This window comes from Rathayibacter sp. VKM Ac-2759 (genome assembly GCF_009834225.1).
In the GTDB taxonomy this organism is placed as follows: Bacteria; Actinomycetota; Actinomycetes; order Actinomycetales; family Microbacteriaceae; genus Rathayibacter.
On record NZ_CP047176.1, the window covers coordinates 112507 to 339046 of the forward strand.

The following is a 226540-nucleotide window of genomic DNA, read 5'->3' on the forward strand; positions in this document are numbered from 1 at the left end:
CGAGGCGGTCGAGCACGCGGAGGATCTGCTTCTGCACCGTGACGTCGAGCGCCGAGGTCGGCTCGTCGGCCACCAGGAGCGACGGGTTCAGGCCGAACGCGATCGCGATCAGGATGCGCTGCTTCAGCCCGCCCGAGAGCTCGTGCGGGAACTGCGACAGGCGGTCGGCGGCGCGCGACACCTCCGCGATCTCGAGCAGCTCGATCGAGCGCGCGCGACGCTCCGCCCGGCCGAGGCGCTCGCCGCGGATCGCGAAGATCTCGGCCACCTGGGCGCCGATCGTGAGCACCGGCGTGAGGCTGGCGCCCGGGTCCTGCGGGATCAGGCCGACCTTGCGACCGCGGATCCGGCTCCAGCGCCGCTCCGACAGCCGCGTGACCTCGGTGCCGTCGACCACGATGCGGCCGGAGGCGACGCTCGCGTCGGTCGGCAGCAGACCGGTCGCGGCGTTGGCGATCGTCGACTTGCCCGACCCGGACTCGCCGACCAGCGCGACGATCTCGCCGCGGGCGACCGAGAACGAGACGTCGTCGAGCGCGCGCACCGAGCGCCGGCCGAGCCGGTAGTCGAGCGAGAGGCCCTCGAGCGCGAGGGCGGGAGTGTCAGGCACGGGCGGCCTTTCCGAGCGAGCGGCTGAGCACGCCGAGCGCCACGACGACGACGAGGACGAAGGTGCCCGGCAGCGCCGTCATCCACCACGCGTTGGCGAGGTAGTTGCGGCCCTCGGCGATGATGAGCCCCCACTCGGGAGTGGGCGGCGGGGTGCCGAAGCCGAGGAAGCCGAGCGCCGAGACGGCGAGCACGGCGGCCCCGAAGTCGACGACGGCCAGGGCCAGCAGCGCACCGGCGATCGCGGGCAGCACGTGGCCGACCAGCTGGCGCAGGTAGCCCGCTCCGGCCAGCAGGCTCGCCTCGAGGTAGTCGAGCGACCGCACCCGCAGCACCTCGGCACGGGTCACGCGGGCGAAGAGCACGACCGAGCCGATGCCGACTCCGATGCCCAGCGAGATCGGGCCGGCGCCGTAGGCCGAGACCACGAACAGCGCGATCATGAACGCCGGCAGCGCGATCAGGGCGTCGATCACGCGCATGCTGATCGACTCCGCCCACGGACCCAGCGTCGAGGAGACGATGCCGACGAGGGTGCCGAGCACGAGGCCGACGACGACGGCGAGGCCGGCGGTGAGCGCCGTCTGCGATGTGCCGTAGATCATCCGGGCGAGCACGTCGCGGCCGAGGTGATCGGTGCCGAAGAGGTGCGCGGGGCTCGGCGGGAGGAACACCTGCGCGGAGTCGCCGGTCAGCGGGTCGGAGGAGGTGAACAGCCCCGGCGCGATCAGCCAGAGCAGGACGACGAGGATCAGGACGGCGGAGAGGGCCGTCGCGACACCCGGCACGGGCAGGGTGCGGCGGGGCGTCCGCGTGAGCTCAAGCGCCAAGGCGCACCAGGCCTTTCTGTCCGCGCGTGCGCAGGATGCGCGGGTCGAGGATCGGCGCGATCAGATCGAGGACGAGGGTGGTCGCGACCACGACGAGGGTCGTCAGCAGCACCAGCCCCTGCACGAGCGGCACGTCCTGCGCGATCACGGCCTTCAGCAGCACGGAGCCGAGGCCCGGACGGGCGAAGACGGTCTCCGTGATCACGGAGCCGGCCAGCAGGATCCCGAGGGTCGTCCCGATCACCGCCGTGGTCGCACCGAGCGACGACCGCAGCACGTGGCGCCAGAAGACGCGCAGCGGGCGGGCGCCCTTGGCCCGCGCGGTCTTGACGAACGCGAGCTCCGACGCCTGCTCGACTCCGCTCAGCAGCACCTGGGCGATCGGGGCCGACACCGGGATCGCGAGGACCAGCGCTGGGATGAGGAGCGAGAGCAGCGACCCGTCGGGGAACAGCGACAGGATGCGCAGCTGGAACGAGAAGACCTGCAGCACCACTATCCCGAGCCAGAACACGGGGACCGAGCTGAACAGCGACGGGACGGCGACGACGAGCGCCTTCAGGCGCGGGGCGTCGATCAGGAACGCGGCGGCACTCACGCCGACCGCGATCACGACGCTGAGCAGCAGCCCCGTCGACGCCAGCGCGATCGTGCTGCCGACGACGTCGCCGATGCGGGTGAGCACCGGCTGGCCCGACGAGAGGGAGAAGCCGAACTCGCCGCGCAGCAGGTTGAGCAGCTGCAGCGCGTACTGCTCGTACCAGGGCCTGTCGTAGCCGTAGAGCGCGCTGACCTGGTCGATCAGGGCGGGGTCGGCTCCGGAGTCGCTGGCGAGGAAGATCGTCACGGGGTCGGACGGGAGCAGCTGCACGACGACGAAGACGATCGTGTAGGTGAGCCAGAGGACGAGGAGCGCCTGCCCCGCCCGCCCCGCGAGATACCGGAGCATTACTCCTGGATCCACGCTTCCTGGAGGAGGGGCGCGGTGCCGCCGTCGAACGTCACGTGGACGCCCTGGCCGACCGCGTGCACCTGCACCTCGTCCCACAGCGGGACGAGCAGGTTGGTGCCGAGCACGAGGCGCTCCTGGATGTCGGCGAGCACCGCGTCGCGCGCCGCGGGGTCGGTGGCCGCCCGCTCGGTGGCGAAGAGGGTGTTCAGCTCGTCGTCCGACACGTAGGTGTTGGTGTTGCCGGCGGCGCTGAACAGCGGGCCGAGGCCGCCGAGGTAGAACTGGCGCGAGCCGATGGCCGGGTAGGTCGGGTCGCCGAGCGCGGTCGCGAGGATCGCGCTGTCGCCGGCGTTGTTGACGAGCTCGACGCCGATCTTGCGCCACTCCGACTCGATGAACTCGAACGCCGGCTTGATGACGACGCTGCGGGGGCTCGCCGCGACCGAGAGGGTGAGGCGCTGGCCGTCCTTCTCGCGGATCCCGTCGGAGCCGACGGTCCAGCCGGCGTCCTCGAGCAGCTTCTCGGCCTCGTCGGGGTCGTAGGCGAGCTGGTCGCTGAGGTCCACGAAGCCCGGAGCGGAGCGGTTGAGGACCGAGCCGGACAGCGGGTAGCTGTCGCTGAGCACGGTCGACTTGAGGGCGTCGCGGTCGAAGCCGATCTGCAGCGCGCGGCGCACGTCCTGGTCCGAGACGACGGGTGCCTCGCCGCGGAAGGCGGCCCAGTTCGCGGTCAGCTCGGGCGCCTGCGCGACCGCGAGCTCGATGCCGGAGGCGGTCGCCGCGGCCTCGTCGCTCGGCTGGATGCCGCGGGCGACGTCGGCCTGACCCGACGAGACGGCGCCGACGCGCAGCCCGACCTCGGGGATCGCGCGGAACACGACCTCGTCGAGGTGCGCGGCTCCGGTGTTCGTCGAGATCGACGAGGGCCAGGCGTAGTCGTCGCGCTTCGTGAAGCGGATCTCCTGGTCGGGCACCTGCGACTCGAAGACGAACGGGCCGGAGGCGACGATCTTCGAGATGTCGGCCTGTCCCGCGTAGTCGAGCGCGAGCGTCGAGGTCGAGACGAGGCTCGCGGTGGAGGCGGCGGTCGCCTTGAGGAAGTCGGCGTTCGGCTCCGAGAGGCGCACCACGACGGTGTCGTCGCCGGTGACCTCGGAGGAGGCGTAGCCGATGAAGTCGCGGTTCTTGACGATCTTCTTCGCCTCGTCGCCGAGACCCAGCTGGTCGAGGTTGGCCTTGACCGCCGCGGCGTCGAGCGGCGTGCCGTCCGAGAAGGTGACGCCCGGGCGGATGGTGAAGGTGAACTCGGTGTTGTCGCTGTTGATCGTCCACTCGGAGGCGATCCACGGCACCACCTCGCCGGACTCGGGGTCGAACGCGGTCAGGCGGTCGGCGATGTTCCGGAAGACGTTGGACTGCGTGTAGTTGAAGCCCTTCTGCACCTGGAAGTCGGTCTGCAGCTCGATGTCGGCGAACACGAGCGAGCCGCCCTCGACGGGGGTGCCGGAGGTGGACGCCGGCTGGTTCGCCGCCTGCGCGGTGCAGCCCGCGAGCAGGCCGGCCATCAGGAGTGCGCCGGCGGTCACGGCGAAGCGGGATCGGGACGAGAACATGCGGACTCCTTGAACGACAGACGGCGGGCGGCCTCGGCCAACCTACGAGCCCGCTCAGGCCGCTGCCATCCGGCGCGTAACACGGCGCCACGCGGCGTCACGCACGGTAGTGACGGAACCCCGGACCGTCGAGGCCGCCCGTGGGGGCGGGCTCTCTCGACGGTCGGGGGTTCCCTCGAGGGCTCGCCTCACGCCTTCGGATCGCACACGCGCCCGCCTCCGCTGCTGGGGGATCGGGGCCGCACCCACCGGCTGCGTGCGGCAGGCTGGAGCGATGCAGTTCAGAGTGTTCACCGAACCCCAGCAGGGCGCGAGCTACGACGACCTCCTCGCCATCGCGCAGGCGACCGAGTCGCTCGGCTACGACGGCTTCTTCCGCTCCGACCACTACCTCCGGATGGGCGACGGCGACGCGGGCTACGGCCCGACCGACGCCTGGACGAGCCTCGCGGGCCTCGCGCGCGAGACCGAGCGGATCGCGCTCGGCACCCTCGTCTCCTCCGTCACCTACCGCCCGCCGGGGATCCTCGCGATCCAGGTCGCGCAGGTCGACGCGATGTCGGGCGGGCGCGTCGAGCTCGGCCTCGGCACCGGATGGTTCGAGGAGGAGCACGCCGCCTACGGCATCCCCTTCCCGTCTCGCCGGTTCGACCTGCTCGAGGAGCAGCTCGAGATCGTCACGGGACTCTGGTCGACCCCGGTCGGCGAGCGCTACTCGTTCGCGGGCGAGCACTACACGCTCACCAACTCGCCGGCGCTGCCGAAGCCCGCGCGACTCCCGCTGCCGGTGATCGTCGGCGGAGGCGGCCCCAAGCGCACCCCGGCGCTCGCCGCCCGCTTCGCCAGCGAGTTCAACCTGCCGTTCCCCGAGTTCGACGCGATCCCCGGCGCGTTCGAGCGCGTCGACGCCGCGTGCCGCGCGATCGGGCGCGAGCCCTCCTCGCTCGTGCACTCGGTGGCGCTCATCGCGGTCGGTGGAGGCACGGAGGCCGAGTTCGCGCGCCGCGCGGCCGCCATCGGCCGCGAGGGAGCCGAGCTGCGCGAGCACGGCATCGCGGGCGGCGTGGACGAGGCGGTCGACCGCCTCGAGTCGCTCCGCGAGGCCGGCGCGGAGCGGGTGTACCTGCAGTTCATGGACCTGCGCGACCTCGACCACGTCGACTTCTTCGCCCGCGAGGTGCTGCCGCGCCTGTCGGCCTGACGCGGCTGCTCTCGGAGCGGCTCCCGCGAGTGTCCAAGAGTTGTCGCACTCGACGCCCAGTGCGACAACTCTTGGACACTCACCGACGCCGACCGGGCCGCGCCCGCGGCGAGACTCCAGGAGTTGTCGTACTCGACTGCCCAGTACGACAACTCTTGGACACTCGCGGCCGCCGCTCGGGCCGCGCCCGCGTCGAGACTCTTGGATTCTCGGGACGGCCGCGAGCCTCGCGCCGGGCAGACCTAGGCTGGACGGATGCCTGACACGATCGAGCGCCCCGACGAGCGGCTGACGACCCGCTCCGCCGCCGACGTGCCGTGGATCCTGCTGGTCTGGGACGACCCGGTCAACCTGATGTCGTACGTGTCGTACGTCTTCCGCAGCTACTTCGGCTTCGGCCGTGCCGAGGCCGAGCGCCTCATGCTGCAGGTGCACACGGAGGGTCGCGCCGTCGTCGCGACCGGCAACCGCGAAGAGATGGAGCGGCACGTGGAGGCGATGCACGGCTACGGCCTGTGGGCGACGCTCCAGAAGGCCGACGCGTGAGCGGGGCGGGCTGATGCGCGCGTTCCGCCGCGACTCCTCCGGTGCGGCCGTCGCCCGCTTCGACCGCGAGGAGGCGGGGATCCTCCGCCATCTCGCCGGCGAGATGCTCGAGCTGCTCGACCGCGGCGCCACGTCGGAGGAGGCGCGCTCCGACCCCGCGCTCGCCCGCCTCCTGCCCGACGCCTACCGCGACGACGCCGAGGCGGCGGCGGAGTTCCGCCGCTTCACCGGCGCCGATCTGGCCGGCCGCAAGATGGACGACGCCCGCGCGATCACCGCGGCGCTCGACGCCGGCGACGGCTCCGGTCACGGGCGGGTCTTCGCCGGCCTCGGCGAGGTCTCGGTGCGGCTCGAGCCTCCGCAGGCCCTGTCCTGGCTCCGCGCGCTGACCGACATGCGGCTCGCCCTGGCGGTGCGACTGGGCATCGTCGACACCGACGACGTCGAGCCGGAGGGCGAGAACGGCGCGGCGATCCGGAGCGTCTACGACTGGCTCGGCAGTGTGCAGGACGGGCTGGTCCGCGCGGTCGACGTGTGAGGAGTCCACAGCACTCCACAGGTGTGGATAACCCTGTGGAGAGGTGTGGACAACCCATCGGGAGCCGACGGGCAGCGGACCGCGCACCCGCTTGACCGGGCCGATGGGCCGGTGCAAGGGGGCTGTGCGCGCATGTGGAAACGACTACCGTCCAGGCTGTGAATACTCAGGCGGGAACCCAGGCCAAGCGCACGGCGAACGAGGCGCAGGATTCGACGGCGGTGCGCACGCTGGCGCGCTTCGGCTTCGCTGCGAACGGACTCGTGCACCTCCTCATCGGGGGCATCGCCCTCGGTGTCGCGGGCGGCGGCGGAGGCGAGGCCGACCAGACCGGCGCCCTCGGCGCCCTCGCGGCTCAGCCGGGCGGCGTGTTCGTGCTGTGGGTCTGCGCGGTCGGCCTCCTCGGCCTGGCGCTGTGGGGCGTTCTCGAGGTGTTCCTCGTCACTCCGGGCGACAGCACCGCCGAGACCTGGGGCAAGCGGGCGAAGGAGGCGGCGAAGGCGGTCGTCTACGCCGCGCTCGGCGTGACCACCCTCCGCTTCGCGCTCGGCGGCAGCTCCAGCTCGTCGCAGTCGTCCGAGAGTGCGAGCGCGCAGGTCCTGCAGGCACCGGGCGGGGTGGTGCTCCTCGTGATCGCGGGCCTCGCCGTCCTCGCCGTGGGCGGCGTGTTCGTGTACCGCGGAGTGAGCAAGAAGTTCCAGAAGAACATCGCGACGCCCGGCGGCACGGCCGGCACTGTCGTCACCTGGCTCGGCATCGTCGGCTACGCGGCCAAGGGAGTCGTCCTCGCCGTCCTCGGCGTGCTGATCATCGTCGCCGCGGTGACGCACGACCCCTCGCAGGCGGGCGGGCTCGACGAGGCGCTGAAGACCCTGGTCGAGCTGCCGTTCGGTGTCGCTCTGCTGGGCGTGGTGGCGGCCGGCCTCATCGCGTACGGCGCCTTCTGCTTCGCGCGGGCCCGCTGGCCGCGCCTCTGACGGCGCCCACCGTCCGAGGAGGAGACGGGTCTGAACCAGCCGCGACCGTGACCCCTGATCAGGGGCAATACTCCTGATGACGCCCTGGGGCAAGTGGTGCCGCTGTCCTTTCTCCGGTGACACGCTGATCCCCATGAGCGAAGACGACGCGGGGCGGAGCCGGCCGGCGCTGGCCGAGGCCGCGTCTCGCCTCCTGCACCGTGTCGCCTCCGGTGACCGGGCCGCGTTCGCCGAGCTCTTCGACCACTTCAGCGCGCTCTTCACCGCCTCCGTCTCGACCGTGCACGCCGAGCACGCCCTGCGGGACCGGATCTGCACCGAGGCCTTCACCGAGGTCTGGCGCCGGGCCGGCGAGGGCGCCCGAGCGACCGAGCCCGTGCTCTGGCTGCTCGAGGTGCTCTGCGAGACGCTCCACTCGAGTGCCGGGTCGGCCCGCCGCCCGCTCGGCGACGGACTGCTCGCGCTGAGCTGCCCCGACCGCGAGCTCCTCCTCCTGGCCTCCGCGGGCCGCTACTCCCAGCCCGAGATCGCCGCACTGACGGGCGTCGGCGAGCCTCGACTCCGCACGATCCTCCGCGATGCGCTCCGCACCCTCCGCGGCGGGGAGCTCCTCACGGCCTGATCTTCCGGGAAACAGCCCGGAATGCTCTTGGCAGAGCTAAAGTTGAGTCAGTCGAACTCAACTTTCGAGCTCACGGGAGGAGACCACGATGCAGGCCGGTCAGCAGGACGAGCAGTCCGCACTGGAGCAGTACGGCGTCGACCTCACCGCGATCGCGGCGAGCGGCAAGCTCGACCCGGTCATCGGTCGGGACGCCGAGATCAGGCGCGTCAGCCAGGTGCTCACGCGCCGGACCAAGAACAACCCCGTCCTCATCGGTGAGCCCGGTGTGGGCAAGACCGCCGTGGTCGAGGGGCTCGCCCAGCGGATCGTCGCGGGCGACGTCGCCGACAGCCTGAAGGACAAGCGGCTCGTCAGCCTCGACCTCTCGGCGCTGATCGCCGGAGCGAAGTACCGCGGCGAGTTCGAGGAGCGGCTGAAGGCGGTCCTGAAGGAGATCAACGACTCCGACGGGCGCATCATCACCTTCATCGACGAGCTGCACACCCTGATGGGCGCGGGCGGTGGCGACGGCTCCGTCGCGGCGGCGAACATGCTCAAGCCGATGCTGGCCCGCGGCGAGCTCCGGATGATCGGGGCGACCACGCTCGACGAGTACCGCCAGTACATCGAGAAGGACGCGGCCCTCGAGCGCCGGTTCCAGCAGGTGTTCGTCGGCGAGCCGACCGTCGAGGACACGGTCGCGATCCTCCGCGGGCTCAAGGAGCGCTACGAGGCGCACCACAAGGTCGCGATCGCCGACGCCGCCCTCGTCGCCGCCGCGTCGCTCTCCAACCGCTACATCACCGCCCGCCAGCTGCCCGACAAGGCCATCGACCTCATCGACGAGGCCGCGTCGCGCCTGCGGATGGAGATCGACTCCGCGCCCGTCGAGATCGACGAGCTGCGCCGCTCCGTCGACCGGCTGAAGCTCGAGGAGCTCGCGCTGAAGAAGGAGAAGGACGAGGCCTCGAAGGCGCGGCTCGAGAAGCTGCGCGAGGATCTCGCCCGCCGCGGCGCCCAGCTCGCCGAGCTGCAGCAGCGCTGGGAGCGCGAGCGCGCCTCCCTCAACCGCGTCGGCGACCTCAAGAACAAGCTCGACGCCCTGCGGGTCGAAGCCGAGCGCGCCCAGCGCGAGGGCAGGCTCGAGCGCGCCTCCCGCCTCCTCTACGGCGACATCCCGGTGATCGAGCGCGAGCTCGCGGCCGCGGAGAAGGAGGAGGAGCCCGCCGAGGGGCGCATGGTCAACGAGCAGGTGACGGCCGACGACATCGCCGCCGTCATCGCCGCGTGGACGGGGATCCCCGTCGGCCGGCTCCTGCAGGGCGAGACCGAGAAGCTGCTGCATCTCGAGACCGAGCTGCACCGCCGCCTCATCGGGCAGGACGAGGCCGTGTCCGCGGTGTCGGACGCGGTCCGCCGCACCCGCGCGGGCATCTCCGACCCCGACCGGCCCACCGGCTCCTTCCTCTTCCTCGGGCCGACCGGCGTCGGCAAGACCGAGCTGGCGAAGGCGCTCGCCGACCACCTGTTCGACGACGAGAAGGCGATGGTGCGCATCGACATGTCGGAGTACGGCGAGAAGTTCGCCGTCTCGCGGCTCGTCGGCGCCCCTCCCGGCTACATCGGCTACGAGCAGGGCGGTCAGCTGACGGAGGCCGTGCGCCGCCGCCCGTACTCGGTGGTGCTGCTCGACGAGGTCGAGAAGGCGCACCCCGAGGTGTTCGACATCCTGCTGCAGGTGCTCGACGACGGCCGGCTGACGGACGGGCAGGGGCGGACGGTCGACTTCCGCAACACGATCCTGATCCTCACCTCGAACCTCGGCTCGCAGTTCCTGATCGACCCGACGCTCTCGCGGTCGCAGAAGGAGGAGGCGGTGCAGCAGATGGTGCGCCAGGCCTTCAAGCCCGAGTTCGTGAACCGCCTCGACGACATCGTGATCTTCCAGGCGCTCGATCGCACCGAGCTCGGCGAGATCGTGTCGCTCTACGTCGACCGGCTCTCGCGGCGGCTGGGGGAGCGGCGGCTCGAGCTCGCGGTGACGCCCGCGGCGCGGGGCTGGCTGGCCGATCGCGGCTACGACCCGCAGTACGGCGCGCGGCCGCTGCGACGCCTGATGCAGCACGAGATCGACGACCGGCTGGCGACGGCGCTGCTCGACGGCTCGATCCGCGACGGCGACGTGGTGCTGGTCGAGGTCGCCGACGACGGCGACTCGCTGACGGTGTCGGCCGGGCTGCCCGCGGCGGTCTAGCCCCGGACGTCCGGCGAGACGCCAGGAGTTGTCGTACTCGAGTGCCGAGTACGACAACTCCTGCGGTGTCGACGAGCGCGACTTCTGCCGAGTGGCCGCACCCCGCGCGAGCGCATGGCGAGACGCGAGGAGTTGTCGTACTCGAGTGCCGAGTACGACAACTCCTGCGGTCTCGAGGAGGCGGGGCTCCTCCACAGGATGGGGGAGGGGCCGATCCGTCCACAGGTGCGGAGATCGGAGGGCCGGGGCCGGGCGCGGGCCGATAGCGTCGCGCCCATGCTTCCCCTCCCCGAGCCGCCCGCGGGCCTCCGCATGGCCGATCTCGCGCCCGAGCAGCGCCCGCGCGAGCGGCTGCGCGCCCTCGGCGCCGAGTCGCTGACCGACGCCGAGACCCTCGCGATCCTCATCGGCGCCGGCGTCCGGGGCGCCAACGCGACCGTCGTCGCCCAGCAGCTGCTCGCGCGCTTCGGAGGCATCGACGCCCTCTCGCGGGCGGGAGTCGCCGACCTCGTCCGCCACCGCGGCATCGGCGAGGTCGCCGCCTGCCGCATCGTCGCCTCCTTCGAGCTGCGGCGGAGGATGAACCGCGCCTCGCGCACCGCCCGCGTCCTCGACGCCGCGGCCCTCGCCGCCCTCGTGACGCCCCTGCTCGCCGCGCGTCCCGCCGAGACGGTCCTCGCCGTCGCGCTCACCGACGCGGGCGCGGTGCGCGACGTGCTCACCCTCGCCGACGGGCCCCCCGCGCACGCCGATCTGCCCGTCTCCGGCGTCCTCGCCGAGGTCCTCGCCCGTGGTGCGGCCACCGTCGCCCTCGCGCACTCGCACTCCGGAGAGGCGCGGGTGCTCCCGTCCGACCGCGCGGCGACCCGCGCCCTGATCGAGGGAGCGGAGGCGTGCGGCCTGCGGTTCCTCGCGCACGTCGTGGTCGGGAGCGACGGCTGGGAGGAGGCGCCCCCGTGAGCGCCCGCCCGTCGAGCCCGCCCGGCGGTCCCGTCCCGCCGGGAGGTCCCTCCGCAAGTCCCTGTCAGACCCTCTCACCCCCTCGGCCCCCGGCGTAGCGTGGGAGCCACCCCACCCGTTCCTCCCGACCAGGAGCCCTCATGCGAGCAACACTCATCCACGGCGAGCGCGACATCCGACTCGAGGAGGTGCCCGACCCGGTGCTCTCGACCGGGCGCGACGCGATCGTCCGTGTCACCGCGGCGTGCGTCTGCGGCTCCGATCTGTGGCCCTACCGCGGCGTGACCCCGACGAAGGAGGCGCACCGCATCGGCCACGAGTTCGTCGGAGTCGTCGAGTCGGTCGGCGACGACGTGCGCGATGTCGCCCCGGGCGACTTCGTCATCGCCCCGTTCTACGTCTGCGACGGCACCTGCGCCAACTGCGCCAACGGCGTCTCGACCTCGTGCCTGACCGGCGGCTGGTGGGGCGCCGAGGTCGGCGAGGAGGGCTTCGCCGACGGCGCCCAGGGCGAGAAGGTGCGCGTCCCGCTCGCCGACGGCACGCTCTTCCGCGTCGACCCCGACCCCGACCCGGCCCTCATCCCGAGCCTGCTCACGCTCGCCGACGTGATGGGCACCGGCCACCACGCCGCCGTCTCGGCCGGAGTCACCGCCGGCTCGACCGTCGCGGTCGTCGGCGACGGAGCGGTCGGCCTCTGCGCCGTGCTCGCGGCCCAGCGCCTCGGAGCGACCACGATCATCGCGATGTCGCGGCACGCCTCCCGCCAGGCCCTGGCGACGCGCTTCGGCGCGACGCACATCGTCGACACCCGCGGCGACGAGGGTGTGGCCGCCGTCCGCGAGCTCACCGGCGGCATCGGTGCCGACTGCGTGCTCGAGTGCGTCGGCACCAAGGAGTCGATGCAGCAGGCCCTCGACTCCGCCCGTCCCGGCGGCATGGTCGGCTACGTCGGCGTCCCCAACGGCGGGCCCGAGCTGCCCGTGCGCCAGATGTTCGGCTCGAACGTCGGCGTCAACGGCGGCGTCGCGCCCGTCCGCGGCTACATGGCCGAGCTCCTCCCCGACGTGCTGAGCGGCGCGATCGAGCCGGGCCTCGTCTTCGACCTCGAGCTGCCGCTCGACGAGATCGCGGAGGCGTACGCCGCGATGGACGAGCGCCGCGCGATCAAGACCCTGGTGCGCCCCTGACCTGACGCCGAGGGAACCCCGGATCGTCGACGGAGCCCGCCCTCGCGGGCGGCCTCGACGGTCCGGGGTTCCCTCGCGGGACATCCGCCAGGGGCGCGTCATCAGAACGTGCGCCCGAGGAAACGCGGCGGAAACAGGCGCTCACTACCGTCGGACACGACCCGGCTGCGGCCGGGTTCTTCTCGAGGCACTTCCGCTACAACATCGCATAACTCCGCCGACCGCGTGGACCGCGTGCGACCCCTCCACCATCTTCCGCTACGGAGTAGCACAACACCTGGAGCCCCCATGAAGCGCACCGCACCGCCCGCCCGCTCCCGCCTCCTCCTCACCGGCGGAGTCCTCGCCGTCACGGCCCTCGCCCTCGCCGGCTGCGGCCGGGGCACCGACACCGGCGCCGCCGCCTCCGCCGACCTCACCGTCGACGACTCCGCAGCCACCGGCACCGTCACCCTCTGGGCCCCCGACGGCGACGCCCAGCAGCTCGACACCGTCCTCGCCGACTACGAGGCCGAGAACCCCGACCTCGACCTCGAGGTCACGCTCGTCCCCTCCGACGAGTACAACACCAAGCTGCAGACCGCGGTCGCGGCCGGCACCGCTCCCGACATCGCCTTCCTCTACACCGAGGCGCAGACCCAGTTCCTCGCGTCCGACGCCTTCGCGCCCGTCCCCGACGACCTGGTCGACTCCGACAGCTTCTTCGAGGGCTCCTGGGACGCCGGCCAGTACGACGGCACCACCTACTCCGTGCCCTGGTACGCCTACACGCGCGTGCTGATCTACCGCTCCGACTTCGCCGAGGCGGGCGGCGTCACCGCCCCGGCCACCTGGGACGAGACGATCCCGTTCTTCGAGGGCCTCGAGGCAGGCGGCGCCGAGTCGGGCTACGGCGCCGACGTCGGCTGGGACACCTACAACGGCCAGACGCTCGCGACCTTCGCGCACCAGGCCGGTGCCGACCTCCTCAGCGACGACGGCTCCGCGTGGCAGCTCGACAGCCCCGAGATGGTCCAGGCGGCCGAGTTCAACGCCTCCTTCTTCTCCTCCGGAGTCTCCTCGCCCGACACCCCGCAGTTCCTCGACGCGCAGCCGTACCTCGTCTCGGGGCAGACCGGCTCGATGATCAGCGGTCCGTGGGTCGTCGCGACGCTCGACCAGACCGCCGGCGAGGAGGGCTGGACCGCCTCCCACATCGCCACCGCCGTGCTGCCCGCCGGCCCCGACAACGGGTCGGGCCAGCTCGCGGGCGGCAGCTGGGGTGTGACCGCCGCCTCCGACAACGCGAGTTCGGCCTGGAAGGTCGTGCGCGAGATGGCGCAGGAGGACACCCAGGTCGCGCAGTACGCCGCCGCCGGCAGCATGCCCGCCGTCGTCGACGCGTGGAGCGACCCCTCGATCGCCGACCAGCCCCTCCTCTCGGCCTTCTTCACCCAGCTCCAGGACGTCGAGCCCCTGCCCGCCGTGACCACCTGGACCCAGGTCTCCACGATCCTCGGCCAGGAGATGGAGAAGGTCGCCCGCGGCAAGGAGACGGCCGCCGACGCGATGGCCGCCGCCCAGCAGCAGGCAGCCTCGATCGGCACGGAGTGACCGCGTGGCTGTGATCGCCCTCGCCGGCCGGCCCGCCGCGCGGCAGCGGCGCGGGAGGCACACCGGCATCGCCTGGCTCTTCCTCGCGCCGTTCGCGGTGATCTTCGGAGTGTTCACGGCGATCCCGGTGGTCGCCTCCCTGGCGATGAGCCTCACCGACATCCGCGGCGCCGATCTGCAGCAGCCCTTCGGGGTCGACTTCACGGGCCTCGAGAACTACGCGGTCCTGCTGGGCGACGCCGCGTTCCTCCGCTCGGTGGCGAACACGCTCTACTTCGTCGTCATCGGGGTTCCGCTCACGATGGCCGTCGGCTTCGTGCTGGCCCTGGCGCTCAACACGGGTATCCGGAGGCTCCGCGGCGTCTTCCGGGCCCTGTTCTACGCTCCCGTGGTCACCAACATCGTCTCGGTGGCGCTGATCTGGCAGTACGCGTTCAACCAGAACGGAACGATCAACGAGTTCCTCGGGGCCATCGGGTTCGCCGGCCCCAACTGGCTCGGCGACGAGAACCTCGCGATGCCGGTCGTCATCCTGCTCGGGATCTGGCGCAACTTCGGCACGGCGATGCTGCTCTTCCTCGCCGGCCTGCAGTCGGTGCCCGAGGACGTGCACGAGGCGGCCTCGCTCGACGGAGCGGGGCCGTGGCGCCGGCTGGTCTCGATCACCGTGCCGCTGCTGATGCCCACGACGCTGCTCGTCTCGGTGCTGCTGTCGGTGTTCTTCCTCCAGGTGTTCGACGAGCCCTACCTGCTCACCGGCGGCGGGCCGCTCGGCTCCACGGAGTCGATGGCGCTGTACACCTACCACCAGTTCGGCTTCGGCAACATCGGCGTCTCGTCGGCCGCGTCGTTCCTCCTCCTGCTCATCGTCGCGCTCGTCAGCGTGCTGCAGTTCCGTCTGCTGAGGTCCCGCTCATGACCGTCACCGCCCCTCCGATCGTCCCCGTCCCGCCGGCCCCGACCCGGCAGGAGCCGGAGCGCCCGCCGCGCACCCGCGCCTCGTCGGAGCGCCTGCGCCGGGCCGTGCTCTACCCGGCGCTGACGGTGCTCGCCGTGATCACCCTCCTGCCCTTCGTCTGGGTCTTCTCGGGGTCGCTGCGCACCACGGCCGACATCAGCGCGAACCCGGGAGCCTGGCTCCCGGCCGAGGCGACGCTCGAGAACTTCGGGCGCCTCTTCTCGCAGGCCGGCTTCAGCGGGTATCTCGGCAACAGCCTCGTCGTCGCGGGGGTCGTGGTGGCGGGCAACGTGCTCGCCGCGGCGGCCGCGGGCTACGCGCTCGCCAAGCTCGACTTCGCGGGCAGGCGCGCCGCGACGATCGCGGTGCTGATCGCGCTGATGATGCCGTTCTCGGCCGTCTTCGTGCCGCAGTTCGTGGTCACGGTGCGGCTGGGGCTGGTCAACACGCTGGCGGGCATCGCCCTGCCCTCGCTCGTGCTGCCGATCTCGATCTTCATCGTGCGGCAGTTCGCCGAGAGCATCCCGGAGGAGCTGCTCGAGGCCGCCCGGATCGACGGGGCGAGCGAGCTGCGGATCTTCGCGCAGGTGTTCCTGCCGCTGGCCGGCCCCGCGCTCGCGACGGTCACGATCATGTCGTTCCTCGCGGCCTGGAACAACTTCATCTGGCCGCTCCTCGTGGCGCAGAACGCGTCGACCTACACGCTCCCGGTGGGGCTCGCGGCGACGAGCCAGGCCTCGCAGAACGTCACCGACTACGGGCTCGTGCTCGCCGGTGCGGTGGTGGTGATGCTGCCGGTGCTGGTGCTCTTCCTGCTCCTGCAGCGCTACTTCGTGCAGGGTATCGTCGCGACGGGCCTCAAGTGATCGGCACTGGACCGAGGGGCTCGGGAGCGAGCGGGGCAGAGACCATGGACATCTCGGTGGAGGCGCCCTGCGGCGCGGTGGTCGGTCGCGTCGACGGAGGGGTCGCCCGGTTCCTCGGGGTGCCGTTCGCCGAGGCGCCGACCGGTGAGCGGCGGTTCCGCGCCCCCGAGCCGCGCGCCCGCTTCGCCGAGCCGTTCGACGCCTCCGCGAACGGCGCCACACCGCAGCGCGGGCGCCCGTTCGAGTTCACGACGATCCCCGAGCACTCGATCCCGGGCGACCACACGCTGAACCTCAACGTCTTCGCGCCCGCCGACGCCGATGCGCTGCCCGTCCTCGTCTACGTGCACGGCGGCGGCTACGTCACCGGAGCCGCGTCGAGCGACTGGCACGAGGGCTCGGCCTTCGCGCGCGACGGCGTGGTCGTCGTCACGGTCGCCTACCGGCTCGGCGTCGACGGCTTCGCGGTGCTCGAGGGCGACGCGAACCGGGGCGTCCGCGACTGGCTCGCCGCTCTGCGCTGGGTGCAGGCGAACATCGCGGCGTTCGGAGGCGATCCCACGCAGGTGTGCGTCGCCGGCCAGTCCGCGGGCGGCGGCGCCGTGCTCACGCTGCTCGGCTGCGTCGAGGCGCAGCCGCTGTTCGCCCGCGCGGTGGCGATCTCGCCCACCGACCGGAGCGTCCCCCTCGTGGAGGCGAGGGCGCAGGTCGCGGCCTTCGCCGACGGCCTCGGCGTCCGTCCCGACCGCGCGGGCTTCGCCTCCCTCGACCCCGACGAGCTCTCCGAGACGGCCGCGCGCACGATGATGCCCGGCGCGTCGATCGTGTTCGCGCCGGTGTCGGGCGACGACCTACTGCCCGAGCCCGTCGCCACGGCCACCGCTCGGGTCGGGCGCGACAAGCCCCTCCTGATCGGCGCCACCGCCGACGAGTTCGACACCCCGCGCTTCGAGCGCGCCGCCGACGCGCCGCCCCGCGCGACCGACCTGCTGTTCCGCCGCACGGTCCTCCAGGTCGCCCGCAACCGCGCCGACGGCCCCGCGCCGACCTGGCTCTACGCGTTCGACTGGGCCTCGCCCGCGATCGGCGGCGCCGGGCACTGCCTCGACCTCCCCTTCTTCTTCGACCACCTCGATGCCGAGGCCACCGCCCGCGTCCTCGGCGAGGAGCCTCCCGCGGCGCTCGCCGCCACCATGCACGCCGAGCTGGTCGCCTTCGTGCGCGGCGAGGATCCGGCCTGGCCGGCCGCGCGGGGCGAGGCCGGCGACTCCGCCCGCGTCTACGACGACGAGCCGTCGGTGCTCACCGGCCGCTACGACGACGTGCTGCCCCTGCTCGCCGAGGCGCGCCGATGAGGGCCGGAGTCGCGCCCAGCACGCTGCGCCGGCTCAACTCGAGCGTGGTGCTGCGGGCGCTGGCCGAGCACGACGAGCCGGTGACGATGGCGGTGCTGGTGCGCGAGGTCGCCCTCTCGCGGCGCACGGTCGAGCTGATCCTGGCGCGCCTCTGCGACGAGGGCTGGGTCGACGAGACCGCCCCCGACCCGGCGAAGGCCGATGTCGGGCGCCCGCCGCGCACCTTCCGCTTCCGGGCCGACCGCGCGCTCGTCGCCGCGGTGCGGATCGACACCGACTTCGCCGCCGCGGTGGTGTGCGACATCCGCGGCCGGATCCTCGGGCGCGCGCTGCGCCCGCTCCGCGACTACCTCTCGCCCGAGACCGCCGTCGACGACGCGGTCCTCGCGGTGGAGGAGGCGGTCGCGCAGTCGGGGCTTCCCCGCGAGCGGATCCACGCCGGCGCGGTCGCCGCCGGTGGCGCGATCGACGAGGACGGCGTCGTCCAGCGCCTCGTCAACTCGCCGCGCTGGAACGGCTTCGCGCTCGCCGACTCCCTGTCGGAGCGCCTGGGCGTCCCCGTCTTCGCCGACAACGACGCGAACCTCGCGGCCCTCGCCGAGCGCTGGCGCGGGGTCGCGGCCGACTCCGCCACCTTCGCGTGGTGCATCCTCGGGAACCGCACCGGTGTCGGCCTGGTGATCGGCGGCGCCGTGCACCGCGGCTTCCGCGGCGCCGCGGGCGAGCTCGTCGAGGCGGGCGCTCTGGCGACCGGGCGGATGGAGAACACGCCCTTCGGCCTGCTGACCTCGCCGCTGCGCTCCGAGCGCGAGAGCGCGATGCGCTCGGTCGAGGCCGCTCGCGCCGGCGACGCCGACGCGCTGCGCGAGCTCGACGCCTTCGTCGCCCACCTCGCCGAGCTCCTGTCGACCCTGGCCTGGACGGTCGCGCCCGACCTCTTCGTCCTCGGCGGCGGTCTCGAGGAGGCGGACGACCTCCTCCTCCCGCGGGTGACCGCCTCGATGCGCGGCCTCGGCACCCTCGACGTCGCCGTGCGCTCGACCGTGCTGGGCACCGACGCCCCGCTGATCGGAGCGGTGAAGTTCGTGCTCGACCGCATGGACGTCGCCTTCTTCGGCCCCACTCTCGCCGTGACGCCCACCCGGCCGCGCGTCGCCCTCTGACCCCCGCCCCTCTCGAGGAGAACCATGCCCGAATCCACCGACGTCCTCATCATCGGCAGCGGCATCATGGGCGCCGCCGTCGCCCGGGGCCTCCGCGACGCCGACCCGACCGTCTCGATCCTGATGATCGACGGCGGGCCGGCGGCCGGCTCCGTCCCCGGGCTGCACCTGCACGACAGCGAGGAGCCGGAGATCTGGAGCCGCTACAACCAGCGGGTGGCGACCGGGGTGCAGGGCCTGTACACCGGCGCCGACGTCACCCCCGACATCACCGACGAGCTCCGCAGCGTCGTGCCCGGCATGTACAACCTGTCGGCCATGGGAGGCGACGCCCGAGCGATGCCCGCGAGCGCGGTCGCGTGGAACGTCGGCGGCATGGGCGTGCACTGGACGGCGGCCACTCCCCGGCCCGTCGGCGACGAGGTCTTCGACGGCGGGGACCCGGCGCAGTGGGCCGCCGATCTCGCGCGCGCCGAGCAGCTGCTCGACGTGCACGACTCGCCGCTCGGGCCGACGGGCCCCGGGCGGGTGGTCCTCGAGGTGCTCGAGGACGTCTTCGGGCCGGTGAGCGCCGACGGCCGTCATCCCCAGCCGATGCCGATGGCCGTCGCCGGCAACCCGACCGGCCCGCTCCTCCGCACCGGCCCGAACCGCGTGTTCCCGCCGATCTCGAGCGGAGGCGACGACGCGTTCGAGCTGCGCGCCGGCACGCTCGCGGTGGCCGTCCGCCACGACGACGGGCGGGCCGTCGGCGCGCGGGTGCGCGAGATCGCGACCGGTCGCGAGTACGACATCGAGGCGCGCGCGACGATCGTCTGCGCCGACGTCGTCCGCACCCCGCAGCTGCTCTTCGCATCGGGCATCCGGCCGGAGGCGCTCGGCCGCTTCCTCAACGAGCACGCGTTCGTGACGGCGCGCGTGATCATGGACCTCGAGCGCTTCGGTCTCGACGCGGCCGGGCTGCCGATGCTGCGCGAGGGCGAGTTCGCGACCGACTCCCTCTGGCTGCCGCAGAACGGCGAGGCGCAGCCGTTCCACGGTCAGATCATGAACACGGTGTTCCTCGACGAGGACCGCGCGCCGTTCGCCTACTCCGTCGGCCTCTCGTTCTACACACCGGTGGAGTCGCGGCCCGAGAACCGGCTGGTGTTCTCGGAGCACGAGACCGACGTCACGGGCCTGCCGCGCCTCCGCGTGGAGTTCGACTACACCGAGCGCGACCTCGCCCTGATCGAGGAGGCCCGCGAGCGGATCCGCACCGTCGCCGAGCGCTTCGGCGCGTTCGACCCGGCGACCGAGTGCGTCGTGCTCGCGCCGGGCTCGTCCCTGCACCTGACGGGCACCGTCCGCTCGGGCGCGGTCGACGACGGCACCAGCGTCTGCGACCCGTCGGGCCGGGTGTGGGGGGTCGAGGGGCTCTACCTCGCGGGCACCGGCGTCATCCCGACTCCTGTGGTCTGCAACGCCACCCTGACCGGCACGATCACCGCCGTGCGGGCGACCCGCGCGGTGCTGGCCGCGCTCGAGGGCGCGCGCGTATGACCGGCGCACGTGCGCTCTGCAGGCGACGGTGCGCTCTGCCGGCTCTCGTACGATCTGCAGGAGCCGGTGCGCTCTGCAGGTGATCCGCCCCTTCCCGCGCATCCGACGCGGTAGAACCGCCCTTCCGCCCGCGATCTCCTGCAGATCGCACCCGAACCCCACCCGCCCAGGAGGCCACCCGTGAACATCGACCAGCTCGCCACCCGCTACGAGATCGCCCTGCCCGCCTGGATCGAGGACGCCGTCCGCGACGTCCCCGAGTTCCTCCCCGAGCGCGAGGACCGGATGGCCCTCGTGCACGCGCTCGCCGACCGCAACTTCCGGGAGGGCAACGGCGGCCCGTTCGCCGCGATCGTCGTCGAGCGCGACTCCGGCCGCCTGGTGTCGGTGGGCGTGAACGTGGTCCTCGCGAGCGGAGTCTCGTCGGGGCACGCGGAGGTGACCGCGCTCGGTCTCGCGCAGACCGCGCTCGGCGGCTGGGACCTCGGCGGCGAGGGCATCCCCGCGCACGAGCTCGTCGTCAACTGGCGTCCGTGCGTCCAGTGCTACGGAGCCACGCTGTGGTCGGGGGTCCGCCGCCTCGTCGTCGCCGGCTCCGGCCCCGAGCTCGAGGAGATCACGACCTTCGACGAGGGCCCCATGCGCGACGACTGGGCCGCCGCCTTCGAGGCCCGCGGCATCGAGGTCGTCGACGGCGTGCTGCGCGACGAGGCGCTCGCCGTGTTCCACGCCTACCGCGCGCACGTCGACGCCGGCTCGGTCCTCGTCTACAACGCCCGCGCCGCCTCCGCCTGACCTCCGCCCCTCCCTCGAGAAAGCAGCCCCGCATGCTCCGTCGCTCGCAGTTCGCCCTCAACGCCATCCAGTGGATCAACGTGAAGGCCGATCCGGCCGACCCGACCAGCGAGTCGCTCTGGCGCTTCGCCGACCCCGCCTTCCGCGCGGAGTACCCGGAGGTGCTGCGCGAGATCCGCGACGCCGGCTTCGGCGCCACGATGCTCGAGGTCCTCGCGACGCAGACCCTCCAGGACTACGCCCGCATGATCGAGGAGTCGGGTCTCGCGCTCGCGCCGGGCTACGCCTCCGTCGCGCTGCCCGAGGACAAGGGCCGCGCCGTCGAGCGCGGCAGCGCCGAGTGGGTGCACTGGTTCGACGGCGTCCGCCGCAAGGCCGAGGAGACCAACTACGTCGGACTCGACACCGTCTTCCTCGCCCCCGAGGTGAGCTTCGAGCCGGGCGTGGTCCGCACCCGCGAGGCGGTCGCGGTGGGCGCGGCGTTCGACGAGGGCCGGCTCGACCGCGTGATCGAGATCCTCGCCGAGGCCGCCGAGGTGCTCCGGGCCGAGGGGGTCCAGGCCGGCCTGCACAACCACGTCGGCACCTGGGTCGAGACCGAGCACGAGATCGACCGCGTGCTCGGCGCGATCGACCCGGCGCTGCTCGGCGCCTCCTTCGACATCGGACACCTGGTCTGGGCGGGAATCGACCCGGTCGCGATGGTCGAGCGCTACTCCGACCGCCTGCTCGATCTGCACGTGAAGGATCTGCACCTGGGCATCGCGGAGGCGAGCCGTGCGGTGCCGACGCCGTACGACCGGGCGACCGACAGCGGACTGTTCCTCGAGCCGGGCCTCGGCGGCATCGACCTCGACGGCGTGCTCGCGGCGCTGCCCGACGACTTCGGCGGCTGGATCATCGTCGAGGTCGACCGCGCGAGCATGCCGCCCGCCGACAGCGCCCGCGTCAGCGGCGCGTGGCTCGACCGGGTCGCGACCGCCTGACGCACGCCCGTCGAGCGGAGTGCGCGCACGACGTCAGCTGAGACGGCTCGCCGGGCACCATCAGCCGCGAGGCCTGCCCGTTGTACGCGCGAGCGGTCAGCGCCACCAGCCGTCGAACATCGACAGCGGCACCTGCCGCTTGTGCTCGGTCGCGGCGTAGCGCGCCTCGATCGCCTCGGCGACCTCGGGGTCGACGTCGCCGCCCTCGAGGTAGGTGTCGAGGTCGGCGTAGACCAGGCCGAGGTTCGACTCGTCGGTCTGGCCGGGGTTGTCGTCGAGCAGGTCGGCGGTCGGCGCCTTCTCGTAGAGGCGGGCCGGTGCGTCGAGGTGCTCGAGCAGCGAGCGGCCCTGGCGCTTGGTGAGCCCGGTCAGCGGGAGCACGTCGGCGCCGCCGTCGCCGAACTTCGTGAAGAAGCCGGTGACCGCCTCGGCCGCGTGGTCGGTGCCGACGACGAGCATCCCCTCCTGCCCGGCGATCGCGTACTGCGCGACCATGCGGGCCCGGGCCTTGGTGTTGCCCTTGACGAAGTCCGAGATCGGCTCGCCGACCGCGTCCTGGAACGCCGCGGCGATGCCGTCGACGCCCTGCTGGATGTCGAAGGCGACCTGGCGGTCGGGGCGGATGAACGTCAGCGCGAGCTGCGCGTCGGCCTCGTCGGCCTGGACGCGGTAGGGCAGGCGGACCGCGATGAAGGAGGCGTCGCCTCCGCTCGCGCGCACCTGCTCGACCGCGAGCTGGCAGAGCCGGCCCGCGAGGCTCGAGTCCTGCCCGCCGCTGATGCCGAGGACGAGGCCCTTGGCCCCGGTGTGACGGAGGTAGTCGGCGAGGAAGCCGCTGCGTCGCTCGACCTCGGCGGCCGGATCGACGGTGGGGGAGACGTGGAGCTCGGAGATGATTCGCTGCTGGACGTCGCGCATCCTTCCACGGTACTCCGGATGCCCCTGCACCGGAGCGCTGTCGGGCGTACCCGCAGGCACCGTCGAGCCCGTCAGCGGCGTCCCGCGACGATCCGCGCGATCCGCTCGGGCACGGTGTCGTCCTGGAGGCTCGTCACGTCTCCGAGCGCCCGTCCGTCGCGGATGTCGCCGAGCAGGCGCCGCATGATCTTGCCCGAGCGGGTCTTGGGGAGGTCGGGCACGAGCACCACGTCGCGGGGCTTGGCGATCGGGCCGATCGCCGTCGCGACGTGCTCGCGGAGCGACGCCGACAGCGAGTCGGAGAGCTCGTTCCAGTAGGCGGGGTCGTCCCGGGCGCGGTCGACCGCCTCGTCGGAGGGGATCACGAAGGCCGCGACGGCCTGTCCCGTCACGGGGTCGGTCACTCCGACCACTCCCGCCTCGCCGACCGACGGGTGCGCGACGAGCGCCGACTCGATCTCGATCGTCGACAGGCGGTGCCCGGAGACGTTGATCACGTCGTCCACGCGCCCGAGCACCCAGATGTCGCCGTCGGCGTCGTACTTGGCGCCGTCGCCCGAGAAGAAATACCCCTGCTCGGCGAAGCGCGCCCAGTAGGAGTCGCGGTACCGCTCGGCGTCGCCCCAGACGGTGCGCGCGAGGGCCGGGCCCGTCCCGTCGACGACCAGGTAGCCTCCCGAGCCGTTCGGCACCCGCCGGCCCTCGTCGTCGACGACGAGAGTGCTGAGCCCCGGCAGGGCCCCGAGGGACGAGCCGGGCTTGAGCGTCGAGACGCCCGGCAGCGGGCACATGACCGCCGCGCCCGTCTCGGACTGCCACCAGGTGTCGACGATCGGGCAGCGCCCGGCGCCGATGCTCTCGTGGAACCACACCCACGCCTCGGGGTTGATCGACTCGCCGACCGTGCCGAGCAGGCGCAGGCTCGAGAGGTCGTGCTCGGCGGGGACCCCGTCGGGGAACCACGTCATCAGCGTGCGGATCAGGGTCGGCGCCGTGTAGTAGACCGTGACCCCGTAGCGCTCGATGATCTCGAAGTGCCGCGCGGTGTGCGGGGTGTTCGGCGTGCCCTCGTAGATCACCTGCGTGAGCCCGTTCGAGAGCGGCCCGTAGATCTCGTAGGTGTGCGCGGTGACCCAGGCGAGGTCGGCGGTGCACCAGTGGACGTCGTCGGGCTTCGCGTCGAAGACGGCCCAGTGGGTCCAGGAGGCCTGCGTCAGGTACCCGCCGCTGGTGTGGACGAGGCCCTTGGGCTTCCCGGTGGTCCCCGAGGTGTAGATGATGAACAGCGGCGTCTCGGCATCGAACGCCTCGGCCTCGTGCACGTCGCTCTGGGCGTCGACGACGTCGTGCCACCACACGTCGCGGCCCGGGGTCCAGGGGATGTCGGGGGTCTCGTCGCCGGTCCGGCGGACGACGAGGACGTGCTCGATCGAGTTCTCGCCCGAGACGGCGTGGTCGGCGTTCTCCTTCACCGGCACGGCCCTGCCGCGGCGGAACTGCCCGTCGGTGGTGACCAGCAGCTTCGCTCCGGTGTCCTCGACGCGGAAGCGCACCGCCTCCGCGGAGAAGCCGCCGAAGACCAGGGAGTGGATCGCTCCGATGCGCGCGATCGCCAGCGTGATGACGACGGTCTCGGGGATCACCGGCAGGTAGACCACGACGCGGTCGCCCTTCCCGATGCCGAGCGCCGTCAGCGCGTGGGCCGCCCGGGCGACGTCGCGCTGCAGCTCGGCGTACGTGATCGAGCGCCGGTCGCCGCGCTCGCCCTCGAAGTGCAGGGCGACCTTGCCGCCCCGGCCCGCGTCGACGTGACGGTCGACGCAGTTGACGGCGACGTTGAGGCGGCCGCCCTCGAACCAGGTCGCGCGGGGGACCGAGAGGGTGCCGTCCTCCTGGGGCACCGCGGGCTCCCAGCGGTGCGCGGTGTGCCAGGGCTCCGCCCAGTCGAGCCGCCGGGCCGCCTCCTCCCAGAACGCGACGGGGTCGGCGGCCGCCCGGGCGTACGCCTCTGCTCCGACGTTGGCTCCCGCGGCGAACGCGGGCGGCGCGGGGAAGCGGCGCGTCTCGTCGAGCAGGTTCGCGATCGTCTCGGTCATCGTGCGGGTCCTTCGAGGAGTCGAGTGGAGGTCATGCTCACGCCCACTTCTTCACGGCGTAGCGCTGGAAGACGCCGACCACCGCGTCGGTGAGCTTGCCGAGCACGGCGAGCAGGATGATCGCGAGGAACACCCGGTCGATGCGCCCGTTGTTCTGGCTGTCGATGAGTCGGAAGCCGAGGCCCATCGACGAGGCGATCAGCTCGGAGGCGACGAGGAACAGCCACGACTGCGCGAGCGCCAGCCGCAGTCCGGCGATCACCGACGGCACCACGGCCGGGAGCTGCACCGTGGTGAACAGCCGCACCCCCGAGAGCCCGAATGCGCGGCCGGCCTCGACGAGCTGGCGGTCGACGTGACCGAGCGCGGTCGCGACGGTGGTGAAGACGGGGAAGAAGGCGCCGATCGTGATCAGCGTGATCTTCGACTCCTCGCCGATGCCCAGCCAGAGCAGCAGCAGCGGCACCCACGCCAGCGACGGCACCGCGCGGATCGCGCCGAGGGTCGGTCCGAGGACGACCTCCCACACCCGCGAGAGCCCGAAGAGGGCGCCGACGACGAGGCCCAGGGCCGAGCCGATGCCGAAGCCGATCAGCACGCGCTGGGTCGAGATCGCGACGTCCTGGCCGAGGTCGCCGCGCTGCGCGAGGTCGATCCCGGCGGCCCAGACCATGGCGGGGGAGGGGAAGACGGACACGGACACGAGCCCCGCGGTCGTCGCGTACTGCCAGGCCGCGAGCAGCACGATCGGGAGGATCGCTCCGCCGACGAGCACGAACCAGCGTCGCGACGAGAGGGGCCGGGCCCGGGTGCCCTCGTCGTCGCGGAGCCGCTTCTGCGACGCGCGGACGCTGGGGCCCACGATCGCCGCGCCGGTCGCGCCCGGTGCCTGCATCAGTCCGCCGCCTCCGCGCACGAGGTCGGCGTCGGTCACGGTCTCGTCGTCTCGGAGCGCCATGGTCGTGTCCTCGGGATCGTGATCGGGGGTCGGAGTCGGGGTGGGGGCGTCGGACCCGGGAGCCGGGCCGCGGGGCTCAGGCGCCGATGGCGTCGGGGTCGGCCGCCTTCGCGTACGTGTCGTCGAGCAGCGTGTCGAGCGCGTCGTCGACCTGGCTCTGCGCCGCGACGTCGCCGTTCTCGACGAAGATCGGCCCGATCACCGCGAGTACATCGGTCTGCGCCGAGCCGGGCACGTTGTCGACATCGAGGTTGCTGCGCTGGGTGATCACGGTCGACGCGACGGCCGGATCGATGCCCGCGACGGCCGCGAGGATCGACGCGGTCTCCTCCTGGTTCTCGAGCGCCCAGGCGCGGGCGTGCTCGTAGGCGTTCACGACGGTCTGCGCGAGGTCCGGCTTCTCGGCCAGGAAGCTCTCGGTCGCGTTCAGCAGCCCGTAGGAGTTGAAGTCGACGTTGCGGTAGAGCAGGGTCGCGCCGGCCGCCTCGGCGCCGGCCATGATCGGGTCGAGCCCGGCCCAGGCGTCGACCGAGCCGTTCTGCAGTGCCGCCCAGCCGTCGGCGTGCTGGAGGTTCTGCACGGTGACGTCGCCGATCCCGAGCCCGGCCGCCTCGAGCGCCTGCACGAGGAAGAAGTACGGGTCGGTGCCCTTGGTCGCGGCGATCTGCTTGCCGGCGAGCTGCTCGACGCTGGTGATGCTGGAGCCGGCGGGGACGACGAGGGCCGCCCACTCCGGCTGCGAGAAGATGTCGATCGTCTTGATCGGCGAGCCGTTCGAGCGGGCCAGGAGCGCCGCGGAACCTGCGGTCGAGCCGACGTCGATCGCCCCGGCGCGGAGGGCCTCGTTCGCCTTGTTGGAGCCGGCGGACTGCACCCAGGTGACCGTGACGTCCTGTTCGGCCAGCGCCGCCTCGAGCCAGCCCTTCTCCTTGATGACGAGGCTCAGCGGGTTGTAGGTCGCGAAGTCGAGGGTCAGCGTGCCGCCCTCGGTGAGCGCGCCGGAGGAGGCGGGAGCGGCGGCGGCCCCTCCGGAGCCCTCGCCCTGCACGCAGCCGGCGAGGAGCGGCACGGCCGCCGCGGTGAGCAGGCCGGCGAGCGCGGTGCGGCGCGTGAGCGGAGTGGCGGTGAACGACATGAGGGCCTCGACTTCGGTACGGGTGCTGATGGGGACGAGTGTGGGGGAGCAGGAGGGGGCGCGGGCGGGGACCGGGCCGGATCGGTGGACGAGCGGGGGGATCGCCGCCTGGGGAGGAGTCAGTGCCGCTCGATGCCGAGGCCGGCCAGCAGGTCGGCGCGCCGCTCGGCGAGCTCGGCCGATCCGCGGTCGCGGGGCCGCGCGCCGGGGACCGTCATGATCCGCGCGACCCGGGACACGCCTCCGGACTCGTCGCGGCCGAGCAGCACGATGCGATCGGCCAGCTGCAGGGCCTCGTCGACGTCGTGCGTCACCAGCAGGATCGTGGCGGGAGCGGCCGCGTGCACGTCGAGCAGCAGGTCCTGCATGCGGAGGCGCGTCAGCGCATCGAGCGCGCCGAACGGCTCGTCGAGCAGCAGCACACCGGGATTGCGAGCCAGGGCGCGGGCGAGCGAGGCGCGCTGGGCCATGCCTCCCGAGACCTCGCGGGGCCGCGAGCGGGCGTGCGCCGTCAGGCCGACCAGCGCGAGGAGCTCGTCGACCGCGGCGCGCGCGGCCTCGCGGGGCGTGCCGCGGGGGAGCCCGAGCGCCACGTTCGCCTCGATCGTGCGCCAGGGCAGCAGTCGCGGCTCCTGGAACGCCACGGCGCAGCGCGGGTCGATGCCCGACACCGGCCGGTCGTCGATGAGCACGGTGCCGGCGGACGCCGTGTCCAGGCCCGCGGCGATCCGGAGCAGCGTCGACTTGCCGCATCCGCTCGGCCCGAGGATCGCGATGACCTCGCCCGCGGCCACGTCGAGATCGACGTCGGCCAGCACGGGAGCGCCGGGGGTGAAGGTGCGGCCGACGCCGGCGAAGCGCACCGGGAACGCCGACTGACCGAGCTCGGCGTCGAAGGCCAGGCTCGTGCGGGCGGGCGTGTCGGGCATGGGGCTCCGGGGCGGCGTGCGGGCGGGCGGACCGTCCCGATCGTACGGACGCGCCCCGACTCCTCCGATTCCGGGTGACACGCGGAGTAACAGAACGGCCCGGCCCGCGACGATGCGCGGACCGCGCCGGTCGGGGGAGGCGGGCGATCAGGCCTGGACGAGCACGATCTCGTCGAGGGCGAGGCGCGTGCGGGGAGCGATCTCGCGCTCGCGCAGGACGTCGTTCGAGAGCGCCTCCGGGCCGGCGAGCACGCCGACGGCCGCGACGGTCACCGGGTCGAAGCGCTCGTCGACGCCGAACGCGGCGCGGAGGCCGTCCTTGTCGAAGCCGGCCATCTGGTGCACGTGCAGGCCCTCGTGGTGCGCCTGGACGCTGAGGTGCGCGACCGCCTGACCGAGGTCGTAGACGGCCCACGGGCGCGCCGTGCCCTCGGCGTCGACGGTCTCGGCGAGTGCCACGATCAGAGCCGCCGCGGAGCCGGCCCAGGCGGCGTTGAAGCCCACCAGGGTCTCGACGATCCGGTCGAACTCGGGAGTGCCCCGGCGGGCGACGATGAAGCGCCACGGCTGGGTGTTGCTGGCCGAGGGCGACCAGCGGGCGGCCTCGAGCAGCGAGGTCAGCGTCTCGGTCGGGATCTCGGCGGAGGAGTCGTACGAGCGGGGGCTCCAGCGCTCGGCGAGGACGTCGAGGATGGGGGCGCTGGTCTGCGCGGTGCGCGGGGCGGTGAGGGTCATCAGGAGCTTCTTCCCAGAGAGTCGGATCGAGGAGTGCGAGGGCTCCGTTGCCCGTTCCCCTCCAACCACGGTGACCGCCGCGGCATTCCCGGGCGCCGCGTTCGCCGTCGGAGGACCCGGGGGTCACGGAGCCCCGAAACGGTACGGTGGTAGACGGCGTGGTTCCCCGCGCTCCCACGATCACGAATCTGATGGAGGATCATCCATGGCCCAGCACTTCGACGTCGTCGTCCTGGGGGCGGGCCCCGGCGGCTACGTGGCCGCGATCCGCGCCGCGCAGCTCGGCAAGACGGTCGCCGTCATCGAGAAGCAGTACTGGGGCGGAGTCTGCCTCAACGTCGGCTGCATCCCGTCGAAGGCGCTGCTGCGCAACGCCGAGCTCGCCCACATCTTCCACTCGCAGGCCAAGCAGTTCGGCATCTCGGGTGACGTCTCGTTCGACTTCGGAGCGGCGTTCGACCGCAGCCGCAGCGTCGCCGAGGGCCGCGTCAAGGGCGTCCACTTCCTGATGAAGAAGAACAAGATCACCGAGTTCGACGGCACCGGCTCCTTCACCGGCCCGAAGGGCATCGACGTGGAGCTCAGCAAGGGCGGCACGGAGTCGATCACCTTCGACGACGCGATCATCGCGACCGGTGCGAGCGTCCGCCTCCTGCCGGGTGTCGAGCTGAGCGAGAACGTCGTCACCTACGAGACGCAGATCATGACGCGCGAGCTGCCCGACACGATGGCGATCGTCGGAGCCGGCGCGATCGGCATGGAGTTCGCCTACGTCCTCAAGAACTACGGAGTCGACGTCACGATCATCGAGTTCATGGACCGCGCCCTCCCCAACGAGGACCCGGACGTGTCCAAGGAGATCCAGAAGCAGTACAAGAAGCTCGGAGTCGAGATCCTCACCTCGACGAAGGTCGAGTCGGTCGTCGACAAGGACGGCTACGTCACCGTCACCTACACCGCCAAGGACGGCACGCAGTCGACCCTCGAGGTCGACAAGGTCCTCATGTCGATCGGCTGGGTCCCGCGCGTCGAGGGCTTCGGTCTCGAGAAGACGGGCGTCGAGCTCACCGAGCGCGGCGCGATCGCGATCGACGACCACATGCGCACCAACGTCCCCGGCATCTACGCCATCGGCGACGTCACCGCGAAGCTCCAGCTCGCGCACGTCGCGGAGGCGCAGGGCGTCGTCGCCGCCGAGACCCTCGCCGGTGCCGAGACCCAGACGCTGGGCGACTACCGGATGATGCCGCGCGCGACCTTCTGCCAGCCGCAGATCGCCTCCTTCGGCCTCACCGAGAAGCAGGCGACCGACGAGGGCCACGAGATCACCGTCTCCACGTTCCCGTTCATGGCGAACGGCAAGGCGCACGGCCTCGGCGAGCCCACCGGCTTCGTGAAGCTCATCGCGAGCAAGCAGTACGGCGAGCTCCTCGGCGGCCACATGATCGGACCGGACGTCTCCGAGCTGCTGCCCGAGCTCACGCTCGCGCAGAAGTGGGACCTCACGGCCACCGAGCTGGCGCGCAACGTGCACACCCACCCGACGCTGTCGGAGGCGCTCCAGGAGGGCTTCCACGGCCTCAAGGGGCACATGATCAACCTGTAGGCCCCGCCTGCGGCCGCGTTCGGCTCGCGGGATCCGGTTCGGCTCGTCCGATCCGCCGGATCCCGCGAGCCGAACGTGTTTCCGCGAGCCGAACGTCGTCGGGTGGCATGTTCGGCTCGCGGGATCCGGTCCGGCTCGTCGAATCTGCTGGTTCCTGCGAGCCGGACGTGTTTCTACGAGCCGGACGTCGTCGGGTGCCCCCTTCGGCTCGCGGGATCCGGTCTGGCTCGTCGAATCTGCTGGTTCCTGCGAGCCGGACGTGTTTCTGCGAGCCGAACGTCGTCGGGTGGCATGTTCGGCTCGCGGGATCCGGTCCGGCTCGTCCGATCCCTGCGAGCCGGACGTGTTTCTGCGAGCCAGACGTGCCCGTCTAGCGTGGTCGGATGGATCCGCGCCTGCTCGACCACCTCGCCGCCGCCGCCTGGCCGCCGCTCGAGCGCCGCGACCTCGGCGGCTGGCAGCTGCGCGCCGCCTCCGGAGTCACCAAGCGCGCCAACTCGGTGCTCACCTCGGGCCCCGTGGCCGATGCCGCGCGGGCGATCGGCACCGCGGAGGTGTTCGCCGCCGAGCGCGGCATCCCTCCGCTCTTCCAGCTCGGTCCCGCCAGCGAGCCGGCCGGCCTGCCAGGTCTGCTCGCCGCCCGCGGCTACGAGCCGCACGACCGCACGCTGATCCTCACCGGCGCGGTGGACCGGGCGCTCGCCGCGCTCCCCGGGTCGTCGGCCCGCACGACCGCGGCCCCCGACGAGGAGTGGCTGTCGCTCTGGTGGTCGGTCGACGGCCGCGGAGGCGACCCCGAGCGCGACGTCGCCCGCCGGATCCTCGAGGGCTGCGACTCTTCCTACGCCCTGCTGCGCGACGAGCGCGGCGCCGCCGCCTGCGGCAGGCTCGCCCATGTCGTGGCCCCCGACGGCGAGCGGTGGAGCGGGCTCTTCGCCCTCGCGACGCGACCGGATGCGCGGCGCCGCGGGCACGCCTCCGCCGTCGTGCGCACCCTGCTCGAGCAGGCGCGGGGCGAGCGCTTCTGGCTGCAGGTGCTCGAGGGCAACGCCGGCGCCCGCCGCCTCTACGCGTCGCTCGGCTGCCGCGAGGCGTCCTGGTACGAGTACTGGCGCCCCGTGGCCTGACCGGCGGCTCAGCCGGCGATCAGCGCCCGCGCGACCGCATCGGCGCGCGCGGCGTCGCCCGTGACCTGCACGCGCCACCAGACGGAGCCGGCGAGCACGTCGACCTCGCACGAGCCGCCGCCGCAGCCCGAGAGCGCTCGGTCGCCGAGCCCGTCGAGCGGCACCAGCGGGATCGCGAGGCCCGAGGTCAGCGACAGGTTCCGCCAGCCCTCCTCGCCGTTCGGCAGCACGTCGACGCTGAGCCCCGAGTAGGTGCTGGTGCTCGGGTCCGTCCACGTGCACGAGGCGTAGCCCGCCCGGGCGGCCGCCGCCGCCTGCGCCGTGGCGGGCGCCGCGCTCTCGGTGCCCGCGCCGGGCACCGCCTGGGCGAGCCCCGCGACGGACGTCAGCTCCTCGGCGCTCAGCAGGTCGGCGCAGATCGGCGCCTCGGCGGTGACGGGCTCGTCCAGGGTCCCGGTGGCGGCGTCGGCCGTCTCGGAGACGAGCGTCGCGAGATCGGCGCCGGCCGGCGCGTCCGCCAGCTCGATCGTGACCCAGGTCGCCCCGGAGAGCAGGTCGATGTCGCACAGGGCGTCGGCGCACGAGCTGTACGCCTCCGCCTCCGTCGCGAGCCGGGTGCCCGAGCGGCCCGCGGCAGCGAACGCGTCGGCCGCGTCCTCGGCGGCCGACGCGGTGATCGACGCCGTCCCGTCCTCCTGGTACCACGAGCACGACAGCAGGCCGCCGTTCTCCTGCGCCGACTCGCGGATCAGCTCGGACGAGCCCCGCACGGCGACGTCGCGGGTCCCCTCCAGGTCGCGCGTGGGCACTCCGAGGGCGGCCGAGGCGCGGCCGACGGGCAGCAGGGCGTCGCAGTCGAGCTCCGCGGGCGACGCGGTCGGAGACGGGGTGGGGGTCGCCGTCGCGGTCGCCGACGTCTCGGCGGGCTGGGCCGCCGTGCAGCCCGCGAGCGCGATCAGCACGCCGAGCGCCGCGGCGGCCACCCGCGTCCTCATGCGGCCAGCTCGCGCTCGATCGCCGCCGTGAACGCGTCGATGTCGTCAGCGGTGGTGTCGAAGGAGCAGACCCAGCGCACCTCGCCCGTCGCGGGATTCCAATCGTAGAAGCGGTACCCCTCGCGGAGCCGGTCGGCCACGCCCGCGGGCAGGGTCGCGAACACCGCGTTGGCCTGGGTCGGCTGCGTGAAGGCCAGGCCGCGGATGCGCCCCGCCGACACCGCGTCGTCGAGCTGCGAGCGCAGGCGCGCGGCCATCGCGTTCGCGTGCCGCGCCGAGCGCAGCCAGAGCGGCTCGCCGGAGCCGTCGCCCAGCATCGCGAGGAACTGCGCCGAGATGAAGCGCATCTTCGACGACAGCTGCATGTTGGTCTTGCGGAGGAACGTCAGCCCGCTCGACGCCTCGGGGTCGAGCACCACGATCGCCTCGCCGAGCAGCATGCCGTTCTTCGTGCCGCCGAACGAGAGCACATCGACTCCGGCGTCGGTCGTGAACGAGCGGAGGGAGCCGCCGAGGGCCGCGGCCCCGTTCGCGATCCGCGCGCCGTCCATGTGCAGCCGCATCCCGCGGGAGTGGGCGTGGTCGGCGAGCGCCCGCACCTCCTCGGGCGTGTAGACGGTGCCGAGCTCGGTCGACTGCGTGATCGAGACGACCAGCGGCTGCGCGCGGTGCTCGTCGCCGAAGCCCCAGGCCTGCTCGTCGACGAGGGCCGGGGTGAGCTTGCCGTCGGGGGTGTCGACGGTGAGGATCTTGATGCCGCCGACCTTCTCGGGCGCGCCGCCCTCGTCGGAGTTGATGTGCGCCGTCCCCGCCGACACCACGGCGCCCCAGCGGGGCAGCATCGACTGCAGACCGGTGACGTTGGCTCCCGTGCCGTTGAAGACGGGGAACGCCTGCGCCTGCTCGCCGAACTCGCGGCGGAACGCGTCCTGGAGCCGCTCCGTGTACACGTCCTCGCCGTACGCGATCTGGTGCGCTCCGTTCGCGGCCGCGATCGCCGCGAGGACCTCGTCGTGCACCCCGGAGTAGTTGTCGGAGGCGAAGCCGCGGAGGTCCGGATCGTGCAGAATGCTCATCCCCCCATCTTCGCAGCCCCCCGCCGAGCACTCCGCTGGCACGTCCCGCAGGGTCGTCGTCGTGTTTCCACTGTGTGAACGGCACACGACCCGAGAGCCGATTGCCGTCAAGAAGTTGGTATCGGCTGGGCGGCAGGCCACTCTTGTCCTATGCGCATGGACACTTCGGGGGCCGTTCGCGACATGCCCGCCCCTCCCGGGGTGGACGAGATCGCGGCTCGCTTCGGCGACCCGGTCGTCGCGTTCGCTCCCCAGCCGCGTCTCGAGGAGTTCGCGGCGGCTCAGACCATGGCGCTCGGGCGGTTCGTCGAGATCTCCCTCTCGTACTCGTTCTTCCGGAATCCGCGCAATCGCGCCGATCCCGTCAACCAGGTACCGCTGACCCCCGAGCAGAAGCGCGCGATCGAGCGCGCCGAGAACGACCACCTCCCGCCGTGGATGGTGGACCAGGTCACCCGCATGCGGTACCCGGTGCTCTGGGAGGCGGTGCGCACCTCCGTGCCCATCCCCGCCGAGCGCAGCCGCCCCCTCGAGTCGCGGCTCGCCGCGCACATGGGCGACGTGCTCCGCAACACCTTCCCGGGCCGGGTGCGCACCCGTCGCGGTGGCATGCCCGTGGTGGCCGCCGCCCTGCGCGACGAGGACGTCGTGCGCGGCGTCCCGGTCGTCGTCGACGGGGAGGCGCTGCGCGGCTACCGGGTCGACACCGACCCCGACGTGGTCGCCATCGGCGCCCGGGTCGACGGCCGCTACATGACGGTCGTCCTCGACCGGAAGATCGTCCCCGAGATCCGCATGGAGTTCGTCCGCCGCGTCCCGCAGCGCGCGCCGGCGCCCCGCCGCTAGGACGTCCCCGCCGCTACGGCCGCCCCGGCACCGCGATCCCGTGCTCGTAGGCGAAGACGACGGCCTGGATGCGGTCGCGGACCCGCAGCTTCATCAGGATCTTCGAGACGTGCGTCTTCACCGTCGCCTCGCCGACGAACAGCTCGGCGGCGATCTCGGCGTTCGACGAGCCGCGCGCCAGGTGCACCAGGACCTCGCGCTCGCGGTCGGTCAGCTCGGCGATGCCCGGATGATCGGGGGTCTGCCGCGCGGGATCCGCGGCGAAGCGCTCGAGCACCCGGCGCGTCACGTCAGGCGCCAGCATCGCGTCGCCCCGTGCCACGACCTGGACGGCCTCGACCAGATCCTCCGGTGACGCGTTCTTGAGGAGGAACCCGCTCGCTCCCGCCGAGAGCGCGTCGAAGAGGTAGTCGTCGCGGTCGAAGGTCGTGAGGATCAGCACGCTCGAGCACAGGCGCGGATCCTCGACGATCACGCGGGTCGCGGCGAGCCCGTCCATGCCCGGCATCTGGACGTCCATGCAGATGACGTCGGGGCAGAGCTCGGCGGCCCGCTCGATCGCCTCGTGGCCGGTGCGCGCCTCTCCGACGATGACGATGCCCGGCTCCGACTCGAGGATGATGCGGAAGCCTGCGCGGACGAGCTCCTGGTCGTCCACCAGCAGGACACGGATGTCGTCGGTCATGCGCGGCCCCCGCTCGCTCGATCAGGGCGCCCCCAGGACGCCCCGGACGACGCTACCGGCTCGGCCGCGTCCTCAGGACCGCCGTCGCGGACCGGGGCCAGCGGCACGTGCGCGCGCACGAGGTAGCCGCCGTCGCGGGGGCCGGTCTCGACCCAGCCGCCGACGGCCGCGGCGCGCTCGCGCATGCCGGTCTGCCCGAGTCCGCACGAGGCGGGGGCGGTCGGATGAGGTCCCGTGCCGCCGTCGTCGGCCACCTCGAGCACGACCGCGTCGGGGAGGTAGCGCAGGCGCACCTCGGCGTGCGCGCCGGGGCCGGCGTGCTTGCGGACGTTCGTCAGCGACTCCTGCGCGATCCGGTACAGGCTCAGACCCGCCGTCGCCGGGATCTCGCGCGCCTCGCCCGACTCCTGGAACACCGTGGGCAGCCCGGAGCCGGTGGAGGCGGCGACGAGGTCCTCGAGCTGCGCGACGCCCCGGGTCGAGGCGGAGTCGGTCAGCGGGTGCGCGGTGACCTCCTCGGCGCGCAGGGCCACGAGGATGCGGTGCAGCTCGTCGATCGCCGAGCGCGCGTCGTTCTCGATCGCGCTGAGCGAGCGCGCGGCCTTCTCGGGGTCGCGCGCCAGTACGCGGCGGGCGGCGCCGGCCTGCACGCCCATCACGCTGACGTGGTGGGCGACGACGTCGTGCAGCTCGCGCGCGATGCGCAGCCGCTCCGAGGTCACGGCCTGCCGCGAGGAGCGCTCCCGCTCGTCGTCGAGCTCGGCCGTGCGCGACTCGAGGGCTTCGAGCCGCCGCGCCGACTGCCAGGACGCCTCGCCGAAGACGTAGGCGCTGCCGAAGTAGAGCAGGTTCACCAGCAGCGCCAGCGCCGACTCCGCCATGTACGGCGAGAGCAGGCCGGCGGAGTCGGTCGAGGGGAGGGCGCGCCCCATCCAGTCGCCGGTCACGAGCGAGGTGACCAGCCAGCCGAGCATCGCCACCGCGATGAGCACCCGCACCAGCAGGGCGACGCGACGGTCGCGCCCCCAGGCGCCCACGGTGTAGATCGCGAGGAACAGGCAGATCTGGTTGAACAGCGACTCCGGCACCTGCAGCACGAGCCCCAGGGTGTAGACGACGGCGAGCAGGAGCGCGACGGTCGCCGGGAACCGCCTCCGCAGCGCCAGCGGCAGCGTCATCGCGACGCTCCACAGGCCACTGACCAGGGGGTGCGCGGCGTCCGGGAAGCCGGCCGAGGTGTACAGGGCGACGGAGGCGAGGGTCGCCACGAGCAGGACGCCCGCGCCGATCGCATCGCGCACGTGGTTCGTCCGCGACGGCGGACGCCGCGCCCAGCCCGCGGCGAACGGGTCGACGACGGCTTGACGGGACATGGTGTCCACGCTATCCGACGTCCGTCGGCGTGCCCTCGGCGGTCGTCGTGGGGCGTAACCCGGCCGCAGGCCGCTCCTTCGACCGGCTGCCCGGACCTCAGTCGCGCCCGGTGATCCCCGCCGTCGACGCGATGGCGTCGGTCATCTTCCTGCCGAGCGCCTCGTAGAACATCGACAGCGGGAACTCGTCGTCGAGCACCGCGTCCGTCAGCCCGCGCGGCGGTCCGAGCAGCACCTCGTCGGGCAGTCCGCGCGCCCAGGCCGACGCCGGGTGCGGGGTCAGCACGGAGGCGATCAGGGCGTGCGCCGCCAGCCAGTGCGCCGTCTTCGGCCGGTCGATCGACCGCCAGTACAGCTCGTCGATCGCGTCCGAGAGGGCGACGACCACATCGGCCACTCCGTCCCACTCGAAGGCGAGGCGGGTGTCGGTCCAGTGCAGCACGCGGTGCTGGTGCAGCCAGGCGAAGAGCAGCTGACCGCCGAGGCCGTCGTAGTTGCGCACGCGCGACCCCGTGAGCGGGAACCGGAAGAGGCGGTCGAAGAGGATCGCGTACTGCACGAAGCGCGAGCGCTCGGCGAGCGCCTCCTCCTCCGCACTGGGCCCCTCGATCCGCGCGAGTCTCCGCTCGATCGCGACCGCCTCGCGGAACGCCGTCAGGTCGCAGCGCAGCTCCTCGAGCGAGTAGAGGAAGAACGGCATCCGCTGCTTGATCATGAACGGGTCGAACGGCAGATCGCCGCGCATGTGGGTGCGGTCGTGGATGAGGTCCCACATCACGAACGACTCCTCGGCGAGGCGCTGGTCGGCGAGGAGGCGCTGGGCGTCCTCGGGCAGCTCGAGACGGGTGATGCCCGCGGCAGCGGTGACGACGCGGCGGAACCGCGCGGCCTCGCGGTCGGCGAAGATCGCGCCCCACGTGAAGGTGGGGACGGCGCGCATCGCGACCGTCTCGGGGAAGAGCACCGCGCTGTCGGTGTCGTAGCCGGCGGTGAAGTCGACGAAGCGCACCGGCACGAACAGGGCGTTCGAGTAGTCGCCGGCCTCGAGCTCGGCCACGAACCGGGGCCAGACGACCTCGACGAGGACCGCCTCGACGTGCCGGTCGCGGCTGCCGTTCTGCGTGTACATCGGGAAGACGACGAGGTGGCGCCGGCCGTCGACACGGTCGAGCTGGGGCTGGAACGCCTGCAGCGAGTCGAGGAAGTCGGGGATCCCGACGCCGTCGCGGCTCCAGCGCTCGAGGTCGACGACGAGGGCGGCGAGGTAGGCGGAGTCGTGCGGGAACGCGGGAGCGAGGGTCTCGACGGCTCGGACGATCCGCTCGATCCCGGCGCGCGCCTCCGGCAGGCGCTCGGGGTCGGCCAGCGAGCCGTCCTGCGCCTGCAGCTCCTGCAGCGCGGTGGCCGCGGCCTTGAGGTCCTGCCAGGCGGAGGAGGTCTCGATGCGGTCCTCGACGACCTCGGGTTCTCCGACGACGGTGCTCTGCACGAATTGCGACATGGTGATCCTCCTCACGGTCCCATTGCCCAGTGGAACGGGTCGGATACGACCCGACTCCGAGCGTAGGGCGGCCTGCACGCGCTTTTCTTGCGTCCGACCGGAGCGATGCGGCGCGCTCGGCCTCGAACACGCAGTACATCGCGCAGCCAGGGCTTTCGCAGCTACGTACCCCCCTTCCGGGGCTACATTCGTCAAAGCCCTCGGCGGCCCGCGGTGACGGGACGAGGATGGGGCGACATCGAGGCCGCATCCCGAGTGCGGCCGACCGATCGACCGGCCCCTCCGGATCACCTGGCGGAGCGGACCGGGCGACGAGCCATCCTGAGAGAGAGGATCGGAGCGCGTGACGGGACCCGAACCCGGAAGCGACCACAGAACAGTCAGCATCGATCAGCAGTCCGAGACCCTCCACCTCCTGCCCTGGCCGCAGGTGGACAGCACTGCACTGCGCGGCATGGCCGCGGGACTCGAGACGGACGGCGACCTCCTCCTCCAGCACGACCGCTACCTGCGCGGTTGGGCGGAGGGGACGGAGTTCTTCTACGCGATCATGCTCGGCGGACGGTGCGTCGGCTCCCTCGGCTATTGGTACGGCCACTCTCGCGGCGTACTCGCCTACGAGACCGCCTGGACGCTCGCCCCCGCGGCGAGAGAGCGCGGAGTCGCGGCGCGAGCGCTGCGACTGCTGCTCGCCGAGGCGGCGGCGTTCCCCGTGCCCCGCTTCGTGCACGCCTACGTCCGCACCGAGGACGCTCTCGACAGCGCGCTCTGCGTCGAGGTGGGCTTCGACCGCGTCGATGTGATCGAGCAGGGCGAGCCTCCTCACCTCTACGCCGACTGGGCGTTCGATCTGGCGGCGGTGGCCTAGGAGCCGCCCTCCCCTCCGGATGCCGCGGTGCGAGCGGATGCCTCGCGCCACGGCCGATCCGGCTGCCGGTCCGCTCCTACCATCTGTGTATGGGTTCCGGACGGTGGGAGCCCGCAGGGCGGGGTGCGGCACCGACCAGTGCGGGGAGGCTGCGCGCATCGACGACCGCTGCGGGGAGGCCCCGCCGTCGCGTCGGGGACGCGCGCCGGGCCCGGGTCCGTCGCGGTCCGGGCCAGGTGGCCTGCGCCGTGATCGGTCTCGCCCTGGCGGTCCTCCTGGGCCGCTGCGGCGGGGTGGGCCCGCTCCCGTCGACGGTCGAGGGGAGCGTCCACGGCCCGTGGTCGTCGGAGGTGCTCACCGCCTGCGTCGCCGAGGGCACGGCACCGCCCGATCGCCGCACGGCCGGCCGGCCGGAGCCGAGCGGCGAGCGGCTCCTCCGCCGGTCCGGGACCTGCTGAGTCCGGGATCAGAGCCCGTGCTCGGCCAGCCACGGCCGCAGCACGGCGAGGAACTCCGCGGGCAGCTCGACGCTCGGGAGGTGCGCCGCCGTGCGGAAGATCGTGCTGTCGGCTCCCGGGATCGCCGTCGCGAGGTACTCGTGGACGGGGAACGACTCCGAGACGTCGTACGCCCCCACCACGACGAGCGTCGGCACCGCGATGTCGACGACGCGGTCGTACGCGGGCGGGTCGAGGTCGATCGTCGTCGGCTTCTCGTGCTCGTGACCGCGGCTGCCCGTCGCGAGCTCGCGCACGGTCTCGACGAAGGCCGGATCGAGCGACTCGGCCGACCGCTCCGGCCCGAAGGCCCACAGCTCCGCCTCCATCCGCGCCACGCGCTCGTGATCGCCGGTCCTCAGGACCCGGTCGATCTCGTCGAAGCGGCGGTCCTCCTCCTCCGTCGGATCGGGGTAGGGGAAGCCGTCGACGCCGGGCGCGATCGCGACGAGGCCCGAGACCCGATCGGGGTGCGCGATCGTCAGGTCGAGCGCCAGGGAGCCGCCGCGCGAGCAGCCGATGACGGTCGCGCGCTCGACACCGAGGTGATCGAGGACCGCGAGGGCGTCGGCCCGCGCGTCGAACTCCACGCTCTCGCTCGTGGTGCCGCCGAAGCCGCGGGAGTCGTAGCGGATGACCTGGTGGTCCTCGGCGAGGGAGGGGACGAGCGGATCCCACATCCGCAGATCGGCGATGCCCGCGTGCACGAGCAGCAGGGCGGGCGCGGAGGCGTGGCCGTCCGCCTCCCAGTGGAGGCTCGCGCCGGGGACCTCGAGATGCGGCATGGGGTCACGGTAGGCCCGGTCTCCGGTGGGTGCAACGGCGGACCCTAGGCTGGTCACCGCCGGATCGACCGAGGAGGACGCCCTGGAAGGAGTGCTCACCGGTTTCTCGATCATCGGGGTGGTCATCGCGGTCGGCTACCTGATCGCCCGGTTCGGCCTCGTGCCTCCGGAGGGGCGCGCCGTGCTGTCGCGCATCGCCTTCTTCGTCACCACCCCGGCCCTGCTCTTCACGGTGCTCGCGAAGGCCGACGTGTCGGTGCTGTTCTCCTCCTTCCTCCTGGTCTCGCTCTGCTCGGTCGCGCTCGTCGCCGCGCTCTACGTGCTCGCCTCGCGGCTGTTCTTCCGTCGGCCGGTGCCGGAGACCGTGATCGGCACCGCCTCCTCGGCCTACGTCAACGCCAACAACATCGGCCTGCCCGTCGCGATCTACGTCCTCGGCGATCCGCAGTGGGTCGCGCCGACCCTGCTCCTGCAGCTGCTCGTGCTGGCGCCGACGGTCCTCACGGTGCTCGACATCTCGACGAGCGGGCGGACCTCGGTGGGCTCGATCCTGACCCAGCCACTCCGGAACCCGATGATCATCGCCTCCGCGCTGGGGCTGCTGGTCGCGGTGACCGGGGTGCAGCTGCCCGCGCCGGTGCTCGAGCCGTTCTCGATCATCGGCAACGCGTCGATCCCCCTGGTGCTGATGGCGTTCGGGATGTCGCTGCGCGGCCAGCGCCCGCTGGAGGCGGGACCGGCGAGGATCGAGGTCGTCGTCGCCTCGACGCTCAAGGCGCTGGTCATGCCGGCGGCCGCGTTCCTGCTGGGGCGGTTCGCCTTCCAGCTCGACGCCGAGCACCTCTTCGCGGTCACCGTGACGGCCGCTCTGCCGACGGCGCAGAACATCTTCAACTTCGCCTCCCGCTACGACCGGGGCATCGCCGTCGCCCGCGACACAGCCCTGGTGACCACGATCGCGGCCGTGCCGGTGCTGATCGCGGTGTCGCTCCTCCTGGGGTGACGGCCGCGGCGCCGGGACCGCGCCACCGCGGGGCTGGTCGCTTAGGCTCTCTCGAATGAGCACCACGACGACCTCCTCTCGCCGCGCCTCCGGATCGCCCCGCCGACGCCGCCGGGGCCTCTGGATCACGCTGACGATCCTGCTGGTCCTCGTGATCGGCGCGATCGTCGCGGTGTTCCTCGCCGTCCAGACCTACGACAAGGCGATGACGGTGCGCGCGAAGCTCACCTCGGCGATCCCGCTCGTCTCGCAGGTCGCCGATCAGCTCACGGGCTTCGACACGGCCGGAGCCGAGTCGACGGCCGGTCAGATCGCGCGCCTCACCGGCGAGGCGCGCGACCAGACCGACGACCCGGTGTGGCGCGTCATGGAGATCGTGCCGGTGCTCGGCCCGAACCTCTCGGCCGTCCGCGCCGCGACCGAGATCGCCGACGACGTCTCGGGCAAGATCGTCACCCCGCTCTCCTCCACCTCGCTCGACGTGCTGAAGCCCGTCGACGGGAGGGTCGATCTCGCGGCGATCACCGACCTCTCCGAGAAGATCACGGTCGCCAAGGGAGTGGTCGACGAGGCCGAGGCGCGGATCGACGGCATCGATCGGGGCGCGCTCGTGCCGCAGGTCGCCGACGCGCTCGACGCCTTCACCCCGCAGCTCGCGACGGCCACGAAGGCGATGGACCAGGTCGAGCCGCTCACGGCGATCCTCCCCGACGCCCTGGGTGCCAGCGGCCCGCGCAGCTACCTCGTGCTCTTCCAGAACCTCGCCGAGTCGCAGGCCCTCGGCGGTGGCGCCTCCTCGGTCATGCAGCTGAACGTCGACGGCGGTGCGATCTCGATCGGCGAGCAGCTCTCGAGCCAGGACTTCCGCGGCCTGCAGGCCGTCACGGTCGACCAGAGCGCGCTCGACACCTTCGGCGGCAACCTCGCGACGACCTTCAACGTCTCGACCAGCCGGCCCGACTTCCCCACCGCCTCCTCGATCGCCACGCAGTTCTGGGCGCAGAAGTACCCCGACCAGAAGATCGACGGAGTGATGGCGATCGACCCGGTCGCCCTGTCGTACCTCCTCGGCGCGACCGGCCCGGTCACGCTGACCGACGGCACCGAGCTGACGAGCGAGAACTCGGTGTCGATCCTGCTCAACAAGATCTACTTCCGCTATCCGGCGTCCACCGTCGCCGACGCGACGGACGCCTTCTTCTCGGAGGCGAGCGCGACCATCCTCGGCAGGATCCTCGGCGGCGACATGGAGCCCACGAAGATGCTCCCCGCCGTCGTGAAGGCCGTCGGCGAGAGCCGGATCCTCGCCTACAGCACCGACGCCGACGAGCAGGCCCTGCTCGCGCCGACCCCGATCGCGGGCATCCTCCCCACCGACAACGCCGACACCACGACGACCGGAGTGTTCTTCCAGGACGCGTCCATCGGCTCGAAGATGGACTACTACCTCGACACCGCGGTGACGCAGTCGAGCGCGAACCGCTGCGCCGCCTCCGGAGCGACCTTCTCGACGCAGGTCACGCTGACGAACACGATCAGCGAGAAGGTGGCGGCGACCCTGCCGCCCTACGTCGCGGCGAACGGCGGACGCGGCAGCATCCCGCTCGGCGACTTCGTCACGAACGTGTACGTCTACGGGCCTCCCGGGACGACGGTCTCCGGCAGCTCCTGGGCGGGCGGCATCGGCGTCCCGGTCGCGAACACGGACGACCTCGGGCGCCCCGTCGCCAAGGTCGCGGTGCAGCTCGCTCCCGGCCAGTCCGACACCGTCACCGTGACCTTCACGGCAGGCTCGACCACCGGTTTCGGCGAGCAGGCCCTGCGCGTCACTCCGATGATCAACAAGACCGATGTGACGCTCGCGGACGACCCGAGCTGCGCCGGCTGACCCCGCGGGGCCGGGCGCGACGCGTCAGACCAGCGCGGAGCCCGGGATCGAGCTCGTGACGAGCCACGACGCGAGGAACGCCGTGCCGATGCACAGCGCGAACGCGACGATCGGGATCCAGAAGACGCGCCGCCCCACGAGGTAGCGCACGATCGTCACGCCGACGGCGATCAGCGTCAGGAGCGGCGGGCCGATCAGCGCGATCGAGACGCCCCAGTCGATCCGGTCGAAGTCGCAGGCGATGTTCCGACCCTCGCACTGCGCGGGGAACACGGCGAGGATCGCCGCGAGGTAGCCGAGCACGACGCAGAGCAGCCCGAGAGCGAGGCAGCCGAGGATCGAGAGCACGAGATCCCAGCGGCGGCGGAGCGGGCGCCCGGCCTCGAAGGTCTCGCGGACCGAGCGGTACGCCTCCGTGCGGAGCTCGTCGTGCTCGCGAGACACGACCGGCCGGCCCGCCGGACGCGCGGCGGCGTTCGCCCGCTTCTTCTTCGACGACGCCATGGTCAGAAGATCATCGGGCGGTCGTCGTCGAGCGTCGTCTCGAGGTCGAGATCGACCACGACGGGCACGTGGTCGCTCGGTGCGTCGCCCTTGCGCTCGTCGCGGTGGATGGAGGCGCCCGTCACGAGCTCGCCGAACGCGTGCGAGCCGAGCACGAAGTCGATCCGCAGGCCCTCGTTGCGCGGGAAGCGCAGCTGCTTGTAGTCCCAGTAGGTGTAGCCGTCGGGGACCAGCGGGCGCACCACGTCGTGCAGGCCGGCGCCCTCGAACGCGGCGAACGCGGCGCGCTCCTCGGGCGAGACGTGCGTGGAGCCCGGGCCGAGCGTCGGGTCGCCGACATCGCTGTCGAGCGGAGCGACGTTCCAGTCGCCCACGAGCGCGAGCGGCAGGTCGGGCTCGGCCGCGAGCCACTCGCGCGTGCTCGCCTCGAGCGCCGCGAACCACTCGAGCTTGTAGAACCAGTGCGGATCACCGACCGCTCGGCCGTTGGGAACGTAGAGGCTCCAGATCCGGACGCCGTCGACGGTCGCGCCGATCGCCCGGGCCTCGAGCGGGAAGGAGCCGTCGGCCGCGGCCTCCTTCGCGAATCCGGGCATGCCCGGGAAGCCGACGGCGACGTCCTCCATCGGGAGGCGGGAGGCGATGCCGACGCCGTTCCACTGGCTGAGGCCGACCATCTCGACGTGGTAGCCGGCGGCGGCGAACGCCTCGTGCGGGAACTGCTCGGGCTTGCACTTGAGCTCCTGCATCGCCAGGACGTCGATGTCCTCCCGCACCAGCCAGTCGACGACGCGCCCCGTGCGGGCGCGGATGGAGTTCACGTTCCAGGTGGCGATGCGCATCCTGCGAGTGTAGGAGCCGCCGCCGACACGTTCGCCGAGGCCACGATCAGCCGGGCGGCGGATTGCGCTTCCCGTGTCGGTGGTCGATGGTTGTCTTGGGCCGTCCTCGAACGGCCCGTCCTCCCGCGCCGCTCGACCCGCACCGCCGGTCCCGGTCGTCCCGTGCGAGCCGCTCCCGGCTGCCCCCTCCCCGCTCCGCTCCTGACCGGAGGACTCCATGATCCTGCTCCGTCTCGCGGCGTCGTACGCGAAGCCCTACACCCGCTGGGTGGTCGCGGTCGTCGTGCTGCAGCTCGTCTCGACGCTGGCCGCGCTCTACCTCCCGAGCCTCAACGCCGAGATCATCGACCAGGGCATCGGCCGGGGCGACACCGACTTCATCTGGGCGACGGGCGCGACCATGCTCGGCGTCTGCCTGGTCCAGGTCGTCGCCGCGATCGGAGGCGTCTACTTCGGCGCCCGCACCGCGATGGCGGTCGGCCGCGATCTGCGCCGCGACGTCTACCGCCGGGTCGACTCGCTCAGCGGGCTCGAGGTGGGCGGCTTCGGCACGGCCACGCTCATCACCCGCGGCACGAACGACGTGCAGCAGGTGCAGATGCTCGTGCTGATGACCCTCAACTTCATGGTGTCCGCCCCGATCATGTGCGTCGGAGGCATCGTCTTCGCCCTGCGGGAGGACGCGGGGCTCTCGTGGCTGGTCTGGGTCTCGGTCCCGCTCCTCTTCGTCGTCGTCGGGGTCCTCGTCTTCCTGCTCCTGCCGCTCTTCCGCCTCATGCAGGACCGCATCGACGGCATCAACAGCGTGCTGCGCGAGCAGATCACGGGCATCCGCGTCGTGCGGGCGTTCGTCCGCGAGCCCTTCGAGTCGGAGCGGTACCGCCGCGCCAACGCGGCGATCACCGAGGTGTCGATCAAGGTCGGCAACATCTTCGTGCTGATGTTCCCGGCGATCATGATGATCCTGCACCTCGCGACCGCGGCGGTCCTCTGGTTCGGCGGGCAGCGCGTCGAGGCCGGTCAGATGCAGGTCGGCTCGCTCACGGCCTTCCTGCAGTACCTCCTGCAGATCCTCACCGCGGTGATGATGGGCGTCTTCATGGTGATGATGATCCCGCGCGCCGTCGTCTGCGCCGAGCGGATCCAGGAGGTGCTCGACGCCCGCACCAGCCTCACGACCCCGGCCGGTGGAGCGGTGACGCCGACGGTCGGCCGCGTCGAGTTCTCGGGGGTCACCTTCGGCTACCCGGGCGCCGAGCGGCCCGTCCTCTCGGGGGTCGACCTGGTGGCCGAGCCCGGCCGCACGACCGCCATCGTCGGGTCGACCGGTGCCGGCAAGACCACCCTCCTCGGTCTCGTCCCGCGCCTGTTCGACCCGCAGGAGGGCTCCGTCGCCATCGACGGCGTCCCCGTGTCCTCCCTCGACCGCGCGCAGCTCGCCTCCGTGATCGGGCTCGTCCCGCAGCGGCCCTACCTCTTCTCGGGCACCATCGCCTCCAACCTCCGCTTCGGCCGGCCCGATGCGACAGACGCCGAGCTGTGGGAGGCGCTGCGCATCGCGCAGGGCGAGGACTTCGTGCGGGCCAAGGAGCGGGGGCTCGACGAGCCGGTGTCGCAGGGCGGCACGAACGTCTCGGGCGGTCAGCGGCAGCGGCTCTGCATCGCGCGGGCGCTCGTCGCCCGGCCCCGGGTCTTCCTCTTCGACGATTCGTTCTCGGCGCTCGACGTCGCGACCGATGCGCGGCTGCGCGAGTCCCTCGCCGACGCCACCACCGACGCGACCGTCATCATCGTCGCCCAGCGGGTGTCGACCATCCGGCACGCCGACAGCATCGTCGTGCTCGACGCCGGCCGGATCGTCGGGCGCGGCACGCACGACGAACTCCTCGAGACGAACGCGACCTACCGCGAGATCGTCGAATCCCAGCTGAGCGTGGAAGGGGTGGCCTGAGATGGCACGCGTACGCGACACCGTCGCCGAGAAGCCCGCCGAGCCGGAGCCGCTCGAGCCCGGGTTCGAGCCCGGCGAGGCCGACGGCGGCATGTTCGGCGACGGCCCGCCCGCCCGCAAGGCGCAGCACTTCTGGCCGTCCGCGAAGCGGCTCTTCGCCCTCCTCGGCCCCGAGCGGGCCCGGATGATCGTCGTGGTCGCCCTGGTCTCCGCCTCGGTGGTGCTCACCGTCATCGCCCCGAAGATCCTCGGGCAGGCGATGGACACCATCTTCAACGGCGTCATCGGCGCGCAGCTCCCGGCCGGGGTCCCGCTCGAGCAGATCATCGAGCAGCAGCGGGCGTCGGGCAACGGCACCTTCGCCGACATGCTCTCGAAGACCGACATCGTCCCCGGTCAGGGCATCGACTTCGTCGTGCTCGGGCGCCTCATCATCATCGTGCTCCTGATGTACGTCGTCGCCTCCGTCCTGATGTGGGCGCAGGGGTTCATCCTCAACGGGCTCGTGATGCGCGTCGTCTACGGGCTCCGCCAGGACATCGAGGGCAAGCTCAACCGTCTCCCGCTGCGCTACTTCGACACCCGCCAGCGCGGCGACGTGATGTCGCGCGTCACGAACGACGTCGACAACATCCAGACGGCGCTCCAGCAGGCGTTCTCGCAGCTCGTGCAGTCGGTCCTGACGATCATCGGCATCGCGGCGATGATGTTCATCGTCTCGTGGCAGCTCGCGCTCATCGCGCTGATCTCGATCCCGCTCTCGGGAGTGATCGCCGGAGTCATCGGCGCCCGCTCGCAGAAGCTCTTCGCCGCGCAGTGGAAGAACACCGGAGCGCTCAACGGCCACATCGAGGAGACGTTCTCGGGGCTCGAGATCGTCCGCGCCTTCGGCCGCGACCGCGAGATGCTCGAGGAGTTCGACCGCCGCAACGACAGCCTCTACAGCGCCTCCTTGGGCGCGCAGTTCGTCTCGGGCATGATCATGCCCGCGATGACCTTCGTCTCCTACCTGTCCTACGTGCTCATCGCGGTCGTGGGCGGGCTGCGGGTCGCCTCCGGTCAGCTGACCCTCGGCGACGCGACGGCCTTCATCCAGTACTCGCGCGAGTTCACCCAGCCCGTCACGCAGCTCGCCAGCATGGCCAACATGCTGCAGTCGGGCGTGGCCTCGGCCGAGCGCACGTTCGAGCTGCTCGACGCCGACGAGCAGGACCCCGAGACCGCCACGGAGTCGCTCCCCGAGCGCACCGACGGCCACGTCGAGTTCCAGGACGTCTCGTTCTCGTACGACCCCGAGCAGCCGCTCATCGAGGGCCTCTCGTTCTCGGCGCAGCCCGGCCAGACCGTCGCGATCGTCGGCCCGACCGGTGCCGGCAAGACGACGCTGGTCAATCTGGTGATGCGCTTCTACGAGCTCACCGGCGGCCGCATCCTCCTCGACGGGGTCGACATCACCCGCCTCGCCCGCGGCGATCTGCGCTCGCGCGTGGGGATGGTGCTGCAGGACGCGTGGCTATTCCAGGGGACGATCCGCGAGAACATCCGCTACGGCCGTCTCGACGCCACCGACGACGAGATCATCGAGGCCGCCCGCGCCACGATGGTCGACCGCTTCGTGCAGCAGCTCCCCGAGGGCTACGACACGGTGCTCGACGCCGACGGCGGCAGCGTCTCGGCCGGTGAGCGCCAGCTGATCACGATCGCCCGCGCGTTCCTCGCCAACCCGTCGCTGCTGATCCTCGACGAGGCGACGTCGTCGGTCGACACCCGCACCGAGCTCCTCGTGCAGCACGCGATGAACGCGCTGCGCACCGACCGGACCTCGTTCGTCATCGCGCACCGCCTCTCGACGATCCGCGACGCCGACACGATCCTCGTCATGGAGTCGGGCCGCATCGTCGAGCAGGGCGCCCACGAGGCGCTCCTCGAGCGCCGCGGCGCCTACTACGACCTCTACATGACGCAGTTCCGCGGCGGAGGCGACGAGGCGGGCGGCGCGGCCGCATCAGCGGGCCTTCCCGGCGCGGTGGAGACCGCACCCTAGAGTAGGGGCGTGAACGACGCACGCCAGCAGCTCATCGAGTACATCGGCTCCGACGCCGTCTTCCACGGGGACTTCACCCTGACGAGCGGCAAGAAGGCGAGCTACTACGTCGACCTGCGACGCGTGAGCCTCGACCACCGGGTCGCTCCGCTGATCGGCCAGGTCATGCTCGACCTCATCGCGCCGATCGAGAACGTCGACGCGGTCGGGGGCCTGACCATGGGAGCCGATCCGATCGCCTCCGCGATCCTGCACCAGGGCGTCGCGCGCGGCCTCGCGTACGACGCGTTCGTCGTGCGCAAGGAGCCGAAGGACCACGGCCGCGGCCGCCAGGTCGAGGGCCCGGATCTCGCGGGTAAGCGCGTCGTCGTCGTCGAGGACACCTCCACCACCGGCGGCTCCCCCCTCGCGGCCATCGAGGCGCTCCTCAAGGTCGGTGCCGAGATCGCCGGAGTCGCGGTCGTCGTCGATCGCGCCACCGGAGCGCGGGAGATCATCGAGGGTGCCGGGTACCCCTACTTCGCCGCGATCGGGCTGGCCGACCTCGGCCTGAGCTGATGGTCGACGAGCGCGGTCGCGAGGGCGGCGAGGGCGGGGGAGCGGAGCGCCCCCAGGAACCCGGGCGATCGGCCGGCGGGAGCGACTGGCTCCTGCAGCAGCTCAGCGACGGCCGCCTGAAGAGCATCTTCGACGCGCCGCGGAAGCGGCCGGGGCAACCGCTCACGCCCGCCGCCGAGGAGGCGGGTGAGGTCGGCCCGGAGGCGGAGACCGCGCCTGTCGACCCCGAGGCTCCCGCACGCGGGGACGAGACGCCGGAGGTCCCGGACGGCGCCGACTCCGACACCGGCAGCGATAGCGACGTCGACTCCGACAGCGTCGCCGACTCCGAGGCCGAGCAGCCCGCGGCGCCGGGGACCCGGCCCGTCGCCTCCGCGACGTGGCCGGCCGAGCCGCTCCGCGTCGACCCCGCACCGTCCGTCGACGCGGCGTCGAGGGAGTCGATCGCGACCCCCGAGCCCTCGGCCGAGTCGCCGAGCGCCGGTGCCCCGGCTCCGGAGGACACCGCTGATCGGCCCGAGCAGCCTCCAGCGGATCGCGCGCCGGCCCGCCCCGCGGACCTCGAGGGGTCGACACCTCCCGAGTCCGCGCCGCCCGCTCCCGAGTCCGCGCCGCCCGGTTCCGAGGACACGTCGCCGCGACCGGAGGACCCCTCGCCGTCGACTCCCGTCGCCGGTGACGCCGAGGCGCCGGCGGAGTCACCGCGCGCCGAGCGGCCCGCCGCGGCGTCCGCGCCCGCGGCTGTCGAGCCACGGCCCTCCGAGCCGGCACCCGTCGTCCCCGCCCCCGTGAACCCTGCTCCCGCCCAGTCCGCGCCCGTGGTCGCCCCTGCCGCTGCACCGCGTCCCCCGCTGCCGGCCGCGGAGCCCCCGCGGGATCTGCCGACGGCGCCCCCGCGTCTGCGCGCCGAGGCGCGACTCCGTGACGACCGTCCGGAGGGCGCGACGCCGCCCGCCCCGCGCGACCCGGCCGAGGCCGACGCCGCCTCCTCCGATGCCGTCTACCACTGGCCGGATCCGCGCGGCGGCTGGGACGCCGCTCCCGTCTGGGAGGACGTCGTGGCTCCGCGCGAGGAGCCGGACGACGACGGCGGCGATGAGGAGCTGTGGCGCGAGACCGCCGGCGTCTACGCCTGGAACCTCGAGCCGACCCTCGACGACGACGAGCCGGAGACCGTCGGGCACGAGTCCGACCCGGCGGGCGAGGCGCCCGCGACCGGATCCGACGCCCCGTTCCACACGGCGGCCGCCTCCGCCCACGTGAACGCCGCCGGCGCCAAGGAGCCGCGCCGGGGATCCCGCACCGAGAAGACGCGCACGCCGCGGGAGCCGGTCGCGCCGGCGGAGCCGCGTGCCCCCAAGGAGCCCCGCGCCGCGAAGGAGCCGCGCGCCGCGAAGGAGCCGCGCGCCGCGAAGGAGCCGCGCGCCGCGAAAGAGCCGCGTGCCGCCAAGGAGCCTCGCGCTCCGAAAGAGCCTCGTGCTCCCCGGGAGCCGCGCGTCTTCCGAGGCCCGCGCACCGCGACCACGTCGAGCGCCTCCCGCCCGTCTGCCGAGCGCACGGCCGGCCGTCGCCGCCTGCTGATCGGCCTGATCGCCGCGGGCGCCGTCATCGTGCTCGCCGCGCTCGTCGCCCTGGGCATCGCGGTCGGCTCGGCGGGTGGTGACTCCGACGGCGCCGCGGCACCCGTGCCCGCCACGACCGACTCCGCCACCGCATCGCCCGAGCCGTCCGCGACCCCGACCGCCGAGATCCCGACCGTGGGCCCGCTCCCGGCCGGCACCTGGGCGTGGAGCACCCTCCTCGGCGGCGAGTGCCTGCAGCCCTTCGACTCGGTGTGGGCCGAGGAGTTCACCGTCGTCGACTGCGCCACGGCGCACACCGCCGAGATGGTCGACACCGGTCAGCTGACCGACGCGGCCTTCCCCGGTCAGGAGGCGCTCGCCGTCTCGGTCGCCTCGATCTGCCAGGCCGAGGGAGTGGTCGACGTGACCGGAGCCGAGGCCTACGGCGACGTCCAGGTGTCGGGCGCGTTCCCGGTCACCCAGGAGCAGTGGGACGCGGGCGAGCGCAGCTACTACTGCTTCGTCGACCGAGCCGGCGGGGGCGAGCTGATCGGCTCGCTCGACGGGACGCCCTCCGCCTAGGGGTGCCGTCCGTGACCGAGGACAACGCGCCGACCGAGGAAGCCGGGCCCTCCGCCTCCGTCGAGGCCACGACGAACGGCGTCGGACCGTGGCAGGGCGAGTGGCCGACCGACGCGCGGCTCGACCCCGAGCTGCTCGCGCACGGCGACTCCCGCAACGTCGTCGACCGCTTCCGCTACTGGCGGATGGACGCGATCGTCGCCGAGCTCGACAGCACGCGGCACCCGTTCCACGTCGCCATCGAGAACTGGCAGCACGACATGAACATCGGCTCGATCGTCCGCAGCGCCAACGCGTTCGGGGCCGAGGCCGTGCACATCGTCGGGCGCCGCCGCTGGAACAAGCGCGGCGCGATGGTGACCGACCGCTACCAGCACGTGCAGCACCACGAGACGGTCGCCGACCTCGTGCAGTGGGCGGCGGAGGCGGAGGTGCCGCTGATCGCGATCGACAACGTCCCGGGCTGCGTGCCCCTCGAGACCTACGCCCTGCCGGAGCGGTGCGTGCTGCTGTTCGGGCAGGAGGGTCCGGGGCTGTCCGCGGAGGCGCTCGCCGCCTCCGACGCGATCCTCGAGATCTCGCAGTTCGGCTCGACCCGCTCGATCAACGCCTCGGCCGCGGCCGCCGTGACGATGCACGCCTGGGTCCTGCAGCACGTCCGCTTCTGAGAACGCGGCCTCACCGGCTTCCTCGCCGATCGAACAGCGGACCCGCATACCTGCCGGTCGAGCAGCCCCGCAGGGGCGTGTCGGGACCCGTCGGCATCCGCAGATCGGCCTCTGATCCGGCCTTCTGACGCTGGTGTATCTCGATACGCCTGCTGCGCGGGCTGCTCGATCAGCAGGAAGCGCTCCGCCTGCGCCGGATGTCGGAGAGGTACCCGCACGCGCTCGTGGGAGGAGGTCGATCCGTCATGAATGGCTGGCTCGAGTCGCCCCGGGGAGCCGTTCGCGACCGATCGACCCTCGACCGGGAGACCCGGGCGCAGACGGCGTCCCCCGGACCGCCGTTCGCGCTGCGCGTGCGGGCGACGGAGTCCGGGTCGGCTCAGACGACGGCGTCGGGCGGGAACTCCGACTCGATCGGCTCGGACGAGAGCAGCTCGTGCACGCCGCTCAGCACCTCGTCGGGACGGAACGGGTAGCGCTCCATCTCGGCGCGGTCGCTGATGCCCGTGAGCACCAGGACCGTGTGCAGGCCGGCCTCGATGCCCGCGATGATGTCGGTGTCCATGCGGTCGCCGATCATGCCGGTGTTCTCGCTGTGCGCGCCGATCTTGTTCATCGCCGACCGGAACATCATCGGGTTCGGCTTGCCGACCACGTACGGGTCCTTGCCGGTCGCCTTCGTGATCAGCGCCGCGATCGCTCCGGTCGCCGGCATCACGCCCTCGGCACTGGGCCCGGTCGCGTCCGGATTGGTCACGATGAACCGGGCGCCGTTGACGATCAGGCGGATCGCCTTCGTGATCGCCTCGAAGCTGTAGTTGCGGGTCTCGCCGACGACCACGTAGTCGGGCGCCGTCTCGGTCATGATGAAGCCGGCCTCGTGGAGCGCCGTCGTGATGCCGGCCTCGCCGATCACGAACGCACTGCCCCCTGGCATCTGCGACGCGCAGAAATCGGCCGTCGCGAGGGCGCTCGTCCAGATCCGCTCCTCGGGCACGTGCAGCCCCGACGCCCGCAGCCGCGCCGCCAGATCCCGCGGAGTGAAGATCGAGTTGTTGGTGAGCACCAGGAACGGGACACCGGCGTCCGTCCACTCCTGGATCAGCTCGGGCGCCCCGGGGAGCGCCTTGTTCTCGTGCACCAGCACGCCGTCCATGTCGGTCAGCCAGCACTCGACATCATTGCGGTTAGTCGCCATCCCCCGATGCTATCCGCGGATCGCCGCCCGGTCGCGGCGCTCGCGGCGTTGTCGTCGGTCGCCGTAGCTCCGCTACGACTTCCTCCTCCGCCTTGCGATCACCACGACCGGACGACGATCCGCGGGTGGGCGGGGGGGGCGACGTTGTCGCGCGTCGCGGTGGTTCCGGTGCGACTCCTTGCTCCGCCTTGCGATCACCACGATCGGGCGACGATCCCGGGGTGGGCGGGGGCCGCGGCGTTGTCGCGCGATGCCGTGGTTCCGGGACGACTCCTGACGCGCCTTGCGGGCGCCGCGATCGGACGAGGGGCCGGCCAGGGAGCTCGGCGATGGTGGAGCCGGGCGACCTCGCGGGAGATCGGACGGGGCTCCCCGGACCGGCACAGGAGGAGCGGGATAGCCTGGGGGCATGAGTGGCGAGAACCTGCTGGGCCCCGAACCGACCCTCCTCCCCGACGAGCCCGCGGTGACCGCGGCACTCGCCAAGCACACGAACCCCGGAGCCGTCGAGTTCGCCGCGCTCGCCGCAGCGCACCCGCGCTCCCCGCTCGCCTGGGCCCTGCTGGCCGACAGTGTCTGGGGGATCGACGCCGCGCTGCCCTCCTACGCCTACGCCCGCGTCGGCTACCACCGCGGCCTCGACCTCCTCCGCACCGCCGGCTGGCGCGGCCAAGGCCCCATCCCCTGGCGCCACGGACCCAACCGCGGCTTCCTCCTCGCCCTCTACGCCCTCCGCCGCGCCGCCGAATCGATCGGCGAGACCGACGAGGTCGACCGCCTCACCGGCTTCCTCCAGCAGGCCGACCCCATCGCGATCCCCGAGATCGAGCGGTACCACGAGGATGCATTACCCCCCACCGCCGCCATCGTCATCCTCGGGGCGGATTAGCGCTCAGTCACGCCGCTCGCGGCGTTGTCGTCGGGCGCCGTAGCTCCGCTACGACTTCCTCCTCCGCCTTGCGATCACCGCAACTGAGCGCTAATCCGCACACGGTTGCAGGCGGGGCCGTGCCTGCGGCACGAGCCTTGAGGGGCCGCGCTTTCAGCGCGAGCGGTAGCCAGGGGGCCGCGCCTTCGGCGCGAGCGGTAGCCGGAGGGGCCGCGCTTTCAGCGCGAGCAGTACCCAGGGGGCCGCGCTTTCAGCGCGAGCAGTAGCCAGGGGGCCGCGCTTTCAGCGCGAGCGGTAGCCGGGGGGCCGCGCTTTCAGCGCGAGCGGTAGCCGGGGGGCCGCGCCTTCGGCGCGAGCAGTAGCCGGAGGGGCCGCGCTTTCAGCGCGAGCAGTGTCCAGGGAGGGGCGGGCCTTCGGCGTGAGCGGGTGCTGGGTGGGCGCGTCTTCGGGCGACGGTGGCGGGGGTCTGGGCGTGCAGCTGAGGCTGTGCGGGGCTTTCTGCACGAGGGTCGGGGGAGCGATCCGTTGAGCCTCGGTTGCGCGGGCCGAGAGGGTGCGCCGGGGGTCGGGCGCGCAGAAAGGGGCAGCGAGAGCGGGAAGGGGTCAGCGGTCGGGGGCGGCCGGGCGGGAGCGGAGGAAGGCGGCGGTCGCGAGGGACAGGAGGGCGCCGAGGGCGGCGGCGGAGGCGGTGACGGTGAAGCCGGACTGGGCGCCGGCGGACTCGACGGCGAGGCCGCTCAGGGCGGAACCGGCGGTGACGCCCAGGGCGAGGCCCGTGGGCGGCCAGGCGAGGGCCTCGGTGAGGCGGCTGCGGGGCGAGATCGTCTCGACGAGGCTCGAGCCGGTGATCAGGAGCGGCGAGGTCGCCAGGCCCGCGACGAAGGCCAGCACCGCGAGCACGGGCAGCGAACCGGCCAGCAGGAGCACGGGCACCACGACGCCGAAGACGAGGCCCGCGACGACGAAGCGCGAGCGCGGCGAGCCGGGCAGACGAGCGGCGCCCACGACGACTCCGGTGAGCACGCTGCCGATGCTGTACGCCGACAGGAGGAGCCCCGACGCGGCCTCCGCGCCCGCCGCCTCCGCCGTGGCGATCGCGGCGACGTTGAACGAGCCGAAGACTCCGCCGATCGCGGCGAAGACCGCGACGACGCCGACGAGCCCGAGGGGGAGGCGGATGCGCACCCTGGTCCGGTCGGCGACGGGCGCGAGCGGCGGCTGCGTACCCACCTGCGCGAGCAGGGCGACGCCTCCGACGAGCCCGATGCCCAGGCCCACGACGACGCCGGCGGCCGGGTGCACCAGCGTGGCGAGCAGCGTCACGACCGGCGGAGCGACGACGAAGGCGGCCTCGTCGGCCACCGACTCGACCGAGTACGCGGTGTGCCGGAGGGCCGGATCGGAGGTGGTGGCGCTCCAGCGCGAGCGGACGGCCGAGCCGATGTCGATCACCGAGACGCCGGCGACGACGGCGAGCGCGAACCAGGTCCAGACCGGCGCGCCGAGCAGCACGGCGGCGACGAGGCCGAGGGAGGCGGCGACGAGCAGCGGGAGCGACAGGGCGAGCGCGCGGCGCTGGCCCCAGCGGTCCATGACCCGCGACCAGAGCGGGCCGGCCGCGGCGAGCGAGAGGGTCAGCGTCCCCGAGACGGCGCCGCCGAGCGCGTAGCTGCCCGAGACGTCCGTCACCATCACCAGGACGCCGATCGCGAGGCTGCCCTTGGGGAACCGCCCGATCCAGCCGGAGGAGGAGAAGGCGAGCGAGCCGGGGATCGCGAACGCCTGCGCGTACCGCCCGGTCGCGCGGCCGAGGGCTGATCGGCGCGGAGGCGCCTGGGGGTCTGGCATCGTCGGGTCCGAATCCTGGACGCCCGAAAGCGGAGGACGCTCCACTGGCTGCTCGGACGACCGGACGAGTCTACCGACCGCGACGGAGACGGCCGCGGCGAGCAGAATGGGGCGATGGACCCCCTCGCGACCCTCCTGAACGAGCTGCCGGGTGCGGAGGCGAGCCACCCCTTCGGACCCGGCACCCTGGTCTGGAAGGTCGGCGGCAAGGTGTTCGCGCTCGAGTCGGAGCGGTTCGGCCGCCCGGTCGTGAGCGTGAAGGCGCTGCCCGAGAACGTGGTGCACCTGGTCGCCGGCGTCGACGGCGTCGAGCCCGGGTACCACCTGAACAAGCGGCACTGGGTGACCGTCGACGCCGGCGGGCGGGTCGACGAGGGGCTGCTGCTCGAGCTGGTGACCGAATCGCACGCGATCGTCGTCGCGAAGCTGCCGAAGCGCCTCCGCCTGACCCTCGACGGCACGGCGAGCGGCTCGCTGAACGACGACCGCTGAGGCGTGTTGCGGCGTGTGACGGGAGCGGGTGCGCCCGCGCGGGCGCGCGCCTAGCGTGGCGACGACGAATCACCCGCCCCGACGAGAGGCCCCGCGATGTCCCCCCGCACCCGCCTGCAGATCACGGTCGAGACCGCCTGCGAGCGCGGCGGGATGTGCGTGCACGACCGCGCCGGTCACGGACTCGGCGCGCTGCAGCTGCGGTTGGCCCGCGCGACCCCGAGCGGCTGGACGGACGCGCTGGTCGCCTCCGTCGACGAGGACGGCTGGATCGGCCTGGTGGCCTGGGAGTCGGGCGCGACCGTGCGGGTCTGGCACCACGCGCCGACGGCGCTCGCCGCGGGCGCACCCGTCTCGCTGCACGAGCGCTACGGAGTGCTCGCGGCAGGAGACGGGCTGATCAGCGTCGCGCGCTGACGATCACGCGGTCGCCATCGAGGCGAGCATCGCCTCGCAGGCCTTCATGCAGTCCTCGCAGGCCATCGCGCAGAGACGGCAGGTCTCGCTCATCCCGGCGTGGCTCGAGCACTCCTCAATGCAGGCGCGGCACATCGCGATGCACGCCTCGAGCATCGGGCGCATCGTCATCGCGTCCATGCTCATCGGCCGCATCATCATGCGCATCAGGGTGGTGCACATGTCGGCGCAGCTCGCGCACATCGAGGCGCAGCGGCCCATGCCCTCCATGCCCGCCATCGCGTCGGAGCACATGGTGCACGCCTGCATGCAGACGGAGCACGCGTCGATGCAGGCCTGCATCGCGGTCGTGTCCATCGTGGCGCCGCCCGACATCGGCATCGCCCTCATCATGTCGTCCATCGTGCCCATGTCGCGTCTCCGTCGTGCTCGAGGTGGAGCGGACGTCGCGTGGGCATCCGCGGGGGATGCCTCCGATGGTAGGCCGGTGCCCGCCCGGCGTCACCTGCGGGGCGGCCCGATCCCGCGGAGCGGTGGGGACGGCCCACCGAGAGGGCCGTCCCCACCGCTCGAGGGTCAGATGCCGTAGGAGCGGAGGTAGGCGGCGGTGTCGTGCCAGCCCTCGACCGCGAAGCACTCGACGCCCATGGCCTTCACCGGGTAGTCGTTGCCGTCGGGGTCGAGGCGGTCGCCGACGAAGATCATGTCGTCGAGGGGGATGCCGGTCAGCTCGGTGAGCTTGTTCATCCCGTAGGCCTTGTCGATGCCCTTGCGGGTGATGTCGACCGAGGTCGAGCCGCCGGAGCGCACCTCGAGGTCGGGCAGCACGGCCTGGACGGCCTCGCGGAGGGTGTTCTTCTTCTCGCCCGTCGGGTCCCACGCCTGCTTGATCGCGACGGGCGCCGCCTGGCCGAGGGCCGAGAACGTGATCTGGGAGTCGCGGTCCTCGAGGATCGGACCCCAGGTCTCGGACTCCCAGTAGCCGAGCTCCTTCGCCTTCTCCTCGACGGCCGCGAGGGCGCGCGACTTCTCGTCGTCGGTGAGGTTCTCGGCGTAGATCTGCTTCCACTCGCTGTCGTCGAACCGGTAGTACTGCGTGCCGCAGGTGGGCATGAGGTGGAGCTTGGCGAGCACCGCGGGGTCGGCGCCCTCGAGGCGGTCGAGCACCTGCATCCGGAACTGCGCGATCTGCCCGCCGGAGATGATGCAGACCTCGGTGGCCTGGAGCAGCCGCACGAAGAGATCGGCCATCTCGGGATCGATCGGGGACTTCGAGGCGGCGAGGGTGTCGTCGAGGTCGAAGGCCATCAGGCGGGGCAGGGTGCTCATGGATCTCGTTTCACGGTCTGCGGACGTACGGCGGTATCGAGGATACGGGGCGGGGTCACCAGGGCGCGCGCGGCCCGGCGGTGGCGTGCTCCGAGCGCAGACTGGAGGCATGACCGCACCCATGCCTCCCGCCGGCGGGCGACGCTCCGTCCCGCGGACGATCGCCCGGATCCTCCTGGGCCTCGTGCTCGTCACGGCGGGGATCGGGCACCTGAGCTTCGCCCGGCAGTCCTTCCAGGCGCAGGTGCCGCCCTGGCTCCCGTTCGATCCCGACGTCGTGGTCGTCGCGTCGGGCGTCGTCGAGATCGTGCTCGGGCTCTCGCTCGTGCTGCTCGCGCGGTGGCGCGTGGTCGTGGGAGTCGTGGTCGCCGCGTTCTTCGTGGCGGTGTTCCCGGGCAACGTCTCGCAGCTCGTGACGCGCACCCCGGCCTTCGGCCTCGAGACGGACGCCGCGCGCGCGACCCGGCTCGTCTTCCAGCCGCTGCTCGTCGTCTGGGCGCTCTGGTCGACGGGCGCGTTCTCGGCCTGGCGGGCGCGCCGGCGCGCATCCCGGAGCTGACGGCGGCTCAGCCCGCCGTCGCCCTCCGCGCCAGGTAGGCGGCCTCGGTGCGGGTGGACGCGCCGAGCTTGCGCAGGATGTTCGAGACGTGCACGCTCGCCGTCTTGACGCTGATGAAGAGCTCCTCGGCGATGGCGCGGTTGCCGAGGCCCTGCGCGACGAGCTCGAGGACCTGGCGCTCGCGGTCGGTCAGCGGCTCGGTGCCGAGCGGAGCGGCGCCCGGCGTCGCCTCACCGCGCCCGAGGCGGCGCTCGAAGCGGTCGACGGCGTCGACGAGCAGCCCGAGCCCTGCGCGCTCGGCGACGGCGCAGGCGGCGCGCGCCTCCCGCTCCGCCTCCTCGCGCCGTCCCGCGGCGGCCAGCGCCTCGGCGAGGCGGAGCCGGGAGTAGGGGAGCAGGTGCACGAGCGCGGTGGGCGCCTCGTTGGCCGCGGCGGCGGCGGCCCAGAGAGCGGGGTCGTCGCCCGTGCCGGAGGCGCCGCCGAGCTCGGCCTCGATCACGGCGACGAACGCGGGCGCGGTCGGCCAGCCGGCGGCGGTGGCGAGGATCGCCCGCAGGCGCGCCTCCGCATCGACGGATCGGCCCTCGCGGTCGACGAGGAGGACGCCCTCGCGGCGGGCGGTCGCGACGATGCGCGCGACGACGACGAGCAGGAGGAGGTCGGCGGAGGGGAGGGGGCGGTGCTCCGGACCGATCGCGTCGCGGACCTCGGCCCAGGCTCCCGTGACGTCGCCGTTCTCGAGCGCGATCGCGCCGGCGACCTTCGCGAGACCGACGAGCGAGTGCCGCTCCGTGCGCAGCTGCCGGCTCATCGGCTGCCGCCACCGCGCGAGCAGGGCGGCCGCCTCCCGGGGGTCGCCGCGCCACAGCACCGTCCAGAGCTTCCGGCGCTGCAGGTGCGCGGCGAAGCCCAGCGGGGCGTCGAGCTCGAGCGCCCGGTCGAGCAGCTCCTCGGCGCGGCGCCACTCGCCGACGGAGGCGAGGGCGTCGGCGGTGTTGGCCATCAGCATCGCGCCGAGCGTGCGCGCGACCCCGTGCCGTCGGGCGTGCTCGGCACCCTCCTCGGCCGCGGTCACCGCCTCGCGGAACCGGCCGACGAGCGAGAGCGCATCGGAGAGGTTGAGCCAGTAGCGCAGGCGGGCGGAGTCGTCGTCACCCGCGAGCGCGCCGGCCAGCTCGAGCTGAGCGAGGCCCTCGTCGACCCGCCCGAGCTCGACGAGCGCCATGCCGCGGATGTTCGTCGCGACGCTCCTGCGCCCCTGCGACCCGACCGCCTCCGCCTCCACCGCCGCCGCGTCGGCGACGGCGACGGCCTCGTCGAGGTCGGCCTCGAGCATCAGCCGGGCGGCGAGCTCGCCGAGGATCCGGGCGCGCAGCACGCTCGGCTCTGCGCCCTCGAGGAGGGCGAGCGCCTCCCGCAGCAGGACGACGGAGCCGACCTGCCCGAGGTTCGCGAGGTAGGACGCCTTGTCGCGCAGGAGCGTCGCCCGGCGGGGCGCAGCGAGGCCGTCGATCGCGAGCGCCTCGTCGACGAGCGCGATCGCCCGCTCGCTCTCGCCCGCATCGCGGAAGTGGTGGGCGGTCGAGCCCAGGAGCTCGGCCCGGTCGCGGCCGCGCGCCTCGGCCGGCACCTGCTCCCACAGCTCGAGCGCCCGCTCGCCCATGCGCGCGGCGAGGGCGTGGGCGAAGGACGCCCGCGCGTGCGCCATGGCGGTCAGCGAGGCGGCGAACGCCCGCTCGGAGTCGTGCGCGGCCATCCAGTGGTACGAGATCTCGGAGGCGGCGGCCGGGCCCCGCGCCTCGAGCGCGTCGGCGTAGCAGGTGTGGGCGCGGACCCGCTCGCCCGGCAGCAGCTCGTCGTGGATGGCGTCGCGGACGAGGGCGTGCCGGAAGCTGTAGCTGCTGCCGTCGACGACGAGCACGCCGCCCGCGATCGCCTCGCGCGCGGCGGTCTCGACGGCGTCGGCGTCGCCGTGGACCACGGCGATCAGGTCGTGCTCGACGCAGGTGCCGCCCGCCGAGAGGGTGCGCAGGATCTTCTGCGTGGGCTCGCTCAGTCCGTCGTAGCGGGCGAGGAGGACGTCGCGCAGCGACTCCGGGTAGCACTCGGGGACGCTCGCCGCCTCGGCGCGCGCGAACTCCTCGACGAAGAACGGCACCCCCTCGGTGCGCTCGACCACGAGGGCGAGGTCGCGCGGGGCGACCTGCGTGCCGCGGAGCGACGCGACCATCGCCTCGACTCCGCGCCGGTCGAGCCGCGCGAGCTCGCGCCGCTGCACCCGGTCGCTCCGCTCGAGCTCGGGGAGCCAGCTGCGCAGCGGGTCGCCCCGGCGCAGCTGATCGCTCCGGAAGGTGAGGACCACGAGGATCCGCCCGGCGGACGCGACGCGCACCAGGAAGCGCAGGACCCCGATCGTCGCCGGGTCGACCCAGTGCAGATCCTCGACGACGAGCACGATCGGGCGGAGCGCGGACGCCGCCTCGAGCGCGACGGTCACCGCCTCGAGCACGGGAGGAGCGGCCGCGGCGGGCTCCCCGCTCGCGGGCAGCTCGGGGAGCAGGATGCGCAGCCCTTCGGCCGACGGGCCGGCCATCGCGGCGAGCTCGTCCGAGCCGACGACGCGCGCCAGCTCGCGCAGCGGCGCGGTGATCGGCGCGTAGGGCGGGGCGTCGCGGTCGAGATCGACGCACTGGCCGCGCAGCACGAGCGCCTCGGGCGGCAGCCGCTGCACGAACTCGGCCACGAGCCGGCTCTTGCCGATGCCCGCCTCGCCGCCGACGACGACCGTGCGCGTGCCGTCGACGAGAACGCGCTCGTAGGCCCGCCGCAGCGCCGCGAGGTCGTCGTCGCGCCCCACGAGGGCGGTCGGGGCGAGCGGGAGGGGCATGGGCATCATGGTGCCACCGACCTCCGTCGCCGGAGGGGGTGCGGCGGGCGTCGTGTCGGTTTCCCGCGGGTCGCCGACCGGAACGGCCCGCACCCCGTCAGGGGCGGGCGTGGAGCGGGCGGTGGAGGAGGCGGAGCAGCCCGCTCCGCCGGGGAGCAGGGCGGCGCGGCTCGCGCTCGCGGCGCAGGCGCTCGACCTCTGCGGCCCGGTCGAGGCGCCGCTCCCGGTCCTCCAGAAGGGTGGGGAAGGAGTACTCGCTGAGCATCATGCCGGTCCTCTCGTCGTGGTGATGAGGAGAGGCTCGCGCGGGAGTGCTGCCCGGGGCATCGGGCGGTCGCCCTATCCCGGGAGCGGAGGCGGCTCGCGCGCCTGAGTCGCCGGGCGCCCCGATCGCGGTGCCGGCTCGCGCGTCCGAGCTGGCGGGCGCCTCCGATCGGGGAAGGCGGCCCGCGAGGGGTGTCGACGGAGGAATCGGGCCCACGATCCGCGGAACGGCGCGGATCGGGACGGATAGGGCGATCGCCCGATGCGGCCCGGGGGGCCTTACGCGGATCGTCGTCCTCGGTGCAGACAGCGCCCGGGTCTCAAGGAGTTCGCCATGGTCTTCCTCATCGTCGTCGCCGCCCTGATCGTCTGGGCGGTCGTCGCCGCCGTCGTTGCCGTCGTGCGCGACGGCTACGGTCCGCTCCCCACGCGGACGGGTGCTGAGCGTGTCGCGACTGCCGACGCACCTCGGGCTCGTTGAATCGAGTCCGGCTCGCGGGAATCGTCGGATCCGGCGAGCCGAACCGGATTCTGCGAGCCGGAGGTCGTCGGGCGCGACTCGTGGCGCGCCTCCGGCTCGTGGAACGCCGTTCGGCTCGCAGAATCCCGAGGATCCTGCGAGCCGAACGTGTTCTGACGAGCCGGAGGTGCTCCGGCGGTGCCTCCGCTACGCGGTGCGGCGGCGGCGCACGATCAGCAGCGCGGCGCCCGAGAGGAGCAGCAGCAGCGCTCCGAGGAACGCGCCCGACTCGACTCCGGTGTTCGCGAGCGGGCCGGAGTGGGAGCCTCCGGCCACGGGGACCGCGGTGGTCGTCGGGGCCGGAGCCGCGGTGGGCTGCTCGGTCGGCGTCCCGGGCTCGACGGGCGTGCCCGGCTCGGCCGGCACCTCCGCCGCGACCGACGTCAGCGACCAGTTGGCATCGAAGAAGTCGGCCTGGTCGATCACGCCGCGAGCGCTGGCCCAGTCGATGAGCAGCTGGCGGATCTCCTGCAGCTCGTCGTAGACGACCGGTGCCTCGGCGACCGCGGGGTAGGCGCCTCCGCCGCTCTGGCGGTAGTTGTTGACCGCCATCACGAAGACGTCGTCATCGGCGACCGGGGTGCCGTCGGGGTGCGCGAGGTCGCGGATCCGCGAACCGGCGGGCTGTGAGATGTCGATCACGTAGTCGATGCCCGAGAGCGCGTCGTAGTTGTAGTCGGGGATGCCGGTCGGGCGGTCGGGCGTGACCGCGTTCGTGCCCGTCGCCGGGTCGAACGGAGCACCCGGGGCGACCTGGGTGAAGTAGCGCGCCGAGAACTCGAGGTACTCGCGCACCTCCGCGCCCGTCAGCTCGACTCCGCGCAGGGTGTTCTCATAGATGTAGAGACCGGCGATGTCGCGGATCGTGACCTGCCCCTCCGGGAAGACCGCCGTGCGCGAGAACGGGGACGCCTGCGAGATGACCGGGACGTCGGCCCACTCCGTTCCCTCGAGCGCCGCGTCGACCGTCTCGGCCTGGACGTTGTTGATGAAGTCGATGATCGGGGTGTCCTCGTAGCGCGAGGTCTCGGCCGAGAGCTCCTCCACCGACTCCGCGACGGGAGTGTTGACGTAGTCGATCGTCGTGGCGTGCTGCTCGGCGAGCGCGTCGAGCACGGCGGTCGACTCCTCGGGGATGTCGCGCGCGTAGACGGGCGTCGCGACCGGAGCCGCGCCCTCCGACCAGTCGACCTGCAGGTCGCCCGCGGTGTCGGGCACCAGGTTCAGCGTCACCTCGGTGAGGCCCTGCGCCCAGTAGTAGGGCTGCGTCACGAGGACCTGCTCGCCGGCGACGTTCGTGTAGAGCGTCTGCGGCACGTCCTGGTGGCTGTGGCCCGCGACGACGACGTCGATGCCGGGCACCTGCGTCGCGATGTTGTTGACCACGTCCTCGTTGAGGTCCGCGGGGTCGTAGTCGGCGTCGGCGACCGTGCCCTGGCCAGTGTGCGCGAGGACGACGACCACGTCGGCCTGCTCCTCGACGATCGGGACCCACTTCTTCGCGGTCTCGACCATGTCGTCGAAGCGGAGCACGCCGTCGACGTACTGCTTGTCCCAGACGCGGACGCCGGGGGTGACCAGGCCGAGGACGCCGACCGTGACGGTCTCGCCGTCGATCTCGCGCTCGATCAGCGTGTAGGGGTCGTGGTACGGCTCGCCGGTCGCGACGTCGACGACGTTCGCACCGAGCAGCGGGGCGTTCAGATCGCCCTCGTAGGCGCTGAGCATGTCGAGCCCGTAGTTGTACTCGTGGTTGCCGACGACCTGGGCGTCGTAGCCGATGGTGTTGAAGGCGGTGGCCATCGGATGCGTCGTCTCGTCCGCGAGGACGCCCGCGGCTCCGTCGCCGAGACCGTAGTAGTAGGTGAGCGGCGTGCCCTGGATCGCGTCGCCGTTGTCGAAGACGAGGACGGAGTCGTCGCCCTTCTCGGCGCGGAGGCGGTCGACCTCGGTCGCGACGCGGGTGAGCCCGAGGGTGTCCTCGCCCTCGTACGGCGCGTTCGCGAAGTAGTCCCAGTTGTAGACGTGGCCGTGGGTGTCGGTCGTCGACACCAGGGTGAGCTCGACGCCGTCGTCGAGGGTGGCCGCGGTCGCGGTGGGGGCGGCGGTGGCGGCCCCCACGGCGAGAACGGCGAGGAGGCTTGCGGCGCGGAGTGAGCGCATCGGTTTCCTGTTCGCGTGATGGGTGGAGTGTGAACGCTCTCGAACCTATGCGCTCCGTGTGAACGAGTCGTTTCGGGTTCGAGAGCATTGCTCGACGATGGATCGGAGCCGGCCACCTCCGCTCCGGCCGCCCGAGCTCCGGCCGCGCGGCCGCCCGCTCCGCCCTCAGGGCCTCTCCGCTAGAATCGATCGGCTGGCCGCGCGGATGCGGCATCCGATGCCCGGCCGGCCCGCCGAGGCTCGGCGAACCCCGACTCCGCCCACTCGCGAAGGACACGCCATGCCAGCAATCGTCATCACCGGCGCCCAGTGGGGCGACGAGGGCAAGGGACGCGCCACCGACCTCCTCGGCAGCCGGGTCGACTACGTCGTCAAGTTCAACGGCGGCAACAACGCCGGGCACACCGTCGTGGTGGGCGACGAGAAGTACGCCCTGCACCTGCTGCCCTCGGGCATCCTGACCCCGGGGGTCGTGCCCGTCATCGCGAACGGCGTCGTCGTCGACATCGAGGTGCTCTTCCACGAGCTCGAGGCGCTCAGCGCCCGCGGCGTCGACGTCTCGAAGCTGCTCGTCAGCGCGAACGCCCACGTCATCACCAGCTACCACCGCACCCTCGACAAGGTGACGGAGCGCTTCCTCGGCAAGCGCCAGATCGGCACCACCGGCCGCGGCATCGGCCCGGCGTACGCCGACAAGATCAACCGCGTCGGGATCCGCATCCAGGACCTCTTCGACGAGAACATCCTGCGCCAGAAGGTCGAGGGCGCCCTCGACCAGAAGAACCACCTGCTCGTGAAGGTCTACAACCGCCGCGCGATCCTCGTCGAGCAGGTCCTCGAGGACCTGCTGCAGTACACCGAGCGCCTGCGCCCGATGGTGGCCGACACCTCGCTCGTGCTCGCCCAGGCGCTCGACGCCGGCAAGACGGTGCTCTTCGAGGCCGGGCAGGCCACCATGCTCGACGTCGACCACGGCACCTACCCGTTCGTCACCTCCTCCAACGCGACGTCCGGAGGCGCGGCCACCGGCTCCGGAGTCGCCCCCAACCGCATCGAGCGCGTCATCGCGGTCATCAAGGCGTACACGACCCGCGTCGGCGCCGGCCCGTTCCCGACCGAGCTCTTCGACGAGTGGGGCGAGTACCTCCGCAAGCAGGGCTTCGAGTTCGGCACCACCACGGGGCGCCCGCGCCGCTGCGGCTGGTACGACGCCCCGATCGCCCGCTACTCGGCGCGCATCAACGGCGTCACCGACTTCGTCCTCACCAAGCTCGACGTGCTCTCGGGCCTCGAGACGATCCCGGTCTGCGTCGCCTACGACGTCGACGGCGTCCGCCACGACGAGGTGCCCGTCTCGCAGAGCGACTTCCACCACGCGAAGCCGATCTACGAGGAGTTCCCCGGCTGGCAGGAGGACATCTCGGGCTGCCGCGAGTTCTCGGACCTGCCGCAGACGGCGCAGGACTACGTCCGCGCGCTCGAGGCGATGAGCGGCGCCCGCTTCTCGGCGATCGGCGTCGGCCCGGAGCGCGAGCAGGTCGTCGTGCTGCACGACCTGCTCTGACCTCAGAGCCGGTGCAGGCCGCGCTCGATCGCGGCGAGGACCGCCGCCTCCACCTCGGGCCACGCGGTCAGCACCTGCGTCGCTGAGAAGCGGAGGGTGACGTAGCCGTCCTTCGCGGCGAACAGGTCCCGGCGACGGTCGTTCTCGAAGTCGTGCGTGGAGCGGCCGTCGAGCTCGATGATCAGGCTCGAGCCGATCAGGAGATCGACGCGGCCGACCCCGGCGATCCAGACCTGAGTCCTGGCATCGACGCCGATGAGGTGCAGGCGCCAGCGCGCGAGCGTCTCGAGCCCGCTGCCCGCGTCATCACGGACGAAGCCGAGTGCGGCGTGCAGTCTCGCGGGACAGGCGGCGCGGATCCGATCCACGTCGTCGCGGTCGAGGAGCCGCTTCTCGAGCGCGGACTCGAGTGCGACGAGCATGTCCTCCGCACCGGCAGTGCGGCCGAGCTGCAGGAGTGCGTGCCCGATCGAGACCCGCAGCGGCTCGTCGTCCGGCCACGCCGGATCCCAGTGAAGGCGGACTGCGCGCGGCGCTCGCAGGCGCGCAGCGTTCGGTGGGACCCACACGTGCAGCTGACGCGATCTGAGCACCCAGAGCCGCGTCCGTCGCAGCGAAGCGCCCGCCCAGGCGGAAGACGACGAGCGAGGCCTCGGGGAGCAGGCCCGAGGCGTACATGCCGCGGCGGCCGCGAACGAGGGTGCCGGTGGTGACGGCCGAGGCCAGCCGGCGGTCGGTCGCCCCCGCCGCCACCAGCGCACTTCTGCTCGCGATGCCGCCGCGCCGGTGCAGTTCCGCCTCGAGGTCCATCAGCCGAGGATCGCGAGAAGCAGGTCGGTGTGGTCGCCCGATCCGGTGTTCCGGGGCAGGAGGACGAGCGCGCGGGGGTGTGGAGGAGCCGTCTGCGCACTCGTCCGGCGACGTGACGTCAAGAATTCAGGATGGACTCCGTTGGACGTCCGCTTCATGCGGATCCGAGGTCTCTCCGACGAATCCATCCTTCGTTGTCGACGGAGCAGCACCGGAGTGCCCGGATAATCGGCGCATGCAGATCTACGCCGACCTCCCCGCCGTGCGCGCGCGGCAGATCGTGGCCGATGCTCTCGCGATCGCCGTCGCGGTGATCGCCGTGGCCGCCGGCATCGCGGTCGGCACGCTCATCGCCGGGCTCGCCGAGATCGGCCGCCGGCTCGAGAGCGCGGGGAGCGGATTCGGCACGACGATGAGCGACGCGGGGTCGACCCTCGGCGGGATCCCGCTGCTCGGCGACGCCGTCCGGGCGCCCTTCGACGAGGCGAGCGGAGCCGGAGCCGTCCTCGCCGCCGCCGGCCGCGACCAGCAGCAGCTCGCGACGACGCTCGCGGTGGTCGCCGGGCTCGCTGTCGGCGGGCTGCCGCTCCTGCTGCTGGCCGTGCTGTGGCTGCGGCCCCGGCTGCGCTTCGCCCGGCGGACCGCCGAGCTGCGGGCGCTCGGCGCGACGCCGACCGGCTCCGAGCTGCTGGCGCTGCGCGCGCTCACGGAGGCGTCGCCGCGCGACATCCTCGCCGCGCACCCCGATGCGGTCCCCGCCTGGCGCCGGGGCGACTCGGCCGCCACCTCCGCGCTGGCCGCTCTCGCCCTCCGCCGCGCAGGACTCCGGCCCCGCTGACCCGCCCCCGCTGACCCGTCCCCCGGAGGGATGACGCGCCGGAGCCCACGCGGATGACGGGGCGGGCCCGGCGGGCGACGACCGCGACACGGGCGCCTCCGTAGCGTCGGAGGCATGCAGAATCAGACCTCCACCGTCGTGGCGCGCGTCGAGAACGTGCGCAAGCTCTACGGCTCCACGCCTCCCGTCGTCGCCCTCGACGGCGTCACCCTCGCGATCGAGCGCGGCGAGTTCACGGCCGTCATGGGCCCGAGCGGCTCGGGCAAGTCGACCCTCATGCACGTGCTCGCCGGCCTCGACTCCGCCTCGGAGGGCCGCGTGTTCCTCGGCGACGTCGAGATCACCGCGATGGGCGACGCCGAGCTCACCCTGCTCCGCCGGCGCAGCGTCGGGTTCGTCTTCCAGGCGTTCAACCTCGTCCCGACGCTCGACGTGCGCGGCAACATCCGCCTGCCGTTCGAGCTCGACGGCCGGGCGGTCACCGCCGAGGAGGAGGAGTGGATCGGGAGCCTCGTCGTCTCGCTCGGGCTCCGCGAGCGCCTCGCGCACCGGCCCTACGAGCTGTCGGGCGGTCAGCAGCAGCGCGTCGCCATCGCCCGGGCGCTCGCCACCCGCCCGCAGCTGATCTTCGCCGACGAGCCCACCGGCAACCTCGACTCCCGCACCGGGCGGGAGGTGCTGACCCTCCTGCGCACCTCGACCCGCGAGTACGGGCAGTCGATCGCGATGGTGACCCACGACCCGATCGCCGCGGCGTACGCCGACCGCATCGTCTTCCTCCGCGACGGGGTCGTCGTCGACGACCGCCGGGGGATGAGCGCCGAGGAGATCTCGAGCGCCATGCTCGCGATGGAGCGTGCGGCGTGAGCGGCGTCCGCACCGGTTCGCGGCAGGGCGGAGGCGCGATCGTCACCGTCGCGGCCCTCTCGGGGGCGTTCGGCGGCATCCTCGTGCAGCTCATCACCGACCTCACCGCCGCCTTCGCGGCCGCGGGCCTCGACGACGTCGGCCCGATCGGCCTCATGCTCGCCGTCGTCGGTGCCGTCTTCTTCGGCATCGCGGTGTTCGTCGGCGGCGTCGTCACGGCCAACGCGGTCTCGACCGTCATCGCGGGCCGGACCCGCGAGATCGCGCTCCTGCGCCTGCTCGGCGCCTCCGGCCGCTCCCTCCGCGGCGAGATCGTGCGCGGCGGGTTCCGGCAGGGTGTCCTCGGAGCCGGGATCGGCGTGGTCGTCGCGGTCGTGCTGGTCGCCGGCGGCGCCGAGATCGCGTTCCGGACCGGCGCTCTCGACCGCTTCGGGGTGCCGCTCGCCTCGCCGGGACTGGTGCTCCCGTTCCTCGCCGTGGTGGCCTCGACCGTCATCGCCTCGTGGGCGGGGTCGCGCCGCGTGCTCGAGGTCGCTCCGGCCGAGGCGGCGGGTTCCTCCGCCGAGCCGCGCTACGACGAGCTGCGCGGTCGACGCGGGCGCAACGCCGTCGCGATCGTGCTCGTCGTCGTCGGGTTCGCGCTGCTCGCGGGCGGCGTCGTGGTGGGTCTCGTCTCGCCGGCCGGCGTCCTGATCGGCCTGGTGGGCGGGATGGTCTCCTTCACGGGAGTGATCCTCGGCGCGCCGGTGCTGCTGCCTCCGCTGACCTCGCTCGTGGGGAGGGCGTTCGGCCGCGGGCCCGTCGCGCGGCTCGCGTCGGCCAACGCGATCCGGCATCCCGCACGCAGCGCTCGCGCCGTCATCGGGCTCGTGATCGGAGTGACGCTGGTCACGATGTTCGCCGTCGCCGCCGAGACCTTCGGCACGGTCGTGCGGGCCTCCGGCGAGAGGAACCCCGAGGTGATCGCGGCACTCGAGCAGTTCATCTCGGCCAGCACCGCGGTGATGAGCGTGCTGCTCGGCTTCTCGGTCGTGCTCGCGGCGGTCGGCATGGTGAACACCCTGTCGCTGAGCGTGCTGCAGCGCCGCCGCGAGCTGGGGCTGCTCCGCGCGCTCGGACTCACGGCGTCGCAGGTGCGCTCGATGGTCGTCCTCGAAGCGGCGCAGATGATCGTGGCGGCGACCATGCTCGGTCTCCTCCTGGGCATCGCGTACGGCTGGAGCGGCGCGATCGCGGTGTTCGGCTCGCTGCAGGGCGTCGGCCTGATGGCGCCGGGCATCCCCGTGCCCGTGCTCGTCGCCGTGGTCGTCGTCGCCACCGTGATCACCGTGGTCTCGGCGGTCGTGCCCGCGCGCCGCGCGACCCGCGTGACTCCGGTCGCGGCGCTCGCCGTGGCCTGAGCCTCAGACCACCGAGAAGCCCTCGGCGAGCCGCTCGCGCCCGCTGAGGGCCATCAGGAGTTCCTCCGCCCGGCCGGCGCGCGCGGCCAGGGCGCCCGCGAGAGCGCAGCACGCCTCCACGGCCTCGGCGGGGAGAGCGTGCGGGATCCCCGTGGCCCGCGACAGGTCGATCGTGTGCACGACCAGCTCGAGCACGCGGGTGCGGAGGTACTCGTCGAGCTCGATGCCGTGCCCGCCGATCGAGACGAGCCGGCCGCGGGGCTGCTCGGCGACGAGGGCCGTCGCGCGCTCGAGGGCCTCGGCGACGGCCGCGCCCGGTGCGTCGCCGAGCCACACGCCCGCCTCGACTCCGCGCCGGGCGACCTCGCCGGGGTCGGCGACGGTACCCGCGAGCGCGCGGTAGTAGGCGGGGGCGTCGTCGATCGTCCTCCGACCAGGGTCGTCGGCGCGCAGGTACGTCTCGACGGTGAGGACCGCGCGTGCGGTGTGACCGGCCAGCCCGCGGACGTCCCAGTCGCCCAGGCCCGGGTCGGTCCACTGGTCGTCCCCGATCCGCTCCAGCAGACGGAGGAAGGCGGTGGCGGAGGTCTCGAACATCGCGGCGCTGTCCATGGACCACATGCTGGCACGCCGTCTGGACTCCTCGGCTCGCGGCGCTGACCCCAGAATGTCCGGGTGAGCATCCGCCGCCCCGCCCCCACCGCCCTCACGGGGCGCGTCGTCGTCCTCGAGCCGCTGACCGACGAGCACGTCGAGCCCCTGCACCGCGCGATCGCCCGTCCCGAGGTCTTCGCGAACGGCTACGGAGGCGGCCCCGCCGGACTCCCGGAGTCGCTCGAGGACTTCCGCGCGTTCGTCCGCCGCTACTACCCGTGGACCACGGGCAACTCCTACGCGGTGCTGCTCGACGGCCGCGTGGTCGGCACCACCTCCCTCGCCGACTTCGACGAGGCCAAGGAGGCGGCGCACCTCGGCTGGACCGCCTACGCCCCCGAGGTCTGGGCCACGGCGGTGAACCCGGACGCGAAGCGGCTGCTGCTCGGGCTCGCGTTCGACAGCGGCTACTCGCGGGTGAAGCTGCAGGCCGACGCCGCCAACGCGCGGTCGCGTGCCGCGATCCTCCGTCTCGGGGCGGTCTTCGAGGGCGTGCTCCGCCACGACCAGCGCCGGACCGACGGCTCGTGGCGCGACACGGCGGTGCACTCGATCCTGGTCGAGGAGTGGCCCGCGGTCCGGGATGCTCTCGACCGGCGCATCACCTCGGCTCGCTAGCGCGTCGGAGGATCCCCGCGCAACCGGGTGCACCTTCCGGCCGGGCGAGGGGTAGGAAGGGGGGATGGAACGGATCCACTACGCCGGAAGCTCTGTGCTCACCGGAACCGCGATCGCCCGGTCGCTGCTGCGGTACGCCGAGGCTCTGGCCATGACGAAGGGCTCGATGACGGTCGAGATCCCGGTCCGCCGTCCCTCGGGCGACGTCGGTCGCGCTGCGCTGCTCATCGGGCCGGCGAGCCAGCTGTTCTCGGAGACCGAGGACAGTGACGCCGACGAGATCCTCGACGACGAGCTCGTCGAGCGGTTCACCCGCGAGTCCGAGCGGCTCGGGGTCTCGCGGCCCGTCGCCGAGGAGGGCGCGGAGGGCGCCTCGCACCACGACGCCGAGATGACGCGATTCGACGACCAGGACGAGAACTGGTGACCCGCGAGGCGCTGGGTAGGATCGTGAGCAACCGTGTGCCGCCCTTCTGCGGGGTGCACGTCAGCCTGAACGGAGAGACCTCATGGGTCGCCTGATCTACGACTCGACGCTCGAAGCCGACTTCGACGACCGCCTGCTGGCGCACCTGCAGATCGTCATCGGCTCGAAGCTGGCACGCAACGAGTCCTTCTACTTCTCGTGGAAGGACTCGCAGGCCGTCGGCGACGGACGCACCTCCATCTGGCTGCACCCGGCGATCCCCCTGCGCTTCAAGTACCACGGCGGCCGTGCGCCCGCCATCAACCCGGAGTGGATCCGCCAGCTGATCTCGGACTCGCACACCGCCCACGGGCTGCGGATCAGCGAGGAGCCGCGCGGCGGGAGCCGGCAGACCGAGGAGAGCGTGCTGTGAAGCGGGTCGACATCACCTACGGCGGGCAGCCGTACAGCCTGCACGACACCACCGCCGCCGAGGTGCGCGAGAGCGTCGAGCGCGCGCTCGACGGGTCGGCGTCGCGCTGGCTCTCGGTCAACCAGGGCGAGGGAGAGCCGCGGAAGACGTCGATCCTGATCACTCCGGGAGTCTCGTTCGCGGTCGCCGACGTCGCACGCTGACCGCCGCACGCTGACCGGCCTCTCCGCCGCGCGGTGGTGCCGCGCTCAGGCGAGCAGTGCGGGGAACTCGCCGGGGATCTCGCGGGCGAGGTAGCCGGCCGGACCGACTCGAGCGGCGAGACGCGTGTCGGCCTGCGTGTGCAGGTGCGCGCCCCAGGCCGCGGCGGAGACGGCGCCGGCTCCGCGCGCACGCAGGCCGGCCGTCGCTCCGGCCAGGACGTCGCCGCTGCCGGCGGTCGCGAGCCCGGGGTGCTCCCCGATGACGCGCAGGACGGTCCCCTCCGGATCGGCGATCACGTTCGAGAGGCTGACGACCGCGCCGTAGCGCCGGGCGACGGCGACGGCCGCCTGCTCGAGGTCGTCGACGTCGGCGCCCAGCAGGCGGGAGCCCTCCTCGCTGTTGGGCGTGAGCAGGAGGCGTCCCGCGAGCGCCCGGGCCACCCGCGGCTGCCCGGGGAGGACGCCGAGGGGGAAGGCGTCGAGGTGCACGGCGGGGACCTCGCGCAGGAGCGGCACCAGCGCCCGGAGGGTCGCCGCCGTGGCCTTGGGATCGTCGAGACCGGGGCCGACGAGGGCGACGTCGGCCGAGCTCAGCTCGCCCTCGAGCGCGGCGAGCCCCCGGCCAGAGATCGAGCCGCTCCGCGACTCCTCCAGCGGGATCACTCCGCACTCCGGCAGTGCCACCGCGGTGGCGGAGGCGACCGACTCCGCCACGCAGAGGGTGATGCGGCCCGCGCCGACGCGCAGCGCGGCGATGCCCGCCAGGATCGCCGCTCCCGGCGTCTTGCGGGCGCCGCCCACGATCACGACGTCGCCGCGCGCGTGCTTCGAGCCCTCGAGGGCGGGCAGTGGCCAGTCGCGCTCGAGGAGCGCACGGTCGATGATCTCACTCATGGGGGTCGCCCTCCCCGGCCTCGCGGTCGTCGTGCTCCGTGACCGGTGCGCCCGCGCGGTCGAGGTGCGCGGTGTGGTTGAAGCGCTCGAGCGTCCACTCCTGCCCGTCGCGCACGAGCCGGGTGACCGAGGCGTTCGCCACCGGAGTCGATGCTCCGATGTCGAGCAGCTCGCGCTCGGTGAGCCCCTCGCAGACCGAGCGGATGATCAGGACCACGGCGTCGTGGCAGAACAGGGCGACGGGCCCCGCGGGCGCGGCGACGTCGAGGTGGTCGAGGAACGAGCGGACCCGGAGGGCGAGATCGGTCCACGACTCGCCGCCCGGCGGCCGGTAGTAGTACTTGCCGAGCCACTCCCGCCTCGCCGCCTCCTCGGGGAACCGCGCGCGGACGCCGGCCGTGGTCAAGCGGTCGGTGATGCCCAGGTCGCGGTCGCGCAGCCGCTCGTCGGCGCGCAGCGTCAGATCGAGCCCTGCCTCGGCGAGGGCGAGCCGGGCGGTCGAGGACGCCCGCAGATACGGCGAGGTCCACGCGGAGACGGGTGCGGCCTCCGCCGCGAGCCATCGGCCGAGCGCACGGGCCTGCTCCTCGCCCGCGGGGGAGAGCAGCACGTCGGCGTCACGGCGGTCGACCTCGATGTCGAGCGCGCCCGCCCTCTCGGCGGCGCTCGCCGCGATGTTCGCCGTGCTCTCGCCGTGGCGCACCAGGAGGAGCTCGGTCGGTCCGGTCGTGCGGGGGGAAGCCATCCCTCCACGCTCCGCCGAGCCGTCCGCCGGGCAAAGGGGTTTGCGCAGGACGAGGAAGGCTTGCTACGAGCGGGCGCGGCCCGGCGGGGCCACGCTAGGGTCGGGGGCGTGAAGCAGACGCGAGCGGCCGCTGTCCTCCTGACGGTGCTGGCGCTCGCCGGCTGCACGGCTCCGGCCGCCGAGGAGGCCGCCGACACGACGGCGGCGGCCCGCGAGGAGTCGCGCGACCGGGTGACCGCGCTCGTCGAGTCGCTCACCGGCCCCCAGGCCGACACCTTCGGCTTCGCGCGCGAGGCGACGGCGACCGCCGCGGAGGGGGTCGATCTGATCGGCATCGCCTCCTACGACGCCGAGACGCCCGAGGGCGCGTTCGGCACGCTGTCGTTCCAGACGCCGGTCGATGCGACGGAGTTCCCCGACGCCGGCGCCGACGCGTTCTGCTTCGAGGTGTCGTTCGCGGCCGCCGGACCGGTCGCGAACGACGACTCCGGCGACGGCGTCGTCAGGGCGATCGACTGCCCGCCCGACGCGACCGCGATCACTCCGCCGCCCGCGGAGGGCGAGAGCTCGACGCCCTAGGCCGAGACCGCCTTCACGACGGCCTTGAGCGTCCCCTGGTCGCCCAGGATGCGGAAGTGCCCGCCCGTCTCGATCCGCACGTTCGTCGCGCCCTCGAGCCTGCTGCCCTCGGGGATGTGCGGATCGAAGAGCCCGTAGACCGAGGTGATGCGCGCGTTCGCCTCGAGCCGGCCCGAGAGCAGCAGGGTCGTCGCGTCGCGCGGCGAGAACGACCGGAGGCTCTTCAGCGGCAGGTAGGCGGCGTACCGGGAGCCGCCGAACGGCGTCGACACCGCGACCATCCGGTCGACGCGGCCCTCGGGGTCGAGCTCGGTCATCACGTACTTGCCGATCAGCCCGCCCTTGCTGTGCGCGACCACGACGACATCGCGCAGGTCGTGCTCGGCGAGGTAGGCGGCGACGTCCTCGGCCGTCCGCACCACCGGGCGGCCGTTGCGCCCGAGGCTCGTGAGCACGTGCAGCGGGTGGCCGTGCTCGTGCAGGGGATCGATGATCGGGCGGAGGAAGGACCACGTCTCCCAGATCCCCGGCAGCACCAGGATCGGCCGCAGGTCTCCCGAGAGGTAGTCGTCGGGCGCGCGGCGCGAGAGGAACCCGCGCACCTGCCAGGCGATCGCGTAGGCGTAGTCCTCGGCCCACCAGACGGCGTCGCGGAGCAGGTCCTTCACGCGCGTCATCGGACGACCGCCCCCTCGAGGTCGTCGGCGAAGCGGCCGAGCGCGCGGGCGAGCGGCTCGGCCTCCGTCCGCGGCACGACGTGGCGGGAGGAGCGCATCTCGAGCAGGCGGCCGTCGGCGGCGTGCGCGACGAGGCGCTCGCACCAGTCGCGGGTGCCGACCGGGTCGTCGTGACCGCGGACGACGAGCACGGGCCGGGTGACGGCGGCGAGGCGCCGCTGGATCGGGTAGTGCAGCATCTCGGGCAGCTGCCTCAGGTACCAGCGGACGCCTCCGCGCACGTAGTCGGCGAAGACGAGCAGATCGACGGGCAGCGGCTCGCCGAGCGTGTCGCGGGCGAGCGCCAGCCCCTGCTGCAGCGCTGTGGGACGCTCCGGGTCGACGACCGGGCCGATGAGGACCACTCCGTCGACGAGCTCGGGCGAGCGGACCGCGAGCTCGACGGCGACCTGGCTGCCCATCGAGTGCCCGACGACGATCGCGCTCGGGACGCCGCGGTCTTCCAGCACCCGCGCGAGGAGGCGGGCGTGATCGGCGATGCCGACCCGCTGCCGAGGCATCCGGTTGGAGCCGAATCCGGCGAGGTCGACCGCGATCACGCGGCCGTGCTCGCGGAGGTGCACGGCGAGCTGCGAGAACGTGTGGTGCGACATCCCGATCCCGTGGATCAGCAGGAAGGTGCGACGGGCGTCGGAGCGGCCGGTGGCGTAGGAGCGCAGCTCGACCCCGTCGATCACATGGCGCACGGAGGGATCGCGTCGGGGGAGGGGCATGGCCCCAGGCTAGGGACCGGCGCTCGCGACCGCGCGGGGATGCGCCGCGGTGCGCGGGTGGGCTAGGCGGCGGGTGTCAAGCGCCTCCGCAGTGCGAGGAGCGCTGCCTAGCCTCGGAGGACGGCGGCACTCGCGCCGCTCGCGGAGGGACCATCACATGCGCATCGCGATCGTCGGGGCGACCGGCAATCTGGGCACGGCACTGCTGCGGCGGCTCCAGGGCGAGCCGTCGGTGGAGGAGATCGTCGGGGTCGCGCGCCGCGCCGCACGGCCGGAGTCGCCGGAGTACCGCGATGTCCACTGGGCCGAGGTGGACGTGGCGTCGAGCGAGGCGCCGCGGCGGCTCCGCGAGGCGTTCGCGGGGATGGATGCGGTCGTGCACCTCGCGTGGGCGCTGCAGCCGAGCCACGACGAGCCGTTCCAGCGGCTGGTCGACGTCGGAGGCACCGCCGCGGTGCTCGAGGCCGCTGCGGCGGCGGGAGTGGGCCAGGTGGCCGTCGCGTCCTCGGTCGGCGCCTACAGCGCGGCGCCGAAGACGATCCGCGTCGACGAGAGCTGGCCGACCGGAGGGCTGCACACCTCGACCTACAGCCGGCACAAGGCCGCCAACGAGCGCGCGCTCGACGCGTTCGAGGCGGCGCATCCGGAGGTGGTCGTCACCCGGCTGCGCCCGGGCCTGGTCTTCCAGCGCGGGGCGGCGACCGAGATCGCGGGGCTGTTCGCCGGGCCGCGGTACCCGACGCGCTGGCTGAGGGCGCTGAAGCCTCCGGTGCTGCCGCTGCCGAAGAGCCTGATCTTCCAGGGCGTGCACGCCGACGACGTGGCCGACGCCTTCTGGCGGGTTCTCGACCAGCGCGCCGGCGGGGCGTTCAACGTCGCCGCGGAGCCGGTGCTCACTCCGCAGCGCCTCGCCGACGCGTTCGGCGCACGCCTGGTGACGGTGCCCTTCGGTCTTCTGCGGTCGATCGTGACCGCGACCTGGCACCTCCGCCTCCAGCGCACCGACGCGGGCTGGCTGGACATCGCGGGCAACGTCCCGGTGATGTCGACGGAGCGGGCGCGGACCGTCCTCGGCTGGGAGCCGACCGTCACCGCGGAGGAGGCGCTCGCCGAGCTGGTCGCCGGGCTGGGCGACCGCGCCACCGTCGCGGGCTCGCCGCCGCTGCGCGGCTGAGGGACCCGAAGCCGAGGGAACCCCGAACCGTCGAGGGAGCCGGCCTTCTCAGGCGGCGTCGACGGTCCGGGGTTCCCTCGCGGGCGGTCAGGCCTCGTCGGAGACGCGGATGAGGACCTTGCCGGTCACGCCCGCCTCGACGGCGTCGTGGGCGGCCGCGGTCTCCTCGAGGGGGAACCAGGTGAGCGGCAGGCCGGCGGACTCGCCGACGGGCAGAGCGCCGTCCTCGAGGGCGGCGGTGATGTCCTCCGCGGCGGCCTGCAGGGCCTCGTCGCCGACCGTGTAGAGCAGCAGCCCCTGCCAGCGAGCGTTCTTCGCGAAGCTCGCGACGATCGGGACCGAGAAGTCGTCTCCGTTGTTGTTCGCGTAGTAGCCGATGCTGCCGTGGTTCGCGAGCACCTCCACGTCGAGCGCCGCGTTCTGCGCGGGCGCGACCTCGACGATCTGCTCGACGCCCTCGGGCGCGATCTCGAGGATCCGCGCGGCGAGCGCCTCGTCGGGGTACTGCAGGACGTGGTGCGCGCCGGCCGCCGTGGCGAGCGCGGCCTTGCCGTCGCTGCTGACGGTGGCGATCACGGTCGCCCCGGCCCAGGCCGCGAGCTGGATGGCCGCGTGCCCGACGGCTCCCGCACCGCCCTGCACGAGGACGGTGCGGCCCGCGAGCGCGCCGGGCGACAGGCGCGCGGGCCCGTGCTCGTGCACGGTCAGCGCCCGGTGGGCGGTCATCGCGGGGACTCCGAGGCTCGCGCCCAGGTCGAAGCCCACGCCGTCCGGCAGGCGGACGACGCGGTTCGCGGGCAGCACGGTCCACTGCTGCGCGGTGCCCGTGGGCCGGCGGTGAGCGGCGAGGTGCACCCAGACGCGGTCGCCCACGGCCAGGCCGTCGACGCCGTCGCCGAGCGCGTCGACGACTCCTGCGCCGTCCTGGTTCGGCACGACCTCGTCGAAGGCCAGGTCGCCTCCCGCGCGCGCCTTCCAGTCGGTGGGGTTCACACCGGAGGCGACCACGCGCACGCGCACCTCACCGGCCCCGGGGTCGGCCGGTTCGCGGTCGACGAGCGAGAGGACGGAGGAGGCGCCGGTGGAGGAGTAGACGATCGATCTCATACGGGTGGCAAGAGCGTCCGGGCCGGAGGTATTCCCGGGAGACGACGACGGGCGGCGGACCCGGAGGTCCACCGCCCGTCGATCGAGCGCAGGCTAGGCCTGCCCGTTCTCCTGCACCGCGTGCTTGGCCTCGCGGGCCGAGTCCTTGACGTCGTCGGTGGCGGACGCTCCCGCCTCCTTGACGTTCTGCGCGGCGTCGGTCGCGGTCTCCTTGACCGAGGCGAAGGCCTGCTGGGCGGGCTCGCGGAGCTCGCCTGCGGCCTCCTTCGCGGCGTCCGTGACCTTGTCGACGACGGGCTGAGCCGTCTCCTTGACCTTCGACGCGGCCTGCTTCTCGGCGCTCGAGGCCGGGATCAGCGACGCGATGAGCATGCCCGCACCGAGCGCGATCAGGCCGACCGCGAGCGGGTTGCCCTCGGCCTTGCCCTTGACCGATCCGGCCGCGCCCTTGACGGAGTCGGCGCCTCCCGAGACGGAGTCGCCCGCGTCGTGCGCGGCGCCCATCACGCGGTCGCGGACGGAGCCGACGGCCGACTTCACCTTGTCGGTCTGGCGCTGCGCGATGGCGCTGGGGCTGACCTTCTCGGCGAGGGCGTCGACGTCTCCGCCGAGCTCGAGGCGGGTCCGCTCGATCTCGGCCCGGATCTCCTCCGGTGTCTTGTTCGAGTAGTCAGTGCTTGCTGCGTCGTACGTCATCGTCCTGCCCCGTTCGGCTTGAGGGTTTCGGGAATCTTCTTGAGGGAGTCGACCGTCTCCGGGGCCCCGTCGATGGTCTTCAGGCTCTTGCGCCCGACGGAGTACAGGATCGCGGCGACGATGCCCCAGATGACGGCGACGACGACCCCGGACCAGCCGTTGCCGATCAGGGTGCCGAGCGCCCACCAGAGGGCGATCGAGAGGAACAGCACGGCCATGATCGCCGCGTAGCCCGCTCCACCGAGCAGGCCCGCGCCCTTGCCCGCCTTGCCGGCGGACTCCTTGAGCTCGGCCTTGGCGAGGGCCATCTCCTGGCGGATCAGGGTCGACAGGTCGCGCGAGACCTCGCCGAGCAGATCGCCGAGCGAGGTGCTGCCGGCGCGCTGGTCGGGGGTGGGCTCGCCGAACCCGGCGCGATGCGCTCCGGAGGAGTCGGTCACGGTCGCGTTCCCGTCGGGAAGGAGTCGTAGCCGGCCGAGGTCGGCGGCACGCTCAGCGGGTCGGCGATCGGCTCGGTGGGGAGGTGGTCGGCACGGGTCGTGCCGTAGGTCGACGCGGCGGGGGCGGCGAACTCGGGGCCGGAGGTGTCGCTCGCGGCCTCCTTCTCGTCCTTCGCCTCGGCCGTGAGGGCGCGCACCAGGCGGCCGGCGACGAGGCCGGTCGCGGCGGCGATCAGGATGAACGCACCCGGGCGGCGGCGGGCGAACGACTTCACGTCCTCCAGCAGCTCGGCGGGCTCGCGGTCCTCGAGCCAGGTGGCGACGCCCTGAGCGCGGCCGGCGAGGTTCGAGACGAGGTTCGCGGCCATGTTGTCCTGGCCGCCCTCTCCGTTCGCGAGCGCGGTGAGGTCGTCGCTGAAGGCGCGGGCGCCCTTGGCGGCGTTGTCCTTCTGGGCGTGGGCCTGCTCGGTGAGCTGGCCGCGGCTCTGGTCGAGGAGGTCCTTGACCTGGGTCTTGGCCTCCTGAGCGACGTTCGCCGCCTCCTCCTTGCCCGTGGCGACGACGTCGCCCGCGGCCTGCTTGGCGTCGCCGGCGACGGAGGTGGCCTGCTCCTTGGCAGCGCCCGCCTGCTCCTTCGCGGCGTCGACGGTGCTCGACGAGCCGGAGCCCGACGAGCCGGAGCCCGGCGTGGAGTGAGCAGTGGTGGTGGTGTCGGAGGTCGTGTCGGTCGCGGCGAAGTTCGCAGCGCCGTCTCCGAAGGGGGGTGAAGCGGGATCGATGGTAGACATCGTCGTTCCCTTCCAGGATCGAGTCGGGGGGTGGATGCGTGCCGGCGTGGCCAGTCTGCGAGGCCCCCGAAACCGTGCAAAGGCCGTAGCGCTCGCCCCTCGTCCGGGGCTACCATCACGCGCCCAGGCCACGCGGGTGGCCCGCGAGCGGGGGGAGGGGAAGTCAAGCCCCTGCCGGGGAGGGCAGGACCCGCCTAGCGTCGCCGGCATGACTTCCCTCCGTCTCCACACGCCCGCCCGCACCGCCGGCCGTGTTCTGGGAGCGCTCGGCGCCTCCGCTCTGCTGGCCGGCCTCCTCGCCGGCTGCACGGGGGACGCGCAGACGCCGGTGCAGTCGGGCGTCGTCGAGCCGACGAGCGCCGACGACGGGTCGACCCGCACGCCGACGAACGAGCCGACGCCGTCGGAGCCGTCCGAGACGGCCACCCCCGCGACCTGAGACCGGGCGCGAATGGTGGCACTGCGCTGACCCGCGAGCAACCCCCTCCCCGCATTCAGGGGACGAGCAGGCTGCCCTCCTACGGTCCTCGGTAAGTACCACCGATCACGAAGGAGGCACCACTATGGGGCTCGATGACAAGATCAAGAACGCCGCTCAGGACATCGCCGGCAAGGCGAAGGAAGCCCTGGGCGACCACAAGAACGACGACAGCCTGAAGGCCGAGGGCCAGAAGGACCAGGCCGCGGCGTCGACCAAGAAGGTCGGCGAGGACGTCAAGGACGTCTTCAAGTAGGTCTCACCACGAAGGCGGCGTCCCCACGGGGGCGCCGCCTTCGTCGTTCCCGGGGCGTGCTGTACGCCGCCCTTCCCCGAGGTCGCCCCCGGTGCTGCCGGCCCTTCCTGCTACTCGACCAGCAGGATCGGGGAAGGCTTCGCGATGCGGCGCCTCCCCCGACCGTCCTCGGAGACCGCTACGGCTGCAGGACGACCTTGATGCAGCCGTCCTCCTTCTTCTGGAAGGTCTCGTAGAGGCCCGGTGCGTCCTCGAGCGGGGCGCGGTGGGTCACGAGGTCCATGACGCCCAGCGGGTCGCTCGAGTCCTCGACGAGCGGCAGCAGCTCGTCGATCCAGCGCTTCACGTTGCACTGCCCCATCTTCACCGTGACCTGCTTGTCGAACATCGACTTGAGCGGCAGCGGGTCGGCCTCGCCGCCGTAGACGCCGCTCAGCGAGACGGTGCCGCCGCGGCGCACCAGGTCGAGCGACGCGGTGACCGCGGCGAGCCTGTCGACTCCGACCGTGTCCATCGCCTTCCGCGCGATCGGGTCGGGCAGCAGGCCCGCCATCGTCTGCGCGAAGGAGCCCATCGGCGAGCCGTGCGCCTCCATGCCCACGGCGTCGACGACGGAGTCGGGGCCGCGTCCGTCGGTCAGGTCGCGCAGCTGGTCGGCGATGTCGTCCGAGAGGTCGAAGACCTCGACTCCGTGGCGCGCCGCCATCGCGCGGCGCTCGGCGACCGGGTCGACCGCGAGCACGCGGTAGCCCTTGTGCACGCCGATGCGGGACGCGAACTGGCCGACCGGGCCGAGCCCGAAGACGACGAGCGAGCCTCCGTCGGGCACCTGCGCGTAGTCGACGCCCTGCCACGCGGTGGGCACGATGTCGCTGAGGAACAGGTAGCGCTCGTCGGGAAGGTCGGTGCCGACGACGACAGTGTTGTAGTCGGCGAGGGGCACGCGGAGGAGCTCCGCCTGGCCGCCGGGGACCTGGCCGTACATCTTGGTGTAGCCGAAGAGCGAGGCACCCGAGCCGTACTCGGTGACCTGCGTGGTCTCGCACTGCGACTGCAGTCCCCGGCGGCACATGAAGCACTCGCCGCAGGAGATGTTGAACGGCACCACCACACGGTCGCCGACCTTGAGCTTCGTGATCGCGCTGCCGACCTCCTCGACGATGCCCATCGGCTCGTGGCCGAGCACGTCGCCCTTGTCGAGGTAGGGGCCGAGGAGGCGGTACAGGTGCAGATCCGAGCCGCAGATCGCCGTCGAGGTGATGCGGACGATCGCGTCCGTGGGCTGCTGGATGCGGGGGTCGGGAACCGTCTCGACCGAGACCTTCTCGATGCCCTGCCAGGTGAGTGCGCGCATTGCCTGCTCCGTTCTGCCCGGCTGATCACCGGGCGTCGTGTTCCACGCCACACCCCGCGCGCTCCCGGTGGGAGGGGCTTGACGGCACCGCGGTGCTCTTTCCGAGCGGATGCTCGGCTCCGAGGCGGCGTGCATCCGGCGTTCACCTCGCACTCGGGTGGGAGGTGGTGGGATAGGGGCATGGATGCTCTCTACACCGCTATCGCCCACGCCTCCGGTGGAGGACGCGACGGCCACGTCCGCACCGAGGACGACCGCCTCGACCTCGACACGCGCCCGCCGAAGGAGCTCGGCGGCTCCGGAGACGGCACGAACCCCGAGCAGCTCTTCGCCGCCGGGTACTCGGCCTGCTTCCTCGGGGCCCTGCACGGCGCCGGCCGCGAGCTGAAGATCGACACGACCGATGCGGCCGTGTCGGCGAGCGTCTCGATCGGCAAGAACGACTCCGGCGGGTTCGGCCTCGCGGTCGAGCTCGACATCTACGTCCCGAAGGCCAGCGCCGAGGAGGCGCACGCCGTCGCCGAGAAGGCGCACACGCTGTGCCCCTACTCGAACGCGACGCGCGGCAACATCCCGGTCGAGCTCAACATCGTCGACTGACGCGACTTGCGCGAAGGCCCCCTCCCGCTGCCGGGAGGGGGCCTTCGTCGTCGGTTAGGGTCGGAGGCATGACCGACGACGTGGCGCGCGACGAGGCCGAAGCACGGGCCGAGCTGGAGCAGATCCGACAGAGCATCGACAACATCGATGCGGCCCTGATCCACCTGCTCGCCGAGCGCTTCAAGTTCACGCAGAAGGTGGGGCGGCTGAAGGCGGCGCACGGCCTGCCGGCCGCCGACCTCGAGCGGGAGGGGCGTCAGATCGCCCGCCTGCGCGCGCTCGCGGAGGAGTCGCACCTCGACCCCGCGTTCGCCGAGAAGTTCCTCGGCTTCATCGTCGCGGAGGTCATCCACCACCACGAGCAGATCGCGAGCGGCGCGGCCGACTGACCTGCTCGTCGGCGTCCGACCCGCGCAAGTGAGGCTGGATGCCCGGATCTCGCGATTTCTCGCGGATCCGCGGCATCCAGCCTTACTTGTGGCGGCTACGCCTCCGCGGGGCGGCGCAGGGCGCGGACCGTGGTGACGCGGCGGCGGGCGATGGCGGCCACGGTCAGCAGCAGGCCGAAGAGCAGCCAGAGCACCAGGCCGACGACCGAGCCGCCGACGCCTCCCGAGCCCTCGACCACGCCCGACAGCGCGGTCTGCGCCGCCGACAGCGGCAGGAACCCGAGGGCGTCGTCGAACACGCCGGGCACCGTCGAGATGATGCCTGCGCCGAGCCCGATGACCGCCGCGAGCATCGCGATGAAGCGGCCGGTCCCTCCGAGCAGGGCGACGAGGCCCTGGTTCACGGCGGCGAACGAGGCGCCGACGAGCATCGACAGCAGCGCGAACCCGACGAAGGTCCACGGCTCGAGGTCGGCGACGAACTGCATCACGATCGCCACCGCGAGCCCCTGCACGACGCCGATCACGAGGGCCGGTACGTAGGAGGAGAGGGCGAGTGCCGCGGAGGAGCGCGTCGACGAGAGCGCGCGGTGCGAGAACGCGGCGAGCACGAGGAAGCTCGCGAGCGCCCCGAGCCACAGCGCGATCGTCGTGAAGAACGGCACGCTCGACGCTCCGAAGAGAGTCGTCGAGGTGCTCGCGTTCTCGACCGGGTCGGCGACGACGTCGGCGAGGTTCGTCGACTCCTCGTCGGTGTAGGTCGGCAGCTGCGCGACGGCCGCGTCGAGGCCGGTGGCGAGCGAGCGGGCGCCGTCGGCGAGCTGCACGGCGCCGTCCGAGACGCCGCTCGCGCCGTCGGCCAGCTGGTCGGCGCCGTCGGCGGCGGAGGAGGCTCCGGTCGCGAGCTGCGCGGCTCCGTCGGCCGCGGAGGACGCACCGGTCGCGAGCTGGCGGGCGCCGTCGGCCGCGGAGGTGGCTCCGGTGGCGAGCTGCGCGGCTCCGTCGGCGGCCGAGGTGGCGCCGGTGGCGAGCTGGGTCAGACCGCCGGCCAGAGCTCCCGCGCCGTCGGCGATCCCGCGTGCTCCGGCGGCCGACTGCGCGGTCCCGGCCGCCAGCGAGGGCTGGCCGTTCGCGCCGTCGTTGATCCCGGAGGAGATGCCCGCGGCGTACTGCGCGGTCGCGCCCGCCTGGTAGAGCGCGCCCGCCTGGTTCGTCGTGTCGAGCTGCGCGCCGGCCTCGGCGAGGATCTGCGCGCAGACCGGGTCGGTCGCGGCGCACGACTGCGCGAGGGCGGCGATGGTACCGAGGGAGGTGCCGGTGGTCGTCGCCGACTGCGACGCCACTCCGGCGGCCGTCTGCGCGGTGCCGCCGAGGGCGGAGACTCCGCTCGCGAGGCCGTCGAGACCGTCCGCGAGCGAGGACGCGCCCGTCGCGAGGTCGGTCGCCCCGGTCGCGGACTGCTGGGCGCCGGTCGCGAGCTGCGACACTCCGCCCGAGAGGTCGGAGGCGCCCGTGCCGAGGGCGGCGACTCCATCGGCGAGCGAGGAGGTGCCGGTGCCGACCTGCGCGACTCCGCTCGAGAGGGAGGACGCGCCGGTGGCGAGCTCGTCGATGCCGTCGGCGAGCGAGGAGGTGCCGTCGGCCAGCGACGACGCACCGGTGCCGAGCTGGTCGGCGCCGTCGGCGAGGGTGCCGGCGCCGTCGGCCGCCTGCCCGATCTGGTCGTTCAGCGTGTTGAAGCCGACGTAGACGTTCTCGAGGTACGCGGTCGTCAGCTGCGTGTTCAGGAGCGACGTGGCCGTGCTGGTGACGGTCGCCGAGATGGCGTCGTCGACGAGCTTCGCCTTGTCGCTCGTCGCGATGTCGATCGTCGCCTTCGTCGCCTCTGCGGCGTCTCCGGAGTAGGAGGTGGCGGCGGCCGAGAACTCGGAGGGGATCGTCACGACGGTCGCGTAGGTGCCGTCGGCGAGGCCCTGCGCCGCGTCGTCCTTGTCGGTGAGGACCCAGGTGAAGTTGCCGCTCGAGTCCGAGCCCGAGACGTTGGGCACCGGCGTCGGCGACGACGTGGCCGTGGTCTCGGTGCCGCCGGTGACGAGCCCCGCCGCGAGCTGGCGGCCGAGGGGCACGGTCTGGCCGTTGATCTCGACCGGGGTGTCCTCGTTCACGACGGCGGCCGTGATCTGGTCGAGGCGGTCGGTCGGGTTCCACAGCGCCCAGACCAGCAGACCGCCGATCGCGAGGGGCACCAGGACGATGCCGAGAAGGGTCAGCCAGGACACCTTCTTGACGCCGCGGGGGCGTTCGAGGGAGAGCAGAGCCATGTCAGAGGACCTTTGCGATGTCGCGGCGCTCGGCCGCGGAGGAGGACGCGAGCACGTCGCGGCTGTCGGGGAGGAGATCGTCGAGCGCGTCGGCGTCGACGGAGGAGGCGATCACCGTGAAGGTGCGGCCCTCCTGCAGAGCGTGGTCGCGCATCGAGTCGAGCTCGTGCCGGATGCCGGCCCGCAGCTGCGGATCGGTGACGGTGTCGAGATCGTCGAGGACCAGGATCGGCGGCGCGCTGCGCAGTGCCGAGCGGACCTCGCCCAGCGGGTCGGCCTCGCCGGCGAGTCTCACGAGCCCGACGCGACCCCGCACGGCGGACGCGCGGATCGGCACGACGAGCCCGTCGACCTTCAGGCGGCCGGAGTCGGGCGCGAGCCGGCCCGCGAGGGTGAGCAGCAGGGCGGTGCGGCCCGAGCGGTGCGGGCCGTGCACGACGAGCGCTCCGCCGGCGGGGAGCCGCACGGCGACGTCGCTGTAGAGCGGGCCGTCCGGTCCGTTCAGCGTGAGGCCCTCGGCGGCGACCGCGTCGGTCGCGCCGGGCTCGGGCCAGTCGCGCAGCGCGAGCTCCTTGGTGAGGCCCTCGCCCTCGACGTCGAAGGACGGCAGGATGCGGTCGAGCCAGCGGGGCATGTGCCAGGCGCGGTCGCCGAGCAGGTGCAGCACGGCGGGCACGAGCGTCATCCGCACGATGAACGCGTCGACGAAGACGCCCACCGCGAGACCGAGCGCGATCGGCTTGATGCTCGTGTCCCCCTCCGGAACGAAGGCGGCGAAGACCGAGAACATGATGACCGCGGCCGCCGTCACGACCTTCGCCGAGCCGACGAAGCCCGACTCGACCGCCGCGCGCGCCGAGCGCCCGTGGACGTAGTCCTCGCGCATCCGCGAGACCAGGAACACCTCGTAGTCCATGGCGAGCCCGAACAGCACGCCCATCAGGATGATCGGCATGAAGCTGATGATCGGGCCGGTCTTGTCGACGTGCAGGGCGTCGGCGAACCATCCCCACTCGAACACCGCCGCGACGGCGCCGAAGGAGGCTCCGACCGAGAGCAGGTAGCCGAGCGTCGCCTTCAGCGGCACCCAGAGCGAGCGGAAGACCATCGTCAGCAGCACCAGCGAGAGGCCGACGACGAGCAGGCCGAAGGGGACCAGCGCCTGGGCGAGACGGTCGGAGATGTCGATGCCGACCGCCGCCTGGCCCGTCACGGCGAGGTCGACGCCGTACTCCTCCTGGAAGTAGTCGTGCTTGTCGCGGATCTCGGCGACGAGCACCTTCGTCGCCTCGGAGTCCGGGCCGCCCTCGGGGACCACCTGGATGATGCCGGTGTCGGCGTTCTCGTTCGGCGTCGACAGGGGAACGGAGGCCACTCCGTCGAGACTCTCGATCTCGGACTGGAGGTCGGCCATCAGCCCGAGCGGGTCGGTCGAGCCGATGATCGTGCCGGTGACGATGAGCGGGCCGTTGTAGCCGGGGCCGAAGTTCTCGGCGAGGAGGTCGTAGGTCGTCCGCGCGGGCGTGCCCTCGGCCTGCGAGCCGGCGTCGGGGAGGGCGAGGCGGAGGCTCATCGCCGGGATCGTCGCGACGCCGAGCACGCCGACGACGGCGAGGATCGTGATGATCGGGAACCGGGTGACGGCGCGGACCCAGCCGCGGAAGAAGCCGGCGGGGACCGCAGCGGGGGCGTGCGGGTCGGCGTCGACGGCCGCCTCCGGGTCGGCGTGCGCACCGGCGGCCGCTGCGGCTGCGTTCTTCTTCTTCTTCTTCGGCTTCGGCCGGAGGCGCTCGCCCGCGAACCCGAGCAGCGCGGGAGTGAGCGTGAGGGCGATGACCACCGCGATCGCGACTCCGACCGCTGCCGCGATGCCCATCGTGGTGAGGAACGGGATGCCCGCGACCGACAGGCCGACCAGGGCGATGATCACCGTCAGGCCGGCGAACACGACGGCGGAGCCGGCGGTCGCGGTCGCGCGGGCGGTCGACTCCTCGGGGTCCATGCCCTCCCGCAGCTGGTCCTGGTGGCGGCTGATGATGAAGAGGGCGTAGTCGATGCCGACGGCGAGTCCGAGCATCAGCGCGAGCAGCGGAGTCGTCGACGAGATCGAGGCGAAGCGCGTGGCGATGAAGATGGCCGACATCGACAGGGCGACGCCGAGCAGAGCGGTGACCAGCGGCATGCCGGCGGCGAGGAACGAGCCGAAGGTGAGCACGAGCACGACCAGCGCGACGACCAGGCCGATTGCCTCGGTGATCGTGACCCCGGGGATGCTCTGCGAGAAGAGGTCGCCGCCCAGGGAGACGGTGGTCCCGGCGGGCAGCGACTCCTCGAGGGTCGTGGCCTCGGCCTCCAGCGCATCGACCGACGCGGCGGAGGTGGTCGTGGACGCTCCCTCCATCTGGACGGTGATGACCAGGGCGTCGCCCTTCTCGGAGATCGTGCCGGAGACCGTGTCCGAGTACGGGTCGGTGACGGCGGCGACCTCGTCGATGCCCTCGAGCGCGGTGACCGCGTCGCCGACGGGCCCGCTGATGTCCGCGTCCTCGACGCTGCTGCCGTCGGCGGTGACCACGACGTAGCGGGCGGAGGTGCCGCTGACCTGCGGGAAGGTGCGCTCGAGCTGGTCGAGGGCGGTCTGCGACTCGGTGCCCGGGATCGCGAAGGAGTTGTCGGTGCCCTGGTTGAGCAGCAGCGCGCCTCCGCCCGCGAGGACGACGACAGCGAGCCAGAGGACGGCGACGAGACGGTGGGCGCGGTGCACCCAGCGTCCGAGTCGGTACAGCAGCGACGACACGCAGGTCTCCTGACGGTGAGGGGGGACGGAGGCGATACGTCTCTGTATCCGATACGTGAATGTATCCGATACAGTGATGTATCTCAATGCCGCTCCGATGCTCCGGGAGGAGACACAGGATGACCTCCGACGTCCCCGAGACCGCACGCCGCAGTCGCACCCGGGAGCGCCTGCTCGACGCGGCCTACGACGTCTTCGCCGACGTCGGCGTGCACACCGCCTCGGTCGAGCAGATCAGCGAGGCCGCCGGGTTCACGCGCGGCGCCTTCTACTCGAACTTCTCGAGCAAGGAGGAGCTGTTCTTCGCGCTGATGGAGCGCGAGAACACCGCCCGGATCGCGACGCTCGTCGAGCAGATGGGGCACAGCCTCCCGAAGGTGGGCGACGGGCCGCTGACCGCCGAGACCCTCGCCGTGGTCATCCTCGACTTCCTCCAGGGGCCGTTCACCGACAACCGGCGCTGGTGCGTCGTGCAGTCCGAGTTCGAGCTGCTGGCCCTGCGCGACCCGGCCATCGCCCCGCAGTACCGCGACTTCTGCGCGGGCTTCGACGCGTCGCTGGTGCAGATCGTCGACGGGGCGCTGCGCCAGGTCCAGCGCGAGTTCGCGCTCGAGCCGACGACGGCGGTCCGCCTCCTCGTCGCGAGCTACGACGACGCGGTGAAGCAGTCGATCCTCGAGCGCGACTCCGACTCGGGGGCGCTCGAGCGTCTCCGCAGCACCCTCACCGCCGTCGTCCTCGCGATCTCCCGCCCCAGCTGAGGCCGCGTCCCCGACGGCGGCTCCGCACGACGAGGATGGATCCATGGAACTGCGTCAGCTCGAACACTTCCTCGCCGTGGCGAAGGAGCAGCACTTCACCCGCGCGGCGAGCGCCCTGCAGATCTCGCAGTCGGGGCTGTCGGCGTCCATCCGCGCCCTCGAGAGCGAGCTGGGCAGCCCGCTCTTCACGCGCAGCACCCGCCGGGTCGAGCTGACCCCGGCCGGGCGCGCGATGCTCGAGGAGTCGGAGCGCTCGGTGGCCAGCGCGGTCGCCGCCCGCGACGCCGTGCTCGCGGTGCAGGGAGTGCTGCGCGGGAGCCTCGCGGTCGGCACCGAGGAGTGCCTCGGTGGCGTGCACCTGCCGCGCGAGCTCGCGACCTTCCGCCGCCAGCACCCGGGGATCGCCCTGCGGCTGACGCACGACGGCTCGGGGACGCTGCTCGACTCGGTCGCCGCGGGCCGCCTCGACCTCGCGCTCGTCGCCGACATCGGCGCGACGCCGACCGGGGTGCGGACCCGGCCGCTGGCCAGCGAGGGCTTCGCGGTGCTCACGCACCCGGATCATCCGCTCGCCGACCGCGATGTCTGCCGCATCCCGGACCTCCAGGGCGAGACCGTCGTGGGCCTGCAGGAGCACTGGGGTGCGCGGCACCTGGCGGCGCAGGCGTTCGCCGAGCACGGGGTGCCGTTCGAGGTCGAGCTCGAGGTCAACGACGTGCACACGCTGCTCGACCTGGTCGAGTACGGGATGGGCGTCGCGGTGGTGCCGGCGCACTTCGGCGAGAAGCGGCCGGCGGGGCTGCGCGCGGTGCCGCTCGACGAGCCGCAGCTGGTCTGGCGGACGATGGTGGCGGTGCCGGACCGGCCGAGCGCCGCGGCCCGGGCGTTCGTCGCGTCGCTGCCGGGCATCGCACGAGCGTGACGGGCGCTCCGCGTCGGCCGAGCAGCCCCGAAGGAGCGCACCCCCTCCTCTCGCTGGTCGAGTAGCCCCGGAGGGGCGTATCGAGACCCACAGGCGTCCGCACGAGCGGTCTTCAGCCGGTACTTCCGACGCAGGTGGATCTCGATACGCCCTCTCCGAGGGCTACTCGATCAGCGAAGCCGCTCACCCGAGCGAGGCCAGCTCCTCCGGGGTGAGCGTCAGGTCGGCCGCCGTGGCGGAGTCGCGGATGCTCTCGGGCCGCGAGGCGCCGGGGATGGGCAGCACGACCGGCGCCTTCGCCAGCTCCCACGCCAGGCAGATCACCTGGGGCGAGACTCCGTGGGCCTCGGCGACCGTGCCGAACGCCGCATTGCGCGAGCCGAGCTCGGCGGCGGAGGTGATGCCTCCGAGCGGGCTCCACGGCAGGAACGCGATGCCCAGCTCGGCGCACAGCTCGAGCTCCGGCTCGCTCGAGCGGAACGACGGCGAGAACTGGTTCTGCACCGAGACGAGGTGCGAGCCGAGGATCCCGTGCGCCTCGCGGATCTGGTCGGGGTCGGCGTTCGAGATGCCGGCGCGCACGATCACTCCCTCGTCGAGCAGCTCGACGAGCGCGCCGATCGAGTCGGCGTACGGCACCCGCGAGTCGGGCCGGTGGTACTGGTAGAGGCCGATCGCGTCGACGCCGAGGCGCTGGGCGGACGCGCGCGCCGCCTCCTTCAGGTGCTCGGGGCGGCCGTCCTGCGTCCAGTTCTCGCCCGGGGGGCGGAGGTGCCCGCCCTTGGTCGCCACGAGGACGCCGGAGGTGTCGCCGCCGTAGCCGCGGAGCGCCTCGGCGATGAGGAGCTCGTTGTGGCCGAGGTCGCCCTCGACGGGCAGGTGGTAGGCGTCGGCCGTGTCGATCAGGGTGACGCCGGCGTCGAGGGCGGCGTGGATGGTGGCGATCGCCCGCTCGCGGTCGGGGCGGCCCTCGATCGACATCGGCATGCCGCCGAGTCCGATGGCGCCGACCTGGAGGTCGCCGATGGTGCGCTGCTTCATGGGTGTGGTCCTTCGTGTGTGCGTGAGTGGGGAGTGGAACGTCAGCTCGCTGGTCGAGCCCGCAGCCCCGCAGGGGCGTCTCGAGACCCCGCCACCACCAGCAGGATCGGTCTGCAGACTCGGCTGCCGGAGTCGGTGGATCTCGATACGCCCGCTGCGCGGGCTACTCGATCAGCAAGGGGTGCGGTGCGGTCAGGCGACGGTCGTCACCAGGCGTAGTCCTCCGGTGCCGTGCGGTGGCCGGGGAAGATCTCGTCGAGGCGGGCCAGGTCGTCGGAGTCGAGGGTGATGTCGACGGCGGCGACCGCGCTCTCGAGCTGCTCCATCGTGCGGGGCCCGGTGATCGGGCCGGTCACTCCCGGCTGGTGCAGGAGCCACGCGAGCGCCAGCTCTCCCGGCGCGATGCCGCGCTCGCGGGCGAACGCCTCGTACTGCTCGAGCGCGGGGCGGTGCTTCTCGATCGCCTCGAGACCGCGGGCCGAGGTGCGGCGGCTCCCCGACTCCGTCTTCTCGAGCACGCCGCCCAGGAGCCCGCCCTGCAGCGGCGACCAGGGGATGACGCCGAGGCCGTAGTGGCGCGCCGCGGGCAGCACCTCGCGCTCGATGTCGCGCACGGTGAGGTTGTAGATCGACTGCTCCGAGGCGAGACCGGTGAAGTGCCGCGCCTTCGCCGCCTCCTGAGCCTGCGCGATGTGCCAGCCGGCGAAGTTGCTCGAGCCCACGTAGAGGACCTTGCCCTGCTGCACGGCGACCTCCATCGCCTGCCAGATCTCGTCCCACGGCGTCGTGCGGTCGACGTGGTGGAACTGGTACAGGTCGATGTGATCGGTCTGCAGGCGGCGCAGGCTGTCGTCGAGCGCGCGGCGCAGGGTGAGCGCCGAGAGGCGGCCGCCGTTGGGCCAGGAGTCGCGGCCGCGCTCGGAGCCGGGGGCCGCGTACTGCTCCATGTCGCCGAAGAACTTGGTCGCCAGCACCGTGCGCTCGCGGCGCTCGCCGCCCTGCGCGAACCAGCGGCCGACGATCTCCTCGGTCGCGCCGCGGGCGCCCTCGCCGCCGTAGACGTTGGCGGTGTCGAAGAAGTTGACGCCGAGCGCGTGCGCGCGGTCCATGATCGCGAACGAGTCGGGCTCGGTGGTCTCGGGCCCGAAGTTCATGGTGCCGAGGATCGCGCGGGAGACGGACAGGCCGGTGCGGCCGAGATGCGTGTACTGCATGCCCCCAGCCAACGCCTCCCCTGCGCAGGTGTCCAACAGGGAGGCGCGATGGGATTCAGCGACGGTGGAGGTGAATGGCGGCGGCGGGGTGCCGGATCGGCGCCGCCGGCCCCGGCTAGAGTCGCGGGATGGCCACCTGGACACTTCCGCAGCGCTCCGTCATCGCCCTCGCGTCGGTGCTGCTGCTGGCCGGGTGCACGTCGGCGCCCGAGATCGCGGTGACGTCGGGGGCGGTGGCTCCGTCGTCGTCGGAGTCGCCCGCCGAGGCCGCTCCCGCCGAGACGGACGCGGAGCGGCGACCGGTCCCGAGCGTCACGGTCGCCCCGGAGCCGGTCGTGACCACGCCCGAGCCCGTCCCCGCGACCGGGGTGTGCGAGATCAGGTACCTCGACGCGGCCGAGTCCGGCACGATCGGCGGCCTCGACATCGAGGTCGTGCGCGACCGCGGCTCGCGCACCGGCGCGACCGGCGAGGTGACGACCGGGTCCGACGGGAGTCCCGCCTCCTACCTTGTGGCCGCCGGCGACGTGAGCGAGAACATCGCCGATCGCTTCTGCGTCAGCTCGGAGTTCCTCGACGTGCTCAACTCGGTGCGCCGCGACGGCGTCACGATCGACAGCCTGTTCGCGGGCGACACCCTCAACCTGAGCCCGTCGACCGTGACGAGCGTCGGCACGCAGAACGGGCGCGTCCTCGAGAACGCCGAGCCCGAGCCGCTCCCGACCCAGGACTGAGCCTGGCCCTCCACCCCTCAGGAGTCGTCGTACTCGGGTACCGACGACGACTCGTGAGGAGTGGAACGGTCCACCCCGGGTGGAGGTGTGCTCAGAGCCCGATGACGCCGACGAACGCGGCCGACAGGGCGAGGGTGCCGGCGAAGCCGAGCGCACGGCCGCGGCGGCGGGCGGCGTCCTCGAGCCAGGGCAGCGAGCCCCAGCGCAGCACCGCGCCGGCCGTCCCCGCTGCCACGACCCCCACCAGCACGAGCCACGGGACGACGGTCAGCAGCGTCCAGTCGGCGAACGCGCGCACCAGCAGCAGCACGGCGATCGCCTCGACGCCGCGGGCGAGCACGCGGAGGCGGTCGCGGTCGAGGAGGGCCGCCCGGAGCGGGAGTGTCCCGAGCGCGAAGCGGACGGCCGTGTAGGCGGCGACGACCAGCGTGATGACGGTGGCGAGGATCACGAGTCCTCCTCCAGCACCTGGGCGAGCAGGCGCATCCCGAGGCCGTCGACCGAGCTCGCGGTGTTCCCGTTGACGAACACGGCGACGCCGCGCTCCCTGTCCATCGCGAGCATCGTCGCGTAGCCGGCGGTGCCTCCGTTGTGCCACGTCGCCGAGCCGCCGCCCTCCGTGCCGGAGGTGAACCAGGCCAGCCCGATGCGGGCGCCGTCGCCCGCGTCGAACCGCGGATCGAGCACCTCGGCGGCCGGGACGCCGAGTGCCGGGTCGTCGGTCAGCAGCGCCTCGGCGTACCGGGCCATGTCGGCGGCGGTCGAGCGCACGCCTCCCGCCGGCGCGTAGCCCTCGAGGGTCCAGGCGTCGACGGCGCGGCCCGTCTCGGAGTAGCCGGTCGGCGCGCCGGGCGCGAGGGCGTCGGCGGTGGTCGGGACCGAGCTCGCGTGCATCCCGAGCGGCGAGAAGACGCGGTCGCGGAGCAGGTCGGCGTACTCGACGCCCTCGGCGCGGGCGACGGCCTGCCCGAGGACGGCGGCGCCGAGGTTGGAGTACGCGACCTCGCCGTCACCCAGCGGAGCCGCGGCCGCGTGGCGGAGGGCGTCCTCCGCCGAGAACGTGGCGTACGGATCCGCGCCCCGCAGCTGGGCGAGCACCGTCACGGCGGTGTCGCGGAGGTCGGAGGAGAGGCGGGGCAGCCCGGAGCGGTGGCTCGCGAGCTCCTCGAGGGTGCCGGGGAAGCTGCCGAGCTCGGCGTGCTCGGCCGCGGGGTCGTCGAGGGCGACGGTCCCGTCCGCTGCGCTCTGGGCGAGGAGGAGCGCCGTCATGGTCTTGGTCACCGAGCCGATCTCGACCTCGGTGCTCTCGTCGGCGCCGAGTCCGGCGAAGCGGACGCCCTCGGGGGTGACGACGGCGGCGACGAGCTGGTCGCGCGCGCCTGCGTCGGCGTTCGCGTGCAGCCAGTCGGCGATCCCGGCGTCGCCGGTGCGCTCGGCCGAGAGGGTCGGAGCGGCGGGGCGCAGCAGCAGGCCGCCGGCCAGGACAGCGAGGGCCGCGGCTCCGGCGGCGATCGTCAGGCGTTTCATCGAGGACCTCCCGAGGCGAGCAGGATCACGAGCAGCGGCACGAGGCGCTCGGGCGGGATGCTGTAGCGGCCCCGGCCGCGCGCCTGGAGCCAGCCGGCCGCGACGAGCTGGTTGACGTGGTGGTAGATCTGACCGGTCGTGCCGGCTCCCTCGCTCTCGGCGAGCTGGGCGACGGTCTCGACTCCGCCGGCGATCGACTGCAGGAACCGCAGGCGCACCGGGCTCCCGAGCGCCGCCAGCGCGGCCGGCCCCGGGGTCGAGCCCCAGTCGCGCTCGAAGAAGGCGTCGGTGCTGAGCCCGTACTGCCACTCGACGGGGCCGGCCGGGGTGCCGACCGCACCGGCGAAGACGACGCCGCCGGGTGCGGGCAGGCGCTCCTTGAGCGCGGTGAGGGCCCAGAAGGGGTCGGTGCTGGACGGGTCGGTGCCGGCTCTCCCCGCGGAGGCGCCGGCGGCCGCCGCGACGGCCCCCGCGTTCTCGAGGCGGTCGAGCCGCTCCCGGAGCTCGTCGAGCTCGGCGGCGAGGTCGCGCGGGGCTGCTGTCATGCCTCGACTATTGCAAACCTTCCGTAATTACGGAAGTCGCGCCGGAATCCACACTCCAGAAGTTGTCGCACTCGACGCCGAGTGCGACAACTTCTGGACAGTCGCGCACGCCGCCGTCCGCTCAGGCCGATCGAGACTCCAGAAGTTGTCGCACTGGCGCTCGAGTGCGACAACTCCTGGACAGTGGGCGTGAGACCCGGATCCCGGCGTCCACTCCTCAGGAGTTGTCGTACTGGGCACCCGAGTACGACGACTCCTGGAGGGTGGAACGGTTCAGCCGCGCACTCAGCCGAAGTGAGCGGGCAGCACGGCGCCGTTCACGGCGCGCAGCTCGTCGAGCGGGAGCGTGAACAGACCCTGCACCTCGACCACGGGGCTCTCCGCGTCCGTCACGCCGATGCGCAGCACCGGGTAGCCCCGGCCCTCGCACAGCCCGCGGAACTTCACGTCGTCCTCGCGCGGCACCGACACGAGCACGCGGCCCGTCGACTCCGAGAAGAGGGCGGCCGTCGCGTCGACGCCGTCGCGCTCCATCAGCTCGTCCAGCCAGATCCGCACGCCCACGCCGAAGCGCAGTGCCGACTCGGCGAGAGCGACGACGAGTCCGCCGTCGGCGAGGTCGTGCGCGGAGGCGAGCAGCGACTCCGTGGAGCCCGCCGCGATCAGCTCGGCGAGGGCCTTCTCGGCCGCGAGGTCGAGCTGCGGAGGCCGTCCGCCCAGGTGGTCGTGCACGGTCCCGGCCCACGCGGAGCCGTCGAGCTCGTCGCGGGTGACGCCGAGGAGGTACACGTTGTCGCCCTCGTCCTGCCAGCCCGAGGGGATCCTCCGCGCGACGTCGTCGATCACGCCGAGCACGCCGACGACGGGGGTCGGGAAGATCGGCACGTCGCCGGTCTGGTTGTAGAACGAGACGTTGCCGCCGGTGACGGGGATCTCGAGCTCGAGGCACGCGTCGGCGAGGGCGCCGACGGCCTCGCGGAACTGCCACATCACCTCGGGGTTCTCGGGGCTGCCGAAGTTGAGGCAGTCCGAGACGGCGACGGGCGTCGCACCGGTCACGGCGACGTTGCGGAACGCCTCCGCCAGCGCGAGACGAGCGCCCTGCGCCGGGTCGAGCTGGCACCAGCGGCCGTTGGCGTCGGTGGCGACCGCGAAGCCGAGCCCCGACTCCTCGTCGACGCGGATCATGCCTCCGTCGTCGGGGTAGCTGAGCGCCGTGTTGCCGAGCACGTAGCGGTCGTACTGCGAGGTGATCCAGCCCTTGTCGGCGAGGTTCGCCGAGCCGAGCAGCGCGAGGGTCTCGGCGCGCAGCGCATCGCCGTCGCTCGAGCGGGGGAGGCGCGAGGACGAGTCGGCCTGGAGGGCGTCCAGCCACGCCGGGTACTCGATCGGCCGCTCGTAGACCGGGCCGTCGACGGCCACGGTGCGCGGGTCGACGTTGACGATCTCCTCGCCGTGCCAGTGGATGATCAGGCGTCCGGAGTCGGTGACCTCTCCCAGCACGCTGGTCTCGACGTCCCACTTGCCGACGACCTCGAGGAACGCGTCGAGCTTGTCGGGCGTGACGACCGCCATCATCCGCTCCTGCGACTCCGACATGAGGATCTCCTCGGCCGTGAGCGAGGGGTCGCGCAGCAGCACCGAGTCGAGCTCGATGAACATGCCGCCGTCGCCGTTCGAGGCGAGCTCGGAGGTGGCGCAGGAGATGCCCGCGGCGCCGAGATCCTGGATGCCCTCGACCAGGTCCTTGCGGAACAGCTCGAGGCAGCACTCGATGAGCACCTTCTCGGCGAACGGGTCGCCGACCTGCACCGCGGGGCGCTTGGTCGGGCCGCCGTCGGCGAAGGTGTCGGAGGCGAGGATCGACGCGCCGCCGATGCCGTCGCCGCCGGTGCGCGCCCCGAAGAGCACGACCTTGTTGCCGACGCCGCGGGCGTTCGCGAGGTGCAGATCCTCGTGGCGGAGCACGCCGACCGCGAGGGCGTTCACGAGCGGGTTTCCCTGGTAGACGGAGTCGAAGTAGGTCTCGCCGCCGATGTTGGGGAGGCCCAGGCAGTTGCCGTAGAACGAGATGCCGGCGACCACGCCGTGCACGACGCGCGCCGTGTCGGGGTCGTCGATCGCCCCGAAGCGCAGCGCGTCCATGATCGCGACCGGCCGAGCGCCCATCGAGATGATGTCGCGGACGATGCCGCCCACTCCGGTCGCCGCGCCCTGGAACGGCTCGATGTAGCTGGGGTGGTTGTGGCTCTCGATCTTGAAGGTGACGGCCCAGCCCTCGCCGACGTCCACGACTCCGGCGTTCTCGCCCATGCCGACCATGAGGTTCTTCTTCATGGCGGGCGACACCTTCTGCCCGAACTGGCGGAGGTACATCTTCGACGACTTGTACGAGCAGTGCTCGCTCCACATCACCGAGTACATGGCCAGCTCGCCGCTCGTGGGGCGGCGGCCGAGGATCTCGCGGATGCTCGCGTACTCGTCCGGCTTGAGGCCCAGGGCGGCGTAGGGCTGCTCGCGCTCGGGCGTCGCCTCGGCGTTCGCGGTGGTGTCGGGGACGCTGTGTGCCATGGCTCGAGGGCTCCAGGAGAGGGGGGCGGGATGCGCGACGATCCTACCGGCCGCCGGATGCGGGCCAGGGGGAGTCGCCCGCCTAGGCTCGGGCGGGTGAGAGGGACAGCAGTGAGAGGGGCGGCGCTGGTCGCCACCCTGCTCTGGGGGCTCTACCAGTGCTTCGGCAACCTCGGGGCGGCGAACATCTCCTCGGACGAGCCCGTCTACCTCACCGCAGGCTGGGACTACCTGCACGGTGACGTGAGCGCGAACCTCGAGCATCCGCCGACGGCGAAGTACCTGATCGGCGTCGCGCAGGTCGTCCTCGGCGAGGGAGTCGTCGCGGGGCGGGTCGCCGCGGGTGCCGCCGCGTTCCTGACCGGCGTCATCCTGTGGTTCTGGCTCAAGCGCGAGCTGGGCTCCGTCCTGGCGCTCGTGCCGGCCGGCCTGTTCCTCCTGTTCCCGCGGACCACGCCCGACGGCAGCACCCGCATCGACCGGCTCGGCCTGCTCGACCCCTTCATGGTGCTGTTCGCCGTCGGGGCGATGGCGGCGGCGTGGGCCTGGGCGCGACGAGGCCGGTCCGAGGAGCCGGATCGAGGCTGGCTGATCGCGCTCGCCGGCGTCCTCTTCGCGCTCTCCGTCACGTCGAAGCTGCCGACCGCGATGCTGGCGCCCGTGTTCCTCGTGCCGCTGATCATGGTCGGGAGCCGCCGGCGCGCCCTCCGCGGGTTCGTCGCGTTCTCGGCGGCGTTCGCGGTCTCGGCGGTGCTGCTCTACCTGCCCGTGCATCCCGTCGAGGCGATCCGGTACCTCCTCGACTTCCAGTCGGAGCACAATGCCGGCGGCCACCTGATCGACGTCGCAGGGCGGGCCTACCAGTACCCGCCGTGGTGGGCGAACCTCTGGTTCACGGCGGCGGGCACGGGGCCCCTCGCGTTCACGATCCTCGTGGCCGGCTGCGTCCTCGCCCTGTTCGCGCCGCGCCAGCGCGCCCTCGTGCTGTACCTCGGGAGTGCCACCGCCCTCCTCCTGGTGTTCCACCTGCTGATCAGCTCGGTCGCCCTGCCGCACTACTACGAGGCGTGGGCGTGGCTGCTCTGCGCGATCGCCGGGATCGGCATCGCCGAGGCGCTGCGCGGCAGGCTCGCGGTGCCGTTCGCGCGACCCCTGGGCGCGCTGCTGCTCGCCGCCTCCGTCGTGGTCGCGGTGGCGACGTCGGCCGGGATCGCCCAGGAGCGGCCGACCGGGATCGCCCGCGTCTCCGAGGCGCTGCGCGAGCGCGGGCTCGACGAGGGGCTGATCCTCGTGCAGGGGATGTCGTCGGGCCGGTACGCGCCCTACATCGGCGACCGCGTCACGACCGACCCGGACTCCGAGGGGATCGTGGCGATCGCGATCCAGCGGTCGGCGCGCTTCCCCGTCGTCCCGGAGGTCGAGGCCTACCTGGCGACGGACCCGCCGGTGGTGCAGCTCGACGGGCTGACGCTGGTGCTCGGCGCGCCGTGACGCGCGCTCAGGACGAGGTGCACGCCCCCGGGTCGACCGTCGCCGAGAGGCCCGGCGCGTCGGCGGCCACCGGAGCGAGCACCGACAGCGGGATCGCGTAGCCGACGTTGTCGACCGACGCCGCCTTGCCGAAGACGACTCCCGACACCGTGCCGTCGAGCGAGAGCAGCGGGCCGCCCGAGTTGCCCTGGTTCACCACGGCGGCGAGCGTCAGCACCTCCCGCAGCGTGGGCGCGCCGTCGACCATCAGCGAGACGGTCGCATCGGAGGAGACCTCGGCCGAGCCGAGCGTGAGCGGCCCGCCGAACGGGTAGCCGGCCACGACCGCGTCGTCGCCCGCCGCGACCGCGTCGTCGAGGGCGAGCGCAGTCGCGTCCAGGCCGTCGACCGCGATCACCGCGAGGTCGGCGACGGAGTCGACGTAGACGACCCGGCCGGTGCGCGGCGGCTCGCCGGGCGCCTCGACGACGGGCTCCGTCACTCCGGCGACCACGTGGGCATTCGTGACGACGCGGTCGTCGGACACGACGAACCCGCTGCCCGTCACTCCGACATTGCACGCCCACGCGGTGCCGGAGACGCGCACGACCGAGTCGGCCGCCGTCGCGACCTCGGCGTCGTCGGTGGCCACGGCGGGGATGGTCGGCGCCTCCGTCGGCGCGTCGAGCGCCTCGACGACCCACGAGGTGCCCTGGTCGACGACGGTGGACTGCAGCTGGGCGAGGAACGCGCGCACCGGATCCGGCGTCAGATCGTCGATGGTGCGGATGACCGTGGAGCCGGCGACCGACGTGGTCACCAGCGGGACGCCGAGCAGCGAGACGGCCGAGGTGATGGCGATCCAGACGAGTCCGGTGATCGCGACGCCGGCGACGCCCCCTGCGAGGCGGTCGAGCAGCCCGAGCTTGACCTTGTCGGCGCCGCGCCCGATCACCGCGCCGATCGTCGCTCCGAGCGCGTAGCCGATGCCGAGGCAGAGGATCGCCGTGCCGACGACCGCGAGGAGGCGCCATTCGCTGCCCGCGGCCCAGGACGAGACGGCCGGCACGGCGAAGGAGGCGGCGATCGCGCCGGCGACGATGCCCGCGAGCCCGCCGACGGTGCGCAGCAGTCCGCGGCGCAGTCCGTCGACGAGCGCGCCGACGAGGCTGAGCACGACGATGACGTCGACGATCACGGATGCACCCATGCGGGCTCCTCACGGTCGCGGCGGGCGGGGGTCCTCCAGCATGACCGACGGCGGATGCGCGGACGCCCGGAGGAGCCTGCGAGTCGCGGACCGGCGCACCGCGCCTCCGCGCGGCCGGCCCCGCGCCCGGATCAGAAGAACGAGATGCAGTACGGCTCCGCGATCGGCGCGAAGAAGCGGTCGACGCGCTCGCGGTCCTCCACGGCGATGTCGACGGTCCCCGCGCGCGCCAGCGTCGAGGGGCGGACCGACCCGAGCAGCAGCGACCCCAGATCGGCGACGTCCAGCTCGACCGTCGGGGCGTCGGAGGTGCGCTCGACGCGCCCCTCGCCGCCGGAGACCGTGATCCGGTAGCCGCCGTCGACGAGACCGAGCGCGTCGCGCACCGCGAGCACCAGGGTGCCGTCGGTCGTCCACGGGCGCGCGCCGAACGCCGAGGCGACGTCGAGCACGCGGGTCCAGATCAGGTCGGAGACGCCGGTCACCGAGACCACGCGCGGGTCGCGCAGCGCCCAGGCGAGCGGGTCGTCGCCGGGAGCCATGTCCCAGGTCACGGAGGAGGCGAGGTCGACGGCGCCGAGGAAGCCCCAGAGTCCGAGGTACGCGTCGTCGCTCCCCGCGACGAAGTCCACGATCTCGAGGACGCGGTCGTCCTCGTCCGGCCCGGTGGCGCGGTAGGTGACGTAGCCGTCGAGCGTCCCGTCGGTGTCGAGGTGCACGGCCGAGCGGACGTCGCGGCCCGGGTCGGTCGCGCCCGGCTCGGTGCCGACGGCGTTCGCCGCGTAGCGCGACTGGCGGGTGAGCGATCCGGGCGTCCGCGCGTGGAACCGGGCGAACACCTCCTCGACCCGCGACTGCAGCCAGGTGGTCGCGACGACCTCGACGCGGCCGGACGGCTCGACCTGCAGGCCGAACCGCGGGCCGGTGTCGACGCGGACGGTGCGGGTGAAGGCCGAGCGGCCGAAGCCGAAGCGGCGGTAGATCGAGGCCTCGCTGGCGGTGAGGGCGGCGACGGCGGCTCCGCTCTGCTGGGCGAGGCGCAGATCCTCCGTGATCATCGCGCGGAGGATGCCGCGGCGGCGGTGGGTCGCCCGCACCGTCACCTGCGAGACGAGGTGCGCGGCGATCTCGCGCCCGCGGCCGACCTGCAGCGACCCGGGGAAGCCGGCGTAGGTCGCGACGGGCACGCCCGCGCCGTCGAGGCCCTCGGGGGCGGCGGAGTCGAGGACCGCGGTCAGCACGCGGCCGTCGGCGACCATGTGCTCGGCCCAGTCGCGCCACTGCTCGGGCGTGTACTCCTTCTCGTGGAATCCCGCGTTGATCGCGACGCCCCAGGCGGCCGTGGCGGAGTCGGGTCCGCCGTCGGCGGAGAGGGCGGCGGGGAAGCGTCGGAAGTCGAGACCGGGGAGGGACATCCGTCCAGCCTATTGACCGGCCGCGGCCGTCGCCGTCCCGCGCCCCGATCCGGCGCACGCCCGGTGCACCTCCGGCTCGCTGAACCCGGTTCGGCTCGTCGAATCCGTCGGTTCCTGCGAGCCGGACGTGGTTCTACGAGCCGGAGGTCGCGTCAGACCGCCGACCACCGCCGCTCGAGGGCCGCGTCCACCGCGTCCGCGAGCTCGCCGACCCGCGCCGACGCCTCCGGAGCCCCCGCGAGGACCCGCGCGGCCGCCTCCGCCACCGCCGCGCGCCGCCGGGGCAGCGTCGCCGTGAAGGCGCAGTCGCGCAGCAGCAGCAGCGCCCGCTCCACGGGCAGCGTCTCGAGCGGCACCGCCGCCAGCCGCCGCTCGAACGACGACTCCGGTGTCATCACGCGGAGGAACCCCTCCGGATCCTGGAACGCCGTCGGCGGGTCGGGCACCCGGGCGAGCAGGGCCAGCGCGGAGGCGAGCGCGTCGTGATCCCCGCCGGCGACCAGACCGCGCAGCTGCGAGTCGACGTCGGCCGCAGGGCCCGGGCCCAGCGTGACCGCCGCGAGCGCCTCCGCGTCGATCCGCCGCTCCTCCTCCTCGGTCGGGATCGTCTCGATCGACGACCACCACGAGAGCAGCGGAGTCGCGGCCACGGCGAAGTCGCCGGGTCGCCGCTCGAGCGCGATCACCAGGTCGGCGCGGGCGGCGAGGCCGACCAGCGCGCCGAGGTCGACGGCGAGCACCGTGCCCGACGCGGGCGGCAGCACGAGGTGCCGGCCCGACGGGGGCGCGACCTCCGCCCGGGTCCGCGCCCCCGGCCCGCGCGTGCTCGCGCGCAGGATGTCGTCCTCGAGCCCCGTGCCCCGTCGTCGTCCGCTTCCGCGCGCCATGCCGCCACGCTACCGTCGGGCCCATGACCCGATTCGTCGCGCTCCTGCGAGGGGTGAACGTCAACGGCCGCACCGTCCGCAGCGCGGAGCTCGCCGAGACCGTCGCGGCGCTCGGGGTCGAGCGGGTGCGCACCGTCCTCGCGAGCGGCAATGTCGCCTTCGACTCCGATCGCGGGACCGCCGAACTGAAGCCGGCCCTCGAGGCGGCCCTCGGCGAGCGCTTCGGCTACGACGCGTGGATCGTGCTGGTGACGCAGGAGGCGCTTGCCGCGGCCGCGCGCGCGTACCCGTTCCCGCGGATCGACGACGAGGCGCATCCGTACGTCGTCTTCGGCTCCGACCCCGCGGCGCTCGATGCGCTGGAAGCGGCGATCGGCGAGCCGGATCCCGCGATCGAGCTGCTGGCCCGCGGCGACGGAGTCGTCTACTGGCGCTGCCCCCGCGGCTCGTCGACCGACACCCCGGCCGCCAGGGTGCTGGCCCGCGCGGCGTACCGCTCGAGCACGACGACCCGCAACCTCCGCACCGTCGAGAAGCTCGTCACGGCCTGAACGGTCCGGCGTCGGCCGCCTCCGAGGCAGGGCGCCGCCCCGCTACCGCGGGCGCGCGCCCCTCGGTCGTGACGACGCTCGCGGCTGAGAACCCGCACATTCTTTGGTTAGGCTGTCCTTAGTGCTCGACCCGTGACGGGCTCGGACGCCCCCCATGATCAACCTCCGAAAGGGAACGATGCCCCGCGCCACGAAGCCGCTCGCGCTGCTCGCCACTGCTCTGCTCACCGTCGGCCTCGCCGGCTGCTCCTCCGCCGCGACCGGCGCCGAGGAGGCGTCGAGCGGATTCACGCCGATCACGATCGAGCACGCCCTCGGCACGACGACCATCGAGGCGCAGCCCGAGCGCGTGGCGACCGTCAACTGGGCCAACCACGAGGTCCCCCTCGCCCTGGGCGTCGTCCCGGTCGGCATGGCCGCCGCCAACTTCGGCGACGACGACGGCGACGGGCTCCTGCCCTGGGTGAGTGAGAAGCTCGACGAGCTCGGCGGCGAGACCCCCGTCCTCTTCGACGAGACCGACGGCATCGACTTCGAGGCCGTGGCCGACACCCGGCCCGACGTGATCCTCGCCGCCTACTCCGGCCTGACGCAGGAGGACTACGACACCCTCAGCGAGATCGCTCCCGTCGTGGCGTACCCCGAGACCGCGTGGGGCACCTCCTGGCGCGACACGATCACGCTCAACAGCGAGGCGATGGGCAGGGCCGACGAGGGCGCCGCGCTCATCTCGGACCTCGAGGCCGAGATCGAGGAGAAGGTCGCCGAGCACCCGCAGCTCGCCGACACCTCGGCGATGTTCCTCACCCACGTCGACCCGTCCGACCTCAGCCAGGTCAGCTTCTACACGACGCACGACACCCGCCCCGCGTTCTTCGCCGACCTCGGCCTGACGACTCCCGAGAGCATCGCCACCGCATCGGCCTCGACCGAGAAGTTCTCGCTCACGCAGAGCGCCGAGCAGGCCGACGCGTTCAGCGACGTCGACGTGATCGTGACCTACGGCGACGACGAGCTCGTCGACACGCTCAAGGCCGACCCGCTGCTCTCGCAGATCCCCGCCGTCGCGAACGACGCCATCGTGCGCCTGCCCTCCACGCCGCTCGGCACCGCCGCGAACCCGACCCCGCTGTCGATCTCGTGGGTCCTCGACGACTACCTCGACCTGCTGGCCGAGGCCGCGGACAAGGCGGAGTAGCGGACGACGCCGAGCAGCAGCGTCCCCGCGTGACCCTCACCACCCCGGCCGTCTCGGGTGCCGCCGCCGTGCGGCGCCCGAGGCGTCGGCGCGCCCTCTGGCTGCTCGTCGCGGTCGTCGTGCTCGCCGCGGTCGCGGTGCTGTCGGTGACCGTCGGGTCGCGCGAGGTGTCGTGGGCCGACGTGGTCGCGGCCCTCGGAGGCTCCACCGACGGCTTCGAGCAGGCCGCGGTCGCCAAGCGCCTGCCGCGCACCCTCCTCGCCGCGATCGCCGGAGCGGCGCTCGGCGTGGCCGGCGTGCTGATGCAGGGAGTCACGCGCAACCCGCTGGCCGATCCCGGCATCCTCGGCGTCAACACCGGGGCCTCGCTGGCGGTCGTCACCGGCATCGTCTTCTTCGGCCTCGACACCGCGACCGGCTACATCTGGGTCGCGATCGCGGGGGCGGCGCTCGCCGCGGTCTTCGTCTACACCGTGGGCTCGCTCGGGCGCGGGGGAGCGACTCCGCTGAAGCTCGCGCTCGCCGGCGCCGCCACCTCGGCGGCCCTCGTGTCGCTGATCAGCGCGATCGTCCTCCCGCGCGCCGACCTCGCGGGCGGGATCCGGTCGTGGCAGATCGGCGGCGTCGGCGGCGGCACGTACGCGAGCATCGGCCAGGTGCTCCCGTTCCTGGTCGTCGGCGCCGTGCTCTGCGTCCTGTCGGCGAAGAGCCTCAACACGCTCGCCCTCGGCGACGAGCTCGCGGCGGGCCTCGGCGAGCGGGTGGCCGTCGCGCGCGGTGCCGCAGCGCTCGGCGCCGTCGTGCTCTGCGGAGCGACCACCGCGGTCACCGGGCCGATCGGCTTCGTGGGCCTCGTCGTGCCGCACGCGTGCCGCCTCCTCGTCGGTGTCGACCACCGGTGGCTGCTGCCGTTCTCGGCGGTCACCGGCGCGGTCCTGCTCACGGGAGCGGACATCGTCGGCCGCCTGGTCGCGCGGCCGAGCGAGATCGACGTCGGCATCATCACGGCGATCATCGGCGCGCCCGTGTTCATCGCGATCGTCCGCCGGCAGAAGGTGCGGGAGCTGTGACGACCCTGAGCCCCACCGCCCTGGCCGTCGCCGCCGGCCGTCGTCGCCGCGGTGGCCGGCGCCGCGTCGTCGTGCTCGTCCTCGCGATCCTCCTCGTGGCCGCGTTCGCCGTCTCGCTGCTCGTCGGCCAGACCGTCTACTCGCCGGGCGAGGTCCTCCGCGTGATCGCCGGCGAGCAGGTGCCCGGAGCGACGTTCACCGTCGGCCGCCTCCGCCTCCCGCGCGCGGTCCTCGCCGTCCTCGTCGGCCTCTGCTTCGGCCTGGGCGGCGTCAGCTTCCAGACCATGCTCCGCAACCCGCTCGCGAGCCCCGACATCATCGGCATCAGCGCCGGCGCGGGCGCGGCCGCGGCCTTCGCCATCGTCACGCTCTCGCTCGGATCCACGCAGGTCTCGGTCCTCGCGATCACCGCGGGCCTCGTGGTCGCCCTGATCGTCTACGCCCTCGCGTACCGGAGCGGCGTCGCGGGCGCGCGTCTGATCCTGATCGGCATCGGCGTCGCGGCGATGCTCGACAGCCTCACGGCGTACGTCCTCACCCAGGCCGCCGCGTGGGATCTGCAGGAGGCCACGCGCTGGCTGACCGGGAGCCTGAACGGCGCGAGCTGGGGCGAGGTCGTCCCCGTGCTGATCGCGGTGGTCGTGCTCGCTCCGGTGCTGCTCTCGCGCTCGCGCGACCTCGTCGCGACGCAGCTGGGCGACGACACCGCCTCCGCCCTCGGCATCCGCGTGAACGCCACGCGCCTGATCGTCATCGTCGCCGCCGTCGGGCTGATCGCCTTCGCGACCGCCGCCGCCGGCCCGATAGCGTTCGTGGCCTTCCTCGCCGGCCCGATCGCCGCGCGCCTCGTCGGCCCCGGCGCCTCCCTGCTCGTCCCGTCGGCCCTGGTCGGCGCGCTGCTCGTCGTCGTCGCCGACTTCGTCGGGCAGTTCGCCCTCGACGTCCGCTATCCCGTCGGAGTCGTCACCGGCGTCCTCGGCGCCCCCTACCTCATCTACTTGATCGTCCGGAGCAACCGGTCGGGAGGATCGCTGTGACCGCTGAGCACACCCTGGTCGTCGAGGATCTGACCCTCGGCTACGGCGACCGCACCGTCGTCACCGGCCTCGATCTCGTCGTGCCGCCCGGCCGCATCACCGCGATCGTCGGCGCGAACGCCTGCGGCAAGTCGACCCTCCTCCGCTCGATGTCGCGCCTGCTCGCCCCGCGCGCGGGCACCGTGCTCCTCGACGGCAAGGCCGTGCACCGGACGCCCGCGAAGCAGCTCGCCCGCACCCTGGGCCTGCTCCCGCAGTCGCCGATCGCCCCGGAGGGGATCACCGTCGCCGATCTCGTCGGCCGCGGCCGCCATCCCCACCAGGGACTGCTCAGCAGGTGGAGCGCCCACGACGACGAGGCCGTCGCCACCGCGCTGGACGCGACCGACACCGCCGCCCTCGCCGACCGCGCGGTGGACGAGCTCTCCGGCGGCCAGCGCCAGCGGGTGTGGATCGCGATGGCACTCGCGCAGGAGACGGACCTGCTGCTGCTCGACGAGCCGACGACGTTCCTCGACGTCAGCCACCAGATCGAGGTGCTCGACCTGCTCGTCGACCTCAACCGCAGCCGCGGCACGACGGTCGTGATGGTGCTGCACGACCTCAACCTCGCGGCGCGCTACGCCGACCAGCTCGTGGCGCTCGCGGGCGGCGCGGTGCACGCCTCCGGGACCCCGGCCGAGGTGCTCACCGAGGAGACGGTGCTCGCCGTCTTCGGCCTCGACAGCCGGATCATCACCGACCCCACCTCGGGGACGCCGCTGATGCTGCCCCTCGGCCGCCACCGGCTCGCCCCGGACCCGCAGACGTAGGGCTGGATCGCCCGAACGCGCGAGGATCCCGCGACTCCTCGGTGTCGGCCTCCGCTGCGCCTCGTGGCGCGTTCGGCGGCGCGCAGGTGTCCGACATGTAAACGGTTCCAGGAGGCGGCTGCGCGGCCGATACGATACCTTCCAGTCCTCGGCGGACGGCCGCCGCCGGCGGATCCCGCCGCACCCGAGACCCGATCCGAGAGCCTCCCGCCGTGACTGCTTCCCCGACGCGCCCCGACGCCTCCGCCCTCCGCGGTCTCCGGGCGCTCCTGTTCGACCTCGACGGCGTGCTCACCCCGACCGCCGACGTGCACATGCACGCCTGGGCGAGGCTGTTCACGCCCTACCTCGAGTCGAAGGGCATCGAGGGCGGCTACACCGACGCCGACTACTTCCGCTACATCGACGGCCGCCCGCGCTACGACGGCGTCCGCGCGCTGCTCGCCTCCCGCGGACTCACCCTGCCCGAGGGCACCCCGGCCGACGACCCCGCGCTCGAGACCGTCTGCGGTCTCGGCAACCGAAAGAACGCCGCCTTCAACGCCACCCTCGACGAGGAGGGCGTCGCCCCGTACCCCGGCTCTCTGGCGTTCCTCGACGCCGCGATCGCCGCGGGCGTCCAGGTCGCCGTCGTCACGTCCTCGCGCAACGGCGTCCCCGTGCTCGAGGCCGCCGGCCTCCGCGACCGCTTCGAGATCGTCGTCGACGGCCTGCTCGCCGCCGACCGCGGCATCGCCGGCAAGCCCGCCCCGGACACCTACCTCTACGCCGCCGAGCTCCTCGGCCGGAGCGCCGCCGAGTGCGTCGTCGTCGAGGACGCCCACTCCGGAGTCGCCGCGGGTCGCGCGGGCGCCTTCGGCCTGGTCGTCGGCGTCGACCGCGGAGTCGGCGCCGAGACCCTGCTCGAGCACGGCGCCGACATCGTCGTCGACGACCTCGCAGAGCTGCTCCCCTTCCTCCCCACCGCCCCCGCCCCCGAGGACGCCGCATGAACCCCATCACCTCCGACCCGCTCGACCGCAACCGCTTCCCGGTCGACGAGTGGGCCCTCGTCGAGACCGAGTTCGCGACCGAGCTCCAGGGCCGCACCGAGACGCTCTTCGCCACCGGCAACGGCTACCTCGGGCTGCGCGGCAACGTCGAGGAGGGCCGCGACGGCTACGCCTACGGCACCTTCATCAACGGCTTCCACGAGACCTGGGCGATCCGGCACGCCGAGGAGGCGTTCGGCTTCGCCCGCGTGGGGCAGACCATCGTCAACGTCCCCGACGCCAAGATCATCCGCCTCTACGTCGACGACGAGCCGTTCGTGCTGAGCGAGGCCGACGTCCTCGCCTACACGCGCCGCCTCGACTTCGCGAACGGCGTGCTCACCCGCGAGATCGAGTGGCGGACGCCGTCGGGCAAGCGAGTCCTGATCCGCGCGCGACGCCTCGTGTCGTTCACCGACCGCCACCTCGCGATCCTCGACTACGAGGTCGAGATGATCGACGACGACGCGTCGGTGCTCATCTCGAGCCAGATCCTCAACCGCCAGGACGGCGTCGACGAGTACCACGCGCCCTCGGGCAGCGAGGGCGCCGGCTTCGACCCGCGCAAGGCCGAGTCCTTCGAGGACCGCGTGCTCCAGCCGCGCCTGAAGCGGGTCAACGGCACCCGCTACCTCCTCGGCTACCGCACCACCAACTCCGGGATGACCATCGCCTGCGGCGCCGAGCACGTGCTCGAGACCGAGAACGAGTGGGACCAGACCTCGCAGATCGACGACGACCTCGCCAAGCACGTCTACCGCGTGAAGGCGAAGGCGGGTGTGCCGGTCCGCCTCGTCAAGACGCTGACCTACCACACCTCCCGCGGGGTGCCCGTGCGCGAGCTCGCCGACCGCTGCGACCGCACGCTCGACCGCGCCCGCGAGACGCCGGTCGAGGAGCAGTTCACCAAGCAGCGCGAGTGGCTCGACGACTTCTGGCAGCGCTCGGACGTGCAGATCGACGGCCAGCCTGCTATCCAGCAGGCCACCCGCTGGAACCTCTTCCAGCTCGCGCAGTCGACGGCCCGCACCGACGGGGGCGGCGTCGCGGCGAAGGGCGTCTCGGGCTCCGGATACGGCGGCCACTACTTCTGGGACACCGAGGTCTACGTCCTCCCGTTCCTCAGCTACACCGCGCCGCTCGTCGCGCGGAACGCGCTGCGCTTCCGGCAGAACATGCTCGAGGCGGCCCGTGCCCGCGCCGCCGAGCTCAACCAGCGCGGTGCCCTGTTCCCCTGGCGCACGATCAACGGCCAGGAGTCGTCGGCGTACTACGCCGCCGGCACCGCGCAGTACCACATCGACGCCGACATCTCCTACGCGCTCATGCAGTACGTGGGCGCGACCGGCGACGACGACTTCCTCGCCCGCGGCGCGATCGACATCCTCGTCGAGACCGCGCGGATGTGGGCCGACCTCGGCTTCTGGCGCAGCAACGGAGACGACCACTTCCACATTCACGGAGTGACGGGTCCCGACGAGTACACGACCGTCGTCAACGACAACCTGTACACGAACGTCATGGCGCGCTCGAACCTCCGGGCCGCGGCGCGCGCCGTCGAGCTGCTGAAGGCGGTCGAGCCCGCGGCGTTCGAGCGGATGGTCGCGCGACTCCACGTCGACGAGGACGAGGTCATCGAGTGGGCCCGCGCGGCCGACAAGATGCACATCCCGTTCGACGAGCGGGCCGGGATCCACCCGCAGGATGCGGCGTTCCTCGAGAAGGAGCTCTGGGACCTCGAGAACACCCCCGCGAGCAAGCGCCCGCTGCTGCTGCACTTCCACCCGCTGGTCATCTACCGGTTCCAGGTGCTGAAGCAGGCCGACGTCGTGCTCGCTCTGCTGCTGCAGGGCAACGAGTTCACCGCCGAGCAGAAGCGCGCCGACTTCGAGTACTACGACGCGCTGACCACGGGCGACTCGACGCTCTCGGCCGTCGTGCAGTCGATCATCGCGGCCGAGGTGGGCTACACCGAGCTGTCGCGGCACTACTTCCTGTCCGCGCTGTTCGTCGACCTCGCCGATCTGCACCGCAACACGGCCGACGGCATCCACGTCGCCTCGACCGGCGGCGTGTGGAGTGCGCTGGTCTACGGCTTCGGCGGGATGCGCGACCACGGCGGCCGCATCACGCTCGACCCGCGCCTCCCGGACGACTGGGAGCGCCTGACCTTCCGCATCACGCTGCACGGCACCCGCGTGCGCGTCGAGGTGGCGCAGGAGTCGGTGCTCCTCACGGTCGAGACCGGCGACGCCGCCTCGATCACCGTCCGCGACGAGCGCGTCCACGTCGAGGCCGGCAACCCGGTCCGCGTCGGGCTCGGCCACCAGGGCCCGCGCCTGATCGGGGCACCCACCACCTCCGACATCGAGGGCACCCGCCGCTCCGACGGCACGGTGATCACGGCGTCCATCCCGACGATCACGATGGCCTCGGAGCCCGAGGTGATGACGGGGCCGTAGGTCCCGACCGCGGTCGGTGAGGGAACCCCGAACCGTCGAGGCCGCCCGCCACGGCGGGCTCCCTCGACGATCCGGGGTTCCCTCGGTGCAGGGCCGGGCGACTACGCGGTCTGCACCAGCGCGCGCACGGCCGACGTGAAGAACGCGAGACCGTCGACTCCCGAGCGCATCGCGGCCGGAGTGTCGGGACCGAAGCCCGGCTCGACCGCGTGCTCGGGGTGCGGCATCAGGCCGACCACGTTGCCGCGCGCGTTGGTCACCCCGGCGATGTCGTTCATCGAGCCGTTCGGGTTCTCGCCGAGGTAGCGGAAGACGACGCGGCCCTCGCCCTCGAGCTCGGCGATCGTGTCGGCCGAGGCGATGTAGCCGCCCTCGCCGTTCTTGAGCGGGATGGTGATCTCCTGGCCCGCCTCGAACTCGCTCGTCCAGACCGTCGACGCGTTCTCGACGCGGAGGCGCTGGTCGCGGCAGACGAACGAGCCCGCGTCGTTGCGGATCAGCCCGCCGGGCAGCAGGTGCGCCTCGGTCAGCATCTGGAAGCCGTTGCAGATGCCGAGCACCGGGGTGCCCGCGTCCGCCGCGGCGATGACCTCGCGCATGATCGGGGAGTGGGAGGCGATGGCTCCGCAGCGCAGGTAGTCGCCGTACGAGAAGCCTCCGGGCAGCACGATCGCGTCGACGCCGCCGAGGTCGTGGTCGCCGTGCCAGAGGGCGACGGGCTCGGCGCCCGCGCGGCGCACGGCGCGCTGCGCGTCGCGGTCGTCGAGCGAGCCCGGGAAGGTGATGACCCCGATGCGCATCAGACGGTCTCGGGGTAGTGGATGCCGACGACGTCCTCGATGACCGAGTTCGACAGCATGTCGGCGGCGATCGCCTCGACGCTCGCGCGCACCTCGTCGGTGACCTCGTCGACGGTGATCTCGAAGCGCTTGCCCACGCGCACGCCGTTCACGGCCGAGTGGCCGAGTCGCGCGAGCGCTCCGGCGACGGCCTTCCCCTGCGGATCGAGCAGCTCGGCCTTGGGCATGACTTCAACGACGATCGTGGGCACCGTGTACTCCGGAGTCTCGGGGGAGTGCGAATTCCGCGCCCCCATCGTACCGGGCGCGCACTCCCCGGGAGCGGGTGCCCTCAGCTCCCCGCGGTCCTCACCCGGATCGCGTTGGACCACGGGTCCTCGAAGGCGAGCGTGCGTCCGTCGTCCCGCGTGGCGACACCGGTGCTGCGCAGTCGCTCGTCGAGCGCCCCGAGATCGTCGGCTCCCGGCACCACGATCTCGACCTGCCCGAGGCCGAGCGCGAGCTGCCGCCGCCCGGCGCCGCGCGAGCTCCAGGTGTTCATCGCCATGTGGTGGTGGTAGCCGCCGGCGGAGACGAAGAGCGCCTGCCCGCCGTAGGTCGTCGTCGTCTCGAAGCCGAGGCGGTCGACGTAGAAGTCCCTGGCGGTGGCGACGTCGCCGACGCTCAGGTGCACGTGTCCCACGGAGGCGCCGCCCAGCCGGGGCTGCTCGATCGCCTCCGGGGTCAGGTGCTCCTGGAGGTAGGCGTTGGGGTCCAGGAAGACCGTCGACATCTCGATCTGCCCGTGGGTCCACGACCACTGCGACCGGTCGCGGTCCCAGTAGAGCTCGACGCCGTTGTGCTCGGGGTCGTCGAAGTAGAACGCTCGGCTCACGAGGTGGTCGGAGCTGCCGGTGAAGGAGCCGGGGTGCCGGGTCGCGACGCTGTAGACCGCTGCGGCGAGCGCCGCCTCCGACTCGAACAGGATCGCGGTGTGGAACAGCCCCGCGCTGCGCGGTGCGGCGTGCCGCAGCTCGGGCGCGTGCTGCAGGATCACGGAGGCGACCCCGCCGCGGCCGAGCACCGCGACCGGCCCGTCGTGCGAGAGCAGATCGAGGGTGACGGCGTCGCGGTAGTAGGCGATCATCCCGTCGAGGTCGGCGACGCGGAGCGTGACCGCGCCCATCGTGGTGTCGGGCGCGAGCAGGTCGGGGGCGGTGGCGTTCATCTCGATCACGCTAGACCCAACTCAGTTGTAGCCACAACTATTTCTTGAGATCGAGCTCCTGCTGGTCGACCGGCCGGACGGACGTGTCGAGCCGCGCCCATCGGCCCGCGCGCCCAGCTTCATAAGCCGTCCATAGGATTCGTCCAGCCGCCGCGATGCGCGCGGTCGTCGAATGGACTCCGGTCGCCGATACGGGGCGGCCCCGGCCACGAGGACGACACCATGAACGAGCAGCACGGACCCCAGGGCGACGAGCCCACCGCCCACTCCGACCGCACCGCCGAGCAGGCCGCTCTCGACGAGCGCCTGGCCCTGCGCGTCGACGACCGCCGCCGTCGGCGCCGCGCCCTCGTCGCCGGCGGCGCCGGTCTCGCCGTGCTGATCGGACTCGCCGCGGGAGGCGTGTCCTCCGCCGGCAGCACCGAGGTCGCCGCGTCCTCCGGCGGCTCGAGCGCGAGCACCGCGGTCTACCCGGGCTCGCGCAGTGCGTTCGGAGGCGGGATCACGGTCTCCCCGTACTCCGGCGGCACCACGCTCTCGCCCTACTCCGGCGGCTCGGGCTACGGCTCCTCCTCCGGGAGCTCCTCGACGAGCACCGCGACCGACGCCGTCGCCGCGAGTGCCGCGCAGACCGCGGGCGTCGTCACGATCACCTCCGACCTCACCTACGAGAGCGCGACCTCGGCCGGGACCGGCGTCGTCCTCACCTCCGACGGCATGATCCTCACCAACAACCACGTCGTCGAGGGGGCGACCAGCATCGAGGTCACCGTCGAGTCGACCGGCGAGGCCTACACCGCTCGCGTCGTCGGCACCGACGCGACCAACGACATCGCCGTCCTCCAGCTCGAGGACGCGTCGGGTCTGACGCCCGCGACGCTCGACACCGACGGGGTCGCCGTCGGCGATGCCGTCACCGCTGTCGGCAACGCAGGGGGGACCGGCGACCTGGTCGCCGCCTCCGGCACCGTGACCGCGCTCGGGCAGAGCATCACGACCCAGTCCGAGGCCGGGATCTCGGGCGAGACCCTGTCCGGGCTGATCCAGGTCGACGCCGACATCGTCTCCGGCGACTCGGGCGGACCGCTCGTCGACTCCGAGGGCGAGGTCGTCGGGATCGACACCGCCGCCTCGAGCGGGTCGGCGGACATCACCGGCTTCGCCGTCCCGATCTCGACGGCTCTCGACATCGTCGCCACGATCGAGGCCGGCGCCGACACCGCCACCGTCGAGATCGGCTACCCGGCGTTCCTGGGGGTCGCGCTCTCGTCGACCGCATCGACCTCGCCCTACCGCTCGGCCGTCTCCGCCGCCGAGGGCGCCGTGGTCTCCGGAGTCGTGACCGACGGCCCCGCGGCGGAGGCGGGCCTCGCCACCGGCGACACCATCACCGCCGTGAACGGCACGGCCATCGCCTCCTCCGACGCACTCTCGGCCGACCTCGCCCAGCGCGAGCCCGGCGAGTCGGTGACCCTCACCTGGACCGACACCGCCGGAGCCTCCCACTCGGCGGAGGTCACCCTGGTCGAGGGCCCCGTCGCCTGATCGCCCGTCGCACCCGAACGAGCCCTCCGCGCCCGCTGCGAAACGCCGAAGTTGTTTTGACTCATTCAACACAACTCCGCTAGTGTCACTGACATGACGACACCGGACGACCGCCTCCGAGCCTCCGGGCTCAAGGCCACCGCCACCCGGCGGGCCGTCCTGCAGGCCCTCGAGGGGCACCCGCACTCCGACGTCGACGCCGTCCTCGCGCGAGTGCGCACCGAGCTCCCCGACGCCTCCGCCCAGGCGGTGTACGGAGTGCTCTCGGCCTTCACCGAGGCCGGCCTCACCCGCCGCATCGAGCCGGAGGGTCACCCCCGCCGGTTCGAGCTGCGGGTCGACGACAACCACCACCACGTCGTCTGCCGCACGTGCGGCGCCGTGGCCGACGTCGACTGCGTCGTCGGTCAGGCGCCCTGCCTGCACCCGTCCACCTCGAGCGGCTTCGCCATCGAGACGGCCGACGTCACCTTCTGGGGCACCTGCCCCGACTGCCTCGCGGCAGCGCAGAGCTGACCGAGACCCCCATCACCGCAGCGGCACGGCCCCGGCCCGCCGCCGACAGGAGGAACATGACCGAGGAACGATTCACGACGACCAATTCCGGAGCGCCGGTCGCGAGCGACGAGCACTCGCTGAGCGTCGGAGCCGACGGCCCCCTCGCGCTCCACGACCACTACCTCCTCGAGAAGCTCGCGCAGTTCAACCGCGAGCGCATCCCCGAGCGGGTCGTCCACGCCAAGGGCGGCGGAGCGTTCGGTCGCTTCGTCACCACCGGAGACGTCAGCGCCTACACCCGCGCCGCGCTCTTCCAGCCCGGCGTCGAGACCGAGATGCTCGCCCGCTTCTCCACCGTCGCCGGCGAGCAGGGCTCGCCCGACACCTGGCGCGACCCGCGCGGCTTCGCGCTGAAGTTCTACACGAGCGAGGGCAACTACGACCTCGTCGGAAACAACACCCCCGTCTTCTTCCTCCGCGACGGCATCAAGTTCCCCGACTTCATCCGCTCGCAGAAGCGCCTCCCCGGCTCGCACCTGCGCGACCACGACATGCAGTGGGACTTCTGGACCCTCTCGCCCGAGTCGGCCCACCAGGTCACCTGGCTGATGGGCGACCGCGGTCTGCCGAGCTCGTGGCGCCACATGGACGGCTTCGGCTCGCACACCTACCAGTGGATCAACGCGGCCGGCGAGCGGTTCTGGGTCAAGTACCACTTCAAGACCGACCAGGGCATCGAGATCCTCAGCCAGGAGCAGGCCGACCAGATCGCAGGAGAGGACGCCGACTTCCACATCCGCGACCTGTCCTCGGCCATCGACCGCGGCGACTTCCCGTCGTGGACGCTCTCGGTGCAGGTCATGCCCTACGAGGACGCGAAGAGCTACCGGTTCAACCCGTTCGACCTCACCAAGGTCTGGCCGCACGCCGACTACCCGCTGATCGAGGTCGGCTCGATGATCCTCGACCGCAACCCCGAGAACTACTTCGCGCAGATCGAGCAGGCGGCCTTCGCCCCCTCGAACTTCGTGCCCGGCATCGCGGCGAGCCCCGACAAGATGCTCCTCGCGCGCATCTTCAGCTACGCCGACGCGCACCGCTACCGCGTGGGCGCGAACCACGCGCAGCTCCCGGTCAACGCGCCGAAGTCGCCGGTGCACTCCTACTCGAAGGACGGGCCGATGCGGTTCGACTTCCAGAAGGCCGAGGTCCCGGTCTACGCGCCCAACACGACCGGAGGCGCCCACGCCGACCCCGCGCGCGCCGCGGAGTCGACGGGTTGGGAGAGCGACGGCGAGCTCACGCGCGCCGCGGCGACCCTCCACCCCGAGGACGACGACTTCGGTCAGGCCGGGACCCTCTACCGCGAGGTGCTCGACGACGACGCGAAGGCCCGCCTGGTCGCGAACATCGCCGGCCACGTCTCGAAGGTGACCCGCCCCGAGCTCCGTCAGCGCGTGCTCCAGTACTGGGCGAACGTCGACACCTCGCTGGCGCAGCGCGTCGCCGAGGCGATCGAGCCCTCGGCTCCGGGCGCCGACGTCTCGCCCGAGGAAGTCGGCATCGGGGCCTAGGCCCGAGCCGAGTGCGCGGTGCCGGGCTGGACCCCGGCACCGCGCGAGTCCGACGAACCCCCTCACCGTGAAAGCAGAGACATGTCCATCGAACGATCCTCAGAGTACGTCCCCTCTCCGATGTGGGGCTCCTACGTCACGACGACGGCAGTGAATCCGACCCGGGTCGGCCGCTACACCGACGTCTCCCCCGCCCCGCGGCGGGAGCGGCGCGAGTACGCGGCGGCGACCGGCGCGGTCGCCCTGCCCTCGACCTGACCTCCGCGTCCGCGGACCACGATCAGCGGACGGTGCGGGCTGTCGCGTGCGGCCCCGCACCGTCCGCTTCCCTGTGCGGTGCGCCTCTGATCGACCGGGGCACCCGGGGCGTCGGCGGCTCCCGCGTCGATCGCGGGCCCCGGGCGTGTCACGCGGTCGCCGCGCGCCGTGCACGCCGCCGCGCGCTCGGCCACCAGAACGCGTCGCCGGTGAGGAACACGAGCGCCGGCACCAGGACCGTGCGCACGACCAGGGTGTCGAGCAGCACTCCGATGCAGACGATCACGCCGATCTGGGTGAGCGCCACGACCGGCAGCACGCCGAGCACGGCGAAGACCGCCGCCAGCAGGATGCCCGCGCTCGTGATCACCCCGCCGGTCGACGCGAGGGCGCGCACCATGCCCTCACGGGTGCCGTGCAGGATCCGCTCCTCGCGGGCACGCGTGACGAGGAAGATGTTGTAGTCGACGCCGAGCGCGACCAGGAACAGGAACGCGAACAGCACCACGTTCGCATCGAACGCGGGGAATCCGAGCAGCCCGCCGAAGAGCAGGTTCGCCGCTCCGAGGCTCGCGAAGAACGTCGCCAGCACGGTCGCGATGAGCAGCACCGGAGCGACGAGCGAGCGCAGGAGCAGCGCGAGGATCAGGAACACGATCGCCAGGATGATCGGGATGATCAGCCCCTGGTCGCGCTCCGACGCCGACTGGGTGTCGAGCGCCGTCGCGTCGCTCCCGCCGACGAGGCTCTCCGAGACCGGTCCGGTGGCGTCGGCGTAGGCCGAGCGCAGGGCGGTGATCGTCGCGAAGCTCTCGGCGCTCTCGGGTTCGGAGGCGAGCACCAGGCTCAGCGAGGTGAGTCCGTTCGCGCTCTCGCCGGCCCGCACGGAGTCGACCCCGTCGGTCCCCTCGGCGAGGGCGGTCGCCTCGGCGACCGCGTCGTCGGGAGCGAGCACCGTGGTCTGCGCGGTGAGGCCGGCCCCGAAGGACTCGTCGATCACGACCTGGGCGCGGACCGACTCCGGATCTCCGAGCAGCTGGTCGGTCTGGGACAGGCCGACCTTCGCGCCGACGAGCCCGAGCGAGAGCAGGGCGAGGCCGACGGTGGCGACGATCGCGACGCGTCCGGGGCGACGCGCGACTCCGCGGCCGAGCCGGGTCCAGAGCCCGTCCTTCCGCGGGGGCGCGCCGGCGGCGTCCGGTCTCGGCACGAACGGCCAGAAGAGGCCGCGACCGCAGAGCACCAGGGCGGACGGCAGCACGACGAGGGCGAACACGATCGCGATCACGACGCCGATCGCGCAGGCGAACCCGAGCGCGCGGTTGCCCGCGAGCTCGGCGAGCAGAAGGGTCAGGAGGCTGAGCGCGACCGTCCCGCCGCTCGCGGCGATCGCCGGCCCGGCGCTGCGGACGGCGGTCGTCATCGCGCGGTGCCGGTCCTCCTCGTGGAGCAGCTCCTCGCGGTAGCGGGCGACGAGCAGCAGCGCGTAGTTCGTGCCCGCGCCGAAGACGAGCACCGAGAGGATGCCGCTCACCGAGGCGTCGATCGAGAGTCCGAGCGCGTCGGCCAGCGCGGCGACGACGATCCGCGCGAGCCCGTCGGCGATGCCGACCACGGCGAGGGGGACGATCCAGAGGATCGGGCTGCGGTAGGTCGCGATGAGCAGCACCGCCACGACGATCACCGTGACGAGCAGGAGCCGGAAGTCGGCTCCGGCGAATGCGTTCGAGATGTCGGCCTGGAAGCCGACGGCACCGGTGAGGTAGCTGTCGAGACCGCTCGGCAGCTCGGCCGATCCCGTCGCGCGGAGCTGGTCCGCGATCGACGCGACATCCGCCTCGACCGCGGAGGCCGAGAGGGGCACGGCCACGAGGGCGGCGCGCCCGTCGTCGCTGAACTGCGGGCGCACGGCCTCGGGGGTCGTCGACAGGGCGGCCAGCGCACCGGCGCGCTCGTCGATCGCCGCGGTGTCCGCCTCGGTCAGGCCGCTGTCCCGGTTCCACAGGACGACTCCCGCCGTCGTGTCGGCCGAGGGGAACTCCTCGAGCAGCGCGGCGACCTTCGCCGACGGTGCCGAGTCGGGGAGACCCGACTGGGGGAAGCCCGACTCGGCACTCGAGGGCAGCAGGGCGAAGAGCGCGCCGACGGCGATGACCGCGGCGAGGACGGTGATCCAGGCGCGTCGTCGGGAGCGGACGAGCAGAGTGAGCGGGGCCATGGTTCTCCTCCGGGGCGCGGGATTAGTCAGCCAACTGACTAATAGTGCCGCGTCACCGCCCTCCAGGGAAGCCGAGACGGTCCAGCCACTCGGCGAGCACCTCCGCGCTCACGTCGAACAGCTCGGTCCCCCGGTGCGGCGCATCGATCTCGGTGCTCGTCACGCGCACTCCCCGGGGCAGCACCTCGACGATCGAGGCGCCGGAGGCGGCCACCGAGCGCTCGTGCGCCGGCCCCGCGAGGACGTCGGTGCGGTTCGCGGCACCGGGCGCGACGACGACCGGCGCGGGAGTCGTCGTGTCGACGAACGCGTGATGCCAGTGCCCCGAGAGCACGGCGAGGACGGGCGCGCCCTCGACCGCCTCCCAGAGATCGTGCGGGTTGGCGAGGCCCATCCGCCGGTGGAGCGGGGTCACGGCCTCGATCGGCGGGTGGTGCAGCACCAGCACGGTGGGAGTGAGCGGATCCCGGTGGAGGCGCTCCCGCAGCCAGGCGAGGGTCGGCTCGGTCAGCAGCCCCCACGACGCACCGCCCGGGACGGACGAGTCGAGGGTCAGGATCCTGACGCCGCGCACGACGGTCTCGGTGTTCCACGGCACCGGCGTTCCGAAGCTCTCCCGGTCGTCGTGATTGCCGAGGGCGAGGACGAGGGCCGCATCCCGGTCGGCGCACCACCCGGCGAGCGCGTCGCGGAGTGCGGAATAGGACTCGGCGGACCCGTCGCCGCTCAGGTCTCCGGAGACGACCACGGCATCGAGGTCCTCGATCGCCGCATGGGCCTCGAGCAGCGCGGCGAGGCCGGCGCGGGTGTCGATCACGCGGTTGTAGCGGTCGCCCGGATCACCGAGGAGGTGGGTGTCCGACAGGTGGAGCAGTCGCAGCGGGCGCTCGGGCCTCGGGTCGAGGATCGCGTCGGCCCGCTCGGAGGCCGCCTCGATCAGCTCGGCGTTCCGCTCGTCCGGCCCGTCGCTCCAGGCGAGCGCCTCGTCGAGCGGCTTGCCGAACCTGAGGTGCCGGGCGACGAGACGGCTGCGGCGGACGGTGGGGTCGATCCGGAGGTGGAGGGTCAGGTCGAGCAGAGGGGCGACCTCACCCCAGCCGCCCTGCTCGAGCAGCAGGTAGTTGCCCTCGATCACGACCACCGTCGCCTGGCCGATCGCCAGGACGATCCCGCCGGCGACCGGCTCCTCGATCGAGCGGTCGAACGAGGCGAAGCGCAGCACGTCTCCGGGCTGCGCGAGGCGGAGGCGCCGGAGCGCCTCGACGAAGCCGGCGGTGTCGAACGTGTCGGGTGCGCCCATCCGCTCGCGTCGACCGAGCTCGCGGAGACGCGTCTGGGGGAGGTGGTACCCGTCGAGTCCGAGGACGACCGAGCCGGGCACCCCCGCCCGCAGCTCCTCGGCGAGCGTCGACTTTCCGGCGCCGGGCGAGCCCGTGACCCCGACGAGCAGCAGCTCGCGCCCGGCGGACGCCTGCGCGACGAGCTCGATCGCGGCCGCCACCGAGTGGAGAACGGGGCGGGAGGTACCGGGGCCGGGGGAGTCGGGGATCATGCGCCCATTCTCCCGAGCGTCCTCCGGGGCTTCGGGCCGCCGGAGGTGAACGGTGGAGAGACGGCGCAGACCGCACCTGGGGAGGAGAGCCGGACCCGCGACACGCCCGGGATGCGCGATTTCGGCCCGCCGTTTGACACGGCGGTGAGCCCTGCGTAAATTACTCCGAGTCGCCACAAAGGCCGCAGGGAAACGGAAAGAACAGGCCTCCTCCGGGAGTGCAGTTCCTACGTCCCGGCCTCAATCGGGACCATCCCACCGAAGACAGCTTCTCGGAGCACGTCGTCGCGACGGATGTAAAGCCTTCGCAGGATCCCTCGGATCCAGCCTCTTCGCCGCCCGGCGCAGGACCACGGTCCTGAAGCGGGCCGTCCTTCACGGGACAACGTCGGAGCGCCTTCGAGCGCAACGACATGGCGGAAAAGCCGGATTTGACACGGCCTGCGGATGTGCTAAGTTATACAAGTTGCCACGGCGGCCGAGAGGATAACTTCTCCAGCTTAGCCGAGTCACTTGTCACTGACAAGCACTCATTGCAACACTCTTCGATCACTCTCGTTGTGAAGCGCTTTCTTTGGGCGTGGAGGCGGGGTGTGTCCGATTCTTGAGAACTCAACAGCGTGCACTATGTTCAATGCCAAATTATATAACCTCGGCCATTGATTCTGTTTCAGCCTTTCGGGGTTGATGCGGTTGATTGGTTGGGTTCCTTTGGAAATTGATGTCAGTAATGACGTCTTATTTGCTAGAGGTCAAACTTGACTTCCTTCTCTTCGGGGTTGGTTGTCGTAATTTTTTTACGGAGAGTTTGATCCTGGCTCAGGACGAACGCTGGCGGCGTGCTTAACACATGCAAGTCGAACGATGAAGCCCAGCTTGCTGGGTGGATTAGTGGCGAACGGGTGAGTAACACGTGAGTAACCTGCCCTTGACTCTGGGATAAGCGCTGGAAACGGCGTCTAATACCGGATACGACCTGCCCCGGCATCGGGTGCGGGTGGAAAGTTTTTCGGTCAAGGATGGACTCGCGGCCTATCAGCTTGTTGGTGAGGTAATGGCTCACCAAGGCGACGACGGGTAGCCGGCCTGAGAGGGTGACCGGCCACACTGGGACTGAGACACGGCCCAGACTCCTACGGGAGGCAGCAGTGGGGAATATTGCACAATGGGCGAAAGCCTGATGCAGCAACGCCGCGTGGGGGATGACGGCCTTCGGGTTGTAAACCTCTTTTAGTAGGGAAGAAGGACTTCGGTTTGACGGTACCTGCAGAAAAAGCACCGGCTAACTACGTGCCAGCAGCCGCGGTAATACGTAGGGTGCAAGCGTTGTCCGGAATTATTGGGCGTAAAGAGCTCGTAGGCGGTTTGTCGCGTCTGCTGTGAAAACCCGAGGCTCAACCTCGGGCCTGCAGTGGGTACGGGCAGACTAGAGTGCGGTAGGGGAGAATGGAATTCCTGGTGTAGCGGTGGAATGCGCAGATATCAGGAGGAACACCGATGGCGAAGGCAGTTCTCTGGGCCGTAACTGACGCTGAGGAGCGAAAGCATGGGGAGCGAACAGGATTAGATACCCTGGTAGTCCATGCCGTAAACGTTGGGCGCTAGATGTGGGGACCTTTCCACGGTTTCCGTGTCGCAGCTAACGCATTAAGCGCCCCGCCTGGGGAGTACGGCCGCAAGGCTAAAACTCAAAGGAATTGACGGGGGCCCGCACAAGCGGCGGAGCATGCGGATTAATTCGATGCAACGCGAAGAACCTTACCAAGGCTTGACATATACCGGAAACTTCCAGAAATGGTTGCCCCGCAAGGTCGGTATACAGGTGGTGCATGGTTGTCGTCAGCTCGTGTCGTGAGATGTTGGGTTAAGTCCCGCAACGAGCGCAACCCTCGTTCTATGTTGCCAGCACGTCATGGTGGGAACTCATAGGAGACTGCCGGGGTCAACTCGGAGGAAGGTGGGGATGACGTCAAATCATCATGCCCCTTATGTCTTGGGCTTCACGCATGCTACAATGGCCGGTACAAAGGGCTGCGATACCGTAAGGTGGAGCGAATCCCAAAAAGCCGGTCTCAGTTCGGATTGAGGTCTGCAACTCGACCTCATGAAGTCGGAGTCGCTAGTAATCGCAGATCAGCAACGCTGCGGTGAATACGTTCCCGGGCCTTGTACACACCGCCCGTCAAGTCATGAAAGTCGGTAACACCCGAAGCCAGTGGCCTAACCGCAAGGAGGGAGCTGTCGAAGGTGGGATCGGTGATTAGGACTAAGTCGTAACAAGGTAGCCGTACCGGAAGGTGCGGCTGGATCACCTCCTTTCTAAGGAGCATCTGGACACGGCGCTCCTCGGAGCGTGTCGGTTCCAGGCGCCAGATCAAAGCGAATGTCTTTGCTGGTAGCTCATGGGTGGAACATTGAACTAGGTGCTCGGTGAGATTCGTCTCGTGTCAGTACAGCCTTCGGGTTGGGAACGCACGGACGGGTGGAGTCGGGTACATGCACGCTGTTGGGTCCTGAGGGACCGGGCCGGCTGCTTCTTCGGGAGCAGCTCGGGTCTGAACCTTCTGGATCCTTTTCTCATGCCTGGGTGCATGGGGGAGGGATACCGCCCGTATTTTGAGAACTACACAGTGGACGCGAGCATCTTAGATTCGGCACCCTTGCAGGTGTCGGATCGACAAGATTCGCATGGCGCGGCTTTCGGGCTGCGGTCATGCAAATCATTGGATCTGCAACTTTTCGAGTTGTAGTTTCTTAACTCATGTGATTAGCAAGTTCATAAGAGCAAACGGTGAATGCCTTGGCATCTGGAGCCGAAGAAGGACGTCGTAATCTGCGATAAGCCTCGGGGAGCTGATAAACGAGCTGTGATCCGAGGATTTCCGAATGGGGAAACCCCGCCAGGCCCCTTGTGGTGACCTGGTGACTCCCGCCTGAATATATAGGGCGGGTAGAGGGAACGTGGGGAAGTGAAACATCTCAGTACCCACAGGAAGAGAAAACAACAGTGATTCCGTTAGTAGTGGCGAGCGAACGCGGAAGAGGCTAAACCGAGCCATGTGTGATACCCGGCAGGGGTTGCATGGTCGGGGTTGTGGGACTTTTCGTCGTGTTCTGCCGAGCACGGAACGTTACAGCGCATCATAGACGAACAGGTTTGAATGCCTGGCCAGAGCGGGTGCGAGCCCCGTAGTCGAAATGGTGTTATGGCGTGAAGAGTATCCCAAGTAGCACGGGGCCCGAGAAATCCCGTGTGAATCCGTCAGGACCACCTGATAAGCCTAAATACTCCCAGATGACCGATAGCGGACAAGTACCGTGAGGGAAAGGTGAAAAGTACCCCGGGAGGGGAGTGAAATAGTACCTGAAACCGTTTGCTTACAAACCGTCGGAGCCTCCTTGTAGGGGTGACGGCGTGCCTTTTGAAGAATGAGCCTGCGAGTTAGTGCTCTGTGGCGAGGTTAACCCGAGTGGGGCAGCCGTAGCGAAAGCGAGTCCGAATAGGGCGATTCAGTCGCAGGGTCTAGACCCGAAGCGAAGTGATCTATCCATGGCCAGGTTGAAGCGACGGTAAGACGTCGTGGAGGACCGAACCCACTTCAGTTGAAAATGGAGGGGATGAGCTGTGGATAGGGGTGAAAGGCCAATCAAACTTCGTGATAGCTGGTTCTCTCCGAAATGCATTTAGGTGCAGCGTTGCGTGTTTCTTGCCGGAGGTAGAGCTACTGGATGGCCGATGGGGCCCAAAAGCTTACTGACGTCAGCCAAACTCCGAATGCCGGTAAGTGAGAGCGCAGCAGTGAGACTGTGGGGGATAAGCTTCATAGTCGAGAGGGAAACAACCCAGACCACCAACTAAGGTCCCTAAGCGCGTGCTAAGTGGGAAAGGATGTGGAGTTGCACAGACAACCAGGAGGTTGGCTTAGAAGCAGCCACCCTTGAAAGAGTGCGTAATAGCTCACTGGTCAAGTGATTCCGCGCCGACAATGTAACGGGGCTCAAGCACGCCACCGAAGTTGTGGCATTGACATTAGTGGTAGGCCTTCGTGGTCCAGCCGTGTTGATGGGTAGGAGAGCGTCGTGTGGCGAGTGAAGCGGCGGTGTGAACCAGCCGTGGACGCCACACGAGTGAGAATGCAGGCATGAGTAGCGAAAGACGGGTGAGAAACCCGTCCTCCGGAAGACCAAGGGTTCCAGGGTCAAGCTAATCTTCCCTGGGTAAGTCGGGACCTAAGGCGAGGCCGACAGGCGTAGTCGATGGACAACGGGTTGATATTCCCGTACCGGCGAAGAACCGCCCAAGACAATCCAGTAGTGCTAAGTATCTGAATCCCTTTGATGGATCCCTTCGGGGTGAAGCGTTGGGCCTAGCGTACGACCCCATGCTGGTGCGTTTAGCGTATTAACAGGTGTGACGCAGGAAGGTAGCCGAGCCGGGCGATGGTTGTCCCGGTCTAAGGATGTAGGGCGAACGATAGGCAAATCCGTCGTTCACACAGCCTGAGATCTGATGGGTAGACGCAAGTCGAAATCGGTGATCCTATGCTGCCAAGAAAAGCATCGACGCGAGGTTCTAGCTGCCCGTACCCCAAACCGACTCAGGTGGTCAGGTAGAGAATACTAAGGAGATCGAGAGAATCGTGGTTAAGGAACTCGGCAAAATGCCCCCGTAACTTCGGGAGAAGGGGGGCCTGAGGCGTGAACGGACTTGCTCCGGGAGCGTTCGATGGCCGCAGAGACCAGTGGGAAGCGACTGTTTACTAAAAACACAGGTCCGTGCTAAGTCGCAAGACGATGTATACGGACTGACGCCTGCCCGGTGCTGGAAGGTTAAGAGGAACGGTTAGCCGCAAGGCGAAGCTGAGAATTTAAGCCCCAGTAAACGGCGGTGGTAACTATAACCATCCTAAGGTAGCGAAATTCCTTGTCGGGTAAGTTCCGACCTGCACGAATGGCGTAACGACTTCCCAGCTGTCTCAACCGCGAACTCGGCGAAATTGCATTACGAGTAAAGATGCTCGTTACGCGCAGCAGGACGGAAAGACCCCGTGACCTTTACTATAGTTTGGTATTGGTGTTCGGTGTGGCTTGTGTAGGATAGGTGGGAGACTGTGAAGCGGGCACGCTAGTGTTCGTGGAGTCATTGTTGAAATACCACTCTGGTCACTCTGGATATCTAACTTCGAACCCTGATCGGGTTCAGGGACAGTGCCTGATGGGTAGTTTAACTGGGGCGGTTGCCTCCTAAAGAGTAACGGAGGCGCCCAAAGGTTCCCTCAACCTGGTTGGCAATCAGGTGGCGAGTGTAAGTGCACAAGGGAGCTTGACTGTGAGACTGACAAGTCGAGCAGGGACGAAAGTCGGGACTAGTGATCCGGCAGTGGCTTGTGGAAGCGCTGTCGCTCAACGGATAAAAGGTACCTCGGGGATAACAGGCTGATCTTGCCCAAGAGTCCATATCGACGGCATGGTTTGGCACCTCGATGTCGGCTCGTCGCATCCTGGGGCTGGAGTAGGTCCCAAGGGTTGGGCTGTTCGCCCATTAAAGCGGTACGCGAGCTGGGTTTAGAACGTCGTGAGACAGTTCGGTCCCTATCCGCTGCGCGCGCAGGAAATTTGAGAAGATCTATCCCTAGTACGAGAGGACCGGGATGGACGAACCTCTGGTGTGTCAGTTGTTCCGCCAGGAGCACCGCTGATTAGCTACGTTCGGAACGGATAACCGCTGAAAGCATCTAAGCGGGAAGCCGGCTTCGAGATGAGATTTCCATCCCTTCGGGGGAGAGGCTCCCAGCCAGACGACTGGGTTGATAGGCCGGATGTGGAAGACAGGACTAAAGACTGTCGGAGCTGACCGGTACTAATAAGCCGATAACTTGATAATCACTACACTCATACCGTTGTAAAGGCTGGTAGGAGTGGTCAGAGATTGCTTGCGTCCACTTTGTGGTTCCCAGAAGACGGGCACCCCACACATCCCTTGCGGGAGTGTGGAACATAATTGAATACACGCACGGCGTGTAACCCCAGATTTGACCATCAGCCTTCGGGCTGGTGTGTCGCCAGGGTTACGGCGGCCATAGCGAGAGGGAAACGCCCGGTCACATTCCGAACCCGGAAGCTAAGACTCTCAGCGCCGATGGTACTGCAGGGGGGACCCTGTGGGAGAGTAGGACACCGCCGGACACCATTCACGATGGCCACCCAGAAATGGGTGGCCATCGCTGTTTAACCAGCGATCCGTTGCACGACGGCATCATCCGCGCGCGTCCCCGTAGAGGCGCGGCTGCGCTCCACGAGGGGGCGCGGGCTAGGGTGGTGGCGTCGCTGCGCGAGCTGCAGCAGCACTCGCCACGAGCGAGACAACTCCACAGAGCACCATCACACGGCACGACGACGGCAGCGCATCATCACGACAGGCGAGGAACGCATGGACGACTCAGCACCCGACCGCAACGACCGCGGAGCGGAGAACCGTGATCAGCGCCCGCCCCGAGCCGGCGGCGAGCGGTCCGCGTCCGGTGGACAGGGGCGACGTGACGACTCCCGTCCGTCCCGCGATGGTGCTTCCCGCCCCCGACGCGAGGGCGACGCCCGACCGCGACGTGAGGGCGACGGTTCGTCCCGTCGCGACGGAGGGTACGCACCGCGCCGGGATGAGAACCCCCGCCGCGACGGCGGCTCCGGTCAGCGTCGCGATGGTGACTCCCGTCCTCGTCGTGACGGCGACTCCGGCCCCCGTCGTGAGGGTGGTTACGCTCCTCGTCGTGATGGCGACTCCGCACCCCGTCGCGATAATGACTCCCGTCCGCGTCGTGATGGTGACTCCGGTCCTCGTCGTGACGGCGGTTACGCTCCCCGTCGTGACGGCGACTCCGCTCCCCGTCGCGACAACGACTCGCGTCCGCGTCGTGATGGCGACTCCGGTCCCCGTCGTGAGGGTGGCTACGCTCCCCGTCGTGACGGCGACTCCGCTCCCCGTCGCGACAACGACTCCCGTCCTCGCCGCGATGGTGACTCCGGTCCTCGTCGTGAGGGCGGGTACGCTCCCCGTCGAGACGGCGACTCCGCACCCCGCCGCGACAACGACTCCCGTCCCCGTCGCGACGGTGACTCCGGTCCCCGTCGTGAGGGCGGGTACGCTCCCCGCCGCGACAACGACTCCCGTCCCCGTCGCGACGGTGACTCCGCCCCTCGTCGTGAGGGCGGCTACGCCCGGCGTGATGGCGACTCGCGCCCCCGCAGCGACTCGCGTCCCGCGCGCGACGGCGACTCCCGCGGCGGGCGCGACTCCGCGCCCCGCTGGGACGACCGGCGCGGCGGCGGCGACCGCCAGGGTGGAGCCGGCCGCGGTGGGTTCGCCGGCCGCGGTGGTCCGCGCGAGGAGCCGGAGATCTCGGAGGAGGAGCGCGAGCGCCGCTCGCTGCAGTCGGTGCGTCCGCGCCACGACGACCCCGAGCTCCCCGACGACGTGCAGGCGAAGGACCTCGACCGCGGGGCCCGCAACGAGCTGCGCACGCTGACCAAGGAGAACGCCGAGTGGGTGGCCATGCACCTGGTGATGGCGGGTCGCCTGCTCGAGGAGGACCCGGAGCTCGCGCACCGGCACGTCCTGTCGGCTGCCCGCCGTGCCGGGCGGATCGCCATCGTCCGGGAGTCGCTTGCGATCTCGGCGTACGCGATCGGCGACTACGCCCTGGCGCTGCGCGAGCTGCGCACCTACCGCCGGATCTCCGGATCCGATGAGCAGGTCCCGCTGATGGTCGACAGCGAGCGCGGAGTCGGGCGGCCCGACAAGGCGCTCGAGCTCGGTCGCTCCATCGACCGGACCGCTCTGAGCGCGGGCGCCCAGGTGTCGCTCGCCATCGCGATGTCGGGCGCTCGACTCGACCTCGGCCAGACCGAGCTCGCTCTGATGGAGCTCGAGATCCCGCAGCTCGAGCCCGACCGCGCCTTCTCGTACAGCCCGCCGCTCTTCGCGGCGTACGCGCTCGTGCTCGAGGAGCTCGGGCGGACCGAGGAGGCGGCGACCTGGCAGCGTCGCGCCGACATCGCCGAGCGCGCGGTCTTCGCCGCGGAGGGCGGCGGCGACGACGAGACGATCGAGGTCGTCGAGGAGGAGAGCGACGAGCCGACCCGGGCTCCCGTGGCGGACCTCGAGGTCGAGGACGAGCCCGAGGCGGAGTCCGACGACACGGGGGACTCCCGCGACGCGGACGACTCCGACGCCGCGGACGACTCCGAGGACGCGGACGACTCCGAGGACGCGGACGACTCCGAGGACGCGGACGACTCCGACGACGCGGACGACTCCGACGACGCGGCCCCCGGCGAGGAGCCCCTCCCCGTCGACGATGCACCGCTCACCGACGACGCCGCACCCGCGGCCCCCACCCCCGACACCGCCGAGGAGGCCGCCGATGTTCCGCAGCGCGAAGACGACTGAGCCCACCCCGCTCGACGGGCGCGACGCGGTCCTCGCGGACCTCGACGGTGTCGTCTACAAGGGAGCCGACGCGATCCCCTACGCGGTCGACAGCCTGAACAGTGCGGGCGAGACGCTCCGCGTCGGATACATCACGAACAACGCCTCCCGCACCGACGTCTCCGTGGCGGGCCACCTCTCCGACCTCGGGCTCGTGGTGCGCCCGGAGGACGTCGTGACCTCGCCCCAGGCGGCCGTCGTGCTGCTCGCCGACCTCGTGCCGGCAGGGTCGACCGTGCTCGTCGTCGGCGGCGAGGGGCTGACCACCGAGGTGGAGCGCGCCGGGTTCGTCGTCACCCGCAGCGCGGAGGAGTCGCCCGCGGCGGTCATCCAGGGCTTCGCCCCCACCGTCGGCTGGGAGCAGCTGGCGGAGGCGTCGTTCGCGCTGCACACCGGGATCCCGTGGGTCGCGACCAACACCGACTGGACGATCCCGGTCGCCCGGGGCATCGCCCCCGGCAACGGGACCCTGGTGTCGGCCGTGCACACCGCGGTGGGGCGCCTGCCCGTCGTGGCGGGCAAGCCGGAGCGCGCGATCTTCGACGCGGCGACCCAGCGGTTCGGCTCGACGAATCCGCTCTTCATCGGAGACCGCCTGGACACCGACATCGCCGGCGCGAACGCGGCCGAGATGGCCAGCGCCCACGTGCTCACCGGTATCGACCGCGCCAAGCAGCTGCTCGCGGCCGAGCCGAAGCTCCGTCCGCAGTACATCCTCGGCGATCTGCGCGAGCTGCACCTGCCCTACCCCGCGACGACCGTCGCCCGGAACGGCACCCACTCGGTGCGCTCGGCGAAGGTGCGCCTCGAGGGCGACTCCGTCGTCGTCGTGAGCGCGGGCGAGGACCCGACCGACCTGCTCCGCGCCGCCTGCTCGGTGATCTGGAGCTCGGGTCGCGCGATCTACGGGCTCGACGTCCCGGAGTCGCTCTACAGCTGAGCGCCGGGCTCCTCCGCAGTGCCGCGGCGGAGGAGCCCGTCCAGCCGGACGGAGAGCAGCACGGCGCCGAGCGCGACGAGGGCTCCGTAGACGAAGATCGCGCCGAACACGGCCGTGCCGCCCCCGATCACCCCGGTGACCGTCGCGGCGAGGAGCCCGGTGAGCGCGAGGGAGACCGATCCTCCCGTCGAGTCGCCGATCTGCAGGGCCGAGCTGTTGAAGCCCTCGCGGCCCGGAGCAGACAGGGCGAGCGTGAGCGTCCCCATCCTCGGGAACATCGCCCCCATCCCGCCGCCCGCGACGAACCAGCCGACCCCCGCGACGATCGGCGAGAGCGCGAGGGCGACGGTGATCACCACGATGAGGATCCCCGCGAGCAGCAGGGCCGTGCCGAGCCGCATCGCGCCGCCGTGCGAGAGCCGGGTGCCGGGGCGGCCCTGGAGGTTCGAGCCGAGCGCCCACGAGAGCGCTCCGGCCGTGAGGGTCGCGCCCGCGAGCCACGGCGGGAGGCCGTACTGCTCGGTGAGCAGCAGCGGCAGGTAGACCTCGGTGCCGAAGAACGCCGCGGCGACCAGCGCCCGCAGCAGCACCGTCGACGGGAGCACGCCGCGGGCCCGGAGGGTGCCGGCGGGCAGGAGCGCGCGCACCGCCACCACGACGACGACGATCGCGGCGGTGGCGAGGAGGGCCGAGAAGGCGGGGACGATCTCGGCACTCGTGCTCAGCACGACGACTCCGGCGGCGACCACGACCGCGCGGGCCACCCGGCCGACGGCGCTGCGGTCGAACGGGCGCAGCTCCTGCGGCTCGAGGGCGCGGAGGGTCGGCGCGATCACCGCGCTCGCGACGGCCACGAGCACCACGACTCCGAGGAACACCCAGTGCCAGCTCGCGAGCTCGGCCACGACCCCGGCGGCCAGCGGGCCGACCAGCGAGGGGATCACCCACGCGGCGGCGAACGCGCCGAAGATCCGCGGATGCAGGTCGGCGGGGAAGACCCGGGCGACCAGCACGTAGAGGGTGACGGTGATGCCTCCGCTGCCCAGTCCCTGCAGCAGGCGCGCGGCGACGAAGACGCCCATCGTCGAGGCGGTGCCCGCGGCGATGAGGCCGATCGTGAAGAGGAGGATCGCGGTGACGAGGGCGGGCGTGGGCCCGCGACGATCGGCGGAGGAGCCTGCGGCGACCATCCCGACGACCGCGGCGGCCAGGGTCGCGGCGAACGCCAGGGGGTACAGCGCGCGCCCGTCGAGATCGGCGCTGACGATCGGCATGATCGTCGTCACGGCCAGCGCCTCGAACGCGCAGAGGAAGACGAGGCCGGTGGTCCCGACGGTGGTCAGGAGGTAGGGAGCCGAGGTGATGCCGCGGCGATCGACGGAACGCACTCGGCCCACACTACGCGGAGCCCTCAGCGGTAGACGGCCCAGTCGTCCTTGGCGAGGACGGTCGGAGTGCCGTCGATCTCGACGAGCCAGCCCGCGTCGTCGCGCTCGAGGTAGCGGCCCTGGATGATCTCGGGCGCCCAGCCGCCGTCGCGCGACGAGACCCAGCGGACGAAGCGGACGACGCCGCCCCGGCGGAAGAGCGTGCCGTTGTTGTCGCTCATGCGGACGCCTCGCGGTCATCGGTCCGGGTGGCCGGCTCGGGAACGAGGTGGAGCCCGCTCCGGCCGTGGGACCCCTCCGACAGCGCCCGCAGCCAGCGCGGATTGAGCTCTGCAGCGACGCGGGAGTCGTACTCGTAGCGGGTGGGGATCGTCGGGTGCAGCCACAGCTCGGTGCGGCGGGCACCGCCGTCGGTGTCGTCCTCGTCGTCGATCGTGAGGAGGAAGCCCTCACCCCGGCGGAAGCGCGCGGTGATCACGCGCTGGAGATGGGCGAGCGCACGATCGCCGAACGGATGCGCGCTGGGCGGTGCGCCGTAGAGGAGCCGTCCCATTCCCTGCCGTCCCTCCACCGCCGTGCGAGCCGGGGATCCGCCCGCTCCGCTCGAGTGTACGGAGTGGTTGAGCGCCTCAACTATCTCGGAGAGTCCGCAGTGCGTTTGCGGGACAGAGCGCCTGGTGCGCGTCGAGTAGTGGTTCGATGGCGGGAGCGAGTACCCGACCGGGGCGCCTGCCTGATGCCCCGGAAGGCACGATGCCATGGACGCTCGACCCGACCTCTACGCGCTGCTCACCCGCCTGCGATCGGCCGAGCGCGACTACGACGGCCGCGTGGAGCGCCGCCTCGGGATCGGCACCACCGACCTCGCCGCGCTCCGGCTGATCGGGAGGGGCGCCGCCCGCGACGAGATCGTCCGCGCCGTCGATCTCGCCGGCGCCCTCACGATCACGACCGCCGCGGTCTCGCTCCTGGTCGACCGCCTCACGCGCGCCGGCTACGTCGACCGCGTGCCCGACCCCTCCGACGGACGCGGCCGCATCCTCTGCCTGACCGACAGCGCGCAGCTCGCGATCCGCGAGACCGACGCCCCGACCTACGGGGCGATCCGCGCGCTGGCCGACGGCATCCCCGACGCCGACGCGCTGCGGTTCGGCGCCCTGCTCGACGGCGTCAGCGTGATCCTCGAGCGTCAGCTGCGGGCCTGATCAGCGGGTCAGGCGCTCGATGAGCTCGCGGTAGCGGGCGGCCGTGCGCTCCACGATCTCGCCGGGGAGGACGGGCGGCGTCCCCTGGCCGTCCCACTGGCTCGAGAGCCAGTCGCGCACGATCTGCTTGTCGAACGACTCGCCGCGACGCCCCGCGTCGTACGCCTCGGCGTCCCAGTAGCGCGACGAGTCGCTGGTGAGCACCTCGTCGCCGAGGGTGACGACTCCCGAGGCGGGCTCGACGCCGAACTCGAACTTGGTGTCGGCGAGGATCACGCCGCGGGCGAGCGCGATCGCCGCCGCCTCGTCGTAGACCCTCAGCGAGAGGGTGCGCAGCGCCTCCGCCGCCTCGTCGCCGACGATCTCGACCGTGCGCTCGAAGGTGATGTTCTCGTCGTGCTCGCCCTGCGGGGCCTTCCACGCGGGCGTGTAGATCGGCTCGGGCAGGCGGTCGCCGTCCTGCAGGCCCTCGGGGAGGGCCACGCCGCAGACCGATCCGGTGGAGCGGTACTCCTTCCAGCCGCTGCCCGAGAGGTAGCCGCGCACGACGCACTCGATCGGGAACATGTCGAGCGTCTTCACGAGCATCGCCCGGCCGCGCACCGCCTCGGGGATGTCGCCCGGCAGGAGGTGGTTCGGCACGTCCGCGAGCTGCGCGAACCACCAGAGCGAGAGCTCGGTCAGCAGCTCGCCCTTCCCGGGGATCCCGGGCTCGAGGATGCTGTCGTAGGCGCTGACGCGGTCGCTCGCGACCACCAGCATGCGGTCGGCCCCGAGGACGGGGTCGGCGTCGTCGGGCGTGTAGAGATCGCGGACCTTGCCGGAGTAGGCGTGCTGCCAGCCGGGGAGCGGAGTCTCGGAGTCGAAGGCGGGGGCGTCGTCGCGGGTCACCCGGCCATTGTCCCTGGTTCGCCGTGCGTGCGTGCGGCGGTTGCCGCGAGCTGTCAAGCACGCGCGCCGTCGCGGCCGCCCGGCCTACCGTCGGAGCATGACTTCCGAGACTCCGAACGACCAGAGCACCACGAAAGACCAGTACACCTTCGAGGACCCGTCGAAGATGTTCGCCGACATCGACACCGAGGCCCAGTACCAGGAGGGCTCCGGCCTGGACTCGAAGATGAACGACCGCGCCGACCGCGGCGAGGACACCTACCGCGGCTCCGGCCGTCTCGCCGGCCGCAAGGCGCTCGTCACCGGAGGAGACTCCGGCATCGGCGCCGCTGTCGCCATCGCCTACGCCCGCGAGGGTGCCGACGTCGCGATCGTCTACCTCCCCGAGGAGGAGTCGGACGCGAAGCAGGTCGTCGCCCTGATCGAGGAGGCCGGCCGCACGGCCGTCGCCATCCCCGGCGACCTCACCGACCACGACTTCACCGTCGGCGCCGTCGCGACGGCGGTCGAGGGCCTCGGCGGCCTCGACATCGTCGTCAACAACGCGGGCAAGCAGCAGTTCGTCGAGGACCTCCTCGAGCTCTCGGACGAGCAGTTCGACGAGACCTTCAAGACCAACGTCTACGCGATGTTCTGGCTGATCAAGGCCGCCCTGCCGCACCTCGCCCCGGGCTCCACGATCATCAGCACCTCGTCGATCCAGGCCTACTCGCCGTCGCCGACGCTCGTCGACTACGCGTCGACCAAGGCGACGATCAACACCTTCTCGAAGGCGCTCTCGCAGCAGCTCGCTCCCAAGGGCATCCGCGTGAACGTCGTCGCCCCGGGCCCGATCTGGACCCCGCTGCAGACCGCGGGCGGCCAGCCGCCCGAGAAGCTCCCCGAGGTCGGCTCCGAGACGCCGCTCGGCCGCTGGGGCCAGCCCTCCGAGCTCGCCTCGGCGTACGTGTTCCTCGCGTCGCCCGAGTCGAGCTACGTGATCGGCGAGACCCTGCACGTCAACGGCGGAATGCCCACGCCGTAACACTCGGCGCGCCGGAGAACCCCGGCAGTGCGCGGAGGGCCCGGAATCCGGTCGCTCTCGCGGACTGCCGGGGTTCTCGCATTTAGTTGTCGTAACAATGGCTCCGGCGATCCCGATCTGCGAAAGGCTCTCCCCATGACCGATTCCCTTCCGATCCTCGACCTGTCCCGCCTCGACCGGGGGGAGGAGGAGGCTGCCGCCTTCCGCCGCGACCTCCGCGAGACCACCCACGACGTGGGCTTCTTCTACCTCGTCGGCCACGGAGTGCCGCAGGACCTGCTCGACGACGTCGTCGCCGTGTCCCGCCGCTTCTTCGATCTGCCGGAGGCCGACAAGCTCGCGATCGAGAACACGCTCAGCCCGCAGTTCCGCGGCTACACCCGCTTCGGCGCCGAGCTGACCAACGGGGACGTCGACTACCGCGAGCAGATCGACATCGGCATCGACCGAGAGGTCGTCGAGCAGGGGCCCGAGGTGCCCGACTACCAGCGCCTCGAGGGCCCGAACCTGTGGCCGGAGGCGCTGCCGGAGTTCCGCACGCTGTTCGAGCGCTGGCACGCCGAGCTCGCCGCGGTCGCGATCCGCCTCCTGCGCACCTGGGCCGTGGCGCTCGACGCACCGGCCGACGTGTTCGACGAGGCGTTCGCCGAGAAGCCGTTCTCGCTGGTGAAGGTCGTCCGCTACCCGGGCACCTCCGACCCCGAGCCCAAGCAGGGCGTCGGCGCGCACCGCGACGGCGGCGTGCTGACCCTCCTGCTGGTCGAGGAGGGCAAGGGCGGCCTGCAGGTCGAGCACGAGGGCCAGTGGATCGAGGCTCCCGCGATGCCCGGCGCGTTCGTCGTCAACATCGGCGAGATGCTCGAGCTCGCGACCGGCGGCTACCTCAAGGCGACGCTGCACCGCGTGATCTCGCCGCTGATCGGGACCGACCGCATCTCGATCCCGTTTTTCTTCAACCCATCGCTCGACTCGACGATGCCCTCGCTGCCGCTGCCCGAGGAGCTGAAGTCCGGGCTGTCGGTCGACCCGACCAACAGCCCGATCCTCGAGACCTACGGCGAGAACGCGCTGCGCTACCGCCTCCGCGCGCACCCCAACGTGGCGGCCGTGCACCACGCCGACCTGCTGTCGCCGACCAGCTGACCTGTCGGCCGGCCCGCTGGAGTCGGTGGATCTCGATACGCCCGCTGCGCGGGCTACTCGATCAGCGGGCAGCCTCCTGCCTGCTGGTGGAGTAGCCCGAGGCCGCGACCGGACCTCACGAGAAGGGCCCCCGCCTCCCGCGATCAGCGGAGGACGGGGGCCCTTGTCGTGTCAGCGGGTCAGCAGGTGGCCGCCGCGTAGGGCAGCGTGGCCGTGAACGCCGGCTGGCCGGTGGCCGATCCGGTCACGGTCACGGAGCCGGCCGGAGTCGACTTCAGGCGCGTGGTGAACGCGGCCGAGGCCGAGGATCCGGGAGCGACCGAGGTGAACGACTTCGAGCCGTAGGCCGACTCGACGGTGACGTTCGCCGCCGCGGTGTCGTTGTTCTTGACGGTCACCGTGAGGACGACCTTGCCGGCGACGCAGCGGGTCGAGACCGCGGGGGCGAGCTCGAGCGTGTCGAAGGACACCGCGGCCGAGGCCGACGTGTTCACGAGCTCGTCCGTGTACCCGTTGTAGGTCGCGGTGACGCTGCCGACACCGGCCGGGACGGTGGCGCTCGCCGAGCCGCCCACGAGGGGGACGGTGCTCGACCAGGTGCCGCCGGCGAAGGTGACGGTTCCGGCGACCTCGCCCTTGTCGGCCGCCGTGACCTTCGCTGTGACGGTGCGGCCGTCGGCGGTGAGGGTCGTGGTGGAGTCGACGGCCGAGATGCCGGTCCAGTTCTTCATCGCGGTGAGGACCGTCTGCGGGACGCTCACGAACGCTCCGTGGCGGGGGCTGGCCGGGAGGCCGCCCTTGGTGGAGACGTTCCAGTCGGCCGACTTCGAGAGGCGGGCGCTCTGCGAGCTCGCCGCGATCGCCGCTCCGCTGGTCACGAAGGCCTTGTAGCCGCCGCTGCCGTAGTTGTCGACGAGGAACGCGTAGCCGTCGCCGTTCGCGGTGGTGTCGTTGGGGTCGCCCGCGTTCAGCTTGATGATCTCGGGGCCCTCACCGGCCTGCCCGGTCTCGAGCGAGGTCATGTTGGTGTCGGTCAGCTGCCACGTGGTGTTCGGGTCGGCGTTCCAGTTCGACGAGGTCGTCGGCGCGGTCAGCACCTTCGACTTCTCGAGGAAGATGTCCTTGCCGGCCTCGAGGGTGCCGGCGGCGCCGCCCTCCTCGTTCTTGGTGAACCGGTAGTAGTAGTCGCCGATCTTGGTGATCGTCGAGTCGATCCGCGCGTAGCCCGTGTCCTGCCAGGTGGCCGGCGGGTAGGTGAAGGTGCGGAAGTCGCGGGTGATCACCGAGAAGACGCGGGAGTAGAGCTTGTCGCTGTTGGTCTTCGTCGCGTCGGAGTAGAGGCGCGAGGAGAAGAAGACGACGTACGACTGCAGAGCGTCGTCCCAGTACGCCTCGGGCGCCCAGGTCATGCCGGCGGCCGGCTGGTTGACGGTGATGCCGGTGTCGACGCCGTTGGTGCGCGTCCACGTCACCAGGTCGACCGACTCCCAGACCTCGATCTTGAGGCTGCCCTTCGACTGGGCGTCGCCCCAGCCGGTGCCGCACGAGATGCAGAGGTCGGTGGCGACCATGTAGTACTTGTCGCCGTTGTGCGAGCGGAGGATGAACGGGTCGCGCAGCCCCCTCGTGTCGGTGGTCGAGGTGATCACGGCCTGGCCGTTGTTGACCGGGGAGAAGGTGAAGAAGTCGTTGCCCGACGTCGCCGCCTGGTAGATCTTCTCGTCGCCGTCCGACTTGAAGTACGCCGAGGCGTAGCCCGCGTCGGGTGCCGTGCGGCCGAGCTCGGCGACCGTGAGCGTGAAGGCCCGCGACTCCGAGACTCCGTTGAGCGTGGCGTTGGCGGTGAGGGTGACCGTCTTGTCGCCCGAGCCGTAGGCGGGGCGGGTGACGACTCCGCCGCCCTGGTACGGGTCGGCCGCGCCGACCGCCGGGGCGGTGTAGCCGGTGTTCGTCGGGGTGACGAGAGCCGGGTCGGAGGAGGTCCAGGTGATGGCGGTGCCGTTCTTGGCGCCCTTCACCACGAGGGGCAGGTTCTCGGTGGTGCGGCTCGCGAGAGCGAGTGCGTCGAGGTCGTCGTTGATCTTCGGAGCGAGCACGATCACGTCGAAGGTCAGTGTGGTGCCGAGGCTCGTGGTGGCGGTGAGCGTGACCGGGGTGTCCTGCGCGATGCTGCGCGAGACGACTCCGGTGCCCGAGACGACCGACGAGTTCGACGAGGACCACGTCAGCGTCACTCCGCTGCTGGTCGCGGGGAGCGTCAGGTTCGACGACACCTTGTCGAGCGACGGGTTGCCGGCGAGCAGCACGGGGAGGACGTCGGACCGCAGGAGCGCCGAGGTCGCGGCCGACTTGGCGGCGGCGGTCGGCATGCTCGAGGCGACCTGGTCTGCGGTGAGCGCGGTGTCCCAGAACTTGACGTCGGTGACGTCGGCGGTGAGCAGCGCGTCGCCGTTGTAGAGGGAGCGGCCGAGGTAGCCGAGCGTCGATCCGGTCGGGACGATGCTCGCCATCGACTTGCTCGCCGTGACGGTCGAGATCTGCGTGCCGTCGCGGTAGAGCGTGAGCGTGGTGCTGCTGCCGGTGCCCGAGCCGACGAGCGTGAGCGTCGTGAAGCCGGGGTTGAGGCCGCCGCCGGCGGGCAGGCGGGTCTCGCCGTTGCCGCTGTCCTTCACGCGGATGCCCGACAGCACCTGGTTGCTGTAGGCGCCCTCGGAGCTGCGCGGGTTCACGAAGACGTGGTTGCCGAGCTGGGTGGTGTTCCAGTTGCCGATGCCGTCGCCGATGACCCAGCCGAACTGGTTGGCCGCGGTCTGCGTCTTGACGGTGTACTCGACGGCGAAGGCGTTGTCGGTGCCGGTGACGAGGCCCTTGGGGAGTGCCGCGTAGCCGTTGTTCGCGAAGCGGGCGACCTGGTCTCCGCCCGCGTCGGCGAACGACGCGTCGGTGAGGCCGGTGAGGGTGGCGTTGCGTCCGTTGCCCGAGATGTCGAGCAGGGCCGAGCCGGCGTGCGACATGTCGTAGTGCGCGGTGGGCGCGGGGACGTCGACCGCCTGGGCGCTCGCGGGGACGAGGGCGCCGCCGAGAGCGACGCTCGTGCACGCGAGCGCGGAGAGGAAGAGGGATCGTGCGCGGCGCCTGGGCGCGGCGGCAGGGGGCTCCGGGGAGCGTCGTCTCATCGTCGAGACCTTTCCGGTCGGGGGAGGTGCTGGGTCGTCGGGGAACGTGCTGACGGCTGGTGTTCACGTTAACATGCGCGCAGCGGCGGGGGCTAGCGCGAAAGCCCTCTCGTCACACCCCGATGATCTGCAGCACCGTCGACACGATGCCGCAGGCGACTCCGATGCCCGTCAGGAGCAGGCCGACCAGCTTCAGGACGCGGAACGCCTCGCTGCGGCGGTGCGGCCGGATCCGCGAGGGCTCGTCCTCGCGGTAGTAGACGGTGCGGCGGTCGGAGTCGCCGCGGGGGGCGAGCGGATCGTCGTCGCGGAGGGCCCGCGAGCCGACCTCGCCGGCGTCGCTGATCCAGTGCAGCGCGCGCGGCGGACCGTCCTCGAGGTAGGCGGTCGTGCTGATCCAGCGGCCGTCGGCGGCCAGCGCGATCAGGCTCGCGCCGAGCACGAGCAGGCCGAGGGGGATGCCGACGAGGGAGAGGACCTCGAGGATCGTCGCCAGCATTCAGAGCTCCCGTCGCAGGATTCGAGGGTAGCGGGAGCACCCCCGAACGTGCGTTTCCGCCCCATCGGGGCGCGCAGCTGGCAGTCTGGCCGCCAGGGCAGTGGGGAGCACGGGTGACCGACGACGGAATGGCCGAGTTCGGGTACCGGCAGTCGCTCACGCGCGGCATCGGGCGGTTCGGCAGCTTCGCGGCCGGAGTCAGCTACATCTCGATCCTGACCGGCACGTTCCAGCTCTTCGGCTTCGGGTTCGGCTTCGGCGGCCCCGCGTACTGGTGGTCGTGGCCGATGGTCTTCGTCGGTCAGCTGGCGGTGGCGCTCTGCTTCGCCGAGCTGGCGGCGCGCTACCCGGTGGCCGGCTCGGTCTACAACTGGAGCAAGCGCGTGGCCGGTCCGACGGTGAGCTGGCTGGCGGGCTGGATGATGGCCACCGCCTCCGTCGTCACGCTCGCCGCCGTGGTGCTCGCCTACCAGGTGACGCTGCCGCAGATCTGGAGCGGCTTCCAGCTCGTCGGCGACGGGACGGGCGCGAGCGCCGGCGTCAGCGCGGTGATCTGGGGCGCGATCCTGGTGACGTTCACGACCGTGGTCAACGCCTTCGGGGTCCGGCTCATGGCGCGGATCAACAGCGCGGGAGTGCTGATCGAGCTGGTCGCGGCCGTGCTGCTGGTGATCCTGCTGGCGGTGAACATCGTGAACCCGCCCAGCGTGCTGGTCGAGGTGCCGAGCGGCGAGCCCGGCGGCTACGCGGGCGCCTTCCTCATCGCCGCGATCGCCTCCGCCTACGTGATGTACGGCTTCGACACCGCCGGGTCGCTCGGCGAGGAGACCGTCGACCCGCGGCGCACGGCCCCGACCGCGATCCTGCGCGCGGTGGTCGCCTCGTTCGTGATCGGCGGGCTGATCCTCCTCTTCGGGATCCTGGCCGCACCCGACCTGGCGGATCCTGCGCTGGCGACCGGCGGGCTGCAGCTGATCGTGCTGCAGGTGCTCGGCGGCCCGCTCGGCCGCGTGCTCCTGGTCTGCGTCGTCGTCGCGATCACCGTCTGCGCGCTCGCCGTGCACACGGCGGGCATCCGGATGGTCTTCGCCATGGCCCGGGACACCGCGCTGCCCGGGAGCGCCCGGCTCGCCCGCATCGACCCCCGCCACGGCACGCCGGTGCTGCCCGCGGTGGTCATCGGAGTGCTCGCGGTGCTGATCCTCGCGGTGAACATCGGCACGCCCGAGATCTTCACCGCGGTCACGAGCGTGGCGGTGATCATGATCTACCTCGCGTACCTCCTGGTCACGGTGCCGCTGCTGCTGACGCGACTGCGGGGGCGCTGGGCGCCCTCGCCCGCCGGGTGCTTCTCGCTGGGCCGGCTCGGGCTTCCGGTGAACCTCGTCGCGGTGCTCTGGGGAGCGGCGATGACCGTGAACCTCGCCTGGCCGCGCGTCGAGGTCTACGGCGACGGCCCGCTCCGCTTCATCGCGTTCGCGGTGATCGGCGTCGTGGTGGCGGTGGGGCTGGGCTGGTACCGGCTGCGCGGACGGCATCGCGTGGGAACGCTGCCGGAGCACGCCCGGGCGGAGTGATCACCGACGAGCGGCTGCCCGTCGAAGCGGGGTGCGCGGGTCAGTAGCCGGCGTCGAAGTCCAGGGCGGATCCGGGCTGGTCCTGGTCTCCGGCCTGCGGCCGGGACAGCTGCAGGCGCGCGGTCTTGTCGCGCATCGACGCCACCGCCGCGTCGTCCTCGAGATCGACTCCACGGTCGAGAGCGGGGGCGGCGAAGATCTGGCTCGCGGGGCCGAGGAGCAGCCGGACCTCCCCGCGCAGTCCTTCGTCGGACATCGACGGGACGCTGACGAGGTCCGACTTCCCGACGTCGGCCAGGGCCCTCGCGTACTCGAGCACGGCAGTGCAGATGGCGTCCCCGACCAGGACGAAACCGCTCGCGTAGTAGATCTTCTGCATACTCGATCGTCGGCAGGGCGACTCCGGCTCGACAAGGGGCTTGTCGCGAGAGGTCCGATGGTGGGCGGCGGTGACAGCCGGTGGGCAGGGGCTAGCGTGGTCGGGCGCGGCCGTCGGCGGTCGCGCAGGCCGGTCCGCTCCGAGGCGGCGCCGCGGCGGGGGAGGCTGGAGTGCGAGACCGCCCCGCCCTGTCGACGTCGGCGCTCCTCGTGCACGCGACGCTGATCCAGGCCGTCGCGTTCCTCCTGCGTCCGGCCGCGGTCTACCAGGCGATCCAGCTCGAGGTGCCGGCGTTCGCGCTCGGGGCGCTCGGCGCCTCCTTCGCGGTGGTGCCGCTGCTGATCGCGCTGCCCGTCGGCGGGCTCGTCGACCGGGCCGGTGCGCGGGTGGTGATGGCGTGCGGCTCGGCCGTGACGCTCGCCTCCGCGGCGGTGCTGCTGCTCGCCGGAGGCACGATCGCCGGGCTGCTCGTCGGCATCGCGCTGCTCGGTGCGGGGCATCTGGGCTGCGTCGTCGGCCAGCAGGCGGTGGTCGCGGGAGGCGCGGCGGGCACGCGCCTGGACAGCCGCTTCGGCTACTACACGTTCGCGGCGTCGCTCGGTCAGGCGATCGGACCGGCGTTCATCCCGCTGCTCGCGGGCGGCGCGGTGCGGCCGGATCCGGCGCCGCTGTTCGTGGTCGGCGGGGTGCTGGCCGTGGTGCTGCTCGCGGTGACGGCCGCGATCCGGTCGGCGCCGCGGCGGGTCGTGGACACGCCGTCCGCAGGATCGACGCTGAGCCTGCTGCGGATGCCGGGCCTCGCCCGCGCGCTGACGACCAGTGCGATCGTGGTGGCCGCCGTCGACCTGACCGTCGTCTACCTCCCGGCCCTCGGCGCGGAGCGCGGTCTGCCGGCGGGCGTCGTCGGGGCGCTGCTGACCGTGCGGGCGCTCGCGTCGATGGCGTCGCGCCTCCTGCTCGGAGTGGTCACGGCGCGCCTCGGCCGCACCCGCGTGATGGTCGGGGGCATCGTCGTCTCGGCCGTCTGCCTGGTGCTGGTCGCGCTGCCGGCGCCGACGGCGCTGCTGTTCGTCGCCGTCGCCCTGATGGGCCTGGGCCTCGGCATCGGCCAGCCGATCACGATGTCGTGGCTGATCGAGCGCACACCCGCCGACCGCCACGGGCGCGCGCTGTCGCTGCGGCTCGCGGGCAACCGCCTCGGGCTGATCGCGCTGCCGTCACTGCTCGGCGTCATCGCCGCGGCGGCGGGTGCGGGCGGAGTGCTGATCGGGACGGGCGTCGTGGTGGGGTCGACGCTGGTGCTGCTGCGCGGGGTGCGGCTGGACTGAGGTCCCCGCCCTCGCACGTCGGGAGACCTCGAGGGCTCAGCTCTCCGGGCCGAGCGGATCGCCCTCGGGTGCCGTCGGCGCCGGCTCCTTCAACTCGATGAACAGCGCGTGCGTCGCGGTGTCGCCCGTGTTCTCTCCCCAGTGGTCCTGGGCGGGCAGCCATCGTGCGGCCCCTGCGGGGAGCTCGACGTCGATGCTCTGCTCACCGCGGGTGATGCGCCGGCGGAACCCGCTGAGGGTCACCATCACGCTGTCGGGATGATGGTGCGGTGTCGAGCGGTGACCCGGCTCGTCGGAGTAGTCGAGGACCCGGACCCGGTCGTTCTCGAAGACGACCGTGTAGTTGCCGGGATTGCAGAGAACGGGATCGTCGGACATGCCCGAACCGTACTCTCGAGCCCGACAGCTGTCACGGTACGTCTCGCACGGAGCGACCGCCTACTCCGCCCGCACCTCGCTCGCCGACTTGTCGGCGCGCCAGCCTCGCCAGACGCTGTGGCGGAGGGTGCCGGAGGCGGTGCGCTCGCGGTAGCGGACCTCGCCGACGAGGACGGGGGCGACCCAGTTGACGCCGCGCGACTCCTCCGGGGGCACCGACACGGCGGGCTCGTCGGTCGCGTGCTCGGCGAGGCGGTCGACGAGGCCACGGCGCTCGCGGTCGCTGAAGCCGGTGCCGACGCGCCCCGAGTACTCGAGGCGGCCGTCGGCGTCGGGGATCGCCGTCAGGAGCGATCCGACCGAGCCCTGCAGCCCGCCCTCCCCGAGGCGCCAGCCGACGATCACCACCTCCTGCACGCGGTGGTGGGTCAGCTTGATCCAGTCGCGGGAGCGGCTGCCCGCCTGGTACGGCGAGGAGCGGCGCTTGGCGACGACTCCCTCCAGGCCCAGCGCGAGGCTGGTGGCCATCGCCTCGTCGAGGTCGCCGTCGAAGACCGAGGGGACGTGCACGCGCTCGTTCTCGACCACGACCTCGACGAGGGCGGCGCGGCGATCGTCGTAGGCGACTCCGGTGACCGCGGAGCCGGCGAGCTCGAGCACGTCGAAGACCATCAGGTGCACCGGGGTCGCGCGCACCGCGGCCTCGATCTCGCGCGGCTTCGTCAGCCCGCCCCGGGTCTGCAGCAGCCCGAAGTCGGGTCGGCCGCGGGCGTCGAGCGCGACGATCTCGCCGTCGAGCACCGCGTCTCCGCACGCCTCGGCGATCGGCGCGAGCAGGTCGGGGAAAGCGGCCGTCAGGTCGTTGCCGTTGCGGCTGGTCAGGGTGACGACGCCGCCGCTCACGCGGACCAGGGCGCGATAGCCGTCCCACTTCATCTCGATCGCGGAGTCGGGGGCGATCTCGCCGGCGCGGCCCGCGGTCGCGAGCATGGGCCGGAGCTCCACGGTCTTCGGGGGCTTCGCGGCTCGCGCTGCGGCCTTGTGTGGCGCTGTCGCGACACCGCGCCCCTGAGGCGCGTGCTTGCCGGGGCCACCCGTCATCAGATGCAGCAGCCAGTTCTTCTCGTCGCCCTTGCCGCCCTTCGCCCCCGTGTGCAGCAGTGCGTAGCGCCGCGGCTCGCCGCCGAGCCCGCCGTCGGGTCGCCCGGTCAGCACCGCGATCACCTCCTCGCCCTCGCGCCACTTCTCGAGCGCGTAGGTGCCCTCGTCCCAGATGCGCACCTCGCCGCCGCCGTACTCCTTCGCCGGGATCGTGCCCTCGAAGGTCGCGTACTCGAGCGGGTGATCCTCCGTCTGCACCGCGAGCCGGTTGGGATCGCCCTCGAGCGGCGGGCCCTTGGGCACGGCCCAGCTCACCAGCACGCCGTCGTGCTCGAGCCGGAAGTCGTAGTGCAGCCGCCGCGCGTGGTGCTCCTGGATCACGAACGTGTCGCCGGAGGAGGAGATCCCGGCGCCGGGCTCGGGCACCGGCTCGGGGGTCTTCGACGCGTCGCGCATGCTGCGGTAGGCGGCGAGGCGGTCGGCGGAGGCGTCGGTCGCCGCGAAGCCGGCCAGCCGCTCGGGAGTCGGCTCGAGCCCCGCTCCGCGCGCGGCCAGGACCGGCCGCAGCAGATCCCCGTCCGAGCGCAGCCGGTCGACGACCTCGTCGGGCGCGAGGTGCCGCAGATCCGCTGCCCCGATCTCGTCCCACGTGCGCGGCGCGGCGACCCGCGGCAGCAGGCGCCCCCGGAGCGAGTACGGGGCGATCGTCGTCTTCGCGGCGCTGTTCTGGCTCCAGTCGACGAGGACCTTGCCGTCGCGGAGCGTCTTCTTCATGTCGGACACCACGAGGTCGCGGTGATCGGCCTCGAGCACCTTCGCGAGCTCGTGGGCGACGGAGGAGATCTGATCGCTCGTCGCCGAGGCGTCCAGCGGGCAGTAGAGGTGGATGCCCTTGCTCCCGCTCGTCACGGGGAACGGCTCGAGCCCCATGCCCTCGAGCAGGTCGCGGGCGAGGAACGCGACCTCGGCGCACTCGGCGAGCCCCGCACCCTCGCCGGGGTCGAGGTCGAGCACCAGCCGGTCGGGCGGGCGGCGCTCGCCGTCGGAGCCGACGCGCCACTGCGGGACGTGCAGCTCGAGCGCGACCTGCTGGGCGAGCCAGGTCAGGGCGGCGACGTCGTCGACGAGCGGGTACTCGACGTCGCGCGACGAGTGCGCCAGCCGCGTCCGGCTCAGCCAGTAGGGCGCGGAGGAGGGCAGGTTCTTCTCGAAGAAGACCTCGCCCGGGTGCTCGGCCGTGCCGACCCCGTCGACCCAGCGCTTGCGGGTCACGGGCCGCCGCGCGAGGTGCGGCAGCATCGCGGAGGCGACCGACGCGTAGTACGCGAGGACGTCGGCCTTGGTGAACCCCGCCTCCGGGTACACGAGCTTGTCGAGGTTGGTCAGCCGGAGGCGCCGCCCACCCACCGAGACGAGCTGCTGCGACGAGGGGGCCATGGCTCCATGGTGGTGCCGCGGGGCCGTCGGCGGGAGGGAGTTGTGCCGGAGCGTCGGGATCGGCCACCGGATCCGCCTGGGGAGGACTCGCGGCGCGCTCCCGGCTCGGGTGGATAGCCTGGCGATCCCGCCCTCGAAGGAGATCCCGTGACGATCACCGACATCCCGCTCACCACCATCGACGGCACGCCGTCGACGCTCGCCGACTACGCGCCGGTGAAGCTCATCGTCAACGTCGCCTCCCGCTGCGGCCTCGCTCCGCAGTACGAGAAGCTCGAGGCGCTGCAGAAGACCTACGGCGACCGCGGATTCACGGTTCTCGGCTTCCCGAGCAACCAGTTCCTGCAGGAGCTGAGCGACGAGGACCGCATCAAGGAGTACTGCTCGACCACCTGGGGCGTGACGTTCCCGATGTTCGAGAAGGTCAAGGTCAACGGGCGCTCGGCGCACCCGCTCTACGCGGAGCTGACGAAGACCGAGGACGACAGCGGCAAGGCGGGCCGGGTGAAGTGGAACTTCGAGAAGTTCCTCGTCACGGCCGACGGCACCGTGCACCGCTTCCGCCCGACGGTCGAGCCCGACGACCCGCGGATCGTCGGACTGATCGAGCAGTCGCTGCCCGCCGAGGGCTAGCGCGCACGCAGACCCTCCGACGCGCGCGCGTCGGCCGGCTCGATCCCCTCGGGGCAGACGATGTCGGACACCTCGAACGGCGTCGCACGCGTGAACGGGATCATCTCGATCCCGTCGACGTGGCGCAGCAGCACGGAGGCGCCGGTGCCGTCGCGGAGGCTCCTGCGCACCTGGCGCAGGAAGATCCCGGCCATCTCGAGCTCGACCGTGAAGGTGCGGCCGCTCACGTCGATCCGGCAGCCGATGACCGGCTGACTCGCCGTGGACACGCCGTCGGGCACGTGGCGCGCCTCGGTCGGCTGCTTCGTCACGACGCTCGGGGCGCTCGTGAACGTGGGCGTCTCGGTCGCTCTCGCGGTCTCGGTCATCATCGTCTCCGTCCGTCGTCGCGACCGGCGGAGCACCGGAGGTCGCTGAGCACGACGCTACGACCTGACCCTGAGACGGGGGGTGGGGTTGACGAGCGCGAGGATGAGAGGCAGGCGCGGCGGGTTCAGGAACCCTGCCGCTGCTCCTCCGGCTCGGGGAGGACGGTGAGCTCGCCGTGCATGCTGGCGACGCTCAGCATCTGCTCGATCCAGGCGCGGTTGAGCCTGGGCTGGTGCGCCTCCGCGAAGCGGAAGTGCAGGGGCACGGAGGGGTGCAGCCAGACGGAGCTCCGGCCGTGGCCCGTGGAGGCGTCCTCGGACCAGGAGAGCGAGAAGGCTTCGTTGCGGCGCAGCTTCGAGAGCACCGCGACCTTGAGGTGGGCGAGGACCCGCTCCTCGAACTCGATCTCGAGATTCTGCGGTCCGTAGGTGAGCGTGGCCACGTGCCCCCTTCGGGCGTCCGGGCCGCCCCTGACGGACGGCTCCCGGAGGGACGGTATCCGCTCGCCCCCTCGCTCGGCGAACCGGCCGGGAGACACGCCGCGCACCCATTGACAGTTCGCGGGTGCGGGCTTAGCGGCCTTCGGCTCGATCTCCGGCTCGCGGGCGGTTCGGCTCGCAGAATCCGGTTCGGCTCGCGGAATCCGGTTCGGCTCGCAGGATCCGCCGCTTCTGACGAGCCGGACGTGTTTCTGCGAGCCGGAGGTCGGTCGGCGGGCGGTTCGGCTCGCGGAATCCGGTTCGGCTCGCAGGATCCGCCGCTTCTGACGAGCCGGACGTGTTTCTGCGAGCCGGAGGTTGGTCGGCGGGCGGTTCGGCTCGCGGAATCCGGTTCGGCTCGCAGGATCCGCCGCTTCTGACGAGCCGGACGTGTTTCTGCGAGCCGGAGGTTGGTCGGCGGACGGTTCGGCTCGCGGAATCCGGCGGTGTCGACGAGCCGAATGTGTTCCTGCGAGCCGGAGGCTGTCAGCCGGACCCGGTACCCTCCAGGGGTCCGTGCCGGTCGACGAGAGCGAAGTGCTGTGAAGACGAGGGTCATCTTCTACCTCATCGGAGGCGTCCTGATCCTCGGAGCGGGCATCTCCTCCGCGGCCGACGGCGTGACCGTCCCGGACATCATCACCATCGCGTGCGGCGTCCTGATCCTGGCGCTCGCCGGCTGGCAGTACCGCCGCTCCCACGGCGCCGACTCCGACTCGGCGGACGGCCCCCCGAAGCTCTAGCTCGCCGTCAGCGCTTCACGGAGGCTGACCCTCGAGCCCATCCGCAGCAGCGAGTTCGTGTAGATCCGGCTCGCGACGGCCATCACGGCCGCGGTCGCGACGACCAGGAGCGCGAGCGACACCAGCGGCTCCCACCATTCCGCCTCGCCGAAGAACAGCCGGACGGGCATCGCGACGGGAGCGCTGAAGGGGATGTACGACAGGATCGTCATCACGAGCGCGTTGTCGCCGAAGAACACGACTCCGAAGTACGGCACCATCACCAGCATCATCGCGGGGGTCATCACCGAGCCCGTGTCCTCCTGCCGCGACACCAGGGCGGCGCCGGCGGCGAAGACGCTCGCCACCAGGACGAACCCGAAGACGAAGAAGACGACGAACCAGATCAGCGGAGCCGACAGCAGGTCGAGCAGCTCGGTCTGACCCGTGATCGCGAGCCCGAGCGCCGATGCGGCGGCGATGGCCGCGGCCGTGCCGACTCCGATCACCGAGTTGCCGAGGATCTTGCCGGCCAGCAGCGCCCGAGCGGGCACCGCGGCGAGCAGGATCTCGACGATGCGCGACTGCTTCTCCTGGACGGTGTTCTGCATGATCGTCGCGCCCGAGCCGATGACGGCGAGCATGAAGACCAGCCCGAACGCCAGGCCGATCAGCGTGCGCAGGCCCGAGGGAGTCTGGGCGGGATCGAGGAGCTCGACGGCGGGACTGACCGAGAGGGCCGAGACCAGGCCGTCCGGAGCCTCGTCGAGGGCGACGAGCGCGAACCCGATCGCGGAGTCGTCGGGGACGAGCGCCGCGTCGACCGATCCGGAGCGGACCAGCTCCTCGGCCTCTCCCCGCGTCGCCACCTCGGTGATGTCGAGGGTGTCCGAGCCGGCGACCGCGGCGGGTACCGACCCGACGACCGCCACGGGGGTCGCGTCGACCGCGCGGTTCCCGAGCACGCTCGAGAGGACGATCCCGCCGATCACCAGGGCGAGTGTGATCACCGTCGAGACGATGAACGCCTTCGAGCGGATCTGCGAGAGGATCTCGCGCTCGGCGACCAGGAGGGTCGCGCTCCACGTGCCGAGTCGGGCATCCGCCGTGCTGTGCGTGCTCATCGGGTCACCATCGCCTTCTCCTCGGCGCCCGCGGGCGCGTTCACCACGATGTCGCGGAAGATCTCTCCGAGCGTCGGGCGCACCGGCCGGAACACCGTCACCGTCCCGCGCTCGACGGCCGTGCGGAGGACGACATCGGCCGCCGCGGAGTCCGCACGGAACAGCGCGCTCGTGCCGGCGAGCTCCTCGACCTCGACGCCGGGGACGCCGCGGACCCAGCCCGCGTCCCCGCTCATCTCGAGCGACCACCTGTCTCCCGAGTGCTGCTCGCGCAGAGCCTCCCGCGAGCCCGCCGCCTGCACCCGGCCGCCGGCGATGATCACGAGGTCGTCGCAGAGGCGCTCGACGACGTCGAGCTGGTGGGAGGAGAACAGCACCGGGATGCCCCGCGCGGCGTGCTCGGCGATGACCGCGACGACCTCGTCGACGGCGAGCGGGTCGAGCCCCGAGAAGGGCTCGTCCATGATCAGCACGTCGGGATCGTGCACCAGCGCCGCGGCCACCTGGACCCGCTGCTGGTTGCCGAGGGACAGCGCCTCGAGCTTGTCGCGGCGGCGCTCGAGGAGTCCGAGGCGCTCGAGCAGGTCGTCGGCGCGCTGGACCGCCGTCGCCTTGTCGATGCCGTGCAGCCGCGCGAGGTAGGCCAGCTGCTCCCCGATCTCCATCTTCGGGTAGAGGCCCCGCTCCTCCGGCATGTAGCCGAAGCCGTGCAGCGCGGCCTGGCCGACCGGCGCGCCGTCGAGCGTCACCGTCCCGGAGTCCGGCCGGAGGACGCCGAGGATCATCCGCATCGTCGTGGTCTTGCCCGCGCCGTTGCCTCCGACGAAGCCGGTGAGGCGCCCTCGGCCGACGTCGAAGCTCACGTCGTCGACGGCGCGGTGGCTGCCGAAGCTGCGACTGATGTTCTGCACGCTGAGCATGCGACCTCCTCGGGGTGATGCCTCCACGCTAGGAGCGCACCGCGCCGGCCGCTTCCGGCCCGGGGGTGAGGGCGTCCCTCCCCCTCGGGGCGGAGGCGGGTCCTCAGTCGACCAGGCCGGACCGGTAGGCGTAGGCGACGGCCTGCACCCGATCGCGGAGCGAGAGCTTCAGCAGCACGTTCGACACGTGCGTCTTCACGGTCGCGCGGCCGACCACCAGCCGCTCGGCGATCTCGTCGTTCGACAGCCCCTGCGCCAGCAGACGGAGCACCTCGGTCTCGCGAGGCGTGAGCTGATCGAGCACCGCCGCCCTCGGCGCGGCCGGCATCCTGTCGCGGGCGACTGCGCGCTCGATGACCGCGCGGGTCAGCTCGGGCGCGAGCAGCGCCTCCCCGGCCGCGATCGCCCGCACGCCGAAGACCAGGTGCTCCGGAGGGGAGTTCTTCAGCAGGAACCCGCTCGCGCCGGCGTCGAGGGCCTCGAGCAGGTAGTCCTCGCGCTCGAAGGTCGTCAGCACGAGCACCCGGGCGGTCTCCGCCGGGTCGGCGAGCATCCGCCGCGTCGCCTCGAGTCCGCCGATGCCCGGCATCTCGACGTCCATGCAGACCACATCGGGGTGGGCCCCCGCCACGACCTCGAGCGCCTCCTCGCCGCTGGACGCCTCACCGACGACGTCGATGTCGGCCTGCGCCGACAGGATCGTGCTGATCCCCTGCCGCATCAGGGCGTGATCGTCGACGAGGACGACCCGGATGCCGCTCATGCCCGCACGCCCAGGGGCACGGTGACCCGCACGACCCAGCCGGAGCCCGCTCGCGGCGACGCCTCGAAGACGCCGTCGAGGGTCGCGGCGCGCTCCCGCATGCCGAGCAGGCCGAGGCCGCCGCCCGTCTGGCGCGGGCCGGGGCGGCCGAGGCCGTCGTCCGCCACCTCGAGCTCGACGGATCCGCCGTCGTCGTAGCGCAGGTGCACCCTCGCCCGGGTTCCCGGGCCCGCGTGCTTGAGGACGTTCGTCAGCGACTCCTGGGCGATGCGGTAGAGGTTCAGTCCCACCATCGGAGGCACCTCGAACGGCGTCCCGACCCTCTCGAGCGAGACCCGGAGGCCCGCTGCCGCGGCGTCGTCGATCAGCGCGTCGAGGGCGTCGAGGCCTAGCGACGCGGTGACGGGGCCGAGGGCGGACTCCTCGTCGCGGAGGGTGCCGAGCAGCTGGTAGAGCTCGCCGACCGCCGCCCGCGAGGAGCCCTCGAGCGCCTCGAGCTGCCCGCGCGCCCGCTCCGGGTCGCTGTCGAGCAGCGTCCGCGCGGCCGCGGCCTGGACCCCCATCAGTGAGACGTGGTGGGCGACCGCGTCGTGCAGCTCGCGGGCGATGCGCAGGCGCTCGATGGTGATCGCCTGCCGGGCGACCTTCGACTGCTCCTCCTCGAGCTGCCGGGTGCGGAAGGCGGTCAGGGCCCGCTGGCGCGCCGATGTCCACGCGTGGTCGCCGAACCACCAGGCGCCGGCGAAGTAGAGGACGTTGATCAGGATCTGCTGCAGCATGTACGCCGCGACCGGGGTGAGCGCGCCGATGCCCTCACCGTCGAAGTCGAGGTCCTGGGTGCTCGCGCGGAAGAACGTGATCATCAGCCAGATCCCCATCGCCGTGACGAGCAGGCCGCGCGCCCACGTCGCCCGCGACCGGCTCGGGTCCCACGCGCCGACGCTGTAGAGCGCCGTGAAGAGCGCGATGTTGGTGATGGTCGCCTCCGGCACGCTCAGCTCTCCGGCGAGCACGAACGCCGCGCCCGTGACGGCGAGCACGGGCACGGGATGCACGCGGCGGAAGGCGAGGGGGAGCGTCACGAGCGCGAGGAGGCCGATGCTCGGCAACGGCTCGGCCGGCTCCGGCCACAGGCCGATCGCGCGGCCCAGCACGAGCGAGAGGATGCCGGCGCCGAAGAGGGCGGCGGCGGTCGCGGCGTCGATGCGCCTCTGATCCGCCGTCGCCGGCGGCCTCTGCCAGGCGCGGGAATCGGGATCGACGGTCATCTCCCGCTCAATCTAACGGCGGAGGCACCCGCGCCGACTCCCCGCGGAGGAGGAGAAGCGGCCGCTCTAGCGGACGAGCAGGAGCCGGTACGGAGCCGCCCGCTCGACCCGCCAGCCCTCGGGCGCGACGGCGCGCAGCTCACCGGCGGTGTAGCTGCGGCGCACCGAGAGCGAGCCGTCGTAGTGCAGGAACGAGCCCGCCGCGACCGGACGGGTCGCCATGGCGTAGGCCGTGTAGGCGAGCCGCGAGCGCTCGATGTCGTTGTGCAGGGCGCGGGGAGCGAGGCGCTCGCTGTCCGCGAGGAGCGAGTGGAGCGCCTCCGGATCGAGGTGGTGCAGCAGGTGGTTCGAGACGACCAGGTCGTAGTGCGCGCCCTCGGCGACGAGCTCGGAGCTGCTCGCCCGGCGGAACTCGACCCCGGCCGGTGCGGGGGTGGACGTGGCGAAGGCGTAGGCGCGCTCGTCCGGATCCGCGGCGGTGACGGCCAGGCGCAGTCCGTCCTCGCGGGCCCAGGCCGAGAGGGAGCGGGCGATGTCGCCCCCGCCCGAGCCGATGTCGAGCAGCCGGGTCGGCGCGTCGGCGCTGAGGAGGGGCCTCACGCGAGCGCGGTAGAGCCCGCGCCATCCCGACACGAGCCGGTTGACGACCGGGAAGCGCGCGTAGGTCGCGTCCAGCAGCGCGCGGTCGCACTCGGGGTCGTCCATCAGCTCGCGGGCCTCGGTCTCGCGCCGCCGCAGGTCGGGGCGGAGGGGAGCGCGGACGCTCATTCCCCGCCCCGCTTGGTGAACAGCCCCATCTCGACCGTGAGGCCCGGCCCGAACGCCATCGCGCCGACCCGCTCGCCGTCGCCGGCCTCGCCGTGCAGGAGGCGGCGCAGGATGAAGAGGACCGTCGCGCTCGACATGTTGCCGTTCGTCCGCAGCACCTCCCGCGAGGGCGCCATCTGCTCGTCCGAGAGCTCCAGCGCGCTCTGCACGCGGTCGAGGATGCTGCGGCCCCCGGGGTGCACGGCCCAGCGGGCGATGTCGCCGACACCGAGACCGGTCTCGCCGAGCGGCGCGGCGAGCGCCTCCGTGATGTTCGTGCCGATGATCGCGGGCACGTAGGTGCTGAGCCGCATCGCGAAGCCGTGGTCGCCGATCGTCCACGCCATCTCGTCCTCGCCCTCGGGGGTGAGGGTGGAGGCGAGCGAGTCGATCTCGAGGACGGCGGTGCCGGGCTGCGGCTCCCGCGCGGTGACGACGGCTGCGGCGCCTCCGTCGGCGAAGACCGAGGACGCGACGATCTGCTCGGGGTCGTTCGAGGCGGTGAGGTGGATGCTGCACAGCTCGACCGCGACGACGAGCACGACGGCCTCGGGGTCGGCCTCGCAGAACGCCTGCGCGGCGCGGAGCCCCGGGAACGCGCCGTAGCAGCCCATGAAGCCCAGGTGGAAGCGCTGCGTCGTCGGGGCGAGACCCAGTCGGCGCACCAGCTGGTAGTCGGGTCCGGGCGCGTAGAAGCCCGTGCACGAGACGGTGACCACGTGGGTGACGTCGGCCGGCGCGAACGCGGCCGACTCGAGGGCGTGGCGGGCCGCCTCCGTGAACAGCTCGGGGGCGCGGGCGGTGTAGAGCGCGTTGCGGGCACCGGTGCCGGGATCGAGGAGACGCCCGGACTCGCGGTCGTAGAAGACGCCGCCGCCCTCGTGCTCGCCGCGGTCGAGCTCGTCGACGACCGTGCTGCGCGTGTCGATGCCCGAGGCGTTGAACGCCGCCCCGATCAGCCGCGACGCGAGCCGCGTCACGCCCGGCTGCTCGCTGAAGATGTCGCGGATGCCCGACTGCTGCAGCACCGTCGACGGGACTGCGGTCTCGATGCTCCGGATGTGCACGCTCACGCGCCGGAACCTACCGCACGCCGGTGGGAGCGCATTCCCGCTGCGCAGCTCAGAGGATCGGCTTCCCGCCGGTGACGGCGATCGTCGAGCCGCTCATGTAGCTGGCGTCGTCGGAGGCGAGCAGCACGTAGGCGTGCGCGACCTCGGCGGGCTGGCCGGGGCGACCGAGGGGGACCTGCTCGCCGAACTCGGCGACGGCCTCCTGCGGCATCGTGGAGGGGATCAGCGGCGTCCAGATCGGACCGGGAGCGACGCTGTTCGCGCGGATGCCCTTCGAGCCGAGGGCCTGGGCGAGCGAGGCGGTCATGCTCAGCATCGCGGCCTTCGTGGCGGCGTAGGGGAGCAGCTGGTACGACGGCTGGTCCGACTGCACCGAGCTGGTGGCGATGATGGAGGCGCCGGCCGTCAGGTGCGGCAGTGCGGCCTTCACGAGGTGGAAGTACGCGCTGAGGTTGGTGGCGAGCGTGCGGTCCCACTCCTCGTCCGGGATGTCGGTGACCTCCTCGCGGCTCATCTGGAACGCGGCGTTGCTGACGAGCACCTCGAGGTGGCCGAGCGTCTCGACCGTGGCCGAGACGACCTCGCGGCAGTGCGCGGCGTCGCGCAGGTCGCCGGGGAGCAGGAGTGCCTCGCGGCCCGCCTCGCGCACCCAGCGTGCGGTGTCCTCGGCGTCCTCGTGCTCGTCGAGGTACGAGATCGCGACGTCGGCGCCCTCGCGGGCGAACGCGATGGCGACGGCCTTGCCGATGCCGCTGTCGGCGCCGGTGACCAGCGCGACCTTGCCGGTGAGGCGGCCGGTGCCGCGGTAGCTGGTCTCGCCGTGGTCGGCCTTCGGGGTCAGCTCTGCCTCAGTGCCGGGCGGTGTCTGCTCGGGGGATTCCGGAGTCATGGCGGTCCTCTCGTCTCAGTACCCATGCAACAGGGTCCGGCGGCGCCTCCCCAGGGGCTTGACGGCCCCGTCAAGCCCGCGACAGAGGAGGCGTCCAGGCGCTTCACTGGGTCCACTGCCGCTACTCCGCGGCCACCGAGGAGGCCCTCATGAGCATGCCCACCGACCGCGACGGCTCCGACCGGAACCGCACCGAGCAGCTTCCCGACGGGATCGGCTCGAGGTCCGAGCGCTCCGCCGCCGCTCCCGCCGGAGCCGTTCCCGCCGCGACCGAGCCCGAGCCGGCCCACCGCGCGCCGATCGACCAGGACTCCGCCGAGGCGAAGCAGGCCCGCGCCGCCGCCCGCAAGGACATCCACCAGCGCGAGCGCGACCGGTTCGGCGGGCTCAAGATCGGCTGCGCCTTCTTCGGCTGGCTCGCGGCCACCGGGCTCGCGGTCATCCTCACCGCGCTCGTCACGGCGATCGGAGCGGCCGTCGTCGGCACGCAGGACGTCACCGCCGATCTCGCCGCCGACCCCGCCGCCTTCGGCTGGGTCGGTGCGATCGCCCTGCTGGTGATCCTCCTGGTCGCCTACTACTCGGGCGGCTACGTCGCCGGGCGCATGGCCCGCTTCAACGGCGCGAAGCAGGGCGTGGCGGTGTGGGCCTGGGCCGTGATCGTGGCGATCCTGGTGGGCATCGCCTCCGCGGTCACCGGAGGCAGCCAGGTCCTCTCCGCGGTCAGCGGCTTCCCGACCATCCCGCTCGACGCGGGAGACGCCACCGTCGCCGCGATCGTGACGGCGCTCGCCGCGCTGGTCGTGTCGCTGGTCGGAGCGGTGCTCGGCGGACTCGCCGGCATGCGCTTCCACCGCCGCGTCGACCGCGAGGGCCTGGCGGGCCTCGCCGTCTGACCTACGATCGCCGGGTGATGAGTGCGAGCCCCGACCAGGTCCTCCGCGAGCTCCGCGAGTGGCGGGCCGGGGGGCTCGCCGGTCTCCGCGACGAGTACCTCGGCTTCGTCCGGGAGCGGGGCGACTCGGCGCTCGAGCGCGACGGCGGGCCGGAGCACCTCACCGCGAGCTGCTTCGTGCTCTCGCCCGAGCTCGACCGGGTGCTGCTCTGCTACCACCGGAAGGGACGCTTCTGGGTGCAGCTGGGGGGCCACGTCGAGCCGGGGGACGCCTCCCTGAGCGCTGCGGCGCTGCGCGAGGCACGCGAGGAGAGCGGAGTGAGCGACCTGCGGCTCCTCGGGTCGCTGCCGGTCGACGTCGACCGACACGCGCTGAGCTCGGGCTTCGGCCGCTGCAGCACGCACTGGGACGTGGGCTACGCGGCGATCGCCGACCCCGACGCGCCTCTCGTCGTCAGCGACGAGAGCGACGACGTGGCGTGGTGGCGCCTCGACGCGCTGCCGGAGGAGGTGCCGCCGGAGTTCGCGGCTCGCCTCCGCGGGGCGGTCGCGGCCGCACGCGAGCGCCGGTAGTGCACGATGGGGCGATGAGCGCCTCCGCCCGACCCGCCGTCGTCCTCGCCGGAGCCGGCGGGTTCCTCGGCACCGATCTCGCCCGCCGATTCTCGGCGGACGGCTGGGAGGTGCGGCGGATCGGCCGCTCCGGCCCCGACGCGCGCTGGGGCGACACCGCGGGCATCACGCGGACCCTCGACGGCGCGCGACTGCTCGTGAACCTCGCCGGGAAGAGCGTCGACTGCCGCTACACCGCGGCGAACCGCGCCGAGATCCTCCGCTCGCGCGTCGAGACGACCCGGGAGCTGCACCGTGCGGTCGCGGCCGCGGAGGAGCCGCCCGCGACCTGGATGAACGCGAGCACGGCCACGATCTACCGCCACGAGGAGGAACGCGCCAACACCGAGAGCGAGGGCGTGCTGGGCGAGGGCTTCTCGGTCGATGTGGCGCGCGCGTGGGAGGAGGCGTTCTTCGACGGCGGGACGCCCGGCACGCGGCGGATCTCGCTCCGGATGGCGATCGTGCTCGGCGACGGGCCGGCGACGGCGATCCTCCTCCGGCTCGCCCGCCTCGGCCTCGGCGGCCCGCAGTACGACGGGCGCTGGCCGGGCACCCGCGCGCGGCGCGAGGCCGGGGTGCACCACGAGTACCGGTCCACGCACGGGCGGCAGCACTTCAGCTGGATCCACGTGGAGGACGTGCACCGCTCGATCCTGTTCCTGGAGGAGTCGGCTCTCGAGGGGCCCGTGAACCTCGCCTCGCCGAACCCCAGCGACAACACCGAGCTGTCGCGACTGCTGCGCGCTGCTGTCGGTCGCCGCCTCGGGCTCCCTGCACCCCGCTTCGTCCTCGAACCCGCCACGCTGCTGCTGCGGACCGAGCCCGAGCTCCTCCTGAAGAGCCGCTGGGTCGTCCCCGCCCGCCTCGAGGACGCCGGCTTCGCCTTCGCCCACCCCCACCTCGCCGAGGTCCTCCGCGACATCGTCGCCACCCGCTGACCTCTCCCTGCCCAGGAGGCTACGTGTGCAGACTCGCCTGCTGACGGTGGTGGGTCTCGATACGCCGCCTGCGGCGGCTACTCGACCAGCGGGCAGCGGGGAGGCGCAGCACGGTGTCCGTCCCCGGGAGACCCGCGGTTCTCGTGCCTGCTGATCGAGTAGCTCGCGCAGCGGGCGTACCGAAGATCCCCGCGGCCGTAGTGACCTGCCTGCTGACGGTGGTGGGTCTCGATACGCCGCCTGCGGCGGCTACTCGACCAGCGGGCAGCGGGGAGGCGCAGCACGGTGTCCGTCTCCGGGAGACCCGCGGTTCTCGTGCTTGCTGATCGAGTAGCTCGCGCAGCGGGCGTATCGAAGATCCCCGCGGCCGTAGTGACCTGCCTGCTGACGGTGGTGGGTCTCGATACGCCGCCTGCGGCGGCTACTCGACCAGCAGGCAGCGGGAGGCCGAAGCGCGGGCCTGGCGGGCTTCCTCCGCCGTGCCCGGTTCACGGCACCTTCTGGTGCACCTGCAGACCACCCTCGCCGTTGAAGGCGAAGCCGAGAACGCGTGCCAAGCGTTTTCGGCGGGCCGGACGCAGGACGCTCTGCGGATCGCGACCATCCCGAGAAGCCGACTGCGCTGAGCCGCGCGGGGAGCGGCTCAGTCGACAGCGGGGCGCGCGACGCGCGCCGCGATGTCGCGACGGTACGCTCCGCCGTCGAGGTGGATCAGGTCGAGCGCCTGGTACGCGCGGGCGCGCGCCTCGGTGAAGTCTGCTCCGCGGGCGACGACGTTCAGCACTCGTCCGCCGGTGGCGACGAAGCGGTCGTCGACGAGCTGGGTCGCCGCGTGAGCGATCGTGACCCCCGGGACCGCGGCGGCCGCGTCGAGGCCGCTGAGGGCGCGGCCGGTGACCGCGTTCTCGGGGTAGCCCTCGCTGGCGAGCACGACGGTGACCGCGACCTCGTCGGTGAACACGGGCCACGGCACGGAGGCGAGCGATCCGGTGGCCGCCGCGTGCAGCAGGGCCGACAGCGGCGAGGCCAGGCGCGGGAGAACGACCTGCGTCTCGGGGTCGCCGAAGCGGGCGTTGAACTCGATCACGCGGATGCCGTCGTCGGTGACGATGAGCCCGCAGTAGAGGAGTCCGACGAACGGGGTGCGCTCGCGCTCGAGCTGACGGATGGTCGGGATCGCGACGGTGTCGATGACCTCGTCGACGAAGGCGCGCTCGTCGGCCCAGCGGTCGGCGAGCCAGGGGAGGGGGGAGTAGGCGCCCATGCCGCCCGTGTTCGGGCCCTCGTCGCCGTCGCCGAGGCGCTTGTAGTCCTGCGCGGGAGAGAGCGGGACGACGTCGTGGCCGTCGGAGAGGAGGAAGAGCGACACCTCCTGGCCGGCGAGGAACTCCTCGATGAGCACGTCGCCCGACTGCAGCCAGAACTCGGCGTGCGCGACGGCCGCGCTGCGCGACTCCGTCACGAGGACCCCCTTGCCCGCGGCGAGGCCGTCGGCCTTGACGACGTAGGGGGCGCCGAACTCGTCGATGACGCGGTTCGCGTCGACGAGCGTCGAGACGCGGGTGGCGCGTCCGGTGGGCACGCGGGCCATGTCCATCACGCGCTTCGCGAACGTCTTCGAGCCCTCGAGGGCGGCGGCGGCGCGGTCGGGTCCGAAGGTCGCGATGCGGCGCTGGCGGAGGGCGTCGGCGACTCCGGCGACGAGCGGCGCCTCGGGGCCGATGACGACGAGCTCGATGCCCTGCTCGAGGGCGAAGTCGGTGACCAGCCGGGGGCTGTTGGTGTCGAAGTGGATGACCTCGACGTCGCGCGCGATGCCGGCGTTGCCGGGCGCGGCGATGATGTGGTGCTGCTCCTCCTCCGCGAGGAGAGCGGTGATGATGGCGTGCTCACGGGCACCCGAGCCGAGGACGAGGATCTTCACCCTGACAGGATAGGCCCGCCCTGCGAGGCGCCCGCCCCTCCGCGGGCGCGGGAGAATAGTGGCATGGCCAAGGGCAGGATCGACGAGCAGAGCGGCCAGGAGGCGGTGCGCGCGGCGCTCGCCGGGACGGCCGACCGGAACACCACCGCGACGGCGGTCCGCTTCCTCCTGCAGATCATCGAGACGAACGTCCCGGGCCGCAGCGTCGAGGTGCGCGTCCCGCCGTTCGGCGCGGCGCAGTGCGTCGAGGGCCCGGGCCACACCCGCGGCACTCCGCCGAACGTGATCGAGATGGACGCCGCGACCTGGCTGCCGCTCGCGACCGGATCGCTCCCCTGGGAGGACGGGCTCGCGAGCGGGCGGATCCACGCCTCGGGGGTGCGGGCCGACCTCACGCCGTTCCTGCCGATCCTCCGGCTCGCCTGATCGGCGGACGCCGCATTAACTTCTCGTAAACGCATCGGCCACCTCCTGCCGACCGTTTGACGGGAGCCGCGCCGTCGGGTTGTCTGGGAAAGTTCCCCTTATGCGGCAGGAGTTCTCTCCGAAACGCCGCTCGATGCTTGGAGTCCTCCACCAGATGCGCAGCGCACCCTCCGGCCGAAGCGGCCTCTCCCGATTCCTCTCCGCGGCGGCCGTCAGTGCCGTCGCCGGAGCGGCCCTGCTGGGCGCCGCGCCCGCGATGGCCGCCGACGAGACCGTCATCGACGTCTACACGATGAACGACTTCCACGGCCGCCTCGAGGCGACCGCAGGCGCGTCCGTCTCGCAGAGCACCGCCGGTGCCGCGTCGATCGCCTCGGCCTTCTCGACCCTCGAGGCCGAGAACCCCGACAACTCGATCCTCGTCTCGGCGGGAGACAACGTCGGCGCCTCGACCTTCACCTCGCTGGTGCAGGACGACAACCCGACCATCGACGCGCTCAACGAGATCGGCCTGAGCGCCTCGACGATCGGCAACCACGAGCTGGACCACGGCCGCGAGGACCTCGACGGGCGCATCATCCCGCGCGCCGACTACGAGCACATCTCGGCGAACCTCCTCGAGAAGGGCACCGACGAGCACGCCTACGCCCCCTCGTACGTGCAGGACTTCGACGGCGTGAAGGTCGGCTTCGTCGGCGCCGTCACCGAGGACCTGCCCTTCCTCGTCAGCCCGGACGGCATCGCGACGCTCGACGTCGCTCCGATCGTCGAGTCCGTGAACGAGGAGACCGCTCGTCTGCAGGACGGCATCGACGAGAGCGCCGACGCCTCGATCCCCGAGGAGCAGAAGAACCTCGAGGCCGACGTCGTCATCGCCGTCATGCACGAGGGCGCCTCCTCGCCGACCGTCAGCTTCACCGACCCGGCCTCGGTCTTCGGCGCGATCGTCGACGGCATCGGCGGGAACGTCGACGCCATCGTCTCGGGTCACACCCACCAGGCCTACAGCCAGGAGGTGGAGGTCGACGGCAACGTCCTCCCCGTCCTCCAGACCGGCAGCTACGGCACCTACCTCGGCCACCTCGAGCTCACCGTCGACACGGCGACCAAGGACCTCACGTCCATCACGTCGAACCTCGTCGACCTGCTGCAGCCCGTCCAGGTCACCAACCCCACCACCGGAGTCGTCTCGACGGTCTACCAGCCGATCTACAGCGCCGACTCCACTCCCGTGGGCCAGTCGGTCGCCGCTCTCGTCCAGGACGCGGTCGACATCGCGAACGTCGAGGGCGCCGTCTCGATCGGCTCCGTCACCGGTGACATCCGCCGCGGCGTGCAGTCGGACGGCACCGAGAACCGCGGTGCCGAGTCGACGATCGGCAACCTCGTCGCCGACGCGCAGCTCTGGGCCACCCAGGCCGAGCTCGGCACGCAGATCGCCTTCATGAACCCCGGCGGCATCCGCCAGGACATCACGTACGCCTCCAGCGGCGAGGGCGATGTCGACGGCAACGTCACCTACCGCGAGGCCGCGATCGTGCAGCCGTTCGCGAACACCCTCGTGACCGAGACGCTGACCGGCGCTCAGATCAAGACCGTCCTCGAGCAGCAGTGGCAGCCGACCAGCTCGCGACCCGAGCTCCACCTCGGCATCTCGGCCGACCTCTCCTACACGTACGACCCGACCGCGGAGGTGGGCTCGCACATCACGGGCGTCTTCTTCCAGGGCGAGCCGATCGCGGACGAGGACACCTTCAAGATCGTCACCAACTCGTTCCTCGCGGCCGGTGGCGACAACTTCACCGAGCTGGGCAACGGGACCGACAAGGCCGACTCCGGTCGCGTCGACCTCAACGCCTTCACCGAGTACATGGCCGAGTTCTCGCCCGTCGCGCCCGACCCCGCGTCGCGCTCGATCGGCGTCGTCGAGACCAGCGCCGAGGGCGCCGAGACGCTGAGCTACGACCTGTCCTCGCTCGACGTGAACAACTCGCCCGTCCGCGACGACGAGGTCCAGGTGCTGATCGACGGCGAGCAGGTCACCACCGCTCCCATCGACCACGCGATCGTCGACACCACCGATGAGCAGGGCCGCGCCTCGGTCAGCTTCTCGATCAGCGAGCTGGCCGCGGGCGACCACGAGCTCGAGTTCGTGCTGCCCACCACGGGCGTCTCGGTGCTCTACACGCTCACGGTGACGGAGGCGGCCACGCCGACCCCGGCGCCCACCCCGATCGAGACGGTGATCCCGACCACCCCGTCGACGCCGGCTCCCGCCGTGCACGTGCCGAGCACGCCGACGAAGCACCTCGCCGCCACGGGCGTCGACGCGACTCCCGCCTTCGCGGCCGGCATCGCGGCGCTCCTGCTCGGCCTCGGGATGACGACGGCGCGCCTGCGTCGCCGGGCCGCGTCGAAGTAGCGCTCGCCCGACAGGGAAGGCCCCGCGGCTCGTCGCCGCGGGGCCTTCCGCGTACCCGGCCGGAGATCACGGCCCCGGGAACGCAGGAACGCCGCCTCCCACCTGGGAGACGGCGTCCGAACGCGATGAGGTGCTGTCGCTGAGCGCGGGGCTCAGTGCTGGGCGGGGACCTGACGGTAGCCGTCGCGGCTGGCGACGAGCACCGTCGACACCGTGCCCCACGCAGCGAGGGCGCTGAGGACGACGAGGATTGCGATGCTCATGAGTGTTCTGCCTTTCGTTGCGGCGGAATCCGATCCATCCGCCCGGATGTTCTCTACAACGTCCACTGTGGCCTGATCCGTTCCTTAGGACAATCGAACAGTTCTTGGCCTGACGTGTAGCGTTGCTTCATGGACGTGCGGCGACTGGAACTGCTCAGAGAGCTCTCGATGCGGCGCTCGATCACCGAGGTGGCGGAGGCGACCCACCGCACTCCGTCCGCGGTCTCGCAGCAGCTCAAGGTGCTCGAGCGCGAGGCGGGCGTGCCCCTGATCGAGCGCTCGGGCCGCGGAGTCGTCCTGACCGCCGCCGGCCGCGAGCTCGCCCGGAGCGCCACCGAGATCGCGATCGCGCTCGAGCGCGCCGACGCCGTCTGGCAGACGTTCAAGAACAACCCGATCGGCGAGGTGACCATCGCGACGTTCCCGACCGCCGGGCAGATGCTCCTCCCCAGGGCCCTGGTCGCTCTGCAGAGCGTGGAGGGGCTGGTCGTGCAGTGCGAGGACGCGGACCCCGGCACCGACGAGTTCGCCGACCTCACCGCCGACTTCGACATCGTGCTCGGCCACTCGCCGAACGGTCGGAGCGCGTGGGCCGGCCGCGGCCTCGCGATGGCCGAGCTGATGGTCGAGCCCCTCGACATCGCCCTCCCGCTCGACCACCGCCTCGCCGACCGCCCGACGGTGACGGCCGCCGACCTCGTGGGCGAGACCTGGATCGGCGTGCCGGACGGCTTCCCGTTCGAGCGGATCATGCAGGAGATCGAGACCGCGTCCGGTGGTCCCGTGCGCGTCGAGCAGCGCTTCGCCTCGACGAGGGTCACGGAGGCGTTCGTGGCGGCGGGCCTGGGCATCGCGGTCGTCCCGCGCTACACGGCCGGCACCGCGGGCATCGTCGTGAAGCCGCTCCGGGGCGTCAACTCCGTGCGGCACATCGTCGCCCTGATGCGCCCCGACCGCGCCGAGCGGCTGTCGGTGCGGACCGTCGTGCGCGAGCTGCGGGCGCAGGCCGGCCGCACCGTGCACGCGATGTGAGCAGCGAGGGCCGGGAGCGCAAGTCGTCGCCCGAGCGCGCCGACGCGGGGGACAATGGAGGCATGACCGACCCGCTCGACCCCTCGCCGCGCCCCGCCGATGTCGAGGTCACCCGCGAAGAGGTCGAGATGCGGCGCTCGCCGCGGGTCTGGCGGATCCTCGCCCTCGGGGCAGGCGTGGGCGCGATCGTCGCCTTCGTGCTGACGTTCGCGCTGCCCGAGACCGAGGGGTTCTCGAAGGGTCAGATCTTCGGATTCAGCCTGCTGCTGTTCATCACGCTCTTCGGCGCGCTCGCGGGCCTCATCGTCGTCGTCCTCGACCGGTTCGTCGGGCGCCGGATCGTCCGGATGACGGCCGAGCGCACGGTCGCCCGCGAGACGCCGGCCGAGGAGGCGCCCGGAGCGCCCGACGACACCCCGGACGCCTCCGGCCGCTAGGTCAGCGGCGCTTGCGCGTCGTGCGGCGCGCCTGGTTCTGCGTGGCGCGCTTCGCCTTCTGCGACTTCCTCACGCGGCCGGCGATGAAGGTCAGCAGGAACGGCAGCAGGCGGTAGATCACGGGGACTCCTCGTCTCGGGGTGCCCGGGAGCGGGCACGCAGACGATCATGCGATGCGGGACGCTCCCGGGGCACCGGCTTGCGCGTCGGCGAGGGGTGTGCGGGTCGCGCCCGATCAGCTGAGCTGAGTGCGCTCGACCCAGTCCAGGTACTCCGGAGTCACGGTGCCGGTCACGTAGTCGCCGGTGAAGCAGCTCGTCTCGAGGTCGGTGACGTCGGATCCTTCGAGGATGGCGGCCTTCATGTCGGCGACCTCCTGGTAGATCAGGTAGTCGGCGCCGATGGCCTCCGAGATCTCGGGGATGCGCCGGTTGTGGGCGACGAGCTCCTGCCGCGACGGCATGTTGATGCCGTACACGTGCGGGTAGCGCACGGGCGGCGCGGCGGAGGCGAAGGTGACGGTGTTCGCTCCGGCCGTGCGGGCCATGTCGACGATCTCCTTCGAGGTCGTCCCGCGCACGATCGAGTCGTCGACGATCAGCACGTTCTTGCCCTTGAACTCGCTCGACATCGCGTTCAGCTTCTGCCGCACCGACTTCTTGCGCACCGCCTGGCCGGGCATGATGAACGTCCGCCCGACGTAGCGGTTCTTGTAGAAGCCCTCGCGGTAGGGGATGCCGAGCTTCTGGGCGACCTGCATCGCGGCGGGGCGGGAGGAGTCGGGGATCGGCATGACCACGTCGATCGCGCCTCCCGGCGTGTACGCGGCGATGGTGTCGGCGAGGCGGTCGCCGAGGCGCAGGCGCGCCTCGTACACCGAGATGCCCGACATCACCGAGTCGGGTCGGGCGAGGTAGACGTACTCGAACGAGCACGGGATGAGGCGCGGGTCCTTCGCGCACTGGCGGCTGGTCATCCGGCCGTCGGGGGTGATGAAGATCGCCTCGCCGGGGGCGACGTCGCGCACGATCTCGAAGCCCTGCGCCTCGAGCACCAGCGACTCGGAGGCGACCACCCAGTCGTCGGGCCCGTTCACGTTGAAGCGGCGGCCGACGATCAGCGGGCGGATGCCGAACGGGTCGCGGAACGCGAGCAGCCCGTGGCCGGCGATGAGGGCGATGGTGGCGTAGGAGCCCTCCACGCGCTCGTGCACGCGGGCGACGGCGTCGAACACCTCGTCGGCGTCGAGGTCGCGGCCCGAGATCGAGGCCTGCAGCTCGTTCGCGAGCACGTTGACCAGCAGCTCGGTGTCGGACGTGGTGTTGAGGTGGCGGCGGTCGACGCGGAAGAGCTCCTCGGTGAGCTCGCGCGTGTTCGTCAGGTTGCCGTTGTGGATGAGGATGATGCCGTAGGGCGCGTTCACGTAGAACGGCTGGGCCTCCTCCTCGCGCTCCGCGTTGCCCTTGGTGGCGTAGCGGACGTGGCCGATCCCCATCGTGCCGATCAGCGAGCGCATGTCGCGGGTGCGGAACGCCTCGCGGACCTGCCCCGCCGCCTTCTTGATGTGCAGGGTGCTGCCGTCGGCCGTCGCGATGCCGGTCGAGTCCTGGCCGCGGTGCTGCAGGAGCGAGAGGCTGTCGTAGATGGACTGGTTGACGGGTCCCGAGGAGACGATTCCAACGATTCCGCACATGCCGGATGGGCTCCCAAGGGGACGAAGAGGGGTTTGACGGTCCATCCTGACACGCGCCAGACGCTCGCCCTAATGGTTCGCCGTCGGCGGATCGGCCGGTGGAGCGCCTCCGTCACGCCGGAAGACGGGCGGATCCGCTGGCGTGGGTCGACGCATCGAGTCCTCCGGGGTGGTCGGGCGGCGTCGGACGCGGGTGCCTTACAGTCGCCCTGTGGTTGAGCGAGAGGCGAACGGCTCGACTGCGCGGCACCGGAGGGTCGGAGGAGCAGCGCTGGGACCGAAGCCGCCCCGTCTCTCCCGCAGGCAGTGGGCGGCTGCTCTCATCGGTGGCGCGGCGCTGCTCGGTCTCTGCCTCGTCTGGACCGTCCGCTGGGATGCCACCGAATCCAGCGCGACGTGCACGGTGAGCGAGATGCAGCGGGTGCTCTCCAGCGGCAGGGGAGCCTCGAGTGTCTGGAGAGTGCTCACCGACGAGTGCGGAACCCTGACGATCGCGTACACCGGAGAGGGCTCGGGCATCGCTCCGTCCGCGGTGCAGCCCGGCTCTCGGTACGACTTCTCTCTGCGCGGGTGGGAGTGGCTGCTCTACCACCGCCGGATCGTCGCTGCGGACAGGCTCGGCTGACGCCCTCCTCGGTCGTCCGTCGGACGTCCGCGGGTGGGCGCTCCCTGCGGGCTTCGAGCAGGACAGGCGACGGCGTCGTCGGCCGACCCGCTCCGACTCCCGCGAGATGCCCGTGCCGCGACGCACTCGATAGGGTCGTCGCGTGACGAATGAGACGAGCAGCTACGCCCGCGCCGGAGTCGATACGGCGGCCGGAGACCTCGCGGTCGAGTTGATGAAGGCGGCGGTGTCGGCGACGCACGATCGCCACGTGCTCGGCGGAGTGGGCGGGTTCGCCGGGCTCTACGACGTGTCGTTCCTCAAGGACTTCCGCGCGCCGCTGCTCGCGACCTCGACCGACGGCGTCGGCACGAAGGTCGCGATCGCCCAGGCGATCGACAAGCACGACACGATCGGCCAGGACCTCGTCGGCATGGTCGTCGACGACATCGTCGTGGTCGGCGCCCGCCCCCTCTTCATGACCGACTACATCGCCTGCGGCAAGGTCGTGCCCACGCGCATCGCCGACATCGTCGCCGGGATCGCGCGCGCCTGCTCCGCCACGGGGACCGCCCTGGTCGGCGGCGAGACCGCGGAGCACCCGGGGCTGCTCGGGCCCGACGACTACGACGTGGCCGGCGCCGCGGTCGGCGCGGTGGAGGCGGATGCGGTGCGCGGGGCCGACCGGGTGCGCGACGGCGATCTCGTGATCGCGATGGCCTCCTCCGGACTGCACTCGAACGGCTTCTCGCTGGTGCGCCGCATCCTGGCCGACCGTGGGATCGACTTCACCGACCGCTCCGACGAGCTGGGCGGTGTCGTGGGCGAGGTGCTCCTCGAGCCGACCCGCCTCTACACGGCCCCGCTGCTGGCGGTGCTCGACGACGAGGCACTCGGGTCGAGCGTGCACTCGATCAGCCACGTCACCGGAGGCGGCATCGCGGCGAATCTCGCCCGCGTGCTGCCCCGCGGCTCCTGGGTCGAGGTCGACCGCGCGTCGTGGAGCCCGGCCGACGTCTTCCGTGCGCTCGCCGCGATGTCGGGGGCGTCGCTCGAGAGCACCGAGGGCACCTGGAACCTCGGCATCGGCATGTTCGCCGTGGTCGACGCCGACGCGGCCCCCGCGCTGATCGCGAGCTTCGAGAGCGCGGGCCTGCCCTCGTGGGTCGCGGGGCGCGTGACGATCGGCGAGCGCGGGCTCGACGGGTTCGAGCAGGGCGCGAAGGGCGTCGACGGCGGCGCGGTGCGGCTGGTCGGGGCGTACGCCGGCTGAGCTCCGGCTCGCGGGATCGCGTTCGGCTCGTCGGAATCAGGCGATTCTGCGAGCCGAAGCCGTTCCGACGAGCCGAAGATGCTCGACGGGTCGTCTCCGGCTCGCGGAATGCGGTTCGGCTCGCGGGAAACGCAGGATTCGACGAGCCGAACCGGTTCCTGCGAGCCGGAGGTCAGACCGAGCGGCTGCGCGAGGCGTGCGCGCGCTCCCACGAGTGCTCGTGGCGCGTCAGCAGGCGGGCGCCGAGCGCGCACAGCACGAACGCCGTCGCGGTCGCGAGCAGCGCGGCGATCCACGTCGAGGCGTCGCGGCTGACGAGCAGGTTCGCGGAGGCGATCAGCACGCCGGTCGCCGATCCGAGGCTCGTGCCGATGACGAAGGCACGGCCGCCGCGGCTGATGGCCCGGGCCGACACCATCCCGGCGACGGCACCCACGCCTCCCGTGAGGCCGATCCCGGCTCCGGAGGCGATGCCCATCAGCATCCCGAAGCTCACGAGAGCCGAGGGATCGAGGGTGCCCGCGCGAAGCGCCGCAGGCAGGTAGAGGACGAGGGCCACTGCGGCGCCCACCGCACCGCCGACCAGGATCGCGCCGACCAGCAGGGCGGCGGTGACGTAGCTGATCCGTGCCACAGGGCGCACGGATCCTTCGGGTTCGAACATCGCGGCTCCATCGACGCGAGCCCGCAGGTGCTTCCGCGGGCCGTCCTCGGACCCTACGCCCGCATCCTCCTCCCCGCTAACCCCTGGCGCTCAGCCGCGCAGCGTCTCGCTGGGGAGCTCGCTGAAGCGGCGCGCGTACTGCTGGGCGAAGCGGCCCCCGCTGACGAAGCCCCAGCGGGCGGCGACCTCGCCCACGACGAGCGAGCCGGGGTCGCCCGCGGCGAGCTCCTCGTGCGCGCGGTCGAGCCGGACGTCCCGCAGGTAGTGCCGGGGCGTCTGCTCGAAGGCGCGCTGGAAGGCCAGCTGCACTCCGCGGACGGTGAGACCCGCCGCATCGGCGATGTCGGCGACTCCGAGGGGGAGATCGGCGTTGGCGTGCACGAACTCGACGGCGCGCCGCAGCCGCCGGCCGCTCACCGACGACGGGGTCGGCGGCAGTGGGGCGACGCGGTGCGCGAAGGTCCGCAGCATCGCCTCGGCGGCGAGGCGGTGCGCGGCGTCGCGCTGCAGGGCCGACGGTGGGACCGCGGACGCGAGCGTGTCGCGGAGGACGCGCACGGCCGCCCACCAGGGCGCGGTGTCGCCGGGAGCCGACGCGAACCGGAGCGGGCCGGGAGCCGTCCCGTGCATCTCGGCGGCGATGCCCTCGAGGTGGGCCGCTTCGATGTGCACCAGGGCGTCGCGGTACTCCTGCGCGTCGAAGCCGAACGGGCGGCCGGTCGGGAAGACGGCCGGACTCCCGATCATCAGCCGGTTCTCCTCGCGGCCCAGATCGAGGGACGCCCGGCCCTGCGTCAGCCAGAGCACGACGTACACGCCGCCGGGTTCGACCGCTCCGCGCACGGAGCCCAGGAACGAGGCGGAGTGCAGGCTGACGGGACCGGGAGCGGTCGAGGCGTAGCGGTACGAGAACGGGACCTGGGAGCGCTCGGCGCGGAACCCCGAGCCGTTGTAGCCGCGGGCGTAGAAGTCCCGGGCCTCGTCGAGATCGTTCCCGCGGTAGTCCGAGTGCCAGCTCGGCCGCCACTCCGCTGGACGCGGATCCGCTGAACGCGGATCCGCTGAACGCGGATCCGCCGAACGCCGATCCGGCTGCCGTGACGACGGGAGGGAGCTCATCGGATCAGTGTCGCAGGCACCCCTGACACCGAGCCGAGCAGTGCGTCCGAGGCCGGCGCGCGCGTCAGGGCACGAGCCCCCGGTGCATCCAGAACAGGCCGAGAGCGGCGACGGCGGCCGTCTCGACGATCGCACCCGAGCGGACCATGCCGGCGACCTCGGCGTCCGAGAACCACTGCTGCACCATGTCCGACTCGGTGACCTCGCGCTCGTGCTCGCCGTGCTCGAGATCCTCGGCCAGGAAGATCTCGACGGCCTGCGCGACGAATCCGTAGGCCTCGCTCAGCCGCCCGAGGTGCTGGAGGCGGCCGGCGCGCAGTCCGGTCTCCTCGCGCAGCTCCGCGCGGGCGAGCGCCTCGGCGTCGCCGCCGGCCGACCCGTGCGGCCAGCCGCCCGCCGGGAACTCCCACGCGCGCCGCCGGATCGGGTAGCGGTACTGCTCGACGAGCCAGAAGCCGTCGCGCTCGCGCGGCAGCACGAGCGCGTAGTCGGCGCGCTCGACGACCGAGTAGACCCCGGTGCTGCCGCCGGGCCAGAGGACCTCGTCCTCGCGGACGCGGATCCACGGGGTCTCGTAGGCGACCCGGGTCGACACCTGCTCGACGACTCCCGGCGCCCCGGAACGAGCAACGGGGCCGCTCGAACCGAGCGACCCCGTGGATGACGATGCGTCAGGCACGCTTCTGGTGCTGCTCCTCGACGAAGTCGGTGTCGTCGCCCTCGTCGTCCGAGGGGTCGATCCACTTCGAGTAGTCCGGCTCGTCCGGGTGGCTGAGCTCGCGCTCGAGCGCACTGTAATCGACCGTTGGGCTGAACGACTTCAGCTCCCGAGCGATCTTGGTGTTCTTTGCCTTCTGACGGCCGCGCCCCATGGGTGACCCCCTCACGATGACAGGCCAGACCGGCAGGAGCCGGCTGGGGAAAAGAAGCAGACAGAGAAGAATGAAATCTAGCCGGTAGTTTAGCAGACGGGGCATCCGCCACTCCGTGCCTCACGCGTCGGGCCGTCGAGGCCCCTCGACCCGTTGGGAGCAGCGTGACCCGAGCGCTCGATCCGCGGCCCGTCGTCGTGGTCGGCGCAGGCCAGGCCGGCCTGTCGGTGGCGTACTACCTGCGCCGTCTGGGGCTCGTCCCGGGCGTCGACTTCGCTGTGCTCGACCGCGGGCCGCGCGCGGGCGGGGCGTGGCAGTTCCGGTGGGAGGCGCTCCGGCTCGGCTCCGCGCACCGCGTGCACGACCTGCCCGGCATGGACCGCCTCGGGCTCTCGTTCGCGACGGCCGACCACCGCCGGCCCGCCCGCGACGTCGTCAGCGAGTACTACCGGCGCTACGAGGACGGGTTCGAGCTCGCGGTGCGCCGTCCGGAGGCGGTGCGGAGCGTCAGCAGTGCGACGCCGGGCGACCGTTCGGCGGAGCTCGTCGTCGAGACGGACCGCGGGAGCGAGCGGGCGCGGATCCTCGTCAACGCGACCGGCACGTGGGGCTCGCCCTTCGTGCCGTACTACTCCGGCCGCGAGAGCTTCCGCGGCCGTCAGATCGACACCACCGAGTACGTGCGGGCGGCGGACTTCGCCGATCAGCAGGTGGTCGTCGTGGGCGGCGGCACCTCGGCGATCGGGTTCCTCCTCGAGCTGGAGCGGGTCGCCCGCACGGTGACCTGGGCGACCCGCCGGCCCGTCAGCTACCACGACGGCGAGCAGCTCGCGCTGAACTCCGCGGTGGAGGCGGTGGCCGAGCAGGACCGCGCCGCGCGCGCCGGCCGTGCCCTGCCGAGCATCGTCGGTGGCACCGGGGTGCAGCGCACCCGCCGGGTCGTCGCGGGCATCGAGCGCGGCGTGCTGCGCGAGCGCGAGATGTTCCGCGCGATCGAGGAGGACGGCGTGCGCTGGCCGGACGGCTCGTTCAGCCGCGCCGACGCGATCATCTGGGCCACCGGGTTCCGCCCGGAGCTGCGGCACCTGGCGCCGCTGGGGCTCCGCGAGCGCGAGGGCGGAGTCGCGGTCGCCGACGGCGCCTCCCTAACAGATCCGCGGGTGTTCTTCGCGGGCTACGGGCCGACGGCGTCGACGATCGGCGCCAACCGCTCCGGGCGCCGCATCGCGCGGGCGGTCGTGGCGCGGCTGTCCTGACGGGCTCCGCGCAGGACGCCGGCCGAGGAGGCCTCGTGCGCACCGTCGCGCGCGCGGCCCCCTCCCGGTCGGCGTCCGGCGCTCAGACCGCCCCGTCCCAGTCGATCGGCACGACCGAGCCGCGGTGGCGGACGCCGTGCACCCGGATCGGCCCGGCGAGCGCCGGCGAGATCGGTGCGACGACGAGGGTCTCGCCGCCCGGTGCGAGCCCGAGGGCCGCCGTCAGCACGGCGACCGCCGCCGCCGCCGACCAGGCCTGCGGGCGGCAGGCCGCCGGGTAGGGCACGGGAGAGTGCACCTCGACCGCCGCATCGCCCGAGTGCAGCTCGGGCATGCGGTAGCCGAACCCCTCGGCGGCCGCGAGCAGACCGCGCGACAGAGCAGTCGCCTCCGCCCCGAACCCCTCGCGCGCGAGCCCGGTGACGGCGATCGCGGTGTCGTGGGCCCACACCGAGCCTCCGTGGTACGAGAGCGGCCAGTAGCCGGCCGAGTCGGTCGACAGGGTGCGGAGGCCGAACCCCGAGTCGAGCTCGGGGGAGACGAGCAGCTCGGCCACGCGCGCGCTCTGCTCCGGAGTGAGGACGCCGGTGCCGAGCAGATGGCCCAGGTTGCTGGTCACGGTGTCGACCGGGCGCTTGGCCGCGTCGAGGGCGATCGCCGGGTAGCCCCCGTCGGCGTCGTCGATCCAGAAGGCGTCGGTGAAGCGCGCCTTCAGCGCGGAGGCGTAGGCGCGCCACTCGGCGCCGTCGCGACCGAAGCGCTCGAGCAGCGCCGCGCCTCCGCCGAACGCCTCGTAGGCGTACGCCTGCACCTCGCAGAGCGCGATCGGACCCTCGGCGAGCGAGCCGTCGCGCCACTGGATCGAGTCGCCGGAGTCCTTCCAGCCCTGGTTGGCGAGACCGTGGCCGGTGGTGTCGACGTACTCGAGGAACCCGTCGCCGTCGGAGTCGCCGTCCTCGCGCAGCCAGCGCAGTGCCGCCTCGAGGTGGGGGAGGAGCGCCTCCACCTCGTCGTCGGGCATGCCCCACCGCCAGGCGTCGTGCAGGAGGCACACCCACAGCGCCGTCGCGTCGACCGTGCCGAAGTAGAGCGGAGGCAGCGAGACGCCCTCGCCGGGGATCTCGAGCGTCGTCGCGCGCAGCTCGTGCATGATCTTGCCCGGCTGCTCCGCGGTCTCGGCGACGTGCCGGGTGCCCTGGAGCCCCGCGAGCACGCGCAGGGTCGATGCGGCCAGCTCGGTGCCGAGCGGGAGGAGCATCCGCGCGGCCCAGATCGAGTCGCGCCCGAAGAGCGTGAAGAACCACGGTGCTCCGGCAGCCAGGAACGGCTCGCCGGGACGCTCGGTGGTCACCATGCGCAGCGCGTCGAGGTCGTCGAGCGCGGCGCGGCACCACGAGGCGAGCCGGGAGTCGCCCGTCTCGAGGGTCGTGCCCGTCCACTCCGCGCCGCCGGGGGCCTCGGCGACGACCATCGCGGAGTCGTGCATCTCGATGCTCCAGTCGAGCTCGACCGCGCCCTCGGCGGGAACGGCGACGTCCCAGGTGATCAGCTCGGGAGCGACGACCGCGCCGGGCGCCCTCACCTCGGCGCGGGCGGTCCCGCGGATCCAGCGGACGACGCCGTCGGCGGTGGCGGTCTCGACGTCCTCGTCGTCGCGCAGCCCGGCCTTGACGGTGTGGACGAGCGAGAAGTCCGGCTCGAGTTCGAGCTCGACCGTGGTGACGACGGAGGAGGGCAGTGTCGACTCGAGGCGGATCCGCTCGTGCAGCGCTCCGGCGCTGACGGTGCGCGTGCGCACGACCCGGAGACGGGGGTCCGCGGCGTCGTCGTCGAGATGGCGGGCGAGCGCGGTGAACCGGGCGGAGGAGGCTCCGTCGCGTCCTACCGCGATCGGCTCGAGCGGCTGCCCGCCGACGATCAGGCGCATCCCCGAGAGCACCCGGACGTCGCCGTGGTAGAGGCCGTGCACAGGCAGTGCTCCGAGCGCACCCTCGTCGTCCGACCAGAGCTGGGTGGGGGCCCGCAGCAGCACGACGGCGTCGTGCAGGAGGGGCTGTCGAGGCGGGCTGGGGCGGTCGTCGTGCTCGGTCGTCACGGTCGACTCCTCACTGGATCGTCGGGACTGGATCGTGCGGTCGGGCCGCGCCCGGCACGGGCGCCCGGAGCCGCGTGGTTGACAGGCGGGGCGTCGGAGGTAACATTACCCACAGAATTTGATCGATCAAATCCCGGATCGCCGCAGATTTGAACGTTCACATCACCGAGATCCCGTCGAGGAGGACGCATGGCACTGCCGACCGTCGAGGACGTCGCCCGCGCGGCCGGCGTCTCGCGTCAGACCGTCTCCAACGTCCTCAACAGCCCGCACATCGTGCGCGAGAGCACCCGCGAGCGCGTCGAGAAGGCGATCGGCGACCTCAACTACCGGCCCCACGCCTCCGCCCGGCGCCTGCGCACCCGCAAGTCGGGGACGATCGGCGTGCGGATGGACCGCGTGCTCGACGGCATCTCGGGCAGCCTCCTCGACCGCTTCCTGCACGCCGTCACCGAGCAGGCCGACAGGCGGGGCATGCGCATCCTGCTCTACACGGCCGCGAGCCCCGAGGAGGAGATCGAGCGCATCGGCAAGCTGCGCGACGGGGCCGACGTCGACGCGTTCGTGCTCACCTCGACCTTCTACGGCGACCCGCGCACCGCCTGGCTCACGGAGCAGGGCGTGCCGTTCGTCACCTTCGGCCGGCCCTGGGGACTCGACGACCAGGGCGAGCCGCAGCACCTGTGGGTCGATGTCGACGGCGCCTCCGGGGTCGCGCAGGCCACCGAGCATCTCGCCGACGCGGGCTGCACCCGCATCGCCTTCTTCGGCTGGCCCGGCGGATCGGCGACCGGCGACGACCGGCGCAGCGGCTGGGAGCGCGTGCTCGCCGAGCGCTTCCCGGACGCTCCCCGCCTGACCGCCACGGCGGAGGACGACGTGCAGCAGGCGCGTGCCGCGGCGATCGACCTCCTCCGCGGAAGGCCGGAGATCGACGGCCTGGTCTGCGTCTCGGACTCGCTCGCGCTCGGCGCCTCGATGGCCGCCGTCGCCGTCGGGCGGGCCGACCTGCCCATCGTCGGCTTCGACAACACCCCGGTCGCGGCCGCGGTCGGCCTTCCGAGCGTCGAGCAGGACCTCGTCGCGGTCGCCTCCGGTGCCCTCGAGCTGCTGCTCGGCGAGCAGGGCGACGACGTCGTCCACCGCTCCCTCGCGCCCGGAGAGGCGCACCGCCTCATCACCCCGCACCTCGTCGTGCGCACCCCCGCCCACCACCCCGAGAGCTGACGTCGGAGCATCGACGCCGGACGCCCCCGTTCCCCCACGAAAGGTCAGGCAATGACATCCACCCACCGAGCGGCACGCTGGGGTGCCGCCCTCCTCGCGACCGGTCTGACGGTCTCGCTCGCCGCGTGCTCGAGCCCGGGAGGCGGCGCCTCCGACGACTCCGCCGGGCTCACCGTCATGATCGGCTCGTCCGGCGACGCCGAGACCACCGCGGTCACCGACGCCGTGAACGCCTGGGGCGAGGAGAACGGCACGGCCGTCGAGGTCGTCGCCGCGAGCGATCTCACGCAGCAGCTCGGCCAGGGCTTCTCCGGCGGCAACCCGCCCGACCTCTTCTACATGAGCTGGGACCAGTTCCAGACCTACGCGAGCAACCGCTATCTCGAGCCCTACGCGCAGGACGCGGGCAACGCCGACGCCTTCTACCCCGCCCTGCGCGATGCGTTCACCTACGACGACCAGTTCTACTGCGAGCCCAAGGACTTCTCGACGCTCGGCCTCGTCATCAACACCGACCTGTGGGCGGCCGCCGGTCTCACCGACGCCGACGTCCCCACCGACTGGGCCTCGCTCGAGTCGGCGGCGCAGAAGCTGACCGCGAACGGCGTCACCGGTCTCTCGTTCGGCGCGGAGTACGCGCGCATCGGCACCTTCATGAACCAGGCCGGCGGCTCGCTGCTGTCCGAGGACGGCGAGACCGTCACCGCCGACACTCCGGAGAACGTCACCGGGCTCACCGAGGTCAAGAAGCTGCTGACCGACGGGACGCTGAAGTTCCCGGCCGACCTCGACTCCGGCTGGTCGGGCGAGGCGTTCGGCAAGGGCGCCGCCGCGATGGTCATCGAGGGCCCGTGGATCAACGGAGCACTCGAGGCCGACTACCCCGACGTGAAGTACACGGTCGCCGAGCTGCCCGCGGGCCCCGGCGGGAAGTCGACCTTCACCTTCAGCAACTGCTGGGGCATCCCCGCAGGCAGCGACACCGCCGATCAGGCCGAGTCGCTCGTGACCGCGCTGACCACGGACGAGCAGCAGCTCGCGTTCGCGGACGCGTTCGGCGTCATCCCGTCGACCGAGACGGGTGCCGCGGCGTACGCCACCGAGTACCCGGAGAACGCCGCCTTCGTCTCGGGCAACGACTACGCCGTCAGCCCGGTCGCCTTCGCCGGCGCCGCGACCGTGATCACCGACTTCAACTCGGCCCTCGAGGGCCTGGCGACGGGCGATCCGGAGGCGATCCTCGCGGATCTGCAGACCAACCTGCAGGACGCGCTCGACACCGCGAACGCGCAGTAGCGCAGGGCGCGGGAGGCGGCGGCGCGTCTCCCGCCTCCCTGTGCGATCTGCAGGGGTTCCGCGCGATCCCGCGCCGTTCGCCGCGAGGGACCGCGATCCTCCGGCCGATCCCCTGCAGATCGCACACCTGCCTCCTGCAGATCGCACACCTGCCTCCTGCAGATCGCACCCCCGCAGCCCCACCCGACCCCGCACGACCGTCGAAGGAGACGCATTCGATGAGCACCACCGCGACCGCGCGGAGCCGCCGCTCCGGCATCCGCGGGCACGAGGCCCGCTACGGCTGGCTCTTCACCCTCCCCGCGATCATCGTCGTCGGCGTGTTCCTCGTCGTCCCGATCGGCCTCGCTCTCTGGGTGAGCGTCAGCAACTGGAACGGCCTCGGCTCGCCCCTCGGGCCGACCGCGCAGTTCGTCGGCACCGACAACTACCGGGCGGTGCTCGTGGACTCCGGCCTCGCGCAGAAGGACTTCGGCACCGCGATCCGCAACAACGTCTACTACGTGCTGCTCGTGGTGCCGCTGCAGACGGCGCTCGCTCTGTTCCTCGCGGTGCAGGTCAACCGCCGCGTGCTGCGCGGGCGGGGCTTCTTCCGCACCGCGTTCTACTTCCCCTCCGTCACCTCGTCGATCGCGATCACCGTGATCTTCCTGTTCCTCTTCAGCGCCTCCGGTGTCGTCAACGCGGTGCTCGGCTGGTTCGGTGCCGACGGGCCCACCTGGATGGCCGACCCGACCGGCGTGCTGCACACCGTGCTCGGCGCCGTCGGCGTCGACGGCTCGTGGTTCGCGGGCGGAGCGCCGCTCGGCCTCACCTGGTGGGACTGGCTCTCGGGCCCCTCCGTCGCGATGTGCGTGCTGATCACGATGGCGATCTTCACCACGTCGGGCACCTTCATGCTGCTGTTCCTCGCGGCGCTGCAGAACATCGGAGCCGAGATCGACGAGGCGGCGCTCATGGACGGCGCAGGGCCCCTCCGCAAGTTCTTCTCGGTGACCCTGCCGATGCTCAAGCCCACGCTCTTCACCGTGCTGACGCTCGGCCTCATCGGCACCTGGCAGGTGTTCGACCAGATCTACCTCACCGGAGGCGGGTCACCAGGCAAGACGCTGCTCACGCCCGCCTACCTCGCCTACGAGTCGTCGTTCACCGACCTCCGCTGGGGCCAGGGCGCGGCGATCGCCTTCATCCTGTTCTTCATCATCGTCGTCCTGACGCTGCTGCAGCGCGCGATCCTCCGCGAGAAGGGCGAGCCGAGCGCCCGCCGCACCCGCCGGGCCGCCCGTGCCGACGCCGCGACGACCCTCACCACGGGAGGCGTGCGATGAGCACCCTGGTCGACTCCGACACGCGCACGGAGGCGGAGCCGCCGCCGTCGACGCCCCTCCCGCACCGCCGCGTCCAGCTCGGCGCCCGCGGCCGCGCGTCGCTGATCGGCGGCTACCTGCTGCTGATCGGACTGGCGCTGGTCTACATCTACCCGTTCCTGATCTCGGTCGCGTCGTCGTTCAAGACCGATGCCGACGCGACCTCGAACCCGCTGTCGCTGCTGCCGGCGACCTGGTCGTTCGCCTCGTACGAGCGGCTCTTCACCGACGTGCCGCTGCCGCTGTGGACCCTCAACTCGGTGATCGTGACCCTCTTCGTCACCGTGGGCCGCGTCTTCTTCGACTCGCTCGCCGGCTACGCGCTCTCGCGGCTGCGCTTCCGCGGGCGCGGACTGCTGTTCGCCCTGTTCATCGGGGTGATGAGCGTCCCCGGAGTGGTGCTGCTCATCCCGCGCTTCCTGATCCTCAAGCAGCTCGGCCTCTACGACAGCTACGCGGGGATGATCGTGCCGCTGATCGTGGACGCGGCGGGCATCTTCATCATGAAGCAGTTCTTCGACTCGATCCCCGCCTCCATCGAGGAGGCGGCTCGGATCGACGGCGCCGGGGTGTTCCGCACGTTCCGCTCGATCGTGGTGCCGATGGCGCGGCCGGCGATCGTCACGCTGTTCATCCTGTCGTTCCAGGGCTCGTGGAACGAGTTCTCGCACTTCGTGGTGTCGCGGCAGTCGCCGGAGCTCAACACGCTGACCACCGGAGTCGCGTCGCTCGTCTCGGGGCAGCTGGGCACGGGCAACCAGTACCCGCTGCAGCTCGCGGCGGCGGTGCTGATGTCGATCCCGGTGGCCGTGCTGTTCTTCGTCTTCCAGAAGCGGATCATGAACACGACCGAGGGCGCCGAGAAGGGCTGAGCACGACGCGTCGGCACCGAGGGAACCGTGAACCGTCGAGGGAGCCCGCCGTGGAGGGCGGTCTCGACGGTCCAGGGTTCCCTGGATTCGAGGAAGTGACGGTGCACGCGGAGGGTGCCTCCGAAGGCAGGCGTCCGCCGCACTCACCTCCCTGTGCCGCGCGGAATCGAGGCTGAGGTGACTCGGGTCGCTTCTGAGAGGCGGATGCGCACTCACGACCTCGGTTCTGTGCGGGCGACGGACGACGAAGGGGGCGCCCCGCCGCAGCGGAGCACCCCCTTCGGACCGTGGGGCTCTACTTGGCGAGGAACTCGAGGACGACCCGGTTCCACTCCTCGGCGTGGCTCACGTTGACGCCGTGCGGGGCGCCCGCGACGACGTGCAGCTCGGAGCCGGGGATCGCGGCGTGCGTGCGCGCGCCGGAGCCCTCGAAGGGCACGGTCGCGTCGCCGTCGCCGTGGATGACCAGCGCGGGGACCGAGACCTTCGGCAGGTCCTCACGGAAGTCGGTGGTCGCGAACGCGGTCATGCAGGCCAGCGCGGCGTGCTTCGAGGACTGCTCGGCGAGAGCGAGCGCGTCCTGGCGCTGCGCCTCCGTCACCTTCAGCTCGCCGTCGACCGAGAAGAACTCGGTCGTGAACTGCTCGTAGAAGTCGTCCTGGCTCTTGGTGAGGCCGGCGGTCATCTCGGCGGCCTGCGACTTCTCGAGCGGGCCCTCCGGGTTGTCGTCGGTCTTCATCAGGTACGGCGGCACCGCGGAGGCGAAGACGACGCTGCGCAGGCGCTCGGCGCCGTACTTCGAGAAGTAGCGGGCGACCTCGCCGCCGCCCATCGAGAAGCCGACGAGCGTGACGTCCTGCAGGTCGAGCCCGGTGAGCAAGGTGTGCAGGTCCTCGGTGAGGGTGTCGTAGGTGTAGCCGGTCAGCGGCTTGTCGCTGCGTCCGAAGCCGCGGCGGTCGTACGTGACGACGCGGTAGCCGGCGGCCGCGAAGGCCGGGACCTGCTCGCTCCACGACTCGCCCGAGAGGGGCCAGCCGTGGATCAGGACGACGGGGCGGCCGGAGCCGCCGGTGTCGTCGACGTGCAGGTCGGTGTCCTTGAAGAGTCCGTGGTGGGCGGTGATCTCTGCCATGAGTCGTGCTCCTTCCGGCGCCGTGCCTCGGCGTCGTGGTGTGATTCGGCGAGCATCGCGACGCGGATGGGGAGGACGCTGGGAGGGGAGGGACCCTTGACAGCCCCTCCCCGCACTGCCTACGCGATCGCGTCGACCGCGGCGAGGATCTCGTCGGTCTCGGTGCGCGTCGTGTAGTCGACGTGCACGTCGGCGAAGCGGACGACGCCGGCCTCGTCGAGCACCAGGACCGTCGGGAACGGGATCGCGGCGGTGTCGTCGGCGTTCGAGTCCTTGACCGCGAAGCCGAGCTCCGTGTGCGCATCGACGGCGGCGTCGCTCGGCGCGGTCACGATGCCCAGCTCGCCCGCGAGCACGTTGCCCGGGTCGGAGACGACGGTGAAGCCGAGCTCGCCGTCGCCCACCGACGCGGAGCGGTCGGCCGTCTGCGGGCTCACGGCGACCAGCGCGACTCCGCGCTCCTCGAGCGCCGGGGCGAGGGTGGCGCTGTAGTGGCGCAGGGTGATGTTGCAGTAGGGGCACCAGGCGCCGCGGTAGAACACGAGAACGGCGGGCCCTCTGCCCAGGACGGAGGCGAGGTGGACGGTGTCGCCGTCCACGGTCACGACCGTCGCGCTCGGCAGTCGGTCACCCGCCGCGACGGCATCCGAGGGGACCCCGCTCGAGACCAGGTCGGCCTGCTCGGCTGCGAAGACCGCGGCGAGCTCGTCGCCGATCGCCTCGGTGAAGCCGGTCGTGAACTCGGCGGACTGGGCGCCGATCGTCGAGGTGGTCTGCTCCGTGGGCATCGTCGTCTCCGTCCGGGCGGCCGTCGTTCGGCCGTTCCCGGCGCGATCGTAGGATCGGCGCCTCCGAGATGCCCCCGGAAGGGTCACACTTCGTCACGGAGCCGAGCCGGCCAGCACGGCGGCGAGGAGGCTCTCCAGCGCGCTGCCGAGGCCGGCCCGGCTCGGCTCCTCGGGATCGAGGGCGCCGTCGAGGATCGCGTTGGCGGTCGCGACGAGCACCGGGAGCGCCGGGGACGAGCGGACGGCGCGCTCGGGGGAGGGGCCGGGCGGGCGGATCAGCAGCTCGATCCGCGCACTCGGGGCTCCGGTCGTGAGGGTCGCGGAGGCGGGGAGCGCCGCGAACCGGCCCCTGCCGACCGAGGCGATCGCCCCGCCCGGCGTCTCGAACGCGACGACGCCCTCGAGGGGGATCACGACGAGGACCGCGCCCGCGTCGGAGCCGGACCGGTGGAGCGCCGCGGCGGTGTGCCACATCCTGCGGAGGACCACCTCCGGGGCCGCCCACTCCTGCGCGACGAGGGCGAGGGCGGCGGCCGGGTCGGCCAGCACCCCCCGCGCCTCCAGCCACTCGCGAGCGGCGGAGCCGCGCAGCGGCGTCACGCCCGCACCCCGGGGCCGATCGGCGGCGCTGCCGCGAGGTGCACTGACACGATGGCTCCCTGACGAGTCGAGGTACCGCAGATGAGGAACCGTCAGTTTAGCGCCGACCTCCGACACGATGCCCCCGCGAACGCACGAGATGCCGCCCTGGTCGCGCGGAACGCGACCGGAACGGCATCTCGGGAGGGGGAGTGCGGGCTACTGGAATCCGCCCCCGCGGTCCTCCGGGTCCTCGATCGGATCGGAGTCGGGCGTGTCGAGCGTGTAGGTCACGTGGACCGACTCGCCGACCTCCTTCGCGGTGACGGAGGTGTAGACCAGGTGCGTCTCCTGGCCGTCGACGGCCGCATAGACGTCGACCTCCTTCTCGTAGCCGCCTGCGGTGCTGACACGGGTCTCGGTCTGGCCGTCGAACGGCCCGCCCTGGAAGAAGGCGAGATAGCTCTCGCCCTCGGAGAGTTCGCGGATGTCGTTGCTCATGCCCCTAGTCCTACCACTGCAGGCGGAGCATCCGCCCGGCCTTGCCCTCGGCCTACGGTGGGGACATGACCGTCGTCCGCGCCGAGCCGCTCGAGATCCTCCGCCGCCGCACGAGTGCGAAGTGGCGGCTGTTCCCCGACGACGTGCTGCCGCTGTTCGTCGCCGAGACCGACTACCCGATCGCGCCGGCGATCGCCGAGCGCCTCGTGGAGCGGGTGCGCGCCTCCGACACCGGCTACGCCTTCGGCCCGGGGCCCCTCGCGGAGGCGTTCGCCGGGTTCGCCGAGCGGCGCTGGGGCTGGCGGGTCGATCCGGAGCAGGTGCGGAGTGCCACCGACGTGAGCGTCGCGATCACGGAGGTGCTGCGCGTGCTCCTCGCACCGGCGAGCCGCGTCGTGATCACCCCGCCGGTGTACGCGCCGTTCTTCGAGCTGATCCCGGAGGCGGGGCACGAGGTGCTCGAGGTCGCGCTGCTCGAGGAGTCGGGGGCGTACCGCCTCGACCTCGCCGGCATCGAGCGGGCCTTCCGCGCCGGGGCCGCGGCGATCCTGCTCTGCAACCCGCACAACCCGCTCGGGCTCGCGCACTCCGCGTCCCAGCTCGCCGAGCTCGCGGCGCTCGCCGAGGAGCACGGCGCACTGGTCGTCTCGGACGAGATCCACGGGCCGCTCGCGCGCACCGAGCGCGGCTTCACCCCGTTCCTCGCCGTGTCGGAGGCGGCGCGGGTCGGCGTCTGCCTCACCTCCGCGAGCAAGGGCTGGAACCTGGCCGGACTCAAGTGCGCGCTGATCGTGACGGCCGACGCGCGGCTCCGCTCGGCGCTCGGGGCGCTGCCGGAGGAGGTCGCGTGGCGGACGGGGCTGCTCGGCCTGCACGCGAGCGTCGCGGCGTTCGAGGAGGCAGAGGACTGGCTCGACGGGGTCCTCGCCGCGATCGACGAGAGCGCGGAGCTGCTCGGGACGCTGCTCGCCCGGCTCCTGCCCGCCGCCCGCTACCGCCGGCCGAGCGCGGGCTACCTCGCGTGGATCGACCTGCGCGAAGCGGGGCTCGGCGACGACCCGGCCGCGGTGATCCTCGAGCGGGCGCGCGTCGCGCTCTCGCCGGGCGTCGACTTCGGCCGTGAGGGGCGCGGCTTCGTCCGCCTCAACCTCGCCTGCTCGCCCGAGGTGCTGGAGGAGGCCGTGACGCGCGTCGCCGGCATCGGGCCGGGACGTGCGAGAACGTAGGATGACGGGGATGACGATCGGACGCCGCACCTTCCTGTCGGGAGCCGCCACGGGCGTCGGCCTCCTGGTCCTCGCGGGGTGCACGCCGCCGCGTCCGACGCCGACCCGCTCGGTCACCAAGGCGCCCGTCCCGACGCCGAGCACTACGGCGGTCCCGACCCCTGCCGCCTTCGTGCGCTCCACCTGGGGCACCGACCCGTACGCGCTGGGCTCCGCCTCCTACCTCCCCGTCGGGGCGACGCCCGAGCACCGCGACGACCTCGCGCAGAACGTGCTCGACCGGCTCTTCTTCGCGGGCGAGGCCACCGACACCGAGGCCCCCGCGACGCTCCAGGGCGCCTGGAACTCCGGCGTCCGCGCGGCCGGCGAGATCGCCGCGATCGCGGCCGAGGGCGAGCGCATCGCGATCATCGGCGCGGGCCTGGCGGGTGCGGTCGCGGCGAGGCGCCTCGTCGACGCCGGCTACGACGTGACGCTCGTCGAGGCGCGGGAGCGGGTCGGCGGGCGCATCCAGACGTCGACCCCCGACGGCTGGCCCATCGCGGTCGACTCCGGAGCCTGGGCGCTCACGGGAGCCGGCCCCTCGCTGCGGGAGAGCGCGCTCGACGCGGGGATCGCCCTCTCGGCGATCGATCTCGAGGCCGTCCGCTCGGTGGCCGCCGACGGCAGCGACCTCGACGCGGGCACCACCGGGCCCGACGCCCTGACCCGGGCTCTCGAGTGGGGCGCGGAGCAGCCGGAGGACCTCCCGCTCGCCGAGGCCTTCGCGGGCTCGGGGGCCGCCGACCCGGCGAGTGCCGAGCCGGGCCGCGGCGACGGCGACGCGGAGCGGGTGGCCGCCTACCTCGCCGGAGGCGCAGCACTGCGCACGGGCGCGGCGACGGCCGAGCTGTCGGCCTGGTACGGGCTCGGCGACGCCTCGGCCGCGACCACCGCCGAGGACCTGAGCGACGCCTCCGACGACCTCTACGCGAACGGTCTCGCACCCGTCGTCGAGACGCTGCTCGACGACGTGGAGGTGTCGCTCCGGGCCGCCGTCAGCGGCATCGGCTACGACGAGGACGGCGCGAGCGTGCGCCTGGCGACCGGCGAGTCCTTCACCGCCGACCGCGTCCTGGTCACCGTGCCGATCGGGGTGCTCAAGAGCGACGCGATCGCCTTCGACCCGGCCCTGCCGTTCGCGCACCGCGCGGCGATCGCGGCGCTCGGCGCGGGCGTCGTCGACTCGCTGTGGCTGCGCTTCGACGAGCCGTTCTGGGACACCGACGCGGTCACCGCATCGCGCTGGTCGCTCGTGGGCTCGGAGGCGGGCATCACCGAGTGGGTCAACCTGCAGCCGGTCACCGGCGAGGCGGTCCTGGTCGGCCTGTTCGGGGCGGATCAGGCGCTGTCGCTGCAGGCGCTGAGCGACGACGAGCTGCTCACGGTCGCGCAGACGGCGCTGGAGCCGTTCGCCGTCGTCCCCGGCTGACGAGCTCGCGCAGTCTCGCGAACGGGCCCCGCCACTCCGCCGCGCGGGGCGCGCCGAGCGGCCGCACGCGGCTGAGCGCGACGACGAACGCCGCGATGCCCGAGATCAGCCCGAGCACGATGACGTCGTAGAGCACGAAGGCGACGGGGCCGTCGACCTGGCCCGGGTCGAGGAAGAAGTACGGGTACCAGCCGATCAGCGCGCCGCGGACGAGGGTGATGACACCCCAGACGATCGGGAATCCGAGGACGGTGAGGGCCCAGCGCCAGCGCACCGGGTGCCGGCCCGGCGCCAGGATCCAGTCGAGGATCGCGAGCGCCGGGATCACGAAGTGCAGGAGCGCACTCGACCAGGGCACGTCGACGCGCACTCCGCGGTTGTTCGCCTCGACCGCGATCAGTCCGAAGACGATGCCCGAGACGACGATGTAGGTCAGCACCAGGGCTCGGACGCTGCTGAGCCAGCGCGGCTCGCGCTCGCGGGCCAGGGCGACGAGCCCCGAGAGGGCGAGCACGACGACTCCGGCCATGTTCGACTGGGTCGTGAAGTAGGCGAAGAAGTTGTCGATCTGGAACGCGCGGAAGCCGAGCGTGTAGAGGAAGTCGGCGACGAGCCCCACGACACCGGTGCCCGCGAGTGCGAGTCGGAGGATCGCGAACGCCTTCCGCACACCGCTCCGATCCGTCGCACCCCGCCCGGGCGGGCCGGACCATCGTGCGATTCTACGGTCGGCTCGCTCGGAGCTCCCCACGCGTCGACCGCGGGCGGGGCGTCAGCGATACCGTGCACTATGCCGTTCACCCCGAGCCACGCCGTCGTCGCACTGGCGTTCTCGAACGGGCGGATCCCGGCGGCCGCGGTGGCCGTCGGCGCGATGGCACCCGACGTCGGCCTCTACCTGCCGGTGCGCTGGGCGCGGGAGTCGACCCACTCGCTCCTCGGCGTCGTGACGGTCGACCTGCTCCTCGGCGCCGTCTGCCTCGTGCTGTGGAACCTGCTGCTCGCCCCGGCCTGGCGCGACCTCGCCCCCTGGATCGTGCGGGTGCGCCTCCGCCCCCGCCCGCCGCGACCGAGGGGTGCGCGCGCGTGGACCGCGGCGCTGCTGCTGACGGCGGCCGGCCTCGTGATCGGATCGGCGAGCCACGTGCTCTGGGACGGCTTCACGCACGTGGGCGGGCCGTTCGTGGCGGCGATGCCCTTCCTCGAGCAGCGGATCGGGCCGTTCCCCGGCTACAAGTGGGCGCAGTACGCGAGCGGAGTGCTCGGTCTGCTCGGCCTCTGCATCGGCGCGGCCGTCTGGTACGTCGCCCGGAAGCCGCACCTGATCGAGACCGACGCGCGCGGGCCTGCGCGCCTGGCCGCGTGGACCACCGTGCTCGCGGCAGCGGTCGTGCCGGCCGGCATCGTGCTCGCGGGCACCGGCCTCGACCCGTTCGAGGAGGAGTACCGCTCGTACGTCGTCGACGCGGCGATCCTCGTCATCACCTGGAGCGTCCTGGCCGTCGTCGGCGTGGCGCTGCTCTGGCGGCTCGCCGTCGCTCCTCCTCCGGAAGCACGCACGGATCCGTCGTGAGGAGGATGCGGCGGTGCATAGCCCGCCGATAGCGTCGAAGTGGCCCGTTGGGGCGGGCCGCCTTCGGGGGAAGGCACAAGGGGAAATCGAGGGCCCGCAGGCTGAGCCGCGGGCCCTCTACCTCTGCCCTCTACCTCTGCCCCCTACCGCCGCCCCTGGGCGACCGGGTCAGCGGCGCTTGGCGCGGTTGCGCGCTGCGGACGAGGGCCGCTCCGCGGGGCGGCGCGGTGCACCCTCGCCGGCGGCGCCCTTGGGGAGCACCGAGGCGGGCGGGATCGGCCGGCGCGTCACCGGGCGGATCGGCTCGCCGCGGCGCGACTGGCCGGGGATCGGGCGCGAGCGGCGTCCGTAGATCACCTCGGACGAGTCGAGCAGCCACGGCACCAGCGCCACGGTGACGCCGTGCACGAGCAGCAGCTTCTGGCGGATCCGCCGCGACTTGTGGTTGTGCAGGGGCGTCTCCCACCAGTGCCCGACGATGTACTGCGGCATGTAGACGGTGATGATCTCGGACCCGTGCTCGAGGCGGTGCGCCTTGATGTACTTGATCAGCGGGTACGAGATGTCGCGGTAGGGCGAGGCGATGCAGCGCAGCGGCACCTCGATGTCCATGCTCGCCCAGTCGGCCTTGAGCTGCGCGGTCTGCGCGTCGTCGATGGAGGAGTGGATCGCCTCCAGGCTCTCGTGCCGCGCGGCGATCGCGTAGTCGAGCGCCTTGAGGGTCGGCTTGTTCATCCGGCCCACGAGCACGATCGCGTGGTCGCCGTTGGCGCCGAAGGTCGTGGTCGGATCGACCTCGATCTCCTTCTCGACATCGCGGTAGTAGCGGTACACGCCGGCCATCAGGAAGCCGAGGATCGGCATGACCAGGTAGACCAGCCACGCCCCGTGGGTGAACTTGGTGATCGTGACGACGACGAGCACCGCGAAGGTGAGGGTGGCGCCGAAGAGGTTGATGCCCAGGCTCGTGTAGACGGTGCGCGTGCCCTCGCCGTTCTTGATCATCCGGATCCAGTGCTTCACCATGCCCGACTGACCGAGGGTGAACGAGACGAAGACGCCGATGATGTAGAGCTGCACCAGGCTCGTGAGCGACGCCTGGTAGACGAGCAGGATGATCGCGGCGACGAGCGCCAGGATGATCACTCCGTTGGAGTAGATGAGGCGGTCGCCGCGGGTGTTCAGCGACTTGGGTGCGTAGCCGTCGCGCGCGAGGACCGAGCCCAGCAGCGGGAAGCCGTTGAACGCCGTGTTCGCGGCGAGCAGCAGCACTGCGGCCGTGGCGGCCTGGATCACGAAGAAGAGGACCGAGTTGTTGCCGAAGGTGGCGGCGGCGACCTGCGCGATCACCGAGCGCTGCGGAGTCGTCTCGCAGTTCGCGAAGCCCACCAGGTCGCAGGCCCTCTCGGCGTAGTGCACGTTCGAGAGCAGGGCGAGCGCGGTGAGCCCGACGAAGAGGGTGATGGCGATCGTGCCCATCGCGACGAGCGTGCGCTGCGCGTTCTTGACCTTGGGGACGCGGAAGGCCGGGACGCCGTTGGAGATGGCCTCGACCCCGGTCAGGGCGGCGCAGCCGCTCGCGAAGGAGCGCAGCAGGAGCAGGACGACCGCGGCCTGCGTGAGCTGCTCGCCCTCGACGGTGAAGCCGGCCGACTCGGCCACCGGGGTGTCGCCGAAGGCGGTGCGGGCGAGTCCCACGACGACCATCACGAAGACGCTCGCGACGAAGAGGTAGGTGGGGAGGGCGAAGGCCTTGCTCGACTCCGAGACGCCCCGGAGGTTCACCGCGGCCAGGAGCACCACGAACAGGATCGCGAGCTCGACCCGCAGCGGGGCGAGCTCGGGCACCGCCGAGATGATGTTGTCGACTCCGGAGGCGACCGACACGGCCACGGTGAGGACGTAGTCGACGAGGAGCGCCGCCGCCACGGTGAGCCCGGCCGTCTCGCCGAGGTTGGTGCGCGCGACCTCGTAGTCGCCGCCTCCCGACGGGTACGCCTTGATGAGCTGCCGGTAGCTGAGGACGACCACGACGAGCAGGACGACGACGCAGCCCGCGACCCAGGGCGCGAAGGTGAGGAACGAGAGCCCGCCGAGCAGCAGGATCATCAGCAGCTCCTGCGGCGCGTAGGCCACGGAGGAGAGCGGGTCGCTCGCGAAGATGGGGAGCGCGAGGCGCTTCTGCAGCAGCTGCCCCTCGAGCTTGTCGCTCGGCAGCGGTTCCCCGATGAAGAAGTGCTTCGCGGTGCGGAGCTCGTTCGCGTCGGTGGGTAGTTCCTCCGCGTCGGACGGAGGGGCCTCGTGTGTCACGAGCGACGACACTACTCCGCGCGAAGGGCGAGTCAAGCCGCGTGGACGCGGGGCGAAAGGACGCTGAACCCGCGCTGTGACCGGGGGTTTCGCGGGCGGGGTCCGCGGGTCGCCGTGCAGGGTCGTCATTTGTGGGACAGGGGGGCAAAACACCCCCGTACTGGGGTCATGCCCGATGCTGTGAAATCACCCGAAGTCTGTTGGAGTCGAGGGTGAGTCACTCCGATGGGGGGAGCGGACGGCCCAGGCCGATTCACGCTCGGTGAGATTCGCACGCCATGCCGCCTCCCGGCGCCCCCCGAGCCCCGCAGCAGCGGCGCGGGCGCCCGTCTCGAGGCGCCAGCACCTGGCCAGAAACGCACCACCGAACAGTCGGCCGCGACGCCGACAGAATCGACGGAATCCGTGTCCTCCCTTCGTACCGCTCCGGCCTCCGCGCCGCCGGCCCGATCCCTCCTCCGCCGTGTCGCGGCTCTCGCCGTGGCGGTCGCCGTCGGCGCGGGTCTCGCCGTGGCCGGCTCCACCCCGGCCCAGGCCGACACCGCCGGCCGCTACCTCGTGACGGTCGACTCCACTGCGGTGTCGCAGCAGGTCGTCGCCGCCCTCGGCGTCACCGACCTCATCACCTACGAGGGCGGCACCGCCGGCTTCACCGCGACCCTCACCTCCCGCCAGCAGGCCGCCCTCGAGGCCGACCCGCGCGTGATCGCGGTCGCGCCGGCCGACGTCGTGTTCGAGGGCCAGGCGCAGGTCCTCCCCTCGCACGTGCTCGCGACCGAGGCCGACAAGGCCCCCGTCCGCGCCGGCGACGGCGTGACGAACTACACCGGTCCCGCCGTGGCGGTCATCGACTCGGGTGTGAACCCCAACAGCAACTACGACCTCCGCGAGCAGATCAACTGCTACGGCGCCGGCGACGCGAGCGACACGAACGGGCACGGCACGGCCGTCTCCGGCTACATGGCCGCCATCGACGACGCCAACGGCACGGTGGGCATCGCCCCCGGTGCGCCGATCTACTCGGTCCGCGTGCTCGACGACAAGAACAAGGGAACCGCCGAGGGCATCGTCTGCGCGCTCGACTGGGTCTCGAAGAACGCGGCCTCGCGCAACATCAAGGTCGTCAACATGTCGCTCGCCACCGCGGGCACCGACGACGGCAACTGCGGCCGCTCGAACAACGACGTCATCCACCAGATGGTCTGCGAGCTCGAGGCCAAGGGCATCACGATCGTCAGCTCGGCCGGCAACACGACCGGCGGCAAGGACCTGGCCGCGGCCATCCCCGCCGCGTACGACGAGGTGCTGACGGCGACCAACATCGCCAACTACGACGGCAAGCCCGGCGGACTCGCCGCCGCGCCGTGCGCCGGCGTCGACACCGCCGACGACACCACCGCGGGCAAGAGCAACTTCGCCGTCTCGGCCGCCGACCGCGCTCACACGGTCGCCGCTCCCGGCGTCTGCCCGTACACCACCAAGCTCGGCGGCTCCTACGCCTACGTCCAGTCCGGCACGAGCATGTCGGCCGCCGCGGTCAGCGGCGTCGTCCTCGACTGCCTGAGCTCCGGCGGATCCTGCGCCGGCAAGAGCCCCGCGCAGGTCCGCGCGCAGATCGTCGCGCAGGCGAAGGCCGGCGCCGAGCGCGGCCGCACCTTCGCGGGCGACCCGACCCGTCCGATCGCCGGCCGCTACTACGGCTACGCCGTGAGCACGCTGCCGACGAACGCCGCTCCGGAGCCCACCACCCCGCCGACGACGACGCCGACCACGCCTCCCACGACGCCCCCGGCGACGGACACCCAGAAGCCCACGGTCGCGATCACCTCGCCCGCCTCGGGCACGACGGTCGCCGGCTCGTTCCGGCTCGTCGCCTCCGCGAGCGACAACGTCGGAGTGACCTCCGTGGTGTTCTACGCGGGAACGACCAAGCTCGGCAACGGCACGGCGCAGTCCGACGGCTCGTGGGCGCTCACCACGAGCACCGCCGGCTACCCCTACGGCACCTACGCGGTGACCGCGCGGGCCCAGGACCAGGCGGGCAACGTCGCCACCAGTGCGGCGATCTCCCTCCGCGTGGCCGCCAGCTCGACGCCGGCGCCGACCACCAGCCCGACGGCGTCGCCGACCGCGACTCCGACGACGAGCCCGACGACGGCACCGGTGGACACCGAGAAGCCGACCGCCACCATCACCTCGCCCTCCTCGGGCACCACGGTGACCGGCTCCATCCGCCTGGTCGCCTCGGCGGACGACAACGTCGGAGTGACCTCCGTGGTGTTCTACGCGGGAACGACCAAGCTCGGCAACGGCGTGAAGCAGTCCAACGGGACGTGGGCGCTCTCGGCGAGCTCGGCCTCGTACCCGAACGGCACCTACCCGGTGACCGCGAGGGCGCAGGACAAGGCGGGGAACGTGGGCACCAGCGCCGCGATCTCCCTCCGCGTCGCCAACTAGGCGGTGTTCTTCTAGGACTGTGTTCTTTTAGGACAGACAGAAGGGGAGGAGCGGGGTGTGCCGGGTGCACACCCCGCTCCTCCCCTTCCGTCTGTCCCGCAACCCTTTCTGGAGGAGGGGGAGTGGGGGCGGCCTGCGGGTGAGGCGAGGGGGGTGGCGGGGACGGCTCGTGGATCGGGAAGCGCACGTCCCCCTTCGGGGGTCAACCGAAGGAGGGGGCCAGGGCAGAGGATGAGGCATGTCCCGTCTGCGCTCCGATTCCGCCCGTGTCGTCCAGTACTCCCGCTTCGGCGGTGCTGACGTGCTCGAGATCGCGGAGGTCGAGAGGCCGAGCCCCGGGAGGGGCGAGGTGCTCGTCGAGGTCCTCGCGGCCGGGGTGAACCACATGGAGGCGTTCATCCGGCAGGGGATGTTCGACTCCGACCACTCCGCCGTCTTCCCGATGCGGCAGGGCACCGACCTCGCCGGCAGGGTCGTCGCGCTCGGTGAGGGCGTCCACGATCTCAAGCTCCGGAGCGAGGTCGTCGGCCACGCGCTCGTCGGCTCGCACGCGACCCACGTCGTCGTGCCGCGCGAGAACCTCGTGATCAAGCCGGCCTCCGTGAGCTGGGAGGTGGGCGGCGCGCTGTTCCTCGCGGGCGTCACCGCCTGGCGCGCCCTCGAGGCCACCCGGGTGCGCGAGGGCGACACGGTCGTGGTGTCGGCCGCGGCCGGAGGCGTGGGGAGCCTCGAGATCCAGCTCGCGAAGCTCCGCGGAGCGACGGTGCTCGGCACGTGCGGTGAGCGCAACTTCGACTACCTCCGCCAGATCGGAGTGAAGCCGATCGTCTACGGCGACGGGATCGCCGACCGCATCCGCGCGGCCGCGCCCAACGGGGTGACGGTGTTCCTCGACAACTTCGGCGGCGACAACGCCGCGCTCGCCGAGGAGGTGGGCACCGAGCCCGGCCGCTTCCACTCGAGCGACGACCGCAAGGAGATCGAGCTGCGCGCCGTGTGGCCCGACGCTGAGACCGCGCGGCGCGACACCGAGATCCTCGGCGAGCTCGTGGCGCTGGTCGGCGCGCAGAAGCTGCGGGTGCTCGTCTCGGGCTTCTACCCGTTCGACCACATCGAGGACGCCTTCGACGACCTCGAGAAGCGGCACTCGCGCGGCAAGATCGTGATCGGCATGAACCCGGTCGACTCCGCCCGGGTGACGAAGGCGCGCGACGTGCACGAGTCCCGCGCGTAGCGAACCCTCCGCAGCGCGCCCCGGCGCCGCCACAATGGTCCCCGGAGGCGCGGTGCGCCGGGGAGGGGTGCCGTCGTGGAGGAGCCTGTCGTCGCGATCATCTGGATCGTCTCGTTCGTCGTGGTCACCGTCATCGTGACGGGGCTCTCGGGGCGGGCGGGCTGGTCGGCTCCGGTCGCCCTGGTGCTCGTGGGGGCGCTGGCCTCCTTCGTCCCCGGGATCCCCGAGGTCGTCGTCGAGCCCGATGTGGTGCTCTACGGGATCCTGCCGCCGCTGCTGTACGCGGCGGCCATCCGCACCTCCGTCCTCGACGTCCGGGCCCGCGGCGACAGCATCCTGCTGCTCTCGGTGGGACTCGTGGTGTTCACGGTGCTCGTCGTCGGCGCGGTGGCGTGGGCCGTCGTCCCGGCGATCTCGATCGCCGCGGCCCTCGCCTTCGGGGCGATCGTGGCGCCGACGGACGCGGTGGCGGTCACGGCGATCGCGGGGCGCCTCCGCCTGCCCCGCCGCATGCTCACCGTGCTCGAGGGCGAGAGCCTGCTCAACGACGCGACGGCGCTGGTCGCGCTGAACGCCTCCCTGCTCGCGATCGTGAGCACCGTCACCCCCGGCGGCATCGCCCTCGACTTCGTGCTCGCCGTCGTGGTCGGCGCGGGTGTCGGAGTGGTCGTGGCCCTCGTGCTCGGAGTCGTCCGCAAGCAGGTGCAGTCCTCGGTGCTCGACACGAGCGTCTCGCTGGTGACGCCCTACGTCGCGTTCATCCCGGCGCAGCTGCTGCACGGCTCGGGGGTGCTCGCGGTCGTCGTCGCCGGGCTGTTCCTGGGCTTCCGCTCGCCGGTGATCCAGTCGGCGCAGGCGCGCATCGCGGAGTCGCTCAACTGGCGCACGATCCAGTTCCTGCTCGAGAACGCGGTGTTCCTCTTCATCGGGCTGAGCCTCGCCTCGGTCGTCGAGGCCACGGCCGACTCGGGCATCGGGGTCTGGGAGACGGTGGGCATCAGCGCGGCGATCCTCGCGGCGCTGATCGGCAGCCGGGTGCTGTGGATGTGCATGACCACGATCCTGTTCCGGCACGGGCCGCGCAGGCTGCAGCAGCGGGGCTGGACGTGGCCGACCGCGATCGGCGTCTCGTTCGCGGGGATCCGCGGGGTCGTGACGCTCGCGGCCGCGTTCCTCCTACCCGAGGAGACGCCGCAGCGCGCGTTCCTGCAGTTCCTCGCCTTCGTGGTGGTCGCGGGCACGCTCGTGGAGGGCCTCGCCCTGCCGCGCCTCGTGCGCGCGCTCAGGCTGCCGCCTCCGAACGAGATGCAGGAGCACGTCGAGAAGCAGATGCTGCTGGCCGAGGCGCAGACCGCCGGGCTCGCGCGGCTCGATGCGGAGCCGCAGGACGGGATCGAGGAGCGGGTGCTCGACCGGCTGCGGCGGAACGCGACCTTCCTCGCCGATGCGCTCGAGAACCCGCCGGCCGACGGCGAGCCGCTCACCCGCTCGTACAACCGGCTGCGCCGCGTGATGATCGAGGCCGAGCGGGAGGCGGTGCTCAAGGCGCGCGCGGAGGGCCGCTACCAGGAGCCCGCGGTCGTCAGTGCGCTGGCGTTCCTCGACGTGGAGGAGGAGGCGCTGGCGGTCGGCCGGCAGTAGGGCACGCCCGGTTCGACACCCACCGCCGCGACCTGCTCGCGTGCTGCTTACTCGCCACGGCCCTGGAAGAGCTGTCGGTCGCGGAGGCGCACCGGTGGGTGGCGAGCGAATCGCTGATGACGACCCTCGTGCGGATCGTGTGCCGCGCGGCCGAGAAGGCCGCGTACGCGACCACGCGTCGTCGGCTGCCGGCGCCGCTGGTCGTCGAGCTCGACGAGTGCGCGAACCTCGTGAAGTGGACGAGCTGCCCGAGCTGTTCTCCTACTACGGCTCCCTCGGCATGGTCGTCTCCGCTTACTTCCCGTTCATCTCCCAGGCCGAGAATCTGTTCGGCGAGACCCGGTTCGGGACCTTCTGGGACGCAGCGAACCCCGCCGTGTTCGGCGGTGGTTCGATAGACGAACGCTTCCTCGAGGGGATCTCGAAGATCCTCGGCGAGTACGACGAGGAGCCCCCGAGCGTCCCCTACGGTCACTTCGGCGCGTCGAGGTCGACTCACCGGACCCGGCGCCGAGAGTGATGTCGGTGTCGGAGCTGTCCCAGATGGACCCGCGGCACGCGATCGTCCTCGGTGACAGCAACGCCCCCGTCCGCAGGCTCCCCTACTTCGAGGACAAGACTCTCCGCGAGCGCGTCACCGATGAGGCGACACGCTGATGGACGCCCTCGAGCCGAAGCTGCAGAACGAGTTCCTCGAGTGGGTGAGTCAGCGCCTAGGTGTAGCCGTCCCCCGCGGACACCTCGCGCGCAGCTCCTGCAGCTCGCGGTCGAAGCGAGCGGTGGCCGCAGCGATCTCAGCGAAAGACACGAGTCGGTACGGCGCGGGCGGCCCGGTGAACTGCGATCATGCGCTGCATCCCGGCGGCATGGGCCGGATCCGAGGGTTCTTCCGGCATCCGGGCGACCTAGGCGGCAATGAGGCGAGTCGCCCTCTCGCGCACGATGTCGTACTCGACGACCGTGTCCTCTTCGACGGCAGCTGACCGCGTCGACGTTCCGGTTGCCAGTGACATCTGCGCCTCATCTCTCGTACCTCACTCTTACCGCGCGAGCTCCACGAGCGGCCAGGTGGCGGGGACCGTTGCGTGTATCGGAGATGCCGTCGTCGTGGCCAGCTGTGGCCTCTGTCACGCTCGAGCGAGAGTGCTCTGCGTGATCAGGATCCCGCGCTGAACGCGAGAACTCGGCAGTTCCGTGGTCGAGACGTCCCTCTCAGATCGAGCAGAGCCGCACCAGGAACTCCGGCGGCCTGCCTCGGCCCAGGCGCACTGGACACCAGCGGCCCGGCCACGGCGCTGCTCTCGCCCTGCGCTCACTTCACTCCTCCGCGATATCGACACGATCACGTCGAACCTGCACGCTCCAGCGGCGGCTCGCCCTGGTACCGAAGTGAGACGCCGTAGACGTATCCGTTGGTACTGCTCAGATCAACGTGGCACAACGACGGGACGATTCGTATCGAACCAATTCATCGTCCCGTCGAATCCGCCTACTCGACGGGACAGACGCCATCGAAGATGTTTGCCATCTTCAACTTTCGGACAACTTGGTCCGGTCGATGAGCTTTCAGTGAACGACGCGTACCGCGCCTCTCTAACGCTTCTGACTCCGTCCCCCTAATGGACACCCATTTTGGGGCGTATGGACAGCGAGACACTCTCGCTCAGGAAATTGCCAGCAAGCGTTTCGATCCCCGCGATAGCAGCGATGCGTCCAGTCGGATCAGACCACCGCTGTTGACGAGTCGCATCGCAAGAGAGCAGGCCAGTTGCCACAACAGGTTGATATGGGAGGGAATCATGTCGAAAACTACAAAGTATGGAATCGGTGCAATCGCGGTGTTGTGTGCAGCATTAGTCGCACCGGTCTCGCAAGCGGATGACACAGTCGCAAATACTGACGCGACGTCGTCCATTCGAGCCTGGTATCAGGAGCGGGGCGCATCCAGCGAAGTCATTGATGACCTCGTTGCAGAGTACCAGCGCGGTGAGAGCTGGGATTCGACTGGCGGAGAAGTCGAACCCGTCAGCAGCGAGACGAGTCGAATTGGAGACTACGAAGTCAACAGAACTCGACCGACTTCTGATGGACATGGACATGGTGACCCCTCCTGAGGAGGGGTCACCTGCTCTCTACAGACCGTTTCGCCCGGTGTTCGAGCCAGATGAGCATCACGCCGGCTATCAGAAGGATGCCTCCGGTGAGGAGGGCTGACGTGCGCTCAAGCGCCACGATCTCGCCGAGAGCAGCAGCCCCTTCATCGGCGGCAGGCACGAGAAAAAGCTGAAGAACTTGACTGCCCTGCGCTGCGGAGAGCACCGCGACTACGACTCCAGCAGCAATCACTGTTCGACGCCGAGACGAGAAGCCGACATACGTGGTGATCGCCGCGGTAAGGAGAAAGGGTCCGGCGGGATAGTACACGAGGCTTGCCGGGAAGAATAGCGCGACCGCTGCCAGCGCAGACCGGAGGAACATCGGCCGGGAAAGTTTTCCCCAGGGATCGCGGTAGATCACGTAGGTCGCAAGCCAGGTCAGCACCGCGACCACCACCGGTATCGCGAAGTACACAAAACTGGAGAAACGGCCGATAAGTCCCATCACCAAAATGACTGCGGCCGCCGAGACCGACCACTTGAAGCGCGGATTTCTTACTCCACGGTATCTTGCGTCGAGGAATTGAAATTCGAATCAGTCCGCCTACCTTCGTATTAGAGAATCCGCTCAGACTCAGTGATCGGACCGGTACATCGTACCGCAAGCCGAATATCCAAGGCGGAGCTCTCGAGTAGTGGGCAACCGAACGACTCTGCCAGCCAGATGGCCGCTTGGGAAAAGTTCATCAGGCCAGTACCGATTGTCTCGAAGCATCCGCGCTACTATTGGTCTCGCGCGAAGATGTGGCTAGCGCGATACCCGCCGCGGCGCGCTCGTCGAGGCGCGGATCAATCGGCGGGGTGACCGGGTGTCGCCGGCGAGTGCCGTCGCTCGGTGTGGGCAGCGAGAACAACTGAGTCCGGCGCGGTGCAGGGGGCGGAGTCGGACACGCTCGCTACGGCTATCCGCGGTCGGCCTAGCGGACACTTGAGCTGCCCACGATCGATTGCGCTTCAGGGTCTGGAACTCACTAGGGGCCGGACAATCGTCCATCGTCGCCCGCAGACACCCCAAGCGTGTGAGAAGGGGCCGCAAGCCCTTGGGCCGCGTTCCCGGCGACCCGATCTTGAACCACACGCAGGCGACCCCACTCAGCCTCGGTGGCGCCGATGTCGGATAGCCGTCAGGGGTAAAATCCTATAGGATCGATTCTGTGCCGCCGCGGGGCCGCACGACTCGATGATGAGGAGCACGACGAGCATGACCCGACTGTGGAACGAACCGGCCGACTTCGCCGACGACATGGTGGACGGCTTCGTCCGCGCCAACGGCCGCTGGGTGCGCAAGGTCGTCGGAGGCGTCTCGCGCTCGACCCGCTCCGAGCAGCCCGAGGTCGCGGTCGTCATCGGGGGCGGCTCCGGCCACTACCCCGCGTTCGGCGGCCTCGTCGGACCCGGCCTCGCGCACGGCGCCGCGATGGGCAACCTCTTCGCCTCGCCGTCGGCGCACCAGGTCGAGGGCGTGATCCGCGCGAGCGAGCAGGGCCGCGGCGTGCTGCTCAGCTACGGCAACTACGCCGGCGACGTGCTGCACTTCACCGCCGCACAGGACGTGGTGCGCGCCGAGGGCATCGACTGCCGGACCGTGACCGTCACCGACGACATCTTCAGCGCGGCGCCCGCCGAGGCGCACAAGCGCCGGGGGATCGCGGGGGACCTCACGGTCTTCAAGGTCGCGGGGGCCGCGGCCGCCGCCGGCTACGACATCGACGGAGTCGAACGGGTCGCCATCGCGGCCAACGACCGCACGCGCTCACTCGGCGTCGCCTTCACCGGCTGCACGCTGCCGGGCGCGGAGGAGCCGCTCTTCACCGTCCCCGAGGGCCGGATGGCCGTGGGTCTCGGCATCCACGGCGAGCCGGGAATCGACGAGGTCGACATCCCGAGCGCGGCCGAGCTGGGCGAGCTGTTCGTCACCCACCTGCTCGCCGACGCCGAGATCCCCGAGGGCGTCTCGCTCGACGGGGCCCGCGTCGTGCCGGTGCTCAACGGGCTCGGCTCGGTGAAGAGCGAGGAGCTCTTCGTCGTCTACAGCACCGTCGCCGACCTCCTCGAGGCGCGCGGCGTGACCCTCGTCGACCCGCAGGTCGGGGAGTTCTGCACGAGCTTCGACATGGCCGGCGTCTCGCTCACCCTCTTCTGGGTCGACGACGAGCTCGAGACCCTCTGGACCGCTCCGAGCGACACCCCCGCCTACCGCACGGGGTCGGTCGACGGCGGGGCGCTCGTCGCCGTCGCCGCCTCGTCGGAGGAGGTCGCCGAGGAGGAGCTGCCGTCCGCGAGCGAGGAGTCGCGCGCCGCCGCGGTCGTGCTGTCGGCGGCGCTGACCGCCGTCCGCGAGGTGATCGACGAGAACGCCGACGAGCTCGGGCGCCTCGACTCGATCGCCGGCGACGGCGACCACGGCATCGGCATGAAGCGCGGCGCCCGGGCCGCCGCGGAGGAGGCCGCCGCCGTCCTCGAGCGCGGCGCCGGCGCGCAGTCGCTGCTGGCCCGCGCGGGCGACGCCTGGTCGGACCGGGCGGGCGGCACCTCCGGTGCACTCTGGGGCGTGATCCTGACCAGACTCGGCGGTGCGCTCGGCGACGACAGCGCCGTGACCGCGCAGGACGTCGCCGCGGGGGCGACCGCCGCCTCCGACGCGGTGCGCGAGTACGGCAAGGCGACGATCGGCGACAAGACGATGGTCGACGCCCTCGTGCCGTTCGTGAACACCCTGGCCGAGCGGGTCTCGGCGGGCGAGGCGCTCGCCTCCGCCTGGACCACCGCCGCCGGGAGCGCCCGCGCCGCCGCCGACGCGACGTCGGACCTCATGCCCGGCCTCGGGAGGGCGCGCTCGCACGGCGAGAAGTCGCTCGGGACCCCCGACCCCGGAGCGATCTCGTTCGCGCTGATCGTCGAGACGATCGCCGCGCTGCTGACCGACACCACCGACTCGACCGAGGAGACATCGTGAGCACCACCTGGAGGATCGTCATCGGATCCGACGACGCCGGCTACGACTACAAGGAGATCATCAAGCGCGATCTCGAGGGCGACGACCGCGTGGTCTCGGTGGTCGACGTGGGAGTCGACGCCGACGGGCACACCGCGTACCCGACGGTCGCGACGACCGCGGCCGAGATGGTCGCCCGCGGCGACGCCGACCGGGCGGTGCTGATCTGCGGCACGGGCCTCGGAGTCGCGATCGCCGCCAACAAGGTGGCGGGTATCCGGGCGGTGACGGCGCACGACAGCTTCTCGGTGGAGCGCAGCGTGCTCTCGAACGACGCGCAGGTGCTCTGCATGGGCCAGCGCGTCGTCGGCATCGAGCTCGCGCGCCGCAACGTGCGCGAGTGGCTCGGCTACGTCTTCGACACCACCAGCGCGTCGGCCGAGAAGGTCGCCGAGATCGTCGCGTACGAGAAGGCCTAGCTCTTCAGGGACGGACGCCCGCGACTGCGTATGCTGGCGTCCTCCCCCACCGTCGAAACCGCGAGGCCCTTGATGAGCGACTCCGTGTTCCGCCTCTCCGGTTCGGAGTCGATCGTGCGGCGCGGACTGCGCGATCACGTCTACGACCGCGTGCTCGACGTGCTGCTCGGCCCGGGCATCGAGCCCGGCATGCGGCTGTCGATCGACGCGGTCGCCCGCGAGCTCGGCGTCTCGCCGACCCCCGTGCGCGAGGCGCTCGTGCAGCTCGAGCGCACCGGCCTGGTCACCCGCGTGGCCAACAAGGGGTACCGGGTCGCGCCTCCGCTCGCCGACGACCAGCTCGACGCCCTCTTCGATGCGCGCCTCGTGCTCGAGAGCGGCGCCGCCGCACTCGCCTCGGCGCACGAGGCGGCGCTCGTGCCGCGGCTGCAGGAGGCGCTCGCCGAGCACGAGGCGATGACCGCCGTGGTGCGCGCCGCCTCCTCGGCCGGCGAGCTGCCGGTCGAGCTGCTGCGGGAGTACTTCGCGGTCGACTGGAACTTCCACCACCTGATCTTCGAGGGGACGCACAACCCGTTCCTGATCGACATGTCCGACGCGATCTCGACGCGGGTGCACCGCATGCGCCAGACGGTGCAGACCGGCGTGAGCGACGCCGACGACGCGGTGCTCGAGCACCGGGCGATCGTCGACGCGTTCGCGGCGGGCCCGGAGGCGGCGGCCGCGGCGATGCGCTCGCACATCGAGCGGGTGCGCGAGCGCTCGCGCCGCGACTCCGTGCGCTGACGCCGCTCGGACCGACGTTCGGCTCGCGGAATCCGGTTCGGCTCGCAGGAATCGGGGTTCTTGGCGAGCCGAACGTGGTTTCACGAGCCGGAGGTGGGGCGGCGGAAGTGTTCGGCTCGTCAAAACCGGTTCGGCTCGCAGGAATCGGTCGATTCCGCGAGCCGAATTCGTTTCTGCGAGCCGGAGGTGGGCCGGGCGGGCACGACGAAGGCCCGGCCGCTGTGTGCGACCGGGCCCGTGAGGCGTCAGCGGGTCAGTGCTGGGCCTGCACGGTCGTCGTCTCGAGGAGTTCGTCGGCCTTCGAGCCGCGGAAGAACTTCGTGCTGAACATCATCCCGGCCGCGAGGAACGCGAAGACGCCGAGGGAGACGACTCCCCAGACCCCGCTGTCGGTCGGGTTGGCCTCGTTGAAGCCGTTGCGCATCAGCGGGGCGACGAAGCCGCCCAGGTTGCCGAGCGAGTTGATGAGGCCGATGCCGGCCGCGGCCGCCGCGCCCGTGAGGAACGCGGTCGGGTACGCCCAGGTGATCGGTCCGACCGAGAGGAAGCTCGCCACCGCGAGGGTGATGAACAGCAGGCCGAGGATCGGCTGGCTGGTCGCTCCCGCCCACGCCGACCCGAAGATCGACAGGCCGGTGAAGATGTAGAACAGCGAGCCCCAGGAGCGGCGGCGGCGGATCGTGTTCGCGTGCTTGCCCACGTAGTAGCAGGCGAAGAGGCCGACGAGCCACGGGATCGCCGAGACGAGTCCGACCTGGAAGCCGACGTCCTGGCCGATCAGGTTCGCGACCTGCTGCGGGAGGTAGAACGTCGTGCCGTAGACCGCGATCTGCAGGCAGAAGTAGATGACCGTGAAGTACCAGACCTTCCAGCTCGCCATCGCGCGCCAGATGCCGGTCGGCCCGTCGGCCTGCCGGACGGTGTCCTCGCGCTCCATCGCGGCCGTCAGCGAGTCCTTCTCGCCCTGGGTCAGCCACTTCGCCTTCTGCGGCGAGTTCGTCAGGAACTTCAGCGCCGCGATGCCGGCGATCACCGCGAGCACGCCCTCGGCGAAGAACATCACCTGCCACCCCTCCCACGGGGTGATCTGGTTGCCGATGCTGATCAGGCCGCCGCTGAGCGGGGCGCCGAGCATCTGCGAGAACGGCTGCGCCAGGTAGAAGATCGAGAACATCTGCACGCGGACCTTGTTGGGGAACCACTCCGACAGGAACATGATCACGCCCGGGAACAGGCCGGCCTCGGTCACGCCCAGCAGGAAGCGCAGGATGATGAACATCGTGTCGCCGGTCGTGAACGCGAACAGCGCCGCGACGATGCCCCAGGTCACCGCGATGCGGGCGAGCCAGAAGCGGGCGCCGAAGCGCTTGAGCAGCAGGTTGCTCGGGATCTCGAAGATCGCGTAGCCGATGAAGAAGATGCCGGCGCCGAGCGCGAACGCGCCGTCCGAGATGCCGCGGTCGACCGAGAGCGCCTCCTCCGCGAACCCGACGTTGGTGCGGTCGAGGAACGCGACGAAGTAGAGGATGACGAGCATCGGCATGAGATGCCGGGACGCCTTGGAGATGGCGGATTTCAGTGCGGGATCACGGGTGGATCCGAGGGCCGCGGACGGCGAAGGGGTGGACAAGGCACTCTCCTTTGAGGGTTGACCAGTGGTGCGGAGGGAGGGAGGTGGCGCGAGACCCGGAGGGTCAGGCGCCCAGCGCGGGCAGGATCTGCGCCGCGCCGATGCCGACGAGGAGGACTCCGACGCCGAGGAAGATGAAGCGGCCGATCGACCACGTTCCGACGAGCTTGCTCATGAGGTTTCCGATCTGAGGGTCTGGGCCGAGGGGGTCGGTGCCGAGGGGGTCAGTGCATGTAGAGGCCGCCGTCGACGTTCAGGGTCTGACCCGTCACGAAGCCGGAGTCCTCGCTGATGAGGTACGCGATGGCCGCCGCGATGTCGCGCGGGGTGCCGATGCGGGGGAGGACGCCGTCGGCGGCCATGGCCGTCTTGCGCTCCTCGGTGAGGGTGCCGCCCATGATGTCGGTGTCGATCGGGCCGGGGGAGATCGCGTTGACCGTGATCCCCTGCTGACCGAGCTCGCGGGCGACGCTGCGGGTGAAGCCGATGACTCCGGCCTTCGCGGCCGAGTAGGCGGTCTTGCTGAAGGTGCCGCCGCCGCGCTGGGCCGAGACGGAGGAGAGGCTGACGACGCGGCCGACTCCGCGGGTCACCATCGACTCGACCGCGCGGCGGGTGGTGAAGTGCACGCCGTTGAGGTTGATGTCGATGACCCGCTGCCACTCCTCGGGGGTGACCTCGAGGTAGGAGACGGGCGAGGCGACTCCGGCGAGGTTCACGAGGGCGACGACCGGGGGGAGCGCCGCCTCGAGCGTGTCGAAGGCGGCGCGGACCTGGGCGTCGTCGGCGACGTTCGCGCCGGCGCCGGCGGCCTGCACGCCGTGCTGCTCGGCGATCTCGGCGGCCACCTCCTCGGCCGCCTCGGCCTGGAGGTCGATGATGCCGACGTTCCAGCCCTGCTCGGCGAGGTGGTGGGCGGAGTAGCGGCCGATGCCGCGGGGGGAGGCGGCGCCGGTGAGGACGACGGTGCGGGACTCGGGGAACATGGGTGCCTTTCTGACGACGGTGTCGGAGGGTCTCGTGCGGGGGGTCAGGCGATCGGAGCCGGGCCGAGCTCGTCCATCAGCTTCTTGATCGCGACGTAGGCGCGGTTGCGGTAGGCGATGAGGTCGGCGGTGCGCTCGGCGGGCACGTCGAGGTAGCCGGCGCCCGACTTGGTGCCGAACTTGCCGGCGTCGACCAGTGCGGCCAGCGACTCCGGAGTCGCGAAGCGCTCGGGCCAGCGGGTCTGCAGCGAGGCGTAGCAGAAGGCGTAGACGTCGAGCCCCGCCATGTCGGCGATCGCGAACGGGCCGAAGACGGGGAGGCGGAAGCCGAAGGTGGTGCGGACGATCGTGTCGATGTCCTCGGGGGTCGCGATGCCCTCCTCGACGATCTGCGTCGCCTCGTGGAACAGCGCGTACTGCAGGCGGTTGAGCACGAAGCCGGTGGAGTCCTTGACCCGCGCGGTCTCCTTGCCGGTCGCCGCGACGATCTCCTCGGCGAGCGCGATCGCGCTCTCGGAGGTGCCCTCGTGCGGGATCAGCTCGACGCCGGGGATGAACGGCGCCGGGTTCGAGAAGTGCACTCCGAGGAAGCGCTCGTGGTTCGCGACCGCCTCGGCGAGCGAGCCGATCAGGATGGTCGAGGTGTTCGATCCGATGACCGCGTCGGCGCGGGCCGCGGCGCTGATGCGGCGCAGGGTCTCGTGCTTGATCTCGATCTTCTCGGGCACCGCCTCCTCGATGAAGTCGGCGTCGGCGACGGCCTCCTCGATCGACGCGGCGGGCGAGAGGTTCTGCCGGATGCGCTCGACGGCGTCCTCGGGGAACAGCCCGTCGGCGACGAACTGCGCGGTCTCGGTGAGGAGCCGCTCGTAGTTGCTGCGCGCGATCTCCTCGGAGATGTCGGCGATGACGACGGTGGCGCCCGAGAGCGCGAGCACCTGGGCCATTCCGCCGCCCATGTAGCCGGAGCCGACGACGGCGATTCTGCGTTCGGTCATGACAGTGCTTCCTTAGTTCGAGGTCCGCGCCGCACGGGGCAGCAGCGAGCGGATGTAGGTCTGGTTGGTGCCGCACATGCCGAGGCTGTCGCCTCCGTAGTGCTCGGCCAGGAGGATTCCGCGGAAGCCGCCCTCGACGGCATCTCGGAGCACCTGGCGGTAGTTGATGAGCCCGGCCTCCATGGTCGAGGGGACCGAGGTCGCCCACGAGCCGTCGGCCGACTCGTCACGGGTGTAGTTCTTCACGTGCATGTAGTTGGCGTAGGGGAGGGTCTTGGCGAAGAGCTCGCGCCAGTCCTCGACGGGGCGGTGCAGGCGGATGAGGTTCGCGACGTCGGGGTTGAGGCCGACGTTGTCGAGGCCGACCTCCTCGACGAAGCGGACGGCGCTGTCGGCGGTGCCGAGGTAGGTGTCCTCGTAGAGCTCGAGCGCGAGGGGCAGCCCGACGTCGGCGGCGTGCCTGCCGAGCTCGCGGATGCGGCTGACGGCCGCGTTCCACACGTCCGGGTCGTCGGGGTCCTTCGGGCCCTCGGCGGTCCAGAACCAGAGCGCGCGCTTCTGCGCCGCGCTGAACGGCTGGTGCAGGCCGGTCGAGAAGACCTGCATGCCCCACTCGGCGGCCGCGTCGATGGTGCGGTGCGCGTAGGCGAGGTTCTTCTCCTCGTGCCCGGGCATGATCACGCTCTGGCGCTGCAGGTGCACCGAGGGGATGCCGATGCCGTGCGACTTCGCGATGCTGAGGAACTCGTCGCGCCGCGAGGGCTCGAGATCGGCGGGGCGGACGTGGCTGTCGGCGAGCTCGGCGAGGGTGAAGCCGACCTGCTCGACCTGGGCGAACATGTCGTCCCAGACCTCGGGGGCCGCGTCGTGCAGCGCGACGCCGTCGCGGCCGACCGGAGGGATGCCGTGCAGGCAGGTGGCGATCGGCCAGGTCTCGGCGGTCCAGCTGTCGGGGTTCCAGTCGACGTCGTCCCAGGTCTGGGCTCCGCCGCTGGGCGTGACTTCGGTCATCGGTGCTCCCTTGCACTCTGTGCGGCCCGCGTTGGACGCACAAAAGATCCTATAGGAAATATAGTGCGGGATCGCCGGGCTGAACACAAGGGGCGGACACGCCGATGGCGGGGACCCCCGGAGGGATCCCCGCCATCGGCGGTGGTGCGACTGCCTACTTCAGGGTGGAGCGGACCGCTGTGCGCGCCTGATCGAGGGCGGACCGCAGGGCGGCGACGCTCTCGGGGGTGACTCCGCCGCGCGAGACGGCGGTGCGGAGCTCGGCCCGCAGCTCGTCGCGGAACTCCGTGAGGAGGACCTCGGCGTCGCGCAGGGCGAGCCGGGAGGCGGTGCGCGCGTCGGTCGAGGCGGGCGCGGTCGGTGCCTCCTCGGGGGCGGTGCCGTCCTGAGGGCGCGGCTCCTCGGCCGAGTGCTCGGGAGCGTGCTTCTCCGACGGGCCGCGGGCGTCGCGGGCGGCGCTCGCCAGGTCGGCGCGCAGGCTCTTCATCGCCTCGGCGACGCCGAGGCGCACCTCGTCGGCCAGGCGGCGCACGGAGTCGGTCAGCTCGTCCTCGATGTCGCCGAGGTCGGTCGCGCGGTCCGCCAGCTCGGCGCGGCCCGCGTCGGTGATGGAGTAGACGGTCTTGCGGCCGTCCGCCTCCTTGGTGACGAGTCCCTCCTCCTCGAGCTTGGCGAGACGCGGGTACACCGTGCCGGCGCTGGGCGCGTAGGTCCCGCCGAAGCGCTCGCTGAGCGCCTGGATGAGCTCGTAGCCGTGCTTGGGGGACTCGGCGAGGAGGCTGAGCAGGTACAGGCGCAGGCGTCCGTGCGCGAAGACGGGGCTCACAGCAGGCCTCCGTCGGTGGGGCGCGAGCCGGCGTCGGGCGAGCCCCAGCCGGCGTGCTCGTCGACCGGAGTCGGAGCGGTGGCGCGGCGGACCACGGTGACGTCGCCCGAGACCGAGTTGGCGGCGATGTCGATCCACTGCGAGTCGAGCGAGCCGGTGGTCGAGGTGTAGCCGCGGCCGAAAGTGCCGCGGACGACCGCGCCGTCGAGCTGGAGGGTGCCCGAGACCGTGTTGATGCGGTACCGGGCGCCGAGGCTCTCGTCGATGCGTACCGTGAGGTCACCGCTGACGGTGTTCGCCTGGATCTGGTCGGGGGTGCCCTCGGCGTCGACGAAGACGCTGCCCGAGACGCCGTCGACCGAGAAGCGGGTGAGGTCGCCGGCGGCGGTGACGTCGCCCGAGACCGTGTGCGCGGTGACGCGGCCGGTGTGGCTGCGCACCGACAGCTCGCCGTGCACGGTGTTCACCTCGATGTCGCCGTGCAGGCCGTCGAGGACGATGTCGCCGCCGACCGTGGAGACGCGGGCGTCGCTGTGCAGGCCCGAGACGAGGCCGTCGGCCGACACGGTGTCGAACTTGAGCTCGACGCCGCGGGGCACGAGGAGGCTGACGTCGGCGCGGTCGCCGCGGCGGCCGAGTCCCTTCACGACGTCGACGATCGTGTCCCAGCGCAGCTGGATGTGGTCGATCTCGAGACGGTCGCCGTCCATCGAGATCTTCAGTGCACGGCCGTTGACGCTGTGCACCTCGACGCGGGCGGTCGGCTCGTCGTGCGCGATGACGTCGATCTGACCTCCGACCAGGGCGATCTTGACGGATCGGACGACGTCGAGATCGACGACCTTCGATTCGCCGGCCTGAACGAGCCATTTCTCGAGCGACATGGTGCTCCTCCTCCTGCGCCCGGGTGGGCTTCTGACACGCGATATAACGCGAGTTGTTGGAAGACACGATATATCGCGTGTGCGCAACGGGCAACAGGGATTCAGCCCTTCGCCAGGAGAGGTCCTTGACCTTGACGCGGCGTCAACGCCTACCGTCGGACACGACACCGGCACTCCGCCGGTGCGGGGAGGTGCCGATGCGCGACTGGCCGATCGCCGAGGTCGCCCGCCTGGCGGGGACGACCAGCAGGACCCTCCGCCACTACGGCGCCGAGGGGCTGCTCGAGCCGAGCCGCGTGGCGGCGAACGGCTACCGCTACTACGACGCGGAGGCGCTCGTGCGGCTGCAGCGCATCCTCCTGCTGCGAGACCTCGGGCTCGGGCTGCCGGCGATCGCCGGGATCCTCCGCCGCGAGACCGACGCGGCAGAGGCGCTCGAGCGGCATCTCGACCGCCTCGAGGAGGAGTGCGAGCTGCTGCAGCGGCGGATCGCCGCGGTGCGCAGGACGATCACGACGATGAGAGGAGGGGAGGAGCTCATGGCGGACGAGATGTTCGACGGCTTCGACCACACGCAGTACCAGGACGAGGTCACCGAGCGCTGGGGGTCGGCCGCGTACGCGGACGGCGACCGCTGGTGGCGCTCGATGAGCGCGGCCGAGAAGGAGGAGTGGCGGCGCGCGCAGACGCAGCTGGCCGACGACTGGCGGGCCGCCGCCGAGGCGGGCGCGGACCCCGCCGGCCCCGAGGCGCAGGCGCTCGCCGAGCGGCACCGTCGCTGGCTGGGCACGATCCCGGGGACGCCGCGGGACGCCTCCGGAGTGCCGAGCGGCGAGTACCTGCTCGGGCTCGGCGAGATGTACGCCGCCGACGAGCGCTTCGCGGCCCACTACGGAGGAGTCGCCGGCGCGGCCTTCGTGCGCGACGCCCTGAGGGTGCTCGTCGAGGGCAGGGGCTGACCGGCGGCGCGGCCTCTGCTAGACCGGGCGGATGGACGAGATCGAGGCACTGCAGGAGATCGCCGGGCTGCTCGAGCAGGAGCGCGCCTCGAAGTACCGCGCCAAGGCGTTCCGGAAGGCGATCGCGGTGCTCGAGGCGATGCCCGGCACCCAGCGCGAGGACCTCGCGGCGGTGCGGCGCGCGGCGGGCATCGGCGACACCACCTTCGCGGTGATCAGCCAGGCGCGGGAGGGGCGGGTGCCCGACTACCTCGCGGAGCTGCGCGGCACCGCCTCGCTGCCGGTCAGCGCCCTGCGGAGCCGGCTGCGCGGCGATCTGCACAGCCACAGCGAGTGGTCGGACGGCGCGACTCCGGTCGCCGCCATGGTGGACGCGGCCCGGGCTCTCGGTCACGAGTACCTGGCGCTGACCGACCACTCGCCGCGGCTGCGCGTCGCCCACGGGCTGAGCGCGGAGCGGCTCGAGGAGCAGCTGGAGCACCTGGCGACCCTCGAGACGGGCACGCTGCGGCTGCTCAGCGGGATCGAGGTCGACGTGCTCGACGACGGCGCGCTCGACCAGACAGACGAGCTGCTCGACCGCCTCGACGTCGTGGTCGCGAGCGCCCACTCCGCTCTGCGGATGCCGAGCCGCGAGATGACGGCGCGGCTCGTCGCGGCCGCCTCGGATCCGCGGACCGATGTGCTCGGGCACGTCACGGGCCGCCTCGTCGGCGGCGAGCGGGGCACGCGCCCGCCGTCGACGTTCGACGCGCGCGCCGTGTTCCGGGCCTGCGCCGATCACTCCACCGCGGTCGAGATCAACGCGCGACCCGAGCGCGAGGATCCGCCGGACGAGCTGATCGCCCTCGCGATCGAGGCGGGCTGCCTCTTCTCGATCGACAGCGACGCCCACGCCCCGGGCCAGCTGGGGCTCCTCGACTACGGCGCCGAGCGCGCCGAGCGCCTCGGCGTGCCCGAGGAGCGGATCGTGACGACCTGGCCGCTCGAGCGGCTGCTGGAGTGGACGCGCGGCTGATCGCATCCCGGCGGCTTCCGCGGTATCCCTTGACAGGACGGCCTAGCGGGTGTTCTGTTCGCGCGCAAGTGGTGAAATCCCAGGCGTTCGCTTGGCAGTCTCAGGGTGGCCGGATTCCGTCTCCGGCCTGCTCCCCGTACCGACGAGATCCAGGTGAACCGTGGCCGTGCAGACCGTTCTCGATGCCGTGCGCAGCGCGCCGACCCTGCTCGAGGCGATCCGGGCCGCTGACGAGCTGACCATCGCCGCGGTGAGCGACGGCGGCGGACGCGCGGTCCGGCTGCTGACCCGCGCCGCCCTCGACCCCTCCGACCAGCTCACCGCCCTCGCCGCCGTGCACTCGCTCGCGCAGGTCTTCGACGAGGAGGCGGACCTCGCGCTCCTGGCGCTGCTCGCCGACGAGCGGGCGTTCATCCGCGAGCACGCCGCGTGGGCCTTCGGCGGCCGGCTGCCCCGCCCCGCGGCGATCGGGCCGCTGCTGGGGATGCTCCGCGAGGGGGGATTCGCGGGCATGCTCGCGCAGCGCACCCTGCTCCTCTGGGCGCCGTCGACACCTGACCTGCTCGCGCTCTCGCTCGAGGGCGCGCTGCTCGGCGAGCGCGAGTTCGACGTGCGCGCGCGCTACGCCGAGACCCTCGGACTCGTGCCCGGAGCGATCGCCGAGCGCAGCCTCCTGCACCTCGCGGCCGACGACGGGGAGTGCTTCGAGGTGCGCATGGCCGCCGCGGACGCCCTGGGCGAGCGCCCGTCGGACGATGCGGCGCTGCTGCTCACTCGGCTCGCCGACGACGCGGGCCAGCTCGGCGCCGTCGCCCGCCTCGCGCTCGCCGACCGCACTCCCGCCACCGCGTCGGCCGCCGGGCCGACGGTCGCGCAGCTCTTCGTCCACGCCGACATCGACGGCACGCTCACCCGCGTCGGCGCCGGGGACAACGGCGGCATCGCGACCCTCCTCGTCCGCCTCGGCGACGCGCTGGCCGAGCAGGGCGTCGAGCGCGTGCTCACCCTCTCGCGCGGCACCCCGGTCGAGGCCGAGCGGGCCCTCGCCGAGCTCCCGCCGGTCTCGGGACACGGCTTCGCTCCGGTGCCCTTCGTCGGCCTGCCCGTGCCGATGCCGCAGGCGTGGCCGCGCCGCGTCGCCGCCGAGCGCGGCATCCGGCGCATCCTGCGCGCGGCCGGCCGGGTCGACGTGCTGCACCTGCGCATGGCCGACGTCGGCTCGCTGGCGGCCGCCGCGGTCGCCCGCGAGCTCGACATCCCGACGGTGTTCACCGTCGCTCCCGACCCGCACGCGCTCATCGCCGGGCTCGACGCCTCCGGAGCGCTCTCGCGCGCCGACTTCGGCGATCGCGACGCGGCCGAGCACTTCTGGTTCCGGGTCCGGCTGGTGCAGCGCCTCGCCGCCGACGCCGCGCACACCGTGCTCTTCCCCCGTGCGGACCTCGCCGAGACCATGCGCGAGCTGATCGGCATCGACATCACCGCTCATCCCGAGCGCCACTCGATCGTCCCGGAGGGGATCGACGTGCGCCTCGTCGAGCGCGGCGAGGAGGCGGCGCGGCTCGCGGCAGCGGGCGGGACGGTCGCCGCCGACGTGAGCGACGATCTCGCCTCGCTCGACCAGCTGCTCGCCGAGCTGCCCGAGGAGCGGCGCGCCCTGCCGCTGCTGCTCAGCGTCGGCCGCCTGCACCGGGTCAAGGGCATGGCCGCCCTCGCCGAGGCGTGGGCCGGCGATCCCGCGCTGCGCGAGCGCGCCAACCTCGTGCTGGTGGGCGGCGACCTGGCCTCGCCGAGTCCCGACGAGCGCGAGCAGCTCGACCGCATCACCGCCGTCTCGGCGAGCGGCCTCCTGCTGGCCGGTCACCGGCCGAACGGCACGGTCGCGCGCTGGCTCGGTGCCGTGCGGCACGGCCGCCCCGGCCTCGCGGCGGCGGGCGGCGCGTACGTCTGCGCGAGCGTCAAGGAGGAGTTCGGCATCGCCCTCCTGGAGGCGCTCGCCGCGGGCCTCGTGGTCGTCGCGCCGGCCGCCGGCGGGCCGGCCACCTACGTCGAGGACGGCGTCACCGGACTCCTGGTCGACACCTCCGACACCGGCGCCCTCGCCCGTGCGGCGGGCGACGCGCTCGACCTGGCCGGCGGACCGCTGGCCGGAGCCGCCGCGGAGCGCGGTCGCGCGATGGTCGCCGAGCGGTACACGATCCAGGCGATGGCTCGCGCGCTGACGGGTGTCTACGCGCAGGCGACCACCGAGCAGGAGCGCCCGTTCCACTCGGGTCTCGTGCTGGGGGCGTCGTGACGCTGCTGATCGTCAGCCCGGACTACGCCTCGCACCTGCTCCCACTCGCGACCCTCGGCACCGCCTGGCGCGACCGCGGAGAGCGCGTCGTGGTGGCGACGGGGGAGGCGACCCGCGCCATCGTCGACGGCTTCGGCTTCGAGCACATCCCCCTCCGCCTCGGCCGCGGCTCGAACGCGGGCACGATCCGGGCCGAGGAGCAGGCGCCCGACGAGGGGGACTCGCTCCGCGGCTTCTTCGACGCGACCCGCCGGGGCATGGTGCCGACGCTGGCCTACCAGGCCCGCGAGCGCCTCACCGATCTGCTCTGGGACCCGGCCGGCGTCTCCGCCCGCCTCCGCGAGATCCTCGACGAGGTGCGGCCCGACGAGATCGTCGTCGACCACCTCGCCTTCACCGCCCGGGTCGCCCTCCGCGCCCTCGGAGTGCCCTACGGCGACGTGGTGCTCGGCCACCCGAGCGCGCTGACGGTGCCGGGCGAGGTCTACGGCTTCCCGCCGTTCTGGCCCGACGCCTTCGCGCCCGCGCCCGAGGAGACGGCCGCGCTGCGGGAGCTCTGCGAGCGCGTCCGCGACTCGTTCACCGCCGAGTGGAACGCGGCGCTGTCCGCCCTCGATCCGGCCGCGCCGCCGAGCACCGACGCCTTCGCCGAGTCGGGCGACGTGCTGCTGCTCAACTACCCCGAGGAGCTGCACGACCCCGCCCGCACGGCGCAGCTGCCTCCGCACGCCTTCCTCGGCTCGGCCGTGCGTGCCGAGCCGGTCGACGACGAGGTCGAGGAGTGGCTCGGCGCCTCCGACGCCCCGCTCGTCTACGTGAGCTTCGGCAGCTTCCTCTCGGTGCGCGACGACGTGCTCGCGCGGGTGGTGGCGGCGCTGGCCGAGGTCGAGCTCGACGGCCGGCCGGTGCGGGTCGCGCTCGCCTCCGGGGCGACTCCGCTCTCGGCTCTCGGCGACGTCCCGGCCGGCTGGCTGGTCCGCGGGTTCCTCCCGCAGGTCACCCTGCTGAGCCGCGCCGCCCTCGCGATCACCCACGGCGGCAACAACAGCGTGACGGAGTCGATGACCGCGGGCGTCCCGCTGGTGGTGCTGCCCTTCTCGACCGACCAGTTCGCCGGAGCCGCCGCGCTCGAGGACGCGGGCGTCGCCGAGGTGCTCGACCCCAATGCGGCGACGGTCGCGGAGCTCGCGGACGCGGCGCGGCGGATGCTCGCCCTCGACGGCGACGCCCGGGAGCGGCTCCGCGCCCTCTCGGCCGCCCTGCGCGAGGCTCCGGGCCCGGAGCGCGCCCACACGGCTCTGTCCGGGGCGACCGCCCGCCGCTAGCCTGGCGCGATGGGACCCCTGCGCGCCGAGACCGACGTCGAGCGCGCCCGCTGGGTGCTTGACGCCCTCGGCCCGTTCGGGAGCATCGAGGGGATCGTGCCGCCCGTCTTCGAGGCGGCGGTGCGGATCCTGCACCCGGCGGACGCCGTGCGCTGGCGCGACGTGGCCGAGCGCGAGGGGACGGTGCTGCACCCGCTCGCGCAGTGGAACGACCTGGTCGCCGCCCACCCCGACGAGTACAGTCCGCCGCGGACGGGCGAGCTGCCGCTCGACGAGCTCGCCGCGATCGCGGGAGTGCTCGCGCGCTCCACCTCGACTCCCGACGACTGCCTCGCCGCCTTCTGGGAGGGCTTCGGCGTGCTGACGGGGAGCACGACCATCCTGCTCTCGCGCGCCGACGGCGGCGGGGAGGACCCCGCGTGGATGTCGGACACCCGCCCGACCGGCTGGGAGCACCCCGAGATCGCCGCGGCCGAGTACCTCTCCCTGCCCGGTCGCGACTGCCTGCTCTTCGCGCTCGACGTGCGCGCGCTGGCCGACACCGGCTGGGCCCGGGACTCCGGCTTCGCGGACGCCTCCGGGACGACCGTGCAGACTCCGATCGCGATGTGGCCCGAGGACCGCGCCTGGTACCTGGCGAGCGAGATCGACTTCGACTCGACGGTGGTCGGCGGCTCGCGCGAGCTGATCGACGCGCTCGTGGCGCTCGCCGCGGAGGGGACGATCGAGGCGCTCCCGCTGCCCGCCGAGGTCGACCTGACCAGCACCGGCGACCGCGTCAACGGGCGGTCACGATGAGCGAGGACGACGAGCGCTGGCTCGTGGTCGGCGGGCGCCGGTGGCGGCGGACCGACCCGAGCCTCCCCGAGGACGTCGTGGCGGCGCTGACCTCGCACCTCGGCCGCGGGCGCTCGGGTGTGCGGGCCGCGAAGGGCGATCCGGAGGCGGTGGCCGCCGCCCGCACGCGCGTCGGCCTCGCGAAGCACGGTCTCGGCGAGCGCGGCCCCGCGTGGTGGGACGAGCCCGAGGCGGAGCGCCTCGCCCGCGCCCGCCAGGCGCTGCACGACCTCGACGCGCTCGACGCCTAGCTCGTCCCCGTCCACCAGAGGGCGCTCACGTCGGACCGACCATACGGATGTGGCACACTGCCGGGTGCCGTGTCGCGGGGCGTCCGACGGGCGTGACGGACGAGAGGAGTGCCGGATGGCGGAGGAGCTGCGGTGACGGCGACGGCACTGCCGCTGCGGTCGCCCGACTGCGGCTCCGCGACGGTGATGACGCGTCGAGGCTGGTGGCTGCTCGTCCTCTCCGTCGTCCTCCCCGGGTCCGCCCAGGTGCTCGCCGGCTCTCGGCGTCTGGGTCGCGTCGGACTGGCCGCGACCTTCGCCCTCGGGGGCGCCGTCGTCCTCCTGACGATCCTGTTCCTCGTCCTCCCGGCTGCGCTCCTCACCGTCCTCACGTCGGACAGCGCCCTCCTCGCCCTGCAGGCCGTCCTCGTCGCCTACGGACTGCTCTGGATCCTCCTGACCCTCGACACCCTGCGGCTCGTCCGCCTGATCCGCGTCCGGTCAGCGGCGAGGCGGGGGATCGCCGTCACCGCCGCTCTGGTGATCGCACTGTCGGCGGGCTCGACCGGGTACGCCGCCGACCTGGCAGGAGTGTCGAGGCAGCTGCTGTCCGACGTCTTCCGCGACCGCGCGGCGGCCGCTCCGGTCGACGGCCGCTACACGGTCCTGCTGCTCGGGGGCGACGCGGGCGAGGATCGCGACGGGCTCAGGCCCGACAGCATCTCGGTGCTGTCGATCGATGCGCAGAGCGGCGAAGCGGTCGTCATCGGCCTGCCCCGCGACCTGCACAACATCCCGTTCCCCGAGGAGTCGCCCCTGGCCGAGCTGTACCCCGACGGCTATCCCGCAGAGGACTGCAACGTCGACACGTGCCAGCTGAACTCGATCTACACCGAGGTGCAGCTGAAGGAGCCGGAGCTCTACCCGGACGCCGAGGCGGCGGGGAGCTCGCCGGGGATCGAGGGCATGCGCGACGCGGTGAGCGGGATCCTCGGCCTCCCCGTGCAGTACTTCGTGCTCATCGACATGCAGGGGTTCGCCGACCTGATCGACGCGCTCGGGGGAGTGGACATCACCTACACGGGCTCGGACGACCTCCCCTTCGGCGGCACCCTGGACGAGGACGGGCAGCTGCAGGGAGTGAACGCCTGGCTCACCCCGGGCGAGCACCACCTCGACGGCTCCAACGCCCTCGCCTACGCCCGCTCGCGGTACGGGAGCAGCAACGGCGACTACGACCGGATGCAGCGTCAGCGCGAGGTGCAGGCGGCGATCGCCGAGCGACTCGATCCCGTCGACGTGCTCGCGCGGTTCCCGGCGATCGCCCGCGCCGCCTCCCGCGTCCTGACGACCGACGTGCCGCGGGGCGCGCTCGGCGACCTCCTCGCACTCGCACTCCGCGCGAGGTCCCACCCGCTCGGCACTCTCGAACTGGTGCCGCCACGGGTGATCCCGAGCGACCCGGACTACGACGCGATCCGGGCCGACGTCGCGGCGCTCCTGTCGGGCGGAGACTGAGGCGCCAGGGGGTCTCAGTGCAGCAGCGACTCCGCGAGCGAGAGCGCTCCGCGCACGCCGGCCTCGTCGCCGAGGCCCGGGCGGACGACCCGCACCGGCCCGCCGCCCGTGCCAGTCGCCCCGGGTGCGCCCATCAGCCGTTCGACCTCGGCCTCGACCGCCGGGACCAGACCGGATGTCTTCGAGACTCCTCCGCCCACGATCGCCAGGCGCACCCCGGCCACGTAGGCGAGCGTGGTCACGAGCTGCGCGAGGTAGTAGGAGCTGAAGCGGAGGTTCGCCGCCGCGTCCTCCGCGCCGAGGCGCGAGCCGTCGACTCCCCAGCGTGCGGCGATGGCGGGCCCGCAGACGAGCCCCTCGATGCAGTCGCCGTGGAACGGGCAGATCCCGTCGAAGCGGTCCTCCGGGTGGCGCCGGGGCAGCACGTGGGCGACCTCCGGCCAGCCGCTGCCGGCGAGGAGGCTCCCGCCCGAGACGAGGCCGCCGCCGACCCCCGTGCCGACGGTGAGGTAGGCGAAGTCGGGCACGCCGACTCCGGCTCCCCAGCGCGCCTCGCCCAGGGCGGCGCCGTTCACGTCGGTCACGAGTCCGAGCCGTGCCCCGGGTGCCGCGGCCCCGATCGGAGCGAGCACGTCGGCGCCCTCCCAGTCGAGCTTGGGGGTCGAGGTGAGCCGCCCGTAGGCGGGGGAGGAGGGGTCGACGTCGAGCGGGCCGAACGAGGCCATGCCGACGGCCGCGACCGTCCCCTCCACTCCGGGATCGCGCACGAACGCCGCGAGGCCCGCCAGCGTCTCGTCCGGTCCGCGCGTCGGCAGGGTGGTCGTCGCGAGGATCGTCTCGGGCGCCGACGCCGCCGCGACGGCCGCGACGACCTTCGTCCCTCCGGTCTCGATCCCGACGAGGAGGGGTGCGGTGCTCACTGCTCGCGCCGCGTCAGCAGGGCGAGACGGTGCTGATCGCGCGCGAGAGCGTGAGCTCGCTGCCGAGCACGAAGGCGTAGTCGAGGTGCAGGCGCTTCAGCGAGTCGACCGTCTCGGCCGGCACGCAGGAGGGGTAGCTCAGCGAGATCGGCGCGCCGTTCGCCGCAGCGACGGTCGCTCCCGAGAGGGCGTCGGCGAAGCCCTCGCCCGAGGCGATGTAGGTCGTGTCCACGAGCGGCGCCGGCGGGTAGGCCTCGTTGATGAGGCGGCTGGTGGCGTAGCGGCTCGGGCCGCCGATGCGAGTGGTGTCGTCGACGGCTCCGGAGGCGGTCAGCGCGGTCTCGATGCCGGCCGAGATCGATGCCTCCTGGCCGATCACGACGGCGGTGGACGGATCGAGGCGCTTCAGCGCGGACGTGGTGGCCGCGTCGAGGCCGCCCTCCGCTCCGTCGACGAGGAGCACGGCCTCGCCCGCGCGACCGGCCACCGGGGCGACCGAGAGGGCGTCGGGGAAGTTGCCGCCGGTCGCGAGGAACACCTCGTCGGCCGAGCCGGCCGGGAACGCGTCGGCGACGATCTGCCGCGACGTGTCGTAGCGGTCGGTGCCGCCGATCCGCTCCACGTCGCCGACGAGGGCGTCGATCTGCGAGTACACGGCGGCCGAGACGGTGTCCGCGCTGCCGACGACGATGGTCTTCTTCGGAGCGAGTCGCGTGATCTCGGCCGACACCGTGGCGGGCAGGGCGTCGGGGTCGGTCAGCAGCAGCGAGCCGCCCTGGACCGCCGCCGCGGGGCCGGCGCTGAGCGCATCCGCCCACTTCGCTCCGCTCGCGATGTAGAGCACGGGGACGCCGGGCTGCACGCTCTGGGTGGTCGCGACCGAGGTCGCGTAGCGGTCGCCGCCCTCGATCCGCGCGGACGAGAAGGAGTAGGCCCGGGGAGTGAAGTCGATGCCCGACACGGCCGCGTCGCCCACCACGACGCTCGTCGCCGCTCCGACCCAGTCGGTGTGCTCCCAGAACTCGTCGGCCACGGCGGGCACGCCCGATCCGGCCGGCTGCTCGAGGACTCGGACCGTGTACGACCCCGAGGGCAGTGCCGGCAGCGAGTAGACGCCGGTCGCCCCGCTCGCCAGCGTGGTCGTCGTGGAGGCGGCGAGCTCCGCCTCGTCGAAGGACGTCCCGTCGATCGACCACGCCTGCACGACGTAGTCGTGGCTCCCGGCGACGCCGGCGGGCGAGGTGATCGAGCCGGTGATCGGCGCTTCGGCGGCGGAGGCGGGGCTGGCGAGCCCGACGGCGGCGAGGCCGCCGATCGCGACGGAGGAGAGCGAGAGCAGGAGGGCGTGGCGGCGGCGAGGAGTCACAGGAGTCTTTCCGGACGTCGCGGCGGGCCGCGGAGGACACGATGTCTCTGAATGCTATCGGGCGGTGGAATCGAGCCTGACCCCCATTGGGGTCTGCTCGATCGGGTCCTACGGGCAGACCGTCAGCGACTCCAGCGGCGCCGCCAGGGTCAGGCGGCTGCCCAGCAGTGTCGCGTAGTCGAGGTTGTTCCTCTGCAGCGCGGTGCGGGTGTCGCGGGGGAGGCAGGTCGACTCGCTGAGGTACAGCGGGGCGCCGGCTGCGGCGGCGACCGGGCCGACGGCGAGGGCGTCGGCGAAGCCGTTGCCGAAGGCGAGGAAGGCGGTGTCGGTCAGCAGCGACGGCCGGTAGGCGTCGTTGAGCTTGCGGCTGGTGTCGTTGCGGTCGACGCCGGCGATCCGGGAGACGGTCCGTACGGTGCCCGAGGACTCCAGGCCGGTCTGGATGCCCTGCGAGATCGAGGGGGCGCGCCCGAGGAGGACCCCCTCGGTCGCGTCGAGGTCGGCGATGGCGGCCCTCGTGGGCGCGTCGAGCTCGGGCTTCGCCCCGTCGACGAGGAGGACGGGCTCGCCGCGTCGGCCCGCGATCGGAGCGACGGACAGCGCGTCCGGGAAGGCGTTGCCCGTCGCCAGGAAGACCGTGTCGTAGGAGTCGGCGGGGAACGCGTCGGCGACGAGCCTGCGGGAGGTGTCGTAGCGGTCCGACCCGGCGATGCGGTCGACCGTGGCGTCGGTGAGGCTCGCGATGTCGTCGACGACGGCGTCGCTGACCGAGAGGGAGCTGCCGGCGACGACGATCCGCTTCGGGTCGAGGCGGACGATCTCCGCGGCGACGACGTCGAACAGCTTGTTCGGGTCGGTCAGCAGCAGGGCGCCGTCCTGTGCGGCCGCGGCGGGGCCGGCGCTCAGGGCGTCGGGCCAGTTCGCGCCGCTCGCGATGTAGAGGACGTCGACGGTGTCGAAGGTCGACTTCGTGATCGCGACCCCGGTCGCGTAGCGGTCGCCGCCCTGCAGGCGCGAGACGCTCGAGCCGTAGATCTTCGGAGCGAAGTCGATACCGGTGCGGCCGGCGGCCGGGACCGTGGTGAGGGCCTGCTCGGTGAGCCTCGGGAGCTTCGAGAAGTACTGGTCGTCGTAGGCGGGGTAGGCGTCCTCGGCCGAGCGGAAGACGTACTCACCGGCGGGGATCGACGGGAGCGACCACGGCACGGCGGTCGTCGGGGCGCCGCCTGCGGGGGCGTCGTCGTCGAGCTTGTAGAAGGCGTCGCTGCCCTCCTCGTACCACCAGGCCTGCACCTCGAGGGCCGTGGTCGCGACTCCGGCGACCGCGTCGGCGGTGACCGAGCCCGAGACCGGGGCGGAGCGCGGGAGGGTGATCGTGAGGCCCCCGGTCGTCGCGGCGAGAGGCGCAGCCTCGACGGGGATGGGGGTGTCGTCGCCGTACCAGACGGGGTACCAGTCGGAGTCGCCGATGACCGACGCCTCCAGGTAGTAGTTCTCGCCGCCGGGGAGAGTGATCGAGAACGTCGACTCGACGACGACCGTCGACACCTCGACGAAGGCGTCGTTCTCGACGCGGAGGGAGTACGCGGCGCCGGCGGGGGCGGGGTGCGCCTCGTCGACGTCCGACAGCGCGATGGTGCCCGAGAGCACGACCTCGGCGCTGCCGGTCTGCGCGGTCTCGCGGCCGCTCTTCTGGCCGGTGGAGGCGGCGGTCGCCGCAGCGGCGGGGCTCGCGGCGAGCCCCGTGGTGAGGAGCGCAGCGGCGAGGCCGATCGCGGCGAGGGAGGCGAGGGGGCGGCGTGAGTTCACAGCAGATCTTTCGAGAGGATCCGCGGTGGGCCGCGGGCGGACACGTGTCTGAATGCTAGCCGCCGATGTGCTTCGAAGTTCCCTGGCGGGGCGGAGGGAAGGCCCCCAACAGGGGGCCCTCCGTCATCGGCCGCGCGACGCGTAGTAGTCGGTGACGACCTGCTGTCCCGGCTTCGCGTACATGCAGTAGTCGGTGTTCTCCTCCGTGTCGGCCGGATCGTAGAGGGCGACCGGCCAGTCCCAGAGGGCGAAGCCTCCGACCCAGTCGCGCGAGCGGCACGCCTCGAACATCTCGCTCAGGTACTCGGCCTGCGCCCGCCCCGACGGAGCGCCCTGCAGCGTCCAGTCGTTCGGGCGCTCGGGAGACGTGTCGCGGCTCGGGCAGCCCGCCTCGATGAAGAGGAACGGCTTGCCGAAGCGGCGGGCGACCGGCTCGATCCGGTCGAGCTGCTGCTCCCACTGCCCCGTCGGGTAGTAGCCGCTGGCCGAGATCACATCGACCGCGTCCCACCACTCGACGTGATCCTCCTGGTACTTGTCGCAGTTGTACGTGACGATCCCGGAGTAGACCGCCCGCACCTCGGCGACGAGGGCGCGCCACTCGGCCTGGCGCGGATCGGCGCGCACCATCTCGCAGCCGATGCAGAGCATCTCGGCCCCCTCCTGCTCCGCGATCTCAGCGAAGTGGACGATGTACTCGGTGTACGAGGCGAACCAGTCGCTCCAGTGCGCCTCGCCGGGCACGTCCCAGTCGAAGAAGCCGATGTAGCCGCGCCAGAGCCCGTCGCGGCAGTTGACCGTGGGCTTCAGCACCGCCTTCCAGCCGCGCTCGTGCACCGCGCGGATCGCCCAGCGCACCTCGTCGTCGGTCGGCGTGGGCGCCTCCCGCCACGGGATCTCGGTCGAGACGACCGTGTCCTGCAGCGTCGCGAAGGCGATCGTGACCCAGTTGAGGCCCAGCGGGCGCATCTCGTCGAGCGAGTGCTCGGCCTGCGGAGTCGCCCAGGTGCCGCGGACTCCCGTCCAGCCCCAGGTCATCCCGGAGAAGTGCTCATCGAGAGCGGACAGATCGACGCTCATGCGGTCACCGCCGTGAGGAGCGCGTTGGCGCTGCGGAGCACCTCGGGCGCGGTGAACGCCTCCGGAGCGACGCCCGACGCCGTGCGGACGTGGAACGTGACGCTCTCGCCGGGGAGCAGGGTCACGAGCATGTCGTCGACCTCGGCGTCCGGAGCGGCGACATCGGCCAGGAGCGCCAGCTCGCGGACCAGGGTGCGCGCGGTCACGGTGACGTCGACGCCTCCCTCGACCGCGTGCGCCTCGGTCTCGAGCACGGCCTCGCCCAGCGACGAGTCGCGGAACTCGGAGAAGAACCAGAGCCCGCGCTCGCCGCCGAACTCGGCGACGAGCAGCTCGGAGGCGGCATCGGAGGGGGCTCCGAGGTCGAGCGGCACGCGGAGGGTCGTCCGCGCGGGCACCTCGATCGCGAGCGAGCTCTCCTCGAGCACCGCCCCGTCGAACGAGCGGCGCGTGCTCCGCAGCGTCGCCGTCCAGTCGGCGTCGGTGTCGTTCGAGAGCGACGCCTCGAGGCGCTCGCCCTCGGGCTGCACGGTCACGACGCGGTCGGCGAAGGCCGCGCGGATCGCGTACCAGAGCGGCTTCCGCCTCCCGTAGCCGTCGACCGCGGCCCACGAGACCACGGGCCAGTTGTCGTTGAGCTGCCAGACGATCGCGCCGGTGTTGTGCGGCTGCAGCGAGCGGAACCAGTCGAGCGCCGTGCGGATCGCGAGCGCCTGGTTGAGGCCCATCGCCCAGTGCCACTCGGGCATGGTGTTCGGCAGCGGCAGGTGCGCGACGAGGCCGTCGGTGAGCTTGACGTTGCCCTCCATCGCCTTCTGGTGCACGAGCATCGACGGCGACTCCGGCGTGAGCGGCTCGTCGGGCATCGCCTCGGCGAGCGTCGCCCAGGTCGGCGGGCCCTGCCAGCCGAACTCCGAGACGAAGCGCGGGCGCACCTCGCGGTAGCGCGGGTAGTCTTCGCGGTTCCAGTGCTCCCAGAGGTGCGTGGTGCCGTTCAGCGCGTCGTTGGGGTGCTGGGAGCGGTCGGGCGAGAACGGGCTGCCGGGCGTGTAGACCACGTGCGGCGCGAGCTCGTCGACGATCCCGGGGAACACGTCGTAGTAGTACCCCTCGCCCCAGGTGCGGCCCTCGAGCCGGGCGTCCCACCCCCACTCGACGCGGCCCCAGATGTTCTCGTTGTTGCCGTTGAGGATCACGAGCGACGGGTGCGCGCCCAGGCGGATGACCGCCTCCCGCGACTCGGCGACGATCTCGGAGAAGAGCGGCTCCTCCTCGGCGTAGGCCGCGCACGCGAGCAGGAAGTCCTGCCAGGTGAGCAGACCCAGCTCATCGGCCGCGTCGTAGAAGTCGTCGCTCTCGAAGATGCCGCCGCCCCAGACGCGGATGAGGTTGATGTTCGCGTCGGCGGCCTGGGTGAGCCGCTCACGGTAGCGCTCGGCGTCGATGCGGTGCGGGAAGGTGTCGTCGGGGATCCAGTTGACGCCCTTCACGTACACGGGCCGGTCGTTGACGATCAGCACGAACGGGGTGCCGGCGTCGTCCGGAGTCGTGTCGGCGCGAACGGTGCGGAAGCCGATCCGCCTCGTGCGCTCGTCGAGCACCTCGCCGCCCGACTCGAGCGAGATCGCGAGGTCGTAGAGGTTCTGCTCGCCGTAGCCGCGGGGCCACCAGCGCCGCACATCGGCGACGGTGAGCCGGAGTCGCGCCTCGCCGCCCACCACGGGGGCGCGGAGAGTGGTGCCGCCGACGCTCGCGACGACCTCGAGCGCGGAGTCGCTCACGGAGTCGACCGCGACGCGCACGTCGACGACCCCGTCGCTCCCGTCGACGTCGGCCGAGACGACGGTCTCGGCCAGGCGCGCCGTCGACCACGACTCGAGGAGGACGGGGCGCCAGATGCCGCTGGTCGAGGTGTCGAGCCCCCAGTCCCAGCCGAAGCTGCAGGCCATCTTGCGGATCGAGTTGTAGGGGTGGTGGTTCACGTGCGGCCGGTACTCGAGCTCGAGCGAGGCGCGGTCCGCCTCCGGGACGGGGGCCGCGAAGACGACCTCGAGCGTGTTGTCGCCGTCGACGAGGCGGTCCTGGACGGGGACGCGGTAGGTGCGGTGCTGGTTGCGGCTCTCGAGCACGGTCTCGCCGTTCAGGCGCACGGTCGCGACGGTGTCCAGACCCTCGAAGACGAGGTCGGCCCGGCCGGCCGCGGCGGCGGAGGCGGTGAAGGTGGTCGTGTAGCGCCACGAGGTGCTGCCGATCCACTCCTGCAGCTTCTCGTTGGTGCCGATGTACGGGTCCTCGATGAGGCCTGCGGCCAGCAGATCGGTGTGCACGGTGCCGGGGACGACGGCCGGGATCGGGCCGGCGCCGGCGACGGAGCGGGGGACGAGGCGTCCGGGGAGCGGTTCGACGCTCCAGCCGTCGTGGAGTCGCACGGTGGTCGGTCGGACGGTGTCCGGTCGGCCGGTGTTCAGTCGGTCAGGCGTCGTCATTTGGTGGCCCCCCTGGTGATGCCGTTGTAGATGAAGCGCTGCAGCGAGACGAAGATCACGAGCGTCGGGACGATCACGATCAGCACCCCCGCCGCGATGATCTGCTGCGACGAGCTGAACGGCCCGATGAAGCGGAACAGCGAGGTCGAGACCATGTTCAGCTCGGGCGTCGGCATGTACAGCAGCGGTATGTAGAACTCGTTGTAGATCGCGATCCCCTTGATGATGATCACGGTGACGACAGCGGGCTGGAGCAGCGGCAGGATGATGCGCCAGTAGATGCCGAAGCGGCTCGTTCCCTCGAGCATCGCCGCCTCGTCGAGGCTCTTCGGGATCGACTGCATGAACTGCACGAAGATGTAGATCGAGACGATGTCGGTGCCCGAGAAGAGCAGGACCGCCGCCCAGTAGGTGTTGACCAGGCCGAATCCGTTGATGACCTGGTACGTGGCGACCTGGGTCGTGACTCCGGGCACGAGCGTCGCGATCAGGAAGAGCGCGAACACCGCCTTCTTGGCCCGGAACTCGAAGCGGTCGAGCGCGTACGCGGCCATCGTGCCGATCAGGATCGTGACGATGATCGACAGCGTCAGCACGAGACCGGTGTTGGCGAAGCCGCGCAGCATGTCGCCGCCGACCCAGGCCGTGCCGAAGTTCTCGAAGTTGAGCCAGTTCTGCGGAGGAGTGATCGGCGAGGTCGTCGCGTACTCCTGGGCGGTCTTGAAGCTCGCGAACACGATGACGACGAGCGGCAGCAGCAGCAGGAGGCTGAACACGATCAGCGAGGCGTACTTGCCGAGCACCGCGAGGAACCGCCGGATCGGGTGGGGGGTGAGCGAGCGCTCCCGGGGCCGCGTCGGTGCGGCGAGTGCGGAGGTCATGACGTCTCCTGTCGGATCAGTTGAGGGCCACGTCGTCGTCCGGCACGAGCCGGCGCTGGACGTAGGTGACGAGGAGGACGACGATCAGCAGGATGACCGCCATGGCGGAGGCGAAGCCCACCCGCTGGAAGACGAAGGCCTGCTGGATCGTCGTGATGACGAAGGTGGAGCTGCCGTTCGAGCCGCCCGTCATGATGTACGGGATCTCGAACACCGACAGCGATCCTGCGATCGCGAGGATGAACGACAGGCTGATGATGCGCTTGATGCCCGGCACGATGATGAAGCGGAACTTGTGCCACGAGTTGGCGCCGTCGAGGTCGGCCGCCTCGTAGATCTCGTCCGGGATCGACTGGATCGCTCCGAGGAACAGCACGAAGTTGAGGCCGGTGTAGCGCCAGATCGACACCCCGCCGAGCGAGACGTTGACCCACGACGGGTCGCCGAGCCAGAGCGGAGTGGTCCCGGTCTGCGCGAGGCCGAGACCGGCCAGGGTCGCGTCGAGCGTTCCTCCGGGGCGGAAGAAGAAGAGGAACACCAGTGCGATCGCCACTCCGTTGAGGAGGTAGGGGAAGAAGATGATGCCCTTGAAGAGATTGCGGAACCGGGTGTCGAAGCTGAGCAGGGTCGCGAAGTAGAGCGCGATGAACATCTGCACGAACGAGGCGGCGAAGTAGTAGAGGCTGACGAAGAAGACCTGGAAGTACTCCGGCTTCGTGAAGATCTGCAGGTAGTTGTCGAGGCCGACCGGGTCCTTCTCGAGCGAGATGCCGTCCCAGTCGGTGAACGAGTACCAGATCATGTTGCCGACCGGGTAGTAGGTCAGCGTGATCAGCAGGACGAGGGGCACCGCGAGGAACAGCAGCGGCGTGATGCGCAGCTCCCCGTTCGGGCCCCGCAGCCCGCGACGGCGCTTGACGACGGGGGAGGCGCCGGCGAGCGCCCGGGTGGAGGCGACGCCCGTGGCGCCGATGATCTCGGTCATGGCTTGTGTCCCGCTGGTCGGAGTGGATGGAGACGGGATCCGGTGGCGGGACGCGAGCGCCCCGCCACCGGAGTCGATCACTGGAGCGAGGCGATGCCCTCGGCCCAGCGGGAGTCGAGATCGGCGAAGGCCGACTCCTTGTCTCCGTCGGCGGCACCGCGGGCGATGTCGACGAGCTTCTGGCGGTAGATGCCTCCGGTCAGGTCGACCTGCGATGACTTGATGATGTCGGCCTGCACGCTCTCCTCGCCGGCGGGGGCGGCGTCCTGCTCGAGGTACTCGACGCCCAGGTCGGTGAAGTCGGCGAGCGTGTCGGGGTTCGGGCTGTCGACGGCGGTGCCGATGGCGCCGGACTTGGCGGCGTAGTCGGACTCGAGCGTGAACCACTCGATCCAGGCCATGGCCGTCGCCTTGTTGTCCGACTTCTTGTTGATCGCGCTGAAGTAGTCGGGGGCGAGGGTCGCGACGAACTTCCCGTCGGCCTGGTAGGGGAAGGGCATGTAGCCGATGTCGGCGGGGTCGGTGCCGGCGGTGGTGGCCGCGTCCTTCATCTGCTGGATCGCCCAGGAGCCGAGGTACATCGTGGCGACCTCGCCGGTGGCGATCATGGCCTTCGAGCCCTCCCACGCGGTCGTGGTCGGGTCGGCCTCCGAGAGGCCGTTCTTCACGATGTCGAAGAGCAGGCCGTCCGAGATGCCGACGTAGGAGTCGTCTCCCGTCCACGGGGTCTCGTCGCTGTTCAGCGCGTTGGTCGCGTCGGCGTCGCCGAACACGCTCGGGTCGCCGTTCCACTGCGACAGCGGCCACGCGTCCTTGTAGTTCGTGTAGTACGGCGTCGCGTCGGTGTTGTCCTTGATCAGCTGCAGGTCGGCGAGGAACTCGTCGGGCGTGGTCGGCGTGCCGGTGACTCCGGCCTCGCTCCAGACCCTCTTGTTGTAGACGAAGCCCATCGTGTTGCCGAACTGGGCGATGCCGTACGCGGTGCCCTCGTAGGCCTTCGGCGCGGTGAAGCGGTAGGTCTTCGAGAGCTCGTCGGTGGTGCCGAGCGGCTCGAAGAAGGCCGAGAACTGATCCGGAGCGACCGAGGTCGGCAGGGCGAGGACGTCGCCGATGTTGCCGGAGGAGAGCCGGGTCGTGACGTCCTGCTCGTAGTTCGTGATGCCCTCGAACTTGACCGAGGTGCCGGGGTACGCCTCCGTGAACTGCTTCGCGTACTCGTCGAACGTGCCGTCCTGGATGAGGTCGGTGCGCTGGGTGAGGACGGTGATCTCCCCGGAGGGGGTGCCGTCCGTGCCGCCGCCGGAATCGCCTCCGCCGGAGCAGGCTGCGAGGCCGGCGGCGAGAGCGAGGACGCCTCCGACTGCGATGACGCGCCGAATGTTCATGGTGTCTCCTTCGTGATCGTCTTTGACCGACGGATCGAGCCGTGTGGCGGCTGCCCTGTCTCCGGGGGACGGTACACGGGCCCTCCGGAACGAGTCAAGCAATTTGTACCATCGTTGTCATGATCGTGATCGGGGCCCCGATCGCCGGTGCGCGCGGGCCGTACGGCGGTGGAGAGCGCTCGCCGGTCTTCCCGGACGGGGGTGCGTGTGCCTACGATGACATCGTGGGCCAGAGACGTCATCCGCGGGGGCTGCATCCCGTCATCACCGCGCGACGGCCTCTCGGGGGGCTCGTCGCCTCCCTCCGCCCTGCCCGGTGGCGCCTCGTGCTGGCGGTGCTCGCCTACCTGGTCAAGGACAGCCCGATCTGGGTGCTCCCGGTCATCACCTCCTCCGTGATCGACACGGTCGTGACCGGCGGATCGCCGGCGACCCTGCTGGCGCTCGGGGCGGGCGCGCTCGTGCTCGTCGCCCTCAACTACCCGGCGGCGCAGCTCTTCGTCCGGCTGTTCATGTCGACCGTGCGCGACCTCGGCGTCTCGCTGCGCAACCAGCTCGCGCACCGGCTGCAGGAGCTCTCGATCGGCTTCCACACGCGCTCGAGCTCGTCGGTGATGCAGACCAAGGTCGTGCGCGACGTCGAGAACGTCGAGCTGATGCTGCAGCAGGGCGCGAACCCGCTGCTCAGCGCGCTCGGCGTGATCCTCGGCGCGCTCGCCGTGGTCGCGGTGCAGGTGCCCGGGTTCCTGGTGCTGTTCGTGCTGGTCGTGCCGCTCTCGGTGGCCCTCGTCGCCGGCGTGCGGAAGCGCTCGGCGAGCCGCAACGAGCGGTTCCGCCGCGACGTCGAGCACTTCTCGTCGCAGGTCGGCGAGATGGCGTCGCTCCTGCCGATCACCCGCGCGCACGGCCTCGAGGGCGTCGCGACCCGGCGGATGAACCAGAGCGCGCAGACGGTGCGCGACTCCGGCTTCTCGCTCGACGTGCTGAACGGACGCTTCACCGCCCTGGCGTGGGTGGCGTTCCAGTTCCTCTCGATCGCCTGCCTGATCGGAGCGGCGGTCATCTCAGTGACGGGCGTGCTGCCGGTGTCGGCGGGCCAGGTCGTGCTGCTGAGCACCTACTTCGTGATGCTGACCAATTCGATCGTGAACCTGCTCAACCTCGCGCCCCTCATTACGAAGGGGCGAGAGTCGCTCCGCTCCATCGCCGAGGTGCTGGAGGAGCCCGACGTCGAGCGCAACGAGGGCATGGCCACGCCCGGCCGCGTCGTCGGCCGCCTCCGATTCGAGGGGGTGTCCTTCCGGTATCCGGACGCCGACTCCCCGGCCGTGCGCGACCTCGACCTCGACATCCGACCGGGCGAGACCGTCGCGTTCGTCGGCCGCTCGGGCTCGGGCAAGTCGACGGTGCTGAACCTCGCGCTCGGGTTCCTGCGGCCCACCGGGGGGCGGATCCTGCTCGACGAGGTCGACATGAACACCCTCGACCTGCGCCGGGTGCGCGGAGCCGTGTCGGTCGTGCCCCAGGACTCGGTGCTGTTCACGGGAAGCATCCGCGAGAACGTCACCTACGGGCTCGAGGACGTCGACGACGAGCAGGTGCGCCGCGCGCTCCGGGACGCGAACGCGTGGGACCTGGTCGAGAGCCTGCCGCGCGGCCTCGACACCCTCCTCGGCGAGAAGGGCGCGCGTCTCTCCGGCGGTCAGCGGCAGCGGATCTCGATCGCCCGCGCGCTGATCCGCGACCCGCGCATCCTGCTCCTCGACGAGGCGACCAGCGCGCTCGACAGTGAGTCGGAGCAGCTGGTGCAGGAGGCGCTACTGCGCCTGCGCGAGGGGCGCACGACGCTGGTGGTCGCGCACCGGCTGTCGACCATCCGCTCGGCCGACCGCATCGTGGTGCTCGAGGCGGGCCGGGTTGTCGAGTGCGGGACGCACGACGAGCTGCTCGCCGCCGAGGGCGTGTACGCGGGGCTGCACGCGATCCAGGCGGGCTGAGCGGGGGCGGCGCTACCGTGCGTCGCGGGCCGCCCGGGCGCGCTCGCGGATGGCGAGGACGACCGCGGTCTTGGCGTCGGCGTAGGCGTTCATATCGTCCCAGGCGCGCTCGAGCAGTGTCGTCTTGGTGCTCTCGTAGAGGGTGCGCTCCTCCGGGTCGGCGCGCAGGCGGTCGCGGAGCAGGAGGTAGTCGTCGATCTCCCGGGCACCGCGCTCGTAGACGTGCACGTGGACGTCGCGGCCCGGCGTCCGCACGAGACGGTGACCGGGCTCGCGGACCCGGAGCTCGTAGCCCGCCGCGAGAAGAGAGTCGAGGTAGTCCTCCTCCGCGGTGATGTCCGCGACCGCGAGGACGATGTCGATGATCGGCTTGGCGGCGAGGCCGGGGACCGAGGTGGAGCCGATGTGCTCGACCTCGACGCCGGTCAGGGTACCGAGGATCCGGCGGCGGTGCTCCTCGTAGCGGGCGGGCCAGCCGTCGTCGTAGGGCTGCAGCCCGACGCGGAGCGGCTCGGCGCCGCCGACCAGCTCGACGGTCGTGACGTCGGGGCGGCGTGGGGTGCTCATCGGAGCATTCTCCCGCTCGAGGTGTCGTCGCTGCACCAGATGTCTCTGGCCGAGGGCTACGGCGGCGAGGGCGTGCGGGAAGGGCCCGGGCGAGCGATCGGACTCTCCGGCCTCCTGCGCGTACTTCTGCACGGGCCGATCAGCTGTCTGGGGGCGCGAGACGAGTCGCCCGCGCGATTGGCTCGGCTG

Annotated in this window: 206 protein-coding genes and 3 rRNA genes (1 of these 209 cut by a window edge); 108 read left to right on the plus strand and 101 right to left on the minus strand. The window is 72.0% G+C overall.

Annotated elements, in window-relative coordinates:
• The 4 genes in view from GSU68_RS00530 to GSU68_RS00545 are tightly spaced (each overlapping or abutting the next) and all read right to left on the minus strand, a layout consistent with a single transcriptional unit that may run on beyond the window.
• On the minus strand, positions 1 to 610 hold the 5' portion of the coding sequence (locus tag GSU68_RS00530) for an ABC transporter ATP-binding protein (RefSeq protein WP_159905189.1). The gene continues 1049 nt to the left of window position 1, outside the view; 610 of the gene's 1659 nt are visible here — the first part of the coding sequence; it begins with the start codon at positions 608 to 610; the stop codon falls past the left edge of the window.
• Positions 603 to 1439, minus strand: coding sequence for an ABC transporter permease (locus GSU68_RS00535; RefSeq protein WP_244259348.1), 837 nt, complete (start codon positions 1437 to 1439; stop codon positions 603 to 605). The genes GSU68_RS00530 and GSU68_RS00535 overlap by 8 nt, the downstream gene beginning before the upstream one ends.
• Positions 1429 to 2388: an ABC transporter permease gene (locus GSU68_RS00540; protein ID WP_159905190.1), complete on the minus strand. Its 960-nt coding sequence runs from the start codon at positions 2386 to 2388 to the stop codon at positions 1429 to 1431. Before GSU68_RS00540 ends, GSU68_RS00535 begins: the two co-directional genes overlap by 11 nt.
• Positions 2388 to 4004 (minus strand): ABC transporter substrate-binding protein, encoded by a 1617-nt coding sequence (locus GSU68_RS00545; protein WP_159905191.1) that lies wholly within the window; start codon positions 4002 to 4004, stop codon positions 2388 to 2390. Before GSU68_RS00545 ends, GSU68_RS00540 begins: the two co-directional genes overlap by 1 nt.
• A 274-nt stretch (positions 4005 to 4278) precedes the next feature.
• Here GSU68_RS00545 and GSU68_RS00550 point away from each other — a divergent pair, with 274 nt between their 5' ends.
• The 16 genes from GSU68_RS00550 (at position 4279) to GSU68_RS00625 (ending at position 21532) form a co-directional block, all read left to right on the plus strand.
• Positions 4279 to 5205: an LLM class F420-dependent oxidoreductase gene (locus GSU68_RS00550; protein ID WP_159905192.1), complete on the plus strand. Its 927-nt coding sequence runs from the start codon at positions 4279 to 4281 to the stop codon at positions 5203 to 5205.
• Positions 5206 to 5460: 255 nt separating this feature from the next.
• A complete protein-coding gene (clpS, locus tag GSU68_RS00555) occupies positions 5461 to 5751 on the plus strand; it encodes an ATP-dependent Clp protease adapter ClpS (protein WP_159905193.1) in 291 nt (96 codons plus the stop codon).
• Between the two features lie 13 nt (positions 5752 to 5764).
• Positions 5765 to 6289, plus strand: a complete 525-nt coding sequence (locus GSU68_RS00560; protein ID WP_159905194.1) for a DUF2017 domain-containing protein — start codon at positions 5765 to 5767, stop codon at positions 6287 to 6289.
• 158 nt (positions 6290 to 6447) lie between these two features.
• A complete protein-coding gene (locus tag GSU68_RS00565; protein ID WP_159905195.1) occupies positions 6448 to 7266 on the plus strand; it encodes a DUF1206 domain-containing protein in 819 nt (272 codons plus the stop codon).
• Between the two features lie 133 nt (positions 7267 to 7399).
• The gene (locus GSU68_RS00570) at positions 7400 to 7888 is read left to right on the plus strand and encodes a hypothetical protein (protein ID WP_159905196.1); all 489 of its coding nucleotides are present in this window, start codon (positions 7400 to 7402) and stop codon (positions 7886 to 7888) included.
• Between the two features lie 88 nt (positions 7889 to 7976).
• The gene (locus GSU68_RS00575; protein WP_159905197.1) at positions 7977 to 10124 is read left to right on the plus strand and encodes an AAA family ATPase; all 2148 of its coding nucleotides are present in this window, start codon (positions 7977 to 7979) and stop codon (positions 10122 to 10124) included.
• A gap of 276 nt (positions 10125 to 10400) precedes the next feature.
• Positions 10401 to 11084: a UPF0758 domain-containing protein gene (locus GSU68_RS00580; RefSeq protein WP_159905198.1), complete on the plus strand. Its 684-nt coding sequence runs from the start codon at positions 10401 to 10403 to the stop codon at positions 11082 to 11084.
• A gap of 140 nt (positions 11085 to 11224) precedes the next feature.
• The gene (locus tag GSU68_RS00585; RefSeq protein WP_159905199.1) at positions 11225 to 12274 is read left to right on the plus strand and encodes a zinc-dependent alcohol dehydrogenase family protein; all 1050 of its coding nucleotides are present in this window, start codon (positions 11225 to 11227) and stop codon (positions 12272 to 12274) included.
• A 288-nt stretch (positions 12275 to 12562) separates the two neighbouring features.
• A complete protein-coding gene (locus GSU68_RS00590; RefSeq protein ID WP_159905200.1) occupies positions 12563 to 13867 on the plus strand; it encodes an extracellular solute-binding protein in 1305 nt (434 codons plus the stop codon).
• 4 nt (positions 13868 to 13871) lie between these two features.
• On the plus strand, positions 13872 to 14786 hold the full coding sequence (locus GSU68_RS00595) for a sugar ABC transporter permease (RefSeq protein WP_244259349.1): 915 nt from the start codon (positions 13872 to 13874) through the stop codon (positions 14784 to 14786).
• Positions 14783 to 15691, plus strand: coding sequence for a carbohydrate ABC transporter permease (locus GSU68_RS00600; protein WP_159905201.1), 909 nt, complete (start codon positions 14783 to 14785; stop codon positions 15689 to 15691). The genes GSU68_RS00595 and GSU68_RS00600 overlap by 4 nt, the downstream gene beginning before the upstream one ends.
• Positions 15692 to 15735: 44 nt before the next feature.
• Positions 15736 to 17046 carry a carboxylesterase family protein gene (locus GSU68_RS00605; protein WP_159905202.1) on the plus strand — a complete coding sequence of 437 codons (1311 nt, stop codon included), beginning with the start codon at positions 15736 to 15738 and terminating at the stop codon, positions 17044 to 17046.
• Positions 17043 to 18209 (plus strand): ROK family protein, encoded by a 1167-nt coding sequence (locus GSU68_RS00610; RefSeq protein WP_159905203.1) that lies wholly within the window; start codon positions 17043 to 17045, stop codon positions 18207 to 18209. Before GSU68_RS00605 ends, GSU68_RS00610 begins: the two co-directional genes overlap by 4 nt.
• Positions 18210 to 18233: 24 nt before the next feature.
• Positions 18234 to 19751, plus strand: a complete 1518-nt coding sequence (locus GSU68_RS20005) for a GMC oxidoreductase (protein WP_159905204.1) — start codon at positions 18234 to 18236, stop codon at positions 19749 to 19751.
• A 180-nt stretch (positions 19752 to 19931) separates the two neighbouring features.
• Complete coding sequence (locus tag GSU68_RS00620; RefSeq protein WP_208544623.1) at positions 19932 to 20546, plus strand: nucleoside deaminase; 615 nt, start codon at positions 19932 to 19934, stop codon at positions 20544 to 20546.
• A gap of 32 nt (positions 20547 to 20578) precedes the next feature.
• On the plus strand, positions 20579 to 21532 hold the full coding sequence (locus GSU68_RS00625) for a sugar phosphate isomerase/epimerase (protein ID WP_159905205.1): 954 nt from the start codon (positions 20579 to 20581) through the stop codon (positions 21530 to 21532).
• Positions 21533 to 21628: 96 nt separating this feature from the next.
• Here the strand turns inward: GSU68_RS00625 and nadE are convergent, their stop codons facing one another.
• The 6 genes from nadE to GSU68_RS00655 form a co-directional block, all read right to left on the minus strand.
• Positions 21629 to 22450, minus strand: a complete 822-nt coding sequence (gene nadE, locus GSU68_RS00630; RefSeq protein ID WP_159905206.1) for an ammonia-dependent NAD(+) synthetase — start codon at positions 22448 to 22450, stop codon at positions 21629 to 21631.
• Positions 22451 to 22521: 71 nt separating this feature from the next.
• Positions 22522 to 24546, minus strand: a complete 2025-nt coding sequence (gene acs / locus GSU68_RS00635; protein WP_159905207.1) for an acetate--CoA ligase — start codon at positions 24544 to 24546, stop codon at positions 22522 to 22524.
• A 37-nt stretch (positions 24547 to 24583) separates the two neighbouring features.
• Positions 24584 to 25504, minus strand: coding sequence for an ABC transporter permease (locus tag GSU68_RS00640; RefSeq protein WP_244259350.1), 921 nt, complete (start codon positions 25502 to 25504; stop codon positions 24584 to 24586).
• A 76-nt stretch (positions 25505 to 25580) separates the two neighbouring features.
• A complete protein-coding gene (locus GSU68_RS00645; RefSeq protein WP_159905208.1) occupies positions 25581 to 26639 on the minus strand; it encodes an aliphatic sulfonate ABC transporter substrate-binding protein in 1059 nt (352 codons plus the stop codon).
• A 119-nt stretch (positions 26640 to 26758) separates the two neighbouring features.
• Positions 26759 to 27568 (minus strand): ABC transporter ATP-binding protein, encoded by an 810-nt coding sequence (locus GSU68_RS00650; protein WP_159905209.1) that lies wholly within the window; start codon positions 27566 to 27568, stop codon positions 26759 to 26761.
• A 147-nt stretch (positions 27569 to 27715) separates the two neighbouring features.
• Positions 27716 to 28303, minus strand: a complete 588-nt coding sequence (locus tag GSU68_RS00655) for a nitroreductase family protein (RefSeq protein ID WP_159905210.1) — start codon at positions 28301 to 28303, stop codon at positions 27716 to 27718.
• Positions 28304 to 28508: 205 nt separating this feature from the next.
• Here GSU68_RS00655 and lpdA point away from each other — a divergent pair, with 205 nt between their 5' ends.
• Together lpdA and GSU68_RS00665 are read left to right on the plus strand one after the other, a co-directional pair.
• Entirely contained in the window at positions 28509 to 29909 is a 1401-nt protein-coding gene (lpdA, locus tag GSU68_RS00660; protein ID WP_159905211.1) for a dihydrolipoyl dehydrogenase, read from the plus strand.
• Positions 29910 to 30292: 383 nt separating this feature from the next.
• Positions 30293 to 31036: a GNAT family N-acetyltransferase gene (locus tag GSU68_RS00665; RefSeq protein WP_159905212.1), complete on the plus strand. Its 744-nt coding sequence runs from the start codon at positions 30293 to 30295 to the stop codon at positions 31034 to 31036.
• A gap of 8 nt (positions 31037 to 31044) precedes the next feature.
• On the opposite strand, the gene GSU68_RS00670 is transcribed toward GSU68_RS00665, so the two are convergent.
• Positions 31045 to 32031, minus strand: coding sequence for a hypothetical protein (locus tag GSU68_RS00670; protein ID WP_159905213.1), 987 nt, complete (start codon positions 32029 to 32031; stop codon positions 31045 to 31047).
• Positions 32028 to 33107 (minus strand): low specificity L-threonine aldolase, encoded by a 1080-nt coding sequence (locus tag GSU68_RS00675; RefSeq protein ID WP_159905214.1) that lies wholly within the window; start codon positions 33105 to 33107, stop codon positions 32028 to 32030. Before GSU68_RS00675 ends, GSU68_RS00670 begins: the two co-directional genes overlap by 4 nt.
• A gap of 183 nt (positions 33108 to 33290) precedes the next feature.
• Here GSU68_RS00675 and GSU68_RS00680 point away from each other — a divergent pair, with 183 nt between their 5' ends.
• Positions 33291 to 33953, plus strand: a complete 663-nt coding sequence (locus GSU68_RS00680; RefSeq protein ID WP_159905215.1) for a hypothetical protein — start codon at positions 33291 to 33293, stop codon at positions 33951 to 33953.
• A gap of 13 nt (positions 33954 to 33966) precedes the next feature.
• Here the strand turns inward: GSU68_RS00680 and GSU68_RS00685 are convergent, their stop codons facing one another.
• From GSU68_RS00685 to GSU68_RS00695, 3 genes are all read right to left on the minus strand, one after another.
• Positions 33967 to 34638, minus strand: a complete 672-nt coding sequence (locus tag GSU68_RS00685) for a response regulator transcription factor (protein ID WP_159905216.1) — start codon at positions 34636 to 34638, stop codon at positions 33967 to 33969.
• Positions 34635 to 36011 carry a sensor histidine kinase gene (locus GSU68_RS00690; RefSeq protein ID WP_159905217.1) on the minus strand — a complete coding sequence of 459 codons (1377 nt, stop codon included), beginning with the start codon at positions 36009 to 36011 and terminating at the stop codon, positions 34635 to 34637. The genes GSU68_RS00685 and GSU68_RS00690 overlap by 4 nt, the downstream gene beginning before the upstream one ends.
• Positions 36012 to 36108: 97 nt before the next feature.
• On the minus strand, positions 36109 to 37512 hold the full coding sequence (locus tag GSU68_RS00695) for a DUF6421 family protein (RefSeq protein WP_159905218.1): 1404 nt from the start codon (positions 37510 to 37512) through the stop codon (positions 36109 to 36111).
• A gap of 343 nt (positions 37513 to 37855) precedes the next feature.
• Between GSU68_RS00695 and GSU68_RS00700 the strand changes: the two genes are divergently transcribed.
• Positions 37856 to 38380: a GNAT family N-acetyltransferase gene (locus GSU68_RS00700; RefSeq protein WP_159905219.1), complete on the plus strand. Its 525-nt coding sequence runs from the start codon at positions 37856 to 37858 to the stop codon at positions 38378 to 38380.
• 248 nt (positions 38381 to 38628) lie between these two features.
• Entirely contained in the window at positions 38629 to 38838 is a 210-nt protein-coding gene (locus GSU68_RS00705; protein WP_159905220.1) for a hypothetical protein, read from the plus strand.
• Between the two features lie 8 nt (positions 38839 to 38846).
• On the opposite strand, the gene GSU68_RS00710 is transcribed toward GSU68_RS00705, so the two are convergent.
• Entirely contained in the window at positions 38847 to 39662 is an 816-nt protein-coding gene (locus GSU68_RS00710; protein WP_159905221.1) for an alpha/beta fold hydrolase, read from the minus strand.
• 82 nt (positions 39663 to 39744) lie between these two features.
• Between GSU68_RS00710 and GSU68_RS00715 the strand changes: the two genes are divergently transcribed.
• Complete coding sequence (locus GSU68_RS00715) at positions 39745 to 40665, plus strand: AEC family transporter (RefSeq protein ID WP_159910068.1); 921 nt, start codon at positions 39745 to 39747, stop codon at positions 40663 to 40665.
• A 55-nt stretch (positions 40666 to 40720) separates the two neighbouring features.
• Positions 40721 to 42553, plus strand: a complete 1833-nt coding sequence (locus GSU68_RS00720) for a DUF4012 domain-containing protein (RefSeq protein WP_159905222.1) — start codon at positions 40721 to 40723, stop codon at positions 42551 to 42553.
• Positions 42554 to 42577: 24 nt separating this feature from the next.
• Here the strand turns inward: GSU68_RS00720 and GSU68_RS00725 are convergent, their stop codons facing one another.
• On the minus strand, positions 42578 to 43057 hold the full coding sequence (locus GSU68_RS00725; RefSeq protein ID WP_159905223.1) for a hypothetical protein: 480 nt from the start codon (positions 43055 to 43057) through the stop codon (positions 42578 to 42580).
• A gap of 2 nt (positions 43058 to 43059) precedes the next feature.
• The gene (locus GSU68_RS00730) at positions 43060 to 43899 is read right to left on the minus strand and encodes an exodeoxyribonuclease III (protein WP_159905224.1); all 840 of its coding nucleotides are present in this window, start codon (positions 43897 to 43899) and stop codon (positions 43060 to 43062) included.
• 217 nt (positions 43900 to 44116) lie between these two features.
• On the opposite strand from GSU68_RS00730, the gene GSU68_RS00735 reads away from it, so the two are divergent.
• From GSU68_RS00735 to GSU68_RS00755, 5 genes are all read left to right on the plus strand, one after another.
• Complete coding sequence (locus GSU68_RS00735; RefSeq protein WP_159905225.1) at positions 44117 to 45850, plus strand: ABC transporter ATP-binding protein; 1734 nt, start codon at positions 44117 to 44119, stop codon at positions 45848 to 45850.
• Positions 45851 to 45941: 91 nt separating this feature from the next.
• Positions 45942 to 47894 carry an ABC transporter ATP-binding protein gene (locus tag GSU68_RS00740; RefSeq protein WP_208544679.1) on the plus strand — a complete coding sequence of 651 codons (1953 nt, stop codon included), beginning with the start codon at positions 45942 to 45944 and terminating at the stop codon, positions 47892 to 47894.
• 9 nt (positions 47895 to 47903) lie between these two features.
• A complete protein-coding gene (pyrE, locus tag GSU68_RS00745) occupies positions 47904 to 48452 on the plus strand; it encodes an orotate phosphoribosyltransferase (protein WP_159905227.1) in 549 nt (182 codons plus the stop codon).
• On the plus strand, positions 48452 to 50596 hold the full coding sequence (locus GSU68_RS00750) for a septum formation family protein (protein ID WP_159905228.1): 2145 nt from the start codon (positions 48452 to 48454) through the stop codon (positions 50594 to 50596). The genes pyrE and GSU68_RS00750 overlap by 1 nt, the downstream gene beginning before the upstream one ends.
• A gap of 11 nt (positions 50597 to 50607) precedes the next feature.
• Positions 50608 to 51264 carry an RNA methyltransferase gene (locus GSU68_RS00755; protein WP_159905229.1) on the plus strand — a complete coding sequence of 219 codons (657 nt, stop codon included), beginning with the start codon at positions 50608 to 50610 and terminating at the stop codon, positions 51262 to 51264.
• Between the two features lie 379 nt (positions 51265 to 51643).
• On the opposite strand, the gene GSU68_RS00760 is transcribed toward GSU68_RS00755, so the two are convergent.
• The gene (locus tag GSU68_RS00760; protein WP_159905230.1) at positions 51644 to 52462 is read right to left on the minus strand and encodes an HAD-IIA family hydrolase; all 819 of its coding nucleotides are present in this window, start codon (positions 52460 to 52462) and stop codon (positions 51644 to 51646) included.
• Between the two features lie 409 nt (positions 52463 to 52871).
• On the opposite strand from GSU68_RS00760, the gene GSU68_RS00765 reads away from it, so the two are divergent.
• Positions 52872 to 53351 (plus strand): DUF3151 domain-containing protein, encoded by a 480-nt coding sequence (locus tag GSU68_RS00765; RefSeq protein ID WP_159905231.1) that lies wholly within the window; start codon positions 52872 to 52874, stop codon positions 53349 to 53351.
• Positions 53352 to 53954: 603 nt separating this feature from the next.
• On the opposite strand, the gene GSU68_RS00770 is transcribed toward GSU68_RS00765, so the two are convergent.
• Positions 53955 to 55199: an MFS transporter gene (locus GSU68_RS00770; protein ID WP_159905232.1), complete on the minus strand. Its 1245-nt coding sequence runs from the start codon at positions 55197 to 55199 to the stop codon at positions 53955 to 53957.
• A 114-nt stretch (positions 55200 to 55313) separates the two neighbouring features.
• Between GSU68_RS00770 and GSU68_RS00775 the strand changes: the two genes are divergently transcribed.
• A complete protein-coding gene (locus GSU68_RS00775) occupies positions 55314 to 55691 on the plus strand; it encodes an MmcQ/YjbR family DNA-binding protein (RefSeq protein ID WP_159905233.1) in 378 nt (125 codons plus the stop codon).
• A 96-nt stretch (positions 55692 to 55787) separates the two neighbouring features.
• Positions 55788 to 56108, plus strand: a complete 321-nt coding sequence (locus tag GSU68_RS00780) for a hypothetical protein (protein ID WP_159905234.1) — start codon at positions 55788 to 55790, stop codon at positions 56106 to 56108.
• A gap of 3 nt (positions 56109 to 56111) precedes the next feature.
• Here GSU68_RS00780 and GSU68_RS00785 read toward each other — a convergent pair whose 3' ends face one another.
• Together GSU68_RS00785 and GSU68_RS00790 are read right to left on the minus strand one after the other, a co-directional pair.
• Positions 56112 to 56519 carry a hypothetical protein gene (locus GSU68_RS00785; RefSeq protein ID WP_159905235.1) on the minus strand — a complete coding sequence of 136 codons (408 nt, stop codon included), beginning with the start codon at positions 56517 to 56519 and terminating at the stop codon, positions 56112 to 56114.
• A 165-nt stretch (positions 56520 to 56684) separates the two neighbouring features.
• On the minus strand, positions 56685 to 57437 hold the full coding sequence (locus GSU68_RS00790) for an HAD-IIB family hydrolase (protein ID WP_159905236.1): 753 nt from the start codon (positions 57435 to 57437) through the stop codon (positions 56685 to 56687).
• Between the two features lie 109 nt (positions 57438 to 57546).
• Here GSU68_RS00790 and GSU68_RS00795 point away from each other — a divergent pair, with 109 nt between their 5' ends.
• The gene (locus GSU68_RS00795) at positions 57547 to 57996 is read left to right on the plus strand and encodes a DoxX family membrane protein (protein WP_159905237.1); all 450 of its coding nucleotides are present in this window, start codon (positions 57547 to 57549) and stop codon (positions 57994 to 57996) included.
• 7 nt (positions 57997 to 58003) lie between these two features.
• Here the strand turns inward: GSU68_RS00795 and GSU68_RS20010 are convergent, their stop codons facing one another.
• Both GSU68_RS20010 and GSU68_RS00805 read right to left on the minus strand, forming a co-directional pair.
• A complete protein-coding gene (locus tag GSU68_RS20010) occupies positions 58004 to 60883 on the minus strand; it encodes a helix-turn-helix transcriptional regulator (RefSeq protein ID WP_159905238.1) in 2880 nt (959 codons plus the stop codon).
• Between the two features lie 97 nt (positions 60884 to 60980).
• Complete coding sequence (locus GSU68_RS00805) at positions 60981 to 61151, minus strand: hypothetical protein (RefSeq protein WP_159905239.1); 171 nt, start codon at positions 61149 to 61151, stop codon at positions 60981 to 60983.
• A 330-nt stretch (positions 61152 to 61481) separates the two neighbouring features.
• Between GSU68_RS00805 and GSU68_RS19600 the strand changes: the two genes are divergently transcribed.
• On the plus strand, positions 61482 to 61628 hold the full coding sequence (locus GSU68_RS19600) for a hypothetical protein (protein WP_167305270.1): 147 nt from the start codon (positions 61482 to 61484) through the stop codon (positions 61626 to 61628).
• A 186-nt stretch (positions 61629 to 61814) separates the two neighbouring features.
• Here GSU68_RS19600 and GSU68_RS00810 read toward each other — a convergent pair whose 3' ends face one another.
• A complete protein-coding gene (locus tag GSU68_RS00810) occupies positions 61815 to 63830 on the minus strand; it encodes a 5'-nucleotidase C-terminal domain-containing protein (protein WP_159905240.1) in 2016 nt (671 codons plus the stop codon).
• 280 nt (positions 63831 to 64110) lie between these two features.
• Between GSU68_RS00810 and GSU68_RS00815 the strand changes: the two genes are divergently transcribed.
• The gene (locus tag GSU68_RS00815; RefSeq protein WP_159905241.1) at positions 64111 to 65394 is read left to right on the plus strand and encodes an adenylosuccinate synthase; all 1284 of its coding nucleotides are present in this window, start codon (positions 64111 to 64113) and stop codon (positions 65392 to 65394) included.
• A 2-nt stretch (positions 65395 to 65396) separates the two neighbouring features.
• Here GSU68_RS00815 and GSU68_RS00820 read toward each other — a convergent pair whose 3' ends face one another.
• A complete protein-coding gene (locus GSU68_RS00820) occupies positions 65397 to 65816 on the minus strand; it encodes a DUF559 domain-containing protein (protein WP_159905242.1) in 420 nt (139 codons plus the stop codon).
• Between the two features lie 623 nt (positions 65817 to 66439).
• Here GSU68_RS00820 and GSU68_RS00825 point away from each other — a divergent pair.
• The 3 genes from GSU68_RS00825 (at position 66440) to GSU68_RS00835 (ending at position 69309) form a co-directional block, all read left to right on the plus strand.
• The gene (locus GSU68_RS00825; protein WP_159905243.1) at positions 66440 to 67042 is read left to right on the plus strand and encodes a hypothetical protein; all 603 of its coding nucleotides are present in this window, start codon (positions 66440 to 66442) and stop codon (positions 67040 to 67042) included.
• Between the two features lie 114 nt (positions 67043 to 67156).
• A complete protein-coding gene (locus GSU68_RS00830; RefSeq protein WP_159905244.1) occupies positions 67157 to 67909 on the plus strand; it encodes an ABC transporter ATP-binding protein in 753 nt (250 codons plus the stop codon).
• Positions 67906 to 69309: an ABC transporter permease gene (locus GSU68_RS00835; protein ID WP_159905245.1), complete on the plus strand. Its 1404-nt coding sequence runs from the start codon at positions 67906 to 67908 to the stop codon at positions 69307 to 69309. The genes GSU68_RS00830 and GSU68_RS00835 overlap by 4 nt, the downstream gene beginning before the upstream one ends.
• A 3-nt stretch (positions 69310 to 69312) precedes the next feature.
• On the opposite strand, the gene GSU68_RS00840 is transcribed toward GSU68_RS00835, so the two are convergent.
• Entirely contained in the window at positions 69313 to 69921 is a 609-nt protein-coding gene (locus GSU68_RS00840; protein ID WP_159905246.1) for a maleylpyruvate isomerase family mycothiol-dependent enzyme, read from the minus strand.
• A 63-nt stretch (positions 69922 to 69984) separates the two neighbouring features.
• On the opposite strand from GSU68_RS00840, the gene GSU68_RS00845 reads away from it, so the two are divergent.
• From GSU68_RS00845 to GSU68_RS00860, 4 genes are all read left to right on the plus strand, one after another.
• Complete coding sequence (locus GSU68_RS00845; RefSeq protein WP_159905247.1) at positions 69985 to 70581, plus strand: GNAT family protein; 597 nt, start codon at positions 69985 to 69987, stop codon at positions 70579 to 70581.
• 64 nt (positions 70582 to 70645) lie between these two features.
• A complete protein-coding gene (locus GSU68_RS00850) occupies positions 70646 to 71008 on the plus strand; it encodes a hypothetical protein (protein WP_159905248.1) in 363 nt (120 codons plus the stop codon).
• Positions 71009 to 71090: 82 nt separating this feature from the next.
• Positions 71091 to 71420: an ATP-dependent DNA ligase gene (locus tag GSU68_RS00855; RefSeq protein ID WP_159905249.1), complete on the plus strand. Its 330-nt coding sequence runs from the start codon at positions 71091 to 71093 to the stop codon at positions 71418 to 71420.
• On the plus strand, positions 71417 to 71623 hold the full coding sequence (locus GSU68_RS00860; protein ID WP_159905250.1) for a hypothetical protein: 207 nt from the start codon (positions 71417 to 71419) through the stop codon (positions 71621 to 71623). Before GSU68_RS00855 ends, GSU68_RS00860 begins: the two co-directional genes overlap by 4 nt.
• 45 nt (positions 71624 to 71668) lie before the next feature.
• On the opposite strand, the gene GSU68_RS00865 is transcribed toward GSU68_RS00860, so the two are convergent.
• Together GSU68_RS00865 and GSU68_RS00870 are read right to left on the minus strand one after the other, a co-directional pair.
• A complete protein-coding gene (locus tag GSU68_RS00865; protein ID WP_159905251.1) occupies positions 71669 to 72517 on the minus strand; it encodes an ADP/ATP-dependent (S)-NAD(P)H-hydrate dehydratase in 849 nt (282 codons plus the stop codon).
• Complete coding sequence (locus GSU68_RS00870) at positions 72510 to 73262, minus strand: histidine phosphatase family protein (protein WP_159905252.1); 753 nt, start codon at positions 73260 to 73262, stop codon at positions 72510 to 72512. Before GSU68_RS00870 ends, GSU68_RS00865 begins: the two co-directional genes overlap by 8 nt.
• A gap of 108 nt (positions 73263 to 73370) precedes the next feature.
• Here GSU68_RS00870 and GSU68_RS00875 point away from each other — a divergent pair, with 108 nt between their 5' ends.
• On the plus strand, positions 73371 to 73841 hold the full coding sequence (locus tag GSU68_RS00875) for a hypothetical protein (RefSeq protein WP_159905253.1): 471 nt from the start codon (positions 73371 to 73373) through the stop codon (positions 73839 to 73841).
• Here the strand turns inward: GSU68_RS00875 and GSU68_RS00880 are convergent.
• Positions 73838 to 74518 carry an alpha/beta hydrolase gene (locus tag GSU68_RS00880; RefSeq protein WP_159905254.1) on the minus strand — a complete coding sequence of 227 codons (681 nt, stop codon included), beginning with the start codon at positions 74516 to 74518 and terminating at the stop codon, positions 73838 to 73840. The genes GSU68_RS00875 and GSU68_RS00880 overlap by 4 nt on opposite strands.
• A complete protein-coding gene (locus GSU68_RS00885; RefSeq protein WP_159905255.1) occupies positions 74515 to 75291 on the minus strand; it encodes an alpha/beta fold hydrolase in 777 nt (258 codons plus the stop codon). Before GSU68_RS00885 ends, GSU68_RS00880 begins: the two co-directional genes overlap by 4 nt.
• Positions 75292 to 75448: 157 nt before the next feature.
• Between GSU68_RS00885 and GSU68_RS00890 the strand changes: the two genes are divergently transcribed.
• The gene (locus tag GSU68_RS00890) at positions 75449 to 76465 is read left to right on the plus strand and encodes an NAD-dependent epimerase/dehydratase family protein (protein WP_159905256.1); all 1017 of its coding nucleotides are present in this window, start codon (positions 75449 to 75451) and stop codon (positions 76463 to 76465) included.
• 87 nt (positions 76466 to 76552) lie between these two features.
• Here GSU68_RS00890 and GSU68_RS00895 read toward each other — a convergent pair whose 3' ends face one another.
• The 4 genes from GSU68_RS00895 to GSU68_RS00910 all read right to left on the minus strand — a co-directional run bounded on the left by GSU68_RS00895 (position 76553) and on the right by GSU68_RS00910 (position 79496).
• Positions 76553 to 77572: an NADPH:quinone reductase gene (locus tag GSU68_RS00895; RefSeq protein ID WP_159905257.1), complete on the minus strand. Its 1020-nt coding sequence runs from the start codon at positions 77570 to 77572 to the stop codon at positions 76553 to 76555.
• A gap of 93 nt (positions 77573 to 77665) precedes the next feature.
• Complete coding sequence (locus tag GSU68_RS00900; protein WP_159905258.1) at positions 77666 to 78268, minus strand: DUF3618 domain-containing protein; 603 nt, start codon at positions 78266 to 78268, stop codon at positions 77666 to 77668.
• Positions 78265 to 78708, minus strand: coding sequence for a phage holin family protein (locus GSU68_RS00905; RefSeq protein WP_159905259.1), 444 nt, complete (start codon positions 78706 to 78708; stop codon positions 78265 to 78267). The genes GSU68_RS00900 and GSU68_RS00905 overlap by 4 nt, the downstream gene beginning before the upstream one ends.
• Positions 78705 to 79496: a hypothetical protein gene (locus GSU68_RS00910; protein WP_159905260.1), complete on the minus strand. Its 792-nt coding sequence runs from the start codon at positions 79494 to 79496 to the stop codon at positions 78705 to 78707. Before GSU68_RS00910 ends, GSU68_RS00905 begins: the two co-directional genes overlap by 4 nt.
• A 208-nt stretch (positions 79497 to 79704) precedes the next feature.
• Between GSU68_RS00910 and GSU68_RS00915 the strand changes: the two genes are divergently transcribed.
• Entirely contained in the window at positions 79705 to 79935 is a 231-nt protein-coding gene (locus tag GSU68_RS00915) for a hypothetical protein (RefSeq protein ID WP_159905261.1), read from the plus strand.
• A 124-nt stretch (positions 79936 to 80059) separates the two neighbouring features.
• Positions 80060 to 80230: a CsbD family protein gene (locus tag GSU68_RS00920; RefSeq protein ID WP_085477811.1), complete on the plus strand. Its 171-nt coding sequence runs from the start codon at positions 80060 to 80062 to the stop codon at positions 80228 to 80230.
• A gap of 178 nt (positions 80231 to 80408) precedes the next feature.
• On the opposite strand, the gene GSU68_RS00925 is transcribed toward GSU68_RS00920, so the two are convergent.
• Positions 80409 to 81584, minus strand: coding sequence for a zinc-dependent alcohol dehydrogenase (locus GSU68_RS00925; protein ID WP_159905262.1), 1176 nt, complete (start codon positions 81582 to 81584; stop codon positions 80409 to 80411).
• Positions 81585 to 81764: 180 nt separating this feature from the next.
• On the opposite strand from GSU68_RS00925, the gene GSU68_RS00930 reads away from it, so the two are divergent.
• Positions 81765 to 82184 carry an organic hydroperoxide resistance protein gene (locus GSU68_RS00930; protein ID WP_159905263.1) on the plus strand — a complete coding sequence of 140 codons (420 nt, stop codon included), beginning with the start codon at positions 81765 to 81767 and terminating at the stop codon, positions 82182 to 82184.
• Positions 82185 to 82252: 68 nt separating this feature from the next.
• Positions 82253 to 82573 carry a chorismate mutase gene (locus tag GSU68_RS00935; protein WP_159905264.1) on the plus strand — a complete coding sequence of 107 codons (321 nt, stop codon included), beginning with the start codon at positions 82253 to 82255 and terminating at the stop codon, positions 82571 to 82573.
• A gap of 95 nt (positions 82574 to 82668) precedes the next feature.
• Here the strand turns inward: GSU68_RS00935 and GSU68_RS00940 are convergent, their stop codons facing one another.
• Complete coding sequence (locus GSU68_RS00940; RefSeq protein WP_159905265.1) at positions 82669 to 84894, minus strand: YhgE/Pip domain-containing protein; 2226 nt, start codon at positions 84892 to 84894, stop codon at positions 82669 to 82671.
• Between the two features lies 1 nt (position 84895).
• Positions 84896 to 87691, minus strand: a complete 2796-nt coding sequence (locus tag GSU68_RS00945) for an efflux RND transporter permease subunit (protein ID WP_159905266.1) — start codon at positions 87689 to 87691, stop codon at positions 84896 to 84898.
• Positions 87692 to 87810: 119 nt separating this feature from the next.
• Between GSU68_RS00945 and GSU68_RS00950 the strand changes: the two genes are divergently transcribed.
• Positions 87811 to 88452, plus strand: coding sequence for a TetR/AcrR family transcriptional regulator (locus GSU68_RS00950; RefSeq protein ID WP_159905267.1), 642 nt, complete (start codon positions 87811 to 87813; stop codon positions 88450 to 88452).
• A gap of 43 nt (positions 88453 to 88495) precedes the next feature.
• Positions 88496 to 89374 carry a LysR family transcriptional regulator gene (locus GSU68_RS00955; RefSeq protein ID WP_159905268.1) on the plus strand — a complete coding sequence of 293 codons (879 nt, stop codon included), beginning with the start codon at positions 88496 to 88498 and terminating at the stop codon, positions 89372 to 89374.
• Positions 89375 to 89557: 183 nt separating this feature from the next.
• On the opposite strand, the gene GSU68_RS00960 is transcribed toward GSU68_RS00955, so the two are convergent.
• Positions 89558 to 90415, minus strand: a complete 858-nt coding sequence (locus GSU68_RS00960) for an aldo/keto reductase (RefSeq protein WP_159905269.1) — start codon at positions 90413 to 90415, stop codon at positions 89558 to 89560.
• 206 nt (positions 90416 to 90621) lie between these two features.
• Positions 90622 to 91629 carry an aldo/keto reductase gene (locus GSU68_RS00965; RefSeq protein WP_159905270.1) on the minus strand — a complete coding sequence of 336 codons (1008 nt, stop codon included), beginning with the start codon at positions 91627 to 91629 and terminating at the stop codon, positions 90622 to 90624.
• A 128-nt stretch (positions 91630 to 91757) separates the two neighbouring features.
• Between GSU68_RS00965 and GSU68_RS00970 the strand changes: the two genes are divergently transcribed.
• The gene (locus tag GSU68_RS00970; protein WP_159905271.1) at positions 91758 to 92363 is read left to right on the plus strand and encodes a hypothetical protein; all 606 of its coding nucleotides are present in this window, start codon (positions 91758 to 91760) and stop codon (positions 92361 to 92363) included.
• Positions 92364 to 92454: 91 nt separating this feature from the next.
• Here GSU68_RS00970 and GSU68_RS00975 read toward each other — a convergent pair whose 3' ends face one another.
• The 4 genes from GSU68_RS00975 to purL form a co-directional block, all read right to left on the minus strand.
• Positions 92455 to 92814: a hypothetical protein gene (locus GSU68_RS00975; protein WP_159905272.1), complete on the minus strand. Its 360-nt coding sequence runs from the start codon at positions 92812 to 92814 to the stop codon at positions 92455 to 92457.
• The gene (locus GSU68_RS00980; protein WP_159905273.1) at positions 92811 to 93890 is read right to left on the minus strand and encodes a serine hydrolase domain-containing protein; all 1080 of its coding nucleotides are present in this window, start codon (positions 93888 to 93890) and stop codon (positions 92811 to 92813) included. Before GSU68_RS00980 ends, GSU68_RS00975 begins: the two co-directional genes overlap by 4 nt.
• On the minus strand, positions 93887 to 94435 hold the full coding sequence (locus tag GSU68_RS00985; protein WP_159905274.1) for a winged helix-turn-helix domain-containing protein: 549 nt from the start codon (positions 94433 to 94435) through the stop codon (positions 93887 to 93889). Before GSU68_RS00985 ends, GSU68_RS00980 begins: the two co-directional genes overlap by 4 nt.
• Before the next feature lie 285 nt (positions 94436 to 94720).
• Entirely contained in the window at positions 94721 to 97006 is a 2286-nt protein-coding gene (gene purL, locus GSU68_RS00990) for a phosphoribosylformylglycinamidine synthase subunit PurL (protein ID WP_159905275.1), read from the minus strand.
• 96 nt (positions 97007 to 97102) lie between these two features.
• On the opposite strand from purL, the gene GSU68_RS00995 reads away from it, so the two are divergent.
• Complete coding sequence (locus tag GSU68_RS00995; RefSeq protein ID WP_159905276.1) at positions 97103 to 98497, plus strand: glycosyltransferase family 39 protein; 1395 nt, start codon at positions 97103 to 97105, stop codon at positions 98495 to 98497.
• 7 nt (positions 98498 to 98504) lie between these two features.
• On the opposite strand, the gene GSU68_RS01000 is transcribed toward GSU68_RS00995, so the two are convergent.
• The 3 genes from GSU68_RS01000 to GSU68_RS01010 form a co-directional block, all read right to left on the minus strand.
• Positions 98505 to 99686, minus strand: a complete 1182-nt coding sequence (locus tag GSU68_RS01000) for a MarP family serine protease (RefSeq protein WP_159905277.1) — start codon at positions 99684 to 99686, stop codon at positions 98505 to 98507.
• 131 nt (positions 99687 to 99817) lie between these two features.
• On the minus strand, positions 99818 to 101101 hold the full coding sequence (locus tag GSU68_RS01005) for a GNAT family N-acetyltransferase (RefSeq protein WP_159905278.1): 1284 nt from the start codon (positions 101099 to 101101) through the stop codon (positions 99818 to 99820).
• A 152-nt stretch (positions 101102 to 101253) separates the two neighbouring features.
• Positions 101254 to 101988, minus strand: coding sequence for a DUF2254 family protein (locus GSU68_RS01010; RefSeq protein ID WP_159905279.1), 735 nt, complete (start codon positions 101986 to 101988; stop codon positions 101254 to 101256).
• Between the two features lie 23 nt (positions 101989 to 102011).
• On the opposite strand from GSU68_RS01010, the gene GSU68_RS01015 reads away from it, so the two are divergent.
• The 7 genes from GSU68_RS01015 to GSU68_RS01045 all read left to right on the plus strand — a co-directional run bounded on the left by GSU68_RS01015 (position 102012) and on the right by GSU68_RS01045 (position 110149).
• A complete protein-coding gene (locus tag GSU68_RS01015) occupies positions 102012 to 102539 on the plus strand; it encodes a DUF1697 domain-containing protein (protein ID WP_159905280.1) in 528 nt (175 codons plus the stop codon).
• Between the two features lie 154 nt (positions 102540 to 102693).
• A complete protein-coding gene (locus GSU68_RS01020) occupies positions 102694 to 103737 on the plus strand; it encodes an iron-siderophore ABC transporter substrate-binding protein (RefSeq protein ID WP_244259351.1) in 1044 nt (347 codons plus the stop codon).
• 29 nt (positions 103738 to 103766) lie between these two features.
• Complete coding sequence (locus tag GSU68_RS01025) at positions 103767 to 104807, plus strand: iron ABC transporter permease (protein ID WP_159905281.1); 1041 nt, start codon at positions 103767 to 103769, stop codon at positions 104805 to 104807.
• 5 nt (positions 104808 to 104812) lie between these two features.
• Positions 104813 to 105844: an iron chelate uptake ABC transporter family permease subunit gene (locus GSU68_RS01030; protein ID WP_244259521.1), complete on the plus strand. Its 1032-nt coding sequence runs from the start codon at positions 104813 to 104815 to the stop codon at positions 105842 to 105844.
• The gene (locus tag GSU68_RS01035) at positions 105841 to 106656 is read left to right on the plus strand and encodes an ABC transporter ATP-binding protein (protein WP_159905283.1); all 816 of its coding nucleotides are present in this window, start codon (positions 105841 to 105843) and stop codon (positions 106654 to 106656) included. Before GSU68_RS01030 ends, GSU68_RS01035 begins: the two co-directional genes overlap by 4 nt.
• A 314-nt stretch (positions 106657 to 106970) precedes the next feature.
• The gene (locus tag GSU68_RS01040; protein WP_244259522.1) at positions 106971 to 107648 is read left to right on the plus strand and encodes an HAD-IA family hydrolase; all 678 of its coding nucleotides are present in this window, start codon (positions 106971 to 106973) and stop codon (positions 107646 to 107648) included.
• Positions 107645 to 110149: a glycosyl hydrolase family 65 protein gene (locus tag GSU68_RS01045; RefSeq protein ID WP_159905285.1), complete on the plus strand. Its 2505-nt coding sequence runs from the start codon at positions 107645 to 107647 to the stop codon at positions 110147 to 110149. Before GSU68_RS01040 ends, GSU68_RS01045 begins: the two co-directional genes overlap by 4 nt.
• A 101-nt stretch (positions 110150 to 110250) precedes the next feature.
• On the opposite strand, the gene purQ is transcribed toward GSU68_RS01045, so the two are convergent.
• From purQ to GSU68_RS01060, 3 genes are all read right to left on the minus strand, one after another.
• Positions 110251 to 110949 (minus strand): phosphoribosylformylglycinamidine synthase subunit PurQ, encoded by a 699-nt coding sequence (gene purQ, locus GSU68_RS01050; protein ID WP_159905286.1) that lies wholly within the window; start codon positions 110947 to 110949, stop codon positions 110251 to 110253.
• The gene (purS, locus tag GSU68_RS01055) at positions 110949 to 111200 is read right to left on the minus strand and encodes a phosphoribosylformylglycinamidine synthase subunit PurS (RefSeq protein WP_167305271.1); all 252 of its coding nucleotides are present in this window, start codon (positions 111198 to 111200) and stop codon (positions 110949 to 110951) included. The genes purQ and purS overlap by 1 nt, the downstream gene beginning before the upstream one ends.
• Positions 111201 to 111280: 80 nt before the next feature.
• Entirely contained in the window at positions 111281 to 112156 is an 876-nt protein-coding gene (locus tag GSU68_RS01060; protein WP_159905287.1) for a VOC family protein, read from the minus strand.
• 222 nt (positions 112157 to 112378) lie between these two features.
• Here GSU68_RS01060 and GSU68_RS01065 point away from each other — a divergent pair, with 222 nt between their 5' ends.
• From GSU68_RS01065 to GSU68_RS01080, 4 genes are all read left to right on the plus strand, one after another.
• Positions 112379 to 113701, plus strand: a complete 1323-nt coding sequence (locus GSU68_RS01065; RefSeq protein WP_208544624.1) for a trypsin-like peptidase domain-containing protein — start codon at positions 112379 to 112381, stop codon at positions 113699 to 113701.
• Between the two features lie 93 nt (positions 113702 to 113794).
• Positions 113795 to 114217 (plus strand): Fur family transcriptional regulator, encoded by a 423-nt coding sequence (locus GSU68_RS01070; RefSeq protein WP_159905288.1) that lies wholly within the window; start codon positions 113795 to 113797, stop codon positions 114215 to 114217.
• A 56-nt stretch (positions 114218 to 114273) separates the two neighbouring features.
• The gene (locus GSU68_RS01075) at positions 114274 to 115773 is read left to right on the plus strand and encodes a catalase (protein WP_159905289.1); all 1500 of its coding nucleotides are present in this window, start codon (positions 114274 to 114276) and stop codon (positions 115771 to 115773) included.
• 81 nt (positions 115774 to 115854) lie between these two features.
• On the plus strand, positions 115855 to 116031 hold the full coding sequence (locus GSU68_RS01080; RefSeq protein ID WP_159905290.1) for a hypothetical protein: 177 nt from the start codon (positions 115855 to 115857) through the stop codon (positions 116029 to 116031).
• Between the two features lie 148 nt (positions 116032 to 116179).
• On the opposite strand, the gene GSU68_RS01085 is transcribed toward GSU68_RS01080, so the two are convergent.
• Positions 116180 to 118249 carry an MMPL family transporter gene (locus GSU68_RS01085; RefSeq protein ID WP_159905291.1) on the minus strand — a complete coding sequence of 690 codons (2070 nt, stop codon included), beginning with the start codon at positions 118247 to 118249 and terminating at the stop codon, positions 116180 to 116182.
• Positions 118250 to 118301: 52 nt separating this feature from the next.
• Complete coding sequence (locus GSU68_RS01090) at positions 118302 to 119801, minus strand: metallophosphoesterase (protein WP_159905292.1); 1500 nt, start codon at positions 119799 to 119801, stop codon at positions 118302 to 118304.
• Between the two features lie 796 nt (positions 119802 to 120597).
• On the opposite strand from GSU68_RS01090, the gene GSU68_RS01095 reads away from it, so the two are divergent.
• From GSU68_RS01095 to rrf, 3 genes are all read left to right on the plus strand, one after another.
• Positions 120598 to 122120, plus strand: a 16S ribosomal RNA gene (locus tag GSU68_RS01095).
• 449 nt (positions 122121 to 122569) lie between these two features.
• Positions 122570 to 125685, plus strand: a 23S ribosomal RNA gene (locus tag GSU68_RS01100).
• A gap of 185 nt (positions 125686 to 125870) precedes the next feature.
• Positions 125871 to 125987, plus strand: a 5S ribosomal RNA gene (gene rrf / locus GSU68_RS01105).
• Together the 16S, 23S and 5S rRNA genes form the textbook arrangement of a ribosomal RNA operon.
• Before the next feature lie 253 nt (positions 125988 to 126240).
• Here rrf and GSU68_RS01110 read toward each other — a convergent pair.
• Positions 126241 to 127248 carry a hypothetical protein gene (locus GSU68_RS01110; RefSeq protein WP_159905293.1) on the minus strand — a complete coding sequence of 336 codons (1008 nt, stop codon included), beginning with the start codon at positions 127246 to 127248 and terminating at the stop codon, positions 126241 to 126243.
• Here GSU68_RS01110 and GSU68_RS01115 point away from each other — a divergent pair.
• Together GSU68_RS01115 and GSU68_RS01120 are read left to right on the plus strand one after the other, a co-directional pair.
• Positions 127234 to 128247: a hypothetical protein gene (locus GSU68_RS01115; protein ID WP_244259352.1), complete on the plus strand. Its 1014-nt coding sequence runs from the start codon at positions 127234 to 127236 to the stop codon at positions 128245 to 128247. The two genes, GSU68_RS01110 and GSU68_RS01115, sit on opposite strands and share 15 nt — an antisense overlap.
• Positions 128222 to 129226 carry an HAD-IIA family hydrolase gene (locus GSU68_RS01120; RefSeq protein WP_159905294.1) on the plus strand — a complete coding sequence of 335 codons (1005 nt, stop codon included), beginning with the start codon at positions 128222 to 128224 and terminating at the stop codon, positions 129224 to 129226. Before GSU68_RS01115 ends, GSU68_RS01120 begins: the two co-directional genes overlap by 26 nt.
• Here the strand turns inward: GSU68_RS01120 and GSU68_RS01125 are convergent.
• The 3 genes from GSU68_RS01125 to GSU68_RS01130 are packed head-to-tail and all read right to left on the minus strand — an operon-like array spanning position 129217 to position 131167.
• Entirely contained in the window at positions 129217 to 130614 is a 1398-nt protein-coding gene (locus GSU68_RS01125; RefSeq protein ID WP_244259353.1) for an MFS transporter, read from the minus strand. The two genes, GSU68_RS01120 and GSU68_RS01125, sit on opposite strands and share 10 nt — an antisense overlap.
• 23 nt (positions 130615 to 130637) lie before the next feature.
• Positions 130638 to 130835, minus strand: coding sequence for a hypothetical protein (locus tag GSU68_RS19800; protein WP_244259354.1), 198 nt, complete (start codon positions 130833 to 130835; stop codon positions 130638 to 130640).
• Positions 130832 to 131167, minus strand: coding sequence for a hypothetical protein (locus GSU68_RS01130; RefSeq protein WP_159905296.1), 336 nt, complete (start codon positions 131165 to 131167; stop codon positions 130832 to 130834). Before GSU68_RS01130 ends, GSU68_RS19800 begins: the two co-directional genes overlap by 4 nt.
• 205 nt (positions 131168 to 131372) lie before the next feature.
• On the opposite strand from GSU68_RS01130, the gene GSU68_RS01135 reads away from it, so the two are divergent.
• Positions 131373 to 131819 carry a MarR family transcriptional regulator gene (locus tag GSU68_RS01135; RefSeq protein WP_159905297.1) on the plus strand — a complete coding sequence of 149 codons (447 nt, stop codon included), beginning with the start codon at positions 131373 to 131375 and terminating at the stop codon, positions 131817 to 131819.
• Here GSU68_RS01135 and GSU68_RS01140 read toward each other — a convergent pair whose 3' ends face one another.
• Positions 131820 to 132710 (minus strand): phosphoribosylaminoimidazolesuccinocarboxamide synthase, encoded by an 891-nt coding sequence (locus tag GSU68_RS01140; protein WP_159905298.1) that lies wholly within the window; start codon positions 132708 to 132710, stop codon positions 131820 to 131822.
• A 166-nt stretch (positions 132711 to 132876) separates the two neighbouring features.
• On the opposite strand from GSU68_RS01140, the gene GSU68_RS01145 reads away from it, so the two are divergent.
• Positions 132877 to 133734 carry an SDR family oxidoreductase gene (locus GSU68_RS01145; protein ID WP_244259439.1) on the plus strand — a complete coding sequence of 286 codons (858 nt, stop codon included), beginning with the start codon at positions 132877 to 132879 and terminating at the stop codon, positions 133732 to 133734.
• A 135-nt stretch (positions 133735 to 133869) separates the two neighbouring features.
• On the plus strand, positions 133870 to 134877 hold the full coding sequence (locus GSU68_RS01150; protein ID WP_159905300.1) for a 2-oxoglutarate and iron-dependent oxygenase domain-containing protein: 1008 nt from the start codon (positions 133870 to 133872) through the stop codon (positions 134875 to 134877).
• A gap of 179 nt (positions 134878 to 135056) precedes the next feature.
• Here GSU68_RS01150 and GSU68_RS01155 read toward each other — a convergent pair whose 3' ends face one another.
• The gene (locus GSU68_RS01155) at positions 135057 to 138053 is read right to left on the minus strand and encodes an immunoglobulin-like domain-containing protein (protein WP_159905301.1); all 2997 of its coding nucleotides are present in this window, start codon (positions 138051 to 138053) and stop codon (positions 135057 to 135059) included.
• Positions 138054 to 138165: 112 nt separating this feature from the next.
• On the minus strand, positions 138166 to 138552 hold the full coding sequence (locus GSU68_RS01160; RefSeq protein WP_159905302.1) for a hypothetical protein: 387 nt from the start codon (positions 138550 to 138552) through the stop codon (positions 138166 to 138168).
• Between the two features lie 128 nt (positions 138553 to 138680).
• On the opposite strand from GSU68_RS01160, the gene GSU68_RS01165 reads away from it, so the two are divergent.
• Entirely contained in the window at positions 138681 to 140129 is a 1449-nt protein-coding gene (locus GSU68_RS01165) for an amino acid permease (RefSeq protein ID WP_159910072.1), read from the plus strand.
• A 40-nt stretch (positions 140130 to 140169) separates the two neighbouring features.
• Here GSU68_RS01165 and GSU68_RS01170 read toward each other — a convergent pair whose 3' ends face one another.
• Positions 140170 to 140508: a hypothetical protein gene (locus GSU68_RS01170; RefSeq protein WP_159905303.1), complete on the minus strand. Its 339-nt coding sequence runs from the start codon at positions 140506 to 140508 to the stop codon at positions 140170 to 140172.
• Positions 140509 to 140678: 170 nt separating this feature from the next.
• On the opposite strand from GSU68_RS01170, the gene GSU68_RS01175 reads away from it, so the two are divergent.
• Positions 140679 to 141836, plus strand: a complete 1158-nt coding sequence (locus GSU68_RS01175; protein ID WP_159905304.1) for an MFS transporter — start codon at positions 140679 to 140681, stop codon at positions 141834 to 141836.
• Positions 141837 to 141872: 36 nt separating this feature from the next.
• On the opposite strand, the gene GSU68_RS01180 is transcribed toward GSU68_RS01175, so the two are convergent.
• Positions 141873 to 142214 (minus strand): cytoplasmic protein, encoded by a 342-nt coding sequence (locus GSU68_RS01180; RefSeq protein WP_159905305.1) that lies wholly within the window; start codon positions 142212 to 142214, stop codon positions 141873 to 141875.
• Between the two features lie 60 nt (positions 142215 to 142274).
• On the minus strand, positions 142275 to 144752 hold the full coding sequence (locus GSU68_RS01185) for an ATP-dependent DNA ligase (protein ID WP_159905306.1): 2478 nt from the start codon (positions 144750 to 144752) through the stop codon (positions 142275 to 142277).
• Between the two features lie 147 nt (positions 144753 to 144899).
• Between GSU68_RS01185 and GSU68_RS01190 the strand changes: the two genes are divergently transcribed.
• Positions 144900 to 145385, plus strand: coding sequence for a glutathione peroxidase (locus GSU68_RS01190; RefSeq protein WP_159905307.1), 486 nt, complete (start codon positions 144900 to 144902; stop codon positions 145383 to 145385).
• Here GSU68_RS01190 and GSU68_RS01195 read toward each other — a convergent pair.
• Both GSU68_RS01195 and GSU68_RS01200 read right to left on the minus strand, forming a co-directional pair.
• Complete coding sequence (locus GSU68_RS01195) at positions 145382 to 145753, minus strand: hypothetical protein (RefSeq protein WP_208544625.1); 372 nt, start codon at positions 145751 to 145753, stop codon at positions 145382 to 145384. The genes GSU68_RS01190 and GSU68_RS01195 overlap by 4 nt on opposite strands.
• A 125-nt stretch (positions 145754 to 145878) precedes the next feature.
• A complete protein-coding gene (locus GSU68_RS01200) occupies positions 145879 to 146196 on the minus strand; it encodes a hypothetical protein (RefSeq protein WP_056044841.1) in 318 nt (105 codons plus the stop codon).
• 579 nt (positions 146197 to 146775) lie between these two features.
• Here GSU68_RS01200 and GSU68_RS01205 point away from each other — a divergent pair.
• On the plus strand, positions 146776 to 146976 hold the full coding sequence (locus GSU68_RS01205; protein WP_159905309.1) for a hypothetical protein: 201 nt from the start codon (positions 146776 to 146778) through the stop codon (positions 146974 to 146976).
• Here GSU68_RS01205 and GSU68_RS01210 read toward each other — a convergent pair.
• From GSU68_RS01210 to GSU68_RS01240, 7 genes are all read right to left on the minus strand, one after another.
• Positions 146973 to 148079 (minus strand): ABC transporter permease, encoded by a 1107-nt coding sequence (locus GSU68_RS01210; RefSeq protein ID WP_159905310.1) that lies wholly within the window; start codon positions 148077 to 148079, stop codon positions 146973 to 146975. The genes GSU68_RS01205 and GSU68_RS01210 overlap by 4 nt on opposite strands.
• Positions 148076 to 148999, minus strand: a complete 924-nt coding sequence (locus tag GSU68_RS01215) for an ATP-binding cassette domain-containing protein (protein ID WP_159905311.1) — start codon at positions 148997 to 148999, stop codon at positions 148076 to 148078. Before GSU68_RS01215 ends, GSU68_RS01210 begins: the two co-directional genes overlap by 4 nt.
• A gap of 103 nt (positions 149000 to 149102) precedes the next feature.
• Positions 149103 to 149762, minus strand: a complete 660-nt coding sequence (locus tag GSU68_RS01220) for a response regulator transcription factor (protein WP_159905312.1) — start codon at positions 149760 to 149762, stop codon at positions 149103 to 149105.
• A complete protein-coding gene (locus tag GSU68_RS01225) occupies positions 149759 to 151030 on the minus strand; it encodes a histidine kinase (protein WP_159905313.1) in 1272 nt (423 codons plus the stop codon). The genes GSU68_RS01220 and GSU68_RS01225 overlap by 4 nt, the downstream gene beginning before the upstream one ends.
• Before the next feature lie 66 nt (positions 151031 to 151096).
• A complete protein-coding gene (locus GSU68_RS01230; protein WP_159905314.1) occupies positions 151097 to 151798 on the minus strand; it encodes a class I SAM-dependent methyltransferase in 702 nt (233 codons plus the stop codon).
• Positions 151795 to 152910 carry a 3-oxoacyl-[acyl-carrier-protein] synthase III C-terminal domain-containing protein gene (locus GSU68_RS01235; RefSeq protein ID WP_159905315.1) on the minus strand — a complete coding sequence of 372 codons (1116 nt, stop codon included), beginning with the start codon at positions 152908 to 152910 and terminating at the stop codon, positions 151795 to 151797. Before GSU68_RS01235 ends, GSU68_RS01230 begins: the two co-directional genes overlap by 4 nt.
• Before the next feature lie 49 nt (positions 152911 to 152959).
• Positions 152960 to 153799, minus strand: a complete 840-nt coding sequence (locus GSU68_RS01240; RefSeq protein ID WP_159905316.1) for an SDR family oxidoreductase — start codon at positions 153797 to 153799, stop codon at positions 152960 to 152962.
• A 149-nt stretch (positions 153800 to 153948) separates the two neighbouring features.
• On the opposite strand from GSU68_RS01240, the gene GSU68_RS01245 reads away from it, so the two are divergent.
• The 3 genes from GSU68_RS01245 to GSU68_RS01255 are packed head-to-tail and all read left to right on the plus strand — an operon-like array spanning position 153949 to position 156247.
• Positions 153949 to 154695, plus strand: coding sequence for a hypothetical protein (locus GSU68_RS01245; RefSeq protein WP_159905317.1), 747 nt, complete (start codon positions 153949 to 153951; stop codon positions 154693 to 154695).
• Between the two features lie 17 nt (positions 154696 to 154712).
• Positions 154713 to 155267 (plus strand): NUDIX domain-containing protein, encoded by a 555-nt coding sequence (locus GSU68_RS01250; protein WP_159905318.1) that lies wholly within the window; start codon positions 154713 to 154715, stop codon positions 155265 to 155267.
• 14 nt (positions 155268 to 155281) lie between these two features.
• Entirely contained in the window at positions 155282 to 156247 is a 966-nt protein-coding gene (locus GSU68_RS01255; RefSeq protein WP_159905319.1) for a DUF1731 domain-containing protein, read from the plus strand.
• A gap of 643 nt (positions 156248 to 156890) precedes the next feature.
• On the opposite strand, the gene purD is transcribed toward GSU68_RS01255, so the two are convergent.
• Positions 156891 to 158171: a phosphoribosylamine--glycine ligase gene (gene purD, locus GSU68_RS01260; RefSeq protein WP_159905320.1), complete on the minus strand. Its 1281-nt coding sequence runs from the start codon at positions 158169 to 158171 to the stop codon at positions 156891 to 156893.
• 63 nt (positions 158172 to 158234) lie between these two features.
• On the opposite strand from purD, the gene GSU68_RS01265 reads away from it, so the two are divergent.
• The 4 genes from GSU68_RS01265 (at position 158235) to GSU68_RS01280 (ending at position 162751) form a co-directional block, all read left to right on the plus strand.
• Positions 158235 to 158597 carry a sterol carrier family protein gene (locus GSU68_RS01265; RefSeq protein ID WP_159905321.1) on the plus strand — a complete coding sequence of 121 codons (363 nt, stop codon included), beginning with the start codon at positions 158235 to 158237 and terminating at the stop codon, positions 158595 to 158597.
• Between the two features lie 154 nt (positions 158598 to 158751).
• Positions 158752 to 161019, plus strand: coding sequence for a bifunctional UDP-sugar hydrolase/5'-nucleotidase (locus GSU68_RS01270; RefSeq protein ID WP_159905322.1), 2268 nt, complete (start codon positions 158752 to 158754; stop codon positions 161017 to 161019).
• Between the two features lie 392 nt (positions 161020 to 161411).
• A complete protein-coding gene (locus GSU68_RS01275) occupies positions 161412 to 162314 on the plus strand; it encodes a LysR family transcriptional regulator (RefSeq protein WP_159905323.1) in 903 nt (300 codons plus the stop codon).
• 62 nt (positions 162315 to 162376) lie between these two features.
• Positions 162377 to 162751, plus strand: coding sequence for a hypothetical protein (locus GSU68_RS01280; RefSeq protein ID WP_159905324.1), 375 nt, complete (start codon positions 162377 to 162379; stop codon positions 162749 to 162751).
• 235 nt (positions 162752 to 162986) lie between these two features.
• Here GSU68_RS01280 and purF read toward each other — a convergent pair whose 3' ends face one another.
• Entirely contained in the window at positions 162987 to 164444 is a 1458-nt protein-coding gene (gene purF, locus GSU68_RS01285; RefSeq protein ID WP_159905325.1) for an amidophosphoribosyltransferase, read from the minus strand.
• 460 nt (positions 164445 to 164904) lie between these two features.
• On the opposite strand from purF, the gene GSU68_RS01290 reads away from it, so the two are divergent.
• Complete coding sequence (locus GSU68_RS01290; protein WP_159905326.1) at positions 164905 to 165069, plus strand: hypothetical protein; 165 nt, start codon at positions 164905 to 164907, stop codon at positions 165067 to 165069.
• Positions 165070 to 165211: 142 nt separating this feature from the next.
• Positions 165212 to 166321 carry a phosphoribosylformylglycinamidine cyclo-ligase gene (purM, locus tag GSU68_RS01295; protein ID WP_159905327.1) on the plus strand — a complete coding sequence of 370 codons (1110 nt, stop codon included), beginning with the start codon at positions 165212 to 165214 and terminating at the stop codon, positions 166319 to 166321.
• Between the two features lie 172 nt (positions 166322 to 166493).
• On the opposite strand, the gene GSU68_RS01300 is transcribed toward purM, so the two are convergent.
• From GSU68_RS01300 to GSU68_RS01315, 4 genes are all read right to left on the minus strand, one after another.
• Positions 166494 to 166955 (minus strand): hypothetical protein, encoded by a 462-nt coding sequence (locus GSU68_RS01300; RefSeq protein WP_159905328.1) that lies wholly within the window; start codon positions 166953 to 166955, stop codon positions 166494 to 166496.
• 120 nt (positions 166956 to 167075) lie between these two features.
• On the minus strand, positions 167076 to 168104 hold the full coding sequence (locus GSU68_RS01305; protein WP_159905329.1) for an AraC family transcriptional regulator: 1029 nt from the start codon (positions 168102 to 168104) through the stop codon (positions 167076 to 167078).
• 64 nt (positions 168105 to 168168) lie between these two features.
• On the minus strand, positions 168169 to 168699 hold the full coding sequence (locus GSU68_RS01310) for an NUDIX hydrolase (protein WP_159905330.1): 531 nt from the start codon (positions 168697 to 168699) through the stop codon (positions 168169 to 168171).
• A gap of 76 nt (positions 168700 to 168775) precedes the next feature.
• Entirely contained in the window at positions 168776 to 168976 is a 201-nt protein-coding gene (locus GSU68_RS01315; RefSeq protein WP_056044798.1) for a DUF3073 domain-containing protein, read from the minus strand.
• 164 nt (positions 168977 to 169140) lie between these two features.
• On the opposite strand from GSU68_RS01315, the gene GSU68_RS01320 reads away from it, so the two are divergent.
• Positions 169141 to 170232, plus strand: a complete 1092-nt coding sequence (locus GSU68_RS01320) for an NAD(P)-binding domain-containing protein (protein ID WP_159905331.1) — start codon at positions 169141 to 169143, stop codon at positions 170230 to 170232.
• A gap of 82 nt (positions 170233 to 170314) precedes the next feature.
• Here the strand turns inward: GSU68_RS01320 and GSU68_RS01325 are convergent, their stop codons facing one another.
• Positions 170315 to 172327 (minus strand): glycogen debranching N-terminal domain-containing protein, encoded by a 2013-nt coding sequence (locus GSU68_RS01325; protein WP_167305272.1) that lies wholly within the window; start codon positions 172325 to 172327, stop codon positions 170315 to 170317.
• A gap of 189 nt (positions 172328 to 172516) precedes the next feature.
• On the opposite strand from GSU68_RS01325, the gene GSU68_RS01330 reads away from it, so the two are divergent.
• From GSU68_RS01330 to GSU68_RS01345, 4 genes are all read left to right on the plus strand, one after another.
• Complete coding sequence (locus GSU68_RS01330; protein ID WP_159905332.1) at positions 172517 to 173554, plus strand: LacI family DNA-binding transcriptional regulator; 1038 nt, start codon at positions 172517 to 172519, stop codon at positions 173552 to 173554.
• Positions 173555 to 173605: 51 nt separating this feature from the next.
• A complete protein-coding gene (locus GSU68_RS01335; RefSeq protein ID WP_159905333.1) occupies positions 173606 to 174850 on the plus strand; it encodes an extracellular solute-binding protein in 1245 nt (414 codons plus the stop codon).
• A gap of 218 nt (positions 174851 to 175068) precedes the next feature.
• The gene (locus GSU68_RS01340) at positions 175069 to 176178 is read left to right on the plus strand and encodes a sugar ABC transporter permease (protein WP_159905334.1); all 1110 of its coding nucleotides are present in this window, start codon (positions 175069 to 175071) and stop codon (positions 176176 to 176178) included.
• On the plus strand, positions 176175 to 177089 hold the full coding sequence (locus GSU68_RS01345) for a carbohydrate ABC transporter permease (protein WP_159905335.1): 915 nt from the start codon (positions 176175 to 176177) through the stop codon (positions 177087 to 177089). Before GSU68_RS01340 ends, GSU68_RS01345 begins: the two co-directional genes overlap by 4 nt.
• 295 nt (positions 177090 to 177384) lie before the next feature.
• Here the strand turns inward: GSU68_RS01345 and GSU68_RS01350 are convergent, their stop codons facing one another.
• The 4 genes from GSU68_RS01350 to GSU68_RS01365 all read right to left on the minus strand — a co-directional run bounded on the left by GSU68_RS01350 (position 177385) and on the right by GSU68_RS01365 (position 180089).
• A complete protein-coding gene (locus tag GSU68_RS01350; RefSeq protein WP_159905336.1) occupies positions 177385 to 178221 on the minus strand; it encodes an alpha/beta hydrolase in 837 nt (278 codons plus the stop codon).
• A 119-nt stretch (positions 178222 to 178340) separates the two neighbouring features.
• Complete coding sequence (locus tag GSU68_RS01355) at positions 178341 to 179009, minus strand: peroxiredoxin-like family protein (protein WP_159905337.1); 669 nt, start codon at positions 179007 to 179009, stop codon at positions 178341 to 178343.
• Positions 179010 to 179102: 93 nt separating this feature from the next.
• Positions 179103 to 179609 carry a hypothetical protein gene (locus GSU68_RS01360; RefSeq protein WP_159905338.1) on the minus strand — a complete coding sequence of 169 codons (507 nt, stop codon included), beginning with the start codon at positions 179607 to 179609 and terminating at the stop codon, positions 179103 to 179105.
• A gap of 198 nt (positions 179610 to 179807) precedes the next feature.
• The gene (locus GSU68_RS01365) at positions 179808 to 180089 is read right to left on the minus strand and encodes an oligoribonuclease (RefSeq protein WP_159905339.1); all 282 of its coding nucleotides are present in this window, start codon (positions 180087 to 180089) and stop codon (positions 179808 to 179810) included.
• Positions 180090 to 180154: 65 nt separating this feature from the next.
• Between GSU68_RS01365 and GSU68_RS01370 the strand changes: the two genes are divergently transcribed.
• Complete coding sequence (locus tag GSU68_RS01370; RefSeq protein WP_159905340.1) at positions 180155 to 181315, plus strand: aminotransferase class I/II-fold pyridoxal phosphate-dependent enzyme; 1161 nt, start codon at positions 180155 to 180157, stop codon at positions 181313 to 181315.
• Positions 181316 to 181325: 10 nt separating this feature from the next.
• A complete protein-coding gene (locus tag GSU68_RS01375) occupies positions 181326 to 182786 on the plus strand; it encodes an NAD(P)/FAD-dependent oxidoreductase (RefSeq protein WP_159905341.1) in 1461 nt (486 codons plus the stop codon).
• Here the strand turns inward: GSU68_RS01375 and GSU68_RS01380 are convergent.
• Positions 182737 to 183456 carry a Pr6Pr family membrane protein gene (locus GSU68_RS01380; protein ID WP_159905342.1) on the minus strand — a complete coding sequence of 240 codons (720 nt, stop codon included), beginning with the start codon at positions 183454 to 183456 and terminating at the stop codon, positions 182737 to 182739. The two genes, GSU68_RS01375 and GSU68_RS01380, sit on opposite strands and share 50 nt — an antisense overlap.
• 120 nt (positions 183457 to 183576) lie before the next feature.
• Between GSU68_RS01380 and GSU68_RS01385 the strand changes: the two genes are divergently transcribed.
• Entirely contained in the window at positions 183577 to 184359 is a 783-nt protein-coding gene (locus tag GSU68_RS01385; RefSeq protein ID WP_159905343.1) for a DUF4184 family protein, read from the plus strand.
• Positions 184360 to 184527: 168 nt separating this feature from the next.
• Here GSU68_RS01385 and GSU68_RS01390 read toward each other — a convergent pair whose 3' ends face one another.
• Positions 184528 to 186588: an APC family permease gene (locus tag GSU68_RS01390; protein ID WP_244259440.1), complete on the minus strand. Its 2061-nt coding sequence runs from the start codon at positions 186586 to 186588 to the stop codon at positions 184528 to 184530.
• A 561-nt stretch (positions 186589 to 187149) separates the two neighbouring features.
• On the opposite strand from GSU68_RS01390, the gene GSU68_RS01395 reads away from it, so the two are divergent.
• From GSU68_RS01395 to GSU68_RS01415, 6 genes are all read left to right on the plus strand, one after another.
• Positions 187150 to 189126, plus strand: coding sequence for an Ig-like domain-containing protein (locus tag GSU68_RS01395; RefSeq protein ID WP_159905345.1), 1977 nt, complete (start codon positions 187150 to 187152; stop codon positions 189124 to 189126).
• Between the two features lie 238 nt (positions 189127 to 189364).
• Positions 189365 to 190360 (plus strand): NADP-dependent oxidoreductase, encoded by a 996-nt coding sequence (locus GSU68_RS01400; RefSeq protein ID WP_159905346.1) that lies wholly within the window; start codon positions 189365 to 189367, stop codon positions 190358 to 190360.
• A gap of 75 nt (positions 190361 to 190435) precedes the next feature.
• Positions 190436 to 192001 (plus strand): cation:proton antiporter, encoded by a 1566-nt coding sequence (locus GSU68_RS01405; RefSeq protein ID WP_159905347.1) that lies wholly within the window; start codon positions 190436 to 190438, stop codon positions 191999 to 192001.
• A gap of 235 nt (positions 192002 to 192236) precedes the next feature.
• Positions 192237 to 192521 (plus strand): TraM recognition domain-containing protein, encoded by a 285-nt coding sequence (locus GSU68_RS01410; RefSeq protein WP_159905348.1) that lies wholly within the window; start codon positions 192237 to 192239, stop codon positions 192519 to 192521.
• A gap of 5 nt (positions 192522 to 192526) precedes the next feature.
• Entirely contained in the window at positions 192527 to 192658 is a 132-nt protein-coding gene (locus GSU68_RS20015) for a hypothetical protein (RefSeq protein ID WP_279631048.1), read from the plus strand.
• On the plus strand, positions 192658 to 192984 hold the full coding sequence (locus GSU68_RS01415) for a hypothetical protein (protein WP_159905349.1): 327 nt from the start codon (positions 192658 to 192660) through the stop codon (positions 192982 to 192984). Before GSU68_RS20015 ends, GSU68_RS01415 begins: the two co-directional genes overlap by 1 nt.
• A 680-nt stretch (positions 192985 to 193664) precedes the next feature.
• Here the strand turns inward: GSU68_RS01415 and GSU68_RS01420 are convergent.
• Both GSU68_RS01420 and GSU68_RS01425 read right to left on the minus strand, forming a co-directional pair.
• The gene (locus tag GSU68_RS01420) at positions 193665 to 193916 is read right to left on the minus strand and encodes a hypothetical protein (RefSeq protein WP_159905350.1); all 252 of its coding nucleotides are present in this window, start codon (positions 193914 to 193916) and stop codon (positions 193665 to 193667) included.
• 206 nt (positions 193917 to 194122) lie between these two features.
• Complete coding sequence (locus tag GSU68_RS01425) at positions 194123 to 194602, minus strand: hypothetical protein (protein ID WP_159905351.1); 480 nt, start codon at positions 194600 to 194602, stop codon at positions 194123 to 194125.
• Between the two features lie 756 nt (positions 194603 to 195358).
• Here GSU68_RS01425 and GSU68_RS01430 point away from each other — a divergent pair.
• The 3 genes from GSU68_RS01430 (at position 195359) to GSU68_RS01440 (ending at position 198357) form a co-directional block, all read left to right on the plus strand.
• Positions 195359 to 197113 carry a dihydroxyacetone kinase family protein gene (locus GSU68_RS01430; RefSeq protein WP_159905352.1) on the plus strand — a complete coding sequence of 585 codons (1755 nt, stop codon included), beginning with the start codon at positions 195359 to 195361 and terminating at the stop codon, positions 197111 to 197113.
• Complete coding sequence (locus GSU68_RS01435; RefSeq protein WP_159905353.1) at positions 197110 to 197571, plus strand: ribose-5-phosphate isomerase; 462 nt, start codon at positions 197110 to 197112, stop codon at positions 197569 to 197571. The genes GSU68_RS01430 and GSU68_RS01435 overlap by 4 nt, the downstream gene beginning before the upstream one ends.
• A gap of 72 nt (positions 197572 to 197643) precedes the next feature.
• Positions 197644 to 198357 (plus strand): GntR family transcriptional regulator, encoded by a 714-nt coding sequence (locus GSU68_RS01440; protein WP_159905354.1) that lies wholly within the window; start codon positions 197644 to 197646, stop codon positions 198355 to 198357.
• A gap of 253 nt (positions 198358 to 198610) precedes the next feature.
• Here GSU68_RS01440 and GSU68_RS01445 read toward each other — a convergent pair whose 3' ends face one another.
• The 6 genes from GSU68_RS01445 to GSU68_RS01470 all read right to left on the minus strand — a co-directional run bounded on the left by GSU68_RS01445 (position 198611) and on the right by GSU68_RS01470 (position 204692).
• A complete protein-coding gene (locus GSU68_RS01445) occupies positions 198611 to 199900 on the minus strand; it encodes an MFS transporter (RefSeq protein ID WP_159905355.1) in 1290 nt (429 codons plus the stop codon).
• A 311-nt stretch (positions 199901 to 200211) separates the two neighbouring features.
• A complete protein-coding gene (locus tag GSU68_RS01450; RefSeq protein ID WP_159905356.1) occupies positions 200212 to 200973 on the minus strand; it encodes an SDR family oxidoreductase in 762 nt (253 codons plus the stop codon).
• A gap of 44 nt (positions 200974 to 201017) precedes the next feature.
• A complete protein-coding gene (locus GSU68_RS01455) occupies positions 201018 to 201971 on the minus strand; it encodes a 3-hydroxyacyl-CoA dehydrogenase family protein (RefSeq protein ID WP_159905357.1) in 954 nt (317 codons plus the stop codon).
• Between the two features lie 12 nt (positions 201972 to 201983).
• Positions 201984 to 202982: a sugar phosphate isomerase/epimerase family protein gene (locus GSU68_RS01460; RefSeq protein ID WP_159905358.1), complete on the minus strand. Its 999-nt coding sequence runs from the start codon at positions 202980 to 202982 to the stop codon at positions 201984 to 201986.
• Positions 202983 to 203136: 154 nt separating this feature from the next.
• The gene (locus tag GSU68_RS01465; protein WP_159905359.1) at positions 203137 to 203808 is read right to left on the minus strand and encodes a PadR family transcriptional regulator; all 672 of its coding nucleotides are present in this window, start codon (positions 203806 to 203808) and stop codon (positions 203137 to 203139) included.
• A complete protein-coding gene (locus GSU68_RS01470) occupies positions 203805 to 204692 on the minus strand; it encodes a hypothetical protein (RefSeq protein ID WP_244259355.1) in 888 nt (295 codons plus the stop codon). The genes GSU68_RS01465 and GSU68_RS01470 overlap by 4 nt, the downstream gene beginning before the upstream one ends.
• Positions 204693 to 204889: 197 nt before the next feature.
• Between GSU68_RS01470 and GSU68_RS01475 the strand changes: the two genes are divergently transcribed.
• From GSU68_RS01475 to GSU68_RS01505, 7 genes are all read left to right on the plus strand, one after another.
• Complete coding sequence (locus GSU68_RS01475) at positions 204890 to 205651, plus strand: MerR family transcriptional regulator (RefSeq protein ID WP_159905360.1); 762 nt, start codon at positions 204890 to 204892, stop codon at positions 205649 to 205651.
• 31 nt (positions 205652 to 205682) lie between these two features.
• Positions 205683 to 206669 (plus strand): PHP domain-containing protein, encoded by a 987-nt coding sequence (locus GSU68_RS01480; RefSeq protein WP_159905361.1) that lies wholly within the window; start codon positions 205683 to 205685, stop codon positions 206667 to 206669.
• A gap of 160 nt (positions 206670 to 206829) precedes the next feature.
• A complete protein-coding gene (locus GSU68_RS01485; RefSeq protein WP_159905362.1) occupies positions 206830 to 208965 on the plus strand; it encodes a glycosyltransferase in 2136 nt (711 codons plus the stop codon).
• The gene (locus tag GSU68_RS01490) at positions 208962 to 210290 is read left to right on the plus strand and encodes a nucleotide disphospho-sugar-binding domain-containing protein (protein WP_159905363.1); all 1329 of its coding nucleotides are present in this window, start codon (positions 208962 to 208964) and stop codon (positions 210288 to 210290) included. The genes GSU68_RS01485 and GSU68_RS01490 overlap by 4 nt, the downstream gene beginning before the upstream one ends.
• 9 nt (positions 210291 to 210299) lie before the next feature.
• A complete protein-coding gene (locus GSU68_RS01495) occupies positions 210300 to 211088 on the plus strand; it encodes a hypothetical protein (protein WP_159905364.1) in 789 nt (262 codons plus the stop codon).
• Positions 211085 to 211378: a biopolymer transporter Tol gene (locus GSU68_RS01500; RefSeq protein WP_159905365.1), complete on the plus strand. Its 294-nt coding sequence runs from the start codon at positions 211085 to 211087 to the stop codon at positions 211376 to 211378. Before GSU68_RS01495 ends, GSU68_RS01500 begins: the two co-directional genes overlap by 4 nt.
• 132 nt (positions 211379 to 211510) lie before the next feature.
• Positions 211511 to 212875, plus strand: coding sequence for an LCP family protein (locus GSU68_RS01505; protein WP_244259356.1), 1365 nt, complete (start codon positions 211511 to 211513; stop codon positions 212873 to 212875).
• A 14-nt stretch (positions 212876 to 212889) separates the two neighbouring features.
• Here the strand turns inward: GSU68_RS01505 and GSU68_RS01510 are convergent, their stop codons facing one another.
• The 8 genes from GSU68_RS01510 to GSU68_RS01545 form a co-directional block, all read right to left on the minus strand.
• Positions 212890 to 213795: an ROK family protein gene (locus tag GSU68_RS01510; protein ID WP_159905366.1), complete on the minus strand. Its 906-nt coding sequence runs from the start codon at positions 213793 to 213795 to the stop codon at positions 212890 to 212892.
• A 13-nt stretch (positions 213796 to 213808) separates the two neighbouring features.
• Positions 213809 to 215161 (minus strand): cell wall-binding repeat-containing protein, encoded by a 1353-nt coding sequence (locus GSU68_RS01515; RefSeq protein ID WP_159905367.1) that lies wholly within the window; start codon positions 215159 to 215161, stop codon positions 213809 to 213811.
• A 108-nt stretch (positions 215162 to 215269) separates the two neighbouring features.
• Positions 215270 to 216970 (minus strand): cell wall-binding repeat-containing protein, encoded by a 1701-nt coding sequence (locus GSU68_RS01520; protein ID WP_159905368.1) that lies wholly within the window; start codon positions 216968 to 216970, stop codon positions 215270 to 215272.
• A 123-nt stretch (positions 216971 to 217093) separates the two neighbouring features.
• Positions 217094 to 218050: a 1,4-beta-xylanase gene (locus GSU68_RS01525; protein WP_159905369.1), complete on the minus strand. Its 957-nt coding sequence runs from the start codon at positions 218048 to 218050 to the stop codon at positions 217094 to 217096.
• Positions 218047 to 220536 carry a glycoside hydrolase family 2 protein gene (locus tag GSU68_RS01530; RefSeq protein ID WP_159905370.1) on the minus strand — a complete coding sequence of 830 codons (2490 nt, stop codon included), beginning with the start codon at positions 220534 to 220536 and terminating at the stop codon, positions 218047 to 218049. Before GSU68_RS01530 ends, GSU68_RS01525 begins: the two co-directional genes overlap by 4 nt.
• Complete coding sequence (locus tag GSU68_RS01535) at positions 220533 to 221417, minus strand: carbohydrate ABC transporter permease (RefSeq protein ID WP_159905371.1); 885 nt, start codon at positions 221415 to 221417, stop codon at positions 220533 to 220535. The genes GSU68_RS01530 and GSU68_RS01535 overlap by 4 nt, the downstream gene beginning before the upstream one ends.
• A gap of 16 nt (positions 221418 to 221433) precedes the next feature.
• The gene (locus tag GSU68_RS01540; RefSeq protein ID WP_159905372.1) at positions 221434 to 222402 is read right to left on the minus strand and encodes a sugar ABC transporter permease; all 969 of its coding nucleotides are present in this window, start codon (positions 222400 to 222402) and stop codon (positions 221434 to 221436) included.
• 77 nt (positions 222403 to 222479) lie between these two features.
• Complete coding sequence (locus tag GSU68_RS01545; RefSeq protein WP_159905373.1) at positions 222480 to 223787, minus strand: extracellular solute-binding protein; 1308 nt, start codon at positions 223785 to 223787, stop codon at positions 222480 to 222482.
• A gap of 224 nt (positions 223788 to 224011) precedes the next feature.
• On the opposite strand from GSU68_RS01545, the gene GSU68_RS01550 reads away from it, so the two are divergent.
• On the plus strand, positions 224012 to 225784 hold the full coding sequence (locus GSU68_RS01550) for an ABC transporter ATP-binding protein (RefSeq protein WP_244259357.1): 1773 nt from the start codon (positions 224012 to 224014) through the stop codon (positions 225782 to 225784).
• Between the two features lie 12 nt (positions 225785 to 225796).
• Here the strand turns inward: GSU68_RS01550 and GSU68_RS01555 are convergent, their stop codons facing one another.
• Positions 225797 to 226351: a GrpB family protein gene (locus GSU68_RS01555; RefSeq protein WP_159905375.1), complete on the minus strand. Its 555-nt coding sequence runs from the start codon at positions 226349 to 226351 to the stop codon at positions 225797 to 225799.
• Positions 226352 to 226540 lie beyond the last annotated feature (189 nt).

Bases quoted from the DNA above. Each gene is read 5' to 3' on its own strand.
- GSU68_RS00935 (WP_159905264.1), top strand. From the start codon at position 82,253: ATGACCGACGACGTGGCGCGCGACGAGGCCGAAGCACGGGCCGAGCTG.
- GSU68_RS01315 (WP_056044798.1), bottom strand. From the start codon at position 168,976: ATGGGGCGCGGCCGTCAGAAGGCAAAGAACACCAAGATCGCTCGGGAG.
- GSU68_RS00695 (WP_159905218.1), bottom strand. From the start codon at position 37,512: ATGTCGCAATTCGTGCAGAGCACCGTCGTCGGAGAACCCGAGGTCGTC.
- GSU68_RS00930 (WP_159905263.1), top strand. From the start codon at position 81,765: ATGGATGCTCTCTACACCGCTATCGCCCACGCCTCCGGTGGAGGACGC.
- GSU68_RS00795 (WP_159905237.1), top strand. From the start codon at position 57,547: ATGACCGCACCCATGCCTCCCGCCGGCGGGCGACGCTCCGTCCCGCGG.
- GSU68_RS01345 (WP_159905335.1), top strand. From the start codon at position 176,175: ATGAGCACCCTGGTCGACTCCGACACGCGCACGGAGGCGGAGCCGCCG.
- GSU68_RS00735 (WP_159905225.1), top strand. From the start codon at position 44,117: ATGATCCTGCTCCGTCTCGCGGCGTCGTACGCGAAGCCCTACACCCGC.
- GSU68_RS01420 (WP_159905350.1), bottom strand. From the start codon at position 193,916: ATGGACGACGTCGCGTCAGTATTTGCGACTGTGTCATCCGCTTGCGAG.
- GSU68_RS01215 (WP_159905311.1), bottom strand. From the start codon at position 148,999: ATGCTCAGCGTGCAGAACATCAGTCGCAGCTTCGGCAGCCACCGCGCC.
- GSU68_RS00550 (WP_159905192.1), top strand. From the start codon at position 4,279: ATGCAGTTCAGAGTGTTCACCGAACCCCAGCAGGGCGCGAGCTACGAC.
- GSU68_RS00725 (WP_159905223.1), bottom strand. From the start codon at position 43,057: ATGGCGTCGTCGAAGAAGAAGCGGGCGAACGCCGCCGCGCGTCCGGCG.
- GSU68_RS00750 (WP_159905228.1), top strand. From the start codon at position 48,452: ATGGTCGACGAGCGCGGTCGCGAGGGCGGCGAGGGCGGGGGAGCGGAG.
- GSU68_RS00965 (WP_159905270.1), bottom strand. From the start codon at position 91,629: ATGCAGTACACGCATCTCGGCCGCACCGGCCTGTCCGTCTCCCGCGCG.
- GSU68_RS00790 (WP_159905236.1), bottom strand. From the start codon at position 57,437: ATGAGCACCCTGCCCCGCCTGATGGCCTTCGACCTCGACGACACCCTC.
- GSU68_RS01250 (WP_159905318.1), top strand. From the start codon at position 154,713: ATGAGTGCGAGCCCCGACCAGGTCCTCCGCGAGCTCCGCGAGTGGCGG.
- GSU68_RS01455 (WP_159905357.1), bottom strand. From the start codon at position 201,971: ATGACCGAACGCAGAATCGCCGTCGTCGGCTCCGGCTACATGGGCGGC.
- lpdA (WP_159905211.1), top strand. From the start codon at position 28,509: ATGGCCCAGCACTTCGACGTCGTCGTCCTGGGGGCGGGCCCCGGCGGC.
- GSU68_RS00910 (WP_159905260.1), bottom strand. From the start codon at position 79,496: ATGTCTACCATCGATCCCGCTTCACCCCCCTTCGGAGACGGCGCTGCG.
- GSU68_RS01355 (WP_159905337.1), bottom strand. From the start codon at position 179,009: ATGCCCACGGAGCAGACCACCTCGACGATCGGCGCCCAGTCCGCCGAG.
- GSU68_RS00810 (WP_159905240.1), bottom strand. From the start codon at position 63,830: ATGCGCTCACTCCGCGCCGCAAGCCTCCTCGCCGTTCTCGCCGTGGGG.
- GSU68_RS01330 (WP_159905332.1), top strand. From the start codon at position 172,517: ATGGCACTGCCGACCGTCGAGGACGTCGCCCGCGCGGCCGGCGTCTCG.
- GSU68_RS00780 (WP_159905234.1), top strand. From the start codon at position 55,788: ATGTCCCCCCGCACCCGCCTGCAGATCACGGTCGAGACCGCCTGCGAG.
- GSU68_RS01425 (WP_159905351.1), bottom strand. From the start codon at position 194,602: ATGGGACTTATCGGCCGTTTCTCCAGTTTTGTGTACTTCGCGATACCG.
- GSU68_RS00560 (WP_159905194.1), top strand. From the start codon at position 5,765: ATGCGCGCGTTCCGCCGCGACTCCTCCGGTGCGGCCGTCGCCCGCTTC.
- GSU68_RS01085 (WP_159905291.1), bottom strand. From the start codon at position 118,249: ATGGCCCCGCTCACTCTGCTCGTCCGCTCCCGACGACGCGCCTGGATC.
- GSU68_RS00970 (WP_159905271.1), top strand. From the start codon at position 91,758: ATGGCCACCTGGACACTTCCGCAGCGCTCCGTCATCGCCCTCGCGTCG.
- GSU68_RS01195 (WP_208544625.1), bottom strand. From the start codon at position 145,753: ATGACCGAGACCGCGAGAGCGACCGAGACGCCCACGTTCACGAGCGCC.
- GSU68_RS00605 (WP_159905202.1), top strand. From the start codon at position 15,736: ATGGACATCTCGGTGGAGGCGCCCTGCGGCGCGGTGGTCGGTCGCGTC.
- GSU68_RS00825 (WP_159905243.1), top strand. From the start codon at position 66,440: ATGCAGATCTACGCCGACCTCCCCGCCGTGCGCGCGCGGCAGATCGTG.
- GSU68_RS01075 (WP_159905289.1), top strand. From the start codon at position 114,274: ATGACCGAGGAACGATTCACGACGACCAATTCCGGAGCGCCGGTCGCG.
- GSU68_RS00950 (WP_159905267.1), top strand. From the start codon at position 87,811: ATGACCTCCGACGTCCCCGAGACCGCACGCCGCAGTCGCACCCGGGAG.
- GSU68_RS00720 (WP_159905222.1), top strand. From the start codon at position 40,721: ATGAGCACCACGACGACCTCCTCTCGCCGCGCCTCCGGATCGCCCCGC.
- GSU68_RS01470 (WP_244259355.1), bottom strand. From the start codon at position 204,692: ATGTCGCTCGAGAAATGGCTCGTTCAGGCCGGCGAATCGAAGGTCGTC.
- GSU68_RS00895 (WP_159905257.1), bottom strand. From the start codon at position 77,572: ATGAGATCGATCGTCTACTCCTCCACCGGCGCCTCCTCCGTCCTCTCG.
- GSU68_RS01400 (WP_159905346.1), top strand. From the start codon at position 189,365: ATGTCCCGTCTGCGCTCCGATTCCGCCCGTGTCGTCCAGTACTCCCGC.
- GSU68_RS01255 (WP_159905319.1), top strand. From the start codon at position 155,282: ATGAGCGCCTCCGCCCGACCCGCCGTCGTCCTCGCCGGAGCCGGCGGG.
- GSU68_RS00785 (WP_159905235.1), bottom strand. From the start codon at position 56,519: ATGGGCACGATGGACGACATGATGAGGGCGATGCCGATGTCGGGCGGC.
- GSU68_RS01170 (WP_159905303.1), bottom strand. From the start codon at position 140,508: ATGCAGAAGATCTACTACGCGAGCGGTTTCGTCCTGGTCGGGGACGCC.
- GSU68_RS00655 (WP_159905210.1), bottom strand. From the start codon at position 28,303: ATGACCCTCACCGCCCCGCGCACCGCGCAGACCAGCGCCCCCATCCTC.
- GSU68_RS00645 (WP_159905208.1), bottom strand. From the start codon at position 26,639: ATGTCGTTCACCGCCACTCCGCTCACGCGCCGCACCGCGCTCGCCGGC.
- GSU68_RS00650 (WP_159905209.1), bottom strand. From the start codon at position 27,568: ATGCCCGACACGCCCGCCCGCACGAGCCTGGCCTTCGACGCCGAGCTC.
- GSU68_RS00730 (WP_159905224.1), bottom strand. From the start codon at position 43,899: ATGCGCATCGCCACCTGGAACGTGAACTCCATCCGCGCCCGCACGGGG.
- GSU68_RS00570 (WP_159905196.1), top strand. From the start codon at position 7,400: ATGAGCGAAGACGACGCGGGGCGGAGCCGGCCGGCGCTGGCCGAGGCC.
- GSU68_RS01370 (WP_159905340.1), top strand. From the start codon at position 180,155: ATGACCGTCGTCCGCGCCGAGCCGCTCGAGATCCTCCGCCGCCGCACG.
- GSU68_RS01350 (WP_159905336.1), bottom strand. From the start codon at position 178,221: ATGGCAGAGATCACCGCCCACCACGGACTCTTCAAGGACACCGACCTG.
- GSU68_RS00960 (WP_159905269.1), bottom strand. From the start codon at position 90,415: ATGAAGCAGCGCACCATCGGCGACCTCCAGGTCGGCGCCATCGGACTC.
- GSU68_RS01010 (WP_159905279.1), bottom strand. From the start codon at position 101,988: ATGGCGCGCGGAAGCGGACGACGACGGGGCACGGGGCTCGAGGACGAC.
- GSU68_RS01245 (WP_159905317.1), top strand. From the start codon at position 153,949: ATGAGCATGCCCACCGACCGCGACGGCTCCGACCGGAACCGCACCGAG.
- GSU68_RS01070 (WP_159905288.1), top strand. From the start codon at position 113,795: ATGACGACACCGGACGACCGCCTCCGAGCCTCCGGGCTCAAGGCCACC.
- GSU68_RS00805 (WP_159905239.1), bottom strand. From the start codon at position 61,151: ATGATGCTCAGCGAGTACTCCTTCCCCACCCTTCTGGAGGACCGGGAG.
- GSU68_RS01445 (WP_159905355.1), bottom strand. From the start codon at position 199,900: ATGCCGATGCTCGTCATCCTCTACTTCGTCGCGTTCCTCGACCGCACC.
- acs (WP_159905207.1), bottom strand. From the start codon at position 24,546: ATGACCGAGACGATCGCGAACCTGCTCGACGAGACGCGCCGCTTCCCC.
- GSU68_RS00775 (WP_159905233.1), top strand. From the start codon at position 55,314: ATGGACCCCCTCGCGACCCTCCTGAACGAGCTGCCGGGTGCGGAGGCG.
- GSU68_RS01480 (WP_159905361.1), top strand. From the start codon at position 205,683: ATGGACGAGATCGAGGCACTGCAGGAGATCGCCGGGCTGCTCGAGCAG.
- GSU68_RS01155 (WP_159905301.1), bottom strand. From the start codon at position 138,053: ATGAGACGACGCTCCCCGGAGCCCCCTGCCGCCGCGCCCAGGCGCCGC.
- GSU68_RS01210 (WP_159905310.1), bottom strand. From the start codon at position 148,079: ATGAGCACGCACAGCACGGCGGATGCCCGACTCGGCACGTGGAGCGCG.
- GSU68_RS00765 (WP_159905231.1), top strand. From the start codon at position 52,872: ATGAGTGGCGAGAACCTGCTGGGCCCCGAACCGACCCTCCTCCCCGAC.
- GSU68_RS01080 (WP_159905290.1), top strand. From the start codon at position 115,855: ATGTCCATCGAACGATCCTCAGAGTACGTCCCCTCTCCGATGTGGGGC.
- GSU68_RS00665 (WP_159905212.1), top strand. From the start codon at position 30,293: ATGGATCCGCGCCTGCTCGACCACCTCGCCGCCGCCGCCTGGCCGCCG.
- GSU68_RS00690 (WP_159905217.1), bottom strand. From the start codon at position 36,011: ATGTCCCGTCAAGCCGTCGTCGACCCGTTCGCCGCGGGCTGGGCGCGG.
- GSU68_RS00585 (WP_159905199.1), top strand. From the start codon at position 11,225: ATGCGAGCAACACTCATCCACGGCGAGCGCGACATCCGACTCGAGGAG.
- purQ (WP_159905286.1), bottom strand. From the start codon at position 110,949: ATGCGCATCGGGGTCATCACCTTCCCGGGCTCGCTCGACGACCGCGAC.
- GSU68_RS00685 (WP_159905216.1), bottom strand. From the start codon at position 34,638: ATGACCGACGACATCCGTGTCCTGCTGGTGGACGACCAGGAGCTCGTC.
- GSU68_RS00540 (WP_159905190.1), bottom strand. From the start codon at position 2,388: ATGCTCCGGTATCTCGCGGGGCGGGCGGGGCAGGCGCTCCTCGTCCTC.
- GSU68_RS01145 (WP_244259439.1), top strand. From the start codon at position 132,877: ATGTTCGCCGACATCGACACCGAGGCCCAGTACCAGGAGGGCTCCGGC.
- GSU68_RS00920 (WP_085477811.1), top strand. From the start codon at position 80,060: ATGGGGCTCGATGACAAGATCAAGAACGCCGCTCAGGACATCGCCGGC.
- GSU68_RS01005 (WP_159905278.1), bottom strand. From the start codon at position 101,101: ATGTCCCTCCCCGGTCTCGACTTCCGACGCTTCCCCGCCGCCCTCTCC.
- GSU68_RS01220 (WP_159905312.1), bottom strand. From the start codon at position 149,762: ATGAGCGGCATCCGGGTCGTCCTCGTCGACGATCACGCCCTGATGCGG.
- GSU68_RS01280 (WP_159905324.1), top strand. From the start codon at position 162,377: ATGACCGACCCGCTCGACCCCTCGCCGCGCCCCGCCGATGTCGAGGTC.
- GSU68_RS01415 (WP_159905349.1), top strand. From the start codon at position 192,658: ATGGACGCCCTCGAGCCGAAGCTGCAGAACGAGTTCCTCGAGTGGGTG.
- GSU68_RS01335 (WP_159905333.1), top strand. From the start codon at position 173,606: ATGACATCCACCCACCGAGCGGCACGCTGGGGTGCCGCCCTCCTCGCG.
- nadE (WP_159905206.1), bottom strand. From the start codon at position 22,450: ATGCGCGACGTCCAGCAGCGAATCATCTCCGAGCTCCACGTCTCCCCC.
- GSU68_RS19600 (WP_167305270.1), top strand. From the start codon at position 61,482: ATGGTCTTCCTCATCGTCGTCGCCGCCCTGATCGTCTGGGCGGTCGTC.
- GSU68_RS01015 (WP_159905280.1), top strand. From the start codon at position 102,012: ATGACCCGATTCGTCGCGCTCCTGCGAGGGGTGAACGTCAACGGCCGC.
- GSU68_RS01495 (WP_159905364.1), top strand. From the start codon at position 210,300: ATGGGACCCCTGCGCGCCGAGACCGACGTCGAGCGCGCCCGCTGGGTG.
- GSU68_RS00980 (WP_159905273.1), bottom strand. From the start codon at position 93,890: ATGAAACGCCTGACGATCGCCGCCGGAGCCGCGGCCCTCGCTGTCCTG.
- GSU68_RS01440 (WP_159905354.1), top strand. From the start codon at position 197,644: ATGAGCGACTCCGTGTTCCGCCTCTCCGGTTCGGAGTCGATCGTGCGG.
- GSU68_RS01165 (WP_159910072.1), top strand. From the start codon at position 138,681: ATGGCCGAGTTCGGGTACCGGCAGTCGCTCACGCGCGGCATCGGGCGG.
- GSU68_RS00675 (WP_159905214.1), bottom strand. From the start codon at position 33,107: ATGAGCATTCTGCACGATCCGGACCTCCGCGGCTTCGCCTCCGACAAC.
- GSU68_RS01375 (WP_159905341.1), top strand. From the start codon at position 181,326: ATGACGATCGGACGCCGCACCTTCCTGTCGGGAGCCGCCACGGGCGTC.
- GSU68_RS00610 (WP_159905203.1), top strand. From the start codon at position 17,043: ATGAGGGCCGGAGTCGCGCCCAGCACGCTGCGCCGGCTCAACTCGAGC.
- clpS (WP_159905193.1), top strand. From the start codon at position 5,461: ATGCCTGACACGATCGAGCGCCCCGACGAGCGGCTGACGACCCGCTCC.
- GSU68_RS00680 (WP_159905215.1), top strand. From the start codon at position 33,291: ATGCCCGCCCCTCCCGGGGTGGACGAGATCGCGGCTCGCTTCGGCGAC.
- GSU68_RS00880 (WP_159905254.1), bottom strand. From the start codon at position 74,518: ATGACGCGCGTGAAGGACCTGCTCCGCGACGCCGTCTGGTGGGCCGAG.
- GSU68_RS01500 (WP_159905365.1), top strand. From the start codon at position 211,085: ATGAGCGAGGACGACGAGCGCTGGCTCGTGGTCGGCGGGCGCCGGTGG.
- GSU68_RS00760 (WP_159905230.1), bottom strand. From the start codon at position 52,462: ATGGCGACTAACCGCAATGATGTCGAGTGCTGGCTGACCGACATGGAC.
- GSU68_RS01460 (WP_159905358.1), bottom strand. From the start codon at position 202,982: ATGACCGAAGTCACGCCCAGCGGCGGAGCCCAGACCTGGGACGACGTC.
- GSU68_RS01020 (WP_244259351.1), top strand. From the start codon at position 102,694: ATGATCAACCTCCGAAAGGGAACGATGCCCCGCGCCACGAAGCCGCTC.
- GSU68_RS01065 (WP_208544624.1), top strand. From the start codon at position 112,379: ATGAACGAGCAGCACGGACCCCAGGGCGACGAGCCCACCGCCCACTCC.
- GSU68_RS00625 (WP_159905205.1), top strand. From the start codon at position 20,579: ATGCTCCGTCGCTCGCAGTTCGCCCTCAACGCCATCCAGTGGATCAAC.
- GSU68_RS00640 (WP_244259350.1), bottom strand. From the start codon at position 25,504: ATGGCGCTCCGAGACGACGAGACCGTGACCGACGCCGACCTCGTGCGC.
- GSU68_RS01060 (WP_159905287.1), bottom strand. From the start codon at position 112,156: ATGAACGCCACCGCCCCCGACCTGCTCGCGCCCGACACCACGATGGGC.
- GSU68_RS01275 (WP_159905323.1), top strand. From the start codon at position 161,412: ATGGACGTGCGGCGACTGGAACTGCTCAGAGAGCTCTCGATGCGGCGC.
- GSU68_RS01265 (WP_159905321.1), top strand. From the start codon at position 158,235: ATGGCCAAGGGCAGGATCGACGAGCAGAGCGGCCAGGAGGCGGTGCGC.
- GSU68_RS01530 (WP_159905370.1), bottom strand. From the start codon at position 220,536: ATGACGACGCCTGACCGACTGAACACCGGCCGACCGGACACCGTCCGA.
- GSU68_RS00940 (WP_159905265.1), bottom strand. From the start codon at position 84,894: ATGGCTCTGCTCTCCCTCGAACGCCCCCGCGGCGTCAAGAAGGTGTCC.
- GSU68_RS01305 (WP_159905329.1), bottom strand. From the start codon at position 168,104: ATGAGCTCCCTCCCGTCGTCACGGCAGCCGGATCGGCGTTCGGCGGAT.
- GSU68_RS01525 (WP_159905369.1), bottom strand. From the start codon at position 218,050: ATGAGCGTCGATCTGTCCGCTCTCGATGAGCACTTCTCCGGGATGACC.
- GSU68_RS01135 (WP_159905297.1), top strand. From the start codon at position 131,373: ATGGACGCTCGACCCGACCTCTACGCGCTGCTCACCCGCCTGCGATCG.
- GSU68_RS01120 (WP_159905294.1), top strand. From the start codon at position 128,222: ATGTTCCGCAGCGCGAAGACGACTGAGCCCACCCCGCTCGACGGGCGC.
- GSU68_RS01240 (WP_159905316.1), bottom strand. From the start codon at position 153,799: ATGACTCCGGAATCCCCCGAGCAGACACCGCCCGGCACTGAGGCAGAG.
- GSU68_RS01000 (WP_159905277.1), bottom strand. From the start codon at position 99,686: ATGGGTGCATCCGTGATCGTCGACGTCATCGTCGTGCTCAGCCTCGTC.
- GSU68_RS00885 (WP_159905255.1), bottom strand. From the start codon at position 75,291: ATGCCCCTCCCCCGACGCGATCCCTCCGTGCGCCATGTGATCGACGGG.
- purF (WP_159905325.1), bottom strand. From the start codon at position 164,444: ATGTGCGGAATCGTTGGAATCGTCTCCTCGGGACCCGTCAACCAGTCC.
- GSU68_RS01230 (WP_159905314.1), bottom strand. From the start codon at position 151,798: ATGAGCGTCCGCGCTCCCCTCCGCCCCGACCTGCGGCGGCGCGAGACC.
- GSU68_RS00925 (WP_159905262.1), bottom strand. From the start codon at position 81,584: ATGCGCGCACTCACCTGGCAGGGCATCGAGAAGGTCTCGGTCGAGACG.
- GSU68_RS00955 (WP_159905268.1), top strand. From the start codon at position 88,496: ATGGAACTGCGTCAGCTCGAACACTTCCTCGCCGTGGCGAAGGAGCAG.
- GSU68_RS01185 (WP_159905306.1), bottom strand. From the start codon at position 144,752: ATGGCCCCCTCGTCGCAGCAGCTCGTCTCGGTGGGTGGGCGGCGCCTC.
- GSU68_RS01385 (WP_159905343.1), top strand. From the start codon at position 183,577: ATGCCGTTCACCCCGAGCCACGCCGTCGTCGCACTGGCGTTCTCGAAC.
- GSU68_RS01535 (WP_159905371.1), bottom strand. From the start codon at position 221,417: ATGACCTCCGCACTCGCCGCACCGACGCGGCCCCGGGAGCGCTCGCTC.
- GSU68_RS00850 (WP_159905248.1), top strand. From the start codon at position 70,646: ATGGAACGGATCCACTACGCCGGAAGCTCTGTGCTCACCGGAACCGCG.
- GSU68_RS00600 (WP_159905201.1), top strand. From the start codon at position 14,783: ATGACCGTCACCGCCCCTCCGATCGTCCCCGTCCCGCCGGCCCCGACC.
- GSU68_RS00545 (WP_159905191.1), bottom strand. From the start codon at position 4,004: ATGTTCTCGTCCCGATCCCGCTTCGCCGTGACCGCCGGCGCACTCCTG.
- GSU68_RS01555 (WP_159905375.1), bottom strand. From the start codon at position 226,351: ATGAGCACCCCACGCCGCCCCGACGTCACGACCGTCGAGCTGGTCGGC.
- GSU68_RS01270 (WP_159905322.1), top strand. From the start codon at position 158,752: ATGCGCAGCGCACCCTCCGGCCGAAGCGGCCTCTCCCGATTCCTCTCC.
- GSU68_RS00590 (WP_159905200.1), top strand. From the start codon at position 12,563: ATGAAGCGCACCGCACCGCCCGCCCGCTCCCGCCTCCTCCTCACCGGC.
- GSU68_RS00740 (WP_208544679.1), top strand. From the start codon at position 45,942: ATGTTCGGCGACGGCCCGCCCGCCCGCAAGGCGCAGCACTTCTGGCCG.
- GSU68_RS00900 (WP_159905258.1), bottom strand. From the start codon at position 78,268: ATGACGTACGACGCAGCAAGCACTGACTACTCGAACAAGACACCGGAG.
- GSU68_RS01340 (WP_159905334.1), top strand. From the start codon at position 175,069: ATGAGCACCACCGCGACCGCGCGGAGCCGCCGCTCCGGCATCCGCGGG.
- GSU68_RS00840 (WP_159905246.1), bottom strand. From the start codon at position 69,921: ATGGACAGCGCCGCGATGTTCGAGACCTCCGCCACCGCCTTCCTCCGT.
- GSU68_RS00770 (WP_159905232.1), bottom strand. From the start codon at position 55,199: ATGCCAGACCCCCAGGCGCCTCCGCGCCGATCAGCCCTCGGCCGCGCG.
- GSU68_RS01430 (WP_159905352.1), top strand. From the start codon at position 195,359: ATGACCCGACTGTGGAACGAACCGGCCGACTTCGCCGACGACATGGTG.
- GSU68_RS01130 (WP_159905296.1), bottom strand. From the start codon at position 131,167: ATGGGACGGCTCCTCTACGGCGCACCGCCCAGCGCGCATCCGTTCGGC.
- purL (WP_159905275.1), bottom strand. From the start codon at position 97,006: ATGGCACACAGCGTCCCCGACACCACCGCGAACGCCGAGGCGACGCCC.
- GSU68_RS00575 (WP_159905197.1), top strand. From the start codon at position 7,977: ATGCAGGCCGGTCAGCAGGACGAGCAGTCCGCACTGGAGCAGTACGGC.
- GSU68_RS00580 (WP_159905198.1), top strand. From the start codon at position 10,401: ATGCTTCCCCTCCCCGAGCCGCCCGCGGGCCTCCGCATGGCCGATCTC.
- GSU68_RS00870 (WP_159905252.1), bottom strand. From the start codon at position 73,262: ATGGCTTCCCCCCGCACGACCGGACCGACCGAGCTCCTCCTGGTGCGC.
- GSU68_RS01160 (WP_159905302.1), bottom strand. From the start codon at position 138,552: ATGCTGGCGACGATCCTCGAGGTCCTCTCCCTCGTCGGCATCCCCCTC.
- GSU68_RS01225 (WP_159905313.1), bottom strand. From the start codon at position 151,030: ATGACCGTCGATCCCGATTCCCGCGCCTGGCAGAGGCCGCCGGCGACG.
- GSU68_RS00710 (WP_159905221.1), bottom strand. From the start codon at position 39,662: ATGCCGCATCTCGAGGTCCCCGGCGCGAGCCTCCACTGGGAGGCGGAC.
- GSU68_RS01090 (WP_159905292.1), bottom strand. From the start codon at position 119,801: ATGATCCCCGACTCCCCCGGCCCCGGTACCTCCCGCCCCGTTCTCCAC.
- GSU68_RS00830 (WP_159905244.1), top strand. From the start codon at position 67,157: ATGCAGAATCAGACCTCCACCGTCGTGGCGCGCGTCGAGAACGTGCGC.
- GSU68_RS01475 (WP_159905360.1), top strand. From the start codon at position 204,890: ATGCGCGACTGGCCGATCGCCGAGGTCGCCCGCCTGGCGGGGACGACC.
- GSU68_RS00915 (WP_159905261.1), top strand. From the start codon at position 79,705: ATGACTTCCCTCCGTCTCCACACGCCCGCCCGCACCGCCGGCCGTGTT.
- GSU68_RS20010 (WP_159905238.1), bottom strand. From the start codon at position 60,883: ATGCCCCTCCCGCTCGCCCCGACCGCCCTCGTGGGGCGCGACGACGAC.
- GSU68_RS01450 (WP_159905356.1), bottom strand. From the start codon at position 200,973: ATGTTCCCCGAGTCCCGCACCGTCGTCCTCACCGGCGCCGCCTCCCCC.
- GSU68_RS01180 (WP_159905305.1), bottom strand. From the start codon at position 142,214: ATGTCCGACGATCCCGTTCTCTGCAATCCCGGCAACTACACGGTCGTC.
- GSU68_RS01040 (WP_244259522.1), top strand. From the start codon at position 106,971: ATGCACGCCTGGGCGAGGCTGTTCACGCCCTACCTCGAGTCGAAGGGC.
- GSU68_RS00670 (WP_159905213.1), bottom strand. From the start codon at position 32,031: ATGAGGACGCGGGTGGCCGCCGCGGCGCTCGGCGTGCTGATCGCGCTC.
- GSU68_RS00855 (WP_159905249.1), top strand. From the start codon at position 71,091: ATGGGTCGCCTGATCTACGACTCGACGCTCGAAGCCGACTTCGACGAC.
- GSU68_RS00820 (WP_159905242.1), bottom strand. From the start codon at position 65,816: ATGCTCGTCGCACTCGAGTCCGCGCTCGAGAAGCGGCTCCTCGACCGC.
- GSU68_RS20005 (WP_159905204.1), top strand. From the start codon at position 18,234: ATGCCCGAATCCACCGACGTCCTCATCATCGGCAGCGGCATCATGGGC.
- GSU68_RS01150 (WP_159905300.1), top strand. From the start codon at position 133,870: ATGACCGATTCCCTTCCGATCCTCGACCTGTCCCGCCTCGACCGGGGG.
- GSU68_RS01045 (WP_159905285.1), top strand. From the start codon at position 107,645: ATGAACCCCATCACCTCCGACCCGCTCGACCGCAACCGCTTCCCGGTC.
- GSU68_RS00985 (WP_159905274.1), bottom strand. From the start codon at position 94,435: ATGACAGCAGCCCCGCGCGACCTCGCCGCCGAGCTCGACGAGCTCCGG.
- GSU68_RS01540 (WP_159905372.1), bottom strand. From the start codon at position 222,402: ATGACCGAGATCATCGGCGCCACGGGCGTCGCCTCCACCCGGGCGCTC.
- GSU68_RS19800 (WP_244259354.1), bottom strand. From the start codon at position 130,835: ATGAGCGACAACAACGGCACGCTCTTCCGCCGGGGCGGCGTCGTCCGC.
- GSU68_RS00890 (WP_159905256.1), top strand. From the start codon at position 75,449: ATGCGCATCGCGATCGTCGGGGCGACCGGCAATCTGGGCACGGCACTG.
- GSU68_RS00815 (WP_159905241.1), top strand. From the start codon at position 64,111: ATGCCAGCAATCGTCATCACCGGCGCCCAGTGGGGCGACGAGGGCAAG.
- GSU68_RS01365 (WP_159905339.1), bottom strand. From the start codon at position 180,089: ATGAGCAACGACATCCGCGAACTCTCCGAGGGCGAGAGCTATCTCGCC.
- GSU68_RS01545 (WP_159905373.1), bottom strand. From the start codon at position 223,787: ATGAACATTCGGCGCGTCATCGCAGTCGGAGGCGTCCTCGCTCTCGCC.
- GSU68_RS00865 (WP_159905251.1), bottom strand. From the start codon at position 72,517: ATGAGTGAGATCATCGACCGTGCGCTCCTCGAGCGCGACTGGCCACTG.